The sequence below is a fragment of the Rhodococcus sp. Z13 genome, assembly GCF_025837095.1.
Classification (GTDB): domain Bacteria; phylum Actinomycetota; class Actinomycetes; order Mycobacteriales; family Mycobacteriaceae; genus Rhodococcus; species Rhodococcus sacchari.
In genome coordinates, this window is sequence record NZ_CP107551.1 from 57672 (window position 1) to 288357 (window position 230686).

General features: G+C 69.4%; 197 protein-coding genes, 4 tRNA genes, 3 rRNA genes and 5 pseudogenes (2 of these 209 only partly in view). 118 read left to right on the plus strand and 91 right to left on the minus strand.

Going from position 1 to position 230686, the window contains the following annotated elements:
- The 7 genes from OED52_RS00270 to OED52_RS00300 all read left to right on the plus strand — a co-directional run.
- Positions 1-735 carry the final stretch of an aldehyde dehydrogenase family protein gene (locus OED52_RS00270; protein WP_264152742.1) on the plus strand. Its footprint begins 744 nt before the window's first position, so the window shows 735 of its 1479 coding nt (coding positions 745-1479); its start codon lies beyond the left edge, outside the window; it ends in the stop codon at positions 733-735.
- A 65-nt stretch (positions 736-800) separates the two neighbouring features.
- A complete protein-coding gene (locus OED52_RS00275) occupies positions 801-2021 on the plus strand; it encodes a cytochrome P450 (protein WP_264152743.1) in 1221 nt (406 codons plus the stop codon).
- 55 nt (positions 2022-2076) lie between these two features.
- Positions 2077-3264, plus strand: coding sequence for an amidohydrolase family protein (locus OED52_RS00280; RefSeq protein WP_264152744.1), 1188 nt, complete (start codon positions 2077-2079; stop codon positions 3262-3264).
- A gap of 26 nt (positions 3265-3290) precedes the next feature.
- Entirely contained in the window at positions 3291-3548 is a 258-nt protein-coding gene (locus tag OED52_RS00285) for a hypothetical protein (RefSeq protein ID WP_264152745.1), read from the plus strand.
- Positions 3545-4471, plus strand: coding sequence for a DUF7065 domain-containing protein (locus tag OED52_RS00290; protein ID WP_264152746.1), 927 nt, complete (start codon positions 3545-3547; stop codon positions 4469-4471). Before OED52_RS00285 ends, OED52_RS00290 begins: the two co-directional genes overlap by 4 nt.
- Positions 4472-4519: 48 nt before the next feature.
- Complete coding sequence (locus OED52_RS00295) at positions 4520-5176, plus strand: superoxide dismutase family protein (protein WP_264152747.1); 657 nt, start codon at positions 4520-4522, stop codon at positions 5174-5176.
- A gap of 111 nt (positions 5177-5287) precedes the next feature.
- Positions 5288-7405, plus strand: coding sequence for a catalase (locus OED52_RS00300; protein WP_264152748.1), 2118 nt, complete (start codon positions 5288-5290; stop codon positions 7403-7405).
- Positions 7406-7536: 131 nt separating this feature from the next.
- Here OED52_RS00300 and OED52_RS00305 read toward each other — a convergent pair whose 3' ends face one another.
- The gene (locus OED52_RS00305) at positions 7537-8580 is read right to left on the minus strand and encodes an FAD-dependent monooxygenase (RefSeq protein ID WP_264152749.1); all 1044 of its coding nucleotides are present in this window, start codon (positions 8578-8580) and stop codon (positions 7537-7539) included.
- Between the two features lie 57 nt (positions 8581-8637).
- Between OED52_RS00305 and OED52_RS00310 the strand changes: the two genes are divergently transcribed.
- The 3 genes from OED52_RS00310 (at position 8638) to OED52_RS00320 (ending at position 15544) form a co-directional block, all read left to right on the plus strand.
- Entirely contained in the window at positions 8638-9201 is a 564-nt protein-coding gene (locus tag OED52_RS00310) for a TetR/AcrR family transcriptional regulator (protein ID WP_264152750.1), read from the plus strand.
- 303 nt (positions 9202-9504) lie between these two features.
- Positions 9505-14100 carry a glutamate synthase large subunit gene (gene gltB, locus OED52_RS00315; RefSeq protein WP_264152751.1) on the plus strand — a complete coding sequence of 1532 codons (4596 nt, stop codon included), beginning with the start codon at positions 9505-9507 and terminating at the stop codon, positions 14098-14100.
- A complete protein-coding gene (locus tag OED52_RS00320; protein ID WP_264152752.1) occupies positions 14093-15544 on the plus strand; it encodes a glutamate synthase subunit beta in 1452 nt (483 codons plus the stop codon). The genes gltB and OED52_RS00320 overlap by 8 nt, the downstream gene beginning before the upstream one ends.
- 219 nt (positions 15545-15763) lie before the next feature.
- Here OED52_RS00320 and OED52_RS00325 read toward each other — a convergent pair whose 3' ends face one another.
- From OED52_RS00325 to OED52_RS00340, 4 genes are all read right to left on the minus strand, one after another.
- Positions 15764-16747, minus strand: coding sequence for an NAD(P)H-dependent flavin oxidoreductase (locus OED52_RS00325; protein WP_264152753.1), 984 nt, complete (start codon positions 16745-16747; stop codon positions 15764-15766).
- Positions 16744-18477 (minus strand): class I adenylate-forming enzyme family protein, encoded by a 1734-nt coding sequence (locus OED52_RS00330; RefSeq protein ID WP_264152754.1) that lies wholly within the window; start codon positions 18475-18477, stop codon positions 16744-16746. The genes OED52_RS00325 and OED52_RS00330 overlap by 4 nt, the downstream gene beginning before the upstream one ends.
- Positions 18478-18529: 52 nt before the next feature.
- Positions 18530-19717: an acetyl-CoA C-acyltransferase gene (locus tag OED52_RS00335; protein WP_264152755.1), complete on the minus strand. Its 1188-nt coding sequence runs from the start codon at positions 19715-19717 to the stop codon at positions 18530-18532.
- Positions 19718-19799: 82 nt separating this feature from the next.
- A complete protein-coding gene (locus OED52_RS00340) occupies positions 19800-20792 on the minus strand; it encodes a winged helix-turn-helix transcriptional regulator (RefSeq protein WP_264152756.1) in 993 nt (330 codons plus the stop codon).
- A gap of 151 nt (positions 20793-20943) precedes the next feature.
- On the opposite strand from OED52_RS00340, the gene OED52_RS00345 reads away from it, so the two are divergent.
- From OED52_RS00345 to OED52_RS00355, 3 genes are read left to right on the plus strand one after another with little or no spacing between them, the layout of a single operon-like run.
- Entirely contained in the window at positions 20944-22164 is a 1221-nt protein-coding gene (locus tag OED52_RS00345) for an acetyl-CoA acetyltransferase (protein ID WP_264152757.1), read from the plus strand.
- A gap of 15 nt (positions 22165-22179) precedes the next feature.
- On the plus strand, positions 22180-23697 hold the full coding sequence (locus OED52_RS00350) for a carotenoid oxygenase family protein (RefSeq protein ID WP_264152758.1): 1518 nt from the start codon (positions 22180-22182) through the stop codon (positions 23695-23697).
- A gap of 43 nt (positions 23698-23740) precedes the next feature.
- Positions 23741-24745, plus strand: a complete 1005-nt coding sequence (locus OED52_RS00355) for a YncE family protein (protein WP_264152759.1) — start codon at positions 23741-23743, stop codon at positions 24743-24745.
- Between the two features lie 65 nt (positions 24746-24810).
- Here OED52_RS00355 and OED52_RS00360 read toward each other — a convergent pair whose 3' ends face one another.
- Complete coding sequence (locus tag OED52_RS00360; protein ID WP_264154807.1) at positions 24811-24948, minus strand: hypothetical protein; 138 nt, start codon at positions 24946-24948, stop codon at positions 24811-24813.
- Here OED52_RS00360 and OED52_RS00365 point away from each other — a divergent pair.
- Complete coding sequence (locus OED52_RS00365; protein WP_318841931.1) at positions 24947-25795, plus strand: cutinase family protein; 849 nt, start codon at positions 24947-24949, stop codon at positions 25793-25795. The genes OED52_RS00360 and OED52_RS00365 overlap by 2 nt on opposite strands.
- 36 nt (positions 25796-25831) lie before the next feature.
- Here OED52_RS00365 and OED52_RS00370 read toward each other — a convergent pair whose 3' ends face one another.
- Genes OED52_RS00370 through OED52_RS00380 form a run of 3 tightly spaced genes read right to left on the minus strand, consistent with a single transcriptional unit; the run spans position 25832 to position 28621 of the window.
- Complete coding sequence (locus OED52_RS00370; protein ID WP_264152760.1) at positions 25832-26746, minus strand: SDR family NAD(P)-dependent oxidoreductase; 915 nt, start codon at positions 26744-26746, stop codon at positions 25832-25834.
- 30 nt (positions 26747-26776) lie between these two features.
- On the minus strand, positions 26777-27418 hold the full coding sequence (locus OED52_RS00375) for a pyridoxamine 5'-phosphate oxidase family protein (RefSeq protein ID WP_264152761.1): 642 nt from the start codon (positions 27416-27418) through the stop codon (positions 26777-26779).
- Positions 27419-27475: 57 nt separating this feature from the next.
- The gene (locus OED52_RS00380; protein WP_264152762.1) at positions 27476-28621 is read right to left on the minus strand and encodes an oxidoreductase; all 1146 of its coding nucleotides are present in this window, start codon (positions 28619-28621) and stop codon (positions 27476-27478) included.
- Positions 28622-28795: 174 nt separating this feature from the next.
- Between OED52_RS00380 and OED52_RS00385 the strand changes: the two genes are divergently transcribed.
- Positions 28796-29290, plus strand: coding sequence for a nuclear transport factor 2 family protein (locus OED52_RS00385; RefSeq protein ID WP_264152763.1), 495 nt, complete (start codon positions 28796-28798; stop codon positions 29288-29290).
- A gap of 7 nt (positions 29291-29297) precedes the next feature.
- Here the strand turns inward: OED52_RS00385 and OED52_RS00390 are convergent, their stop codons facing one another.
- From OED52_RS00390 to OED52_RS00400, 3 genes are all read right to left on the minus strand, one after another.
- Complete coding sequence (locus OED52_RS00390) at positions 29298-29897, minus strand: histidine phosphatase family protein (protein ID WP_264152764.1); 600 nt, start codon at positions 29895-29897, stop codon at positions 29298-29300.
- 44 nt (positions 29898-29941) lie between these two features.
- A complete protein-coding gene (gene lysX / locus OED52_RS00395) occupies positions 29942-33268 on the minus strand; it encodes a bifunctional lysylphosphatidylglycerol synthetase/lysine--tRNA ligase LysX (protein WP_264152765.1) in 3327 nt (1108 codons plus the stop codon).
- A gap of 97 nt (positions 33269-33365) precedes the next feature.
- Positions 33366-35414, minus strand: a complete 2049-nt coding sequence (locus OED52_RS00400) for an MMPL family transporter (protein ID WP_264154791.1) — start codon at positions 35412-35414, stop codon at positions 33366-33368.
- Positions 35415-35562: 148 nt separating this feature from the next.
- Between OED52_RS00400 and OED52_RS00405 the strand changes: the two genes are divergently transcribed.
- Together OED52_RS00405 and OED52_RS00410 are read left to right on the plus strand one after the other, a co-directional pair.
- Complete coding sequence (locus tag OED52_RS00405; protein ID WP_264152766.1) at positions 35563-36063, plus strand: MarR family winged helix-turn-helix transcriptional regulator; 501 nt, start codon at positions 35563-35565, stop codon at positions 36061-36063.
- Positions 36064-36084: 21 nt separating this feature from the next.
- Positions 36085-36855, plus strand: coding sequence for a putative protein N(5)-glutamine methyltransferase (locus tag OED52_RS00410; RefSeq protein ID WP_264152767.1), 771 nt, complete (start codon positions 36085-36087; stop codon positions 36853-36855).
- Between the two features lie 22 nt (positions 36856-36877).
- Here OED52_RS00410 and OED52_RS00415 read toward each other — a convergent pair whose 3' ends face one another.
- The 3 genes from OED52_RS00415 to OED52_RS00425 form a co-directional block, all read right to left on the minus strand.
- On the minus strand, positions 36878-37681 hold the full coding sequence (locus OED52_RS00415; RefSeq protein ID WP_264152768.1) for an anti-sigma factor: 804 nt from the start codon (positions 37679-37681) through the stop codon (positions 36878-36880).
- Positions 37668-38246: a sigma-70 family RNA polymerase sigma factor gene (locus OED52_RS00420; protein WP_264152770.1), complete on the minus strand. Its 579-nt coding sequence runs from the start codon at positions 38244-38246 to the stop codon at positions 37668-37670. Before OED52_RS00420 ends, OED52_RS00415 begins: the two co-directional genes overlap by 14 nt.
- Before the next feature lie 77 nt (positions 38247-38323).
- Positions 38324-38953, minus strand: coding sequence for a DUF1365 family protein (locus OED52_RS00425; RefSeq protein WP_264152771.1), 630 nt, complete (start codon positions 38951-38953; stop codon positions 38324-38326).
- 358 nt (positions 38954-39311) lie between these two features.
- Between OED52_RS00425 and OED52_RS00430 the strand changes: the two genes are divergently transcribed.
- Together OED52_RS00430 and OED52_RS00435 are read left to right on the plus strand one after the other, a co-directional pair.
- Positions 39312-39977, plus strand: a complete 666-nt coding sequence (locus OED52_RS00430) for a fasciclin domain-containing protein (RefSeq protein ID WP_264152772.1) — start codon at positions 39312-39314, stop codon at positions 39975-39977.
- A 29-nt stretch (positions 39978-40006) separates the two neighbouring features.
- Complete coding sequence (locus OED52_RS00435) at positions 40007-40591, plus strand: lipocalin family protein (protein WP_264152773.1); 585 nt, start codon at positions 40007-40009, stop codon at positions 40589-40591.
- A gap of 67 nt (positions 40592-40658) precedes the next feature.
- On the opposite strand, the gene OED52_RS00440 is transcribed toward OED52_RS00435, so the two are convergent.
- The 3 genes from OED52_RS00440 to OED52_RS00450 are packed head-to-tail and all read right to left on the minus strand — an operon-like array spanning position 40659 to position 44858.
- On the minus strand, positions 40659-42119 hold the full coding sequence (locus tag OED52_RS00440; protein ID WP_264152774.1) for an SDR family oxidoreductase: 1461 nt from the start codon (positions 42117-42119) through the stop codon (positions 40659-40661).
- Positions 42116-43480: a TIGR01777 family oxidoreductase gene (locus OED52_RS00445; RefSeq protein WP_264152775.1), complete on the minus strand. Its 1365-nt coding sequence runs from the start codon at positions 43478-43480 to the stop codon at positions 42116-42118. The genes OED52_RS00440 and OED52_RS00445 overlap by 4 nt, the downstream gene beginning before the upstream one ends.
- A gap of 22 nt (positions 43481-43502) precedes the next feature.
- Positions 43503-44858 (minus strand): cryptochrome/photolyase family protein, encoded by a 1356-nt coding sequence (locus tag OED52_RS00450; RefSeq protein WP_264152776.1) that lies wholly within the window; start codon positions 44856-44858, stop codon positions 43503-43505.
- Between the two features lie 29 nt (positions 44859-44887).
- Between OED52_RS00450 and OED52_RS00455 the strand changes: the two genes are divergently transcribed.
- Positions 44888-45109, plus strand: a complete 222-nt coding sequence (locus tag OED52_RS00455; RefSeq protein ID WP_264152777.1) for an RNA-binding S4 domain-containing protein — start codon at positions 44888-44890, stop codon at positions 45107-45109.
- Between the two features lie 54 nt (positions 45110-45163).
- Here OED52_RS00455 and rraA read toward each other — a convergent pair whose 3' ends face one another.
- Positions 45164-45652 (minus strand): ribonuclease E activity regulator RraA, encoded by a 489-nt coding sequence (gene rraA / locus OED52_RS00460; RefSeq protein ID WP_264152778.1) that lies wholly within the window; start codon positions 45650-45652, stop codon positions 45164-45166.
- Between the two features lie 157 nt (positions 45653-45809).
- Here rraA and OED52_RS00465 point away from each other — a divergent pair, with 157 nt between their 5' ends.
- A complete protein-coding gene (locus tag OED52_RS00465; protein WP_264152779.1) occupies positions 45810-46556 on the plus strand; it encodes a FadR/GntR family transcriptional regulator in 747 nt (248 codons plus the stop codon).
- A 20-nt stretch (positions 46557-46576) separates the two neighbouring features.
- Here the strand turns inward: OED52_RS00465 and OED52_RS00470 are convergent, their stop codons facing one another.
- A complete protein-coding gene (locus OED52_RS00470) occupies positions 46577-46957 on the minus strand; it encodes a DUF5313 domain-containing protein (protein ID WP_264152780.1) in 381 nt (126 codons plus the stop codon).
- 18 nt (positions 46958-46975) lie between these two features.
- On the minus strand, positions 46976-48823 hold the full coding sequence (locus tag OED52_RS00475; protein WP_264152781.1) for an AMP-dependent synthetase/ligase: 1848 nt from the start codon (positions 48821-48823) through the stop codon (positions 46976-46978).
- A gap of 66 nt (positions 48824-48889) precedes the next feature.
- Here OED52_RS00475 and OED52_RS00480 point away from each other — a divergent pair, with 66 nt between their 5' ends.
- Positions 48890-49270 carry an ArsR/SmtB family transcription factor gene (locus tag OED52_RS00480; RefSeq protein WP_264154792.1) on the plus strand — a complete coding sequence of 127 codons (381 nt, stop codon included), beginning with the start codon at positions 48890-48892 and terminating at the stop codon, positions 49268-49270.
- A complete protein-coding gene (locus OED52_RS00485; protein ID WP_264152782.1) occupies positions 49267-49896 on the plus strand; it encodes an SRPBCC family protein in 630 nt (209 codons plus the stop codon). The genes OED52_RS00480 and OED52_RS00485 overlap by 4 nt, the downstream gene beginning before the upstream one ends.
- 10 nt (positions 49897-49906) lie before the next feature.
- On the opposite strand, the gene OED52_RS00490 is transcribed toward OED52_RS00485, so the two are convergent.
- Positions 49907-50140, minus strand: a complete 234-nt coding sequence (locus OED52_RS00490) for a hypothetical protein (protein WP_264152783.1) — start codon at positions 50138-50140, stop codon at positions 49907-49909.
- A 123-nt stretch (positions 50141-50263) separates the two neighbouring features.
- A complete protein-coding gene (locus tag OED52_RS00495) occupies positions 50264-50536 on the minus strand; it encodes a hypothetical protein (RefSeq protein WP_264152784.1) in 273 nt (90 codons plus the stop codon).
- Positions 50537-50636: 100 nt separating this feature from the next.
- Between OED52_RS00495 and OED52_RS00500 the strand changes: the two genes are divergently transcribed.
- Positions 50637-51365, plus strand: a complete 729-nt coding sequence (locus tag OED52_RS00500; RefSeq protein WP_264152785.1) for a GAF and ANTAR domain-containing protein — start codon at positions 50637-50639, stop codon at positions 51363-51365.
- A gap of 66 nt (positions 51366-51431) precedes the next feature.
- Positions 51432-52985 (plus strand): succinic semialdehyde dehydrogenase, encoded by a 1554-nt coding sequence (locus tag OED52_RS00505; RefSeq protein WP_264152786.1) that lies wholly within the window; start codon positions 51432-51434, stop codon positions 52983-52985.
- A gap of 388 nt (positions 52986-53373) precedes the next feature.
- Here the strand turns inward: OED52_RS00505 and OED52_RS00510 are convergent, their stop codons facing one another.
- Together OED52_RS00510 and OED52_RS00515 are read right to left on the minus strand one after the other, a co-directional pair.
- Positions 53374-53559: a hypothetical protein gene (locus tag OED52_RS00510; RefSeq protein ID WP_264152787.1), complete on the minus strand. Its 186-nt coding sequence runs from the start codon at positions 53557-53559 to the stop codon at positions 53374-53376.
- Positions 53560-53766: 207 nt separating this feature from the next.
- On the minus strand, positions 53767-54540 hold the full coding sequence (locus OED52_RS00515) for a DUF427 domain-containing protein (protein ID WP_264152788.1): 774 nt from the start codon (positions 54538-54540) through the stop codon (positions 53767-53769).
- A gap of 159 nt (positions 54541-54699) precedes the next feature.
- On the opposite strand from OED52_RS00515, the gene OED52_RS00520 reads away from it, so the two are divergent.
- From OED52_RS00520 to OED52_RS00550, 7 genes are read left to right on the plus strand one after another with little or no spacing between them, the layout of a single operon-like run.
- A complete protein-coding gene (locus tag OED52_RS00520; protein ID WP_264152789.1) occupies positions 54700-54837 on the plus strand; it encodes a hypothetical protein in 138 nt (45 codons plus the stop codon).
- Positions 54834-56459 (plus strand): phytoene desaturase family protein, encoded by a 1626-nt coding sequence (gene crtI / locus OED52_RS00525; RefSeq protein WP_264152790.1) that lies wholly within the window; start codon positions 54834-54836, stop codon positions 56457-56459. Before OED52_RS00520 ends, crtI begins: the two co-directional genes overlap by 4 nt.
- Positions 56452-57393, plus strand: coding sequence for a phytoene/squalene synthase family protein (locus OED52_RS00530; RefSeq protein WP_264152791.1), 942 nt, complete (start codon positions 56452-56454; stop codon positions 57391-57393). Before crtI ends, OED52_RS00530 begins: the two co-directional genes overlap by 8 nt.
- Positions 57394-57446: 53 nt before the next feature.
- Positions 57447-58031, plus strand: coding sequence for an isopentenyl-diphosphate Delta-isomerase (gene idi, locus OED52_RS00535; RefSeq protein ID WP_264152792.1), 585 nt, complete (start codon positions 57447-57449; stop codon positions 58029-58031).
- Between the two features lie 60 nt (positions 58032-58091).
- On the plus strand, positions 58092-58847 hold the full coding sequence (locus OED52_RS00540; protein ID WP_264154793.1) for an ABC transporter permease: 756 nt from the start codon (positions 58092-58094) through the stop codon (positions 58845-58847).
- A gap of 29 nt (positions 58848-58876) precedes the next feature.
- The gene (locus tag OED52_RS00545; RefSeq protein WP_264152793.1) at positions 58877-62074 is read left to right on the plus strand and encodes an acetyl-CoA carboxylase family protein; all 3198 of its coding nucleotides are present in this window, start codon (positions 58877-58879) and stop codon (positions 62072-62074) included.
- Positions 62068-62706 carry a UdgX family uracil-DNA binding protein gene (locus tag OED52_RS00550; RefSeq protein ID WP_264152794.1) on the plus strand — a complete coding sequence of 213 codons (639 nt, stop codon included), beginning with the start codon at positions 62068-62070 and terminating at the stop codon, positions 62704-62706. The genes OED52_RS00545 and OED52_RS00550 overlap by 7 nt, the downstream gene beginning before the upstream one ends.
- Before the next feature lie 20 nt (positions 62707-62726).
- Here OED52_RS00550 and OED52_RS00555 read toward each other — a convergent pair whose 3' ends face one another.
- The 5 genes from OED52_RS00555 to OED52_RS00575 form a co-directional block, all read right to left on the minus strand.
- On the minus strand, positions 62727-63668 hold the full coding sequence (locus OED52_RS00555) for a CopD family protein (protein ID WP_264152795.1): 942 nt from the start codon (positions 63666-63668) through the stop codon (positions 62727-62729).
- 5 nt (positions 63669-63673) lie between these two features.
- On the minus strand, positions 63674-64186 hold the full coding sequence (locus OED52_RS00560) for a copper resistance CopC family protein (protein ID WP_264152796.1): 513 nt from the start codon (positions 64184-64186) through the stop codon (positions 63674-63676).
- Positions 64183-64863 carry a YcnI family copper-binding membrane protein gene (locus OED52_RS00565; protein WP_413247694.1) on the minus strand — a complete coding sequence of 227 codons (681 nt, stop codon included), beginning with the start codon at positions 64861-64863 and terminating at the stop codon, positions 64183-64185. The genes OED52_RS00560 and OED52_RS00565 overlap by 4 nt, the downstream gene beginning before the upstream one ends.
- Positions 64809-65384 carry a hypothetical protein gene (locus tag OED52_RS00570; RefSeq protein WP_264152797.1) on the minus strand — a complete coding sequence of 192 codons (576 nt, stop codon included), beginning with the start codon at positions 65382-65384 and terminating at the stop codon, positions 64809-64811. Before OED52_RS00570 ends, OED52_RS00565 begins: the two co-directional genes overlap by 55 nt.
- A 68-nt stretch (positions 65385-65452) precedes the next feature.
- On the minus strand, positions 65453-66136 hold the full coding sequence (locus OED52_RS00575; protein WP_264152798.1) for a DUF6474 family protein: 684 nt from the start codon (positions 66134-66136) through the stop codon (positions 65453-65455).
- A gap of 167 nt (positions 66137-66303) precedes the next feature.
- Between OED52_RS00575 and OED52_RS00580 the strand changes: the two genes are divergently transcribed.
- The gene (locus tag OED52_RS00580; protein ID WP_413247779.1) at positions 66304-67863 is read left to right on the plus strand and encodes a TM0106 family RecB-like putative nuclease; all 1560 of its coding nucleotides are present in this window, start codon (positions 66304-66306) and stop codon (positions 67861-67863) included.
- Between the two features lie 76 nt (positions 67864-67939).
- Here OED52_RS00580 and OED52_RS00585 read toward each other — a convergent pair whose 3' ends face one another.
- The 8 genes from OED52_RS00585 to OED52_RS00620 form a co-directional block, all read right to left on the minus strand.
- Entirely contained in the window at positions 67940-68791 is an 852-nt protein-coding gene (locus tag OED52_RS00585) for a methylamine utilization protein (protein ID WP_264152800.1), read from the minus strand.
- A 79-nt stretch (positions 68792-68870) separates the two neighbouring features.
- Entirely contained in the window at positions 68871-69191 is a 321-nt protein-coding gene (locus OED52_RS00590; RefSeq protein ID WP_413247695.1) for a cupredoxin domain-containing protein, read from the minus strand.
- Positions 69191-69532 carry a cupredoxin domain-containing protein gene (locus tag OED52_RS00595; protein ID WP_264152801.1) on the minus strand — a complete coding sequence of 114 codons (342 nt, stop codon included), beginning with the start codon at positions 69530-69532 and terminating at the stop codon, positions 69191-69193. Before OED52_RS00595 ends, OED52_RS00590 begins: the two co-directional genes overlap by 1 nt.
- 11 nt (positions 69533-69543) lie before the next feature.
- Positions 69544-71136, minus strand: coding sequence for a multicopper oxidase family protein (locus tag OED52_RS00600; RefSeq protein ID WP_264152802.1), 1593 nt, complete (start codon positions 71134-71136; stop codon positions 69544-69546).
- Entirely contained in the window at positions 71133-72440 is a 1308-nt protein-coding gene (locus tag OED52_RS00605; protein WP_264152803.1) for a hypothetical protein, read from the minus strand. Before OED52_RS00605 ends, OED52_RS00600 begins: the two co-directional genes overlap by 4 nt.
- Complete coding sequence (locus tag OED52_RS00610; protein WP_264152804.1) at positions 72437-73105, minus strand: methylamine dehydrogenase light chain; 669 nt, start codon at positions 73103-73105, stop codon at positions 72437-72439. Before OED52_RS00610 ends, OED52_RS00605 begins: the two co-directional genes overlap by 4 nt.
- Before the next feature lie 102 nt (positions 73106-73207).
- Positions 73208-73822, minus strand: a complete 615-nt coding sequence (locus tag OED52_RS00615; RefSeq protein WP_264152805.1) for a redoxin domain-containing protein — start codon at positions 73820-73822, stop codon at positions 73208-73210.
- A 21-nt stretch (positions 73823-73843) separates the two neighbouring features.
- Positions 73844-74425 (minus strand): MauE/DoxX family redox-associated membrane protein, encoded by a 582-nt coding sequence (locus OED52_RS00620; RefSeq protein ID WP_264152806.1) that lies wholly within the window; start codon positions 74423-74425, stop codon positions 73844-73846.
- Positions 74426-74781: 356 nt separating this feature from the next.
- On the opposite strand from OED52_RS00620, the gene OED52_RS00625 reads away from it, so the two are divergent.
- Together OED52_RS00625 and OED52_RS00630 are read left to right on the plus strand one after the other, a co-directional pair.
- Entirely contained in the window at positions 74782-76296 is a 1515-nt protein-coding gene (locus tag OED52_RS00625) for an APC family permease (protein ID WP_264152807.1), read from the plus strand.
- Positions 76293-77051: an IclR family transcriptional regulator gene (locus OED52_RS00630; protein WP_264152808.1), complete on the plus strand. Its 759-nt coding sequence runs from the start codon at positions 76293-76295 to the stop codon at positions 77049-77051. Before OED52_RS00625 ends, OED52_RS00630 begins: the two co-directional genes overlap by 4 nt.
- 87 nt (positions 77052-77138) lie before the next feature.
- Here the strand turns inward: OED52_RS00630 and OED52_RS00635 are convergent, their stop codons facing one another.
- The 6 genes from OED52_RS00635 to OED52_RS00660 form a co-directional block, all read right to left on the minus strand.
- Positions 77139-77906: an SDR family NAD(P)-dependent oxidoreductase gene (locus tag OED52_RS00635; RefSeq protein WP_264152809.1), complete on the minus strand. Its 768-nt coding sequence runs from the start codon at positions 77904-77906 to the stop codon at positions 77139-77141.
- Between the two features lie 59 nt (positions 77907-77965).
- Positions 77966-79213, minus strand: a complete 1248-nt coding sequence (locus OED52_RS00640; protein WP_264152810.1) for an MFS transporter — start codon at positions 79211-79213, stop codon at positions 77966-77968.
- The gene (locus OED52_RS00645; RefSeq protein ID WP_264152811.1) at positions 79210-79620 is read right to left on the minus strand and encodes a MarR family winged helix-turn-helix transcriptional regulator; all 411 of its coding nucleotides are present in this window, start codon (positions 79618-79620) and stop codon (positions 79210-79212) included. The genes OED52_RS00640 and OED52_RS00645 overlap by 4 nt, the downstream gene beginning before the upstream one ends.
- Before the next feature lie 181 nt (positions 79621-79801).
- Positions 79802-80500: a TMEM165/GDT1 family protein gene (locus tag OED52_RS00650; RefSeq protein WP_264152812.1), complete on the minus strand. Its 699-nt coding sequence runs from the start codon at positions 80498-80500 to the stop codon at positions 79802-79804.
- Between the two features lie 263 nt (positions 80501-80763).
- Positions 80764-81291 (minus strand): peptidase, encoded by a 528-nt coding sequence (locus tag OED52_RS00655; protein ID WP_264152813.1) that lies wholly within the window; start codon positions 81289-81291, stop codon positions 80764-80766.
- 271 nt (positions 81292-81562) lie between these two features.
- On the minus strand, positions 81563-82186 hold the full coding sequence (locus OED52_RS00660) for a superoxide dismutase (RefSeq protein ID WP_264152814.1): 624 nt from the start codon (positions 82184-82186) through the stop codon (positions 81563-81565).
- Between the two features lie 297 nt (positions 82187-82483).
- Here OED52_RS00660 and OED52_RS00665 point away from each other — a divergent pair, with 297 nt between their 5' ends.
- The 3 genes from OED52_RS00665 (at position 82484) to OED52_RS00675 (ending at position 84998) form a co-directional block, all read left to right on the plus strand.
- Positions 82484-83578 (plus strand): acyltransferase family protein, encoded by a 1095-nt coding sequence (locus OED52_RS00665; RefSeq protein ID WP_264154796.1) that lies wholly within the window; start codon positions 82484-82486, stop codon positions 83576-83578.
- Positions 83579-83587: 9 nt separating this feature from the next.
- A complete protein-coding gene (gene msrA / locus OED52_RS00670; protein WP_264152815.1) occupies positions 83588-84256 on the plus strand; it encodes a peptide-methionine (S)-S-oxide reductase MsrA in 669 nt (222 codons plus the stop codon).
- Between the two features lie 151 nt (positions 84257-84407).
- Positions 84408-84998, plus strand: a complete 591-nt coding sequence (locus OED52_RS00675) for an Rv1733c family protein (protein ID WP_264152816.1) — start codon at positions 84408-84410, stop codon at positions 84996-84998.
- A 94-nt stretch (positions 84999-85092) separates the two neighbouring features.
- Here OED52_RS00675 and OED52_RS00680 read toward each other — a convergent pair whose 3' ends face one another.
- Complete coding sequence (locus OED52_RS00680; protein WP_264152817.1) at positions 85093-86028, minus strand: LLM class F420-dependent oxidoreductase; 936 nt, start codon at positions 86026-86028, stop codon at positions 85093-85095.
- Between the two features lie 249 nt (positions 86029-86277).
- On the opposite strand from OED52_RS00680, the gene OED52_RS00685 reads away from it, so the two are divergent.
- Genes OED52_RS00685 through OED52_RS00700 form a run of 4 tightly spaced genes read left to right on the plus strand, consistent with a single transcriptional unit; the run spans position 86278 to position 89406 of the window.
- A complete protein-coding gene (locus OED52_RS00685) occupies positions 86278-86619 on the plus strand; it encodes a rhodanese-like domain-containing protein (RefSeq protein ID WP_264152818.1) in 342 nt (113 codons plus the stop codon).
- Complete coding sequence (locus OED52_RS00690; protein WP_264152819.1) at positions 86619-87671, plus strand: DUF4328 domain-containing protein; 1053 nt, start codon at positions 86619-86621, stop codon at positions 87669-87671. The genes OED52_RS00685 and OED52_RS00690 overlap by 1 nt, the downstream gene beginning before the upstream one ends.
- On the plus strand, positions 87668-88441 hold the full coding sequence (locus OED52_RS00695) for a glycerophosphodiester phosphodiesterase family protein (RefSeq protein ID WP_264152820.1): 774 nt from the start codon (positions 87668-87670) through the stop codon (positions 88439-88441). The genes OED52_RS00690 and OED52_RS00695 overlap by 4 nt, the downstream gene beginning before the upstream one ends.
- Before the next feature lie 50 nt (positions 88442-88491).
- Positions 88492-89406 (plus strand): DUF5926 family protein, encoded by a 915-nt coding sequence (locus tag OED52_RS00700; RefSeq protein ID WP_264152821.1) that lies wholly within the window; start codon positions 88492-88494, stop codon positions 89404-89406.
- A gap of 113 nt (positions 89407-89519) precedes the next feature.
- On the opposite strand, the gene OED52_RS00705 is transcribed toward OED52_RS00700, so the two are convergent.
- The 3 genes from OED52_RS00705 to OED52_RS00715 form a co-directional block, all read right to left on the minus strand.
- Complete coding sequence (locus OED52_RS00705) at positions 89520-90074, minus strand: ferritin (protein ID WP_264152822.1); 555 nt, start codon at positions 90072-90074, stop codon at positions 89520-89522.
- Between the two features lie 132 nt (positions 90075-90206).
- Positions 90207-91523, minus strand: a complete 1317-nt coding sequence (locus OED52_RS00710) for an LCP family protein (protein WP_413247696.1) — start codon at positions 91521-91523, stop codon at positions 90207-90209.
- Positions 91524-91668: 145 nt separating this feature from the next.
- Complete coding sequence (locus tag OED52_RS00715; RefSeq protein WP_264152823.1) at positions 91669-92475, minus strand: CPBP family intramembrane glutamic endopeptidase; 807 nt, start codon at positions 92473-92475, stop codon at positions 91669-91671.
- Positions 92476-92974: 499 nt separating this feature from the next.
- Here OED52_RS00715 and OED52_RS00720 point away from each other — a divergent pair.
- Positions 92975-93856: pseudogene (locus OED52_RS00720) on the plus strand (MFS transporter); the annotation flags it as partial.
- A gap of 20 nt (positions 93857-93876) precedes the next feature.
- Here the strand turns inward: OED52_RS00720 and OED52_RS00725 are convergent.
- Positions 93877-95504 (minus strand): annotated as a pseudogene (locus tag OED52_RS00725) (IS1634 family transposase).
- Positions 95505-95618: 114 nt separating this feature from the next.
- Between OED52_RS00725 and OED52_RS00730 the strand changes: the two are divergent.
- A pseudogene (locus tag OED52_RS00730) lies at positions 95619-96083 on the plus strand (MFS transporter); the annotation flags it as partial.
- A gap of 37 nt (positions 96084-96120) precedes the next feature.
- Here the strand turns inward: OED52_RS00730 and OED52_RS00735 are convergent.
- A complete protein-coding gene (locus OED52_RS00735; protein ID WP_264152824.1) occupies positions 96121-96888 on the minus strand; it encodes a DUF2470 domain-containing protein in 768 nt (255 codons plus the stop codon).
- A gap of 108 nt (positions 96889-96996) precedes the next feature.
- Here OED52_RS00735 and OED52_RS00740 point away from each other — a divergent pair, with 108 nt between their 5' ends.
- From OED52_RS00740 to OED52_RS00755, 4 genes are all read left to right on the plus strand, one after another.
- Positions 96997-97659, plus strand: a complete 663-nt coding sequence (locus OED52_RS00740; RefSeq protein ID WP_264154798.1) for a hypothetical protein — start codon at positions 96997-96999, stop codon at positions 97657-97659.
- A 54-nt stretch (positions 97660-97713) separates the two neighbouring features.
- Entirely contained in the window at positions 97714-98646 is a 933-nt protein-coding gene (gene pheA, locus OED52_RS00745) for a prephenate dehydratase (protein WP_264152825.1), read from the plus strand.
- Between the two features lie 4 nt (positions 98647-98650).
- Complete coding sequence (locus tag OED52_RS00750) at positions 98651-99313, plus strand: histidine phosphatase family protein (protein ID WP_264152826.1); 663 nt, start codon at positions 98651-98653, stop codon at positions 99311-99313.
- Between the two features lie 92 nt (positions 99314-99405).
- Positions 99406-100047: a TetR/AcrR family transcriptional regulator gene (locus tag OED52_RS00755; RefSeq protein ID WP_264152827.1), complete on the plus strand. Its 642-nt coding sequence runs from the start codon at positions 99406-99408 to the stop codon at positions 100045-100047.
- A 54-nt stretch (positions 100048-100101) separates the two neighbouring features.
- Here the strand turns inward: OED52_RS00755 and OED52_RS00760 are convergent, their stop codons facing one another.
- Positions 100102-100881, minus strand: a complete 780-nt coding sequence (locus tag OED52_RS00760; protein WP_264152828.1) for an enoyl-CoA hydratase — start codon at positions 100879-100881, stop codon at positions 100102-100104.
- Between the two features lie 31 nt (positions 100882-100912).
- On the minus strand, positions 100913-101884 hold the full coding sequence (locus tag OED52_RS00765; RefSeq protein WP_264152829.1) for an NADPH:quinone oxidoreductase family protein: 972 nt from the start codon (positions 101882-101884) through the stop codon (positions 100913-100915).
- A gap of 170 nt (positions 101885-102054) precedes the next feature.
- On the opposite strand from OED52_RS00765, the gene OED52_RS00770 reads away from it, so the two are divergent.
- The 9 genes from OED52_RS00770 to OED52_RS00810 all read left to right on the plus strand — a co-directional run bounded on the left by OED52_RS00770 (position 102055) and on the right by OED52_RS00810 (position 108823).
- On the plus strand, positions 102055-103248 hold the full coding sequence (locus OED52_RS00770; protein WP_264152830.1) for a thiolase family protein: 1194 nt from the start codon (positions 102055-102057) through the stop codon (positions 103246-103248).
- 45 nt (positions 103249-103293) lie between these two features.
- Complete coding sequence (locus tag OED52_RS00775; RefSeq protein ID WP_264152831.1) at positions 103294-104055, plus strand: 3-hydroxyacyl-CoA dehydrogenase; 762 nt, start codon at positions 103294-103296, stop codon at positions 104053-104055.
- Positions 104056-104085: 30 nt separating this feature from the next.
- A complete protein-coding gene (locus OED52_RS00780) occupies positions 104086-104736 on the plus strand; it encodes a TetR/AcrR family transcriptional regulator (RefSeq protein ID WP_264152832.1) in 651 nt (216 codons plus the stop codon).
- A 37-nt stretch (positions 104737-104773) separates the two neighbouring features.
- A complete protein-coding gene (locus OED52_RS00785; RefSeq protein ID WP_264152833.1) occupies positions 104774-105757 on the plus strand; it encodes an NAD(P)H-dependent flavin oxidoreductase in 984 nt (327 codons plus the stop codon).
- A gap of 9 nt (positions 105758-105766) precedes the next feature.
- Complete coding sequence (locus OED52_RS00790) at positions 105767-106924, plus strand: acyl-CoA dehydrogenase family protein (RefSeq protein ID WP_264152834.1); 1158 nt, start codon at positions 105767-105769, stop codon at positions 106922-106924.
- 44 nt (positions 106925-106968) lie between these two features.
- Complete coding sequence (locus OED52_RS00795) at positions 106969-107727, plus strand: SDR family NAD(P)-dependent oxidoreductase (RefSeq protein ID WP_264152835.1); 759 nt, start codon at positions 106969-106971, stop codon at positions 107725-107727.
- A gap of 19 nt (positions 107728-107746) precedes the next feature.
- On the plus strand, positions 107747-108169 hold the full coding sequence (locus tag OED52_RS00800; protein WP_264152836.1) for an NUDIX hydrolase: 423 nt from the start codon (positions 107747-107749) through the stop codon (positions 108167-108169).
- A 77-nt stretch (positions 108170-108246) separates the two neighbouring features.
- The gene (locus tag OED52_RS00805; protein WP_264152837.1) at positions 108247-108534 is read left to right on the plus strand and encodes a putative quinol monooxygenase; all 288 of its coding nucleotides are present in this window, start codon (positions 108247-108249) and stop codon (positions 108532-108534) included.
- Between the two features lie 124 nt (positions 108535-108658).
- Positions 108659-108823 carry a hypothetical protein gene (locus OED52_RS00810; RefSeq protein WP_264152838.1) on the plus strand — a complete coding sequence of 55 codons (165 nt, stop codon included), beginning with the start codon at positions 108659-108661 and terminating at the stop codon, positions 108821-108823.
- A gap of 36 nt (positions 108824-108859) precedes the next feature.
- Here the strand turns inward: OED52_RS00810 and OED52_RS00815 are convergent, their stop codons facing one another.
- Entirely contained in the window at positions 108860-109210 is a 351-nt protein-coding gene (locus OED52_RS00815) for a metallopeptidase family protein (protein WP_264152839.1), read from the minus strand.
- A gap of 1 nt (position 109211) precedes the next feature.
- Positions 109212-110270, minus strand: a complete 1059-nt coding sequence (locus OED52_RS00820) for a septum formation family protein (protein WP_413247780.1) — start codon at positions 110268-110270, stop codon at positions 109212-109214.
- Between the two features lie 36 nt (positions 110271-110306).
- Between OED52_RS00820 and OED52_RS00825 the strand changes: the two genes are divergently transcribed.
- Entirely contained in the window at positions 110307-110729 is a 423-nt protein-coding gene (locus tag OED52_RS00825) for an ankyrin repeat domain-containing protein (RefSeq protein WP_264152841.1), read from the plus strand.
- 11 nt (positions 110730-110740) lie between these two features.
- Positions 110741-112003 (plus strand): serine--tRNA ligase, encoded by a 1263-nt coding sequence (gene serS, locus OED52_RS00830; RefSeq protein ID WP_264152842.1) that lies wholly within the window; start codon positions 110741-110743, stop codon positions 112001-112003.
- A 6-nt stretch (positions 112004-112009) separates the two neighbouring features.
- On the opposite strand, the gene OED52_RS00835 is transcribed toward serS, so the two are convergent.
- Complete coding sequence (locus tag OED52_RS00835) at positions 112010-112429, minus strand: PaaI family thioesterase (protein WP_413247781.1); 420 nt, start codon at positions 112427-112429, stop codon at positions 112010-112012.
- 169 nt (positions 112430-112598) lie between these two features.
- Here OED52_RS00835 and OED52_RS00840 point away from each other — a divergent pair, with 169 nt between their 5' ends.
- Positions 112599-113774 (plus strand): MFS transporter, encoded by a 1176-nt coding sequence (locus OED52_RS00840; protein WP_264152844.1) that lies wholly within the window; start codon positions 112599-112601, stop codon positions 113772-113774.
- Between the two features lie 7 nt (positions 113775-113781).
- On the opposite strand, the gene OED52_RS00845 is transcribed toward OED52_RS00840, so the two are convergent.
- Both OED52_RS00845 and OED52_RS00850 read right to left on the minus strand, forming a co-directional pair.
- A complete protein-coding gene (locus tag OED52_RS00845; protein ID WP_264152845.1) occupies positions 113782-115332 on the minus strand; it encodes a Rieske 2Fe-2S domain-containing protein in 1551 nt (516 codons plus the stop codon).
- Between the two features lie 52 nt (positions 115333-115384).
- Positions 115385-116227: a hypothetical protein gene (locus OED52_RS00850; RefSeq protein ID WP_264152846.1), complete on the minus strand. Its 843-nt coding sequence runs from the start codon at positions 116225-116227 to the stop codon at positions 115385-115387.
- A 59-nt stretch (positions 116228-116286) separates the two neighbouring features.
- On the opposite strand from OED52_RS00850, the gene OED52_RS00855 reads away from it, so the two are divergent.
- Together OED52_RS00855 and OED52_RS00860 are read left to right on the plus strand one after the other, a co-directional pair.
- Positions 116287-117081, plus strand: coding sequence for a lysophospholipid acyltransferase family protein (locus OED52_RS00855; protein WP_264152847.1), 795 nt, complete (start codon positions 116287-116289; stop codon positions 117079-117081).
- Positions 117082-117085: 4 nt separating this feature from the next.
- Positions 117086-117919 (plus strand): HAD family hydrolase, encoded by an 834-nt coding sequence (locus OED52_RS00860; RefSeq protein ID WP_264152848.1) that lies wholly within the window; start codon positions 117086-117088, stop codon positions 117917-117919.
- A gap of 43 nt (positions 117920-117962) precedes the next feature.
- Here OED52_RS00860 and OED52_RS00865 read toward each other — a convergent pair whose 3' ends face one another.
- The gene (locus tag OED52_RS00865; protein WP_264152849.1) at positions 117963-120023 is read right to left on the minus strand and encodes an N-acetylmuramoyl-L-alanine amidase; all 2061 of its coding nucleotides are present in this window, start codon (positions 120021-120023) and stop codon (positions 117963-117965) included.
- Between the two features lie 278 nt (positions 120024-120301).
- On the opposite strand from OED52_RS00865, the gene OED52_RS00870 reads away from it, so the two are divergent.
- The 14 genes from OED52_RS00870 (at position 120302) to OED52_RS00935 (ending at position 143607) form a co-directional block, all read left to right on the plus strand.
- Positions 120302-121858, plus strand: a complete 1557-nt coding sequence (locus OED52_RS00870; protein ID WP_264152850.1) for a SpoIID/LytB domain-containing protein — start codon at positions 120302-120304, stop codon at positions 121856-121858.
- Between the two features lie 140 nt (positions 121859-121998).
- Positions 121999-122757: a MerR family transcriptional regulator gene (locus OED52_RS00875; RefSeq protein WP_264154799.1), complete on the plus strand. Its 759-nt coding sequence runs from the start codon at positions 121999-122001 to the stop codon at positions 122755-122757.
- A gap of 85 nt (positions 122758-122842) precedes the next feature.
- Complete coding sequence (gene glf / locus OED52_RS00880) at positions 122843-124060, plus strand: UDP-galactopyranose mutase (protein ID WP_264152851.1); 1218 nt, start codon at positions 122843-122845, stop codon at positions 124058-124060.
- The gene (locus tag OED52_RS00885) at positions 124057-125982 is read left to right on the plus strand and encodes a glycosyltransferase (RefSeq protein WP_318841896.1); all 1926 of its coding nucleotides are present in this window, start codon (positions 124057-124059) and stop codon (positions 125980-125982) included. The genes glf and OED52_RS00885 overlap by 4 nt, the downstream gene beginning before the upstream one ends.
- A 52-nt stretch (positions 125983-126034) precedes the next feature.
- Positions 126035-126526, plus strand: coding sequence for a phosphatase PAP2 family protein (locus OED52_RS00890; protein WP_264154801.1), 492 nt, complete (start codon positions 126035-126037; stop codon positions 126524-126526).
- A complete protein-coding gene (locus OED52_RS00895; RefSeq protein ID WP_264152852.1) occupies positions 126523-127428 on the plus strand; it encodes a decaprenyl-phosphate phosphoribosyltransferase in 906 nt (301 codons plus the stop codon). Before OED52_RS00890 ends, OED52_RS00895 begins: the two co-directional genes overlap by 4 nt.
- A gap of 4 nt (positions 127429-127432) precedes the next feature.
- Positions 127433-129361, plus strand: a complete 1929-nt coding sequence (gene zomB, locus OED52_RS00900) for a flagellar motor control protein ZomB (RefSeq protein WP_318841897.1) — start codon at positions 127433-127435, stop codon at positions 129359-129361.
- A 278-nt stretch (positions 129362-129639) separates the two neighbouring features.
- A complete protein-coding gene (locus OED52_RS00905; RefSeq protein ID WP_264152853.1) occupies positions 129640-130650 on the plus strand; it encodes an alpha/beta hydrolase in 1011 nt (336 codons plus the stop codon).
- A 290-nt stretch (positions 130651-130940) separates the two neighbouring features.
- Complete coding sequence (locus OED52_RS00910; RefSeq protein ID WP_264152854.1) at positions 130941-132863, plus strand: alpha/beta hydrolase-fold protein; 1923 nt, start codon at positions 130941-130943, stop codon at positions 132861-132863.
- A gap of 134 nt (positions 132864-132997) precedes the next feature.
- Positions 132998-133537: a DUF732 domain-containing protein gene (locus OED52_RS00915; protein WP_264152855.1), complete on the plus strand. Its 540-nt coding sequence runs from the start codon at positions 132998-133000 to the stop codon at positions 133535-133537.
- A 29-nt stretch (positions 133538-133566) separates the two neighbouring features.
- Positions 133567-134535, plus strand: coding sequence for a cutinase family protein (locus OED52_RS00920; RefSeq protein ID WP_264152856.1), 969 nt, complete (start codon positions 133567-133569; stop codon positions 134533-134535).
- Positions 134536-135199: 664 nt separating this feature from the next.
- A complete protein-coding gene (gene fadD32, locus OED52_RS00925) occupies positions 135200-137089 on the plus strand; it encodes a long-chain-fatty-acid--AMP ligase FadD32 (protein WP_264152857.1) in 1890 nt (629 codons plus the stop codon).
- A 49-nt stretch (positions 137090-137138) separates the two neighbouring features.
- The gene (gene pks13, locus OED52_RS00930; RefSeq protein WP_318841933.1) at positions 137139-142058 is read left to right on the plus strand and encodes a polyketide synthase Pks13; all 4920 of its coding nucleotides are present in this window, start codon (positions 137139-137141) and stop codon (positions 142056-142058) included.
- A gap of 7 nt (positions 142059-142065) precedes the next feature.
- Positions 142066-143607, plus strand: coding sequence for an acyl-CoA carboxylase subunit beta (locus OED52_RS00935; RefSeq protein WP_264152859.1), 1542 nt, complete (start codon positions 142066-142068; stop codon positions 143605-143607).
- Positions 143608-143772: 165 nt separating this feature from the next.
- On the opposite strand, the gene OED52_RS00940 is transcribed toward OED52_RS00935, so the two are convergent.
- Positions 143773-147081 (minus strand): arabinosyltransferase domain-containing protein, encoded by a 3309-nt coding sequence (locus tag OED52_RS00940; protein ID WP_264152860.1) that lies wholly within the window; start codon positions 147079-147081, stop codon positions 143773-143775.
- A 44-nt stretch (positions 147082-147125) separates the two neighbouring features.
- Positions 147126-150422 carry an arabinosyltransferase domain-containing protein gene (locus OED52_RS00945; RefSeq protein WP_264152861.1) on the minus strand — a complete coding sequence of 1099 codons (3297 nt, stop codon included), beginning with the start codon at positions 150420-150422 and terminating at the stop codon, positions 147126-147128.
- Positions 150423-150541: 119 nt separating this feature from the next.
- On the opposite strand from OED52_RS00945, the gene OED52_RS00950 reads away from it, so the two are divergent.
- Together OED52_RS00950 and OED52_RS00955 are read left to right on the plus strand one after the other, a co-directional pair.
- Positions 150542-153337: an FAD-binding and (Fe-S)-binding domain-containing protein gene (locus OED52_RS00950; protein ID WP_264152862.1), complete on the plus strand. Its 2796-nt coding sequence runs from the start codon at positions 150542-150544 to the stop codon at positions 153335-153337.
- A 59-nt stretch (positions 153338-153396) separates the two neighbouring features.
- Positions 153397-153831: a DoxX family protein gene (locus OED52_RS00955; protein ID WP_264152863.1), complete on the plus strand. Its 435-nt coding sequence runs from the start codon at positions 153397-153399 to the stop codon at positions 153829-153831.
- On the opposite strand, the gene OED52_RS00960 is transcribed toward OED52_RS00955, so the two are convergent.
- Positions 153809-155707 (minus strand): galactan 5-O-arabinofuranosyltransferase, encoded by a 1899-nt coding sequence (locus OED52_RS00960; protein ID WP_264154803.1) that lies wholly within the window; start codon positions 155705-155707, stop codon positions 153809-153811. The genes OED52_RS00955 and OED52_RS00960 overlap by 23 nt on opposite strands.
- A 167-nt stretch (positions 155708-155874) precedes the next feature.
- Here OED52_RS00960 and OED52_RS00965 point away from each other — a divergent pair, with 167 nt between their 5' ends.
- A complete protein-coding gene (locus OED52_RS00965) occupies positions 155875-156192 on the plus strand; it encodes a hypothetical protein (protein ID WP_264152864.1) in 318 nt (105 codons plus the stop codon).
- A 63-nt stretch (positions 156193-156255) separates the two neighbouring features.
- Here OED52_RS00965 and OED52_RS00970 read toward each other — a convergent pair whose 3' ends face one another.
- Positions 156256-157017 (minus strand): decaprenylphospho-beta-D-erythro-pentofuranosid-2-ulose 2-reductase, encoded by a 762-nt coding sequence (locus tag OED52_RS00970; protein WP_264152865.1) that lies wholly within the window; start codon positions 157015-157017, stop codon positions 156256-156258.
- Entirely contained in the window at positions 157017-158441 is a 1425-nt protein-coding gene (locus OED52_RS00975) for an FAD-binding protein (RefSeq protein ID WP_264152866.1), read from the minus strand. The genes OED52_RS00970 and OED52_RS00975 overlap by 1 nt, the downstream gene beginning before the upstream one ends.
- 40 nt (positions 158442-158481) lie before the next feature.
- Here OED52_RS00975 and OED52_RS00980 point away from each other — a divergent pair, with 40 nt between their 5' ends.
- The 3 genes and pseudogenes from OED52_RS00980 to OED52_RS20785 all read left to right on the plus strand — a co-directional run.
- The gene (locus tag OED52_RS00980; protein ID WP_318841898.1) at positions 158482-158994 is read left to right on the plus strand and encodes a GtrA family protein; all 513 of its coding nucleotides are present in this window, start codon (positions 158482-158484) and stop codon (positions 158992-158994) included.
- Positions 158995-159114: 120 nt separating this feature from the next.
- Positions 159115-159228: pseudogene (locus OED52_RS20780) on the plus strand (type IV toxin-antitoxin system AbiEi family antitoxin domain-containing protein); the annotation flags it as partial.
- Between the two features lie 46 nt (positions 159229-159274).
- A pseudogene (locus tag OED52_RS20785) lies at positions 159275-159397 on the plus strand (type IV toxin-antitoxin system AbiEi family antitoxin); the annotation flags it as partial.
- 397 nt (positions 159398-159794) lie between these two features.
- Here the strand turns inward: OED52_RS20785 and rfbC are convergent.
- Together rfbC and rfbA are read right to left on the minus strand one after the other, a co-directional pair.
- Positions 159795-160376, minus strand: coding sequence for a dTDP-4-dehydrorhamnose 3,5-epimerase (gene rfbC / locus OED52_RS00985; RefSeq protein WP_264152867.1), 582 nt, complete (start codon positions 160374-160376; stop codon positions 159795-159797).
- Positions 160377-161252, minus strand: a complete 876-nt coding sequence (rfbA, locus tag OED52_RS00990; protein ID WP_264152868.1) for a glucose-1-phosphate thymidylyltransferase RfbA — start codon at positions 161250-161252, stop codon at positions 160377-160379.
- 56 nt (positions 161253-161308) lie between these two features.
- Here rfbA and rfbB point away from each other — a divergent pair, with 56 nt between their 5' ends.
- The 3 genes from rfbB to OED52_RS01005 all read left to right on the plus strand — a co-directional run bounded on the left by rfbB (position 161309) and on the right by OED52_RS01005 (position 165847).
- Positions 161309-162316 (plus strand): dTDP-glucose 4,6-dehydratase, encoded by a 1008-nt coding sequence (gene rfbB, locus OED52_RS00995; RefSeq protein ID WP_264152869.1) that lies wholly within the window; start codon positions 161309-161311, stop codon positions 162314-162316.
- Between the two features lie 121 nt (positions 162317-162437).
- Positions 162438-164342, plus strand: coding sequence for a glycosyltransferase (locus tag OED52_RS01000; RefSeq protein WP_264152870.1), 1905 nt, complete (start codon positions 162438-162440; stop codon positions 164340-164342).
- 2 nt (positions 164343-164344) lie between these two features.
- Positions 164345-165847: a glycosyltransferase family 39 protein gene (locus OED52_RS01005; protein ID WP_264152871.1), complete on the plus strand. Its 1503-nt coding sequence runs from the start codon at positions 164345-164347 to the stop codon at positions 165845-165847.
- Here OED52_RS01005 and wzm read toward each other — a convergent pair.
- Complete coding sequence (gene wzm, locus OED52_RS01010; RefSeq protein WP_264152872.1) at positions 165835-166683, minus strand: galactan export ABC transporter permease subunit Wzm/RfbD; 849 nt, start codon at positions 166681-166683, stop codon at positions 165835-165837. The two genes, OED52_RS01005 and wzm, sit on opposite strands and share 13 nt — an antisense overlap.
- A gap of 231 nt (positions 166684-166914) precedes the next feature.
- Between wzm and OED52_RS01015 the strand changes: the two genes are divergently transcribed.
- Positions 166915-169386 (plus strand): ATP-binding protein, encoded by a 2472-nt coding sequence (locus OED52_RS01015; protein WP_264152873.1) that lies wholly within the window; start codon positions 166915-166917, stop codon positions 169384-169386.
- Between the two features lies 1 nt (position 169387).
- Here OED52_RS01015 and OED52_RS01020 read toward each other — a convergent pair whose 3' ends face one another.
- The gene (locus OED52_RS01020) at positions 169388-169804 is read right to left on the minus strand and encodes a DUF732 domain-containing protein (protein ID WP_264152874.1); all 417 of its coding nucleotides are present in this window, start codon (positions 169802-169804) and stop codon (positions 169388-169390) included.
- A gap of 149 nt (positions 169805-169953) precedes the next feature.
- A complete protein-coding gene (locus tag OED52_RS01025) occupies positions 169954-171735 on the minus strand; it encodes an AMP-dependent synthetase/ligase (RefSeq protein ID WP_264152875.1) in 1782 nt (593 codons plus the stop codon).
- 127 nt (positions 171736-171862) lie between these two features.
- Here OED52_RS01025 and OED52_RS01030 point away from each other — a divergent pair, with 127 nt between their 5' ends.
- Together OED52_RS01030 and OED52_RS01035 are read left to right on the plus strand one after the other, a co-directional pair.
- Positions 171863-174322 carry a molybdopterin oxidoreductase family protein gene (locus OED52_RS01030; protein ID WP_264152876.1) on the plus strand — a complete coding sequence of 820 codons (2460 nt, stop codon included), beginning with the start codon at positions 171863-171865 and terminating at the stop codon, positions 174320-174322.
- On the plus strand, positions 174319-174807 hold the full coding sequence (locus OED52_RS01035) for a hypothetical protein (RefSeq protein ID WP_264152877.1): 489 nt from the start codon (positions 174319-174321) through the stop codon (positions 174805-174807). The genes OED52_RS01030 and OED52_RS01035 overlap by 4 nt, the downstream gene beginning before the upstream one ends.
- 1 nt (position 174808) lies before the next feature.
- Here the strand turns inward: OED52_RS01035 and glfT1 are convergent, their stop codons facing one another.
- From glfT1 to OED52_RS01050, 3 genes are all read right to left on the minus strand, one after another.
- A complete protein-coding gene (glfT1, locus tag OED52_RS01040) occupies positions 174809-175699 on the minus strand; it encodes a galactofuranosyltransferase GlfT1 (RefSeq protein WP_264152878.1) in 891 nt (296 codons plus the stop codon).
- On the minus strand, positions 175692-176537 hold the full coding sequence (wzt, locus tag OED52_RS01045) for a galactan export ABC transporter ATP-binding subunit Wzt/RfbE (protein ID WP_264154805.1): 846 nt from the start codon (positions 176535-176537) through the stop codon (positions 175692-175694). Before wzt ends, glfT1 begins: the two co-directional genes overlap by 8 nt.
- 78 nt (positions 176538-176615) lie before the next feature.
- The gene (locus OED52_RS01050) at positions 176616-177200 is read right to left on the minus strand and encodes a bacterial proteasome activator family protein (RefSeq protein ID WP_264152879.1); all 585 of its coding nucleotides are present in this window, start codon (positions 177198-177200) and stop codon (positions 176616-176618) included.
- A gap of 174 nt (positions 177201-177374) precedes the next feature.
- Between OED52_RS01050 and OED52_RS01055 the strand changes: the two genes are divergently transcribed.
- Complete coding sequence (locus OED52_RS01055; protein WP_264152880.1) at positions 177375-178574, plus strand: cysteine desulfurase-like protein; 1200 nt, start codon at positions 177375-177377, stop codon at positions 178572-178574.
- Here OED52_RS01055 and OED52_RS01060 read toward each other — a convergent pair.
- The gene (locus tag OED52_RS01060) at positions 178571-179557 is read right to left on the minus strand and encodes an NAD(P)H-quinone oxidoreductase (RefSeq protein WP_264152881.1); all 987 of its coding nucleotides are present in this window, start codon (positions 179555-179557) and stop codon (positions 178571-178573) included. The two genes, OED52_RS01055 and OED52_RS01060, sit on opposite strands and share 4 nt — an antisense overlap.
- A gap of 117 nt (positions 179558-179674) precedes the next feature.
- Here OED52_RS01060 and OED52_RS01065 point away from each other — a divergent pair, with 117 nt between their 5' ends.
- Positions 179675-180145: a MarR family winged helix-turn-helix transcriptional regulator gene (locus OED52_RS01065; protein ID WP_264152882.1), complete on the plus strand. Its 471-nt coding sequence runs from the start codon at positions 179675-179677 to the stop codon at positions 180143-180145.
- A 51-nt stretch (positions 180146-180196) separates the two neighbouring features.
- A tRNA-Ser gene (locus OED52_RS01070) sits at positions 180197-180284 on the plus strand.
- 86 nt (positions 180285-180370) lie between these two features.
- Here OED52_RS01070 and OED52_RS01075 read toward each other — a convergent pair.
- The 3 genes from OED52_RS01075 to OED52_RS01085 form a co-directional block, all read right to left on the minus strand.
- Positions 180371-181129, minus strand: a complete 759-nt coding sequence (locus OED52_RS01075) for an MBL fold metallo-hydrolase (RefSeq protein ID WP_264152883.1) — start codon at positions 181127-181129, stop codon at positions 180371-180373.
- A 48-nt stretch (positions 181130-181177) separates the two neighbouring features.
- Positions 181178-181576, minus strand: coding sequence for a flavodoxin domain-containing protein (locus tag OED52_RS01080; RefSeq protein ID WP_264152884.1), 399 nt, complete (start codon positions 181574-181576; stop codon positions 181178-181180).
- A gap of 90 nt (positions 181577-181666) precedes the next feature.
- Complete coding sequence (locus OED52_RS01085) at positions 181667-182929, minus strand: GAF domain-containing protein (protein WP_264152885.1); 1263 nt, start codon at positions 182927-182929, stop codon at positions 181667-181669.
- 148 nt (positions 182930-183077) lie between these two features.
- On the opposite strand from OED52_RS01085, the gene OED52_RS01090 reads away from it, so the two are divergent.
- Positions 183078-184913 carry a flavin-containing monooxygenase gene (locus OED52_RS01090; RefSeq protein ID WP_264152886.1) on the plus strand — a complete coding sequence of 612 codons (1836 nt, stop codon included), beginning with the start codon at positions 183078-183080 and terminating at the stop codon, positions 184911-184913.
- A gap of 182 nt (positions 184914-185095) precedes the next feature.
- Positions 185096-186061 carry an alpha/beta hydrolase gene (locus OED52_RS01095; protein WP_264152887.1) on the plus strand — a complete coding sequence of 322 codons (966 nt, stop codon included), beginning with the start codon at positions 185096-185098 and terminating at the stop codon, positions 186059-186061.
- 42 nt (positions 186062-186103) lie between these two features.
- Here the strand turns inward: OED52_RS01095 and hisC are convergent, their stop codons facing one another.
- Positions 186104-187183 carry a histidinol-phosphate transaminase gene (gene hisC, locus OED52_RS01100; protein ID WP_264152888.1) on the minus strand — a complete coding sequence of 360 codons (1080 nt, stop codon included), beginning with the start codon at positions 187181-187183 and terminating at the stop codon, positions 186104-186106.
- A 162-nt stretch (positions 187184-187345) separates the two neighbouring features.
- On the opposite strand from hisC, the gene OED52_RS01105 reads away from it, so the two are divergent.
- From OED52_RS01105 to OED52_RS01120, 4 genes are all read left to right on the plus strand, one after another.
- Positions 187346-187437 (plus strand) — tRNA-Ser (locus OED52_RS01105).
- Positions 187438-187478: 41 nt separating this feature from the next.
- Positions 187479-187551, plus strand: a tRNA-Arg gene (locus tag OED52_RS01110).
- A 327-nt stretch (positions 187552-187878) separates the two neighbouring features.
- Positions 187879-189111, plus strand: coding sequence for an acyl-CoA dehydrogenase family protein (locus tag OED52_RS01115; protein WP_264152889.1), 1233 nt, complete (start codon positions 187879-187881; stop codon positions 189109-189111).
- Positions 189111-190259 carry an acyl-CoA dehydrogenase family protein gene (locus OED52_RS01120; RefSeq protein ID WP_264152890.1) on the plus strand — a complete coding sequence of 383 codons (1149 nt, stop codon included), beginning with the start codon at positions 189111-189113 and terminating at the stop codon, positions 190257-190259. The genes OED52_RS01115 and OED52_RS01120 overlap by 1 nt, the downstream gene beginning before the upstream one ends.
- Positions 190260-190289: 30 nt before the next feature.
- On the opposite strand, the gene OED52_RS01125 is transcribed toward OED52_RS01120, so the two are convergent.
- Positions 190290-190754, minus strand: a complete 465-nt coding sequence (locus tag OED52_RS01125; protein WP_264152891.1) for a very short patch repair endonuclease — start codon at positions 190752-190754, stop codon at positions 190290-190292.
- Positions 190755-190762: 8 nt separating this feature from the next.
- Positions 190763-191908: a DNA cytosine methyltransferase gene (locus OED52_RS01130; protein WP_264154806.1), complete on the minus strand. Its 1146-nt coding sequence runs from the start codon at positions 191906-191908 to the stop codon at positions 190763-190765.
- A gap of 589 nt (positions 191909-192497) precedes the next feature.
- Here OED52_RS01130 and OED52_RS01135 point away from each other — a divergent pair.
- The 3 genes from OED52_RS01135 to rrf all read left to right on the plus strand — a co-directional run bounded on the left by OED52_RS01135 (position 192498) and on the right by rrf (position 197665).
- Positions 192498-194017: ribosomal RNA gene (locus OED52_RS01135) — 16S ribosomal RNA — on the plus strand.
- 297 nt (positions 194018-194314) lie between these two features.
- Positions 194315-197442: ribosomal RNA gene (locus tag OED52_RS01140) — 23S ribosomal RNA — on the plus strand.
- Positions 197443-197548: 106 nt separating this feature from the next.
- A 5S ribosomal RNA gene (gene rrf, locus OED52_RS01145) occupies positions 197549-197665 on the plus strand.
- The 16S, 23S and 5S rRNA genes sit together here, the layout of an rRNA operon.
- A gap of 179 nt (positions 197666-197844) precedes the next feature.
- On the opposite strand, the gene OED52_RS01150 is transcribed toward rrf, so the two are convergent.
- Positions 197845-198939: a GIY-YIG nuclease family protein gene (locus OED52_RS01150; protein WP_264152892.1), complete on the minus strand. Its 1095-nt coding sequence runs from the start codon at positions 198937-198939 to the stop codon at positions 197845-197847.
- A 180-nt stretch (positions 198940-199119) separates the two neighbouring features.
- On the opposite strand from OED52_RS01150, the gene OED52_RS01155 reads away from it, so the two are divergent.
- Positions 199120-200151, plus strand: coding sequence for a hypothetical protein (locus OED52_RS01155; protein ID WP_264152893.1), 1032 nt, complete (start codon positions 199120-199122; stop codon positions 200149-200151).
- A 62-nt stretch (positions 200152-200213) separates the two neighbouring features.
- Positions 200214-200813 (plus strand): putative glycolipid-binding domain-containing protein, encoded by a 600-nt coding sequence (locus OED52_RS01160; RefSeq protein WP_264152894.1) that lies wholly within the window; start codon positions 200214-200216, stop codon positions 200811-200813.
- Between the two features lie 12 nt (positions 200814-200825).
- On the opposite strand, the gene OED52_RS01165 is transcribed toward OED52_RS01160, so the two are convergent.
- A complete protein-coding gene (locus OED52_RS01165) occupies positions 200826-202169 on the minus strand; it encodes an amidase (RefSeq protein WP_264152895.1) in 1344 nt (447 codons plus the stop codon).
- Positions 202157-203119, minus strand: coding sequence for a prephenate dehydrogenase (locus OED52_RS01170; protein WP_413247738.1), 963 nt, complete (start codon positions 203117-203119; stop codon positions 202157-202159). The genes OED52_RS01165 and OED52_RS01170 overlap by 13 nt, the downstream gene beginning before the upstream one ends.
- A gap of 48 nt (positions 203120-203167) precedes the next feature.
- Here OED52_RS01170 and OED52_RS01175 point away from each other — a divergent pair, with 48 nt between their 5' ends.
- The 4 genes from OED52_RS01175 to OED52_RS01190 all read left to right on the plus strand — a co-directional run bounded on the left by OED52_RS01175 (position 203168) and on the right by OED52_RS01190 (position 205247).
- On the plus strand, positions 203168-203728 hold the full coding sequence (locus OED52_RS01175) for a tRNA adenosine deaminase-associated protein (protein WP_264152897.1): 561 nt from the start codon (positions 203168-203170) through the stop codon (positions 203726-203728).
- Positions 203729-204205, plus strand: coding sequence for a nucleoside deaminase (locus OED52_RS01180; RefSeq protein ID WP_264152898.1), 477 nt, complete (start codon positions 203729-203731; stop codon positions 204203-204205).
- Between the two features lie 46 nt (positions 204206-204251).
- Positions 204252-204342 (plus strand) — tRNA-Ser (locus tag OED52_RS01185).
- 143 nt (positions 204343-204485) lie between these two features.
- The gene (locus tag OED52_RS01190) at positions 204486-205247 is read left to right on the plus strand and encodes an Ltp family lipoprotein (RefSeq protein WP_264152899.1); all 762 of its coding nucleotides are present in this window, start codon (positions 204486-204488) and stop codon (positions 205245-205247) included.
- A 72-nt stretch (positions 205248-205319) separates the two neighbouring features.
- Here the strand turns inward: OED52_RS01190 and OED52_RS01195 are convergent, their stop codons facing one another.
- Positions 205320-205859: a TetR family transcriptional regulator gene (locus tag OED52_RS01195; protein ID WP_264152900.1), complete on the minus strand. Its 540-nt coding sequence runs from the start codon at positions 205857-205859 to the stop codon at positions 205320-205322.
- Between the two features lie 172 nt (positions 205860-206031).
- Between OED52_RS01195 and OED52_RS01200 the strand changes: the two genes are divergently transcribed.
- Both OED52_RS01200 and OED52_RS01205 read left to right on the plus strand, forming a co-directional pair.
- Positions 206032-207510, plus strand: a complete 1479-nt coding sequence (locus tag OED52_RS01200; protein WP_264154540.1) for an MFS transporter — start codon at positions 206032-206034, stop codon at positions 207508-207510.
- 9 nt (positions 207511-207519) lie between these two features.
- Positions 207520-208206, plus strand: a complete 687-nt coding sequence (locus OED52_RS01205; protein ID WP_264152901.1) for a YceI family protein — start codon at positions 207520-207522, stop codon at positions 208204-208206.
- Between the two features lie 9 nt (positions 208207-208215).
- Here OED52_RS01205 and OED52_RS01210 read toward each other — a convergent pair whose 3' ends face one another.
- The gene (locus OED52_RS01210; RefSeq protein ID WP_264152902.1) at positions 208216-209169 is read right to left on the minus strand and encodes a sterol desaturase family protein; all 954 of its coding nucleotides are present in this window, start codon (positions 209167-209169) and stop codon (positions 208216-208218) included.
- Between the two features lie 155 nt (positions 209170-209324).
- Between OED52_RS01210 and OED52_RS01215 the strand changes: the two genes are divergently transcribed.
- The 6 genes from OED52_RS01215 (at position 209325) to OED52_RS01240 (ending at position 217881) form a co-directional block, all read left to right on the plus strand.
- Positions 209325-209789 (plus strand): RrF2 family transcriptional regulator, encoded by a 465-nt coding sequence (locus OED52_RS01215; protein ID WP_264152903.1) that lies wholly within the window; start codon positions 209325-209327, stop codon positions 209787-209789.
- Positions 209790-209884: 95 nt separating this feature from the next.
- On the plus strand, positions 209885-210478 hold the full coding sequence (locus tag OED52_RS01220) for a TetR/AcrR family transcriptional regulator (RefSeq protein WP_264152904.1): 594 nt from the start codon (positions 209885-209887) through the stop codon (positions 210476-210478).
- A 55-nt stretch (positions 210479-210533) separates the two neighbouring features.
- Positions 210534-212876 (plus strand): MMPL family transporter, encoded by a 2343-nt coding sequence (locus OED52_RS01225; protein ID WP_264152905.1) that lies wholly within the window; start codon positions 210534-210536, stop codon positions 212874-212876.
- A gap of 88 nt (positions 212877-212964) precedes the next feature.
- Positions 212965-214692: an ABC transporter ATP-binding protein gene (locus OED52_RS01230; RefSeq protein ID WP_264152906.1), complete on the plus strand. Its 1728-nt coding sequence runs from the start codon at positions 212965-212967 to the stop codon at positions 214690-214692.
- Positions 214693-214748: 56 nt separating this feature from the next.
- Entirely contained in the window at positions 214749-216578 is a 1830-nt protein-coding gene (locus OED52_RS01235; RefSeq protein WP_264154541.1) for an ABC transporter ATP-binding protein, read from the plus strand.
- A gap of 94 nt (positions 216579-216672) precedes the next feature.
- Positions 216673-217881, plus strand: coding sequence for an ROK family transcriptional regulator (locus OED52_RS01240; RefSeq protein ID WP_264152907.1), 1209 nt, complete (start codon positions 216673-216675; stop codon positions 217879-217881).
- 30 nt (positions 217882-217911) lie between these two features.
- On the opposite strand, the gene OED52_RS01245 is transcribed toward OED52_RS01240, so the two are convergent.
- Positions 217912-218808: a LysR family transcriptional regulator ArgP gene (locus OED52_RS01245; protein ID WP_264152908.1), complete on the minus strand. Its 897-nt coding sequence runs from the start codon at positions 218806-218808 to the stop codon at positions 217912-217914.
- 72 nt (positions 218809-218880) lie between these two features.
- Between OED52_RS01245 and OED52_RS01250 the strand changes: the two genes are divergently transcribed.
- Positions 218881-219483 carry a LysE/ArgO family amino acid transporter gene (locus OED52_RS01250; protein WP_264152909.1) on the plus strand — a complete coding sequence of 201 codons (603 nt, stop codon included), beginning with the start codon at positions 218881-218883 and terminating at the stop codon, positions 219481-219483.
- Here the strand turns inward: OED52_RS01250 and OED52_RS01255 are convergent.
- Positions 219443-220324 (minus strand): cation diffusion facilitator family transporter, encoded by an 882-nt coding sequence (locus OED52_RS01255; protein ID WP_264154542.1) that lies wholly within the window; start codon positions 220322-220324, stop codon positions 219443-219445. The two genes, OED52_RS01250 and OED52_RS01255, sit on opposite strands and share 41 nt — an antisense overlap.
- Before the next feature lie 43 nt (positions 220325-220367).
- Complete coding sequence (locus OED52_RS01260) at positions 220368-220787, minus strand: pyridoxamine 5'-phosphate oxidase family protein (protein ID WP_264152910.1); 420 nt, start codon at positions 220785-220787, stop codon at positions 220368-220370.
- 134 nt (positions 220788-220921) lie between these two features.
- Between OED52_RS01260 and OED52_RS01265 the strand changes: the two genes are divergently transcribed.
- The 3 genes from OED52_RS01265 (at position 220922) to tgt (ending at position 226266) form a co-directional block, all read left to right on the plus strand.
- Positions 220922-223663 carry a calcium-translocating P-type ATPase, PMCA-type gene (locus OED52_RS01265; protein WP_264152911.1) on the plus strand — a complete coding sequence of 914 codons (2742 nt, stop codon included), beginning with the start codon at positions 220922-220924 and terminating at the stop codon, positions 223661-223663.
- 132 nt (positions 223664-223795) lie between these two features.
- Positions 223796-225010 (plus strand): MFS transporter, encoded by a 1215-nt coding sequence (locus OED52_RS01270; protein ID WP_413247697.1) that lies wholly within the window; start codon positions 223796-223798, stop codon positions 225008-225010.
- A complete protein-coding gene (gene tgt / locus OED52_RS01275; protein ID WP_264152912.1) occupies positions 225007-226266 on the plus strand; it encodes a tRNA guanosine(34) transglycosylase Tgt in 1260 nt (419 codons plus the stop codon). Before OED52_RS01270 ends, tgt begins: the two co-directional genes overlap by 4 nt.
- A gap of 4 nt (positions 226267-226270) precedes the next feature.
- Here the strand turns inward: tgt and OED52_RS01280 are convergent, their stop codons facing one another.
- From OED52_RS01280 to OED52_RS01300, 5 genes are all read right to left on the minus strand, one after another.
- Positions 226271-226999 carry a queuosine precursor transporter gene (locus OED52_RS01280; RefSeq protein WP_264152913.1) on the minus strand — a complete coding sequence of 243 codons (729 nt, stop codon included), beginning with the start codon at positions 226997-226999 and terminating at the stop codon, positions 226271-226273.
- Positions 227000-227119: 120 nt separating this feature from the next.
- On the minus strand, positions 227120-227710 hold the full coding sequence (locus OED52_RS01285) for an RDD family protein (protein WP_264152914.1): 591 nt from the start codon (positions 227708-227710) through the stop codon (positions 227120-227122).
- Positions 227711-227805: 95 nt separating this feature from the next.
- Positions 227806-228729, minus strand: a complete 924-nt coding sequence (locus OED52_RS01290) for a hypothetical protein (protein WP_264152915.1) — start codon at positions 228727-228729, stop codon at positions 227806-227808.
- A 134-nt stretch (positions 228730-228863) separates the two neighbouring features.
- Positions 228864-229781 (minus strand): tRNA glutamyl-Q(34) synthetase GluQRS, encoded by a 918-nt coding sequence (gene gluQRS / locus OED52_RS01295; RefSeq protein WP_264152916.1) that lies wholly within the window; start codon positions 229779-229781, stop codon positions 228864-228866.
- Positions 229782-229790: 9 nt separating this feature from the next.
- On the minus strand, positions 229791-230686 hold the 3' portion of the coding sequence (locus OED52_RS01300) for a LysR family transcriptional regulator (protein ID WP_264152917.1). The gene runs 31 nt beyond the window's last position; 896 of the gene's 927 nt are visible here — the last part of the coding sequence; the start codon falls outside the window, past its right edge; the stop codon is at positions 229791-229793.

The window sequence follows — 230686 nt, forward strand, 5'->3', positions numbered from 1 at the left end:
GCACCGACGCTGAAGAAGGTCGTCCTCGAGCTGGGCGGCAAGTCCGCCAACATCATCTGCGAGGACGCCGATCTCGGGAAGGTCGCCGAATCGGTCATCGCGAACATGGTCACCCACGCCGGGCAGGGCTGCTCGCTGTTCACCCGCACGCTCGTGCACCGCTCCCGCTACGACGAACTCGTCGCCTACGTGACCGCGGGCCTGGGCACGATCACCGTGGGTGATCCCGCCGATCCGAGCGTCATGATGGGCCCGCTCATCAGCGCCGCGCAGCGCGACAAGGTCGAGAAGCTCATCGCCCGCGGTGTCGAGGAGGGCGCGAGGATCGCCTTCGGTGGCGGACGCCCGGCCGGCCTCGACAAGGGGTACTTCGTGGAACCCACCCTGTTCGTCGACGTGGACAACTCCATGGACATCGCGCAGAAGGAGTTCTTCGGCCCGGTCGGTGTCCTCGTCCCGTTCGACGACGACGATCACGCCGTCCGTCTGGCCAACGAGAGCGATTTCGGGCTCGGCGGAAGCGTCTTCGCCGCCGACCCGGTGCGCGCCTACGAGATCGCCAAGCGGATCCGCACCGGATTCGTGTCCCTCAACGGCGGCGGTGGGGGAGTGACCCCGCACGTGCCGTTCGGTGGCTACAAACAGTCGGGTCTCGGCCGGGAATGGGGTGCGGCGGGCCTCGACGAGTACCTGGAGACCAAGGCGGTGACCTGGAGCGCCGCATCCGGGGGATGACCGTGCGTTCCCGCCGACGTCCCCGTCGGTCCCGTTCTCTTTCCCTACGTCCGTGAGGATCTGTCATGACCCGAGCCGAATCCGACCGCGCCACCGGCACCTCCGGGTGCCCCGTCCACAACTTCAACTACACCGAGCTGCAGAAGGCCGGCACCTGGTTCGAGAAGTACGACCGGCTGCGCGACGAATCCCCGATCTACCGCAACGAATTCGGGCCGGGCTTCTACACGGTGGTGAACCACGAGGGCATCCTCGACCTGCTGCAGCGGCCCGAGACGTTCTCGAACAGCGTCGTCACCCCGCTCGACCCGAACCCGCCGTTCAAGTGGATCCCGGAGATGCTCGACGGTGACGAGCACTTCCAGTGGCGGCGCCAGCTCGGCCCGCTGTTCTCCCCGAAGTGGGTGCAGTCGCTCGAACCGCACATCCGCCAGTGCGCCGCCGATCTCGTCGACGAGATCGCGTCGCGCGAGGGCATGCAGGTGGACTTCATGCGCGAGTTCGCGCAGGTGTTCCCCGCGACGATCTTCCTCGAACTCATGGGCATGCCGGTCGAGGAACTCGACCAGTTCATGGAATGGGAACACGCGATCCTGCACGGCAGCGACGACGACGTCGAGGCCCACGGGCAGCGCCAGTTCGCCGCCATGCAGGCCGTGATGGGACGGTTCGTCTCCATCATCGCCGAACGTCGTGCCGAACCGAAGGACGACATCGTCAGCAAGGCACTGCAGTTCGAGATCGACGGCAAACCCGTCACCGACGAGGACCTGCTGTCGTTCCGCCTGCTGATGTTCATGGCAGGCCTCGACACCGTCGCCGCCACACTGGGCTGGACCTTCCACCACCTGGCGTCGCATCCGGAGGACCGTGCACGCATCGTCGAGGATCCCTCGGTGATCCCGACTGCGGTGGAGGAGTTCCTCCGCGCGTACGCGATCGTCGTCCCGGCCCGGAAGGTCATGGAGGACACCGAACTCCAGGGCATCTCCCTCAAGGCGGGCGACATGGTCAACTTCCCGCTCAGCGGCGCCACCCGCGACGAGGCGGTCTTCGAGAACGCGAGTGAGGTCGACATCGAGCGCTCCCCGAACAACCACATCGCCTTCGGTGCCGGCCCCCACCGGTGCCTGGGCTCGCACCTCGCGCGCCGGGAACTGCGGATCGCACTGGAGGAGTGGCACAAGCGGATTCCCGAGTACCGGATCGTGCCGGGAGTCGAACTCATCGAGACGGGTGGGCAGCTCGGCCTCACCTCGTTGCCCATCGAATGGGACCGGGCCTGACCCGAGAGCAGGACAGAGCCCGACCCTCGTTCCACCGCACATCCAGGAGGACGCAATGCCCCTGCAGGACCACATGCACCTGATCTCCACCGACGACCACCTCATCGAGCACCCGGCGTTGTGGTCGGACCGGTTGCCGTCGAAGTTCCTCGGGGCCGCGCCGAGGATCGTCGAGAAGGAGATGCCCAAGGGCATCCACGTCGGTGACGGCGACCGCCCGCTGGACACCGCGACCAAACTCGCGCAGGTGTGGGAGTACGAGGGCCGGATCTACCCGTACATCGGGCTCAACGCGGTGGCCGGCAAGAAGCCGGAGGAGTACGGCGTCGAACCCACCCGCTACGACGAGATGCTGCCCGGCTGCTACGACCCGCGGTCTCGGGTGCAGGACATGGACATCGACGGGGTGCAGGCCACCCTGTCGTTCCCGTCCTTCCCGCGTTTCGCCGGCACCGTCTTCCTCGAGGGGCAGGACAAGGAACTGGCCCTGCTGTGCGTGCAGGCGTGGAACGACTACATCCTCGACGAGTGGTGCCCCACCGCCCCCGACCGCCTGATCCCACTGACGATCCTGCCGTTGTGGTCGGTGGAGGAGGCGGTGAAGGAGGTGCACCGCACCGCGGCGAAGGGCTCGCGCGCGATCTCGTTCGTGGAGAACCCCGTTCCGCTCGGGTTGCCGTCCTTCCACACCGACCACTGGGATCCGCTGTTCTCGGCGGTGGAGGAGACCGGCCAGCCGCTGTGCGTGCACTTCGGCACCTCCGGTCAGGCCCCGATCACCGCACCCGAGGCGCCGATGGCGGTGATGATCGCGCTGTTCGGCTGCAACTCGATGTACGCCACCGCCGATCTGTTGTTCTCTCCGGTCTTCCACAAGCATCCGCGGCTGAAGTTCCTGCTCTCGGAGGGCGGCATCGGCTGGGTGCCCTATCTGCTCGAACGCATGGACCAGACCTGGGAGAAGCACCGCTTCTACCAGAACATCCATCAGACGGTCCGGCCGTCGGAGCTGTTCGCGAAGCACATCTACGGCTGCTTCATCGACGACCGGTTCGGTGTGGACAACCGCGACGCCATCGGCATCGGCAACATCACCTGGGAAGGCGACTACCCGCACTCCGACTCGAACTGGCCGAACAGCCGCAAGGTGGTGCAGGAGCAGATGCGCAACGTCCCCGACGAGGACGTGCACAGGATCGTCGAGCTCAACGCGCGCGAGCTGTTCCGGTTCCCGCGTTCGTGAACCGGTCCGGACGGGAGGTACCCGACATGGAGGAACCGATCACGCAGATCCCCCAGGACGACTGGGTCGACCAGGATCTGCTGACCCGCGAACTGGCCGGCTCCCTGCTCGACCAGGAGATCGAGGCCGAACAGGAACGGCTCGCGCGGTTCGACCGCGGGGAGAGGGGCGACGACATCGTGATGTCGCGGGAGGACATGGAACGGCGGCTCGCCGCGATGATCGCCGTACGCGACCGGGTGCGCGGCGACGGCGAACGAGTGCGGATCCGGGGACTCCCGTGACGGCCGCGGGGGAGGGGTTCACCGCGGCCGACGACGGCCTGCATCCGGTCTCCGGCAACTTCTACGAGACGGAGACCTTCTGGTTCTCGTTCTTCGTGCCGGAACGCAACATCGGCGCCTGGGTGTACGTCAGTGCCCGGCAGAACGCCGGCACCACCTCCGGTGGCCTGTGGCTGTGGGACCACACCGGCTCGGCCCCCTGGGAGGTGCCCTTCTTCGAGGGGTTCTCGCATCTCAAACCGCCGCGATACGAGAACGGGGTGCTCACCAGCCCCACCGGCGCGACGATCACCGTCGTCGAACCGGCGATGGAGTACACCCTCCGGTACGACGACCGCGACCGCATCACCGCCGACCTGCACTTCCGGGGACTCGAGCGGCCGGTGCCGCTGCGCAGCGGGTCCCCGCCCTATCCGGTCGCCTCGCACTACGACCAGACCGGTCACGTCACCGGCACGGTGGTGCTCGACGGGGAACACATCGACGTCGACTGCTACGCGATGCGCGACCGGTCGTGGGGACCGCGCACCGAGCGGGGCTACCACCGCGTCGGCTACACCTGGCTGGCCGATCCGCAGCTGAGCCTGCTCACCTATTCGGCCCCCACCGACGACAGCGACGACATCCACTCCGGGTACGTGCGGCGCGGCCGGGACGTCGTGGCGGTGCGCGGCGGGCACCGCAAGGTGGGGCGCCACCCGCAGCGGGGCTGGATCGACTCGCTGGACGTGACAGCGGTCGACGAGAACGGCACGGAGATCACGGTGACCGGCCGCGCCCGCAGCCGGCTGATCCTGCCGGGGTCGACGAACATCTGCATCAACACCCTGCTGGAGTTCGACGTCGACGGCCGCACCGTCTACGGGGAGGACCAGGACGTGTGGCCGATCAAGGAGTTCCGCCTGCTCGCCCGCACGGTCTGAGACACGTTCACGGGTTCGTTCGTGCCCGGAGGGGGTATCTCTCCGGGCATGAACACACGTCACGCATGCCTCGTCGCGGGGTTCTCCGCAGCGGCCCTGGTGGCCGCCGGATGCGGTAGCGACGACACCTCCACGGACACCGAGACGGTCGAGACCCCACCGACCTCGCTCACCACGACCACCACCGACTCGTTGCCCACCCCGGTGCCGGGGATGAGCGGCGACGCCTTCGGTCCGCCCGGCGAGGCGGGGCCCGACGACGACAACGCCTTCACCTACGACGAGGCCGCCGTGCCCGTCGGGGCGACCTTCGACGTCGAATCCGAGGACGAGAACGGCCGCACCACCGTGACCTTGCGGGTGATGGGGCTGCAGCCCGACCGCGACTTCGGAGTGCACGTGCACACGCGGCCGTGCGGGCCGAACCCGTCCGATTCGGGGCCGCACTACCAGAACCAGGCGGATCCGGCCGCCACGCCCGACTCGCCGTCCACCGATCCGGCCTATGCGAATCCGCAGAACGAGATCTGGCTCGACCTCACCACCGACGCCCAGGGCAACGGGGAGGCGTCGACGACCGTCGACTGGGAGTTCCGTGACGGTGAGGCCAACTCGGTGGTGCTGCACGACCGGCACACCGGCACCGCGCCCGGGGAGGCGGGACAGGCGGGGGATCGGCTCGCCTGCATCGACGAGGACTTCTGACACCGCATGCCGAACCCGGACGGGAACGGGGAGCGCACCGCTCGGTTTGATCGGCGGCGCCCGGGGTAGTCGCTGTAGAAGCCAGCCCCACACCACGATCGGAGTTGCCGAATGTCCGGTGAGATCCCCAAGGTTCCCGGTGTCCCCTCGACGACCACCCCGCCCGTCGACGAACCCACCAGCCCGGTGGAGCCGCCGGCCGCCAAGCCGGACCAGGCCGAACCGGCGGTGGCCACCGCAACGGGCACACCCGCCGACCTGCCCCGTGGCCGAGCCCAGCAGGGGGCGTATCTGACCACGGCGCAGGGCGCGCGGCTCACCGACACCGACCACTCGCTCAAGGCAGGGCGTCGTGGTCCGATCCTGTTGCAGGACCATCACTTCCGCGAGAAGATCACCCACTTCGACCATGAGCGCATCCCGGAGCGGGTGGTGCACGCGCGTGGTGCCGGTGCGCACGGTGTGTTCCGTGCGAACGGTGCGGCGAGCTCGATCACCCGCGCGCAGTTCCTGCAGAAGGACGTGGAAACGCCTGTCTTCGTTCGGTTCTCGACCGTGCTCGGGTCGCGTGGCTCGGCCGACGCCGTGCGCGACACCCGTGGGTTCGCGACGAAGTTCTACACCGAGGAGGGCACCTTCGACCTCGTCGGCAACAACATCCCGGTGTTCTTCATCCAGGACGCCATCAAGTTCCCCGACATCATCCACGCGGGCAAGCCGCATCCGGACCGGGAGATCCCGCAGGCGCAGAGCGCGCACGACACCTTCTGGGACTTCGTCTCCCTGCACACCGAGGCCACCGCGCACACGATGTGGAACATGTCCGACCGCGGGATCCCCCGCTCCTACCGGACGATGGAGGGCTTCGGTGTCCACACCTTCCGGCTGGTGGACGCCGACGGTGGGACGGCGCTGGTGAAGTTCCACTGGAAGCCGCGGCTGGGTGTGCACTCGCTGGTGTGGGAGGAGGCCCAGATGGTCAACGGCTTCGACCCCGACTTCCACCGCCGTGACCTCGCCGACGCGATCGAAGCCGGTGCCTGTCCCGAATGGGATCTCGGGGTGCAGGTCTTCCCGGACACCCCGGAGCAGACCTTCGAGGGCATCGACCTGCTCGATCCCACCAAGATCGTGCCCGAGGAACTCGCGCCCGTGCAGATCGTCGGCACGATGGTGCTCAACGCGAATCCGACGAACTTCTTCGTCGAGACCGAGCAGGTGGCCTTCCATCCGGGTCATCTCGTGCCGGGTATCGACGTCACCGACGACCCGTTGCTGCAGGGCCGGTTGTTCTCCTATCTCGACACGCAGATCACCCGTCTCGGCGGACCGAACTTCGCGCAGATCCCGATCAACCGTCCGCACGCACCCGTCAACGACATGTTCCGTGACGGCTTCCACCAGCACGCCGTGCACACGGGTGTCGCGCCGTACAAACCGAATTCGCTCGACGCGGGCTGTCCGTTCATGGCCGCGGTGACCGAGGGGGCGTTCGTCGACACTCCCGTCCAGGTGCCGGCGGCGCAGAAGGAGCGTGAGGTCTCGCGCACCTTCGACGACCACTACTCGCAGGTGCGCCAGTTCTACCGGAGTCTGACCCCGATCGAACGGGCGCACATCGCCCACGCCTACACCTTCGAGCTGGGCAAGTGCTACGAGCAGTCGATCAAGGAACGGCAGCTGCAGATCCTCGCCAATGTCGACACCGAGCTGTGCGAGACGGTGGCCGCCGGTCTGGGCCTGCCCGCGCCGAAGGCGACGGTCGAGGTGCCGGATCTGCCGTCGAGCCCCGCGCTGGCCCAGGTCGGTAAGGAATGGCCGGTCCAGGGCCGCCTGATCGGCATCGTCGCCGACGACACCACCGACGTCGACCAGCTGCTCGAGGCGGTGCAGGCGATCGACGCGGCCGACTGCGTCCCGCTGGTGATCGCCCCGCACGGCGGCATGCTCGGTGGCGCGGTACCGATCTCGCGGACCTTCCTGACCGCCCGGTCGATCGAGTTCGACGCCGTGATCCTGGCGTCCGCGGCGCCGGACGCGCGGGTGGGGATCCTCGTCGACGAGACGTTCCGGCACCACAAGGCCCTGGCCGCGTGGGGTGCGGGAGCGAAGGCTCTGGAGGGTCGTGAGGCACCCGGTGTCGTGGTCGCGGACGGCCCGCAGGCCGCCGTCGGGCAGATCCTCGAGCTGCTGCGTACCCACCGGGTGTGGGAGCGGAACGCCGTGTGACGGAGTTCACCCGAAGTCGACTTACGTGAGTCCGCTGCGGCCGGTTATTCTTTCGTTACCTCTGGTCGCAGCTGATGTTCATCGCTGCGGCCAGTTGTTATTCACGGGTCTTTCACCCTCCTGTGCCGGTGTCATCCGCCCAGCCGCGTGGCAGCACCGACGAGGGCGTCGCGTAGTCCGGTGAAGCGGCTCGCCGTCGCGATCCGGGACAGCGCGTGGGAGGCGCGCACGAGGCGCCGGGTGCGCCGGCGCCGGGTCTGGTCGTAGCGCTGCAGTGCCTCGTGCACCGGGTGCCTGGCGAGCAGGTCCGCGAGGGTCGCGCCGTCGACCATCGCCTCGCAGGCCCCGCGGCCGAGGTTCGGGGACATCGCATGGGCGGCATCGCCGATCAGGGCGACGTTGCCCTTCACGAAGGCCGGCAGGGGAGGGGATTCGTACAGGTCGTGGTACAGGACGGTCTCCGGGTCGATCCGGTCGAGGACGTCGCGCACGGCGGGATGCCAGTCGCGGTAGCGGGCGCGTAGCTCGTCGATGCTGCCGGTGCCGCCGGCGGGACCGCGCACGGCCGCGAACCAGTTGGTGAGCCCGCCGTCGCGCGGGGTGATGCCGAACAGTGCGCCCGGACCCCACGTCTCGCTCATCGACGCGACGGTGCCGTCCACCCAGCCCCGCCAGGCCGAGCAGCCGGTGTACACGGGGCGGTGGGACGGGCCGAACAGCCGGTCGCGCACGGCGCTGTTGATGCCGTCGGCGGCCACGACGACGTCGTAGGCCGCGAGATCGGGCAGATCGGGTGCGGGAGAGCCGAACTGCAGGACACCGGAGGGGAGGCCGTCGGCGAGGATCCCGAGGAGGGCCGGTCGGGACAGCAGCACCACACCCCGCGCCCTGTCGCCGAGGCAGCCGATCACCTTCCCGTCCCGGCGCAGGAGGGTGGCGTCCTCCTGCCGGGCACCGAGTTTCTCGACCCGGCCGCCCAGACCGCAGCCCCGGCCGGCGACGGTGAGGGCGTCGATCGCGTCGGGCCACATGCCGAGGGCGGTGCCGGTGCCGGGCAGGGTGTGCGCGCGTTCGAACACGTCGACGTGCCAGCCGCGGCGGACGAGCGCGTTGGCGGTGGTGAGCCCGCCGATCCCGCCTCCGAGGATCGCTGCTTTTCCGTGTCGTGTGGTCATGCCCGAACGTTACTGCGGATGTAGTGAAATGTCACTACTCCTGTAGTGTCGGGAGCTGTGACCGACAGACGCACCGTAGTTCTCGATGCTGCGATCGACCTGGTGGGCAGCGAGGGGCTGCGGGCCCTCACCCACCGCCGTGTCGACGCGGTCGCGGAGGTGCCCGCCGGCTCGACCTCCAACTACTTCCGCACCCGCCACGCCCTGGTGGAAGGGGTGCTCGACCGGCTCCTCGAACGCGACCGGGCCGAACTGGCCGCCATCGGTGAGGCCGCGATGCCTCGCGACCTCGGTGAACTCGAGGGCCTCGTGTACGGCTATGTGATGCATGCCACCGGACCCGACCTCGTGCGGACCCGCGCGCGCCTCGCGATGTTCGTCGAGGCCCTGGCCACCCCGGAACTGCGCGCCGGGGTCGATGCCCGCAGGGGCGAGCTGCGGGGGTGGATCGCCGTGCTGCTCGCCGGGCTCGGCGTCGAGGATTCCTCCACGGCCGCGCGGGTTCTCGTCGACTACCTGGACGGGGTGATCCTGCACCGGTGCACCGCCGCCGACGACCAGCCGGACCCACGCGAGGGCATCGCCCGCATGCTCCGCGGGATCGTCACGAAACCGGCATGACGGCCGCGCTTCGTGCGCGTTACGGCCGTGTTTCCGCAGTTCAGGGCCAAGGTAGGGCAGGCTTGCTTGCGTCACCCCCCGCTACCTGGCATATCGTACTTTTCGAGAACGGTGGGCCCACGACGTCCCACCGATCGCCGGGTCCACGCTCGTGCTGCCGAAAAAGGCACCCGCACCGTCGCGGATGAGCGGATACTGGCGATGTCGAAAGGTGTCGGGCACCCGGCCGACACCTGATCTACGGCAGTAGATGGCCATCAGCGCTGCTGGTCGTCGGTGCTATCGCATCAACGAAGGCTAGGTATGACTCATCTCCCCGGGCCTCGAGGGCTCTATCATCCCGCGAACGAGCACGACTCCTGTGGTGTCGCGTTCGTCGTCGACATGCACGGTCGCCGCAGCCGGGACATCGTCGAGAAGGCAATCACCGCCCTTGTCAATCTCGAGCATCGCGGCGCCGCCGGCGCGGAGCAGAACACCGGCGACGGCGCCGGCATCCTGATCCAGATCCCGGACGCCTACTTCCGCGAGGTCGTCGACTTCGACCTGCCCGCCGAGGGCGCCTACGCGACCGGCATCGCCTTCCTGCCCAAGGGCGAGGAAGCCGCCGCCGAGGCCGCCGCCGAGGTCGACCGCATCGTCCAGGAGGAAGGCCTCGAGGTCCTCGGCTGGCGCGAGGTGCCGGTCGACGACTCCGATCTGGGCTCCATGGCCAAGGACGCCATGCCCACTTTCCGTCAGATCTTCATCGCGTCGGGTGCCCGCGCCCTGACCGGTCTCGAGCTCGAGCGCCGCGCGTACGTCGTGCGCAAGCGCACCGAGCACGAGCTCGGCCACCACGGTGCCGGCGAGGACGGCCCCGGCAGCGAGACGGTCTACTTCCCGTCGCTGTCGGCGTCGACCATCGTCTACAAGGGCATGCTCACCACGCCGCAGCTCAAGGGCTTCTACCGCGACCTGCAGGACGAGCGTGTCGTGTCGGCCCTCGGCCTGGTGCACTCGCGCTTCTCCACCAACACGTTCCCGTCGTGGCCGCTGGCGCATCCCTTCCGCCGCGTCGCGCACAACGGTGAGATCAACACCGTCACCGGCAACGCCAACTGGATGCGGGCCCGCGAGGCGCTCATCGACACCGAGGTCTTCGGCGGTCGCGAGAAGCTCGAGAAGATCTTCCCCGTCTGCACGCCGGGCGCTTCGGACACCGCGCGCTTCGACGAGGTGCTCGAACTGCTGCACCTCGGCGGCCGCAGCCTGCCGCACGCCGTGCTCATGATGATCCCCGAGGCGTGGGAGCGGCACGAGTCGATGGACCCGGCCCGCCGCGCGTTCTACGAGTACCACGCGGCCCTCATGGAGCCCTGGGACGGACCGGCCTCGGTGTGCTTCACCGACGGCACCGTCATCGGCGCCGTGCTCGACCGCAACGGTCTGCGTCCCTCGCGTGCCTGGGTCACCGACGACGGTCTCGTCGTCATGGCCTCCGAGGTCGGCGTGCTCGACATCCCCGCCGAGAAGATCGTCAGCAAGCGTCGCCTGCAGCCGGGCCGCATGTTCCTGGTCGACACCTCGAAGGGCCGCATCGTCGAGGACGAGGAGATCAAGCGCGAGCTGGCCTCCGAGCACCCCTACGAGGAGTGGGTCGCCAACGGTGTCACCCGCCTCGAGGACCTGCCCGAGAGCAAGTACACCTACATGTCGCACGAGCGCGTCGTGCTGCGTCAGCAGGTCTTCGGCTACACCCGTGAAGAGGTCGACCTGCTCGTCAAGCCGATGGCGGCCTCCGGCGCCGAGGCGCTCGGCTCGATGGGTACCGACACCCCCATCGCCGTGCTGTCCTCGCGTCCGCGTCAGCTGTTCGACTTCTTCTCGCAGCTGTTCGCACAGGTGACGAACCCGCCGCTGGACGCGATCCGCGAGGAGATCGTCACGAGCATGGGCACCATGCTCGGCCCCGAGGGCGACCTGCTGAACCCGACCGAGGCGTCGTGCCGGCAGATCCTCGTTTCCGCGCCGGTCATCGACAACGACGACCTGCAGAAGCTCATCCACGTCAACGACGAGAAGCAGTTCCCGGGTTTCAACAGCGTCATCATCCGTGGCCTGTACCCGGTCGCCGAGGGCGGCGAGGGTCTGCGCCGGGCGCTCGAGTCGATCCGCGCCCAGGTCTCGCAGGCCATCGAGAAGGGCGCACGCCTGATCGTGCTGTCCGACCGCGAGTCCGACGAGAAGCTGGCGCCGATTCCGTCGCTGCTGCTCACCTCCGCGGTGCACCACCACCTCGTCCGCGAGAAGACCCGCACCAAGGTGGGTCTGCTCGTCGAGGCAGGCGACGCCCGCGAGGTCCATCACATCGCCGCCCTGTGCGGTTTCGGTGCGGCCGTGGTCAACCCGTACATGGCGTTCGAGAGCATCGACGAGCTGCTGCAGAACGGCGACCTGCCCGAGGGCATGACCCTCGAGAAGGCCATCGCCAACTACATCAAGGCGGCCTCGAAGGGCGTGCTCAAGGTGATGTCCAAGATGGGCATCTCCACCCTCGCCTCCTACACCGGCGCCCAGCTGTTCCAGGTCATCGGCCTGTCGCAGGAACTCGTCGACGAGTACTTCACCGGCCTGCAGTCGCAGCTCGGCGGCGTCGGCCTCGACGAGATCGCCGCGGACGTCGCGGCGCGGCACCGCATCGCCTTCCTCGACCGTGCCTCCGAGCGCGCGCACCGCGAGCTCGAGGTCGGTGGCGAGTACCAGTGGCGTCGTGAGGGCGAGTACCACCTGTTCAACCCGGACACGGTGTTCAAGCTCCAGCACTCCACTCGCACGGGCCAGTACAAGATCTTCAAGGAGTACACCAAGCTCGTCGACGACCAGTCGGAGCGGCTCGCGTCGCTGCGCGGTCTGTTCGAGTTCAAGAAGGGTGTGCGCCCGCCGGTCCCGATCGAGGAGGTCGAGCCGGCCACCGAGATCGTCAAGCGGTTCTCCACCGGCGCGATGAGCTACGGTTCGATCTCGGCCGAGGCCCACGAGACCCTCGCGATCGCGATGAACCGTCTCGGTGCCCGCTCCAACTCCGGTGAGGGCGGCGAGCATCCCGCCCGCTTCACCCCGGACGAGAACGGCGACTGGCGGCGTTCGGCGATCAAGCAGGTCGCCTCGGGCCGCTTCGGTGTGACCGCGCACTACCTGAGCAATTGCACCGACATCCAGATCAAGATGGCGCAGGGTGCCAAGCCGGGTGAGGGCGGCCAGCTGCCGCCGCACAAGGTGTACCCGTGGGTCGCCGAGGTCCGTGGTTCGACGCCGGGCGTCGGCCTGATCTCGCCGCCGCCGCACCACGACATCTACTCGATCGAAGATCTGGCGCAGCTGATCCACGACCTGAAGAACGCCAACCCGAAGGCCCGCATCCACGTGAAGCTGGTCTCCGAGCTCGGCGTCGGCACGGTCGCGGCCGGTGTGTCCAAGGCCCACGCGGACGTCGTGCTCATCTCGGGCCACGACGGTGGCACCGGTGCCTCGCCGCTGACCTCCCTCAAGCACGCGGGTGCCCCCTGGGAGATCGGCCTGGCCGAGACCCAGCAGACCCTCATGCTCAACGGTCTGCGCGACCGCATCGTCGTGCAGGTCGACGGCCAGATGAAGACCGGCCGCGACGTGATGGTCGCCGCGCTTCTCGGTGCCGAGGAGTTCGGTTTCGCCACCGCCCCGCTGGTGGTCTCGGGCTGCATCATGATGCGCGTGTGTCATCTCGACACCTGCCCCGTGGGTGTCGCGACGCAGAATCCCGTGCTGCGCAAGCGATTCACCGGCAAGCCGGAGTTCGTCGAGAACTTCATGCTCTTCATCGCCGAAGAGGTGCGCGAGTACCTCGCCGAGCTCGGTTTCCGCAGCCTCGACGAGGCCATCGGCCAGGTGGAGTACCTCGACACCCGTAAGGCCGTCGAGCACTACCGCGCGTCGAAGCTCGACCTGTCGCCGCTGCTCGAGAAGGTCACCTCGCCTCTGTTCACGGAGCAGGACTACTACTGCACCAAGGAGCAGTACCACGCTCTCGACAAGGCGCTGGACAACGAGCTGATCGCCAAGGCGCAGCCGGCCCTCGAGTCGGGTACGCCGGTCGCGTTCGACACGCCGGTCACCAACGTCAACCGCACCGTCGGCACGATGCTCGGTCACGAGCTCACCAAGAAGTACGGTGCGGAAGGCCTGCCGGACGACACGATCGACATCACGTTCACCGGGTCCGCCGGTAACAGCTTCGGTGCGTTCGTCCCGCGCGGCATCACGATGCGGCTCAACGGCGACGCGAACGACTTCGTCGGCAAGGGCCTGTCGGGTGGCCGCATCATCGTGCGCCCGCCGTTGAACGCGTCCGAGGGCTTCGTCGCCGAGGACAACATCATCGCGGGCAACGTCGTCCTGTTCGGTGCCACCGCCGGCGAGGCCCTCATCCGCGGTGTGGCGGGTGAACGGTTCGCCGTCCGCAACTCCGGAGCCACGGCCGTCGTCGAAGGTGTCGGCGACCACGGCTGCGAGTACATGACCGGTGGCAAGGTCGTCATCCTCGGCAAGACCGGCCGCAACTTCGGTGCGGGTATGTCCGGTGGTGTCGCGTTCGTGTACAACCCGGACAAGGACTTCGAGAACAACCTCAATACCGAGCTGGTCGATCTCGAGGACCTCGAGGGCGAGGACTTCGCGTGGCTCAAGGGAGCCATCGAACGGCATCGTGACGAAACGGGCTCCGAGGTCGCAGCCCGCATCCTGGCCGACTGGTCACAACAGGTCAGCCATTTCGCGAAGGTCATGCCTCGCGATTACAAGAAGGTACTCATGGCTATCAAGGACGCCACCATTCGTGGTGCGAACGTGGACGAGGCGATCATGGAGGCTGCTCGTGGGTGATCCGACCGGTTTCCTCAAGCACGGTTCCCGCGAGACCCCGGTTCGCCGGCCCGTCCCGCTGCGGCTGCTCGATTGGAAGGAGGTTTACGAGCCGTTCCCGCTCGAGACCCTCCAGACCCAGGCGAGCCGCTGCATGGACTGCGGTATCCCCTTCTGCCACAACGGTTGCCCGCTCGGAAACCTGATCCCCGAGTGGAACGACCTGGCCTACAAGGGCAAGTGGGAGGACGGCATCGAGCGTCTCCACGCGACCAACAACTTCCCGGAGTTCACCGGCCGGCTGTGCCCGGCGCCCTGCGAGGCGTCGTGCGTCCTCGGCATCAACCAGGATCCGGTGACCATCAAGCAGGTCGAGGTCGAGCTGATCGAGAAGGCCTTCGACGAGGGCCGCGTCAAGCCGGTTCCGCCGTCGAAGTCCACCGGTCGCAAGGTCGCGGTCGTCGGCTCGGGCCCCGCGGGTCTCGCTGCGGCACAGCAGCTCACACGCGCCGGCCACTCGGTGACGGTGTTCGAGCGGGCCGACCGCATCGGTGGTCTGCTCCGCTACGGCATCCCCGAGTTCAAGATGGAGAAGCGCTTCATCGATCGCCGTCTCGCGCAGATGGAGGCCGAGGGAACCGTCTTCCGCCCGGGCGTGAACGTGGGTGTGGACATCACCGCCGACGAGCTGCGCGAGCAGTTCGACGCCGTGGTCCTCGCCGGTGGTGCGACGGTTCCGCGTGATCTGCCGATCCCGGGCCGCGAACTCGACGGCATCCACCAGGCCATGGAGTTCCTGCCGATCGCCAATCGCGTGCAGCTCGGCGACCTGCCGGCCCCGACCATCACGGCCGAGGGCAAGAAGGTCGTCATCATCGGCGGCGGCGACACCGGTGCCGACTGTCTGGGCACCTCGCACCGCCAGGGTGCGGTGAGCGTCCACCAGTTCGAGATCATGCCGCGTCCGCCGGAGCAGCGCGCCGAGTCCACCCCGTGGCCGACCTACCCGCTCATGTACCGGGTCTCGTCGGCGCACGAGGAGGGTGGCGAGCGGGTCTTCTCCGTCAACACCGAGCAGTTCCTCGGCGAGAACGGCAAGGTCACCGGTCTGCGCGCCCACGAGGTGAAGTTCGTCGACGGCCGCTTCGAGAAGGTCGAGGGCACCGACTTCGAGCTCGAGGCCGACCTGGTGCTGCTGGCCATGGGCTTCACCGGAGCCCAGAAGGAAGGCCTGCTCGACGATCTGGGAGTCGAGTTCGATCAGCGCGGCAACGTCGCCCGCTCGAAGGACTGGGCCACCAGCGTCGACGGTGTCTTCGTCGCCGGCGACATGGGCCGCGGCCAGTCGCTCATCGTCTGGGCGATCGCGGAGGGCCGTGCGTGCGCGGCCGCCGTGGACCGTTACCTCGAGGGTGAGACGGCGCTGCCGGCGCCGATCGCCACCACCTCTGCGCCGCAGCGCTGAGCGCTCCGAGAGGTCGAGTGCTCCAGCGTCGTAGCGCTTGATGCGGTGAGAAGAGCGGGGTCGCACACCGGAAGGTGTGCGACCCCGCTCTCGTGTGCGGTGTGGATGCGTCCGGGGCGGTGTGTCGCCGCGCGAGGATCCGGTCGATCGGGCTCCCGGCCCGACGAGGATCGCCACGAACATCGCCCAGCAGAACAGCGCGGCGGATTCGCCGCGCATTCAACTTCCGGAGGGCATCCGTATCCCGGGCAGGCCGGTGAAGCGTGCCCGCGCGGCGTCGTACTCGGCGACCAGCTCCTCGACGACCTCGGCGACCGTCCCGATCCCGTCGATGAGACCCAGGCCCTGGCCCGCCGCCCAGACGTCCTTCCACCGGCCCTGCACGCTCTTCGTGGCGTCGTAGTCGCGGGTCGCCGGGGCCGTGAGAGCCTCCGGATCGAGGCCGTTGGCGATCAGGCTCGGCCGCAGCCAGGAGGCGGGCGTTCCCGTGATCCCCGCGCTCACCACCAGATCGTCGGGCCCGTGCTCGACGACCATCCGCTTGTACTCCGGCGGCGCCATGCTCTCCGCGGTGGCGAGGAACCGGGTACCCATGTAGACGAGATCCGCTCCGGCCGCCACGGCACCGGCCACACCCCAGCCGTCCCCGATCCCGCCGCCGATCACGACGATCCCGTCGAAGAACCTGCGCACCGACGAGACGAACGCGAACGGGGACAGGTGACCGGTGTGCCCGCCGGCCCCGGCCGAGATGCAGGCCAGCCCGTCGACACCGAACCCGGCGGCCTTGTGGGCGAGACGCACCGACGCCACGTCCGCCAGCACCAGGCCGCCGTACCCCTTGACCGTGTCCATGACCGGCTCCGGGGAACCGAGAGCCGTGATGACCACGGGCGGGCGGTATTCCGCGACCAGTCGGAGATCGTCGGCGAGACGGGCGTTGGTGCGGTGGGTCACGAGATTCACCGCCCACGGGGCCGCGGGTGCGCCCGCGGAGGCGAGCCCGTCCGAGATCGTGCCCATCCACGTGTCGAGTTCCGCGGTCGTCCGGCAGTTCGGTGTCGGGAACGCTCCCACGATTCCCGATGCGGCGGCGGCGATCACGAGATCGGGACCGGAGATCAGGAACATCGGTGCCGCGACGACCGGCAGCCGGAGCCCCGCGAGCAGGGCCGTACGGTCGGGTCGGGACGTGACGGTCACCGCTCGGTCTCCAGCAGTTCGGTGCGGATGTGGCGGCGCAGCAGTTTCCCGACGGCGTTGCGGGGCAGCGTGTCCACGATCCGCAGTTGCTCGGGCAGCTTGAACGATGCGACGTCGTGACGACGGAGATGCTCGACGAGGTCCTCCAGCGTCGGGTTCGCACCTTCGGCCGGAACCACGACGGCGCAGCACTTCTCACCGAGGACCTCGTCGGGGACGCCCACGACCGCGACCTCCGCGACGGCAGGATGTTCCTGCAGCAGTCCCTCGACCTCCGCGGGCGCGATGTTCATGCCGCCGCGGATGATGATCTCCTTGATGCGGTCGACGAACCGCAGGTATTCGCCGTTCTCGCCACAGAGTTCGAACACGTCTCCGCTGCAGAGGAATCCGTCCTCGTCGAACGGTGACGACGCGGCGGTGCCCTCGAGATATCCGGCGAACACCGTCGGTCCCTTCAGCCGCAGCTCGCCGCGGCCACCGGTCGAGGTGACGATCTCTCCCGTCTCGGGATCGACCAGCTTCACCTCGGTGTGGCGGGCGAGGTGGGCGACCCACTCCTTTTCCCGCGCCGCGTAGTTGGGGAGGTGCTCGGCACGCAGTTCGGGATCGGGGATGTCGTTGGGTGCACCGAGCAGGCAGAGGCCCTCGTTGGATCCGAAGAAGTTGATCACCTCGATGCCGTGGTCGTTCTGCCACGCCGCGACGACGGACGGAGCCAGGGGTGCGCCGCCGGCGCCGACACGCTGCAGCGACGACAGGTCGAAGGTGTTGCGGAGCTTGTCGTTCTGCAGCAGCATCGTCAGGATCGCCGGGGCCGTGATGGTGTGGGTGGCCCGGTGCTGCTGGATCTGGGCCAGGTAGACCCCGATATCGAGCGGGTGGTGATGGACGAGATGCCCGCCCCCGATCAGCCAGGGCAGCAGCGCGGCCGCGAAACCGGCCATGTTCACCAGCGGGAAGGGATTGAGCAGGACCGAGTCCTCGTCCGTCTCCATCGCGTCCTGGACGCCGTAGCCCACGGCGAGCCAGTCGGCGTGGCACCTCGGGATCCCCTTGGGGGCGGACTCGGTTCCGCTGGTCCAGCAGATGGTGATCTCGTCGTTGACCGTGTGCTCGAGACCGGCGGCACGGGCGTCGGCCTCGGCGGCCTGCTCCGCCGGAACCGGCACGTCCCCGATCTCCACCGCGCCGTCGGGCACGTGCGGGCCGAACGCGAAGACCGTACGCAGACCGTCGTGTTCACCGACGAGCCCGAGGGCGTCGGCCGCGAACTCCCGGTCGCCGAGCCGTCCGACGGTCACCACGGCCACCGCCTTCGTGGCGGCGACGATGCCGGACAACTCGTGGCGACGGTAGGAGGTGGGCATCGGCGTCGCGACGGCGCCGAGACGCCACAGTGCGAGATAGGTCGCGACCAGCGACACCGAGTTCGGAACCTGTACGGCCACCACGTCGTTCGTGCGGATACCGTGTGCGAACAGCACGGCTGCGATCTGCCGGACGTGGTCGTCGAGCTCGCGCCAGGTCAGCGACCGCGGTGCCGCGCCGGTCAGATCCCCGAGATTGGAGGGATCGGTCGTGGCGGTCCGGTCGGGCCGGCGCTCCACCCAGGAGGCGAACAGATCCGTCACCGTCTCGGGTCGCCACAGGCCACGTGCCAGATGATCGGCAACCTTGTCGGCGGGGTGACAACGACGACGTGAACGGGTCGTGGACAGCTGGGACATCGATCGGCCTTTCTCAGGAGTATCCGATTCGGGGGAGGAATGCCGTATCCGCTCAGACGCGGCGCAGGACGAGGCTCGCGCCGAGACCGAGGGCGGCGGGAATCGTGACGAGAGCGTGTTCACCGCCGGTCCGCTCGAGCCGATCGAGGGCCTGGGCGACGAGGATGCCGCCGGTGGCACCGAGCGGATGACCGACCGCCAGGGCGCCACCGAAAGCATTGACGCAGGCCGGGTCCAGGTCCAGTTCCTCGATCATCATGAGCGGCGTGACCGCGAACGACTCGTTGGCCTCGACGACGTCGAGATCCCGTGCCGAGATCCCGGCCCGCTCGAGGGCCCGCTTGGAAGCGTCGACGGGGGCGGTGAGAAGCGGTGACCGGACGGCGGTCTGGGCGGTGCCGACGATCCGTGCGCGCGGCTTCCGCGCCAGTCTCTCCCCGGTCTCGGCGTCACCGATCAGTACGGCGGACGCCCCGTCGGCGAGTTGCGGTGCGGTGGCGACGGTATGGAGGCCCTCCACCGGGCGCGGGGCGCCGGGCAGACGGCGGACCACCCGCTCCCAGGAGGGATCGTCACCGAAGAGTGCGGGGAGTGCCGCGAGTTCCTCGAGCGTGACGTCGGGGCGGGCTCCTTCGTCCGAGTCGAGGGCGACGTCACCGGCCTTCAGGGAGACCACGGAGGGGAGAGCCGGCGCCTGGGCGGCGCGTCCGTGCGAGGCCACGGCGTAGGAATCGAGTAGGTCCCGGCCGAAACCGTAACGGGCGGCGGTGAGATCGGCGGACACGCCGATGGTGACGAAACCGGTACGTTCACCGAGGTCCGGATCAGCGGCGATCGGCGGTGAGTCCGCGAACATCGGTACCCGCGACATCGATTCGACCCCACCCGCGACCACCGCACGAGCGGCACCCGCCGACACCCGCATCGCCCCCGTCTCCACGGCGTCGAGTCCGGAGCAGCACATCCGGGAGACCACGCCACCGGGGACATGATCGGGCCAGCCCGCCCACTGCACCGCGGCACGGGCGATGTTGCCGGACTGCTCGCCGGTGACGGTACTGATGCCGAGGAGCACGTCGTCGACGACCTCGGACGCCCCGCACCGTTCGTCGAGCGCCTCGAGCAGGTGGGCGACCATTTCGACGGGCCGGGTCCCGGCGAGGGTGCCGCCGCTCCTGCGCACGCGGGCCCGGGGGAGCCGGACGGCGTCGTAGATGTATGCGGGTTTGCTGCTGTTCACGGTTATCGACTCCGGCGTACGGTGGTGTGGTGACGGCAGTCACTACAGATACCGAAGTGATACCGGCCGGTGTCGGATGCTGTCAAGACCGCGGGGTGGCGGCCACCGACCGGGGAGGCGGCGCGATCGGCTCGAGGCGCGCCGAGACCGGATCGACAGGACCGTCGCAGCCCCGGCACTGCAGTTCGGGAATCAGCAGATTTCCGCAGGTCAGGTGACGAACCCGCAGAGGACCGGGAATCTGGGGGAAGGCCAGCACGGACCAGCGGATCAGGAAGACGAATACTCCGAACAGCGCACGGCCGCGGTGGGTCAGGCGGTACTCACGGCCGGAGTCGTCGGGCCGCTCCAGGATGCGTGCCTCGCACAACCGCCCGAGCCGGTCCGTGAGGGTCGTGGGGGAGATGTCGAGTGCCGACCGGAACCGGGCGAAGCGGCGGGTTCCGGCCAGGGCGAGTCCCGTGATCGCGCCGCTCCATCGGTCGCCGAGAGCCTCCATGACGGCGTTGAACTGGATGTCCTCGTCGGCTGCGCCGCGTGCCGGCCCCCGCTTGGACCGGCGTCGCGCGCCCGAGGTCACCGTCCAGACCGCCTCGGCGTCCATGTCGATGTCGGTCTCGTGGGCGGTCACCGGGGCGTGGCACGTCCCGCAGCGCACGATCGCGGGTCCGCGGTGGCCGCACGGATCGTGGACGAGATCGGGTTGCCAGGCCCCCTCGGCGGTCCACTCCCGCTGCCAGCCCCAGATGCACACGAGGATCGGCCAGGTGGCGCGGCCCAGCTCGGTGAGCAGGTAGTCGTGGCGGTCGGAGCCCTCGGACTGGGGTGACCGCTCCAGGACCCCCGCCTCCGTGAGGGCGTTCAGCCGGTCGGACAGCACCGAGGACGGGGCGCCGGTCAGTTCGAGCCAGCGGTTGAAGCGGGTCGCGCCGCTCACGAAGGCGTGCCCGAGCAGGGCCAGCGTCAGCCGGTCGCCGAGGAGGTCGAGTGTCGCCGCGAGCGGATTGACGGCCGACGTCGCGCCGGTGTCCTTCGGTGCCGCATCGTCCTTCGGTGCTGCATCGGTGCGGTACACGTCCGGCCCTCCTCGCGCGCGACTCTTGCGAGCCGCGCAGCTAAATGCTTCAATAACTGTACTAAATGGTGCGGCGGGGCGGTGCCCCGCAGGGACCCACTCTCCAACATCGAACCTCGCCACGTCGACCGGATACGGAAAGCGAGACGACATGACATCGACCCAGGTGTGGATCGCCGGTGGTCACCAGACCGACTTCGCGCGGAACGTCACCCGGGAGGGCCTCGACATCGGCGACCTCACCGCCGAGGTCGCGCGAGCAACCCTCGCGGACGCCGGCATCGAACCCGACGAGGTGGACGTCGTCCACGTCGGCAACGCCTTCGGGCAGCTGTACACCGGGCAGGGACATCTCGGCGCGATGCCCGCCTCGGTGATCCCCGAACTGTGGCACGTACCCGCGAGCCGTCACGAGGGCGCGTGCGCGTCCGGTTCGCTCGCGATCCTCGCCGCGATGGCCGACCTCGAATCCGGCCGCTACGACTGCGCACTCGTCCTCGGCGTGGAGATCGAGAAGTCCGTGCCCGGCGACATCGGGACGAACTACATGAGCCCCGCCTCCTGGGTCGGGCACGAGGGACAGGACGCGAAGTACATCTGGCCCTACATGTTCGCCCGCATCGCCGACGAGTACTCGGCCCGCCACGGGCTGGACCACGCCCACCTGTGGGCGATCTCCGAACTGAACATCCGCAACGCGCGCCGCAATCCCCGCGCGCAGACCCGCATCCGCGACTACGCGCCGGAGTGCTTCACCGCCGACGACACCGCCAACCCGATCGTCGAGGGCAGCCTGCGCCGGATCGACTGCGGTCCGCTCACCGACGGCGCCGCGGGACTCGTGCTCGTCAGCGACCGTTACGTGGCCCGCCACCCCGGCTTCGACTCGCGGGCCCGTTCGCGGATCCTCGGCTGGGGCCACCGCACCGTCGGGCTCGGCCTCGAGGACAAGCTCGCCCGCAGTTCGGCCGACGGCCTGATGTTCCCGCACCTGCGGGCCACCGTCGAGGACGCCTTCGGCCGCGCCGGCATCGACCGCGTCGACGACCTCGATCTCGTCGAGACGCACGACTGCTTCAGCATCAGCGAGTACCTCGCTATCGACCACTTCGGTCTCACCCCGCCGGGGGAGAGCTGGCGCGCCGTCGAATCCGGCGACCTCGAGATCGGCGGCCGTCTGCCGGTCAACCCCAGCGGCGGCCTCCTCGGCGGCGGGCATCCCGTCGGCGCGACCGGCGTGCGCATGGCGCTCGACTGCCACCGGCAGGTCACCGGCACCGCCGGTGGCTACCAGGTCGACGGGGCCCGGCGTGCGGCCACGCTCAACATCGGCGGCAGTACGACTACCACCGTATCCCTGATCATCGGCTGACCCCAAGGAGTATCGATGGAACTCGAGATCCTCGGCCGGGCGCTGTCCACGCTCTCCGCCGACGACGACCACCCCTATCGCACCGGCCCCTGGCGGCCGCAGACCACCGAGCATCGTGCCGACGACCTGGACGTGATCGGAGAGCTGCCCGACGACCTGGACGGCGTGTACATCCGGAACACCGAGAATCCGGTGCACCCGGCCCAGCAGGGCCTGTACCACCCCTTCGACGGCGACGGGATGGTGCACCTCGTCGGATTCCGGGACGGAAAGGCCTTCTACCGCAACAGGTTCGTCAAGACCGACGGTTTCCTCGCCGAACAGGAGGCCGGGCGCGGGCTGTGGGCAGGGATCGCGGAGAACCCGGCGAAGTCGGAACGTCAGGACGGCTGGGGCGCCCGGGGCCGGATGAAGGACGCCTCGAGCACCGACGTCGTCGTCCACAACGGTGTGGCGCTCACCAGCTTCTGGCAGTGCGGCGATCTCTACCGGCTCGACCCGTTCTCGCTCGACACCCTCGGCAAGGCCGAGTGGGGCGGCGACTTCCCGTCGGATCTCGGTGTGTCCGCGCACCCGAAGGTCGATCCGCACACCGGCGAGATGCTGTTCTTCAACTACGGCACCGACGCACCGTACATGCACTACGGCGTGGTCGACGCTTCGGACAAGCTCGTCCACTACACGGGTATCCAGCTTCCCGGTCCGCGTCTGCCCCACGACATGGCGTTCACCGAGAACTACGCGATCCTCAACGACTGCCCGTTGTTCTGGCTCCCCGAGGCCCTCGCGGTCGGGAAGTACGTCTCCCGTTTCCACCCCCACCTGCCGATGCGTCTCGGTGTCCTCCCGCGGCGAGGGGACGGCAGCGAGATCGTCTGGTTCGAGGCGGAACCGACCTACGTCCTGCACTGGACCAACGCCTACGAGGAGGGCGACGAGGTCGTCCTCGAGGGCTTCCACCAGGAGACCCCGGAGCCGCCGGATCCCGGCACCGGCTCGCTCTACGACCGCATGTTCCGTTTCCTGGCCCTCGACCACATGGGAACCCACCTGCACCGCTGGCGCCTGAACATGCGTACGGGCAAGGTGACCGAGGAACGGCTCTCGGAGCGGATCACCGAGTTCGGCATGATCAATCCCCAGCACTCCGGCAGGAGGAACCGTTACGTCTACGCTCCCACCGGGGTGCCCGGCAAGTTCCTGTTCGACGGTCTCGTCAAGCACGACACCGTAACGGGTGCCGAGGAGTACTACCCGCTGGGCGACGGCGTGTTCGGCAGTGAGACGGTGATGGCACCGCGGATCGGGTCCACGGGCGAGGACGACGGCTATCTCGTCACCCTGACCGTCGACATGAACCGCGACCTCTCGGAATGCCTGGTCTTCGACGCGCAGCGGCTCACCGACGGCCCGATCGCACGCATGCGTCTGCCCGAGCGGATCAGCTCCGGGACGCACTCGACGTGGGCGTCGGGTTCGGAGATCCCGGGTTGGCGGACCGCGGACCGGCCGGAACACGCACTGGGTCTGTGACATTTCCGTGCTGTGAGGCCCTGTAGCCGTTATGGTTCTGCGCATGACGGCTACGAGACGGGCATGGGCGGCGGTCGTGATGGGGGCGGGGGTTGCCGCAGCTGCCGTGGCAGCGGCCCCGTCGGCCGCCGCCGAGCCCGTGCTGCCGGCCCCGGCCGACCTGATCCCGCAGTTCCCCACGGACCTGCTTCCGCAGTTTCCCGCGGACCTGCTTCCGCAGTTTCCCGCGGACCTGCTTCCGCAGTTTCCCGCGGACCTGATTCCCCAGTTCCCGGCCGAACAGTTCCCGGCCGAACAGTTCCCCGCCGAACAGTTCCCCGCCGAACGGTTCGCCGAGCAGATCCCGGTGCCCCCGCTCGACCAGGCGCCCGTCGACTGCGTCCGCAACGGCGGCGGTCGGATCCGGGTGGACGGCGCCGATCCCGTCCCGCCGATCTTCGGGTTCGACGGCATGCGTCTGCTCGGGGTGCAGGCCGGCGTCGGCAACGCGTGCATCACCAACGTCGGTCCCGGCGCGGTGACGGTCACCCATCCCGCGGGCCGGGTCCCCGGCCGCACGGAGGTCTCCACGGCGCTCGTCGAGATGCGGGTCGACGGGGGACTGGGCAACGTCGCGGTCACGAACGTCGGCACCGGGGCCGTCACGGTGCACCGCACCGAGGTGCGTCCGCAACCCGTGGCCGCCGAGACCGCCGAACCGGCCGCGGACATCACGATGCCCGAGATGATCCTCGACGCCGGTGACGACGGGGTCTACGTCACCAACATCGGCACGGGCGGGGTGACCGTCGTCGACCGGGTGGTCGCACCCGATCTCCTGCCGGCGCCGCCCCCGCCGCCTCCGGGAGCCGTCGTCACCGACCCGTTCACCGGAAACGTCTACGTCACCAACTTCTTCGGGCCCGACATCGTCGTCACCGATTCGGCTGCGGGGCCGTGGTCGAACGTCGTGGAGCGGCCCTCGCCCTACACCGCGATCGAGTACGGCACGGGCAACGTCTTCGTGACCAACATCGGCGGGGGACAGGTCTTCGTCGTCCGCGGGTAGGGCAGGATAGCTGCTCCCGTACACCGCTGGTGCAACTTTTCGGACTCCAACGTGTCACGTCCGGTTCACAAGTGTGTCATCCTTCTAACCGACAATTCCTGGGGAGGAACGGCACGACTAGAGTTCGGGGCAGCAGTGACGATGATGAAGAAGGTGTGGGCCACCGTGGCCTCAACGGTGGCGGCCTGCGCGGCGATGTTCATGGCAATTCCTGTGGCACAGGCGAATCCGGCAGGATGTCCGACGTTGAACGTCGTGGCGATCCCCGGCACCTGGGAGACCTCGAACACCCCCGATCCGGGCCGGGGCAACGGGATGCTGGCGCAGGTCACGTCCGGATTACCCGCCGGCACCCGCGTCGACTACGTCGCGTACCCGGCCACCGCCTTCCCGTGGGAGGGCGACATCTACGCCCTGTCGCGCAACCGGGCGATCGACAACGCCCGCGGCATCATCGCCGCCACCGCGGCGCAATGCCCGTCCACCAACTTCGCGATCGTCGGATACAGCCAAGGTGCCGATGCCGCAGGCGATCTCGCAGCCGAGATCGGTACCGGCCTCGGGGTCGTCGGGCCGCACCGGCTCGTCGCCGTGGGCCTGCTCTCCGATCCCCGGCGCGGTGAACTCGACCCGCTCGTGGGTGCACCCGTCCCCGGCACCGGTGCGGGCGGCGCGCGTGCGGGAGGTTTCGGTTTCGTCACCCCCAACGTGCGCACCATCTGCGCGGTGGGCGATCTGTACTGCTCGACCCCGCGCGAGGACTTCGTCACCCGGCTCGCAGGTTTCCTCGCGATCTCGGCGGGCAGCCCGATGGACAAGCTCGAGAAGTACCGCAACGAGGCCACCACGCTCTACAACGACATCATGGCGGCCGGTGGCCTGCCGATGCTGCAGTTGCAGCTCAGCCCGGAGGCGAACCGGCAGCGGGAGGTGCAGCTCCGCACCTTCTACCAGTCGCAGGTGCACCAGGACTACTCGCGCTACGTGGTCGACGGCCACGGCACCACGGCCACGCGGTGGCTGCACGACTGGATCGCCTCGAAGGCCTGACCCGGCCGGTGACCGCGGCGCGCACGACCGTCGCGGTCACCGCCCGATGTCGAACCGGGCACCGACCCGCATGACGCGGGGTGCGAAGCGCATCAACCACTTCCGGATCTTCGCGCCGGGGGCGACGGTGACGACCGGACGGTTGTGGCGCACCGCCCCCACGATCGCATCGGCCACCTTCTCGGGTGGGATGTGCAGCCGCCGGTACATCGCGAGGGTGCGTCGGCGTCGTGCACTGCGCAGTTCGTTGCTCGGGGCGACGTACTCGGTGGTGCGGGTCAGGTCGGTGTCCACCAGGTCCGGGCACACCACGGTCACCCCGATCCCGTGCTCGAGCAGTTCGGCCCTCAGACACTCCGACAACATGAACACCGCGGCCTTGCTCGTGGAGTAGGCGGCGAGATCGCGTTGCGGCATGAAGGCGGCCGCCGACGACACGTTGACGATGTGCCCGCCCGTCCCGCGTTCGATCATCTGCTCGGAGAACACGCGGCAGCCGTACACCACGCCCCAGAAGTTCACGCCCATGACGTGCTCGAAGGTGCTCTGCGGGGTGTCGGCGAACGCCCCGATCACGCCGATCCCGGCGTTGTTGACCAGCACGTCGGGAACGCCGTGCCGGTCGCGGACGGTCCGCGCGAACTCGCGGACCTGCTGCTCGTCGGCGACGTCGACCCGGTAGGCGTGGGCACCGCCGCCGAAGACCGCGGTGGAACCACCCGCGGTGGGCGGTGGGATGTCGATCAGCGCGACGGTCTCGCGGGCACCGTCGAGATCCTTGTCGGCGACGACCACGATGGCGCCCTCGGCGGCGAACGCCCGGGCCGCCGCACGGCCGATACCGCTCGCACCGCCGGTGACCACGACGAGGGTGCCGGTGAGGTCGCGCAGCCGTGCCCGCACCGCGGCACCCGCGCGCCAGCGGCGTATCTGTGCGATCCGTGGGCTCACCCGACCATCGTGACGCACACGGCGGGAGAATCAGTAGAGATATTCGCGATACAGCTCGCGTTTGCCGGGCTCGGCGTCGGCCGGGACGTCGATCGCCACCAGCTCGGCGTGCATGTCGCGCATCGACGGCACGAGCGCGCGTTCCGGATAGGTGGACGGATCCCACAGCTTCGCCCGCAGCAGTGCCCGCGCGCAGTGCAGGAACACCTCGTCGATCCGCACGATCACCGCCAGCTGTGCCGGCCGGCCCTGCAGCGACATCCGCTCGAGCAGTTCGGGGTCGTCCGACAGCGTCGCCCGCCCGTTGATCCGCAGCACCTCCTCGTCGCCGGGGACGAAGAACAGCAGTCCGACGTGCGGGTTCTCGAGAATGTTGCGGTACGAGTCGGCGCGGCGGTTGCCCGGCCGGTCCGGCAGCACGATGGTGTGGTCGTCGAGCACCAGCACCGACGACTCGAGATCGCCGCGCGGCGAGCAGTCGCAGTTGCCCGCGGCGTCGGCCGTGGCGATCGTGAAGAACCGGGCGAGCGACAGGAACTCCCTGATCAGCGGCGTCAGGTGCGGTCGTGCCTTGTCGACGATGCCCGGATGCGGGCTGCCGAGGACGGCTTCGAGCTCCTCCCGGGTCCGCAGGCCCCTGCGCACGAGTTCGTCGATCCTGTCCGAATCCATCCGGTGCCACCTCCGGCGGCGACCGTACCAATGTCCGTCGGCAAGATCACGGTCGCGTCAGGTCAGGGTGGTTTCGTGGACGGTCCGGTCGAACTCCGGCAGGGGACCGCCCCGGCGCAGGGTGGCCGCCAGCGCCGGATCGGCGAGATGCAGGCGGCCGATGGCGACGAGGTCGAACTCGCCGTCATCCATACGGCGTTCGAGTTCGGGGACGTTGTTGCGGGTGGGGGCGGCCCCGGTGGCACGGTTCTCCCGCAGGGTCGTGCCGATCCCGACACCGCCCACCGCCATGGACAGGGTCCCGGTGACCTTCTTCGCCCATCCCGCCAGGCTCAGGTCGCTGCCCTCGAAGGCGGGGGTCTCGAAGCGGCGGATGCTCGCGTCGAAGACGTCGACCCCGGCGCGCGCCAGGGGTGTCAGCAGGGCCCCGAGTTCCTCGGGGCTCTCGGCGATGCGCGCCGTGTAGTCCTGCTGCTTGTGCTGGGAGAAACGGTAGAGGATCGGCAGGCCCGGGTCGATCGCCGACCGGATCACCGCGACCACCGTAGCGGGGAAGCGGGAGCGTCGTTCGAGGTCGCCGCCCCATTCGTCGTCGCGCAGGTTGGTCCGGTCCCACAGGAAGGAGTCGAGCAGGTAGCCGTGGCCGCCGTGCAGCGCGATACCGTCGAAGCCGACCTCCGCGGCGGCGGCCGCCGCGCTCGCGTAGGCGGCGATCACCTGCTCGATGTCCTCCTCGGTCATGGCCCGGGTGGGTTCCGAGGCGCGGGTGACGTACTCCTCGCCGTAGGAGGTGACCCCCACCTGCCCCCACACACCGGACGGCCGCATCGGGACGAGCGTGGGATCGGCCTTCGGGTTCATCGCTCCCCACAGGGGGCCGACGTGCCAGAGTTGCGGGACGATCCGGCCGCCCTCGGCGTGCACGGCGTCGACGACGCGCCGCCAGCCCTCGAGGGCCGCGTCGCCGTACATGTGGGGGACGCGCGGGTTGTCCACCGCGGTCGGATGGTCGATGGCGACACCCTCGGTGACGATCAGTCCCGTGCCGCCGGCTGCGCGGCGCCGGTAGTACTCCGCGACGTCGGGTCCGGGCACTCCGTTCGGGGAGTGCGAGCGGGTCATCGGCGACATCACGATGCGGTTCGGCAGTTGCAGCGAACGCACGGCCAGGGGCCGGAAGAGGGGGGAGGCGGCGTCGGTCATGGTCGTCTCGGCACTTTCGGCTCGGGCACCTTCGGCGGTGGAACGGTCCTTCCCGTTCTACGCGCGTCGTGGAGTCGAGCGATCCGGTTTTCCGGTGACCGGGACGGCGCCCGGGGAGCCGCGCGGTGGGCCGGTAGAACCGGAGGCATCCCGCGACCCTCCGGAAGGATCGAGATGACCGACACCGCCGCTCTCCTCGAACGCCTGCAACTCCTCGAGGACCGCCTGCGACTCGTGGAGGACACGCAGGCGATCCACGCCGTGCTCACGGCCTACGGTCCCGCGGTCGACGCCGGTGACGCCGACGCGGTGGGGGAGTTGTGGACGCAGGACGCCGTCTACGACGTCGACGTGCGGGTGATGGAGGGCCGCGACGCCATCATGGAGATGGTGCGCACGCGGCCGCACCAGGACTACATCGAGGGAGGCTGCGGCCACCTCCTCGATCCGGTGCACATCCGTGTCGACGGCGACACCGCGGTCGCGACCTGCCACTCTCTGCTGCTGCGCCGCGACGCCGGCTCGGACTCGTTCCGGGTGTGGCGGGTGAGCGCCAACCGGTTCGAGCTGGTGCGGGCCGGCGGCCGGTGGCGGATCCGGCGCCGTACCTCCCGGCTGCTCGACGGCCGCACCGAGGCCCGCGACCTCCTCGCCCGCGCCGCTCGCTGACCCTCGCTCAGACGCGCAGGGTGTCGCGCACGTGCCCGGTCTCGTTGATCGACGCCACACGCCGCGCGCCGGTGCGGGAGACGAGGATGCGCGTCACCGACGCGTACTCGATGGGGAACATCAGGGGCCGGGGCATGTCCAGCAGTTCCTGCAGCACGATGTTCACGACCCCGCCGTGGACGAACAGGGCGACGGTCTCGGCGTGGTCGCAGGTCTCCACGACCCGGTCGATCCCCTGCCGCACGCGGGTGCGGAAGGCGTCCTCGTCGACGAAGTGCGGCAGGTGACCGGCGAGGATGCGCTGGTACGCCTCGGGTGCGACGTCCTTGGCGGCGTCGATCGTGAAGTAGTGGTCGTGCCCGTAGTCGTACTCGGCGATCTCCTCGACCTTCTCCACTGCCAGACCCCGGTCCTCCGCGACCGGTTCGGCGGTCTGCAGAGCCCGCAGCTGCGGGCTCGAGAACAGGCGGGTGATCCGGTAGGGCGACAGTGCGTCCGGCAACCGCGAGGCCTGGAGTCGGCCGGTCTCGGTGAGCGGCGGGTCGGCGACCCCCGTCTCGGCACGGGCGTTGGTGGGCTCGGCATGACGGATCAGGAGTAGCTGCACGACCTCACGATGCCAGGTCCTGGTGTTTCACGTGAAACCACCCTTCAGGAGCGCCGCGGCCTGGTGAACGGGAACGCCAGCGACTCGCGGATGCTGCCCCCGAGGACGAGCATCACGATCCGGTCCACACCCATCCCGAGCCCGCCCGTGGGCGGCATCGCGTATTCGAGGGCCTCGAGGAAGTCCTCGTCGAGCTCCATCGCCTCCTCGTCGCCACCCGCGGCGAGCAGTGACTGCTCGGTGAGCCGCGCCCGTTGGTCGAGCGGATCGGTGAGTTCGCTGTAGGCCGTGCCGAGCTCGACGCCCCACGCCACGAGATCCCACTTCGCCGCGACTCCCGGCTTGTGCGGGTGCGGGCGGGTCAGCGGCGACACCGACGTCGGGAAATCGGTGTAGAAGGTGGGGAATTCCGTCTTCGACTCGACGAGGTGCTCGTACATCTCCTGCGCGGTCGCGCCGGCGTCCCAGGCCGGGTTGTAGGGGATCTCGTGTTCGTCGCACAGGCGGCGCAGGACGTCGACGGGGGTCTGCGCGTCGACGAACGTCCCGAGCGCCTCGGAGATCGCGTCGAAGAACGGCTTGACCGGCCACTCACCGGAGATGTCGATCTCCACCGGCGTACCGTCGGGCCCGGGACGCAGGACGATCTCGCGGCCGTGCGCCGCGCGGGCGGCGGCCTGGATCAGCTCCCGCGCGACGACCCGCATCTTCTCGTAGTCGCTGTGCGCCTCGTACGCCTCGAGGATCGTGAACTCGGGATTGTGCTTGAAATCCGCACCCTCGTTGCGGAACACCCGGCCGATCTCGAAGACCTTTGCCATGCCCGCGACGCACAGCCGCTTCAGGTACAGCTCGGGGGCGATCCGCAGGTACAGATCGGCGTCGTAGGCGTTGATGTGGGTGACGAACGGGGCGGCATTCGCGCCGCCGTGCACCGCCTGCAGGATCGGGGTCTCCACCTCGAGATAACCCCGCGCCTGCAGTTCGTCGCGCAGCGCCCGCACCACCGCGCTGCGCGCCGCGAGATGGTCGCGCGCGGCGGTGTCGACCGCGAGGTGCAGATAGCGTTGCCGCACCTTCGCTTCCGGGTCGACGAGACCGTGGTACTTGTCGGGCAGCGGGTGCAGGCACTTGCCGTCGATGCGCCACGAGTCGGCGAGCACCGAGATCTCCCCGGTGCGGCTGCGGCCCATCACGCCGGACACCTCGACGAGGTCGCCGAGATCGAACAGGAACCGCCGTCCCTCCACCCGGCCGCGGTCGACGAGGATCTGGATGTCACCGGACCAGTCGCGCAGGACCGCGAACAGCACCCCACCGAAGTCCCGGATCCGCAGCAGCCGCCCGGCCACCACCACCTGCGTGCCCGGTACCGCCGCGGCGGCCTCGGCGGCGGTGTGCGTCGGCGGGTGCGCCACCGGATAGGGGTCCACCCCGTGGTCGACGATCCGCTGCAGCTTGTCCATGCGGACCTGCACCTGCTCGGGCCGTTCCCGCTTGTGGGAGGCCGGTGCGAGCGCCTCGGCCTCGTCGTCGGGGGCGCTGCCGTCGTCGTGCAGGGCCTGCGCCTCGCGGACGCCGGGAAAGGACGAGTAGGTACCGGTGTGGGCGAGCCCGTTCCGGCGTCCGAAGGTGGGCAGCGTCAGGAATCCCTCGGCGATCGCGGAGGCGAGCGCGACCCGCGGCAGGAGCCGGTTCTCGCGGAAGCACAGATACCGCGGCACCCACTCGGGGTGGTACTTCACGTTCGAACGGTAGAGCGCCTCGAGCTGCCACCAGCGGGAGAAGAACAGCAGGATCGACCGCCACATCCGCAGGATGGGGCCGGCACCGATCCGGGCGCCCTCCTCGAAGACGGACCGGAACACGGCGAAGTTCAGTGAGATCCGCTCCACACCGAATTCGGCTCCGCGCGACGCCAGCTCGGACACCATCGTCTCGACGACACCGTTGGGGGCGTGCGGGTCGCGGCGCATGAGATCGAGCGAGATGCCGTCGGGCCCCCACGGCACCAGCGAGAGCATCGCGACGACCTCGCCGTCGGCGACCGCCTCGACGAGCAGGCAGTCGCCGTCGAGCGGGTCGCCGAGACGCCCCAGTGCCATCGAGAAACCGCGTTCGTTCTCGGTGTCGCGCCACTCCTCGGCGCGCCGGATCACCGCCGACATCTCGGCGGGAGACAGGTCGCGGTGACGCATGATCCGCACCGTCACACCGTGTTTGCGGGCCCGGTTCACGGCCTGCCGGACCGGGCGCATGTCGCGGCCGGCGAGGGAGAAGTCGCGGGTGTGCAGCACCGCCTCGTCGCCGAGCTGCAACGCGTCGAGTCCCGCCCGGTGGAAGGCCGTCGCCCCGGCCTCGCTCGCGCCCATCACGGCCGGGGTCCACCCGTACGCGCGTGCGAGATCGAGCCATTCGTCGATCGCGTGCGGCCACGCCTCGGGGTTGCCGATGGGGTCGCCGCTGGCCAGGCAGACACCGAGCTCCACCCGGTAGGTGACGGCGGCCTTGCCGCTCGGTGCGAAGACCACCGCCTTGTCGCGGCGGGTCGCGAAGTAACCGAGCGAGTCGTCGCTGTGTGCGAGCAGTCCGCGGATCGCGGACTCGTCGCTCCCGGTGAGCGCATTGCTCGCCCGCTGCGACCGGAACAGCACCACGACCGCGGCGAGCAGGGCGAGCGCCCCGAACAGCCCGAGCAGCGTGTTCACCAGTCCGTTCGGGCGGCCACCGAACTGGTCGTTGTCCACGAAGGTCAGCGCGGTGACGCGGTTGAGCGCCCAGAGGAACCGGTCGGAGGAGGGGAGGGTGCCGGGGAAAAGCTCCACCAGGCCCCATCCCAGGAGCGTGCCGACGACGAGACCGCCGACGAGCACCCCGAGCGCGGCCCAGACGTTGCCGCGCCGCACCCGGGTGAAGAACTCGGGATAGGACATCAGCAGCAGCGCCACGACCGCCAGGTGCACGACCAGCGCGATCAGATGGTGCGGATCGCGGTCGACGACGGCCAGAACGAGATTCGAGATCGCCCATCCGCCGGTGTAGATCGTCAGGACCCACCACGCGATGCGCTTGCGTCCGGCGAGGGCACCGGCGAGCAGGCCCAGCACCAGCGCGAACGACAGGCTCGTGTCGGGGGCGTCGAAATAGTATTCGTCGACGTACTCGCGGGGCGCGTGGATCCAGTAGCGCAGTGTGGGCGAGATCGACCACAGGGCCATCAGCAGCGCGTAGACGCCCAGGACGGTACCCAGGACGTGCGGTACCGAGGACAGGCGACCTCCGGCGCGGTCGCCCGGTGCCGGCCGGGCGGGGCGCCGCTCGGCTTCCGTGGCACTCGGACGCTCGGCGGGGGCGGTGACATCCGCGGACATGCCTTCAGACGGTAGCGCCCCGAAGCGCATCCGGTGAGACGAACGACCCCCGAGCCGGAACGGATTTCCGGCTCGGGGGTCGTTCGGACGAGGGGTGTCAGGGCCGTGAGGCGGCGGGGGTCCCCGCGTCCGGGGCGTCCGTTTCCGTCGGCTCGGTGCGGGCGAGCGCACTCGGCCACCAGACCTTCTTGCCGACGTCGATGGTGAGCGCCGGGACCACCAGCGTCCGCACCAGCAGGGCGTCGAGCAGCACGCCGAACGCCACGATGAACGCGATCTGCGCCAGGAACAGCAGCGGGATCACGGCCAGCGCGGAGAAGGTGGCCGCCAGAACGATTCCTGCGGACGTGATGACACCACCGGTGACGGTCAGCGCCCGCAGGGTTCCGGCGCGGGTACCGACCCTCTTCGTCTCCTCCCGCACGCGGGTCATGAGGAAGATGTTGTAGTCGATACCCAGCGCCACGAGGAAGACGAACCCGAACAGCGGCACCGTCGGATCGGCACCCGGGAACCCGAACAGGTGGTTGAACACCAGCGAGGAGACACCGAGGGTCGCCGCGAACGAGACGATCACCGTGAGCATCAACAGGACCGGCGCCACGATCGCCCGCAGCAGGACGATGAGCACGAGCAGCACCACGATCGTCACCACCGGGATGATGAGGGTGCGGTCGCGGGTCGCGGTGTCCTTCGTGTCGAGGTCGACGGCGGTCGGCCCGCCGACGAGCGCGTCGGCGCCGGACACCCCGCCCACGGCCTCGCGGATGCGCTCGACCGTCTCCTCGGCGGCGAGGGAGTCGGCCGGATCGGACAGGGTGGCCTGCACGGCGACGAGCCCGTCGACCACGCGCGGTGCCCCGTCGGGACCGGGCAGGGGCTGCACCGTCGTGACGCCCTCGACACCCTCGGTGGCCGTGAGCACGTCGCCGAGCGCGGACTCTCGGGTGATGACGACGGTGGGCGAACCGGTACCGGCGTCGAAGTGCTCGCCGAGGACCTCCTGGCCGGACTTCGAATCGGTCTGCAGCAGGAACAGATCCGACGACGCGACGCCGCTCGCCTTGAACTGCGGGGCGAGCAGAGCGAAGGCGACGAGCACGAGGCTGCACACGATCCAGATCGGGCGCGGCCGGGAACCCACGAAGTTCGCGATGCGGCCCCAGAACCGGTGCGAGCCCTGCAGGTCGTCGCGATCGGTGCCGGGCTCGAAGCGGGGACGGCTGGGCCAGAACGCCGCCCGGCCGAGCAGCACGAGCACTGCGGGCAGGAAGGTGAGCGACGCGAGGAACGAGGTGGCGATGCCGATGGCGGCCACCGGGCCGAGGCCGCGGTTGGAGTTCAGATCCGACAGCAGCAGGCACATCACGCCGAGGATCACGGTGCCGGCCGACGCCGCGATCGGCTCGATCGAACCGCGCAGGGCGGCGCGCATCGCCGCGTACTTGTCCTGCTCGATGCGCAGTTCCTCGCGGAAGCGGGAGACCAGCAGCAGGGCGTAGTCGGTGGCGGCACCGAAGACCAGGATGAACATGATGCCCTGGCTCTGGCCGTTGAGCGCGATGGTGCCGGCGTCGGCGAGCAGGTACACGATCAGGCTCGCCAGTGCGAGCGCGAAGACCGCCGAGACGATCACCACGAACGGCAGGATCGGGCTGCGGTAGACCACGACGAGGATGACCAGGACGACACCGCCCGCGACGAGCAGCAGCAGCCCGTCGATGCCGGCGAACGCGGCCGACAGGTCGGCGGCCTGACCCGCCGGGCCGGTGACGTGGACGGTCAGCCCCTCCGGCGCGCCCTCGAGTGCCGTGCGCAGATCCTCGACCGACTCCTTGATCTCGCCGGAGGCGTCGAGCGGCACGATCATCTGCGCCGCCTCACCGTCCTCCGACGGGATCGGCGGGGGACCGGCGGATTCGGTGGCGAGGAAGGCGAGGTCGTCCGGGGTGATGCCGCCGTCGCGTTCGGCGACGACGATCGCGGGGATGAACTCGCTCTCGTTGAACTGCGCGTACAGCTCGTCGGCGCGGGTGGACTCGGCGGAGGCCGGGAGGAAGGTGCTCGCGTCGTTGGACGCGACCTCGTTGAGCTTGCCGGCGAAGGGACCGCCGCCCCCGGCGGCGAGCAGCCACACGACGAGCAGCAGGGCGGGCAGCAACCACCGCCATCTGCTGGTCGATCTCGGGGGTGCGGTGGCAGTACCCGAATCTTCTCCGGGGCTCGATTTTTCTCCAGGGCTCAAGGTTCCTCCTGCTGGCATGAGCTGACGAATCGACACTAAATTATTCAGCGTGCTGAACGATAGTGGTGAGGACGACCTCGACGCCTGGCCCACCGGGCGGTTGCTGTCCACCGCCGCCCGCCTCGTCGAGCAGGCCTGGGAACAGACGCTGCGGCAGCGGGGACTCACCCACGCCGGGGTGATCGCCCTGCACGCCGTCGCGCAGAGACCGCTCTCGCAGCGGGAGATGGCCCGCGCCTGCCGCGTGACCGACCAGACCATGAGTCGGACCGTCGACCACCTCGTGCGCGGTGGGTTCGTCACCCGCGCGGTCGATCCCGACGACGAACGCCGGATGCGGGTGGAGATCACCCCGGCCGGTCTCGCCGAGTATCACCGGGCCCTGAAAGTGGAACGCGACGACACCGCGGACGGTGCCTCGCCCGTTGCGGTGTCCGACCCGGCGACCCTGCGCCGGTTGCTGCTCGAGATCGTTCGCGCCCACAACACTCCTCGTGACCGCGGTCCGGATACCCCGCCCGGGGCGAAACCATCCACCACAGGTGAGTGAACTCACGCGGTAGGGTGCCTCATGGTCTCCGCCCACCGGCCCGACCTGGTCGCCACCCTGCGCGCCGCGGGCTGCGTCTTCGCCGAGGACGAAGCGCGACTGCTCCGCGAGACCGCCCGCACCGACGCCGAACTCGACCGGTTCGTGGCCCGGCGGGTCTCCGGCGAGCCCCTCGAACACGTCCTCGGCCGCGTGTCCTTCTGCGGCCTCACCCTCGTGATCCGGCCCGGGGTGTTCGTGCCCCGGCGCCGCACCGAGTTCCTCGCCCACTGCGCCGCCGAGCTCACCGCCCCCGGCGCGACGGTCGTGGACCTGTGCTGTGGCTGCGGAGCCGTGGCGGCGGCCCTCGCCGCCGCGGTCGGCGGATGCGAGGTGCACGCCGCCGACGTCGACCCGGTCGCGACGGGCTGCGCGCGGCTCAACCTGCCACCGCACCGCGTGTTCGACGGCGATCTCTACGACGCCCTGCCCGCACGGCTGTACGGGCACGTCGACGTGCTCGTCGCCAACGCGCCGTACGTGCCGACCGGGCAGATCGCGTCGATGCCGCGTGAGGCCCGCTGCCGCGAACCCCGGCACGCCCTCGACGGCGGCACGGACGGTCTCGACGTCCACCGTCGTCTCGTCGCCGGGGCCCCGCACTGGCTCGCGCCCGGCGGCGCGTTGCTCGTCGAGGTCGCCGCACAGCAGGCGGCCGCCGCCACGGACCTCGTCACCCGGATGGGTCTCCAGGCGAGGATCCGGTCCTCCGAGGAGTTCGACGCCACCGTGGTCGTCGGCACCCGCCGCTGACCTCCGCGGTGCGCGGGTCATGTCAATCGAGGGGGAGCTGGGCGAACATCGCCGTCGGCTGCGTCGATCCACCCGCGGGCTCGACGCTGAACCCCAGTGCCGTGGCCCCGGAGATGTCCTCGAGCACCGCGGTCGTCGACGGGGCGACGTCCTCCGGTGTCATCGTGCCCGCGGGCTGCGGACCGTCCGGCCCGATCAGCCACATCTGGTAGACGGTGCCCTCGCTCGGCGGGGCGACGTTGTTCATCACCAGCACACCGGCGTCCTCCTCCTTGGAGAACACCACCGTCGCGGTCCCGCCCCCGTCGAGCACACCCGACGACGTCCGGACGTCCTCCGCGGCGAAGACCCGCTCGGTGGTCGGCCGGTCGGTCTGCGTCCACTGCGAGGCCACCACGACCCCGCCGATCGCCACCACCGCCGCGGCCGCGGCGGCCAGCAGGAAGTTCCGGCGGCGGCCCCGGCGACGTTCGTCGAGAGAGACCGGAGGCGCAGGTGTGTCCTCGGCCGGGGACGGTGCCTCGGCCGGGGACGGTGCCTCGGCCGGGACCGGTGGCTCCACGGGCGCGTCCCTGGTGGACAGTTCGCCGTGCACCAGATCGAGCAGACGCACCCGGAGTTCCGGCGAGGGCTCGGTCGCGGTGCCCGCGGACATCGCGGCGAGGGTCTCCCGATACTCGCGGACCTCGGCGGCGAACCGCTCGGCGGTCTCGGGGTCGGCGGCGGCGAGGCGCGCGGTGATCTCCTCGCGCTCGGCGGGTGTGACGGCGTCGAGAGCGAACACGGGCGCCATGTCGAGCAGGTCGCGGAAGTCATCGTTCGCCATCGGTGGTCACCCCCAGACAGTTCTTCAGTCGTTTGAGCCCGTCCCGGATGCGCGACTTCACGGTCGGCAAGGGCGACGAGAGTTCTTCGGCCACCTCGGTGTACGTGAGTCCCCGGTAGTAGGCCAGTTCCACGGAGCGGCGCTGCAGGTCGGTGAGCGAACCGAGACAGTCGTTGACGCGGCGGCGGTCCTCGCGGCGGCCGACCTCCTCGCTCACCGAGTCGAAGGCCGCGTCGACGCTGATCGAACCGTAGTGCGCCTCCCGGTCGGCTCCGGACTGTTCGCTGCGCACCCGGTCGACGGCACGGCGGTGGGCCAGCGTGATGATCCAGGCCAGCGCCGAACCCTGTCGCGGGTCGAAGTTCGCGGCCGTCCGCCAGACCTGGAGGTAGACCTCCTGCGTGGTCTCCGCGCTGTAGCCGGGATCGCGGAGCACGCGCAGCACCATGCCGTACACCCTGCTGCGCGTGGCGTCGTAGAGTTCCGCGAACGCGGCGGGATCCTGACGAGCGACACGGGAGAGCAACTCACCGAGGGTGTGGGTGTCGCCTCCGACGCCGGTCATCGGCTCGATCCGCTCATCGGATGAGAGCCTAGCCGGACAATTGCCCCTGCTCAAGGCAACCGTCTCCGACACGACCGTCACCCCGCCCCGGTCCGTCCCCGCACGATCGCCGAGAGCGTGAGGGGCACCCGTTCACCGCTGATCGCCGCAGTGAACGCCCGGCCGTCGGGCCGGTGCACCCCGACGCACACGGCGAAGACGTCACCCCGCCTGGTGGCGACGTCGCTCCAGCCGACCTGCAGCGTGCGGCAGTGGGACCTCCCGTGACGGTCGTGGATCTCGACGAGCAGGTGGGCCGGGGTCCCGTCCGGTTCGTGACACCAGAACAGATCCACGGAGTCGCCGGACGGATGCATGTCCAGCAGCGCCGTGATCCGCCCGCCCGACACTCGCAGTCCCTCGGCGGCGAGGTGGCCCTCCACCCGGTCCCGAAAGGTGTCGGCACGGAGGGTGTCGGATGGGCTCGCGGTGAAGCGGTCCCACGGATCGAGCCGCGCGAAGGGACGCGCCCACCAGGGCAGCTCCGGCAACCGGTCGACGTCGACCGCCCAGCCGTAGCCGTACTGCTCGCGGGCGGGACGGTCGCCGGACACCGGTGTACGGCGGAGGAAGGTGCGGTAGATCGCCGGGGCGGCCGTGGCCTCACCCGACACGAGGCCGAGCTCGCTCCCGAACATCGCCGCACCGCGGAGAAGGTCGGACAGCATGAGCGTCTCCCCCCGGGCACGTGGTCTGGTCGCCGGACAGTGTGCATGTCCGCGCGACCGGCCGCGATACGAGGGTGCCGTGGACCGGACCCGTCCGGCCGGGTGCGTCCGGACCGGGCAGGTGTGGGGAGGGCGATCGCCGGGTAGCACTCGGAGGTGGGTCCGGGAGCGATCCGAGGTGGTGTGCATGACCGGTATTCGGAACCGGTCGGCGAACGGATGGGTGCGGGCCCGGGGACGTGTCCCCGAAATTTCTTTTCCGGTCCGACCCATCCGCCCCGGGACCGGCGCCGAATGACAGGTGACACACCCGATCGACGTGGCCGCCGAGGCCACGCGTCCCGAAGGGAACCGAACCATGAACATCACTGCGCGAAAGAGCCTGGCCGCCGTCGGAATCGGCGCGATCTCCCTGCTGGGTGTCGCGGCGTGCTCCGACGATTCGGGCTCGGACGAGACCACCGACGTCATCGTGGAGGAGACCACGATGATGGAGACCACCACGACCACCACCTCCGCGTCCGCCGCGCCGGCGTCCGCGCCGGTCGGACCCGGGTGCGCGGACTACGCGGCGGCCAACCCCACCGGCCCCGCCTCGCTCGGCGAACTCGCGGACCAGCCGGTTGCCGAGGCCGCGGGGAACGTGCCGATGCTGACCACACTGACCCAGGCCCTGTCGGGACAGCTCAATCCCGATGTGAACCTCGTCGAGACGCTGAACGACGGAGAATTCACCGTGTTCGCGCCGGTCGACGACGCCTTCGCTGCCCTGGATCCGGCCACCGTCGAGACGCTGAAGACCGATTCGGCAATGCTGACCGACATCCTGACCTACCACGTCGTCGCGGGTGAGATCGCTCCCGCCGACATCGCCGGCACGCAGACCACCGTCCAGGGCGGCACGGTCGAGGTCACCGGTGAGGGCGAGATGTGGAAGGTCAACGACGCCAACGTCGTCTGCGGGGGTATCGAGACCGAGAACGCGACCGTCTACCTGATCGACGGCGTGCTCCTTCCGCAGTAACCGATCGGATCCACGGAAAGGTGGACTTCATGCGTGTATCCGGAATTCGGGGCCTCGCGGCGGTGGCGATCGCCGCCGCGGGCGCGCTCCTGTTCGCCGCCCCCGCCTCCGCAGCGCCCCTCACCCCTGTCGGGGAACTGGACGTGAACCGGTACGTCGGGCAGTGGTACCAGCTGGCCGCCAATCCGGCCCCGTACAACCTCGACTGCGTCCGCGACACGACAGCGTTCTACACCCTCCAGGGTGATCGTGATGTGCGGGTGGAGAACTCGTGCACCACGATCACGGGGGCGCGTCGCGGGATCGTGGGTAACGCCCGGATCAACGACACCGCCTCGCTGCACGTGGCGTTCCCGAGCGTGCCCTTCCAGGACTCCCTGGACGGGCCGAGCAACTACATCGTTTCGTATCTCGCGGACGACTACTCGTGGGCGCTCGTCGGTGATCCGACCCGGATCTCCGGGTTCGTGCTGTCGCGGTCGCCCGTCGTGGATCGGGCCGTCTGGCAAGAGATCCGCCGCGTCGTCGAGGAGAACGGGTACAACTCGTGCCTGATGCTCACCTCACCCACCACCGAGGGGCTGCAGGAGATCCGTCCGCTCTGCACGGTCTGACGCATCCGCTCACCGTTTCGCCGTCCGCTGCAACGATTGCTGCAGCGGACGGCGAAGTGTGTGGCGGTCAGCGTTCCGCGTGGGCGATGTTCTCGAGCATGCCGCGGAAGATGATGCCGTGGAAGGGAACCAGGGAGTACCAGTAGGCCCGCCCGGCGAGGCCCCGGGGGAAGAACACGGCCCGCTGGTGCAGCCGCGACCGGCCGCCCTCCCGCGGTTCGACGCGCCATTCGAGCCACGCCCCGCCGGGTGCGCGCATCTCCGCCCGCAACCGCAGCAGTTCGGGACGGTGGATCTCCTCGACCCGCCAGAAGTCCAGGGCGTCACCGGTGTTCAGGACGCGGGGATGACGGCGTCCGCGGTTGGGTCCGACACCACCGGCGAACCGGTCGAGCCAGCCACGTACCGTCCACGCCAGCGGGAAGGAATACCAGCCGTTCTCGCCGCCGATGCTCTCGATCGTCGCGAACACCTCCTCGGGTGACGCATCGGAGTCGAGGCTGCGTTCGTCGGTGAAGACGACCTCGCCGGCCCAGTCCGGGTCCGACGGCAGCGGATCGGCGGGTGCGCCGACGGGGGAGGCGTCGGCCCAGGTCGTCTCCACCTCGCCGCGTTCGATCCGCCCCAGCGCCAGGCGCACCGCGTCGCGGTAGCCGGTCAGTCCCTCCTCCGGGGGCGGGATGATCGCGTCGATGTCGTGGTTGCGCATCACCGCGTCGTTGGAGAGCGATTCGATGAGCGACCGGCCGAGCCCCGGCGGGATCGGCGTCACCAGACCGATCCACAGGCCCGCGAGTTTCGGTGTGAGAACGGGTAGTACGAGGATTCGCCGCTTCGCCAGTCCCGCGACCTCCGCGTACTGCTGCATCATCTCGCCGTAGCGCAGGACGTCCGGGCCGCCGATGTCGTAGGCGCCGCTGCGTTCGAGGGGCGCGTCGGCGGCGGCGACGAGATAGTGCAGCACGTCGCGCACCGCGATCGGCTGGATCCGGTTGTCCACCCAGCGCGGCGTGGTCATGACGGGGAGCCGGTTGCTCAGGTGCCGGATCATCTCGAACGACGCCGAACCCGAACCGATCACGACACCGGCCTGGAGTACGAGGGTGGGCACACCCGAGTCCACGAGGATGGCCCCCACCTGGGCACGGGAGTACAGATGGGGCGACAATTCGCCCGAATCGGGATGCAGTCCACCGAGATACACGATGCGCGAGACCCCTCCGTCGCGGGCCGCCTCGGCGACGTTCTGCGCGGCCTGCTTCTCGGCGTCGACGAAGTCCTCCTTGCCGCCCATCGAGTGCACCAGGTAGTACACGACGTCGATGTCGCGGCACGCCTGCTCCAGCGACCCGCGGTCGCCGAGATCGCCGCGCACGATCTCGACGTCGCCGGCCCACGGCACGTCCTGCAACTTGCGGGGATCGCGGACCAGGACCCGGACGCGGTGGCCGGCCTCGAGCAGTCGCGGGGCCAGGCGGCCCCCGATGTATCCGGTGGCTCCCGTGACGAGGATCCGCAGCCCGCTCACGGCTGCTCCAGGATCCGGCCGAGCTGGTGCCGCAGCGACGATTCGAGGTCGGGACGCCGGAACCGGTGCCCGTGGTCGATCAGTACCTTCGGGACGACGAACTGGCTGGCCTCCGCCAACTCCCGTGCTCCCTCGTCGCCGAGCAGCAGCCGCGGCCCGAAACCGGGCACCGGGAGCCGGGCGGGCCGGTGCAGTACCGCGGCCAGGATTCGCGTGTACTCCTCGTTGCGTACCGGTTGCGGTGCAACGGCGTTCACCGGTCCGGAGACCTCCGGATCGGCGAGGGCCCGGTGGTAGACGTCGACGAGGTCGTCGATGTCGATCCACGACAACCACTGCCGGCCGTCGCCGAGCCGCCCGCCGAGCCCGGCCGCGAAGAGCGGGCGCATCAGCTGCAGGGTGCCGCCGCGCGGGGTCTGCACGATGCCGGTGCGCACGTGCACGACCCGCAGTCCCTTCTTCTCGGCGGGACGGGTCGCTTCCTCCCAGTCGGCGACGACGTCGGCCAGGAATCCGTCGCCGCGCGACGATCCTTCGTCCAGCGGGGTGTCGCCGCGGTCGTAGCCGTACAGGCCGATCGCGGAGGCGGAAACGAAGGTGGCCGGGCCGTTGGGGGTGTGGGCGGCGAGTTCGGCGAGACGACGGGTCGGTTCGATCCGGCTGCCGCGGATCGCGGCCTTGTGGTCGTCGGTGAACCGGCCCGCGATCGAGGCCCCGGCGAGATGGACGACGGCGTCGACGCCCTCGAGCAGGTCGGGTGCGGGATCGTCCGGGTCCCAGCGGCGTTCGTCGTCGCTGCGGGGTTCGTGGCGCACCAGCCGGATCACGCGGTAGTCGCCGGTGGAGAGGAAGGCGGTCAGTGCGGTGCCCACGAGCCCGCTCGAGCCGGTGACCGCCACGGTGCCCGGCCGCACCCCCTGGTTGTGGGACCAGCGGTGGCTCGCCAGGTCGTCGGCGAGTTGGCGGTGGCGGTAACGGAAGGTCTGCGTGAGCAGGCGGCCCGGCACGGGTGTGTCCACCCGGTCGATCACACGGGTTCGGAACTCACCGGCCTCCTCGAAGCGGTGCTCGTGCCGCCACGACCCGACCAGCCTGGCCGGTTGCGACATCACGCCCGCGTGGGCGAGCTCGTCCACGAAACGTGCAGGCGGGTCGTAGCCTTCGGGATCGTGTCGGGCGACCCAGCGCAGTCCGCCTGGCAATCCGAGGACCGCGGTGCCGGATTCGAGCGAGGCGGACTCGGTCACGACGTCCATCGGCTGCCAGGGCGGCAGCAGCCGCCGGATCGCACCGGGACGCGAGTGCCAGTCGAACACCTCCTTGCGCGGTGCCTGGATCACGCTCGAGAACTCGATGGACATGGCGTCTCCTCGTGCCGATCTGTCAACGTGGGGGTCGGATACGTGCGTACCGGTCCAGCGCGACCCGACGTTCGTGGGCGTGGTCGACGATCGGTTCCGGATAGCCTTCCGGTGGACCGTCGGGCAGACTGTGCACGCGGGAGCCCTCGACGTTCCGGAGCTCGGGTACCCACCTGCGCACGTATTCACCCGTCGGATCGAACTTCTCGCCCTGCCGGGTGGGGTTGAACACCCGGAAGTAGGGGGCGGCGTCGGTGCCGCACCCGGCCGTCCACTGCCAGTTGTGCTGATTGGACGCGAGATCCCCGTCGACGAGACACCGCATGAAGTGGCGGGCACCGCGCCACCACGGCAGGTGCAGGTCCTTGGTGAGGAACGACGCGACGATCATGCGCACGCGGTTGTGCATCACGCCCTCGGCGAGGAGCTGGCGCATCCCGGCGTCGACGATGGGGAAACCGGTGCGGCCCTCGCACCACGCGGCGAACAGTTCGTCGGCATCGGGGCCGCTGTCGTAGGTGATCGCGTCGAAATCGGCGTTGTAGTTGGTGCGGGCCGTCTCCGGCCGGTGGAACAGGACGTCGGCGTAGAAGTCGCGCCAGGCGAGTTCGCTGCGGAAGGTGACGGCGCCGTCGTTGTTCCGGTCCCGGAGGTCGTGCAGGAGGGTGCGGGGGTGGATGCACCCGAACTTCAGGTACGGCGACAGTCCGCTGGTGCCGTCGAAGGCGGGGCGGTCGCGGTCGGTGGCGTAGCGGTCGAGGGTGCCGTCGCGGAACTCGCGCCAGCGGCGCAGGGCGGCCTTCTCGCCGGCCGGGGGCAGCGAGTCGACGGTGGCCTCGGGGACGGGGACACGCAGGCCGGTGTCGCCCGGATCGATCCAGCCGATCGTGTCCGCGCCGGTGACAGCGGGGGAGTGCCATCCGTGTTCGCTCCAGGCGCGGCGGAACGCGGAGAACACCTTGTAGGGCGACCCGTCGGGTTTCGTCACCCGGCCGGGGGTGACGGCATAGGGGGAGCCTGTCGCGACCAGTGGCACGTCGCGGAGGGCTTCGGCGACCGCCTCGTCGCGGCGCGTCCCGTAGGGGCCGTGGTCGGAACTGATGTGGACCTCGGCGGCGTCGAACTCGCGGACGACGGCCGGCACGACCGTCGCCGGATCACCCTGCGCGACGAGCAGGCGGCCGCCGAGGTCGTCGTCGAGCGCCCGTAGGCAGTTCGTGAGGAAGGCGCGCCGCCGCGGACCCGAGGGGCGGAGCAGGGCGTCGTCGAGGACGAACAGCGCGACCGCCTCGTCGGCGGCGTCGGAGGCCGACAGCAGCGTGGGCAGGTCGTGCAACCGGAGGTCGCGGCGGAACCAGACGACGGCGGGACGGCTCATGGATTCCAGTGTGGGGGACAATGGCACTCATGTCCGATGCCTTCGATGTTCCGATCCGCGACGAGTCGATCCGTCTCGGCCAGTTCCTGAAGCTGGCGAGCCTGATCGAGTCGGGTTCCGAAGCGAAGGAGGTGATCGCCGACGGCCTCGTGTCGGTCAACGGCGAGGTCGAGGTGCGGCGCGGCCGTCAGCTGAAGGTCGGCGACGTCGTGGAGATCGCCGGTGCGAGAGCGCGGGTCGCGAACGGGTAGGACGCGACCCGCGCTCTCGGGAGCGTCTGGGGCGCGACCCGCGCTCTCGGAGCGTCAGTTCGCGGCGCGGACGACGACGCCGTCGGAGTCGCTGTAGACGATCTCGCCGGGGTTGAAGGTCACGCCGCCGATCTCGACGGGGACGTCCTTCTCACCCGAACCGGTCTGGGTGCTCTTGCGCGGGTTGGTGCCGAGCGCCTTGATGCCGATGTCGAGGGTGCGCAGGATCGCGGAGTCGCGGACCGCGCCGTTGACGATGACGCCGGCCCAGCCGTTGTCGACACCGCGTCCGGCGATGATGTCGCCGACGAGGGCGGTGTGGATGCTGGCGCCGCCGTCGACGACCAGCACCCGGCCGTTGCCCGGCTCGGACAGGGTCTGCTTGACGAGCAGGTTGTCCTGGAAGCAGCGGATGGTGGTGACGGGGCCGGCGAACTCGGTGCGGCCGCCGAACTGGATGAACTGCGTGTCGCAGCTGCGGATGTCGGGGCCGATCTCGTCGGCGAGGTCGGCGGTGGCGATGAATTCGATGGCGTCGCTCATGGTGCGAGGATAAATGGGACGCGCGTACGGTGTTCTGCGGGTGCCCGTGTCCGCCCGATCCGTCCCGCTCCGGGCAGGGATGGGCCGAAGGGGTGAATTCGGTAGATTCTTGTATCGTTACGCGACGCTTTCCGCACGACACGTACAGGATGGGGACATGCCACTCGACGGCCGTTCGACAGTTGTCCGGGTCCCCAAGGCCGGGGAACTGATCGCTGCGAATCTCCGTCGGCAGATCATCACGGGCGAGCTGAAGGCGGGGGACCCGCTGCCGAACGAGGCCGCGCTCATGGAGCGGTTCGGGGTGTCCCGGCCCACGCTGCGCGAAGCGTTCCGTATCCTCGAGTCCGAGGGCATCATCACCGTCCTGCGCGGCGCCCACGGCGGGGCGCGGGTGCAGGCACCGGACGGCTCCACCGCCGCCCGCTACACCGGGCTGCTCCTGCAGTACCGCGGGGTCGCCCTCGCGGACGTCTACCGGGCTCGCACCGAGATCGAGGTGTCGGCCGTGGGCTTGCTCGCGACCGGTCCCGCCGGGAACGTCGAACGGCTCGCCGAGGTCGTCGAACGCGGCGAGGAGGTCGCGGGCGATGTGCACGCCTTCGCGAAGTACGACGCCGAGGTGCACCGCACGATCATGGAACTCGGTGGCAACGACACCCTCGAGGTCCTCGCGGGAATGCTGCTCGACATCATGGACGCGCACGCCGCCCTGTTCATCTCGCAGCGCACCCGCACCGACGGTCCGGGACCGGACGTCGTACTGCGCGCGAACCGCAAGCTCGTCACACTGCTGCGCGACGGGGAACCCGGAGCGGCACAAGCGTTCTGGCGCAAGCACCTCGACAGTGTCGAGCGGTACATGACCGAGGACGAGACCACCCTCGTCGAGGTGCTCTCCTAGAACCGATCAGGTAGGGCCGATCAGGCTACGCGGCCCATGCGGCGTTCGTAGTCCTCGCGTTCGCGGGCCGCGCGGGCCTGTGCCTTGGCGCTGAGCAGTTCCGGATCGAGGCCGTGCTGCTGGAGACGGTGCCGCTGCCACACGCGCATGAGTGCCACCGAGAAGTAGACCCAGGGCAGGAACAGCAGCAGCATCATCGACAGCGGGATCCACACCGGACCCGGGATGAGCAGGAAGAACAGGAGCAGTGGGATGACCGGAAGGTTCCACCGCAGCAGGTAACGCCGCATCCCGCCCGGGCCCAGGATGTCGTTGCGGACCCAGTCCTGCATCTCCGGGGGGAGCGGTCGCCCGACCATGTAGCCGATGCGCTGCAGCAAATTCGGTCGTGCACTACTCATGTGGTCCAGAATAGGCCGTCATTCCTCGTAGAGACGTGTGAGGTCCGTCGCGAAGCTGTCCACTACGACCCTTCTGCGAAGTTTCATGCTCGGGGTGAGGTCCCCCGCCTCCACCGACAGCTCACGATCGATGATCGAGAACTTCTTGACCTGCTCCCATCGGTTGAGCTGCAGGTTGAGCTCGTCGATGTATCCGGAGATCAACTCGCGGGTCTTCTCGTGGCGGGCGATCTCCTCGAACGACGCGTCCCCGAGACCGTTCCTGCCGGCCCACTCGGTGATCGATTCGGAGTCGAGACCCACCAGCGCCACGCAGTACGGCTTGCCCTCGCCGTAGGCGACGAGCTCGGAGGCGTAGGGGCAGATGCCCTTGAAGGTCGCGGCCAGTGCCGACGGGGCGACGTACTTGCCCTGCGACGTCTTGAACATGTCCTTCTTGCGGTCGGTGATCCGCAGGTAGCCGTCCTCGTCGACGTTGCCGATGTCGCCGGTGTGGAACCAGCCGTCCTCGGTGAGGGACTCGGCCGTCGCGTCGGGGCGGTTGTGGTAGCCGGTCATCACGCCCGGTCCCCGGACCAGCACCTCGCCGTCCTCGGCGATCTTCACCTCGGTGCCGGGAACCGGCCAGCCGACGGTGCCGAGACGGTTGGCATAGGGGCGGTTGACGAAGGTCGCCGCCGAGGTCTCGGTCAGGCCGTAACCCTCGAGCACGGGGATGCCCACCGCGTCGAACCACTCGCCGACGTCGGGGTTGAGCGCTGCGGAACCGGAGATGAAGAAGCGCAGCCGGCCCCCGAAGCGTTCGCGGATGGTGGAGAAGACCAGTCTGTCCGCGAGGGCGTGCTGGAGGTTGTCGAGCAGGCCGGGGGAGCGGCCCGCCTGCTTCGCCTCGGACACGCTGCGGCCCACACCGACGGCCCAGTCGAAGATCTTCTTCTTGACGCCGCCCTCCTCCTCCATCATGTGCTCGACGCGAGCGTGGGCCTTCTCGAAGATGCGCGGGGCGGCACCCATGAAGGTGGGCCGGACGACCGCGAGGTTCTCGACGATCTTGTCGACGCGGCCGTCGACCGCGGTGGGGAAGCCGATCTGCAGCGGCAGGGTGAGCAGGACCTTGCCGAAGACGTGCGACAGCGGCAGCCACAGATACTGCAGATCGTCGGCGGTGAGCATGTGCAGCGCGTCGATCGCGGCAGCCTCGTAGGTCCACGCCGAGTGCGGCAGGCGCACGCCCTTGGGCTTGCCGGTGGTGCCGGAGGTGTAGATCAGGGTGGCGAGATGGTCGGGGCCGAGGCTGTGGATCCGGTCCATCACCGCACCGGAGTCGTCGGAGAGGAGACCGCGGCCGAGTTCGGCGAGGTCGTCGAGGCCGATCACCCAGTCACCGTCGCCCTGCCCGTCGACGACCACGACCTTCTTCACCTCGGGCAGGTCGCCGCGGTGGGCGAGGAGCTTCTTCACCTGGGAGTCGTCCTCGGCGAGGACGACCCGGCTGCCGGAGTCGGACACGATGAACGCGACGTCCTCGGCGTGGGTGGTGGGGTAGACGGTGGTGGTCGCGGCACCGGCGCACATGACGGCGAGATCGCCGAGCACCCACTCGTAGCGAGTGGACGACGCGAGAGCCACCCGGTCCTCGGTCTCGACGCCGAGCGCGATGAGTCCCGCGGCAAGCAGCCGGACGCGTTCGCCGGTCTGCTCCCAGGTGACGGACGTCCAGCCGTCCTCCCCGTCGGGGTACCGGAACGCCTCGCTGTCGGGGGTGGCTGCCACGCGGTCGATGAAGAGCCGGGCGACCGAGGGCGCCCGGTTGTCGATGACGGCCTGGTCGACCTTTTCCTCGGAGACGCGCTTCGGAGTCGTCATGCGCCCAGTCTAGGAATGTGCGCCGTCCTGTTGTGGAATATAAGTAGGAACTTATATAGTGAGGGCATGCACGGGTTCGAGGTACTCGCTGATCCGGTTCGCCGCCGGATCCTCGAACTGCTCGCCGAGGGTGCGCAGGCCGCCGGGGACATCGCCGCGACCATCACGCGGGAGTTCTCCATCTCGCAGCCGGCGGTGTCGCAGCACCTCAAGGTGCTGCGCGACCACGACTTCGCGATCGTGCACAAGGACGGCACCCGCCGCCTGTACGAACTGCGACCCGCCGCACTCACGGAACTCGAGACGTGGCTCGCCCGCCTGCACCCGCCGGTGCTCTCCGCTCTCGACGCCCTCGAAACCGAGATCGCCCGCGGCCGCCGCGAACGGCGCACGCGGGGGAGCATGCCCGGCACCCGTGCCACCGACGAACGGAGGAGATCCTCATGAACCACGTGATCCCGAACGAGGACACGAGCCGCCGGACGGTCGGGCACCGCACCGTCGACGACCGCGACGCCAAGGTCGTGACCGTCTCGCGCAGCTACCGGACCACCGCCGAGGACCTGTGGGAGGCGTGCACCGACCCCGAACGGCTCCCGCGCTGGTTCCTGCCGGTCAGCGGTGACCTGAAGGTCGGCGGCAGATACCAGCTCGAGGGCAACGCCGGGGGAGAGGTTCTCACCTGCGATCCGCCCCGGAGCTTCTCCGCCACCTGGGAATTCGCGGGAGCCGTGAGCTGGATCGAGGTGTCGGTCCTGGACGAGCCGGGTGGATACGCCCGCCTCGAGATCGTCCACATCGCCCACCCCGAGGAACACTGGGAGCAGTACGGTCCCGGCGCCGTCGGAATCGGCTGGGACCTCGCCCTCCTCGGTCTCGGAATCCACCTCGCCTCCGGAGAGTCGGTGGATCCCCAGGAGTTCGAGTCCTGGTCCATGTCGGAGGAGGGACTCGCGTTCATCCGCGGCAGCAGCGCGAAGTGGGGCGAGGCCGATATCGCCGGCGGCGAGGACCCCGAACAGGCCCGCGCCGCCGCCGAGCGCACCGCGGCGTTCTACACCGGGGAGCAGTGACGGACCGCGTCTACCGATCGTCGGTACGCCACCTCTGCAGCGCGTTCGCGTACGCCGCCTTCGACCGCCGCGCCTGCGGGGTGCGTCTCGCCACCCGCAGCGCCGCACGATCGAAGGCGTTGAGCGACAGCCTTCTTCGGGTCGGCTCGGGCGCCGACCCGATCCCGGTGAGGGCGAACGGGTGCACCGTCAGGCCCGTGACGTCGGTGCCGGTGGGTTCGACGGTGCCCACGTGCACCCGCACCGCACCTCGACGCCGAGCCGGTGGGCAGTTTCGCTCCCGACAGCCCCACCACCCGGGTGGGGTACTGCACCGACCCCATCGCGTGCGAATAACCGGATCGCAGAACCGATTCCAAGCGCGCGCTCATCGTCGACGGTGATGCCGAGCATCCTGCTCCTCGAGGGTGGGCACGTGATCCACCGGGTCCGACGACTCGAAGCCGCGGCGCTGGAAGTAGACGGCGCGCGAGTAGGTGGACATCCGTTCGAGCAGCGAATGGATGTGCAGGTCGGTCCACATGAGGTCCAGGTGCAGCTGGACGTCGAGGAACCACACCACCTCGGCTGCGCCCGCACCGATGACCCCGTAGGCCGGGATCGTGGCCGTCGCGGAGCGGATACCGGGTGACCGGCGCATCCGCCCGTCCAGGTCAGCGAGGCGTGTCGTGCGAGGACATCCCTGTGGGAGACTCGGGACGATCGCACCCCGGGATCGCACACGGAGGAACGGAGTCCGTATGGGCACGTCGTCGGAAGAGGGTGATCTCGGCCGCCGCATGGCGCAGCTCGCGCGGGGGTTCTTCCGCCCGGCCGATCTCGGCGAGACGCTGCGCGGCGTGACCGCCGCCGCGGTGGAACTGGTGGAGGCGGCCGACTGTGCCAGCATCCTCGTCGTGGAGGGCCGCAGGGAGTTCCGGTCGATCGGCGCCACCTCGGAGCTGCCGCCGCAGCTCGATGCGGTGCAGGAGCGGCTCGGTGAGGGACCCTGCCTGGACGCGGCCCGCAAGAATCTGGTGGTGCGCTCGGACGATCTGCGCGCGGAGAGCCGGTGGCCGGGTTTCGCTGCGGAGGCCACGAAGGCGGGTGTGCTCAGCACCCTGTCGTTCCAGCTGTATCTCGCCGAGGACACGATGGGGGCGCTGAACCTCTTCTCCTGCGAGGCCGGAGCCTTCGATCCGCAGGCCGAGGCGATCACCGAGGTACTCGCCGCACACGCGGCGATGTCGCTGAGTGCGGCCCGCACCCACAGTCAGTTCACCTCGGCGCTGGCCAGTCGCGACACGATCGGCCAGGCCAAGGGGATGATCATGGAACGTTTCGGCGTCGACGCGCTCGCGGCGTTCGACCTGCTGCGTCGCCTGTCCCAGGACAGCAACGTCCCGCTCGCCGACCTCGCGGAGCGGATCGTCGAGGCGGGCCCCGGTCGGGGTGCCGGCGGGACACCTGACGGCGGGCGACCTGTGTGACAGGACGCACCAGGCACCGGTAGGTTGTGTGCGACTGCAAGAACTACTCACCGGTAGGGGTGCATCATGCCAGCTCCGAGCGTTGCGACCTTCGAGCGACTTGCCGCTCTCATCGCGATCCCCGACGCCGCCGACCGGCCCACGCGCCCGGTCGTCGAGGCGTTCACGGGACGTGAACTGGCCACCGTGCCGGTCGGCACCGCCGAGGACGCGAAGGCCGCCATCGAGCAGGCGCGGGCCGCCCAGGTCGCGTGGGCGCGGAAGCCCGTGAAGGAACGCGCCGCGATCGTGCACCGCTACCGCGAACTCGTGCTCGCCCGCCGGGCGGAACTCATGGACATGGCCCAGGCCGAGACCGGCAAGTCGCGCAGCTCCGCCCAGGAGGAAGTGCTCGACATCTCCATGACCGCCCGGTACTACGCGCGGGTCGCGCCGAAGCTGCTGCGGCCCCGCAAGGCCACCGGCATGCTGCCGGTGCTGACGAAGACCACCGTCCGGCACCACCCCAAGGGCGTCGTCGGCGTGATCGCCCCGTGGAACTACCCGATGACCCTCGCGGTGTCCGACGCGATCCCCGCGCTGCTGGCCGGCAACGCCGTGGTCCTCAAGCCCGACAGCCAGACCCCTTACTGCGCCCTCGCCGTCACCGAACTCCTCTACGAGGCGGGGGTGCCGCGCGACGTCTTCGCCGTCGTGCCCGGCCCCGGCACGGTCGTGGGGACCGCCATCGTGGAGAACAGCGACTACCTGATGTTCACCGGCTCCTCGGAGACGGGACGCCTGCTCGCCGAGCAGGCCGGTCGCCGGCTGATCGGGTTCTCCGCCGAACTCGGCGGCAAGAACCCGATGATCGTCACCGCCGGGGTGAACCTCCGCGAGGTCACCGACGCCGCGGTGCGCGCCTGCTTCTCCAACGCCGGTCAGCTGTGCATCTCGATCGAACGGATCTACGTCGAGAAGTCGATCGCCCCGGAGTTCATCCGCATGTTCGGCGCCCGCGTCCGCGACATGACGCTCGGCCCCGGCTACGACTTCGGCACCGAGATGGGCTGCCTCATCAGCGAGAACCAGGTCAAGACCGTGACCCGGCACGTCGAGGACGCCGTCGCCAAGGGTGCGACGCTCGTCGCCGGCGGGAAGGCCCGCCCCGACCTCGGCCCCCTCTTCTTCGAACCCACCGTGCTCACCGACGTCCCAGAGGACGCCGAGTGCCACCGCAACGAGACGTTCGGGCCGGTGGTGTCCATCTACCCGGTGGACGACGTCGAGGAGGCGATCCGGCAGGCCAACGACACCGAGTACGGGCTCAACGCCTCGGTGTGGGCGGCGAGCAAGGCGCAGGGCGAGGCGATCGCGGCACGGGTGCGCGCCGGCACCGTCAACGTCGACGAGGGCTACGCCCCCGCCTGGGGCAGCACCGGCGCCCCGATGGGCGGCATGGGCATCTCGGGCATGGGCCGGCGGCACGGCGCCGAGGGGCTGTACAAGTACACCGAAGCGCAGACGGTCGCCACCATGCGGCTGCTCAACCTCGACGGTCCGCGCGGCCTTCCGCGGAAGGTGTGGGCGAAGATGCTGCCGCACTTCGTCAAGGCCATGCAGTGGCTGCCCGGTAGGTAACGGGCTCCCGGCCGTTGTACATGGTCTTCCCCGACACCGGGGCCCTGCCCGTCGTCGGTATCGCGGTCGGCCGGGCGTATCTGCCTCACATGTCGCTGGAGCAGGGAGGCCGCCTGATGACGCAACTGCTGCGGCGGTGAACCGGCGTCCCGGTCCGTTCGTGAAACATTCGCCCGCGGGTGTAACACTGCTGCGCCCACGGCGATGATCTTGGCGACGGCCGTCCTCCCCCCTTCGGTCGTCGGGGTTCGCGTGCACAAACTCCCCCCTGCGTGCACGCGGACGCAACGGCCCCGCCGGTCCCGTACCGGAGGGGCCGTTCTGCGTACGGGGCATCGTGCGGGGTCCCCCTTCTGAGAGGGTTCACGAAGGGAACCGCCCCTTGCGCTCAGGGGATGGGCGTGGGGCGGCTGGCCCGGCCGCCGCAGCGGTCGAGCGTCCGGTCGGCTTCGTGGTCAGCGGGAGGTCTCGCCGGACCCGCTGTCGCCGGGTCGGCGTCGACGACGAAGGCGACGACGACGAAGGCGACGACGACGAAGGCGACGAAGACGCAGCCTCCGGTCGTGCCCGGCATCGCCCGGGAGGGGACAGAGCAGGAGCACCACGAGGAGCACGCCGACCAGATATGCGGCGGTCGTCCCGAGGAACAATCCGATCAGCCCTACCAGGAACATGCCGATAGTGTTACCCGACGTAACGTGAAAATACACCCTTCTACGCACCGGAGTGGAGGAATTCACGTTACGTCGGCCGATCGTTACCCGCCCTCGACGGTGCGCCCCTAGCGGTCCTCGACCGTGATCTCTGCTGCGTCGTCGTAGAAACAGACGTATCCGGCGATGAACTCCATGCCGGGGAACGGCTCGGGATACGACCACGCGACGTTCTCCGCCGCCGGCGGCCCCGCATACGACCAGTACCGGGCGGTGCCCTTGTAGGGACAGCCCGTGTACAGGTCGGACTCCTCGAGCAGCGAGAAGTCGACGTCCTCGGGCGGCAGGTAGAAGCGGGTGGGCAGACCCGTCTCGAACACCAGCACGGGAGCGCGCGTCTCACCGACCACGGTGCCGTCGATGGTCACCCGCACGTGCCGGGAACTGCGCAGCGCGTCGACCCGGTGGTGCGGATCGCGGGGGTGGGTGAACACCTCGGTGTCCTCCTCGAACCACCGCTCACCCTCGTCCTCGACGTCGCCGGGGGTCTCGCCGTGCCGGAACCATGCGAAGACCAGCCGGTCGTCGAGACCGTCGACGTCGAGCTGATACACCGCCGAATAGGCCCGCCGGTCGCCGACGACGATGTCGTACCACTGCCACACGTCCGGGCGGGTGCGGCTCGGCGAGCGCGACGCGGAGATCAGGTCGATCCGCACGTCCTCACGCGGGAAGGCGTAGAAGGGGACGGGTTTGCCGGGAGCCCAGACCAGCACGGCCCGGGTGCTGTCGACGACCGTTCTGCCGAACCACTCTCCCCGGATCCGCCGATCGGTCGGCTCGTACAGGTAGTCGTCGGTGTCCACCGGCCGACGGAGCACAGCGGTCTTGCGGGCAGCCATGACCCGACCGTATCGCGCGACGCGAGGAAGGGGACGGAACCGGTGGAAGGGGTACCCCCCGGGCATCCACCCCGGAGAGCCGCTCCCGGCGTCCACCCATCCGCTCCGCCACCGGCTCCGAATACGGGACAAGGCGGCCCCCGAGCAGAGGAACAGATCATGTCCACTTCCACGACCGAACCACGGCACGACGAGAGCCGGCACCCCCACCCGTCCGTGGGATTCCTCCAGCTGTTCATGGAAGCGCGCACCCGTCTCGAACAGACCGCGCCGCGCCTGCAGGGAGGGACCGTATGAGAACCGTCCCGGGTGACGTCGGCTCGGTGGTCGTGGTGGGCGCCGGCCTCGCCGGGTTGTCCGCCGCCCTGCATCTCACCGGAGCCGGCAAGCGGGTGACCGTCCTCGAACGCGAGACCACCGTCGGCGGTCGCGTCGGCAGCTACCCGGTGTTCGACGACGACGGCCGCCACCTCTACGACATCGACAACGGCGCCAGCGTCCTGACGATGCCCGAGCTCATCGCCGACGCCCTCGCCGCCGTCGGCGAGTCCTTCGCCTCGACCACCCCGGACGTCGACCTGGTGCGGCTCGCGCCCGGCTACCATGCGCGCTTCGCCGACGGGTCCGCCCTGGACGTGTACTCGGACCCGGCCGAGATGGCCGCCGAGATCGAGCGGGTGTGCGGACCGGCCGACGCCGCGGGCTACCGCCGCCTGCGGCAGTGGCTCGCCGCGATCTTCGAGACCGAGTTCGACCGGTTCATCGACTCGAACTTCGACTCGCCGCTCGACCTCGTGTCGTCACGCCCGGCACTGCGCGACACCACCACCCTGTTGCGGCTGGGCGGCTTCGGCCGGCTCGGCCCGAAGGTCGCCTCCTTCATCACCGACGAGCGGCTCCGGCGGATCTTCACCTTCCAGGCCCTCTACGCGGGCACGGCACCGTCGACCGCCCTCGCGGTGTACGGCGCGATCGCCCACATGGACACCTCCCTCGGGGTGTTCTTCCCGAAGGGCGGCATGGCCACCGTCGCCGCCGCGATGACCGACGCCCTCGTCCGCCACGGCGGCATCCTGCACACCGGCGTCGAGGTGACCGACCTGCTCGTCACCGACGGTCACGCCCGCGGGGTGCGGACCGTCGACGGCCGGATCTTCGACGGCGACGCCGTCGTGCTCACCCCCGACCTGCCGGTGGTGGACCGGCTCCTCGATCGGGCGGGGGTGCCGTCCCGCGGCCGCACGCGGCCGTTCTCCGTCGCGTCACCGTCCGCCGTCGTCTTCCACGGCACCGTCCCCGTCGACGTCACCGCCGGCTGGCCCGCCGCGGCCCACCACAACATCGACTTCGGTGAACAGTGGGACGAGACCTTCGCGCGCATCACCGCGCGCCGCGGCCGCGGCCGGCTCATGGCGGACCCCTCCCTGCTGGTCACCCGCCCCGCGGTGACCGACCCGTCGCTGCGGCTGGTGCGCGACGGCGTCGAGTGCGAACCCGTCTCCGTGCTCGCCCCGTGCCCGAATCTCGCCTCCGCCCCGCTGGACTGGAACCTCCTCGGCGGCCCCTACGTGCGGGAGATCCGGCAGGTCCTCGAACGCCGCGGTTACCGTGGCCTGGCCGGTTCGATGCGGATCGATCACGTCGACACCCCGCAGACCTGGCTGGAGAAGGGGATGCTCGACGGCAGTCCGTTCTCCGCGGCGCACGTCTTCCGGCAGACCGGGCCGTTCCGCCGCCCGAACCTGGTGCGCGGGGTCGACAACGTCGTGCTCGCCGGTTCGGGCACCACCCCGGGTGTCGGGGTTCCCACCGTCCTCGTCTCGGGACGCCTTGCCGCCGAACGCATCACCGGACCGGCCGCGAGAGTGCCGGACCTCCCGGCCCGCGCACTGTCGGAAGCAGGTGCCGCTCATGGGTGAACTCGCCACGATCGATCCGGAACTGCGCGACGCCTACCGCCTGTGCCGCGACCTGAACCGGCGGCACGGCAAGACCTACTTCCTCGCCACCCGCCTGTTCCCGAACGCGAAACGCCCCGGCGTGCACGCCCTCTACGGCTTCGCGCGGATGGTCGACGACATCGTCGACGTCGAACCGCACGAGCCCGCACCGGTGCTCGACCGTCTCGAGGAACGGCTCGTCGCCGCCCTGAACGGATCCCCCACGGGCGACGACGACTACGGGCTGGTCCTGCGCGCACTGGTGGACACCACCGAGCGGTACGGCATCCCGCACGAGTACTACCGGGCCTTCCTGCACTCCATGCGGATGGACGTCCCCGGCACCCCGATGTTCCGCTCCCGCTACCGGACCATGGACGAGCTGTCCGAGTACATGTACGGCTCGGCCGCGGTCATCGGCCTGCAGATGCTGCCGATCCTCGGCGTCGAGGGACAGCGGGAACGTGCGGAGGTCCCGGCCGCGGCGCTCGGCGAGGCGTTCCAGCTGACGAACTTCATCCGCGACATGGGGGAGGACCTCGACCGCGACCGCATCTACCTGCCCACCGACGAACTGGCGGCCTTCGGAGTGGACGAGGAGCTGCTGCACCACTGCCGCGCGACCGGCCGCACCGACATCCGGTTGCGCCGCGCCCTCGCCCACCTGATCGCACACACCCGCTCGGTCTACCGCACCGCCGAACCCGGCATCGACCTGCTCGATCCCGCGGTCCGGCCCGCGATGCGCACCGCCTTCGTGCTGTACGGGGACATCCTGGGCGCGGTGGAGGAGAGCGGATACCGGGTCCTCCACCGGCGGGCGCGTGTGTCGCGCCGCCGCCGGTTCTCGGTGGCCGCGCCGGGGCTCGCCTCGGTGGGTTGGACCTTCCTGCGCGAACAGTCGAGACTGTGAATGCTCACCGGCCGCGGCCGGCGCCCGCACACGAATCACGAACAGGACATCGCATGGAACAGGTCGTGCTGCTCGACGACGCAGGCCGAGCGGTCGGCATCGAGCCGAAGGCCACCGTCCACACCACGGACACCCCGCTGCACCTCGCCTTCTCCTCGTACGTCTTCGACTCCCGCGGGAACGTCCTGCTCACGCGGCGTGCGCTGGACAAGCTGACCTTCCCCGGCGTCCTGACCAACAGCTGCTGTGGGCATCCGGCACCCGACGAGCCGCTCGGGGAGGCGGTGCGCCGCCGTCTGCAGCAGGAACTCGGGCTCGAGGTCCACGACGTCGACGTCGTGCTGCCGGCCTTCCGCTACAAGGCAGTGATGGACAACGGCATCGTCGAGAACGAGATCTGTCCCGTCTTCCGGGTGCGCTACGACGGGCCGCCGCCCTCCCCGGATCCCGCGGAGGTGCACGACACCGAATGGGCCGAGTGGACCACCTTCGCCGACGACGTCGTCGCCGGCCGCCGGGAGGTGTCAGTGTGGTGCCGCGAGCAGGTGTATCAGCTCCGGCAGCTCGGCCCCGACCCGTTGCACTGGCCGGTCGCGTCACCGTCCGAACTGCCGCACGCCGCCCCCGAACGCCGATAGCGGGCCCGGTCGCCGATAGCGACCCCCGCACCGGTCCGGCTCGATACGCTGATTCCGGTGATCGACGACCCGCTCGTCCTGTCGCGCACGATCGGCGGCGTCCTCGTGCTCGCCGCGATCTCCGCGGCGGTGCTGTGGTGGTTCCGGGTCCCGCACCGCTTCGCCCCGGTGGGCGCCATCGCGCGCGGCGCCGCGCAGCTCGCGTTCGTCAGCCTCGTCCTCCAGGGCGTCATCACCGATGCCCGCTGGGTCGCGGTGGTGCTCGCCGTCATGTTCGGGGTGGCCTGGTGGACGGCCTGCGGCCGGATCGGCGACCGCGCACAGGTCGGTGCGACGGTGGCGGTCGCGATGGCCATCGGGGTCGTCGTGGCGGCGGGCACCGTCTTCGCGACCGGCGCGGTGGAGGCGACCCCGCGCTACGTCCTGGCCCTCGGCGGGATCGTCATCGGCAACACCATGACGGTCGCGAGCCTGGCCGGCCGCCGCTTCCAGGAGATCGTCGACGACCACTGGACCGAGGTCGAGGGGTGGCTCGCACTCGGCGCGACCATTCGGCAGGCGACCGTCGGCCCCGCCCGCCTCGCCGTGCACGCCGCCATGATCCCGTCGACCGACCAGACCAGGACCACGGGGCTGGTGACCCTGCCCGGCGCGTTCGTCGGTGCGATCTTCGGTGGGCTCTCACCGCTCGAGGCGGGTCGCTTCCAGGTGGTGGTGCTGGCTGCGATCATGGCGACGGCGTCGATCACCGCGGTGCTCGTGGCCCTCGGGTCGGGACGGAGCCTGCGGCTGCGACCGGCGGTGAGCGAACAGTGAGGGCCGAACGGTGAGGAAGGGGATGGTGGATGCTGCTCGTGGCCAACAGGGGTGAGATCGCGCTGCGGATCGTGCGGTCGGCCGGGGAACTCGGACTCGACACCGTCGCCGTCCACGCCGCCGGCGACACGCACTCCCCGCACGTCCGGGCCGCAACCCGCGCCGAGGCGCTCCCCGGAGAGGGCGCCGCCGCCTATCTCGACTCCGACGCCCTGATCGGCATCGCCCGCGCCACCGGCTGCTCGCTCGTGCATCCCGGCTACGGATTCCTCAGCGAGAACGCCCCCTTCGCGCAGGCCTGCGCCGACGCCGGTCTCGTCTTCGTCGGCCCGTCCCCGGAGGTGCTGCGCACCCTCGGCGACAAACGCTCCGCCCGCGCCGAGGCCGCGCGGCTCGGCATCCCGGTGGTCGCGGCCACCGACACCGCCGACCCGGGCACCCTGCGCTCCTTCCTCCGCGACCACCCGGAGGGCATCGTCCTCAAGGCCCGTGCCGGTGGGGGAGGACGCGGCATGCGGGTCGTGCGCGACGCCGCCGGCCTCGACGCGGCCCACCGCGCCGCCTCGGCCGAGGCGCGGGTCGCCTTCGGGGACGACGGGCTGTACGCCGAGGCGCTCGTCGCCGACGCCCGGCACGTCGAGGTGCAGGTCGTGGCGGCGCCCTCGACCCCCTCGGGCGGGTGGACGACGGCGGTGGCGCTCGGCGACCGGGATTGCAGCGTGCAACGCCGCCACCAGAAACTCGTGGAGATCGCCCCGGCCCCCGACCTGCCGGACCGTCTGCGCCGCGACCTGCACACCGCCGCCGTGCGGCTGTTCGCCGAGGTGGGCTACCGCGGGGTGGGCACCGTCGAATTCCTCGTGTACGGGGACGAATTCGTCTTCCTCGAGGTGAACCCGCGGATCCAGGTGGAGCACACCGTCACCGAGGAGGTCATCGGCGTCGATCTCGTCGCCGTGCAGCTCGCGATCGCCCGCGGGGCCGGCATCGACGAACTCGGCCTGCCCGCCGGGATCGCCGCCGGACCGAACGTCGTCGCGGGGGAACTCGCCGTACCCCGCGGCATCGCGGTGCAGGCCCGTGTCAACGCAGAGACCATGTGCGGCGACGGCACCGCGGTGGCCACCGCCGGCACCCTCACCGGCTTCACCCCACCGGCTGGGCCGGGCATCCGCGTCGACACCCACGGCCGCCCGGGCCTCGAGGTGACCGCCCGTTACGACTCGCTGCTCGCCAAGGTCGTCGCGCACGTGCGCTCCGGCGACCGGACGGCGGCGCTGCGCAAGACGGCCGCGGCGCTCGGCGAGTTCGTCGTCGACGGCCTCGGCACCAACCTCGACGTGCTACGGAAAATCTTCGACGACAAGGAGTTCCGTTCCGGTCCCGTCACCACCTCCTGGCTGGACGAGCGCCTGCCGGATTTCGTGGACCCCGCCGTCGCGGAGACCCCGGCCGGCACCACCGATCTCCGCCCCGGTGAATACGCGGTGTGCGCGGAGATGGCCGGCACCGTCGTCGAGGTCGCCCGTGAGGGCGACACCCTCGCCGCCGGGGCGCCGGTGGTGGTGCTCGACGCGATGAAGATGCAGCACGAGGTCCGCGCCCCCGGCGCCGCGCTGGTCGAACGCGTCCTCGTCCGTCCCGGCCGGACGGTGTCGCCGGGCACCGTGCTCGCCGTCGTGAAAGTGCTCGACCCGGACATCGTTGCGGGTGAAGAGGTTTCGTTCGATCCCGACACGGCGCGCGCCGACCTGGACGAGATCCTGGCGCGGCACGCCGTCACCACCGACGCCGCGCGTCCCGAGGCGGTCGAACGGCGGCACCGGCAGGGCCGGCGCACAGCCCGCGAGAACATCGCCGATCTCGTCGACGACGGTACCTTCGTCGAATACGGCCCTCTCGTGCTCGCCGCCCAGCGCGGCCGCCGCAGCGAGGAGGACCTCGTCGCGAACACACCCGCCGACGGGCTCGTCGGGGGCACCGCCCGGATCGGTGGGGCCGAGGTGGTCGTGATGTCCTACGACTACACGGTTCTCGCCGGTACCCAGGGTCGCTACAACCACCGCAAGACCGACCGGCTGCTCGAACTCGCCGCGCGCCGGCGGGTTCCGGTGGTGCTGTTCGCCGAGGGTGGCGGGGGCCGTCCCGGTGACGTCGACGCCGGGCCCGGTGCGGGTCTCGAACTGCCGACCTTCCGATCGATGGCGGCGCTGCGGGGAAAGGTGCCCACCGTCGCGGTCGTCTCCGGCCGCTGCTTCGCCGGCAACGCCGCCCTCGCCGGGATGTGCGACGTGCTCGTCGCGACCCCCGACGCGAACATCGGCATGGGTGGGCCCGCCATGATCGAGGGCGGCGGGCTCGGTGTGCACCGACCCGAGGAGATCGGCCCGGTCGACGTGCAGCGCCGCAACGGCGTCGTGCACGTCCTGGCCCGCGACGACACCGACGCCGTGGATCTGGCGCGCCGGTATCTCGGTTACTTCACCGTCCGCCACGACGAGTGGACCGCCCCCGATCCGCGGCGTGCCCGGCACGTCGTGCCGGAGAACCGGTTGCGCGCTTACGACGTCCGGGCCGCGATCGGGGCGATCGCCGACGTCGATTCGGTGCTCGAACTGCGCCCCGACTACGGTGTCGGCATCGTCACCGCCCTGATCCGGGTGGAGGGCGTCGCCTACGGGGTGCTCGCCAACAACAGCCACCATCTCGGCGGGGCCATCGACGCGGAGGCCGCCGACAAGGCCACCGACTTCCTCGAACTCTGCGAGGCGCATCGGCTTCCCGTGGTGAGCCTGTGCGACACACCGGGGTTCATGGTCGGACCGGAGGCCGAGAAGGAGGCGACGGTCCGCCGCTTCGGCCGGTTCTTCGTCGCCGGTGCCCGCCTGACGGTTCCGTTCGGCACGATCATCCTGCGCAAAGGCTACGGCCTCGGTGCGATGGCGATGGCCGGTGGCTCGTTCCACGCACCGGAGTTCACGATCGCCTGGCCGACCGGCGAGATCGGCGGCATGGGCCTCGAAGGGGCGGTGCGGCTCGGTTTCCGGAAGGAACTCGACGCGGCGGAGAGCCCCGAGGCCCGCGAGGAACTGTTCGGGCAGCTCGTCGCCCAGGCCTACCGGGAGGGACGGGCCTTGCAGGCCGCGACCACCTTCGAACTCGACGACGTCATCGATCCCGCCGACAGCCGCACCTGGATCGCCGGACTCGGGAGGCGGCGATGGTGACCCATCCCGGCGCGCAACGATTCGTGCCCGACACGCGCGACCTCGACGCCCTCGCCTCCGCCGCCGCGGGATGCCGCGGCTGCGATCTGTACCGGGACGCGGAGCGGACGGTGTTCGGAGACGGAGGCCCGCACGCCCGGATCCTGTTCGTCGGCGAACAACCCGGTAACGAGGAGGATCTCGCGGGTGAGCCGTTCGTCGGCCCGGCCGGGCACCTGTTCGACAAGGCCCTGGACCGGGCCGGGATCGACCGTGAGACCGTCTACGTCACCAACGCCGTCAAGCATTTCCGGTTCGACCGGTCCGCGAACGGCCGACGCCGCATCCACAGGAAACCGACGGGCGCGCAGATCGCGGCGTGCCGCCCGTGGCTCGAGGCCGAACTCGACGCCGTGCGACCCGAGATCGTCGTCTGCCTCGGCGCGACGGCCGCACAGTCCCTGCTGGGCAAGGACTTCAAGCTCACGCGGCACCGGGGCGAGGTGCTGCGCCTGCCCGACGAGCTGCGCGGATCCTGCGATCCCGCCGTGGTGGTGACGGTGCACCCGTCGGCGGTGCTGCGGGCCCGCTCGCAACGCGACGACGCCTTCCGGGCCTTCGTCCAGGACCTGAAACGCGCCGCGGCTCTGTAGGGAGCTCGGCCGGTGCGAACTCAGCCGGTGGTGGCGAGCGCCGCGGCGAGACCGAGCGCCACCGACATCGCGCACACCTCGAGCACCGCGTTGCGCAGCGACTCCTCCGCCGACACCCGGTGCGATGCCGCGCCGGGCACCCAGCGGCGCCGCCAGACGCGCGCCAGCAGCAGCAACGCGACGAGGACGACGGCCTTGGCGAGCAGGATGCGCCCGTAGCCGGTGCCCAGCAACGCGGAGACCGATCCGAGGCGCACGGCGCCGTCGACGACCCCGCTCACCACCAGTGAGATCACGCACCACAGCGCGAGCTGCGAATAGCGCGGCAGCAGTTCGGCCCACGCGCCCCGGCCCCGCACCGTCAGCGCGAGGGCGAGCAGCACCCCGAACCAGATCGCGGCGGCCAGGACGTGCACCGCGTTGAGCAGCGAACCCAGCGGCTGCTGGGCCATGTGCCCGGTCACCGGCCGGGCGATGAGCGCGAGCCCCGCCGCTACGAGCACGGGGGCCGTGGACCACGACGCCGAGCGCCGGTAGGCCACCGCCGCGACCAGCGTGCAGGCCAGCACGCACACCCACGCGCCGCCGTCGACACGACCGGCACCCGAGTCGGTGAGGTACTCGACGAAACGGTCGACGCCGAGCCCGGTGACGGGAACCCCGGCGGTGGCCGCGGCCGCCCGGACCAGGTCGATGCTCGCGAGCACGAGCCACAGCCCACCGACCGCGGCGATCGTGCGCCAGACGTCGTCGGGGGAGACGGCGGGCCGGCGCTCGTTCTGCACCATCGACCCGAGCACCGCGAGGCCGAGCACCGCGGACCCGGCGCACAGCGCCAGGGCCCGCACCGAACCGGAACCGTCGGGGATGGCGAGCGAACCCGCCACGGCGAGGCCGGCGACCGTCCCGAAGGCGACACCGGCAGCGGCCACGAGGAGCCACTGCCGGCGTTCCGAGAGCATGCGGGTCAGGCCTTCGGCTTGCGCAGCGCGAACGCCAGGCCCGCCACGACCACCGCGACACCCGCGGCGACGAACCACCACACGGCGGGACCACCGTCGTCGTCCGAACCGGACTCGGCGGAATCCGACACGGCCTCGCCCGGCGTGCCGGTGCCCTCCTGCGTGAGGGTGAAGGTGCGGGTGCCGCTGACGGGATGCCCGTCTGCGGAGGTCACCCGGTACGCGACGGTGTACTCGCCGACGGGCCCGAGCCCGTCGAGTTCGACGGAGACCGTCGCGCCCTCGACGATCGGGTCGCTCTTGGACCACAGATTGCCGTCGGGCCCGACGACGGTGAGCGCCGCGAACTGCTCCTGCAGGCTCTCGTTGAAGGTCACGCTCACCCGCTCGGGAGCCTCGGCGATCTCCTGGCCGTTCTCCGGCGTACTGGACATCACCACGGAATGGGCCGCGGCAGGCCCGGCGGACAGCGACAGGGCCGCGATCAGCGCGGCGAACAGGACGACGAGACGCTTCATGCCCGCCGTCCCCGGATCACGGCGCCGAGGCCGAGGGCGGCGCCGAGGGCACCGAGCACGAGACCGATGCCGCCGAGCCACCGCGCGGTGTCGTCGGTGGCAGAGCCCTCGGTGGTGGCTGCGGACTCGTTCTCAGAGCCGGTGCCGTGGGCGTCGGCGGTGCCGTGGCCGTGCCCGTCACCGCTGCTCGCGGCGAGGGTCAGCGTCGGTGCCGGCAGTTCGGGCTCCTCGTCGCCCTCGGCGACGTCGTCCCACGCGACGACCTGACCGTCGCTGTAGGTCTGGACGGCCGGGAAGGCGACCTCGTCCTCCTCGGGCAGCGGCCCGGCGGACAGCAGGAACTGCTGGAACTGGCCGGGGCCGACCTGCACGCCTGGATCGGCGGTCCACGTCACGGAGGTGGCGAGCTGCGATTCGGGATCCTTCTCGACGGTCGCGGTCCAGCCGGGCATCGGCTCGGTGCGCGCCGAGCGCAGGCCGGGCAGTTCCACCGTCAGCGCGGTGGTGCCCGCGGTCTCGGACTCGGTGGGTACCCGGAAGGTGAGCACGGCGTATCCGCCCTGCTCGGCGCCGGGGGCGACGACGGTGACGTGCGCGGCGGCCGTGCCGGCTCCGGCGACCATCAGGGCAGCGGTGAGGGTCGCGCCGGCGAGGGCGCGACGGGAGATCTTCGACATCTACGTTCTTTCTCGTCGGAAAACAGGGGTGATCGTCGGGACGCGACGACCGGAGGTCCCCTCCGCGAGATGGCCGGGGGAGCGCGTCCCCACACGAGCCGGTCCGTGGACCTGGTGGGTGCGAGCACGGCCGGGGCCGCGATCACGGGCAGTCGCAGCAGCGCGACCCGCACCACGGTGCCGCACGCCGCGTACAGTCGCGCGGCCGCCACGAGCAGCAGCGCGCAGCCCACCACGGCGACCGCGTGCGCGGCGAACATGCACGCCGACGGGTGCGTGTGCCCCGGAACGAGCGTCGTCAGGGCCGCGTGCGTCGCCGCCTGTCCGCCCGCGAGCAGCACGAGCGGCGGCAGCGACGGCTGGTGGGCACCGAGAACACCGACCCCGGCGGCGATCGCGACCAGCAGCACCGCGGTCGGTCCCGTCGGGACACCCCCGCCGGCGGCGCCGTGGGCGGCCACCGCCAGCACCGCGGTCGCGATGCCCGCGGTGGTGCCGAGGAGGGTGCGGGTCGTGGTCACTGGGTCTGCTGTGTCCTCTGTGGTGACGTCCTCTGTGGTGATGTCCTCTGCGGTGACGGTGCCGAGGGTCAGCGCACGCCGAGGCGGGCGAGCAGGTCGGCCTCGATCCCGTCGAGCTCCGACGAGATCGCCGCGTGCGCGGTTTTCCGGCGCGCGGCGGGCATCTGCTCGGCGGTCTGCACCGCGGTGGTCAGATCGGACAGACGCTCGCGGATCGCCGCCGCGAACTTCTGGGTCTCGGGATCCTTCGGGTCGCGGGACTCGACCTTGGCCAGGGACTGCTCGGCCCCGGCGATCCGCGCGCTCAGCCGGGCGCCGTGCCCGGTGAACGAGCCCAGTTCCTCGACCGGCACCCCGAGCTGGTGTGCCCGCCGCGCGTCGAGCTGTCCGCGCAGCGCCGTCACCGCCTGGTAGACGATCGGGACGATCACCGGCGCCAGCAGCCGCGCCACCCCGAGATAACGGCGCACCTTCGCGGCGGTGAGACCCTGGTTCTCGGCGGCCTTCTTCTGGGCCTTGAGCGTCGCGATCTGCTCCTTCTCGACCTTGGCCTGCGACCGGGCGAGTTCCTTGTCGAGCTTGACCTGCGACTTCGCGAGCTTCTTGTTGAGCTTCTCCTGGGCCCTGGCTGCGCGCCGGTCGTTCTTGAGCTGGCCCTTGGCGACCAGCTTGGCCTCGAGCTTCGCCTTGTGCTTCAGCGCTCGGGCCTCGGCCCTGCGAGTCGCGCGACGCTTCCGTGTGAACAACCCCATCGAACAGCACCCTCCATTCGGTACGACACGACGCTCCGGCGCCTCGCGCCAGCCTAACGTGGACATGCTGGTGCGAGCCTTCGCCGGTTCAGGGAATACCCTGGAACGTTGTGGAGGCAACCGAAGACCTCCCGCGGCCCGGCCGCGAGGAGTCACAGAGCACGGCGGTGGTCCTCGAGGCCGCTGCGCTGACGCGGTGCCGCCACCGGGTCTATCTCGACGCCAACTTCCCCGAAGAACTCGCGGTTGCGCCGGAGAACTCGGGGGCGCGGCAGCGGCAGGAAGCGGCGGCGGAACATCGCGAGACGGTCCGGCGGAGACTGTTCGACGAGCACCCCGACGGCTGGACGCTCATCGCACCCGAGGGGACGATGGCGAGCCGCGCCGCGCGCACCCTCGAGGCGTGCCGGGCCGGCGCCGACCGCATCTGGGGTGCGGTGCTGCCCACCGATCCCGCCACCGGCCGCCGCGGCCGGTCCGAGATCCTGCTGCGCGACGTCGAGCGGGGCGGTTACATCCCGGTGATCGTGGTCAACCACAAGGTCACCGATCCCGGGCAGGGCGCGACCACCAGCGGCCTGTTCGAGTGGAAACCCGCCGTCGACGAGACCCGCAAGGTGCGCAGCCAGGTGCGGGACCAGATGCGGGTCGCGCACCTGTACCGGATGCTCGAGCGGCACGGGCTCGCCAGCCCCGCGAAGGTCGCGGGCGCGATCGGCTACGCCGGTGACTGCATCCTCGTGCACGATCTCGACACGATCCTCGAGGACTACGACGCGCGGCTGGCCGACCGGCTGGAGATCGCGCGGGGCCGCGTGCCGACGACGCCGTCGCAGATCGGTGAGTGCAAGACGTGCCCGTGGTGGGACCGCTGCCGCGCGGAGCTGACGCGCACACGGGACGTGTCGCTGGTCGCGCCGGGGCAGCGCGCCGAGGTGCTGCGCGAGCTCGAGGTCCACACCATCGAGGGGCTGGCCCGCTGGCAGGGGGAGCCGCCGGAGACGTGGCCGCAGGGGTCCTTCGAGGACGCGGTGGTCATCGCGCGGGCGTGGCTCGCCGACGCACCGCTGGTGCGGCGCTACCGGCACGTGCACGTCCACCGCGCGGACGTCGAGGTGGACATCGACATGGAGAGCTTCCACGAGCACGGCGCCTATCTGTGGGGGACGCTGCTGAACTCGGGTCCGGACTCGGAGTACCGGCCGTTCGTGACCTGGGATCCGGTGCCCACCGACGACGAGGCGCGGTCGTTCGCGGAGTTCTGGCGCTGGCTGTCGGACCAGCGGCGTACCGCCGAACGCAAGGGGAGGACCTTCGCCGCCTACTGCTATTCGCGGTCGGCGGAGGACAAGTGGCTGCTGTCGTCGGCGCGGCGTTTCCAGGGCCGTCCGGGGGTGCCGGCGCTCGCGGAGGTGAAGGCGTTCATCGACTCGCACGAGTGGGTCGACATCTTCCAGGCGGTCACCGATCAGTTCGTGTGCCCGAACGGCAAGGGACTCAAGAAGATCGCGCCGATCGCGGGGCACCACTGGCGTGACGCGGAGGCCGGGGGCGAGGCGTCGATGGCCTGGTACAGGGAGGCCGTCGGCATGGCCGGGGAACCCGATCCGGCGCAGCGGGTGCGGTTGCTCGAGTACAACGAGGACGACGTCATCGCCACGAAGGTGTTGCGGGAGTGGATGTCCGACCGGGCCGTCCTCGACATCCCGTTCGTGGAGGATCTGTAGGGCGCTCCACGCCTGCCGGTGTGGTGCCCCGTGCGTGGTTCCGGCGGTGTGGGCCACCGGAACCACGCACGCGCCGTCAGACCAGAGCGGCAAGGGCGAACGCGGCCAGGGCGATCAGCACACCACCGGTGAGCGTCTGCACCCGGCGGTCGATCACGCACATCGCCGACAGGAAGCCGGGCATCGAGCCACCCTGGCGGGTGTGCGCGATGGCCAGCACGCTCGGCATGCAGCGGCCGAGGCTCACGGTCGCGAACATCGCGGCACCGAGCACCGGCGAACCCGAGGCGATGATGCCGAGCACCAGCAGGTAGTACGCGCTGGACCGGATGAAGATCATGAAGCCCGGCCCGATGAGCGCGCCGAACAGCAGCGACACCTTCCACGGCGCCATGGTGCGCCGCAGGTGGCGGGGGAGCTGCTGCCGCCGCATCGGGGTCGGCAGGGTGATCATGCCCAGCTCGTGCAGGCCGTAGCCGAGGGCGATGACACCCCAGGCGGCGAGCATCCACGCCCACGGCACGGAACCGGCGACGAGGGCGCCGACGGCACCGAACAGGGCGCCGGTGGGGATGCCCGTGGCGAGCGAGCCCAGTGCGTGCCAGCCGAGGCGACGCATCGGGGTCGACGAGCCGCGACGTTCCGGCTGCTTCGGGGCGGCGACCACGCCGGCCACCGACATGCCGCAGGTGGACCAGTTGGCGGCCAGAGCGGTCACCGCGCCGGTCGCGATCACGGCGGCGGTCATCGCCGCCGGGTTCGACGGTGCGGCGACCAGACCGGCGGCGGCGCCGACCACGGCGGAGCCGGCGATCAGGCCGGTGCGGGCCTTACGGGTGACGGCCCGCTCGAGGGTCGGACGTATGTCGGGTACGTCGACGTTCAGGGGTGGGTGAGCCAGCGGCTCACGCACGAGTGTTTCCGTCATGACAGTGCTCCTTCGGTGTCGTACCTGTGACGGCTGTCGTACTGATGAGGGTGTGGCCGGGAACGGACGTCGCTGTCCGTCACCCGGTCACGGTGACGGTTCCGGTCATGTACCGGTGGACCGAGCAGTGGTACTCGTAGACGCCCGGTTCGGTGAAGGTGTGCTCGTAGCTGCCCTCGGCGGTGATGCCGCTGTCGAACTCACCTTCGGAGCCGACGTGGTGCAGGACCCCGCCGTCGTCGAACGTCCACCGGACGGTGCCGCCGACCGGCACCGTCACGTCCGTCGGTGCGAAGTGCACGTCGCGGACGACGACCTCCGCATCCGGTCCGGTGGGGGAGCCGGCGCACGAGGTCGCGGCCAGCATCGCGAGAGCGGCCACGCCCCACCGGATCCGCATCACTGGACGATGATCGTGCCGACCATGGCCGGATGCGGCGTGCAGTGGTAGGTGAACGTGCCGGCCTCGTCGAAGGTGTACTCGTAGGTGCCTTCGGTGAGCAGCTCGCTCTTCAGCTTCCCTTCGAGTTCGCCCTCGCCCGCGACGTCGTGCGGCAGGCCCGAGTCGTCGAAGTGCCACTGCACGGTCTGGCCCTTCTCGATGGTGACCGAGGCCGGGCTGTACGACATGTTGGAGACCTCGATGACGACGGCGGGCTCGTCGGAGCCGGAACTGCTGCATCCGGTCAGCAGTCCCACGGCGAGCGTGACGCCCGCTGCGGCGGAAAGAATCTTCCTCATATCTCTTCCTCTCACCGGATGTACCGCAGATTCGCGGTCATTCCTGCCTCGAAGTGGTAGGCGTTGTGGCAGTGGAACATCCACTCGCCCGGGTTGTCCGCGTCGAACTCGATGGCGAGTTCGGTGCCCGGAAGCACGTTGACGGTGTCCCGTCGCAGGCCGCCGTAGCTCGGTACGGCGAAGGTGTGGCCGTGGGTGTGCATGGGATGCCACATCGGCGACGAGTTGACCATCGTGATCCGGATCCGTTCACCCTCCTTCATCACCAGACGTCCGGCGTCGGGACCGGCCATGCCCCACACGTAGCGATCGCCGGCCTGGATCAGCTCGACGCGGTAGTCGCGGTCGACCTCCCGCTGCTCGAGCCTCACCGCCTCGACGGGCCGCAGTTCGCTCTCGAGCACGAGGCGTCCGCTCAGCTCGGGGATGTCTCCTCCCACATCGGGATTCGACAGCGGAACCGCGTCGTGGGATCGCAGCACGGTGGACGCGTAGCCGTCGCGGCCCTCCACCTTCGCCACGACCGGCCAGGCACCCGAGCGGACCGTGACGAGCACGTCCACCCGCTGCGCCATGCCGAGGATCACGGTGTCGGCGGTCGTCGGCTGCACGTCGAAACCGTCCACGGCGACGACGGTCAGTTCGTGACCGGCCACGGCGAAGCGGTAGGGGGTCTCCGCCGCGGCGTTGATGATCCGCAGCCGCAACCGTTGTCCCGCAGCCGCTTCCACCACCGCGGGATCGTTCGGCGGGCGGCCGTTGATCAGGTGCAGCGGGTACGCGATGTGCTGCGTCATGCCACCGAGCACCGACGAGTCCCCGTGCCCGGCCGAGGTGATCTGCTCCGCCACCGAGGCGTCGGCGTCCGTGTACTCCGCCACCGCACCACCGTGCCCGCCGTGACCGTGCCCGGCCACCTGCGGGTTGAGCGCGGCGATGACCGCGTCGGGGGTGGTGCCCAGCCCGTCGACCCAGTCATCGAGCACGAGCACCGCGTCGGCGTCCGCGCCGGTCGCGTCGTTCGGATCCTCGATGATCATGGCCCCGAACAGGCCGCGGTCGGCCTGCAGCCCGCTGTGCGAGTGGTACCAGTAGGTACCGGGATCGGGTGCGACGAAGTCGTACTCGAAGGTGCCCCCGCCGGCGGCGATCGGGTCCTGCGTCACCGGAGCGGCACCGTCCATGTCGTTGCGGATCCGGATGCCGTGCCAGTGCAGCGTGGTCTCCTGCGGCAGGCCGTTGTCCACCGACACCCGCACCCGATCGCCTTTTGACAACCGCAGTTCGGGTGCGACGGCGGCACCGCCGTAGGTCCACGTGTTCACGATCCGCCCACCGAGGTCGACGGCCCCGACCCCCGCAGCGAGCGCGAAGGAGGCCGTCGCCCCCGAGGTGGGGCGGGCCGACTCGGCCGCCGCCACCTCGGGATCGGTGGGAAGGATGTAGTCGAGCTCGGCTGCCGCCGCCTGCGACCCGGAGGCACCGGAGCTGCAGGCGGCGGTGCCGAACCCGAGAACGCCGAGCCCCACCGCCCCGGCCCCGAGGGAACCGAGGCGGAGGAAGCGTCGACGGTCGAGCACGAGCCCGGTACCGGGTCGTGTCATCGGATCACCTGCGGCGTCAGGAGCGAACGGATGTCGTCGACGGTGCCGGTGACCTCCGCCGAGCTCACCTGGTTGCCGTCGCTCGCCGACACACCGACGATCCGCTGGGCCGACTCGCCGTCGACCTCGGGGCCCGAACCGACCACGTACAGGATCTTCCCGTCGACGGAGAAGGCCATCGAGTCGATGCTCGTCAGGCCCAGCGCCGCCAGGTCGAGGCTGCGGATCGGCGCGAAGTTCGCCGCGTCGAACAGGTCGATCTTCACGGTGTCGCCGCCGCGAATCGAGTGCGGGTGGATGTCGGTGTCGGTGTACCCGATCGCGATCCGGTCGCCGGTGTTGTTGATGGCGTTCTCCGCGAACCGGCCGCTGTCCTGGCCGGCGTTGCCGATGGCGGCGACGGGCTCGGACGGCAGACCGTTCGAGAAGTCGAAGACGAACACGTCGCCGGTCGCGCTGACCAGCAGAGCCTTCTTCGCGTCCGCCGCCCAGGTGACGGTGCGGTTGCTGACGAAGTCGTCGGGCAGCACCTTCGAACGCGCGGTCTCCTTCGGGACACCGGAGTCGTCGATGGAGATCTGGATCAGCTCGCGGGTGTCCTCGCAGACGCTGTAGAGCTCGTGACCGTCGAGCCAGGTGAACGGACCGCAGCCGATGATCTGCAGTGCACCGCTCTCCTTGCCGGCCTCGAGGTCGACGACGCGGACGCCGTACAGGCCGTCGTCCCACGACACGAAGTACTTGCCGTCGGAGGTGACGGCGCTCGAGCCGTTGCGCGAGTGCAGGCGCGCATAGTCGGGCAGTTCGATCTCGGCGGGATCGAGCAGGTCGCCCGAGTAGGTGGTGACGGTGAAATCGGCCTGGCCACGCGAGCCGCGGGGACGCCACACCTCGCCCGCGATCACCGCGGGATCGGAGGAGGACTCACCCACGAAGCCGTGGATGACCGGGCTCCAGATACCGGGGCCCACCACGATACGGCTGCCCGCGACACCGGTCACCGGGTCGAGGATGTTGACGCCGATCTCGAGTCCACCGGGGGTCCTGAGCACCGCGAACAGATCCTGCTCGCTCGCGGGCTCGATCTCCGAGACGTGCACCGGCTCCGGGATCGTGTCGCCGATCTCCTGGTCGTCGTGACCGAGCGAGATCCCTTCCCCCGGAGTGGTGTACGGGACGGTGGGATAGGTGACCTCGCCCGATGCGGCGGACGAGGTGCTGTCGTCGTCGCTCGAGCACGCCGCGAGGGACAGTGCGAGAGCGAGGGGGACGGTCGCGGCGACCGCCCGTGAGGTGCGCTTCATGATCCGGCGCCCACCTTCGGTCGTGCGGCGGGACGGGTCTGGCAGTCCTCGCCGATGATCGGTGCCATCGTGCAGGTGTACGACTGGGATTCGTCGGACACACACCAGATGATCTCCTGGTCGTAGCTGCCGGAGACCGGGTTGTACATGATGGCCTGCATGTCGGGCTCGCCGCAGAACGCGTTGGAGCAGGAGGGAGCGCCGCAGCAGTCGTAGTAGGCGATCAGGTAGGTCTTGCCGGTGTCGGGATGCGTGCAGCAACCCACCCAGAACTCCGCTCCGGGACGGCTTCCCGGCGCACAGGTGGTGACACCGCCACCGTTGCAGGCGGCACACGAGGTGCCGTCCATGTTGCACCAGCGCCAGTACTCGCACTCGGCGGGATCCTTGCCGTCGTAGACCGGAACCTGCGGTTCGGGTGCGGACGGCTCCGGAGCCGGCGGCTCCTGGGCCAGGGCGGTGCGGGTGACGGGAAGCGAACTGATCAGTGCCACACCGGAAACGCCCATCGTCCACCGGCCGATCTTGCTGATCAGCGAGCGGCGGGAGACCCGCTCGGACATCCGGCGGCCGGTGCGTCCGATGAAGGAGCCACCGCGGCCGGCCATCCACTCGGCCTGTTCCTTGACGGTGGCTTCGTCCACCGGATATCGGTTCTCGTGCATCTCCGGTTCACCGGAGGAGTGTGTGAATTCCAAGGACGTACTCCGATCTCGTGAGGGTGATGAGATTCCGCCCGTGTCGACGGCGCGGTCGGCGCCCGCAGATCACAGACCTGCCGCGGCGCGAGCCTTGGCCGCCTCGTGCAGGTGCTGCAGCGACGGCGTTCCGGATTCGAGTGCGTTGAGGAGGGATTCGACCTGAGCCATGTGGTTGCACAGACCCTTGGCCTGGATCTTGCCGTGCTCGTCGAGGATCACGCCGTAGGGAGTGGTGCCCACCTGGTAGGCGATGCCCACGTCACGGGCGTCGACGTAGCTGAGCTCGGAACCGATACCGGACCCGGCGAGGAACGCCTGGTGCTCCTCGGGGGTGCCGTCGGAGATGATGACGACCTCGAGGTCCTTCTCGGCCTTCGCCATGGCCTTGATGCCCGGAAGCAGGCTCTTGCAGGTCGAGCAGGACGGCGCGGTGAACAGCAGCAGCTGCGGCTTGTCGCGGTGACCGCCCACGCCGACCTCGCGGCCGAGGTGGTCCTGCAGACCGCGGAAGCTCGGTCCGACCTGCGCGATCTTCGGGCCGGTGTCCATCATGCGGGCGCCGAGGGGGCCGAGACGCACCTGCACACGGCCGATTTCACGGGCCAGGGCGAGCAGCATCAGGAACAGCGCCGCGACGGCGACGGCCAGCACGATGACCGCGATCAGGAGGAAGGTGTCCACTGTTTTTCTCCGTTCGGATTGTCAGTACCGCGACAGGGTCGATGCGGCGCGGAGTTCGATCGAGGCCTTCGTCAGGTGGGCATCCACCGGACGTCGGCCCGGATGCACGACCGACCGCAACTGCACCGCGGCGACGACCACGGCCAGCACCAGTGCGGCGAGCGCGACGGCGAGGAGGTGTTCCCCGAGGGACGGGTCGCCGGTGGGGACGACGGCCAGACCCACGGAGACGAGCACGAAGGCCCCGGCCCGCAGAGCGTGGAACCAGCCGATCCGCGGCACGTCGTGCGACCCGAACGCGAAGCAGCCGCAGTCCAGATCGCGGCGTCCACGCAGGAGGTTGATCGACAGGCCCGCGAAGAAGCAGGCGAACAGTGCCGTGGCGCAGGCCGCCGCGATCCGGCCGGCGATGCCGGTGATCAGGGCGAGACCGAGGACGATCTCGACCCAGGGGAGGGCGAACGACACCGCCTGTTCGAGCGGCGCCGGCAGCAGCTTGTATCCGCGGACGGTGCGCAGCAGGGCCTGGCGGTCCCGGACCTTGGGGGCGCCGGCGAGCAACAGCGTGCCGCCGACGATCGATGCGATCAGCACCCACAGCATGTGCGCGACCACTCCTTCCGTATCGCTTCGGGACCTCGACGACGGCCTCGGTGACGCGTCGCAGGTGGGGATGGACACATCGTGCTGTGTTCTCGAGTCGCACATGCGACGGCCGGGAAACGAAACACCGCACCCCGAACGAGAACGCACAGCACGGGTTTGCGGCCGATCGCGAGTCTGTGACGTGCTTTTTTCCGGAGAGAGGAATGTGCGGGGGAGGGTGGCGTGACGCCCGTCGCATCCTTCCGCCGAGCGGATTCCCACTCGGGACACGTACGCCGTTCCCACAGGTAACCCGGATGTAACAGAACGCCATTAGCGTCCCGGAACACCGGGTCGGCGAAAGGACTCAGATCGTGACGGCAGCACTTCGGGCGGCGATCGATCGTGCACAGGCCGCGGAACCCGCCGCGGATCAGGTGTTCTCGCCGCTACGCGCCCTCGGGCGTCGGCAACTGTCCCAGCTCGACCTCATCGGGCAATCGCTGTCGACGATCGCGCCCGCGACCGGCATGGTGTTCATCGCGCTGTGGATGACGGTGAGCGGACCGGGATTCGGCGGTGTCGTCACCATCGCGGTGACCACCGCGGTCGTCGTGCTCGTCGCGCTGTGCATCACGGGCTTCACGCGGCGACTGGCCGCCGCGGGTTCACTCTACAGTTTCGTCTCCCAGGGGCTCGGTACACGCGCTGCGCTGGTGACCGGAACCGCGCTCCTCGCAGGATATCTCGGAATCGCGATCTCCGTGCTCGCGCACGGCGCCCTCACGGTGCTGGACCTCGCCGAACTCGTCGGGCTGCATCTGCCCGGCGCCGGGGCCTGGCTGATGGCGGCGGTGGTGCTCGGCGGGATCGTCGCGCTGATCGCCGTCCGCGGCGTGCGATTCGCGACCCGGGCGATCCTGCTCGTCGAGACGTGCTCGCTGGTACTGATCGTCGCCACGATGCTGGTCGCGCCGTCGGGGAGTGCGACCGGCGTCGAACCGTCCGCGTCGTCGCTGAGCCTGCTGCCCTTCCTCGCCCTCATGACGGTGCTGTCCATGGCCGGCTTCGAGAGCGCGGCCTTCTTCGGTCCCGAGGCGCGGCGTCCGCTCGTCACCGTCAGCCGCACCGTGCTCGTCACCCCGCTCGTCGTCGGGGCGCTGTTCGTCTTCGCCGCGGTTGCCTCGCTGTCCGGGCGCGGAGAGCTGATCGTGGGGGCGTACTTCGACGGCCTCGACTCCGGTGCGTCGTGGTCGATCGTGCTCGCGGTGAAGGTCGGCATGGCGTGTTCGTGGTTCGCCTCGACCCTCGGCTGCGCCCAGGCCGGGTCGCGGCTGCTGTACTCCATGGGGGTCGAGCGGGTACTGCCCGCTGCGCTGGCCCGGGTCCACGGGACGCTGCGCACCCCCTGCGTCGCCGTCGCCGCCTTCGTCTCCGCGAACATCCTCGGTGCGTGCCTGTACCTGCTGTTCCTGCAGGACGAATCGACCGAGTTCGACGCAGTGGTGGAGGTCGCGCTGGTCACCGCGTACACGCTCGTCGCGGTGGCGTCCCTGCGGTTCCTGCACCGCATCGGTGAGGACATGTGGTGGACCCGCGGCGCGTCGGTGTTCGTCGCGCTGCTCGGCGGTGGCCTGCTGGCCTTCTCCGCCGTCGACGGCAGTATCCACGGATCGCTCGCGGTGCCGGTGGCACTCGTCGTCCTCGGGGCGGCGGGTCCGCTGTGGCGTGCGGTGCTGCGCCGGCTGCGGCCGCAGAGCCTGGCGACCATCGGTGTCTTCGACACCGTCGAGACCGCGGATCTGCTGCCCGGAGCGGGCACACTCATCGTCGACGAGCAGGGACGTCGGCGGATCGTCGCGGGGGATGCACCGGAGGAGCGGATGTGACCGCCCACGTGCCGATCCGGTCCTCCGAGGCGACCTTCGGAGGACGGCAACCCCATGCCGTGCAGAAGGCGCTGGGGATGCTCGAGGCGGTCGCGCAACTCGGACCCGGCACGACGGCGAAGGAGATCGCCGCGTTCGCGGGGGTGCCCCCGGCGACGGCCTACCGGATGCTGAACCTGCTCGTCGCCGACGGTTATCTCGTGCGGGTACCGGACCTGTCGGGTTTCGCGCTCGGCCGCCGCACCGCCGAACTCGCCCACGCCGCAGCGGAATCGAATCCCTCGGAATCACTCCACGACGTGATGGAGGACCTGCGGGGATGTACCCGCTTCGGTCTGCACGTCGCGTCGTTCGCCGGGGGCCGGCTGCGGTTCGTCGACCAGGATCCCGACCACGAGATCGTCGCGATCACGACCCTGTCGAAGACCCTGCACGCCAATGCCATCGGCAAGCTGATGCTCGCGCACGTACCGGGGGTGTGCCCGCAACCGGAGCTGCGGCGGCTCACCGAGTTCACGATCTGCGACCGTGATTCGCTGAGCCGCGAACTACGCGACGTGGTCACGCTCGGTTACGCGCACGAACACCAGGAGACCCGCCCGGGCCGGTCGGCGCTGGCCGTCCCGGTCCGCGACTCGTCGTCGTTCGTGGTGGGCGGGCTCTACCTGCACGGGTCGGCGGCGAAGGTGCAGCCCGATCCGGAACTGGTGCGTTTCCTCGTCGAGGGATCGTCGCGGCTCACCGGCCTGCTGTGAGCCGGGCGAGCGCCTCCACGAACGAACGTGCGCGTTCCCGGAGGCCGGAACCGCCGGGAACGCGCACGGAGTAGCAGACGCGTCCGCTTACCGCGGGGCCATGCGCAGGGCGCCGTCCATGCGGATGGTCTCGCCGTTGAGGTAATCGTGCTCGACGATCATCTGCACGAGCTGCGCGTACTCGGCCGGCTTCGCCAGACGCGACGGGAACGGCACGCCCGCCTCGAGGCCCTTGCGGTACTCCTCGGTGACCCCGGCGAGCATCGGGGTGTCGACGATACCGGGGGCGATGGTGTTGACGCGGATGCCGAACTGCGCGAGGTCGCGGGCGGCCGGGACCGTCATGCCGTGCACGCCGCCCTTCGATGCGGAGTACGCGATCTGGCCGATCTGGCCCTCGAAGGCGGCGACCGAGGCGGTGTTGACGACCACGCCGCGCTGGCCGGACTCGTCGACCGGCTCCGTCTTCGAGATGGCGTCGGCGGCCAACCGCATGACGTTGAAGGTGCCCAGCAGGTTCACGGTGATGACCGTGCGGAACAGCTCGAGGTCGTGCGGGCCGTTCTTCGACAGGATGCGGCCGGCCCAGCCGACACCGGCGCAGTTGACCACGATGCGCAGCGGCTCGCCCGCCTCGACGATGCGGTCCACGGCGGCCTGGACCTCCTCGCCGCTGGTGACGTCGGTGGCGATGAGGGTGACCCCCTCGGGGGCGGCGTCACCGACGCGGTCGATGGACTGCTGGAGGTCGAGCCCGTAGACCGTGGCACCGGCTTCGACGAGACGGCGTGCGGTGGCGGCGCCCAGGCCGGAAGCGGCCCCGGTGACCAGCGCGGCGGATCCCTGAATCTGCACTGTTCGAATCTCCTGTAGTCCGAGCCTTTACGGCATACGAGTGTCGTACGCCACGCACACTAGCCGGTCGCGGGCGGCAGAGCCGCGCGGGTGGGGACGCGTGGGCGCAGGGCGAACACCCCGCCCGCCGCGGCGACGAGGCACGCGACGGCACCGAGCAGCAGCCCGGCGCGGCCACCCCACTGCTCGCACACCCAGCCGGCGATCGGGCCGCCCACGGCGGTGGAGCCGAGGAAGGCGACCGACCACAGAGCCATGACCCGCCCGCGCATGGTCGGCGCGGACGCGAGCTGCAGGGTGCTGTTGGTGGTGGAGGTGAAGGCGGTGCTCACCGCACCCACGACCACCATCGTCGCGATCACTACGGTCAGATTCGGGGCGGCGGCCGCGATGCCCATGGCCACGGCGAACGCGAGAGCCGTGACCACCAGCGGTTTCGTGCCGGTGCGGCCCCAGGTGGCGATCACCAGGCCACCGACCACCGATCCGGCGCCCATTGCGGCGGTGAGCAGACCGTACGCGCCGGCACCGGCGTCGAAGGTGTGGTCGGCGACGATGGGCAGGACCACCTGGAACTCGAAGGCCAGGCAGCCGACCAGCGCCATCATCAGCAGCGGCACCGCGAGGTCGGCGTCGTTCCGTACGTAGGCGAGACCCTCGCGCAGTTGTCCCTTCGCGCGGGCGGCGGGCGGGGAGGGCTGCAGTTTCGACACGTCGAGGGTCACCAGCGAGGCGATGACGGCGACGAAGCTCGCGGCGTTGAGCAGGAAGCACACCCCGAGGCCACCGGCAGCGATGACGATGCCGGCGACGGCCGGGCCGATCATGCGCGAGCAGGAGGCGAGCACCGACTGCAGGCTCACCGCGTTGCGCAGGTCCTTCGGGCCGACCATCTCGAGCATGAACGACTGCCGCGCCGGGTTCTCGAAACACTGGTTGAGGCCGAGCATCACCGCGAGCACGTAGACGTGCCACAGCGCTACGGTGTCGGTGACGACGAGCAGGCCGAGGAGCAGGGCCTGCACCCCCATGAGGGACTGCAGGAAGATCATGAGCCGGCGTTTGTCGGTGCGGTCGGCGACGACCCCGCCGTAGGGGCCGAGCAGCAGCATCGGCACCGTCTGCAGGGCGAGCACGACGCCGATGGCGGTGGCCGAGCCGGTGAGCTCGAGGACGAGCCAGGACTGCGCGACCGTCTGCATCCACGTGCCGATCAGCGAGACGGCCTGGCCACTGATGTAGCGGCGGAAGTTGGGGCCCTTCAGGGCGGCGAAGGTTTGTCCGCGTATGTCGTCGAGCACCGTCACGGGCGTGCCCTTTCACAGCAGCGCGCGCCGGCGGGGCCGGAGTCGGCGACGTGCTGCGACAGGGCCTCGAGGGCGGGCAGAGCCTCGTGCAGGGCGGCGAGATGCCGGTCGCTCAGATCTGCGAGGTGCCGGGCGAACAGGGCGGTGCGCCGGTCGCGCAGCTGGTGCGAGAGGGCTGCGCCGGCGGGGGTGATGTGGACGCGGACGACGCGCTTGTCGTCGGCGTCGGGGGAGCGGGTGAGCAGACCCGTCTCCTCGAGTTTGCCCACCATGCGCGAGCACATGGTGGGGTTGAGCCCTTCGATCTCCGCGAGTTCGCGGACGCCGATCGTCTCGTGGCGCGCGACCGTCGTGAGCAGCGTCGCCTGGGATCGGGTCAGCCCTTCCTCGGACGCGAACATCCCCATGCGGCGGGAGATGCGGCCGAGTGCGATGCGAAGGCGATGTATGTCTTCGGCGTCGAACGGGGGAGCGTCGTATCGAGGGGCGGGGTCCTGATTCGTGGACACGGAACCACCTCCGGAATTCATTTGCCTATCGGCAAGCATACTCCCGTTCGTGGGCGATCGGCAGGGATCGCGCGAGTGATCAGCGACGCACGGGCTCGGGGGAGGGGGTGGGCTCGACGGTGCGCGAACGGCGCTGGAACGCCCACATCGCCACCGCGGCGACCAGCAGCGTCCCGGCACCGGCGACCGGGCCCACGACGGGCGCGTCGGGGAAGATGCCCTCACCGAGCATCCAGGCGCCGAACCCGAAGAACAGTGCCGAGGCACCGAGCCGGATGGCGTTCTCGGGCAGGTGACGACCCAGGACGGCGCCCACGATGATCGCGAGGGCGTCGGCGGCGACCATGCCCACCGTGGAACCGACCCACACACCGGCCCAGTTGTTGTCGGCCGCCAGGGTGATGGTGGCGAGCATCGTCTTGTCGCCGAGTTCGGCGAGGAAGAACGCCGAGCTCACGGCGAGGAAGGCGGAGCGGGTGACCTTGGCCGCCTTGGACTGCTCGTCGTCGTCGAGGGAGTCGCCGCGCAACGTCCAGGCACCGAAGAAGAGGAAGGCCGCGCCGCCCACGATCGACATCGCGGTGGCGGGGATCGCGAGCCCGAGATAGTGGCCGACGGCCACGGAGACGAGGTGCACCGCGGTGGTGGCGAACAGGATGCCCGACAGCACGACCCACCAGCGATAACGCAGGGCGAAGGTCATCGCCATGAGCTGGGACTTGTCGCCGAGCTCGGCGACGAAGACGACCGCGAAGGACAGCAGAAGTGCGGACCACATACGGCGTTTCCTCCTCTCGACGGAGGAAAACTGGGGCTTCCTCCGGACGTCCGGCGCACGGTGCGTCGAACGGCCGAAGGTCTCGCCCACCGGATGTGGATTCCGGTCCGCCGGGCCGGGAAGCGCGATGACGCGCCGCCAGTGTGTCGACCCGGCGATTGGGGGCTACTCCCCTTCGCGGCCCAGAACATTACCTCGGGAAACGAGTTCTGTAAACGAAATGCAAAAATTCGGAAAACCGAATTCTCGTTTCCCGGGCGTCCTCACGCCGCCAGCAGCATGGCCAGAATCGCGGTGTCGGGATCGCTGTTCGGATCCACCCCGACCTTGCTCACCAGCGACGTCACCGTCCCGTCCGGCTCGGCCTCCACCCACGCCGCCCGGTGCTCGAGACCGAGATGCGGAATGCCGGGCAACAGCACACAACCCGATGCCGCACCCACGTTCTCCGGCAGCGACGGCGTCGTCTCCGAGGGTGGGTGCAGCATGATCAGTGCCGGTGGCTGATGGCCGGTGAAACGCCCCGGTCGAACGGCCTTCTCGCCCAGCACCGGGCCCTCCGCGACGACGAGCCCGACGGTGCCCGGCATCGGGTCCTCGGGTAGTTCCTCCTTGACCTCGAAGACCGTCGAGGTCGGCAGCAGTCCCGGAAGCGACGCGATCCGCACCGTCATCGCCAGGACCTGGGCCCACTCGCGGGTGGTCGCGGGCCATCGCCCGGAGACGACGAACCCGCGCAGAGACCCGTCGGAATGGAATGCGGCCAGCTCGATCCGGCTGTTGTCGTTCATCTTCGTCACACCCCTCCCGTTGGGTCGAAAGGAAATTTCCTCAGGGTCGGTAAGTCGAGAATGCCCGTTTTCTCCGTTGGCACACAAGTGGTGTGGAGTGCCAGACAATTCGCTACGGAATTCTTCATCCGCAGCGGGAATTTCTGCGGCGGACGACGAACCGGCGCGCGGATGCGGGGAGGGGTGTGCCGGTGACAGGCCCCGAGACGCGCCGAGGGGCGCCGGTGTCCCGGCGCCCCTCGGAGGTGGTCTCGTCGACCGCCGGCCGGATCTAGACGATCAGGCCGTTGGTGGCGGTGCGAGCGCGCTCGAAGCGAGCCTGCACGTCCGCCCAGTTGACGATGTTCCAGAAGGCCTTGACGTAGTCGGCCTTGACGTTCTGGTACTGCAGGTAGAAAGCGTGCTCCCACATGTCGAGCATGAGCAGCGGGGTCAGGCCGATCGGAATGTTGCCCTGCTGGTCGTACAGCTGGACGATGAGCAGACGCTGACCGATCGAGTCCCAGGCCAGGATGGACCAGCCGGAGCCCTGGATGGAGTTGGCGTTCGCCGAGAAGTGATCGCGGAACTTGTCGAACGAGCCGAAGGCGTCGTCGATGGCAGCAGCGAGCTCACCCTCCGGCTTGTCGCCGCCCTCGGGGGAGAGGTTGTTCCAGAAGACGGAGTGGTTGGTGTGACCACCCAGGTGGAAGGCCAGGTCCTTCTCGAGCTTGGTCGCCTGAGCGGCCAGGGTGCCGTTCTCACGGGCCTCGGCCAGCTTCTCCAGAGCGGTGTTCGCGCCGGCGACGTAGGTCGCGTGGTGCTTGGAGTGGTGCAGCTCCATGATCTTCGCCGAGATGTGCGGCTCGAGCGCTGCGTAGTCGTAGGGCAAGTCCGGAAGCGTGTACTCAGCCACGAAGGGTCCCTTCTCTGCGGGCCTCGAGGGCCCGTGCGGTTATTTCCGTACCTTTTGGGTTTCCACCCAAACCCATAAGTACACCGTGCGCAAGATCGACCGTCATCCGGACACGCCGCAACGCCGGGGACCGTGCACCGCCCCGGAAACGGACCCGGCGGCCGCGCCACCCCGTCCACCTGCACAAACGTGCGTGCTGCAGGACCGTGGGCGACCCTCGTGTGAACGGCACCTTAACATTGGCGCGTGTCTCGGCCCTTCTTGAACGAACCGACACGCGGGGCCGAGGCACCGCGGGTGGGGATGCCGGGCGTCGACATCATCCGGTTCGTCGCGGTCGCGGCCGTGCTCTATTCGCACATCGCCTTCTACCTGATCGACGACCTCGGCACCGGCTGGTGGGGCATCGACCTCGTCTACGACATCTTCGTGGCGGGCGCCCGCCTCAACCAGCACCTGTCCTTCGTCGGCGTCGCCGCGTTCATGATGCTCACGGGCCTGCTCGTCACCCGCTCGGCGATCCGGCAGGACCGCGGGAAGTTCCTCGTCGCCCGCGCCGCGCGTCTGCTGCCGGCCTTCTGGGCGGCGATCCTGCTCGCGATCGTGCTCGTGCGGCTCGGCATCAACGGCATGTTCAGCGGGCACACCACGGTGTCGAACTCCGAGGCGTTCCTGTCCTTCTTCCTCGGGGCGTTCTTCCTGAAACCGCAGGTCGTGGTGCTCGGGGTGGTGTGGACGCTGGCCGCGCAGATCACCTTCTACCTGTGGTGCATCGCCGGCCGGTCGCTGCTGCGGACCGTGCCGGTCGCGGTGCCGGTGATCGGCGCGGTGCTGTGCATGCTGGTGCTGCTCTACAACCTGTACGTCCCCGAGCCGTACACGGTGCCGTTCCTGTCCCGGATCGCCGCGACCCTGCCCACTCTGTTCCTGGGTCAGCTCGTCTACCTGCGGTGGGCCGCGCTGATCACCCTGCGCCAGCTGATCCTGGGTGTGTTCGCGCAGCTCTACGTGATCGTCATGGCCACCGAGATCCAGGTGTACTGGGCGGGCACCCGGTATCTGTGGACGATCGTGGTCGTCTTCGCCGCCGTGGTGCTGTTCGCCCGCTACGACGGCCGGCTCGCGCGGCTCGCGGTGGTCGAGTGGGTCGCGACCCGCAGCTACTGCATCTACCTCACCCACACGCTGGTGATGTACCGGATCTACGAGAACACCGTGGAGATCGTGGGGATGACCGGCGCGATCGTGCTGGTGATCCTCGGCTGCGGTCTCGTCGCGGAGGTCTTCTACCGCGGTATCGAGGTGCCGGCGGCACGCTGGATCAAGGCCCGCTGGCTGTCGCCGGACAAGGCCGGAACCGCGAGCCGGGCCGCCGAGGCGACGCACGCGTAGCATCGGGTCATGTCCTGGTTCGACGACATCCTGGCCCGTGCCGGTTCGAAGTCGCAGATGGTGACGCGCGAGGACGCGCTTCCCGGTCGTGCCGAACCCCTGCCCGTCCCGGAGACCCACTACGTCAACGGCAACCGAATCCTCCCGCCCTTCCCGGAGGGCCTGCGGACGGCGGTCGTCGGCATGGGATGTTTCTGGGGTGCCGAGAAGGAGTTCTGGCAGCTCGAGGGCGTGTACTCGACGGCAGTCGGGTACGCCGGCGGCTACACCCCGAACCCCACCTACGAGGAGGTGTGCTCCGGCCGCACCGGGCACACCGAGGTCGTGCTCGTCGTCTTCGACCCGAAGGTGATCGCCTACGCGCGCATCCTCCAGCAGTTCTGGGAGAACCACGACCCCACCCAGGGGATGCGGCAGGGCAACGACCACGGCACCCAGTACCGTTCGGCGATCTACACCCTCGACGAATCGCAGATCGAGGTCGCCGAGGCCACCAAGGAAGCCTTCGGCGAGCGGCTCGCCGCGGCCGGATACGGGCAGATCACCACGGAGATCGCCCCGCTCACGCACTTCTACTACGCGGAGGGCTACCACCAGCAGTATCTGGCGAAGAATCCGGGCGGGTACTGCCCGGTGCACGCCACGGGGGTGAGCTGCCCCGTCGGGCTCGGTGCGTGACCTGCCTCACCAGCACCGAACCGAGTCCTGGTCGTACACGACCGATTTCGCGCACCCGAATGTGAGATCGGTTGTGTTTCCTTGAACTTCCCCCAGGACCGGGCGCATCCTGGATGACAGACACGCTCGGTGGGGAAGGACGGCTGCGGATATGACGACCACGACGGGATATCTGCGGCGAACCCGGCGGAGTCTGCACCGCCGGGATCCGCTCGTACGTCACGCCGATCGCATCGAAGCCCGATGCTTCTCACTGCTCCTCGCGGTACTCGTCGCCCTGGTGCCGGTCGCGGTGTGGCTCTCGGCCACCATGTGGACCTCCCAGCTCGCGATCTCCGAGCAGCAGCACGCGGAACGGACCACCGTCACCGCGACCCTCGACGAGACCGCGGCCAGCGACGCGACCGGCTGGGGCGAGACCGTCCAGTTCGCCTCCGCTCCCGCCACCTGGGAGTGGAACAAGTCGCAGCGGCACGCCGTGATCAAGGTCGACGGCATGCTGCCCGCCGGCAGCGATGTGCAGGTCTGGGTCGACAAGGACACCGGGGAGTACGCCGACCCGCCGCTGAGTACCTTCGCCGCGAAGTTCACCGCCGTCCTGGCCGGGGTCGCGCTGTGGACGTTCACCGCGACCGTCCTGGTCAGCATGTTCGCGCTCGTCCGCTGGCGCCTCGACTCGCACCGCAGCCGCGAGTGGAGCCGGGAGATCGAAGCGTTCCTCGGCTCCACCAGCAGCCACTGACCCGTTCCGGGTCGATCAGCCACCGACCCGTTCCGGGTCGATCAGGCACCGACCCGTTCCGGGTCGATCAGGCACCGACCCGTTCCGCTGCGGCCTACAGATCCGCGACGGCGGGCATGACCTCCTGCGCCACCAGCTCGAGGTGCTCGAGATCGGCGAGGTCCAGAACCTGCAGGTAGATCCGCTGCGAACCGGCCTCGGCGTAGGTGCGGATCTTCTCGATCAGCTCACCCGGGGTGCCGGCGAGGCCGTTTGCCCGCAGCTCGTCGACCTCACGTCCGATGCGCGCTGCGCGTCGCGCGATCTCCGCCTCGTCCCGGCCGCAGCACAGCACCAGCGCGTTCGAGTAGGTCAGTTCCTTCGGGTCGCGCCCGATCTCCTCGCACGCACCGCGCACCCGCTCGAACAGCTTCACGGTCTCCTCGACCGAGTTGAACGGCACGTTGAACTCGTCGGCGTAGCGGGCCGTCAGCGCCGGGGTGCGCTTCTTGCCGGAACCACCCATGACGATCGGGGGTCGCGGCCGCTGGTGCGGCTTGGGCAGGGCGGGGGAGTTCTCGATCCGCACGTGGGTGCCCCCGTAGGAGAAGGTCTCGCCCAGGGGCGTTTCCCACAGGCCGGTGATCACGGCGAGCGATTCCTCGAAGCGGTCGAAGCGTTCCTTCACCGACGGGAACGGGATGCCGTAGGCGGTGTGCTCCTCCTCGTACCAGCCGGCACCGAAACCGAACTCGACGCGACCGTCGCTCATGGCGTCGACCTGGGCGACGGAGACCGCCAGCGGGCCGGGATGGCGGAAGGTGTTCGAGGTGACGAGGGTGCCGAGGCGGATCGTCGAGGTGTCGCGGGCCAGGCCGGCGAGGGTGATCCACGCATCGGTGGGGCCGGGCAGGCCGTCGACGTTCATGGCGAGGTAGTGGTCGGATCGGAAGAATGCGCCGTAGCCGAGTCGTTCCGCGGCCTGCGCGACGGCGAGGAGATCGTCGTAGGTGGCGCCCTGCTGGGGTTCGGTGAAGATCCGTAGTTCCATGCCTTCGATCATTTCAGTGGTCGGTGGGTGGTGTCGGCAGGTGTGGCGGGGGAGTCGCTGTGATGTCTCTCGAGCCGAATTCCCCACGTGGTGGATATACCTGTTGATGAACCTGTGGAAACTGTGGATAACTCCTGCGCGTGGGGCTTGTGAGCAACTCCGGCACGAGGGTGCGGAACCGCTGCCGCGTGTGGTCCGTGCGCACGACCGTGGCTGCATCGCCCCACGCCGCGTGCCACTATTGACATCGTGAGCTTCTCCGACGTGCCCACCGTGTCGGTCGACCGTGTCCCTGCTCTGGGCGACGACACGGTTCTCCTCGACGTCCGCGAGGACGACGAATGGCAGCTCGGCCACGCACCCGGGGCCCTGCACATCCCCCTCGCCGACATCCCCGCCCGTATCGAGGAGATCGATCCCGATGCGGAGGTCTACGTGGTGTGCCGACAGGGTGGGCGTTCCCTCGGCGCCGTTCGGTACCTGATGCAGATCGGGTACGAGGCGTTCCAGGTGGACGGTGGCATGGTGTCGTGGCAGAAGCACGGGCTGCCGCTCGTCGGCGAGGGTGACGAACCGGCGAAGATCTATTGATGTCGGCCTACCAGATCTGTGTGCGCTGCGAGAACCGCTGGCCGGTGACCCACCGGCCGCGGCAGTGGTGCCCGGCCTGCCACGGCGTGCTGCTCTCGCCGACCACCGCCGACGGATCGGTACCGCCCTCCCGCCGCAACTTCCGCTGGGTCGCGCGGCCCGCGGGGAGCACGGCACCACGCCCCGAACCGGCGAGCCGTCCGCGCCGCCGCGTACTCGACGGGACTCCCGCCTATCCCGAACCGCCGCGCTGGGGACTGCTCGACCCTCCGGTGCAGGAGGACGACGAACCGGACCGCGCCGAGACCCTCGCCTGTCTCGCCCCGACCCTGCTCGCCGGGACCGCGGCCGTCTTCGGGCTCGCGGCCCTGGCCGAGGCCGTGCGCTACGGCATCCTGCTGTACAACCGCACCCGGCTCGTCGACCCGCTCGTGCTGGCGGTGTCCGACGCGCTGGTGTGGGCCACCCAGACGGTCGGGCCGGTCGTCGCGCTCGTCGCCGCGGTCGCCTGCGGCCTGCGCCTGATCACCCTGCGCCGGGAGCGCTACGCCGCCCGCGGCCTCGCCGACCCGCGCTCTCCGCTGTCCCTGCTGATCGGCCTGGTGACGCCGGGCGTGAACCTCGCGATGCCGGGGGTGTTCCTCACCGAGATCGCCGACGGTGATCCGCGCCTGCTCCGCGCGATCCGCACGTGGTGGCTGCTGTGGGTGACCGACGGGCTGTTCGTCGTGGTGATGCTGATGTGGCGTCAGCGCGACAGCCTGCAGGCCCGCGCCGACGGTGTCCTGCTCACCGCGCTGCTCGCGGCGCTCGGTGCGGCCGTCGCGCTGGCGGCGCTGCACGTCGTGCGGCTGTTCGACGACACCGATCTGTGGGGCCGCCCGTTGCAGCGCCGGCGTCTCACCCACGCCACCGGACCCGCGTCGTCGCCGATCGCCCCCATCGTCCCGGTCACGGCCCGCGCGCCCGAGGCGACGGCGGAGGCGGGGGAGACGGCGGAGTCGGGGGACACGGCGGCAACCGGGGAGACCGAGAAGGTGGTGGTTCCGTGACGCGCAGCGCCCATCCCCGCGTCGTCGCGCACCGCGGAGCGTCGGCCACCCGCCCGGAACACACCCTCGGCGCGTACGAACTCGCCCTCGAGGAAGGGGCCGACGGCGTCGAGTGCGACGTGCGGCTCACCCGCGACGGGCATCTCGTGTGCGTGCACGACCGCACCATCGACCGGACCTCCGACGGCACCGGCGTCGTCAGCGAGATGACCCTCGGCGAGCTGTCGGAGTTCGACTACGGGCGGCCCGGCGAACCGGCCGCGCTCCTCACCCTCACGCACCTGCTCGAACTCGTCATGGGCTACACGAGCGTGCCGGTGAAGCTGTTCGTCGAGACCAAGCATCCCGTCCGCTACGGCGGTCTCGTCGAGGCCAAACTGCTCGCCGAACTGGCCCGCTTCGGTCTCGCCACCCCCGCCTCGGCCGACTTCTCCCGGGTGGTGGTGATGTCGTTCGCGGCGAGCGCGGTGTGGCGGATCCGGCGCGCGGCGCCGCTGCTGCCCACCGTGCTGCTCGGCGAGACCTCCCGCTACCTGTGGGGCAGCGCTGCGACCACCGTCGGTGCCACCGCTGTCGGACCGTCCATCGCGACGCTGCGCGAGCACCGCGACCTCGTCGACCGGGCCGCGCTGTCGGGCCGCGCCACCTACTGCTGGACCGTCGACGACCCCACCGACGTGGAGCTGTGCCGCGAACTCGGTGTCGAATGGGTCGCCACCAACCATCCGGGTCGCACGAAGCTGCAGCTCGAGGCTGCGCACGAGCGCTGACCTCCCCGGACGGCGTCCTCGGAGCGCAGCCCGGCGTGTAGTTTGGCGCCGTGGCCAAGAAGAGCAAGAGAAACAGCGGACCCAAGCCCGGCAGCAATCGCGCCGCGAAGCTCGAGCAGCGTCGCCTCGAGCGGGAGGCAGCGGCCGCCGCGTCGTCCCGCCCCTTCGAGGGTCTCGCCTTCGAGTGCGACCTCGTCGCGCTGCGCGAGTTCGTGCCGTCCGCGCTGGTGGAGCTGTCGAAAGAGGACGGTCGCCGGATCGTCGGCGCGACCATCCTGCCCGGGGGTGTCGCCGCGCTCGTCCGCGAGGAGGACGGGCAGCCCGTCGGCTACGTCGGTCTGCAGCTCGCGGCCGGTTACGGCCCCGACCCCGCCGGTGAACTGGCGGCGGCGCTGGCGTGGGCGCGGACCGCCGAGCCCGGAACGTCGCTGCAGGTCGCGACGGTCGACGACGACACCCCGGCCTTCGCCGACCTGATCGACCCGGCGGTCGTACCGCCGATCACGGTGCACCAGGACTTCGACTGGTGGATCCCCGCCGGCGTCGAGCCGAGCGCCGAGATCGCCCACACCGTCAAGCATGCGAACGAGGCAGTGCTGCCCTCGGCGCGGCTGGAGGCCGAGGGCCTGCGCGGTGCGTGGTGGGTGGATCCGGGGGAGAAGGCCCACCTGCGGTGGGTGCGCCCGGAGGACGAGGACGTGCTGATGAACGCCCTGTCGCGCGTGCACGCCGCCGGTGGCCTGCACCTGGGTGAGGGCTCGCGGTTCGCCGGGTCGTTCCGCACTCACGGCCTGCTCGTGCCGGTCTTCGACCTCGACCGGGAGAAGCACGCCGACGAGTGGATCGCCCCGGTCCTCGAGTTCGGCGCGCGCCTCGAGGAGGCACTCGCCGTGGACGAGCCGCTCACCTCGGCGGAACGCCGCTCCCGCGACGGGCTGCGCAGCCGCCAGGTCACCCTGCGCTGATCTCGACTGCCGGCCGGCCTCGACCGGGCGGACACACGACGAAGGCCACCTCCCGCAACGGGGGAGGTGGCCTTCGGTCCACCCGAGGGGCTGTCCCGGGTCGGGAAACAGGCTCAGAGAGCTCCGCCGGCGGCGACGGGAGCGTTGCCGCGCGGATCCTGCGGCTTCGAGTTGATCTCGCGGGCCACGAAGTCCTCGATGTGGAAGAGGTTCTCACCCGCACGATCGGCCACGGTCAGCAGGGTGGCCATCGTCGCGACCTCCTCGACCTGCTCCTGCAGGAACCACTGCATGAACTGCTCGCCGAGGTAGTCGCCCTCGTCGCGGGCGGTGCGGGCCAGTTCGACGATCTGTTCGGTGACCTTCTTCTCCTGCGCGAGGGCGAGGGCGATCGGCTCGCGGGCGTCCTCGAACATCGACTGCACCGCGTCGACACCGGTGAGGTCGACGCTCATGTCGCGGTCCAGGAAGTACTGGACGATCATCATCGCGTGGTTGCGTTCCTCGACCGCCTGCGCGTAGAAGAGTTTCGCGAGCTGCGGCAGGTCGGCGTTGTCGAAGAAGATCGCGATGGCGATGTACTGATGCGACGCCGTGAACTCGTTGCGGATCTGGTCGTGCAGCAGTGAGTGGAACTTGGTCTTGTTCGTATCGCCGATCGTCGTCATGATCACGACGTTAGTGCAGGTCAAAGGGATTTTCACCCAAGCATTGGCTATGCTCACTCTTCGTAGCTTCGGCTGCCCTACCGAAGATTCGGGTTGGCTAACCCAAGATCAAGTTCCTGCCGGGGCCCGATCTCAGGGCGCCGGAGCGACCAGTTCGGCCGGGATCGGCTCTCCCTCTGCGATCGCGTCGAAGAACGGCACGGCCCGCTCCCGATCCCACAACAGCACGTTACCCACCCCGTCGACGTCCTCGAATCCGCCCACCGGCACCGTCGTGGTCACGGTCTCGCCGCGCATCGCCCACGCGAGCCGCGCGAGGTCCCACAGGTGGTCGCCGTCGTCGACCTCCAACGAGGCCGCCGCACCCGACGCCAGCGACCACAACCGGAACGGGTTGAGAAAGGTCCACGGGCTCGTCGCCTTGCTCAGCAACGCCGAGAGGAACAACCGCTGGTTGTTCATCCGGTCCAGGTCCGCGAGCGGGGTGGCGCGGGTCCGCACGAACCCGAGGGCCTGCGCCCCGTTCAGCTCCTGGCAGCCGGCCTCCAGGGTGAGCCCGGCCAGCGGGTCGTCGATCGGATAGGGCACGCACACGTCCACACCGTCGACGGCGTCGACGATCGACGCGAACCCACCGAACCCGATCTCGGCGTAATGGTCGATGTGCACGCCGGTCGCGCCCTCGACGGTCTGCACGAGCAGCTGCGGCCCACCCAGGGCGAACGACGCGTTGAGCTTGTCGCGCCCGTAACCCGGCACGTCGACGTACGAGTCGCGCGGCAGCGACACCATCGTCGTGGACCCGCCGCCCGGTGGGATGTGGACGAGCAGCACCGTGTCGGTGCGTTCGGCGCCGACGTCGCCGCCGGTCGCGAGTTCCTGTTCCTGCTCGGGGGTCAGGCCGACCCGGCTGTCGGAGCCCACCAGCAGCCAGTTGGTGCCAGGGGTGTCGGCGACCCGCCCGTCGTACTTCACCAGCGCGTCGACGCGCGAGAGCTTGCCGTCGAGATAGAACAGGCCGACGCCCGTCAGGACGACGAGCACCGCGAGGAGCGCGCCGATCCGCCGCAGGATGCGCCGGGCACCGAGGGGACGGCGCGGGGCCGGCTGCGGTGGGGCCGGTGGTCGACGGCGCGGCGGAGCCGGAGGCGGGGCGGTGCCCTGTGGGCCCCGGGACGGGGCGGTGCCCTGTGGGCCCCGGGACGGGGCGGTGCCCTGCGGTCCCCGGGACGGGGCGGTGCCACGCGGCGGCACGGCGGCCCCATCGGTGAACCGCTGGGGTTGCTGGGTCGGCGCCCAGTCCCGCTGCTGCGGCTGCGGCACCCGCGTGGGAGCCGGTTGCTGCCGGGGTCGTACGGGCTGCTGCCGGGGCGGACCCGGCCGGTAGGTCGGGGTGGGCGCCTGCGACCAGGCCTGCGGAGCGGCGGGACGCCCGTCCCTGCGCAGCACCTGCGTGCCCTCCGGGGAAGGCGGAAGCGGAGGCGGCGGCGGGACGGCAGCGCGCGGCGCGGGCCGCTGCGGTGGAGGTCCCTGCGGAGGCCGCGGCCTGTTCCGAGGGTCGCGAGGATCGCCGTTCACCCGCCCAACTCTACGTTCAGGGCAGCCAGGAGACGTGCCCCCTCAGAGCCTGATAACCGACGAATGCGACGGTGTCGATGAGGGCGTGGGCGATCACGAGGGGCCACAACCTGGCGGTTCGCTGCCAGTACCGGCCGAACACCAGACCCATGAGGACATTGCCCACACCACCGCCGAAACCCTGGTAGAGGTGGTAGCTGCCGCGCAGCAGCGCCGAGGCGAGCAGCGACGAGTTCTCCGACCAGCCGAGGCTGCGCAGTCGGGTGATCAGATAGGCGACGACGAGGATCTCCTCGGCGCCGGAGTTCGCGATCGCCCACAGCACCTCGACGGGCAGCCGCCACCAGTGGTCCGCGAGGATGCTCGGCGCGACCGTCAAGTTCAACCCCGCAGCGCGGGCGACGAGATAGAACACCAGACCGGGCAACCCGATCAGGGCGGCCAGCCCGAGGCCCGGCAGCAGGTCGCGGCCCGCGCGGGGGCGTGCCAGCCCGACGGCCCGCGGCCCGAAACCGCTGCGCCACAACAGGTACAGCCCCAGTGCGCTCCAGGCCAGCAACCGGACGATGCCCAGCAACTGCCGGGACAGGTCGATGAACTCCTGCGACGAACGTGGCGTGTTCAGCGCGACCGTCTGGTCCGAGAGCGGTTCCGGGGCGAGTGCCGCCTCGAGCAGGGACAGGATCGACGAGAGCCCGCTGAGGCCGAAGGTGACCAGCAGGACGATCGTGATCTCGATCCACAGTGCCCGCCGGGCGGCGGGGTCGAGCGGCGGGTCGGGATTCTGCGGGCCGGGCCTCAGCCAGTCTCGGAGGGTCGTCACCGGAGCGATTGTGCCGCACGGCGTGCGGGCCGGTGGGGAGGCCGCGAAGGCCCGGAGGCGCACACCTTCGCACACATGTCCGATTTGACAGCACCGTTGTGAGGCGTAACACTTCCCACTGCCGACCGATCGATCGGTCGGAGTCCGTGACGGGGGATCGTGGGGAGGGGGAATTCGTGAGGGCATCACGTTTCTGAGAACCGGTATCCGGTTCGTGTACGGTCTCCTGCTCCGGGTTTTCGGTGCGGAGACGAACAGAGAGGTCCCGGGAACGGGACGACGACCATACGAACGTCCGGCTGCGTCGAGGGGAGATTCGAGCAGTCGGTGAACCCGATCGGCGCGCGCAGTCGTGCGACGCCGTTCCTGTTTCACATCACAGAGCGCGTCGTCGCAGACACGGCGCTTCCGCGTTCCGCCGGTCATCCGGGTGGACGACATCCGACGCAATGCACTCCGGGGCCGTGGTGTTCCGGGCATTCGATCCGAAAGTGACTTCATGGAAATCGACCTCGGTCGGACGAAGGTGGAGAACTCCGCCCCCGTCACGCTGTCCTCGAAGAGGAAGTCCCTGCTCGCCAGTTCCGTGGGCAACGTCCTCGAGTGGTACGAGTGGAGTGCCTACGCCGTCTTCGCTCCGTTCATCGCCGCCGCGATGTTCGACAGCGACGACCCCGTCTCCGCGCTCCTGTCCACCCTCGCGGTGTTCGCCGTCGGATTCCTGATGCGGCCCCTCGGTGGCATCGTCTTCGGGCGCGTCGCCGACAAGCGGGGCCGCAAGTTCGTGCTCGTCACGACGATGCTCATGATGGCGACCGGCAGCCTGATCATCGGTGTCATGCCCACCTACTCGTCGATCGGGGCGTGGGCGTCCCTGATCCTGCTCGCCGCCCGCGTGATGCAGGGCTTCGCGCACGGTGGCGAGTCGGCGACGGCCTACTCGTACGTCAGCGAGATCGCACCGGCACACCGGCGCGGAATGTGGGGGAGCGTCGCCTTCGTCGCCATCTTCGGTGGGTCCGTGCTGGCCTACACCATCGGTGGTGCCGTGACCTCCACCCTATCCGAAAGTGTTGTGGGGGAATGGGGTTGGCGTATCCCGTTCCTGTTGGGATTCGTGCTGGCACTGTTCGCGCTCTACCTGCGGCGTAGCATGGAGGAGAGCGAGATCTTCGATTCGCAGACCGCCGCGGTCGACGAACCGCGCATCCCGCGCCGGGTGGTCGTCCGCGCGATCCTGCTGATGATCGGCATGACCTCCGGTGTCACGGCCGCGCACTACACCTGGACGTCGTACATCTCCACCTACGCGATCACGCAGAAGGGGATGGACCCCGACACGGCGTACTGGATGCTCGTGATCGCGCAGGTGATCGCACTGACCCGAGTTGGCTCATTTCGTTAGTGCGTGATTTCGGTACCTGAAATCCGATCGAGCAGCACCTGCATATCGGCCTCGACCTGCGGCGGGAACGTGTGTCGGGTGCCGTTGATCGCGATGGTCGCCGACCGCAGCGGCCGCAACAGCTTGACGACCTTGCCGATCGCGAGATCGCTGCGTTCCTGCACCACCCGGGAGACCGCCAATGCCGCGAACACCACCGTCAGGTGCGCCTCGATCGCATCGCGGGTGCGGTGGAAGATCGGCCGGGCCCGCAGATCGGTCTTCGACATCCGGAACGACTGCTCGACATGCCACAACTCGTGATATTTACCGATGATTTCGCTCGGATCCATCAGGGAGACAGGAAGGTTGGTGACATAGCCTTTCAGGCCGACGAGCATCCTGGCGCGTTCGAGCGAGGCAGTGTCCAGCCGCCGGCCTTTCGCAGTCGTCTTCACGAATCGCGTCGACTTCGGTGCGGTGTCCCCGTCGACCACGACCGGGCGCGGGCTTCTTGTGCGTTGAGTGTTTTCTCGTCCCGGGCGGCGCGGCTGCGGGAGTACTGCCAGATCGCCCGCCACGCATTCGGATGGTCCGTCTCGTTCCAGACGGGCTCGGCTCGTCGCCGGCGGTTGTTGACCACGGAGCGGCCGTGCCGTGGCGTGATCGTGTCGATGATCTGCCCATCGGTGAAAACATTGCCGTTCCAATGAAAGTGGGAGGCGAGATCACCAGGCGCTTTCGTGGCGCGGGAGCCGACGATGAACTTCAGCCCCGCCTCGTCCAGCGCTGCGAGATTGGACGCGGACAGCATTCCGGCGTCCGCGGCGACGACCATCTCGACCCCGTCGAGGTCATGGCGGGCCTGGAACTGCCGCACGATCGGGACGATGGTGCGGGTTTCGGCGGAGTTGCCTTCGTAGCAGCCGATCTCGAGCGGGAAACCGGTGCGGTCCACCAGCAGCCCGACGACGATCTGCGGGTCGACCCGGCGTTCCTTCGAGTACCCGACTTTGCGCAGGTCATCTTCCTTTTCGGCCTCGAAGTACAAGGTCGTCACGTCGTACAACAACAGGCTCAGACCGCCGGATTCGGCGGCATGGGCGAAGCATTGCTCGGCGATCTTGCCTCGATACTCACGGTCGACGATCTGCTTCAGGTGGCGTTTGATCGTCGCGTAGCTCGGTGGATCCGTCCCGAGGTCCTGTAGGACCCGGCCGGCGTCGAGTTTCGAGCCGGGTTCGACGATCCGGGCGATCACCAGGTCCCGGAACACCGTGTCGCCGAGGATGCCGAACCCAAGCTGGTCGTAGACGTCGACCAAGACCTGGCGCAGCAGCACCGACCCGGTCGATTCCGTCCGTCCCGGCGTATCCACCTGCACGGGTCCGGGTGTGGGCTCGAACAGGGTGCTCTGCCCGCCGGCCAGGGGCTTTTCGACCGGGACCTGCCGGGTGACGCCGAGGTCGAGGACTTGCTGGTCGGGTTCGAGCCAGGCCCGGGCGCGCTCGAGCAGCATGCCGAGTTCGACGTCGGTATGCGCGGAACCGATGTGCTTGACGATCTCCTGCCGACCGCCCACATAGCGGGCGATCTGCACGGCCGTGGCCCCGGACTTGGTGCGCACCTTCCTGACAAACACCACTTGCCGAGCCTAGAACCAGCGCCGTTAGTGCGTGAAATCAGGCCGATCCCGACGAAAACCAGCAGGTCACAGACGTGAGCTGTCGATCATCCCGAAAACATGAGCCAACTCGGGACGGCGTACTGGATGCTCGTGATCGCGCAGGTGATCGCACTGATCTCCCTGCCGTTCTGGGGACGGCTCTCCGACCGGGTGGGCCGGCGTCCCATGCTCGCGGCGTTCGCGTTGTTCATGTTCGCGCTGCAGATTCCGCTCACGTCGATGATCTCGTCGGCGGGCTGGACCCTGCTGCTGTCGACCACGGTGGCGCTGCTCGTCGTCTCGATGGCCGGTGCGATCCTGTCCTGCACCCTCTCCGAGAGCTTCCCGACGCGGCTGCGCACCCAGGCGATCGGGTTCGCGTACTCGTTCTCGGTCGCAGTGTTCGGTGGGACCGCGCCCTACCTGAACCAGCTGCTCACCGGCCGCGGTATCGGCTGGGTCTTCGGCGTCTACATCATGGCCCTGTGTGTCGCCACGGGTGCGGCGTGTCTGTTCATGAAGGAGACGAAGGGTATCGACCTCGCCGACGTGCGGTAGGTGCCGATGGGCGCCGATGGCATCCGCCCTACGGGCGTCAGGGTCGGGGGTGGAGACCGTTGCGGAACGGGCAGCCGACGAGCATGCGCAACGCGCGGCCCAGGACGATCGGGTCGTCGACGGGCTCGTGGAAGGGGATCCGCACGTCGTGGTCGCCGCCCTCGGACTCGACCCGCAGGCGCAGGCCGTAGCGGTCGAGGCCCAGCGGACGGATGCGTCCGGTGCGGTGAGCGGACGGAATCCGCCGCGCGATGGCGTGGACGATGTCGGGATGGTCCTGCTCGAGGTGCTGCAGCCAGTCCGTCTCGTAGGCCGCGAACGGGTCGGGTGCCGCGTCGAGGACGTCCGCGACGTCCACGGCCTCCGCGCCCGTGGTGTCGGCGGCGACGACGGAGTTCAGCTCCAGGCACAGCAGCTCGGAGCGGTGACCGACGTCGAGGAGTTCGGGGTGGGGGAGGATCTCGGCGATCTGTGCCGCCAGGCGCCGCGGGTGCTCCGCGAGCCGGAGGTTGCCGCTGAGCCAGATCAGCGAGCGCACCGGATTGCGCAGGGCGATCGGCGAGTGGTCCGTGAGTTCGAGCATCGCGGGGATGCCGGCGCCGGCCGCGTCGCGGGTGAGGGCGACGGGGAGGCTGTCCTCGGCGACCACGATCGCGACGGTGCCGTCGGTGTGGAGGTGGTGGACCGAGGTGGGGACGGGGTCGCAACCGTCGACGGCGAGGTAGGTCGTGTCGGCGCGGATGAGGGCGGTACGAACCCGTTCGGCCGTCGTCGGGGCGGGAACGACTGATGTGGTGGTCTGCATGCCGACCCTCCTTTTCGAAGTAGGTGAGGCAAACCTAAGTCATTGTGACGGTGGTCGCAAGTGGGACGGCGCTAGCCTTGACCCGTGTCGATCCCTCTTCCCCTCGGAATGCCACCCTCCCCCGAGGAGCCCCGCGGGCTGCTCGATGCGTTGCTCACCCGCCGGCACGACAGCCTCGACGGAGCCCTCGCGGCGACCGGCCCCATGCTCGCCCCACCGATCGTCGACGCGGCCCTCGTCGCCGAGCCGCCGACGCGGGAGGTCGTCGTCGCACTCGACCCCGATCAGGACCTGCCGTCCGCATCCGGATGGCGTCCGGTCCGCTACCAGATCGATTGCCGTGCAGAACATCTCGACGACGTTCTCGCCGTCGTCGCGCCCGCTCCGCTCGAGGTGTACGCGCACGTGCCCGACGCCGCCCTCGCCGACACCGCGCGGGCGCTGACCGAGGCCGGGCACATCCCCGGACTGCCCGCCGGACGCGGTCCCGGCGCCGTCGCGGACTTCCTCGCCGTCCTCGCCCACACCGACACCGGTTACGTCGCCCGGACCGACGGAGCCGAAGGTGTCGTGGCGCTGCTCGCCGCCACCGTCGCCGCGCTGAGCGGATTCGACGTGCGCGCCGCCTTCGCCGAGCCCGACGTGGACCGGCTGCGCCGCCTCGTCCCCGAGGCCGCCGCCGCGGTGCGCGAGATCCTCACCGCCGTGGAGGTCGACGACCCCGAGCGCGTCGCCCGCGACCTCGAGGCACTCGGCCTCACGACTCGGTGACGGGTTCGGCTCGACTCCGCCTTCCGCCCGGGTGCGGTGCGTAACCTCGTACACGTGCCACGTATCGCATATTTCGGACCGACGGGAACGTTCACGGAGATGGCCCTCGACCGCTTCGAAGCGGTCGGGGCCCTCGACCTGTTCGCCGGCGAGTCCGCCGACACGACCGTCGAACGGATCGCCGCGGCCAGCCCGCCCGCCGCGCTGGAACTGGTCCGCTCCGGCAACGTCGGCGCAGCCGTCGTTCCCATCGAGAGTTCGGTGGAGGGATCGGTGCCGCCCACGATGGACGCCCTCGCGCTCGGGGCACGGCTGCAGATAGTGGCCGAGGTCGAGCTCGACATCGCGTTCACCGTCGTCACCCGACCCGGCATCACCCGCGAACAGGTGCGGACCGTCGGCGCCTATCCGGTGGCCGCCGCCCAGGTCCGCCGCTGGCTCGAGGAGAACCTGCCCGACGCGCAGGTCGTGACGTCGGCCTCCAACGCCGGTGCCGCCGAGGATGTCGCCTCCGGGAAGGTCGACGCCGCCGTGTCCACGGCCCTGGCCGGGCAGCGGCTCGGCCTGGCGGTGCTCGCCGACGGGGTCGCCGACTTCGAAGGCGCCCGCACCCGTTTCGTGCTCGTCACCCGGCCTCGGCCGGTGCCCAAGCGCACCGGCTGCGACCGCACCTCGATCGTGCTGCAGCTGCCCAACGAACCCGGCTCGCTCGTGCGCGCGATGACCGAGTTCGCCACACGGGGCATCGACCTGTCCCGCATCGAGTCGCGGCCCACCCGCAAGGAATACGGCACCTACTTCTTCCACTTGGACTGTGTGGGGCACATCGACGACGCGCTCATCGCCGAGGCGCTGCAGGCACTGCACCGCTTCGCGCAGGTGCGCTTCCTCGGTTCGTGGCCGGCGGTGTCCGAACACGGGGTACCCCCGGTGTCGGACGACGAGGATGTGCGGTGGCTCGACCGGCTGCGGCGCGGAGAGGACTGAAACGGTGAGCGGCAGATTGATCCTGGCCCGGCACGGCCAGACGGTGGCGAACGTCGCGCGCAGGCTCGACACGAAACTCCCCGGGGCCGAATTGACGGACCTCGGGATCGAGCAGGCCCGCACCCTGGGCCGGAATCTCGCCGACCGGCCGCCCGCGCTGCTCGTCGCCTCGCAGGCCCTGCGGGCCCGCCAGACCGCCGACAACGCCGCGCCGTCGATCGGGCTCGAACCCGTGGTGCGGGAGGGCGTGCACGAGGTGCAGGTCGGTGAGCTCGAGGACCGCAGCGACGAGGAGTCGCACAAGCTGTTCATGAAGGTCTACGAGGAGTGGCACAACGGCGACCTGCGGGCCCGGGTGCCCGGCGGGGAGTCGGCGCTCGACGTGCTCGACCGCTACGTCCCGGTCCTCGACTCGCTGCGCAGCGACTACCTCGACGCCGGGTCCGGCGACGTCGTGGTGGTCAGCCACGGCGCCGCGATCCGCCTGGTCGCGGCTTATCTCGGCAAGGTCCCGGGCAGTTTCGCCACCGCGAACCACCTTGCCAACACCCAGACCGTCGAACTGGTGCCGGTCGCCGGCGGCGGCTGGGAGTGCGTGCGCTGGGGTACCGTCCTCGCGCCCTTCCACGACACCGCGCGGGGCGGCGCGGACGACCCCATGGGGTGATGCTGGGCACGTATCGATACTTCACTCGTGAAATGTATGGGTATCCTCGTGGCGTCCGTGTGAAGTAGCGATCGGTAGGTAGGTGCGGTTTCATGGGTGCGAGCGACAACGCCGACACCCTCACCCACGGTGAGGCGATCCCGGACTGGCGTGTCCTCGAGCCGATGGACCTCAGTCCCATCCTGTCGGCCGCACTCGACGCCTTCTACGAGACCGGTTTCCACGGCACCTCGGTGCGGGAGATCGCGCGCCGCGTCGGCGTCACCGTGCCGGCCCTGTACTACCACCACGAGAACAAGGAAGGGCTGCTCATCGCCCTTCTCGAGCTCTCCACCAGCGACGTGCTCTCCCGCGCGCACGCGGCCGACGAGGATGCCGGCGGCGACATCGTCCAGCGCCTGTCGAACGTCATCGAGGCGATCGTGCTGCGCATGACGATGCGTGCCCGGCTCGCGGCGCTCGAGGGCGAGGCCCGCTACCTGAGCCCGGAGAACCGCCAGCGCTACCGGGAGGTGCGCAAGGGCGTCGAACGGCTCGTGCGGCAGATCGTCGAGGAGGGCACCGAGGCCGGTGTCTTCGACGTCGAGGATCCCGCCGAGACCACGCGGGCGCTGCTCGGCATGTGCCAGTCGATCCCGCGCTGGTACCACGCACAGGGCACGCTCGGCCCCGAGGCCGTCGCCAAGAAGTACGTGAACATCGCCCTCAAGATGGTCGGCGCCCGGTCCGAGTGACCATTTCGGTGGATCCGGCCCCGCTCAGCGGGGCCGGATCCACCCGTATCGGGGTCAGCGCCGGAAGTTGGCGGGGCGCTTCTCCTGGAAGGCCGTCACACCCTCGACGAAGTCCGGTCCGGCGAGCAGTTCCAGCTGCCCGGACCGCTCCCGCGCGAAGGCCTCGTCGAGTTCGGTCAGGGTCGCGTCGTTGATCGCGTTCTTCGTCGCGGCGAAGGCGGGGGAGGGGCCGTCGGCCAGACGCTGCACGAGGGCCTCGACCGAGGCGTCGAACTCGTCGTCCGGGTAGACCTCCGCGATGAGCCCGGACGCGAGGGCCTCGGCGGCGGGGAGCCGCTCGGCGAGCAACGCCATCTTCAGGGCACGGGTCCGCCCGATCGAGGCGGCGACCAGCGCCGACGCACCACCGTCGGGCATCAGCCCGATCCTGGTGAACGCCAGCAGGAAGTAGCCGGACTCCTTCGCGACGGTGAGATCGCAGGCCAGGGCGAGCGACACGCCCACGCCCGCGGCCGCCCCGTTGACGGCACCGACGACGGGCCGGGGGAAGGCCCGGATCGCGGCGGCGACGCGATTGGCGGCGTCGATCGTCTCGGCGGTGGGCGGAGCGGTCAGGTCGCGTCCGGCGATGTCGGCGCCGGAGCAGAACGCGCGGCCGGCGCCGGTGAGCACCGCGACCCGCACGGCCGGATCGTTCGCGTGCTTCTCGAAGGCCTCCGAGACCGCCTCGAGGGTCTCGGTCTTGACGGCGTTCATCTTCGACGGCCGGTTCAGGGTGACGCGCAGGACTCCGTCGTCGACGACGGAGTCGACGCCGGGCAGATCATTGGTCATGGGGTTCTCCTGGGGATTCGGGGGACGGGCATCAGGGACGCAGGTCGAGGGCGACCTTGCCTGTGGCGGAACGGGTCTCGAGCGACCGCAGGGCTTCGGAGGCCTCGTCGAGCGGGTACAGGGTGGGTTCGGGCACGACGAGCGTGCCGTCGCGCAGCAGCGGGTCGAGCGCGGCCCACTGCCGGGCCGGATAACCGGGATCGGTGCGGAGGTACTCACCCCAGCCGGCGCCGACGACGGAGACGTTGCGCAGAAGCAGGCGGTTGACCTTGGCGGTGGGGATGGACCCGCCGGTGAACCCGAGGACTACGGCGCGGCCGCCGGGCGCGAGGCTGCGCAGGCTGTCGGTGAAGCGGTCGCCGCCGACGGGGTCGAGCACGATGTCGACTCCGCGGCCGCCGGTGAGTTCGAGGACGCGGTCCTTGAAACCGTCGGCGAGGACGGTGTGTGTCGCGCGGTTCGCCTTCGCCACCGCGGCCTTCTCCTCGGTGCTCACCACCGCGATCGTCTCGAGGTCCAGACCCGCCGCGACCTGCAGTGCCGCCACCCCGAGACCACCGGCCGCGCCGTGGACGAGGACGGTCTCGCCGGCCCGGTAGCGGGCGCGCTCGTCGAGGGCGAAGTGCGCGGTCAGGTAGTTCACGAGCATGCCGGCACCCGCGGTGGGCGACACGCTGTCGGGTAGCGGGAAGACCAGCTGCGGCGGCACCGCGACGGTCTGCTGCCAGGCGCCGTCCATCGCCAGCACCGCGACCCGCTGTCCCGCCGTGAAGCCGCTGCCCCGCGGGGCGCTGCGGACGACACCCGCGCCCTCGGCGCCGAGCGTGCAGGGGAGGGGCCGCACCACCTGGTAGGCGCCGGTGGTCTGGAGCAGGTCGGGGAACGACACGCCCGCGGCGTGCAGGTCGACGACGACCAGCGAAGGGTGGGCCGCGGGTTCGGGGACCTCGGCGACCCGGACGGCGTCGGGGCCGCCGTGTTCGGTCAGCTGTGCGGCGCGCATCGGCGGCTCCTCGTCTCGGCTTTGCGATCAATCACTATCAGACCCGCTTAGCGTGCGCTAGCTCTCCAGAACTATTGACCGAGCGCTAAGTCCGTGGTAGAGCTTTAGCGATCGATAGGTACGCCGCTGGGGGCGACTCCGGCCCGCTGCTGTATTTCGAAAGGAACGACATGACCAACGCTGTCATCGTCGACGTGGTCCGCACCGCCGTCGGCAAGGGCAAGCCCGGTGGCGCCCTCTCCGGCACCCACCCCGTCGAACTGCTCGCTCACGTCCTTCGTGCGATCGTCGAGCGCAACGGCATCGACCCGGCCCAGGTCGACGACGTCATCGGCGGCTGCGTGAACCAGGCCTCCGAGCAGGCCCTGAACATCTCCCGCACCGCGCTGCTCGCCGCCGGGTTCCCCGACACCGTGCCCGCGACCACCATCGACCGCCAGTGCGGTTCGAGCCAGCAGGCCGCGCACTTCGCCGCCCAGGGCGTCATCGCCGGCGCCTACGACATGGTCATCGCCTGCGGCGTCGAGTCCATGAGCCGCGTGCCGATGGGCACCGCCCCGATGGGCAAGGACACCCACGGCCCGAGCATCCGCGCCCGCTACCCCGAGGGCCTGGTCAACCAGGGCATCTCCGCCGAGCTCATCGCCGCGAAGTGGAAGTTCGACCGCGACGCCCTCGACGCCTACTCGGCGCAGTCGCACCAGCGCGCCGCCGCCGCCTACGAGGCCGGCTTCTTCGACAAGGAGATCGTCCCGATCACCGTGACGAACGCCGCCGGTGAGCAGGTCGAGCACAAGGTCGACGAGACCCTGCGGGCCTCCACCACCGCCGAGGGCCTCGCCGGCCTCAAGCCGTCCTTCTACACCGAGGAGTACGCCGCCCGGTTCCCCGAGGCGCAGTGGGTCATCACCCCCGGCAACTCCTCGCCGCTGACCGACGGTGCATCGGCCGCGCTCATCATGAGCGAGGAGATGGCGAACAAGCTGGGCCTGACCCCGCGCGCCCGCTTCCACTCGTTCTCCGTCGCCGGCGACGACCCGGTCTTCATGCTCACCGCCCCGATCCCCGCGACGCAGAAGGTCCTCGCCCGCGCCGGCCTGAGCATCGACGACATCGACGCCTACGAGGTCAACGAGGCGTTCGCGCCCGTGCCGCTCGCCTGGGCCCACGAGGTCGGCGCCGACCCGGCCAAGCTCAACCCGCGGGGCGGTGCGATCGCCCTCGGCCACGCGCTCGGCTCGTCCGGCACCCGCCTGCTGTCGACCCTCCTCAACCACCTCGAGGCCACCGGCGGCCGCTACGGCCTGCAGACCATGTGCGAGGGCGCGGGCATGGCCAACGCCACCATCATCGAACGCCTCTGACCTCCAATACGTTTCCGAAACACAACCACATTCGAAGGGGAGAACATGATCGTCAACGACAGCGTCGCCGTCGTCACCGGTGGTGCCTCGGGCCTCGGCCTGGCCACCGTCAAGGCCCTGCTCGACGACGGCGCGCAGGTCGTCATCATCGACCTGCCGTCCTCGAACGGTGAGACCGTCGCCAAGGAGCTCGGTGAGCGCGTGCGCTTCGTCGCCGCCGACGTCACCGACGAGGCCGCCGTCACCGAAGCCCTCGACGTCGCCGAGTCGCTCGGCCCGGTGCGTGTCGCGGTGAACTGCGCCGGCATCGGCAACGCCATCAAGACCGTCAGCAAGAAGGGCGCCTTCCCGCTCGACGCCTTCAAGAAGGTCGTCGACGTCAACCTGTTCGGCACCTTCAACGTCATCCGCCTCGCCGCGGAGCGCATCGCCAAGACCGAGCCGATCGACGGCGAGCGCGGCGTCATCATCAACACCGCCTCCGTCGCCGCCTTCGACGGCCAGATCGGCCAGGCCGCCTACTCGGCCTCGAAGGGTGGCGTCGTCGGCATGACCCTGCCGATCGCCCGCGACCTCGCGTCGCTGCTCATCCGCGTCGTCACCATCGCGCCGGGCCTGTTCAAGACCCCGCTGCTCGGCACGCTGCCCGAGGAGGCCCAGGCCTCGCTCGGCGCGCAGGTGCCGCACCCGGCCCGCCTCGGTGATCCGTCCGAGTACGGTGCTCTCGCCGCCCACATCGTCTCCAATCCGATGCTCAACGGTGAGGTCATCCGCCTCGACGGTGCGATCCGCATGGCTCCGCGCTGACCCGAGCATCATCAGTGAGAGGAGGGGTCGATGACCCCGCAGCCGGAGAACCCGGAGACGGGCGCGACGGGGACGGACGTGCAGTCCGTGGACTGGCGCGACTTCCAGCCGCTGGGTCTCGACCCCATCCTCGAACACGCCCTGGAAGCGTTCGGCGAGAACGGTTTCCATGGCACCACCGTCCGCGACCTCGCCCGCCGGGTCGGTGTGACGGTGCCCGCGCTGTACTACCACTACGAGAACAAGGAAGCCGTTCTCGTCACCCTGCTCGACGCCGCCGTCCTCGACCTCATCGATCGTGTCTCTGCCGCGGTCGCGGACGGCGGCGACGACCCGGTCGCCCGATTCGAGAACGCCGTCGAGGCGATCGTCCTCAGCATGACGCACCGCGCCCGCCGTGCGGCGCTGGATTCCGAAGTGCGCCACATCTCCCCGGAGAACCGTCGCACCTACGCCGCGACCCGCAAACGGTTCGAACTCATGATGCTCGACCTGGTGCGCGACGGTGTCGAACGAGGCGTCTTCCACGTCGACGACACCGAGGAGACCGTCCGCGCGCTGCTCGGCATGGTCCAGTCCATCTCCCGCTGGTACCAGATCGACGGGCCGCTCACCCCCGCGCAGGTCGCCGAACGCTACATCGCGATCGCACTGCGCGTCGTGGGCTGCACCCGCCCCTGAACCTTCTTGAAAACCCTTCCGCTGCAAGGAGAACTTCGTGCTGACCACTGCCTTCACCGAAACCTTCGGTGTTCGTCATCCCATCGTCCAGGGAGGAATGCAGTGGGTCGGCCGCGCCGAACTCGTCGCGGCGGTCGCCAACGCCGGTGCCCTCGGTATGATCACCGCCCTGACCCAGCCCACACCCGAGGACCTCGCCAAGGAGATCGCCCGCACCCGCGAGCTCACCGACCAGCCGTTCGGCGTCAATCTCACAATCCTGCCGGCGATCACGCCGCCGCCCTACGAGGAGTACCGCCAGGTCGTCATCGAGTCCGGCGTCAAGATCGTCGAGACGGCCGGCTCCAACCCGGCGCCGCACCTGCCCGACTTCCACGCCGCCGGTGTGAAGGTCCTGCACAAGTGCACCAGCGTCCGGCACGCCGTCAAGGCGCAGGAGACCGGTGTCGACGGTATCAGCATCGACGGCTTCGAGTGCGCCGGTCATCCCGGTGAGGACGACGTTCCCGGTCTCGTGCTCATCGCCGCCGCAGCCGAGAAGATCACCATCCCGATGATCGCCTCCGGCGGATTCGCCGACGGCCGTGGCCTCGTCGCCGCTCTCGCGCTCGGCGCCGACGGCATCAACATGGGCACCCGCTTCCTGTGCACCGAGGAATCGCCCGTGCACCGCAACATCAAGGAAGCCATCGTCGCCGGCAACGAGACCGAGACCGAACTGATCTTCCGCCCGCTGCGCAACACCGCCCGCGTCGCCCGCAACAGCGTCAGCCGCGAGGTCGTCGAGATCCTGAACCGCGGAGGACAGTTCGAGGACGTGCGCGAACTCGTCGCCGGTGCCCGTGGCCGCCTCGTCTTCGAGAACGGCGACCCCGAGGCCGGCATCTGGACCGTCGGCACCGTGCAGGGCCTCATCCGCGACATCCCCACCGTCGGCGAACTCGTCGACCGCATCGTCACCGAGGCCGAGAGTCTCATCGCAGAACGTCTCAGCGGTCTGCTGTCGCCCGTGAACGCCTAGGAGATCACCGTGGAGCGCACCCATTTCGACGACGACCACGAGGCGTACCGGGAGACGGTACGCGAATTCCTCGCCCGCGAGATCGAACCGAACTACGAACGCTGGGAGGAGGAGCGCCTCGTCGACCGCTCGGCGTGGCTGGCCGCCGGCAAGTCCGGCATCATCGGCCTCGGCGTCCCCGAGGAGTTCGGCGGATCGGGGGTGACCGACTACCGCTTCCGGCACGTCGTGCAGGAGGAGATCGCCCGCACCGGCACACCCTCCTTCGGTGCGGGGCTGTCGCTGCAGGACGACATCACCATCCCGTACCTGCTGCACCTCGGCACCGAGGAGCAGCAGGCCCGCTGGCTGCCGAAACTCGCCGCCGGCGAATGGATCGGCGCGATCGCCATGACCGAACCCGGCGCCGGTTCCGACCTGCAGGGGGTCAAGACGACCGCCGTGCGCGACGGTGACGAGTGGGTCATCAACGGCCAGAAGACGTTCATCACCAACGGCATCCACTCCGATCTGGTCATCGTGGTGTGCCGGACGGACCCGAGCGCGGGATCGAAGGGCTTCTCACTCATCGTGGTCGAGCGCGACACCCCCGGTTTCAGCCGCGGCCGCAAGCTCCACAAGGTCGGCCTCGCCGCGCAGGACACCGCCGAGCTGGTCTTCGAGGACGCCCGCGTGCCCGCCGAGAACCTCCTCGGCACCGAGGGCCGCGGCTTCGTCCACCTGATGGAGAACCTGCCGCTCGAACGCATCGGCATCGCCGTCAGCGCCATCACCTCGGCCCGCGCCGCCTACGAGTGGACCGCGCGGTACGCCTTCGAGCGCAAGGCCTTCGGCAAGCCGATCGGCGACCTGCAGAACACCCGTTTCTGGCTCGCCGAGATGCTCACCGAGATCGAGATCACCGAGTCGCACATCGACCGCTGCGTGCTCGCCCTCAACGCCGGTGAACTCACCCCGGTGGACGCGTCGAAGGCCAAGTGGTGGGCGACGGAACTGCAGAAGCGCGTCGTCGACCGGTGCGTGCAGGTGCACGGCGGCTACGGCTACATGATGGAGTACCCGATCGCCCGCGCCTTCGTGGACTCGCGCATCCAGACCATCTACGGTGGCACGACCGAGATCATGAAGGAGATCATCGGCCGCGACATCGCCGCCCAGTACTCCTAGTACCCGGGCGGGGCGCGGAACCTGTTCGGCGGAAGGGGAACTCGATGTTCGACCTCACGGGTAAGCGGGCACTCGTCACCGGTGGTTCCGGCGGGATCGGTCTCGGCATGGCGCGTGGTCTCGCGCGTGCCGGCGCCGACGTGGAGATCTGGGGCCGCAACCCCGGGAAGCTGGCCGCCGCCGCGGAGGACCTGAAACGGTTCGACGGGCGCGTGCTCACCCGGTCGGTCGACGTCTCCGACGAGCGGGCCGTGACCGACGGCGTCGCGGCCCTCGTCGAGGAGTTCGGCGGACTCGACGTGGTGGTCGTCAACGCGGGGGTCGGCTCGTCGCTGCAGAAGTTCCACGAGTCCACCACCGAGCGGTACCGGCAGGTGATGGCCACCAACCTCGACGGCGCGTACTTCACCATGCGGGAGACCTCGCGGGTGCTCGTCGAGCAGGGCACCGGCGGCTCGATGATCGTCACGTCGAGCCTCGGTGCGCTGCAGGGCGCCGGCCGCAACCAGCCCTATGCAGCGACCAAGGCGGCCGTGCTCGCGATGGCCAACGGCTGCGCGGTCGAGTACGCCCGCCACGGCATCCGCGTCAACAGTGTGCTGCCGGGCTGGATCGCCACCGACATGACCGGCCCGCTGCAGGAATCCGACGTCTTCAACGCCAACGTCATCTCCCGCGTCCCGCTCGGCCGGTGGGGTACCCCCGAGGACTTCGAGGGGATCGCCGTCTACCTCGCCAGCGACGCGTCGTCCTTCCAGACCGGCAGCACGACGCTCATCGACGGCGGCTACAGCATGTTCTGACCGGCACTAGGATCGTCCGGTGACGCAGGAACAGGTGACCGAGGGCCGGGTGATCCGGGTGAGCGCCGTCGTGCTCCGCGACGCCGACGGGCAGGTGCTGACGGTGCGCAAGAGGAATACCTCGCGGTTCATGCTGCCCGGAGGCAAGCCGGATCCGGGGGAGACCCCCGCCGAGACGGCCGTCCGCGAGTGCGCGGAGGAACTCGGCGCCACGCTGTCGCTCGACGCGCTGCGGCTCGTCGGGGTCTTCGACGCCGAGGCCGCCAACGAACCCGGCTACCGGCTCGAGGGCACGGTCTACGAACACCCGCTCGTGGAGATCGGCGGGGCCGCCGCCGAGATCGCGGAGACGCGATGGCTGGACCCGGCCGTGCTCCCACTGCCCGGCGACCTCGCCCCGCTGCTCGAACACCACGTCCTTCCCGCTCTCGGGTACCGCTGATTGCGCGTCGCCGACCGATCGGGGAATGTGGTGAGCGCGGTCACACCGATCGCGCTCGTCCGGCTGGAAGGATCCCCATGGCGCTCACGGCTCTGCTCGAACTGAAGTTCCGCCCCGACTCCGTCGACCAGGCGAAGAAGGTCATGTCGCGCGTGCTCGACGAGACCCGGGCGTTCGACGGGTGCGAGGGCGTCGAGATCCTCGTCGACCAGCAGGACGAGGCACGCTGGGTGATCGTCGAGCGGTGGCGGTCGGCCGAGCACGACGCCGCCTACCGCCGCTTCCGTGCCGGCGAAGGAGCCGTCACCGATCTCGGGCCGCTGCTCGGCGGAGCACCCGCGCTCAGCTACTACACCACCCTCTGACACTCACCCGTCCCCGACCGGGTGGCCGGTGGCCGGGCGGCAGGGCGGGGACGGTAGGGTGACCCCCGAGGCGGGCGTTTCGCCGTGTGTCTCGAAGTGACATCGAATGTGGAGGTAACCGGGCATGGAACTCTTCGGCATCATCGTCGTGTGGCTCACGGTGGCCCTCGTCGTCCTGGGAACCCTGCTCCTGTTCGTCGTCTCGCTCTTCGCGCCGAACCCGGATCACGGCAAGGGCGGTACCAGCACCGCGCTCGACAACGTGAGCTCGAAGCGCCGCAGCAGCTGACCTCCGGCCCCTCCGGCCGGTTCGTACCAGGAGCGCCTAGCCCCAGCCCAGCTGGTGCAGGCGCTCCTCGTCGATTCCGAAATAGTGCGCGATCTCGTGCACGACGGTGACCAGCACCTCGTGCACCACGTCGTCGTCCGTCTCGCAGATGTCGAGGATCGCGTCGCGGTAGATCGTGATGGTGTCCGGTAGCGACCCCGCATAGTGACTGTCGCGCTCGGTGAGCGCGATCCCCTGGTACAGACCCAGCAGGTCCGGTTCCTCCTCGTTGCGCCCCTCCACGAGCACCACGACGTTGTCGATCGCCTGCGCCAGCTCGCGCGGGATCTCGTCGAGCGCCTCCGAGACGAGATCCTCGAAGTGCTCGTCGCTCATCTCCACGGCCATGTCACGCGCCCGGCAGCGGCTCGGCACCCGGCAGCGGGCTGGGCAGCGACCGGCCCTCGGGCAGCGGAGGTGGCGGCACCGGCGGCTGACCGTCGATGAGGATGTCGCCCTTCGCACTGCCGGTGATCGACGAGAAACCGCCCCCCTCGACCTGCTTGCCGATCGAGCAGTTCACCCGGCGGCTGCCGGCCAACCAGCTGTCGTAGTCCAGGTTGTCCCAGAACAGCGTGAGGGTCTTGTTGCGCAGTGCCTCGGGATCACCGAGATACTCGTCGACCAGCCGCGTGCAGTTCTCCTCCAGGTAGCGGTCCTGGTCCTCGATGCTCGGCAGACCGCCCGGGAACTGCGAGGACATGTCGACGACCGCGACCACCTCGAAGGCGTGCGGCTTGGCGCACTCCACCGGATCGGCGGGCACACCGTTGTTGATGCCGATGCACACCCCGGCGTCCCAGGCCCGCGACTGGTCCTGGTCGGCCACCCGCCCCTGGATGGGGAGCAGGTTGCCGGTGGTCGAGGAGAACTGCAGGCCGCAACGCAGGGTGCGTTCCCCGGCAGCCCAGCCGGCCTCACCGGGGTTGATCAGACCCACACTGAACTTGCCGTGCGGATCGAACCGGCCGCCGAGATAGTCCATGGCGGCGGGCGCGCACTGCTCGTCGCGCAGCTCGGTGAAGCGCATAACCGACGGGAAGCGGGAACCCGGACCCCACTCGGCGCCCGGATACAGGCTCAGGTCGATGTCGGCGACCACCTCGAACAGGTGGGTCTCGGAGCAGTCGACCTTCGCGAGGTCGCTGGCGTCGATCGCGCTCCAGGACAGGCAGTCCCCGGCGGTGGCGGTGCCGAACGCCTCCCCGGCGACGGCTCCGGTGGTGGTGATGCCCGCGCCGCCGCCGTCGCTCCCGCTGTCGGCGCCCTCGAAGCCGGCGACGACGAAGGTGGCGATCGCCGCGAGCACGGCACCGGCCGCGACGAGCACCAGAGCTCGCCGGGTCAGCTGCGCCGACGGTGGGCGCCGATCACGCTCGGTCTTGTTCTCTTCGGCCATCACATCCATCATGCCCGTTCGAGGCGAGGCGAGTACGTTCGACTCATGGCCGACGAGACCGCCGACACCCCCATCGACGCCGACACCCCCGTCGACCCGGAGATCCTGGAGATCGCCCGTCACACCTTCGGCGCCGCACGGCAGGGCGACACCGAGACCCTCGCCGCGTACGTCGACGCAGGTGTCCCCGTGAACCTCAGCAACGAGACCGGCGACACGCTGCTGATGCTGGCGGCCTATCACGGGCACGCGGAGGCGGTGCGGGCCCTCGTCGACCGCGGAGCCGACGTCGACCGGCTCAACGATCGCGGTCAGTCGCCGCTCGCCGGGGCGGTGTTCAAGGGCGCCGAAGCGGTGGTCCGGGTGCTCGCCGAGGCCGGCGCCGATCCGCGGCACGGTCACCCCACCGCGGAGGACGCGGCGAAGATGTTCGGGCGCGAGGACTACCTGGAACTCTGGCAGCGGTAGGCTTCTACCCCGTGATCGACCTCAAGTTCCTCCGCGAGAATCCCGACGCCGTCCGCGAGTCGCAGCGCAAGCGGGGGGAGGATCCCGGTCTCGTCGACGCGCTGCTCGACGCCGACGCCGCCCGCCGTGCCGCCGTCCTCGCCGGCGACAACGCCCGAGCCGAGCAGAAGGCCCTCGGCAAGAAGATCGGCCAGGCGACCCCCGAGGAGCGTCCCGCGCTGCTCGAGGGCGCCAAGGACCTGGCCGCGAAGGTCAAGGAACTCGAAGCCGAGCAGAACGCCGCCCAGGAGGCCTTCGACAAGGCGCACCTGGCGTTGTCCAACGTCGTCCAGGAGGGTGCACCCGCCGGTGGCGAGGACGACTTCGTCACCCTCGAGACGGTCGGTGAGCTGCCCACCTTCGACTTCGAGCCCAAGGACCACCTCGCCCTCGGCGAGTCGCTGGGACTGATCGACATGGAGCGCGGCGCCAAGGTCTCCGGTGCCCGCTTCTACTTCCTCACCGGCTACGGCGCGCTGCTGCAGCTCGGCCTGCTTCAGCTCGCCGCGCAGCGGGCCACCGCCAACGGGTTCACCATGATGATCCCGCCGGTGCTGGTGCGCCCCGAGATCATGCAGGGCACCGGCTTCCTCGGCCAGCACGCCGACGAGGTGTACCGGCTCGAGGAGGACGATCTCTACCTCGTCGGTACCTCCGAGGTGCCGCTCGCGGGCTACCACTCCGGCGAGATCCTCGACCTGTCCAAGGGACCGAAGCGGTACGCGGGCTGGTCGTCGTGCTTCCGCCGCGAGGCCGGCAGCTACGGCAAGGACACCCGCGGCATCATCCGCGTGCACCAGTTCGACAAGGTCGAGATGTTCGTCTACTGCAAGCCCGAGGATGCCGCCGCGGAGCACGAGCGGCTGCTGGCCTGGGAGCGCGACATGCTCGCCGCGATCGAGGTGCCCTACCGCGTCATCGACGTCGCCGCCGGCGACCTCGGCTCGTCCGCGGCCCGCAAGTTCGACTGCGAGGCGTGGGTGCCCACGCAGGAGCGTTACCGTGAGCTCACGTCGACGTCGAACTGCACGACCTTCCAGGCGCGTCGCCTCAACATCCGGTACCGCGACGAGAACGGCAAGCCGCAGACCGCCGCGACCCTCAACGGCACCCTGGCGACCACCCGCTGGCTCGTCGCGCTGCTCGAGAACCACCAGCAGGCCGATGGCACCGTGAAGGTCCCGCAGGCGCTCGTGCCCTTCGTCGGACGCGAGGTGCTCGAACCGATCGGCTGACAGGTATCAGCGCAGGATCATGCAGGTGGTCGAGCCCGTCGCGACCAGCCGGCCCTGCTCGTCGCGGGCCTCGCCGCGCGCGGTCGCGGTGCGGCGCCCGGTGTGCTCGCAGAAGCCCTGCACGCGGATGACGCCCTTCCCCGCCTGCACCGGCCGGAGGTACCGCACCTGCAGGTCGAGGGTGGTGTAGCCGACGCCCGGTTCCAGGGTGCTCGACACGCTGAACCCCATCGCGGTGTCGAAGAGGGTGGCGAGCACACCGCCGTGGATACTGCCCACCGCGTTCGCGTGGAACTCCTGTGGCTCGAGGGTGACCTCGGCGAAACCCTCACCCGCATCGGTGACGGTGAAGCCCAGGGTGCGGGAGGTGGGGTGGTGCGGGATCGACCCGTCGATCAGCCCGCGCAGGAAGTCCAGGCCGTGCATGTCGCGGTTGGCCGCCGACGTCGGTGCCGGGTCGGCCCAGGTGTAGGTGCGCTGTCTCTGCTGATCGTCCTCGCTCACGATGTCCGACCGTAACGGATCCGCGGAAGGGCCGGCACGACGGCGCCGGACGTGGCACCGTTGACGCATGCGCCGATGTTGATCCGATCCGGTGACCTCACTGACCCTGCGGGTGGTCGCGTACGCGTCCCTGCGGGAATTCGTGCCCCTCTACGGCCTGTACGCGCTGCTGTTCGAGGACCACGGCCTCGACACCGCAGGCATCTCGTCGCTGTTCGTGCTGTGGTCGGTCGTCGCGTTCGTCTCCGAGGTGCCCTCCGGGGCCTGGGCCGACACGGTCTCGCGCCGCGGCCTGCTCGCCGTGAGCGGTGTGCTCCTCACCGCGACCTTCACCCTCTGGCTGGTGTGGCCCACCTACCTCGGGTTCGCGCTCGGTTTCGTGCTGTGGGGACTGAGCGAGTCGCTGAAATCGGGCACCTTCGAGGCCCTCGTGTACGACGAGCTGGCGGCCCGGGGCGGGGAGCACCGTTACGCCGCAGTCGTGGGGTACGCGAACGCGGGGGAGATGGCGTGCGTCTTCGTCTCGATCCTCACCGCGGCGTCGCTCTACGATCTCGGCGGATACGCCCTGGTGGGATGGGTGTCGGTCGCCGTCACCGTGCTCGACCTGCTGCTGGTGTGGACGCTGCCCGCCGCGCCGAAGGAGGCGGAGGCCGACGAGATCGACGGCCCGGGCACCACCCTCGCGCAGCGCTATCTGGCGACCCTGCGGGCGGGCACCGGGGAGATCCGCGTCGACCGGGCGGTGCGACGCGCCGTGGTCCTCGCAGCGGGCCTGCTCGCATGCCTGGCCTTCGACGAGTACTTCGGTCTGCTCGCCCGGGAGGACGGGGTGAGCACCGGCTTCGTGCCCGTGCTGGTCGCGCTGACGGCGGTCGGGCAGGTCGTCGGCGCTGCCGCCGCGGGACGCACCGCGACGATGCGCGGACGGACGATGGGCACGGTCGTCGCCGCGGGTTCCGCGCTGATCGCGGCCGGTGCTCTCGTGGGCGGCATCGCGGGGTTCGCTGCGATCGGGGTGGGCTACGGCGCCCTGCACAACACCGCGATCGTCGCCGAGGCACGACTGCAGGGCACGATGTCCGGGCGGGCCCGGGCCACCGTGTCCTCCGTCGTGGGGCTGACCTCCGAGGTGCTGTCCGTGTCGATCTTCGCCGGCTACGCGCTCGGCTCGCTGTGGCTGCCGATGTCGGTGCTCGTCGCCGTCACGGTGCTGCCGATCGTCGCGTTGGGAGCGGTGACGTCGCGTCTGCTCCCGGCGCGATGACCGGGGATCAGAGCTTGCTGCAGCGCAGCTCGTGACCCTTCGACGTCTTGCAGCGGCCCGTCTCCAGATCCCACTGCCAGCCGTGCAGGTTGCAGGTCAGCGTGGTGCCGTCGACGACACCGAACTTCGACAGGTCGGCCTTCAGGTGCGGGCAGCGACGCTGGATCTCGTAGCCGCCCAGCTCGATCGACGCCGAGTCGTCGTGCGCCTCCGCGAACCAGCCGTCGGCGTACGCGATGCGCTCGTCGGTCAGGCACTTGAAGAAGGTGTAGAGGAACTCGTTGTAGCCGCCGATGCGCCACGCCGTGAACCGGGTCGACAGGAAGATCGTGTTCACCCAGTCGGGCTCGTCGTCGCGCAGCACCGTGCGCACCAGCTCGGGAGCGATGCGGAAACCGTAGCGGTACTTGCCTTCTCCCTCGATGGGTTCGCGCACGACGCGCTTCGGGAAGTCGAGCACCACCGTCTCGTCGCCCATCACCAGGCCGACGGGGTAACCGATGCCGTCGCAGATCAGGTCGGACTGCGCCATGATCGGTTCGAACTTCGCCTTCAGCGCGGGCAGCAGCGGCTCACCCTCGGCCGGCGCCCAGGACGCCTTCTGCGCGGCGATCACCGGGGCGAAACGCTGCGCCATCCGCTCGATGTAGTCGGCCTTGTTCGTGAAGATCGCCTCGACCTCGTCCTCGGGGATCGGGTGTGTGAGCGTCATGTGCTCACTGCCCTTCACGTCGATGACCGAGCCCGGGATCATCAGCAGGCCGCCGTCGCGGCCGTGGATGCGCAGCTGCTCGAGGAAGACCTGCTGGTCGGGGAAGATGTTGCCCTCGTCGCCGTGGTCGTCGTTGAGGTCGCGCAGGTCGTCGTCGAGGAAGACCGGCGGGCCGGCCGACGGCACGATCCACGTCGCGTCGACCTGGTCGATGTAGCTGCGGCAGCGGTCCATACCGCGCTGACGCTTCTGCTTGCCGAAGTTGGCCTTGGTCTTCTTCGGGATGTCGTAGACCATCGGGTACCAGATGGCCCCGGAGTACTGCAGCATGTGGACGTCGATGTGGCCGAACGCCTCGAGCATCGCGTCCATGTCGATCGGCCGCGCGTCGTTCATGTTGAACACGGTGGTCTCACCGTCGGAGACCACCAGACCGGAGTCGCCGATCGGGCCGTCCGCGGGCGCCCGCAGCGCGATGATCATGATGTCGAGATCACCCTTGGGGCCGCTGACGGTGTGCTTGACCGAATCGGTGGTCTCGAAGAACTTCGTGAAGCCCAGCTTCTCGAGTTCGCGGCGCAGATCCGGCACCGGATAGTCGGGCAGCAGGACGGTCGCGTCCTTGTTGACGTGCCGGCTCAGTGTGTCGGGATCGAAGTGGTCCTTGTGCAGGTGCGAGACGTACAGGTAGTCGACGTCGCCGAGGGCGTCCCAGTCGAGACCCGTGTTGTCCGGGAAGGGCACCCACGAGGCGAAGTACGCGGGGGTGACCCACGGATCGCACAGGATGGAGCCCGCCTCCGTCCGGATGTGGAAACCGGCGTGTCCGACGCTGGTGATCTGCACTGCGTACCCTCCTGACGTGCTGACCGACGCCTACCAGGGTAGGCGCCGCCGATCAGGCCACCGCGCCCAGGCAGTACCCGGTGGCGCCCTTCATGAGCAGTACGACCAGGTCACCGCCCGCGCCGTCCTCGCTCATCGGAATCGTCACACTCGTGTATTCCTCACCGATCGGCTCGACGAGCGAGTCCGAGACGTCGAAGGTGTCGAGGTCGCCGAAGAGGTCGGCGAGGTCGGGGACGTCGGGGTCCACGGCGAGCGGCGGCAGGCTCGGGTATCCGGTGCCCCACGGGTCCCAGATCTCCCGCGCCGGGCACACGAGCGGGGCGCGCTCCTCGGTGTCGTCCGGGTGCACCGGTTCGCCGACCGCGCGGGCGACGAACCGCCGTACCCGGTGATGGACCTCCTCGTCGGTGTGGATTCGGTCGGGGTCCTCCCGGCCGGCCATCCGCACGTACGGGCACGCGTAACCGGCGGCGATGTCGTTGTAGGAGACCGACAGGTCCACCCCGCCCGCCGACCAGGTCACCGCGTCCGGCCCCTCCACACCCGGCTGTTGCACCGCCTTCAGCAGGGCGTCGATCTCGGAGTACATCTCCTCCGCGCGTTCCCGCTCGTGCATCCAGCACTTCCCGATGATGTCACCGTCGCCGACGTAGTCGTCCGTCCACGCCTGCAGCGCCGCGACGGCCGCGGGGTTGCCGGGCACGTCCCCGACGGTCACCGCAGGTTCGGGCTCGGCGATCGGCTCCGCGACGGTCTCGGTCGCCGCGGGTTCGGGCGTCTCGGTGGGGATTCCCGACTGCCCGTCGCCCTCGCATGCCGCCAGGCCCAGGACCACGGCGGCGGAGAGCACCGCGACGGTGAGGACACGGGGCTTGCGGAGCAGGGTGCGCACAGCGGTTGCCTTTCGACGACGATCACGGTCCACCGGGGACCGGGGCTAGGCTAACCGGCGTGGAACCCTTCTACCGGACCATCATCGGCGTCGCCCGCACGCTCTTCGCAGCGCAAGGGCTGAAATTCACCATCACCGGGGAAGAACACATCCCGGCCACCGGCGGTGCGGTGATCGCGATCAACCACACCGGCTACATGGACTTCACCTACGCCGGGATCCCCGCCCGCGCCACCAAGCGGTACATCCGCTTCATGGCGAAGAAGGAGGTCTTCGACCACAAGATCTCCGGGCCCATGATGCGCGCCATGAAGCACATCCCCGTGGACCGCGGCGACGCCCACGAGTCGTACCGGCTCGCCGTCGAAGCGTTGAAGGCCGGCGAACTCGTGGGCGTGTTCCCCGAGGAGACCATCAGCCGCAGCTTCGAGCTCAAGACCTTCCGCTCCGGCGCGGCCCGCATGGCGAACGAGGCCGGCGTACCGGTGATCCCCATGATCATCTGGGGGTCGCAGCGGGTGTGGACGAAGGGACACCCGAAGCACCTCGGACGCACGAACACCCCCATCACCATCAAGGTCGGGGAGCCGATCGCGCCCTACGAGCCGGCGAGCGAGATGACCGCGCAACTGCACTCCACCATGGAGAAGATGCTCCACGAGGTGCAGCAGGACTACGTCCACGAGCCCGGCGCCTACTGGGTGCCGCGACGGCTCGGCGGAACCGCGCCGACGCTCGAGGAGGCCACCGCCCAGGACGAGGCCGCGGCAGCCGAGCGTCGCGCCCGCAAGGCACGGGAGAAGGCCGAGCGGGAACGAGCACGGGGCGGGGACCCCGGCACTTCGGCACAATGACGGAGTGAGCGCACAACCCCCTCCGAGCCGTCCGAAACTCGTCGCGACCGACGTCGACGGCACCCTCATCGACGACGCCGAGAAGATCTCCGACCGCACCCGCGCCGCGGTGCACGCGGTCGTGGAGTCCGGCACGCCGTTCGTGCTCGCCACCGGCCGCCCGCCCCGGTGGATCGCGCCGGTCTCCGACCAGCTCGGCTACGCGCCGTTCGCGGTGTGCGCCAACGGGGCGGTGCTCTACGACAGTGCCGCCGATCGCGTCATCAGCACCGCGGCGCTGCAGGTCGACGAGCTGAAGTGGATCGCGGAGGTCGCGTCGGAGGTACTTCCGGGCTGCGGCCTGGCCGCCGAACGGGTGGGGGAGAGGGCACACGACGCGGCCACCCCGCAGTTCGTGAGCGCCCCCGGCTACGAGCACGCCTGGCTGAATCCGGACAGCACCGAACTGTCCGAGCAGGAAGTGATCGGCGAACCCGCCATCAAGCTGCTGGTGCGGCTGGCCGGGGCGACGAGCCGGGAGATGGCGGAGGCACTCGCACCGAAGCTGCACGGCCTGGTCGACGTCACCTACTCGACCACGAACGGTCTCGTCGAGATCTCCGCTTCGGGGGTGACCAAGGCGTCGGGTCTGCGCGAACTCGCTCGGCACCTGGGGGTGCCGCACGACGAGATCGTGGCGTTCGGGGACATGCCCAACGACATCCCGATGCTGTCGATGGCCCGCCACGGGGTGGCGATGGAGAACGCGCATCCGGACGCGAAGTCGGTCGCAGACGAAGTCACCGCCACCAATGTCGAGGACGGGGTGGCCCGCGTACTCGAACGCTGGTGGCGGTGACTCGTTCCTGCCGGTGCGGTACGGGCACCGGCCCGGGTACCGGTTACGGCGCAGGCGCCGCTTCGGGCGCAGGGGCACCCTCGGGTGCGGGCCCTGCGACGTCGGCAGGCTGATCCTGCGCCTGGTCGTAGGAGTCGTCGTAGGCGCGCAGCACCTTCGTGACGACACCCGTGACCTCGTTGAAGATCAGCGAGCCGAACTCGAAGTCCGAACGCCAGCCGTCCGGAACCCGGTACTCGTCGCTGGTGGGCAACCCCAGCTCACCAGCGTCGAGTCCGTCCTTTTCCCACGCCTTGTAGATCTCGCCGAGCACCGACCACGTTCCGCCGTTGGGGGAGGTGTAGATGGCGCCGTTGACGAACTTGACGTGTTCGAAGCCGCTTCTGATGGTGGGCAGGATCGAGGTGAGAGCCTGCCCGAGACGTCCGAGCTCACCGCCCTCGGCGAACCACTTCTGGACCAGCGGGTGGTCGGAGAAACTGATCAGCTGGTCGAGAATCCTGCCGGCGTCCGCCGACCCGGAGGACAGGGCGCCGAGGTCGACGCCCGGGATGTTCGGCAGCGGTGTCGAGGGCGCCGGGTTGGACGGGTTCGACGGCTGCGGGTTGGAGGGCTGCGGGTTCGAGGGCGCCGGAGCGACCCCGCCCTTCGCCGCCGCTGCGGCGATGTCGCGGATCCGGTTCATCTGCCCGTACACGCCGTTGCCCGGGCAGGTGGTGTTGCCCACGTCGCGGTGCGCGAAGATGATCGGCAGGTCCACCCACTGTCCCTGCGGGATGAAGGTGTAGGACGTGCCCTCCGAGTACATGCGGGTCTTGCCCTTGGGATCGAGACCGGCCTTGGCCAGACGCCATCCGAGGAACTTGCCGACCGCGTCGATCGCGGCGTCGGACGCACCCTGGTTCGAGTAGTCACCCATGATCGCGATGCCGTGGGTGTTCTCGTTGAAGCCACCGGTGTGGGCGCCCTGGACGGGACGGTCGAGACCGCCGTAACGACCCTCGAAGACCTGGCCGTACTTGTCGACCAGGGTGTTGTAGCCGATGTCGCACCAGTTGAGGGTCCGGGCGTGGTAGGCGTAGATCCCTCGCACGATCCCGGCGGATTCGGCCTTGGAGTAGTTGTTGGTGCCGGCGGTGTGGTGCACGACCGCGCCGCCGAGGGAGTCGTCGTAGGTCGGCCGCGAGCAGCGCATGCTCTCGTCGGCGCCCCACTCGGCGCGGGTGATGACCTTCAGACCCGTGTTGCCGATCGGGGTGGCGATGTCCGCGAGCTTCGAGTCGTTCTCGCTGGTGCCGGGGGTGATCAGCACGGCGCTGACCTCCTCGGCCGCCGCCTGCAGCGCCTCCTGGGTGCGCAGCGGGCGTGACGATGCGGCAGGCACGTAGCCGAGCTCGGGAGCGTCGGCGCCCGGTGCGGCGATCGGCGCGGGAGCCTCGTCGACCGGGGCGGGTGCTCCGGGGGCGGGGGCGACGGGTGCCTCGGGTGCTTCGGGAGCCGGCGCGGCGGGCGCCTCGGGAGCTTCGGCGCCGGCGAGGTTCGGCTCGGGAGCCGGACGCGGCGTGAGCAGGACCTGCACGGCGCGGGTGAGGCCGACGTAGATCGGCTCGGTGCCGGTGCGTGTGCCGGGCGGGATGTCCTGGTTGTCGGGCAGGATCGGCTCGGTGGCGGTCCACGGGCCCCAGCTGCCGTCGTCGTTCCTGGCGCGGATCAGCGCGTCGGTGGCCGCGATGTCGTCGGCGGCGAGTGCGACCATGCTGAACGGAGTCTCCTGCGTGAGCTCCTTGACGATCGCGCCGACCTGCGGCAACGGGTTGCCGCCCGGGTCGGGTGCCGTGGTGATCTGCGGCAACCCGTCGACGATCTCCTTGAGGCTGAGATCGGGCAGGTTCAGGCCGGTCAGCTCTTCGAGCGGCAGGACGATGTCGGGCACCGAGGCGAGCACGATCTCGGCGATCTCGGTCGCAACGGCGTTCACCGAGTCGTTGGCCGGGCGCACTTCGGTCGAGTCGGTGGACAGTCCGGAGACTGCGAACGGCGTCGCTACGGCCAGGGCGGCAACTGCACCCAGGACGATCGACGGCTTGGGGCGGCGATGCGGCACTGTCAGCTTCTCCCTGTCATCTCTGCACGGTCACGGACGGATTCCGAACCTTCCGGATCGTCCCTCACGCACCGCTTCCGTAGGTCGGATCGGCCGCGAAGTTGTTGTAACGGATGTTTCTCGTGTTGCTTCTGTGACATTTGTTGCCACCGTCCGTCACTCTTGTCACACTAGACGCTGAAAACCTTAAGCCTCAACCTGAGCTTGAGGATTAGTCGAAATTGTCCGTTATCGCGGATCACGAGTTCGCGCCGAAGCGACAACGAGGGAGCAACGTCATGGCACGACAGTCCATCGGGCGCAGAGGCAGGATCCGTCGACGACGCCTCATCGTCGGCCGGCCGCTCCGCAACGGATGGCGACCGTCCGTCGCCCGGGCCGCCGCCATCGGACTCGCACCCGCGTTGCTGGTCGGGGCAGGTATCGGCGCCTTCGTGCACTCCGCACCGGACACCCCCGACGTCGTGCAGGCGGTGTCGGCCGACACCCCCTTCACCTTCACCGGGTACGGCCACGGCCACGGCCGCGGCATGGGGCAGTGGGGTGCCTACGGCTACGCACAGGACGGCTGGACCGCCGAGCGCATCATCGCCCACTACTACGGCGGCACCGAACTCGGCTCGGTCGAGGACCAGATGATCGCCGTCCGGCTCGTCGGCCGTGACGACAAGACCCTCGACGTCTACTCCGACTCCGGCCTGAACGTCGGCGGCGAGTTCGTCCCGGCCGGGCAGGCCGTCCACCTGACGCCCACCGAGGACGGTGGCGCGAACGTTGTTGTCACCGAGGGTTGCAGCGGCGCGACCGTGGCGCAGCGCCACGCCGACCTGCCCTGGGTCGATCCCGTCGACCTCGGTGAGGACCGCCCGTTCGAGGAGCACCTGACCTTCTGCTCCGACGACAAGACCTACCGCGGCGCCCTCGGCATCGTGCTCGACAACGGCGCCTACCGCACCGTCAACCGGTTGCACGTCGAGGACTACCTGCGCAGCGTCGTCCCCGCCGAGGCACTGCCGAGCTGGGCGGACTCCGGCGGAGCCGAGGCGCTGCGCGCCCAGGCCATCGCCGCGCGCTCCTACGCCCTGGCCGAGAAGCGCCACGAACTGTGGCAGACCTGCGACACCACCGACTGCCAGGTCTACGCCGGTTCCGGAGCAGAGGACCCGCGCACCGACGACGGTGTGCGCACCACCCGCGGCACGGTCCTGATGAAGAACGGCGAGGTCGTGCGCAGCGAGTTCTCCGCATCCACGGGTGGCTACACCGCCGGCGGCATCTTCCCGCCGGTCGAGGACGCGGGCGACCGCGTCGCCCCCAACCACCAGTGGGCCAAGACCCTCACCGCGGGGGAGATCGGCAGCAAGTTCGGCGTCGGTGAACTACAGGCCTTCGAGATCATCGGCCGCAACCAGCTGGGGCCGGACGGTGGCCGCGTGACCCGCGTCCGCGTCGTCGGTTCCGACCGGACCATCGAGACCACCGGTGCCGAGGCCCGCACCACGCTGGGCCTGCGCTCCGACTGGTTCACCGTCAAGGAGGGCGTCGACGAGACGGTGCCGGAGATCACCCCGGCACCCGAGCCCGGGCCCGAGGTCGTCGCCGACCCGTTCGGCAGCGGCAGCGGCACCTCGCCCATCGAGCAGGCCTATCTGGAACTCGGCGGCGTCGAGAGCGTGCTCGGCAAGCCGATCGGCCCCGAGCTCATGCTCCCCGACGAGCGCGGCAAGTTCCGGATCTTCACCGGAGGCGCCATCGTGTGGACGCCGGAGCTCGGCGCCCAGGTCATCGACGCGAGCTTCCTGAAGGACTGGTTCTCCACCGGTAGCGCCGAGTAACCGGACCCCGCGAGCCGCAGCGGCCGGTCACCCCGTCGGGGGTGACCGGCCGCCCTCGTTCCCGGCCCTTCCGAGAAGACGTTGACATTGACGCAACGTCAAGATGCACGCTGGTGACAGCCGAACGGAAGAGGTGGGACGTGCCCCGCGAATGGTCCATCCAGCAACTGGCACGCGCGGCCGGCGTCACCAGCCGCACCCTGCGGCACTACGGCGACGTCGGGGTGCTGCGCCCGAGCCGCACCGCCGGCAGCAACGGCATGCGCTTCTACGACGAGGACGCCCTCGTCCGGCTCCAGCGCATCCTGCTGCTCCGCGATCTCGGGTTGTCGCTGCCCCTGATCCGGGACGTACTCACCGGTCACGACGACACCGTGAGCGCCCTGCGCACCCACCTCGACCTGCTCGAACACGAGCGCCGGCAGCTGGACCGCCGCATCGCCGCGGTCCGCACCACCCTGACGAAGACGGAGAGAGGGGAGGACCTCATGGCGGACGAGGTGTTCGACGGGTTCGACCACACGCAGTACCGCGACGAGGTGATCGAGCGGTGGGGGAAGGAGGCCTACGACAGCGGTGACCGCTGGTGGCGCGGTATGGGCGACGACGAGCGCCGCGACTGGACGGCCGACGTCCGGCGGCTGAACGACGACTGGACCGCCGCCGCGCGGTCCGGTGTCGACCCGGCCGGCCCCGAGGCGCAGGAACTGGCGCGTCGCCATGTCGAATGGCTCACGTCCGTGCCCGGCACACCCGCCCACGGCGCGAGGGGGAAGGGGTGCCGCGAGTACGTGCTGGCCCTGGCCGACATGTACGTCGAGGACGAGCGGTTCGCCGCCAACTACGGCGGCCGCGAGGGCGCGGAATTCGTCCGCGCCGCGCTGCGGCACCACGTGTGATCGCGGGTTCCGGTTGTGACCGCCCTCTCGGCCCCGACGGACCGAGAGGGCACGCTCCGGCGGGAGTCGCCTACCCTGGTGTCCCGTGACTGCTGCATCAGCGCCCCAGCCCTCAACCGGTGAGTACGACCTGATCGTCGTCGGCTCCGGATTCTTCGGACTGACGATCGCCGAGCGCGCGGCCACGCAGCTCGGCAAGCGAGTGCTCGTGATCGAGCGTCGCCCCCACATCGGCGGCAACGCCTACTCCGAGCCCGAACCGGAGACCGGCATCGAGATCCACAAGTACGGTGCCCACCTGTTCCACACCTCCAACAAGCGGGTGTGGGACTACGTCAACCAGTTCACCGAGTTCACGAACTACCAGCACCGCGTGTTTGCGATGCACAAGGGGCAGGCCTACCAGTTCCCGATGGGACTCGGGCTCGTGTCGCAGTTCTTCGGCCGCTACTTCAGCCCCGACGAGGCACGCGCCCTCATCAAGGAGCAGGCCTCCGAGATCGACACCGCCGAGGCGAAGAACCTCGAGGAGAAGGCGATCTCCCTGATCGGCCGCCCGCTCTACGAGGCGTTCGTCCGCGACTACACCGCCAAGCAGTGGCAGACCGACCCCAAGGAACTGCCCGCCGGCAACATCACGCGGCTGCCCGTCCGCTACACCTTCGACAACCGCTACTTCAACGACACCTACGAGGGCCTGCCCGTCGAGGGCTACACCGCGTGGCTCGAGAACATGGCGAGGGACGAGAAGATCGAGGTCCGCCTCGACACCGACTGGTTCGAGGTGCGCGACGAGATCCGGGCGAAGAGCCCCGACGCCCCCGTCGTCTACACCGGTCCCATCGACCGCTACTTCGACTACGCCGAGGGCAAGCTCGGCTGGCGCACCCTCGACTTCGAGACCGAGGTGCTGCCCACCGGCGACTTCCAGGGCACCCCGGTCATGAACTACAACGACGCCGACGTGCCGTACACGCGCATCCACGAGTTCCGGCACTTCCATCCGGAGCGGGAGTACCCGGCGGACAAGACGGTCATCATGCGCGAGTACTCGCGCTTCGCCGAGGACGACGACGAGCCGTACTACCCGATCAACACCCCCGAGGACCGCGACAAGCTGCTGGCCTACCGCAAGCGCGCGAAGAAGGAGGCCGAGGAGAACAAGGTCCTGTTCGGCGGCCGCCTCGGCACCTACCAGTACCTCGACATGCACATGGCGATCGCGAGCGCGCTGTCGCTGTTCGACAACGTGCTCCGCCCGCACTTCGAGTCGGGTGCGCCGATCAGCGGGGACGCTTCGTGACCCCCGCGAAGCACGCCGCCACCGCGCAGGCGTCCACCCCGGCCCCGGACGAGCTGCTCGGCAAGGCGCTGCTGCAGCGGATCATCCTGCCGCGGCCGGGTGAACCGCTCGACGTGCGCACCCTCTACCTGGAGGAGTCGCCGACCAACGCGCGTCGCGCCCACGCGACCAGCCGCACGGCCCTGTCGATCGGCGCCGAGTCCGAGGTGTCGCTGTGCACCTACTTCAACGCCTTCCCGGCCAGCTACTGGCGGCGCTGGAGCGTCCTCGACTCGGTGGTGCTGCGCCTCGAGTTCACCGGCCACGGCCGCGTCGACCTGTACCGCAGCAAGGCCGACGCCAGCCGCATCCACGTCACCGGCCGCGAGTTCCGCGGCGAGAAGACGGTCGTGGAGATCGCCGCCGACCTCGGCCCGTTCGAGGACGGCGGCTGGATGTGGTTCGACGTCACCACCGACACCGACGTCGTCCTGCACGCCGCCGGCTGGTACTCGCCGGTCGAGGCCCCGGGCGCCGGTTCGGTCGCGGTGGGCATCCCCACCTTCAACCGTCCCGCCGACTGCGTGGCCGCCCTGCGCGCTCTCGCGTCCGACCCGCTGGTCATGGACGTCGTCGACGCCGTGATCATCCCGGACCAGGGCACCCGCAAGGTGAAGGACCAGCCCGACTTCGCGGAGGCCGCGGCACCCTTCGGCGACCGACTCGTCATCCACGACCAGGGCAATCTCGGTGGTTCCGGCGGCTACAGCCGGATCATGTACGAGGCGCTGAAGACCACCACCAGCCCGTACATCCTGTTCATGGACGACGACATCGAGATCGAACCCGACTCGATCCTGCGCGTCCTGGCCCTGTCGCGGTTCGCACGGAGCCCGATGCTCGTCGGCGGGCAGATGCTCAACCTGCAGGAACGCAGCCACCTGCACACCATGGGCGAGGTCATCCACCGCCCCCACTTCATGTGGGGTGCCGCCCCGAACGTCGAGTACGACCACGACTTCTCGACCCGCCCGCTGCACGACCGCGAGGAGTCCAAGCTCCTGCACCGCCGCATCGACGTGGAGTTCAACGGCTGGTGGATGTGCATGATCCCACGCGTCGTCGCGGAGGAGATCGGCCAGCCGCTGCCGCTGTTCATCAAGTGGGACGACGCCGAGTACGGGCTGCGGGCCCGTGCGGCCGGCTACCCGACGGTGACGATGCCGGGCGCCGCGATCTGGCACATGGCGTGGAGCGACAAGGACGACGCCATCGACTGGCAGGCGTACTTCCACCTGCGCAACCGCCTGGTCGTCGCCTCGCTGCACCACGATGGCGACGCCGGTCCGCTGGTGCTCGATACCATCAAGGCGACGATCAAGCACCTCGTGTGCCTCGAGTACTCGACCGTCGCGATCCAGAACAAGGCCATCGAGGATTTCCTCGCCGGTCCCGAGCAGTTGTTCGACCTGCTGCCGCGCGCCCTCGGCGAGGTGCACGCGCTGCGGAAGAACTTCCCCGACGCCGTGGTGCTGCCCTCGTCGACGGAACTGCCGCCCGCCTCGCGCGCGGATCTCGGTGAGCTCGGACTCCCCGAGGGGCCGGTCGCCAAGATCAAGCGGCTCGCCAAGGGCGCCCTGCACAATCTGCGGCCGGAGAACCCGGAGCACCACGAGCGGCCGCAGTTGAACGTGCCGACGATCGACGCCCGCTGGTTCCTGCTGTCGCAGGTCGACGGCGTGACGGTCACCACGGCGGACGGCCGCGGGGTCGTCTACCGTAAGCGCGATCGGGCGCAGGCCCGTGCACTGCTCACCGAGGCACTCAGGCTGCGGCGCGAGCTCGCGCGCCGGTTCCCCGAGATGAAGCAGCGGTACCGGGACGCGGTTCCCGCCCTGACCAGCAAGGAGGAGTGGGAGCGTGTCTTCGGTATCGGCAACTGACAGCACCGGTGCGCCCGCACGTCACTGGAAGAGCACCGATACCGAGGTCCGTGTGCTGCAGACGGTGCAGGCCACCGTCGGTGCCGTGCCCGCCGCGACGAAGATCGCCCGCGGCATGTCGCACTTCGGTGAGCACGCTCTCGGCTGGATGGCCGTCGGTGGTCTCGGTGCGCTCCTCGACCGCCCGCGGCGGCGGCAGTGGGCGGGTGTGGCCGTCGGTGCGTTCGGTGCGCACGCGGCGTCCGTGGTGATCAAGCGGGTGGTGCGCCGCCCGCGGCCCGACGACCCGACCGTGCAGGTCAACGTGTCGACGCCGAGCCGGCTGAGCTTCCCGTCCTCGCACGTGACGTCCACGACCGCGGCGGCCGTGCTGCTCGCCCGGACGACGGGGCTACCCTTTCCGGCGGTACTCGTGCCGCCCATGATGCTGTCGCGCCTCGTGCTGGGTGTGCACTACCCGACGGATGTCCTGGCCGGCGCGGCGCTGGGCGCGGCGTCTGCGGCAGTCGTGGTGCAGGCCGAGAAGAAGTGGGGAGATCGATGAGCGAGGAGGCGGCGCCCCTCAAGGAAGCGCCCAAGAGCCTGGCCGGGGGCATCGTCAAGGCGGTGCGCCCGCGCCAATGGGTGAAGAACGTCCTGGTGCTCGCGGCACCGATGGCGGCCGGTTCGGTCACCGACGTGGACGTGCTGCTGCCCGTCGCGCTCGCGTTCGTCGTGTTCTGCATGGCCGCGTCCGGCATCTATCTGGTCAACGACGCGATGGACGTCGAGGCCGACCGCGCGCACCCCACCAAGCGGTTCCGGCCCATCGCTGCCGGTGTGCTGCCGGTGCGCCTCGCCTACATCCTGGCGGTGGTGCTGCTCGCCGGCTCGATCGCCCTGTCGTTCCTGGCGAACTGGCAGCTCGCGGTGGTCATGGCGGTCTACATCGCCATCCAGCTGGCCTACTGCTTCGGGCTCAAGCACCAGGCGGTGCTCGACATCTGCATCGTCTCGTCGGGCTTCCTCATCCGCGCCATCGCCGGTGGTGTGGCCGCGGAGATCCCGCTGTCGCAGTGGTTCCTGCTGATCATGGCGTTCGGGTCGCTGTTCATGGCGGCCGGCAAGCGCTACGCCGAGCTGCGCCTCGCGACCCGCACGGGCGCGAAGATCCGCAAGTCGCTCGAGTACTACACGGAGACCTACCTGCGGTTCGTGTGGACCGTGGCCGCCACCGCGGTGGTGCTCTGCTACGGCCTGTGGGCGTTCGAACAGGACAACGTCGCCGGCTCCAACTGGTACGCGATCTCGATGATCCCGTTCGTCATCGCCATCCTCCGCTACGCGGTGGACGTCGACGGCGGTGAGGCCGGGGAGCCCGAGGAGATCGCGCTGAAGGACCGGGTACTGCAGTTGCTCGCCATCGTGTGGATCCTGGTGGTCGGCGGTGCTGTCTACCTCTTCTGACGTCGTGGACGGCGTCGACGACACGCAGGCCGGACCGTCCCGAACGGTCCGGCCTCCTCGCCGTGACCGCCTCGCGACCGGGGTGTTCGCGGGTGGGGTGGTCGTCGCCGCCCTCCTGATGTTCTGGGGAGCGTGGGAGCGGCGCTGGATCGCCGACGACGGGCTCATCGTGCTGCGCACGGTGCGGAACCTGCTCGCCGGCAACGGCCCGGTCTTCAACGCGGGCGAACGCGTCGAGGCCAACACCTCCACGCTGTGGACGTACATCGTCTACGCGGGGGGCTGGCTCACCGGAGTTCGCCTCGAATACGTGGTGCTCGGCATCGCCCTGTTCCTGTCGACCGCCGCGATCGTGCTCGCGATGCTCGGCACGGCCCGCCTGTACCGGTGGCGGATGCGCACGGCGACGGGAACGTTGCTGCTGCTCCCGGCCGGTGTCCTCGTCTACATCGCGGTGCCGCCCGCCCGCGACTTCGCCACCTCGGGTCTCGAGTCCTGTCTGGTGGTCTGCTGGCTGGCCCTGTTGTGGCTGCTCATGCTGCGCTGGGCCGTGCCCGATCCGGAGGGGGGTCCGCTGCCGGGCACCGCGCAGATCCTCGCGACGGCCTTCGTCGCCGGTCTCGGCCCGCTCGTGCGCCCGGAACTGGCGATCGTCGCGGTGCTGGCGCTGGCGATGCTGTTCTTCGCCCGCGGCCTGGACCTGCGGGTGCGGGTCGCGATGGTCGCCGTGGCCGGTGCCGTGCCGGTGGCCTACCAGATCTGGCGCATGGGCTACTACGGCCTGCCCTATCCCAACACCGCCGTCGCGAAGGATGCGGGCGGCGCGAAGTGGGCCCAGGGCTTCGAGTATCTCGGCAACCTGGTCTCCCCGTACCTGCTGTGGCTGCCGCTGCTGTTCCTCGTCGTGCTGGTCGCGGCGGTGCTCGTCACCACCCGCGACGCCGCGTCCCGTCTCGTCCCGGCCGAGGGCCGGCCCCGGGACGTGCGCGGTCTGCTCGGCTGGGGGCAGACGCTGCTGCGCACCCCCACCGCGGTGGTCCTGCTGTTCCTCGGCTCGGGTCTGCTGCTCGCGCTGTACTCGCTGCGCGTGGGCGGCGACTTCATGCACGGTCGCGTCCTGCTGCCGCCGCTGTTCTGCCTGCTGCTGCCCGTCGCCGTCGTGCCGGTGCCGCTGCCGGACCGTGCCGTGCTCGGGAACAACCGGCCCACGCAGCTCGCCGGGGGGCTGGGTGTGCTGTGGCTGGCCACCGTCGTGTGGGCGTTCTTCGCGGCGAACACCACCGGTATGACCGAGGGCGCCGTGGTGGGCCGCTCCGGCATCGTCGACGAGCGTGCCTTCTACGTCCTCAACACCGGGCACGCCCATCCGATCCGCGCCGAGGACTATCTCGACTACCCGCGGATGCGGGCGATGGTCGAGGCCATCGCGAACACCCCGAACGGGGGTCTGCTGCTGCCCACGCCGGCCTTCGACGCGTGGGACGTCGTGCCTCCGCCCGAGCCCATCCCGCCCGGGGGAGCGGGGCACACCGTCTTCTTCCTCAATCTGGGCATGACGAGCATGAACACGGGCCTGGACGTGCGGGTCGTCGACCAGATGGGTCTGGCCTATCCGCTGGCGGCGCACACCGAGCGTCTCGAGGACGGCCGCATCGGGCACGACAAGATCCTGTATCCCGACTGGGCGGTCGCCGACTCGGGCATGGTCGACGTGCATCCCTGGATGCCCGCCTATCTGGACGAGGAGTGGGTCGCGAAGGCGAAGGCCGCGCTGACCTGTCCCGAGACGCGGGAGTTGCTGGACTCGTCGAGCGCCGAGCTGACCTGGCCGCTGTTCAAGCGGAACCTCCGCAAGGCCTTCGAGTACGCCGGTTACCGGATCGACCGGGTGCCGGAGTACGAGATCCAGCGGTGCGATCTGGAGATGCCGTAGCCCGTCGGGCGGGGCCGGGACAGGAAGATCGAATGGACCCCCACAGAAGATCTCGATAGGATCACGGCTCATCACGGATGTGTAACTTTCCGGCGCCGTCACCTTGACCTGAAGGTCGCGATGGGCTCGAGACCTGAGGAATCGAGGTTTGTCAGAGATCACGCTGTCCTCTACAGTTTTGACCGCAGTGTGACTTGGGGCGGCCTTCCGCGGCCGTCATCGCCGGGTAACGGGGGACGCGAACGCGGACGCCGCAGACGAGAAAGAGAGCATTGTTCATGCGTTTTGTCCCTAGGTTGAGACAGGGCCTGCGCCGGCGCCTGCTCGGTACCGCGGCCGCAGCTCTGGTCCTCCCGGTCGCTGCAGGTCTGGTCGGTACCACCGCAGCAGTCGCCGCTCCGGCCCAGACCGCGCCGGTCGCGCACCGCGCGCCCGCAGGGGGCTTCGAAGAGGTCTTCGTCGATTCCGACATGGGCCCGATCAAGGTGCAGATCCAGTGGGCCGCCCGTGGTGGCGACGCCGCGCTGTACCTGCTCGACGGTCTGCGTGCCCGCGACGACGCCAACGCATGGACGTTCGAGACGAACGCGCTGCAGCAGTTCGCCAACGACAACGTCACGCTCGTCATGCCGGTCGGCGGACAGTCCAGCTTCTACACCGACTGGTACGCGCCGTCCAACCTGAACGGCCAGGAGATCACCTACAAGTGGGAGACCTTCCTGACCCAGCAGCTGCCGGACTACCTCGCCACCCGCGGCGTCTCGCGCAACAACAACGGCATCCTCGGCCTGTCGATGGGCGGCTCGGCCGCCCTGACCCTGGCCGCCTACCACCGCGACCAGTTCAAGTTCGCGTCGTCGCTGTCCGGCTACCTGAACCTCTCGGCTCCGGGTATGCGTGAGGCCATCCGCGTCGCCATGCTCGACGCCGGCCGCTTCAACGTCGACTCCATGTGGGGCCCGCCGTGGAGCCCGGCCTGGCTGCGCAACGACCCGTTCGTCTTCGCCCCGCAGCTCCAGGGCCTGTCGATGTACATCTCGGCGGCCAGCGGCCTGCCCGGACAGCACGACAACCCGCAGGGCTTCGTGGGCTACTACAACACGGTCAACGGCATGGCTCTCGAGGCGCTGTCGCTGGCACAGACCCGCGCGTTCCAGATCAAGCTCGCGACGCTCGGCATCCCGGCCACCTTCGACTTCCCGGCCCGCGGCACGCACTCCTGGAAGTACTGGGAGGACGAGCTGTGGAAGGCGCGGCCGCAGATCCTCGAGGCGCTGAACGCCTGGTGACGTCCGGCCTGCGGTAGCCCATCGGGGATACCGCTCCGGTACGCACTGCTCGACAGGACGCCGCCCGCTCACCCTCGGTGAGCGGGCGGCGTCGCTTTCTGCAACAATTTTCCCACCCGTCACAGCGCGGCTCCGTCGATCCGGGTGCTTCTCCGTGTAGAAACAACACTCGGGACTCCGGTACCTCAGGTCGGCACATCCAGTCGGACGCCAGCCACTGCGCGTCGTCGCGGACCACCCGTCGCCCGCGCCGTGTCAGTGGGAGAAACCGGCAACGCAGAAAGTGAGCGATGCAGATGCGAACTGAGCTCGAGCACGGTGAGCGACGCACCCGGCCGAACGCGACGTCCGCACGCGCAGGTGGTGCGCGTCGCGGCCGCAAGCGTGCCCTCGGCCTGATCGCCGCGGCCCTGGTGTTCCCGGTCGCCGCGGGCCTGACGACCACGGTCTCGGTCGCCGCGGCCGCTCCGGCCGTCGTGCAGACCGGTCCCACCGACACCGCCGGCGCGACCGTCCGTGCCGTCGACTGGCTCACCGACCGGCGCGTCGCCCTGTGGGTCGACTCCCCGTCGATGGGAACTCCGATCCAGGTGCAGCTGCTGCTCGCACGCGACTGGAACAGCAAGCCCGACGCGAAGTTCCCCTCGGTGTTCATGCTCGACGGCATGCGGGCGCGCGACGACGAGAACGGCTGGACGCTCGAGACCGACGCGGAGTCCTTCTTCGCCGACAAGAACGTCAACGTCGTGCTGCCGGTCGGCGGTCAGTCGAGCTTCTACTCCGACTGGATCGACCAGAACAACGGCCAGAACTACAAGTGGGAGACCTTCCTGACGAAGGAGCTCCCGGCGATCCTCGAGCGCGACTGGCGCACCACCGACAAGCGCGGCGTCGTCGGCCTGTCGATGGGCGGCACCGCCGCGATGTTCCTGCCCGCCCGCAACCCGGGCTTCGCACAGTTCGCGGCCTCGCTCTCCGGCATCCTCACCACGACGACGCTGGGCATGCCCGAGGCCATCCACTACGCGATGATGGACGCCGGCGGCTTCGACTCCGAGGCGATGTGGGGTGCTCCCGGTTCGGACACCTGGGAGTCGCACGATCCCTATCTGCTCGCCGACAAGCTCAAGGGCGTCAGCCTCTACATCTCGAGCGGCAGCGGCACCACCGGCCCGTACGACGAGCCGTCGGGCATCATCCCCGGTGTCAGCACCAACTACGCCGGCATGGGCCTCGAGATCCTGTCGCGGCTGACCTCGCAGGCGTTCGCGACGAAGCTGAAGAAGCACGGCATCCCCGCGCAGATCGTGTACCGGCCCTCCGGCACGCACTCGTGGCCGTACTGGGAGTTCGAGCTGCACCAGTTGTGGCCGCAGCTCGCCGGGGCGCTCGGCGTGGAGGTCGACAAGCCCGAGTGCACCGCCACCGGGGCCATCGGTGACCTCGCGGCCGCCAACGGCTGGCTCGGCGACTGCCTGACCCCCGAGTACGACCTCGCGGGTGGCCGGGTGCAGGACTTCCGCTTCGGCCGGGTGTTCTCCTCGGAGGGTGTGACCGTCCCGGTCGCCGGTGCGATCGGTGGCGCCTACCAGAAGGCCGGTGGCCCGGCGAGCACGCTCGGTTACCCGACCACGGAGGAGCGGGGCACCCCGGACGGGCGCGGCCGCTACAACCACTTCCGCGGCGGCGCGATCTACTGGACGCCGCAGACCGGTGCCCACCCGGTGGTCGGCAAGATCTTCGAGGAGTGGCGCAACCAGGGCTGGGAAGGTGGCCCGCTCGGCTATCCCGTCCTCGACGAGGTGCCCACCCCGGACGGTCGCGGCGCGGTCCAGGGCTTCGAGATCGGCGCCATGTACTGGACGCCCGAGACCGGCGCCCACGCCGTGCAGGGCATGATCCTCGGCAAGTACGCCGAACTCGGCTACGAGACGGGTGTGCTCGGCTACCCGACCAGCAGCGAGCAGCCCGCGAGGGACGGCGGTCGTTTCGGTGAGTTCCAGCACGGTCGCATCTACTGGAGCCCGCTCACGGGTGCATGGCCGGTGCGCGGCAAGGTGCTCGAGAAGTGGCTCGCCGAGGGTGGCGACACGGGCCGCCTGGGCCTCCCGATCAGCGACGAATTCCCTGCTGAGGGCGGTAAGGGCATGCAGCAGAACTTCCAGTTCGGCTTCGTCACCGTCGACGGCGACACGGTGACCCTGCACCCGTAGCCGGCACGGTCGAACTTCCGGGCCCGTGCGGCCGGGGGAGCGGATGCGCTCCTACCGGCCGCACGGGCCTCTCTGTAGCCTGGGGCCCATCTGCCCAAGTTCGACTCGACATCCGGATGTGAGGACACCACCACATGCCTGCACGGACCCGTTCGCGTTCGACCCGCGTCCTCGGCGCGCTCGCCGCCGGCCTGACCGCCGCGGCCGTTCTGTCCGCCTGCGGTAGCGACGACTCCACCGCTACCAGCACGCCGACGAGCACCACCGCCGCCGAGACCTCGACGCAGACGTCGACCACCGCGAAGGCCGGGGAATCGACCTCGGCCGCCGCCACGGAGACGAAGGCGAGCGGGGAGAGCAGCGCCCAGTCCACGCCGGAGGTCCCGGCGGGCGTCCCGCCGGTCGGACCCGAGCCGTCGCCGGCCGGCCAGGCCTTCCTGTCGGTGTTGCGCGAGAAGGGCGTCCAGCCGGTCGACGAGGCCGGTGCCGTGAACATCGCCGACTACATCTGCAGCGCGAAGGCCCAGGGCGGCACGGACGAGGAGATCAAGGTGTTCGTCACCGCCCTCGTGGGCAGCGACGCCGCCGCGGGTGGCGTGGAGCTGACGGAGGAGGAGGCCTCGGCCACCGCCGACACCTACATCACCGTCGCCGGCGACACCTACTGCGGCTAGAACGGACAACGGACGGGGAACGACACGACATGGCCAGGACGACGCAGCCGAAACGACGCCGCGCACGCAGGACGGTGATCGCGGGGGTACTGCTCGTCCTGGCCGTCGTGCTGGTGCTCTGGTACCTGCTGGCGGGACGGCTGGACCTGCCTACGCCGATCCCGACGCCGCCCGGCCCCGAGGAGCCGCAGACGCAGCCGGCCTCGTGCCCGGACGTGCAGGTCGTCGCGGTGCCGGGCACCTGGGAGTCCGCCGTGGGCGACGACCCGTACGCCCCGTCGGCCAACCCCATGTCGCTCATGCTCAACGTGACGCGGCCGCTGCAGGAGCGTTTCGACGCGCAGCGCGCCGACGTCTACACCGTCCCCTACGTCGCGCAGTTCTCGAACCCGATCGCGATCCCGCCGGACGGCCAGCAGTCCTACAACAACAGCCGCAGCGCCGGGTTCGCCGCGACCACCGACATCCTGGCGCGCCGGTCCGCGGAATGCCCGCTGACCACCTACGTGCTCACCGGTTTCTCGCAGGGCGCCGTGATCGCCGGTGACGTCGCGGCGCAGATCGGTGCGGGCAACGGGCCGGTCCCGGCCGACCGCGTCCTCGGTGTCGCGCTGATCGCCGACGGCCGGCGCGACGGGGTCTCGGGTACCGACATCGGCCCGCAGGTGGCGGGTGTGGGCGCCGAGCTGTCCCTCGACGGGCTGCGGCTGCCGGGCATCACCATGACCGGTGCGCGGCCCGGTGGCTTCGGTGAGCTCGACGACCGCACGGTGCAGATCTGCGCGCCGTCGGACAGCATCTGCGACGCCCCGCCGAACGCGCTCAACCCGGCGAACTGGATGACCGCCGCGCCGCGCGTCCTGGAGTACGTCAACAATCCGATCCACGCGATGTACAACACGTTCGTCGTCGACGGGAACGGCACGACGGCGACGCAGTGGATCACGCAGTGGGCGTCGGAGAAGATCGAGGCCGCACCGCATCCTGCGGAGGAGTGACGTCCGTCTCGTCCGGCGGTGTGTCCGACTTGGATGTTACCCGGCGGTAGTGTCCGACCTCACCACCCGTTACACTCGATTGACGCTCTGCCTTTAGACTCATCCCTCGGCTGCGTGCCCGGCCGTTCCGGGATCGTGGCGCACGACGACTGCCACAGGAGAAGAGGTTCATGGTGCCTGCGACGGCACGGCGGACGGCCGACCCCCTCGAGGGGTGTCCCGGCGGATCGGGGCGGGGGATGATCCTCGTCACGGGTTCGTCGGTGCGCAGGCCGTCCGCGTTCCGAACCTCCGCTCACCGGGGAGCGCCGGGGGAGTTCCGCGTCCCGAGCTGTTCTTCGCCGAATTTCCGTCGTGCACAAACGAATCGTGCGGTGGTTCCGCTCGGCGGACGCGGAACGGGTGCGTGAACAGCACCGTGCCGTATGTTTGGAACTCCCTTGGACAGGGGGAAGCGCTCGTCCCGATGCCCGCTGCTCGCGAGGGAGTGGACGATGCTGCTCTGTAACATAACCGTGATCTGGGATCGATGTTCACTTTCGACGAGTGGACCGCCGGAAGCCGTGGGGGGCCGTGTCGGTACGACGATCTGCCATCGCGGAGGAAAAGTTGGGGGCGCAACCATGTCGAGTGGTTGTGGGATCGCTTCGACAGGGAGAAGGAATTGAGCGTCGGGTTCGAAGAGTTCATCGATGAGAACGGCGAGATCAGGCTGCCGGAGGGATGTACGCTCCTCGATCACCTCGAGGAGAATTTCGCATCCAACGGCGGCGAACTCGCATACCGCTACATCGACTACTCGCGCGAGCGTGACGGCGAGGTCCACGAGCTGACCTGGGATCAGTTCGGCATTCGCGTCAAGGCCATCGCCGCGCGCCTCCAGCAGGTCACCGTTCCCGGCGACCGGGTGGCGATCCTCGCGCCCCAGGGCCTCGACTACGTCGTGTCCTTCTTCGCCGCGATCTTCGCCGGCACCATCGCCGTGCCGCTGTTCGACCCCGACGAGCCCGGCCACACCGACCGTCTTCACGCGGTGCTGGGCGACTGCACCCCCAGCGCGATCCTCACCGCGACCTCGTCCGCGGCGGGCGTGCGCCAGTTCTTCCGGCCGCTCCCGGCTGCCGAGCGTCCCCGCGTGATCGCCGTCGACGCGATCCCCGACACGGTCGCCGAGTCCTGGACGCGTCCGCCCATCGGCACCGACGACATCGCCTACCTGCAGTACACCTCCGGCTCGACCCGGGTGCCCGCAGGTGTGGAGATCACCCACCGCTCGGTGCTCACCAACGTCGTGCAGATGGCCGACTCGATCGAGCTGAACGAGCACTCCCGCGGCGTCACCTGGCTACCGCTGTTCCACGACATGGGTCTGCTCACCGTGATCCTGCCCGCCGTGGGTGGCAAGTACATCACGATCATGAGCCCCCGGGCCTTCGTCGCGCGCCCGAGCCGCTGGATTCGCGAGCTCGCCGCCGTCTCCGACGGTGCCGGCACCTTCGCGGCCGCCCCCAACTTCGCGTTCGAGCACGCCGCCGCCCGCGCGGTGCCGAAACCGGGCGAGGAGCTCGACCTGAGCAACGTCATCGGCCTGATCAACGGCAGCGAGCCCGTCACCACCTCGTCGATGCGCAAGTTCAACGAGGCGTTCGGCCCCTACGGCCTGCCGAAGACCGCGATCAAGCCGTCCTACGGCATGGCCGAGGCCACCCTGTTCGTCTCGTCCACCCGCCACACCGACGAGGCGAAGGTCATCTACGTCGACCGCAAGGAGCTCAACGCGGGCCGGATCGTGAAGGTCTCGCCCGACGCCCCGAACGCGATCGCGCAGGTCTCCTGTGGCTACGTCTCGCGGGGCCAGTGGGCCGCCATCGTCGACGCCGAGACCGGCACCGAGCTGCCCGACGAGCGGGTCGGCGAGATCTGGCTGCACGGCGACAACATCGGCATCGGCTACTGGGGTCGCAAGGACGAGACCGACAAGACCTTCCGCAACCGGATCACCGCGCGTCTGGCCGAGGGCAGCCACGCCGACGGCACCCCGGACGACGCGAACTGGCTGCGCACCGGCGACTACGGCGTCTACATCGACGGTGAGCTCTACATCACCGGCCGTGTGAAGGACCTCGTCATCGTCGACGGCCGCAACCACTACCCGCAGGACCTCGAGTTCTCCGCGCAGGAGGCGAGCACTGCGCTGCGCCCCGGTTTCGTCGCGGCCTTCGCCGTGCCGGCCAACCAGCTGCCGCGCGAGGTGTTCGAGAACGACGCCTCGGGCCTGCAGTTCGACGCCGACGACGCCTCCGAGCAGCTCGTGATCGTCGCCGAGCGTGCGCCGGGTGCCGGCAAGGCCGACCCGCAGCCGATCGCCGACGCGGTGCGCGCCGCGATCTCGACCCGCCACGGGGTCACCGCGCGCGACGTGCTGCTCGTACCGGCCGGGTCCATCCCGCGTACGTCCAGCGGCAAGATCGCCCGTCGGGCCTGCAAGACCGCATATGTCGAGGGGACGCTGCGCGGTGGTTACCGCCAGCAGGCGTTCCCGGACAGCGTGTAGAAATGTCCTCTGTCCCGGGTAGCGTGGTGGGTTGATGTCTGACACTGAAATGACCGTTGCGCAGCTGCGCGAATGGCTGCGTAACTGGATCGCCGACGCGACCGGTCAGCCGGTCTCCCAGATCTCGGACGACCGTCCGATGGAGGAGTTCGGCCTGTCCTCCCGGGACGCCGTGGCGATGGCCGGTGAGATCGAGGAACTGCTCGGTGTCACCCTCAACGCGACGATCGCCTACCAGCACCCGACGATCGCGTCGCTCGCGACGCGCATCATCGAGGGCGAGCCCGAGGCACCCGCCGACGACGACTCCGCGCTGTACCACGCGGGTGTGCCGTCGGGCTCGAAGGACATCGCCATCGTCGGCCTGTCCACCCGCTTCCCCGGGCACGTCGACACCCCGGAACAGATGTGGGACCTGCTCGCCTCCGGGCGCGACGGCATCACCGACCTGCCCGAGGACCGCTGGGCGGAGTTCGACGCCGACCCCGCCATCCGGGAGTCGATCCGCAAGGCCAACACCAAGGGCGGCTACCTCGACGACGTGAAGGGCTTCGACGCGGAGTTCTTCGCGATGTCGCCGCGCGAGGTCGAGATGGTCGACCCGCAGCAGCGCCTGGCGCTGGAGCTGACCTGGGAGGCGCTCGAGCACGCCCACATCCCGCCGAGCGAGCTCAAGGGCGGCTCGGTCGGTGTGTTCATCGGCAGCTCGGCCAGCGACTACATGCTGCTCGCCGTGGGCGACCCGTCCGCGGCGCATCCCTACGCGCTCACCGGCACCTCCAGCGCGGTGATCGCCAACCGGGTGTCGTACTTCTACGACTTCCACGGCCCGTCCGTCACCCTCGACACGGCGTGCTCGTCGTCGCTGGTCGCGGTGCACCAGGCCGTGCAGGCGCTGCGCAACGGTGAGGCCGACGTCGCGCTCGCCGGTGGCGTCAACATGCTGCTCGCCCCGGCCGGCACGCTCGGCTTCGACGAGCTCGGCGTGATGGCCCCCGACGGCCGCATCAAGGCGTTCTCCGCCGACGCGGACGGCATGATCCGCGCCGAGGGCGGCGGTCTCGTCGTACTCAAGCGGCTCGAGGACGCCGAACGCGACGGCGACGACATCCTCGCGGTCATCGCCGGTTCGGCCGTCAACCAGGACGGCCGCTCCAATGGTCTGGCCGCCCCCAACCCCGAGGCGCAGGTCGACGTGCTGCGTCGTGCCTACCGCGACGCGCAGATCCTGCCGTCCGGGGTCGACTACATCGAGGCGCACGGCACCGGCACGGTACTCGGCGACCCCATCGAGGCCGATGCGCTCGGCCGGGTCGTGGGCCGCGGCCGCGAGGCCGACAAGCCGGTGCTGCTCGGCTCCGCCAAGACCAACTTCGGTCACCTCGAGTCCGCCGCAGGCGCGGCCGGCCTGATCAAGGTCGTCCTCGCGATGCGCAACGACCGGATCCCGCCGACGTTGAACTACACCGCGCCGAACCCGTACATCCCGTTCGACAGCGCCCACCTGCAGGTCGTCCCCGAGGGCGCCGAGTGGCCGCGCTACACCGGCCGGGCCGTCGCGGGTGTCTCCGGTTTCGGTTTCGGTGGCACCAACGCGCACGTGGTGGTCCGCGAGTACACCGGTCCGGAAGGTCAGGAGGCGTCCGAGGCCGAGGTCGAGGTCCTGCCCGAGACCCTCGAGGCCACCGAGACCACCGAGCCGGCCCGGGAGCTGCCGGTGCTGCTGGCCGTGTCGGGCCCGATGCCGTCGCGGCGCCGCCGTGCCGCCGCCGATCTCGCCGACTGGCTCGAGACCGAGAAGGGCAGCACGACCCCGCTGGCCGACGTCGCCCGCACCCTCGCCCGCCGCAACCACGGCCGTTCCCGCGCCGTCGTGATCGCGAGCACCCACGGTGAGGCCATCGCCGGGCTGCGCGCCGTCGCCGCCGGCAAGCCCGCCCAGGGTGTGTTCGTCGCCGACGCTCCCGCCGCGAAGGGCCCGGTGTGGGTGCTGTCCGGCTTCGGTGCCCAGCACCGCAAGATGGCCAAGCAGCTGTACCTGGAGAACCCGGTCTTCGCTGCGGCCGTCGACGAGGTCGACGAGCTGATCTACGACGAGTCGGGCTACTCCATGAAGGAGAAGTTCCTCGACGACGCCCAGAACTACGACGTCGAGACCGCCCAGGTCGGCATCTTCACCATCCAGATCGGCCTTGCCGCGCTGCTGCGCCACCACGGTGTCGAGCCCGCCGCGGTAGTCGGCCATTCGATGGGTGAGGCCGCCGGCGCCTACATCTCGGGCGGCCTGTCGCTCGAGGACGCCGTCCGCGTCATCTGCTCGCGCTCGCGTCTGATGGGCGAGGCCGAGTCCGGCCTGACCGGCGACGACATCCGCCTCATGGCGCTCGTCGAGTACAGCGCCGACGAGATCACCGGGGTGCTGCCGGACTTCCCGCAGCTCGAGGTGTGCGTCTACGCGGCCCCGACCCACACGGTCATCGGCGGCCCGCAGGAGCAGGTCAACGCCATCGTCGAGCGCGCCGAGGCCGAGGAGAAGTTCGCGCGGGTCCTGCAGACCAAGGGTGCGAGCCACACCTCGCAGGTCGATCCGATCCTCGGGGAGCTCGCCGCCGAACTCGCCGGCATCGAGCCGTACCGCCTGAAGGTCGACCTGTACTCGTCGGTCGACAAGGAGACGCTGTACCGCGCCGGCCACGAGGGCATCCACGGCGTCGAGTACTGGACCAAGGGCATGCGGCACAGCGTGTACTTCACGCAGGCCATCCGCCAGGCCCTGTCCGACGGGCACACCACCTTCGTCGAGCTCAACGCCAACCCCGCGACGCTCATGTCGGTGGCGGCGACGGCCTTCGACGCCGGTGTGCAGGACGGCCAGTTCATCCAGACGCTCAAGCGCAAGGAGGACGAGTCCCTCGGCGTCCTCACCGCTCTCGCACAGCTTTACGTGCACGGCCACTCGGTGGACCTGAGGACGCTGCTGTCGGAGGGCGACTACGCCGATCTGCCGCGTACGGCCTTCCTCCGCAAGCCGTTCTGGGTCGAGGCCCGCATCGGCGGGGCCGGCAACGGCCGGGTGCCCGGCGCTCGCGTTGCGCTGCCGGACGGCCGGTACGCCTGGGAGGTGCAGGCCTCGGCCGTCACCGACCCGTCCGAACTCGTCGTCGCGGCCGCCGCGCAGGTGCTGTCGGACGTCACGCTCACCGCGTCGATCCCGCACGCCGAGGTGCCCGCGGCCGGCACCCTCACCACCACGCTCACCCGGCATCCGGGCGGCGCGTCGCTGCAGGTGCACGCCAACACCGGCGACGGCTTCACCCTGATCCACGAGGGTGTCGTCACCTCCGGTGAGCCGCTGCCCGCCCCGGTGGCCACGGTCGCCGCGAAGCCCGCGGCCGAGGTCGAGGAGCAGGCCGAGGTCACCGAGACCTTCGGCGACAAGTGGGATCCGGAGGGTTCACAGACCCTCGAGGAGCGGCTGACGCTGATCGTCGCCGAGTCCATGGGCTACGCGCCGGAGGACCTGCCGGCCGAGATCCCGCTCATCGAGCTGGGCCTGGACTCGCTGATGGCGGTGCGCATCAAGAACCGCGTCGAGTACGAGTTCGACATCCCACAGCTGCAGCTCGCGGCGGTCAAGGACGCGAGCCTGCGCGACGTCGCGAAGTACCTGCGGTACGCGGTGGAGAACCGCGAGGAGGTCGCCAGGCTCGCCGAGCAGCAGGCCGCCGAGAAGGCCGCCGAACGCGCTGCAGCCGAGGACACCACCGACGAGCTGCCGCAGACCGAGGACACCACGGTCGTCGCGGAGGCCGAGAAGATCGTCGTCGAGGCGGAACGGGAAGAGGCGGCCCAGGACGCAGCGGCTCAGGAGAGCGAACAGGAGTCGACCGGTGTCGACGTCCCGCCGCGCGACGCCGCCGAACGCCTGACCTTCGCCTCCTGGGCCGTGGTCACCGGCAAATCGGCCAAGGGCATCTTCAACACGCTGCCGAAGCTCGACCGCGACGTCGCCGAGAAGCTCGCGGCCCGGCTGTCCGAGCGGGCGAACGGCGAGATCACCGTCGACGACGTGCTCGCCGCGACGACCATCGAGCAGCTCTCCGAGACCGTGCGTCAGCACCTCGAGTCCGCCGACCGCATCGACGGCCTCGTGCGGGTCCTGCGGCCGCGGCCCGAGGGTTCGGACGCCGTGCCGGTGTTCGTCTTCCACCCGGCCGGTGGCTCGACCGTCGCGTACGAGCCGCTGCTGCGCCGCCTGCCCGCGACCACCCCGATGTACGGCTTCGAGCGCACCGAGGGCCCGATCGACACCCGCGCCCAGGTGTATCTGCCGCTCATCAAGGAGATCCAGGGCGACGGCCCGTACGTGCTGTGCGGCTGGTCGCTCGGCGGTGTGCTCGCCTACGCGGTGGCCCGGCTGCTGCGCGAGGAGGGCAAGGACGTGCGCCTCGTCGGCCTCATCGACACCGTCATGGCGGGGGAGAAGGTCGAGGACACCCCGGACGAGATCCGTAAGCGCTGGCAGCGCTACTCGGCGTTCGCGAAGAAGACCTACGGCATCGACGCGCCGCTGCCCTACGACCTGCTGGCCGAGGCCGGCAGCGACGAGGAGCAGATCGGCATCCTGATGGGGCTGCTGGAGCTGAGCGGGGCGCAGATCCCCGGCGGCATCATCGAGCACCAGCGCACGTCGTGGCTCGACAACCGCGCCATCCAGACCGCGGAGCTGCTGCCCTACGACGGCAAGGTCGTGCTGTACATGGCCGACAAGTACCACGACGACGCGATCGACCTCGAGCCGGCCTTCGGCACCCGGCAGCCCGACGGTGGGTGGGGTGAGGTCGTCGCGGATCTCGAGGTCGTGCACGTCGGCGGTGATCACCTGCAGATCGTCGACGAACCGTACATCTCGAAGGTGGGGGAAGACCTGTCCCGCAAGCTGGCCGATATCGAGGCCTCGAGGAGCTGAACTGGTAGTGAGCACCACGGCACAGAAGCTGGCCGAGCTGCGCGAGAAGTTGGAGCTGGCGAAGGAACCCGCGGGTGAAGCCGCCGTCGCCAAGCGCGCGAAGAAGGGCATTCCCAGCGCCCGCGACCGCATCGACATGCTGCTCGACAAGGGCAGCTTCGTCGAGATCGGCGCGCTGATGAAGACCCCCGGCCGCGAGGACGCGATGTACGGCGACGGCGTCGTGGTCGGCCACGGCACCGTCGACGGCCGTCCGGTCGCGGTGTTCTCCCACGACCAGACCGTCTTCGGCGGAAGCGTCGGCGAGATGTTCGGCCGCAAGGTCGCCGCGGTCCTCGACTTCGCCCTCAAGATCGGCTGCCCGGTCATCGGCATCAACGACTCCGGCGGCGCCCGCGTGCAGGACGCCGTCACCTCCCTCGCCTGGTACGGCGAGATCGGCAAGCGTCACGAGCCGCTGTCGGGTCTGTGCCCGCAGATCTCCGTGATCGTCGGCAAGTGCGCCGGCGGCGCGGTGTACGCACCGATCAACACCGACGTCGTGGTCGCCACCGAAGAGGCGTACATGTTCGTCACCGGCCCGGACGTCATCAAGGCGGTCACCGGTGAGAACGTCAGCCTCGACGAGCTCGGTGGTGCCCGCAAGCAGGCCGAGTACGGCAACGTGCACCACGTCGCGCCGGACGAGAAGGCCGCCTTCGAGTGGGTGCGGCAGTACCTGAGCTACATGCCGTCCAACGCCCAGGAGAAGCCGCCGATCATCAATCCCGGTCTCGAACCGGAGATCACCCCCGACGATCTGTCGCTGGACACGTTCATGCCGGACGCCGACAACTCCGGCTACGACATGCACGACATCCTGCTCAAGATCTTCGACGACGGCGACTTCTTCGAGATCCGCGGGCAGGTCGCGCCGAACATCATCACCGGCTACGCCCGCGTCGACGGCCGTCCGGTGGGTGTGGTCGCGAACCAGCCGCTGTACCTGTCGGGTGCGCTCGACGCAGCGGCCGCCGACAAGGCCGCCCACTTCGTGCGCGTGTGCGACGCCTACGACATCCCGCTGGTGTTCGTCGTCGACACCCCCGGCTTCCTGCCCGGTGTCGAGCAGGAGAAGGTCGGCGTCATCAAGCGCGGTGGCCGGTTCCTGTTCTCGTACGTCGAGGCGTCGGTCCCGAAGGTCACCGTCGTGGTGCGCAAGGCCTACGGCGGCGGTTACGCCGTGATGGGCTCGAAGCAGCTCGGCGCCGACATCAACTTCGCATGGCCCACCGCCCGCATCGCGGTGATGGGCGCGGAGTCCGCCGTCGCGGTCATCGGCCGCCGGCAGATCGAGGCCGCCGGGGAGAACGCCCCCGCGGTGCGTCAGCAGCTCATCAACTTCTACAACGAGCACGTGGCGACGCCGTACATCGCGGCCGAGCGCGGTTACGTCGACGCGGTGATCGAGCCGTCGACCACCCGCCTCGAGATCCGCAAGGCGCTCACCATCCTGCGCGACAAGCAGGTCTTCAAGAACCCGCGCAAGCACCACCTGCTGCCGCTGTAGAGCAGACCGCTGTAGAGAAGGGCCCGTGCACGGTACTCCGTGCACGGGCCCTTACGCGTACGCCTCCGGTGTGGACGGGAAACGAGCGGGCCGCCGCGCGGTCTCCCGCACGGCGGCCCGGCCGTCGCTCTTCGTGGATCCGGTTCGGCTATCCGCGGATCCGGCTCACTCGTAGACCCGCATCGGTGCGGGCTTCCACAGACCCGAGTGCGTGACCTCGGTGGTGGTCAGCTCGGCCGGCTTCGCGTTCGGGTAGTACCGCACGTAACGCTCGACCGAACCCCAGTCGCGTGCCCAGTCGTTCTCGAGATAGGTCGGCACCTGCTCGGGCCGGGCGAGGACCTCGGTGAAGCCGAGGGGGCCACCGTTCTCGGCCGCCTGCCAGGTATCGGTGGACGACACCGCGAGCGGACGGTCCGGCAGCACGCGGTAGTTCGGCATCTCCGCCACACCGGCCCAGTGGTCGAACGGCCGCTGGCACGGGAACTGCAGGCCCACGGCCCAGTCCAGCAGCAGCGGCTGCTCGGAGCCGAGCTCGTCGTCGAGCCGCTCGAGCGTGGGCACCCGCGGCGGCGTGAACGCCAGCCACTGGTCGCCGGTCAGGTTCGGATCGTTGGCGACGATGCGGACGGCGTCGATGTCGTCGGGCAGGTCCGCGAGCGGGATGCGCAGGTTCCGCCAGGACGGCGCCGGGCCGATGTCGCGGGGCAGGTAGGTGCCTTTCGCTTCGACGCTGCCGTCGGGCTGCCGGGTGCCGTATTCGAGCAGCAGCGACTGCCCGTAGGTGAGGGCGCCGGTGTCGTCGTACGACCAGATGCGGCCCGCCGCGGAGATGACGATCAGCGGGGTGTCCTCGGTGACCTCCGGCAGGGCATACCAGCTCGAGGTGAGCGCGGCGGGTTCCTGCACGCCTTCCTGGTAGCTGCCGAGCACCGGGGTGACGGCCGGGTCGAGCCCGAACGGCAGTTTCACGGTGCTGCCGTTGACGGTCTGCTCACCGGAGCCGCCGGTGGTGCCGCCGCCGGCGCCGGTCTCGAAGGTCGGGCCGACACTCTGGTTGTCGGTGTTGCCCTGGCCCGGCTTGACCTCGACGTAGTCGGCGGTCAGGTCGGACGGAACCCCGTCGGGGGTGAATCCGCGCGGCGCCGCGCCGGCGAGCGCGTCGCCGTTCGCCGGCGGGTTGCCCGGATCGATGATCGGTTCGAGGCGGCCCTGGTTCGGGTCGCTCTCGACGAGCACGTCGTTGGCGAGCCCACAGGTCTGGCCGGCGAGGGCTCCGATGTTGGACCGGGCCAGCGAGTAGGCCGGGTACTGCGAGACGGCGCCCTTGAGCAGCGACAGCACCTCGAACAGCACCATGATCGCGGCGACCGCGGTGAGCGGCGCGGCGGCCAACTTGCGGATACGCCGCCCCTTCTTCGTCTCCGGCGATTCCGGCGGCGGGGCGTAACCCTCCCGCAGGTACTGCCAGGCGACGAGCACCAGGGCGAGGCCGAACAGGACCAGGAACAGCGAGCTGGACTGGTAGCCGCTCAGCGACACCGTCTTGTCGAACCACGGCACGCCGTAGCTCGAGACGTACCACCAGCCGTTGATGCCGGCGAACGAGACGGCCAGCACGAACAACAGCCCGGCCAGGAAGATGGTGCGGTTGCGCCGCGACCGCAGTGCGCTCGCCGAGACCAGGACCGCGGTGACGGTGGCCAGCGACCCGGCGATGCCCGCGTACGCCCCGAAGTGGTGGGTCCACTTCGTGGGGTTGAACATCATGAAGAAGATCGTGCCGAAGACGATGCCGAGCAGACGCCAGGTCGGGCTCACCGCGACTCCCGGGATGCGGCGGCGGCGCAGCAGCACGAACAGCGTCGTGAACAGGCACAGCAGCATCGTGAGGAAGGCGAACCGGCGGGCCAGGGAGCCGTCGACGGTCTGCACCATCAGGTAGTAGTAGCGGAGGAAGTCGTTCCACCACTCCTCGTTGGGGCCGATGATGGTGCGCACGCGGGTGGCCTCGAGCACCGCCGCGAGGGTCTGGTCCGAGAACACCACCACGAGCACGAGCACCCCGGCCGCGCCGATCGGCGCGAGCAGTGGCAACGTGCCCACTTCGCGGTGCCGGCGCACGATGATGCGGGTCATCGGGCGGATACCGGCGATCAGCGCCGCCACACACATCAGGCCCGTCGGGGCCGCGGCCAGCGTGAACGCACCGATGATCACGGCGGTGGCGGCGGGCAGCAACCGGCCCGTCGCGATGGCCCGTTCGATCGAGCACCAGGTCAGCAGCGCACCGAGCGCGACGATCGGCTCGGGCCGCAGACCGTTGTTGTAGGGCAGCCAGAAGGCGAGGAAGACCAGGCCGCCGGTCCACAGCGCGATGCGGTTGGTGCGCACCGCCCGGCCGAGTCGGGGCACCACCTCGCGGCTGATGACCATCCAGCACAGAATCCCGGCGATCAGCGCGGGGATGCGCATCCAGGGGCTGGCCGTGGAGATCTTCGCGAACGCCGCGAGCACGTCGTAGTACCAGCCGAAGGGCGCCTCCGGCACACCGAACCACCGGAAGTAGTTGGCCATGTAGCCGGACTGTTCCGACGCCCGCGCCATCGTCAGCAGGTAGCCGTCGTCCGAGGTGTTGGCGCCGAAGAAGTGCCAGCCGATCAGGGTGGCGACCACGACGGCGTCGACGGCGGTGAACTTCCACCAGCGGGCCGGCAGGAAGCGGCGGTGGCCGCGGCCGTCGGTGCCGTCGAGCTTGGCCAGCGCGCCGAGCGCCAGCGCGGTGGACAGCACCGCGAGGATCATCGCGAGCGACTTGACCAGCGTCGGCGACGAGGTGAACCGCGAGTCGACGTCGACGACGACCTCGAGCCCCGGAACGGCCGAGGGCAGGTCGCTGAACACGCCCACCACGAGCGGCCGCAGGTCGCCGGTGAGCTCACCGGCGCGCGGGTTGCCGTTCTCGTCGGTCAGGCCGACGAACTCGGCGACGGTGCGGTCGGAATCCGAGAGGATCAGCAGTTCGCTGCAGGCACCGGACTCGACCTCGCTGCGCGGCGCGGTCGCGACCACCACGTTGCGGTCGAGGACGTCGACGTTCTCCGCACCCACCCGCACGAACATGCCGTTGAGCGCGGCGTCGCGTCCGCTCGAGGGGGCGGTGGCCAGCAGCATGCCACCCTCGGCGGGCATGTCCGCGACCGCAGCGCACGGCATGGTGGCGCTGAACTGCAGGGGCACCTGCGCCATCAGCGGCATCTCGACGTCCGTGGCCGCGGGATCCTGCGGCCAGGTCATGGTCGCTTCGGTCACCCGCACCGGGAGGAACGGGGTGGCCAGGGCCAGCACCATGCCGAGCAGGCCGGCGACGACGGCGACGAGCCGTGCGGTCCGGTACCGAGAGCGAAGGTCCTCGCCCACGATCCGGGGACCGGTCGTACTGGGCGCGGGTGAGGTCGTCACGTCGTCGGGCACGGGAGTCGATGGTATCCGTCGACCTGCTGTGACGGGACACGCCCTTATTCGAGCAGGACGGGCACTCCGTCACGGATGCGTCCCGGCGACCACAGGCCGGAACGGTTCGTCACCTCGACGGTGGTCTCGGCGGGGACGGCGTCCGGATCGATCGGCCGGTACTTCTCGAGCGACCCCCAGTCCCGATCCCAGTCGTCGCCCAGATAGGTCGGCACGGTCTCCGCGTCGAGCAGCAGCGGGATCCAGCCGAGCGGGCCGCCGCCGATGCTGTCCTGCCAGCCGTTGGTGGCGTCGGCCCCCACCCGGTCCGGCAGGATCCGGTACTCGGGCACCTCGGCGACACCGTTGCGGTGACCGAACGGCTTCTGGCACGGGAAGGCCAGACCCACCGACCAGTCGATCATCGTCGGGGTGTCCGAACCCACGACCTCCTGCAGGGTCTGCATGCGCGGCATGCGCGGCGGGGTCACCGCCACCCACTGGTCGGGGGCGAGGTCGCCGTCGGTGACCACCAGGCGCACGGCGTCGGCTTCGGCCGGGATGGCGTCGCTGGGCACCCGCAGGTTGCGCCAGGACGGGGACGGGCCGATGTCGATCGGGGCGATCGTGGCCAGCGGGGTCACCTCGTCGCCGGAGGTTGCGCCGAACTCGAGCAGCACGTCCTGGCCGGGGGTGATCACGCCGTCCGGGTCGACGTAGTGCACGCGACCGGCGGCCGTCACCACCAGCAGCGGGGTCTCCTCGGTGCGCTCGGGCAGCGCGTACCAGCCGGACTCGAGCTCGGCGGCCTGCTGCACACCGGAGCGGTAGCTGCCGAGCACCGGGGTGGTCTGCGGGTCCAGGCCGAAGGGCAGCTTCACGGAGCTGCCGTTGACGCCCTCCTCGCTGATGCGGCCGCCGCCCGTGCCGGCGCCGGTGGAGGTGGTGGTGCCGCCCTCGTCGTCGTCGACGGTGTTGGCGCCGCCCGTCGTGGTGGTTTCCGCGTCGGCGGTCAGGTCGAGCGCCACCCCGTTCGGTGTGAAGCCCACCGCGGTGCCCGCGCCGAGCGCGTCGGCGATGTTCCCGTCGAGGGGCTGCAGCATCGTGGCGTTGGGGTCGGTCTCGACGAGCACCTCGTTGGCGAGACCGCAGTGGTCGCCCGTAAGGGCCGTCGCGTTCGACTTGGCGATCGAGTAGGCGGGGTACTGCGAGACGGCACCCTTGAGCAGCGACAGCACCTCGAACAGCACCACCGCCGCCGCGACCAGCGTCAACGGCGCCGACGCCAGCGCCTTCACCCGGCCGTTGCGGTCGGGCTGCGAGGCGGCGAACGGTTCGCGCAGATGGAACCATCCGGCGACCAGCAACGCCAGGACGGTCAGCGCCAGCAGCGCGGTGGAGAAGGCGTGGCCCGAGATCGACGGCGGCTTGTCCCACCACGGGATGCCGTAGCTCGACACGTACCACCAGCCGTTCGAGCCGGTGAACGCCATGGTCAGCACGAACAGCACACCCGCGGTGAACAGGGCGCGGTTGCGGGCCGACCGGATGCCGACCGCACCCACCCCGACCGCGGCCAGCGCCGCCACCGATGCGGCCAGACCCGCGTACACACCGAAGTGATGCGTCCACTTCGTCGGCGTGAGCATCATCAGCAGCAGCGACGCGAAGACGATGCCGAGGATGCGCCGCGACGGCCCGATCGCCGTGCCGGGGATGCGGCCCTTGCGCAGGATCAGCATCACGCACACGACCAGGCACAACAGCATCACGAACACACCGAAGCGGCGGGCCAGCGAACCGTCGGGGGACACGGTGAGCAGCGCGTCCCAGCGCAACCGCTCGTCGAACCACGGCACGTTCGGGCCGACGGCCGAGCGCACACGCGTCGCCTCGAGCACCGAGGCGAGGGTCTGGTCGGCGAACACCGCGACCAGCACCACCGTGCCGGAGGCCAGGATCGGCGCCAGCGGGCCGACGATGCCGACGAGATGCCGCCGGGAGACCAGCGTCCTCACCAGTGGGCGAGCTCCGGCGACCAGCGCGGCCACCGCGATCACGCCGGTGGGGCCGGCGGCGAGGGAGAACGCCGCGACGAGCACTGCGATCGCGGCGGGCAGCATGCGGCCGGTCGCGATGGCGCGTTCGATCGAGCACCAGGTCAGCAGCGCACCGACCGCGATGATCGGCTCGGGCCGCAGACCGTTGTTGTAGGGGAGCCAGAAGGCGAGGAAGACCAGGCCCGCCGTCCACAGCGACACGCGGCTGTGCCGCACAGCGACGCCGAGGCGGGGGATCACCTCGCGGCTGATCACCATCCAGCACACGATCGCCGCGATCAGCGTGGGCAGCCGCATCCACACGCTGGCGGTCGATACCTTCGCGAACAGCACGAGGACGTCGTAGAACCAGCCGAAGGGCGCCTCGGGGACACCGAACCAGCGGAAGTAGTTGGCCATGTAGCCGGCGTCGCCGGACACCCGCGCCATGTTGAGGATGTAGCCGTCGTCGGAGGTGTTGGCGCCGATGACGTGCCACAGCAGCAGGGTGCCCACGACCACCCCGTCGACGACGGTGAAGCGCCACCAGTGCGCAGGCAGAAAGCGCCGCGCGCGGCGGCCGTCGATCCCGTCGATCCGGTGCAGCGCGACCAGCGAGATCAGTGTCGACAGGACGCACACGATCATCGCGGCGAGCTTGAACGCGGTGGGGGTCGAGGTGAACCGCGAGTCGAGTTCGGCGCGCACCGACAATCGGTCGGTGGCGTCGTCGCCACCGCCGGCGAAGTCGTCGGCCGAACCGTCGAGGTCGGTGAACACCCCCACCATCTGGGGGCGCTCGTCTCCGTCGAGTTCGGCGGTGGTCGGGGTGGACGCGCCCACGATCTCGGCGGCGGTGCCCTCGGAGTTCGTCGCGACGGTCACCGCGGTGCACGGCTCGTCGAGCGGCGCGGAGACCAGCACCGAGTTGCGCAGCACCGCCTCGATGGTGCCCGGGGCGCCGTCCTCACCGGGGAGCGTGCGGATCACCAGGCCCTTCGCAGTCGCGTCGGCGGCCGACGAGGGCACCGTCGACACGAGGGTGCCGCCGTCCGGGCCGAGGCGTTCCGCCGCCGCGCACGGCACGCTCACCCGTAGCGTCAGCGGGGTGTAGGTGACGAGTGGCGCCTCGATGCCGTCCAGGCTGTTGTTCTGCGGCCAGCTCAGCTCGGCCGACTCCTGCCGCACCGGCAGGAAGGGGAGGCTCAGAGCCAGGACGAACCCGAGCAGACCCGTGACGACGGCGACGATCCGGGCCGTACGGACGCCGGAGGTCGGGTCGGACGGAACGGTCTTCTCGGGCGGCGGGGCAGAGGCTGGCACAAGCGTCGATGCTAGGCGAGTCGCCGCGGAAGACGGGATCTCGCTGTTCACGGGCGGTCGCGACGTCGTTCCTCGGGACCGTCTCCGGCGCTGCACCGACGCCACTAGCATCCCTTCCTATGGAGACCTCGACCCCGATCGGCCACGCCCTCCGCCAGGCGGGGATCGGGGAGGTCCGCGACGATTCGACGACCCGCGCCCTGTACTCCTCCGACGCATCGCTGTACCGGGTGCCACCGCAGGCCGTGGTGCGTCCCCGGTCGATCGACGACGTCGCCGCGACCCTCGACCTGTGCCGGCGTGAAGGTGTGCCGCTCACCTCCCGCGGTACCGGCACCTCCCTCGCCGGCAACGCCGTCGGCCCCGGCGTCGTCCTCGACTTCTCCCGCTACCTGAACCGGGTGCTCGAGGTGGACCCGGAGACCCGCACCGCGCGGGTGCAGCCCGGGGTGGTGCAGGCCGACCTGCAGCGCGCCGCCGCGCCCCACGGCCTGCGTTTCGGTCCCGACCCGTCCACCCACAACCGTTGCACGATCGGCGGGATGATCGGCAACAACGCGTGCGGCGCCCGCGCCCTCGGCTACGGGCGCACCTCCGACAACGTCGTCGCGCTCGAGGTGCTCACCGGCACCGGGCACCCCCTGTCGCTGCGCAGCGGCACGCCGGCGGACGACCCGATGCTCGCCCCGCTGCGGGACCTCGTCGCGCGCGACCTCGCGACCGTCCGCACCGAGTTCGGCCGGTTCGGCCGGCAGGTCTCCGGTTACGCCCTCGAGCACCTCCTGCCCGAGAACAGGTTCGACGTGCGCGGCCTGTTCGTCGGCAGCGAGGGCACCCTCGGGGTCACCACCGAGGCCACCGTCCGTCTCGTCGTGGACGCCCCGATCCGCACCATGGTGGTGCTCGGCTATCCGGACATCGTCGCCGCGGGGAACGCCTCGCACGGCCTGCTCGGTTTCCGTCCCACCGCGTGCGAGGGCCTCGACTCGCGGATCGTCGACATCGTGCGCGAGCGGCGCGGGCCGTCGGCGGTGCCGCCGCTGCCGGGAGGGGCCGCCTGGCTGTTCGTCGAACTTGCCGGCGACGACGCCGCCGAGGTGCGCGACCGGGCCCGCGCGATGGAGAAGGCATCGGGGGCGATCGCCGCGCTGCACGTGGACGACCCGGCGCGCGCGGCCGCGCTGTGGCGGATCCGGGAGGACGGCTCGGGACTGTCGGCCCGCAGCCCCCGCGGTCTGCCCGCGCACGCCGGCTGGGAGGACGCCGCGGTGCCGCCCGAGCGGATCGGCGACTATCTGCGCGACTTCGAGGAACTCCTGGCGGGCTACGGCATCACGGGGTATCCGTACGGGCACTTCGCCGACGGCTGCATCCACATCCGGCTCGACGTGCCCCTCGACGTCCCCGGCCTGTTCCGCGAATTCCTGTTCGAGGCAGGCAGACTCGTCGCGGGTTACGGCGGGTCGATGTCGGGGGAGCACGGCGACGGGCGCGCCCGCAGCGAATTGCTGCCGCTGATGTACTCGCCCGACGCCATCGCCCTGTTCGGGGCGGTGAAGGAGGTCTTCGACCCCGAGAACCTGCTCAACCCCGGTGTGCTCGTCGACCCGCGTCCCCTCGACGTCGACCTGCGGGTGCCCGCCGCGCGGAAGGTACGGGAAGGGCTGGCCTTCCGGTATCCGCACGACGGCGGGGATTTCACACAGGCGGTGCACCGCTGCACCGGCGTCGGCAAGTGCCGCGCCGACAACACCGGCACCGGTGGGGTCATGTGCCCGTCCTATCTCGCGACGCGGGAGGAGAAGGACTCCACGCGCGGTCGAGCCCGGGTGCTGCAGGAGATGCTCGACGGCCGGCTCGTCACCGACTCGTGGAGTTCGCCGGAGGTGCACGAGGCACTCGATCTGTGCTTGTCCTGCAAGGGATGTCTGTCGGACTGCCCGACCGGTGTGGACATGGCGACGTGGAAGTCCGAGGTGCTGTACCAGACCTACAAGGGACGTCGGCGTCCCGCCGTGCACTACAGCCTGGGCCGGCTGCCGCAGTGGGCGGCGCTCGCCTCCCGTGCACCGCGGGTCGTCAACGCGCTCAGCAGGATTCCCGGTGTCGCCGCCGCGGGGCTCACCCTCGCCGGCCTGGACCGCCGCCGTACCGTCCCGGCGTTCGCGCCGCGCACCTTCCGGCGCTGGTTCGCCGACACCCTCCCGCAGCGGTCGGGCACGGGTGGGCCGGTGCTGCTGTTCGTCGATACTTTCACCGAGTACTTCACACCCGAGGTGGGGATCGCGGCCGTGCGGGTGCTCGAGGCCGCCGGATATCGCGTGCACGTCACCGACGAACCCCGTTGCTGCGGCCTGACCTGGATCACCACCGGGCAGCTCGACCAGGTGCGGAAGATACTGGGGCGCACCGTATCCGAACTGTTCCGCGCCGGAATGCCGATCGTCGGCCTCGAACCGTCGTGCACCGCGGTGCTGCGCTCCGACGCCGTCGAACTGCTCGGCTCGCGCTCGGCCCGCGCCGTCGCCGACAGCACCACCACCCTCGCCGAACTGCTCACCGACTGGGAACCGCCCTCGCTCGAGGGCACGCAGGTCGTCGCGCAGCCGCACTGCCACCACCACGCCGTCATGGGCTGGGGAGCCGACGAGACCCTGTTGCGCCGCGCCGGCGCCCGGGTGCAGCGGCTCGGCGGGTGCTGCGGACTCGCCGGCAACTTCGGCGTCGAACGCGGGCACTACGAGGTGTCCGTGGCGGTCGCGGGAACCCGGCTGCTCCCGGCAGTCGAGGCCGCCCCGGACGACGCGGTGATCCTCGCCGACGGCTACTCGTGCCGCACCCAGCTCGGCGACCTCACCACCCGCCGCGGCACGCATCTGGCGGAACTGCTGGCCTCGCGACTGCCCGTGCGATGAGTTTCCGGGTCCTCCCCGGTCGATAGAGGTGACACCCCTCACGACCATTGGAGGACATCATGGCTTCCATCCACACCACCCGCCCCGTGGCCGCCCGGGAGGGCACCGCCCCCTCGCGCACCGCTCGCATCGCCGGCCTGATCGTCAGCGGCCTCGTCGTCCTGTTCCTGCTGTGGGACGCCGTCATCCACATCGCCAACGTCTCGCAGGTGCAGGAGGCCATGGCCGAACTCGGCTTCGACCCGAGCCTCAACCGGGTGTTCGGCGTGGTCCTGCTGATCTGCCTGATCGCCTACGTGCTGCCGCCCACCGCGATCCTCGGCGCCGTCCTGCTCACCGGTTATCTCGGCGGGGCCGTCGCCACCAATCTGCTCACCGAGCAGCCGATCGCCAGCACCACCCTGTTCCCGATCTACACCGGAATCTTCGTGTGGGGTGGACTCTGGTTGCGCGACAACGGTGTTCGCCGGATCATGCCTCTCCGGCTCGGGTGACCACCACGAACGGTCCCACCTCGGTGACGGTGAACCGCGGGTCGTCGAACAGCTCCTTGGGGAAGGTCACCGTGTACCGGCGCACATTGGGATCGTTCGGGTAGACGTCCTCGGCCAGCCGCAGCGTGTAACCCTCGGCGCCCTGCCGGAAGACGACGGCGTCGGGGGCCCGCCACGGCAACGCATCCCAGGCCGCGAGCAGCTCGTCGGGGGAGGACAGTTCCGCCCACTCCTCGATCGCCGTGGCCCGCGCGGAGAACTCCGCCAGCGGATTGGCGTAGTGCGATGTCAGTGCCTGGAACCCGAAGTAGGGGTAGTAGGCCAGGAAGGACGTGTCGGCGGTGAGCACCACGTGGTCCGACCGCTGCCCACCCAGCTGCGACAGCAGCTCCTCGTCCACCTCCGCGTAGTAGGCGGCGGCACCGGCGGGTCGCTGGTCGGCGCGCTCCCCGGCACCGTCGGTGTCGGTGTACGCCACGGTGATCTCGTTGGCGAGCACCTGCGGGATGTTCTGGGTGAACGCCAGCGCGCCGAGCGCGCCCACCGTGACGAGAACCCGGCGGACCCGGCGGCTCTCGTCCGTCGCCAGAATGATCCAGCGGGAGAACTCGACGAACCCGAAGGTGCCCGCCGCGCCGAGTAGCACGAGCAGGATCACCTCGAGGCGGAAGGCCAGCAGCGTGTTGCCCACCGCCGTGAACGCCATCGACGCCAGGTACCACAGGTAGACCGCGACCACACCGAGACCGAGGGCCTGCGCGCGGCGCGAGGAGCTCGCCCGACCCACCAGCCAGACCGTGCCGAGCAGCGTGAGCAGGCCGATCAGCGACATGTGGAACATCGGCAGCGGCAGTCGCGCCCCGGCCTCGGGCAGGTAGTGCGTCGCGGTGCCCGACTCGGACGGTGCGTTGCCGCCGAGCACCTCCAGCACGAACGGCGCCCACACGATCAGCGCCACCAGGCCCGCGATCACCGCGATCGTCACGAACCGCAGCAGCACGGGCAGGGCCGCGCGCCACGATCCGTCGGCGCGACGCACGAGCACCGCCGCGACGACCGCCATCACCGTCACCGCGAAAGCGGCGATGCCGAGATAGAGGGTGTAGAAGGTCGCGGCGAACCCGAGGAACAGGCCGGTGCCCACCACAGCGCCCCAGCCCTGACGGCCGCGCACCCCGGAAGCAGGGAAGAGGCCACCCCACGCCAGCAGCATCGCCGGCGCGATCAGCAGCGCGATGATCGCCCCGTACGGCTCGGGGGAGCCGTAGGCCAGCACGATCGTGGTCGTCGCGGTGGCGACCAGCACCGCCAGATCCGACCGGACCAGCTCGGACCACAACACCAGCGCCAGCACCGCGGCGACGGCCAGCGAGCCGATGGCGTACGGCTTGAACACCTCCCAGCCGTCCATCCCCAGCACGCTCGCGACGCGGCCACCCAGCCAGAACCAGCCCGCGGGATAGAACGACGGCAGATCGGCGTAGGTCATGTCGCGCAACGCCGCGCTGTCGGTCAGGCGGGTGAGGAACTCGGTGCGGAACTCCTGGTCGACGGAGATGCCGTGCAGGTACAGGCGGGTCGCGGCGAGCGGCATCCCGAGCGTCGCGGCGACCAGACCCGACAGTGCCGCCCACGACAGCACCCGCGCCGCGACCACCCACCTGTGGTGCCGCAGCAGGTAGACGGACAACCCCAGCACGCACAGCGCCGCGAACTGCATGACCGTGGTGACGGCCTGCGTGACGTTCGACGAGTTGAAGGCCGGCCACTGCACGCGGGCGAAGGCGAACAACCCCACCGCCGCGACGACCGCTGCGACGAGCCCGGCGCAGACGAACTGCACGAGCGTCGAGACGGCGCGACGTAGCGGGGCCACTGCAACAGGAGTGTCGGCGAGCACCCCACGAGCATAGAGAGACGCCCGTTCACCGAGCGGTTGCCCGCTGCGCTCTGGTGCTCACCCGTGTGCGAGTCGCATCCTGGAAGAAGCCCCGCGAATTCGGGATCCGGAAATTCGGGGGATCCGGGCGAAAGGTGGGAATCATGGTTCGGAATGCGATCCGCACGGCCCTCGCCGCCCTGGCGACGACACCCCTGCTCGTCTTCGGCGCGGCCCAGGCCTCGGCGATCCCGGTGGTCGAAGGCGTGCCCGGCGGCACCGTCGACGGCCGCCTGTACGACCACGCCGGCACCGAGTCCTATCGGTGCGTCATGGTGGGCCAGCCGGGTGTGGGTTACGGCACCAACGAGGCGGGCCAGGACGGCTACGTCAACGGTGTCTTCGTGGGCCCGGGGAACGTCAACCACTTGTGCTACGGATCGGGCGGAACGATCCACAACGGCACCGGTCACGTCTCGTAGGACCCACATATGCGACCGCCCCGCCGGACACGCGGTCCGGCGGGGCGGGGAAACGCACCTGCTCTAGATCGGCAGCTTGCGGAAGACCGCGCGCGGCAGGTGCCGCAGCACGATCATCACGAAGCGGAAGGCGCCCGGCGCCCACACGATCTCCTTGCCGCGATCGGAGGCCGCGACCGCGAGCTTCGCGACGTCCTCCTTGTTCACGGTCAGGGGAGCCTCGTCGACGTGCGCGCTGAACTGCGTGCGCACCTGGCCCGGGCGCACGACGGTCACGCGCGGACCGAACGGGCGCAGCGCCTCACCGAGGCCGAGGTAGAAGCCGTCGAGACCGGCCTTGGAGGAGCCGTAGACGAAGTTGGCGCGCTTGACGCGCTCACCGGCGACGGACGACATCGCGATGATGCGGCCGAAGCCCTGCGCCTTCATCTTCTCGCCCACCAGCACACCCACGGAGACGGCGGCCGTGTAGTTGACCTCCACGACCCGCACGGCCTTGCTCTGGTTCTGCCACAACTCCTCGGCGTCGGCGTCCAGACCGAAGGCGACGATCGCGATGTCGACGTCGCCGTCCTTCCACGCCCGGTCGATGACGGCCGGGTGGCTCGCGGTGTCGAGCGCGTCGAAGTCGATCAGGTCGACCTGCGTCGCACCGGCGGCCTTCGCCTGGGCGACGGCGTCCTCACGACGCGGGTCGCCGGGCAGGGCCGCGAGGATCACGCGGGCCGGGGCCTTGCGCAGGTACTCCTCCACGATGGCCAGGCCGATCTCGGAGGTGCCACCGAGCAGCAGCAGGGTCTGGGGATTGCCGACGGCGTTGATCATCAGTGGAGTTCCAACCTTCTGGACATATCGGAGGCGAAGACGTTCGTGGGGTCGACGGAGCGGCGCACCTTCAGCCACTCGTCGATCCGCGGGTACATGGCGTGGAAGGTCTCCGCGTCGGTCCGCGAATCCTTCGCGGTGTAGAGGCGACCACCGAACTCGAGGACCCGCTTGTCGAGTTCGCGCACGAACTCGTTCAGGCCCGCCTTGATCGGGAAGTCGACGCAGATGTTCCAGCCCTTCATCGGGAAGCTCAGCGGCGCCTTGTTCCCCTCGCCGAACAGCTTGAACACGTTGAGGAACGAGTAGTGCCCGGACTTCTGGATGTCATGGATGATGTTCTTGAACTCGCCGACGGCCTCCGGTGGCACCACGAACTGGTACTGCAGGAAGCCCTTCGAACCGTAGGCGCGGTTCCACTCACCGAACAGGTCGAGCGGGTGGTAGAACTGCGTCAGATTCTGGACCTGGCCCGTGGCGTTCTTCGTCTTCCGGTAGTACAGCTCGCCGACGATGCTGAAGTCGAACTTGTTCGCCAGACCGTTCGGGAAGATGTCCGGGAAGGTCAGCAGCGTCGGGGCGTCGAACCGCAGCGGGTTCTTCTGCAGCTTCTTCGGCAGCTGGTCGAGTTTGGCGAGCGAACCCCGCGAGACGGCGGCCCGGCCGAGCTTCGGCGGCGCCGAGATCGCGTCGAACCACGCGCTCGAGTAGTCGTAGTTGTCCTCGGAGCCGTCGCTGTGGAGGGCGATGGTCTCGTCGAGGGACGAGGTGCGCACGCTGTCGGCGATGAAGTACGCCGTCTCGGTCGGCGTCATCTCGATGGTCGCGCGCAGGATGATGCCCGTCAGACCCATGCCGCCGACGGTCGCCCAGAACAGCTTCGAGTTCCGGCCGGTCGGGGTGCACGTGCGGATCTGACCGTCGGCCGTGAGCAGGTCGATCGACTTCACGTGGTTGCCGAAGCTGCCCGCGCTGTGATGGTTCTTGCCGTGGATGTCGGAACCGATGGCACCGCCGATCGTCACCTGGCGGGTGCCCGGCAGCACCGGAACCCACAGGCCGAACGGCAGGGCGGCGCGCATGAGCTGGTCGAGGTCGACGCCGGCGTCCACCACCACACGCCGCGACTCGCGGTCGATGCTGTGGATCCTGTTCAGCGCCGTCATGTCGACGACGAGCCCGCCGGCGTTCTGCGCCGGGTCGCCGTAGGAGCGCCCGAGACCACGGGCGATGACACCGCGACGCAGATGCGACGGCTTCGAGTCGTTGTCTTCCGCGACCCGTGCGACCGCCTTCGCGATCACTTCGACGTCGGGAGTGGACAGCACCTCTGCGGTGGTCGGCGCGGTGCGCCCCCAGCCGGTCAGGGTGCGGGTCTGGGTGGGGAGCGGCTCGCTCGCCTGCTCCGTTGCTGTCGTGGACATCGGCATAAAGGCTACCCGTGGGTCCTGGTCACCCGGCAAGATGCCGTTCCTCACGGGCGTTACCCTCGTCTGCGTGCCGGAATCCCACGATCACCTGCCGCCGTTGCCGGAGCACCACGCCCCGCTGGCTCCCGAACTGCCGTTGACCGACTCGACGGCCGACGAGGCACTGGACCTGAAGACGCAGGTCGTGCGGTTCGTTCTCGCAGGTGGTTTCTCGGCAATCGTCGACTACGGCCTGTACGTCCTGCTCATGGCTCTGGGTGTGACGCGCGACCTCGCGAAGGCCCTGTCGTTCGTGGCCGGCACCACCACCGCCTACCTCATCAACCGCCGCTGGACCTTCAAGGCCCCGCCGAGTCGTGCCCGTTTCGTCGCGGTCGTGGTGCTGTACGCAGTGACGTTCGCCGCGCAGGTCGGCATCAACCGCGTCCTCAACGAGTCCCTCGGTGACGACTGGTGGGTGATCCCCTTCGCCTTCGTCGTCGCCCAGGGCGTCGCGACGGTGATCAACTTCGTGGTGCAGCGGGCGGTCATCTTCCGCATGCGCTGATCTTCGGTGTTCTCGACTGCGTATGGCGAAGTCGGGAACACCGAATCGTGTATCCGGGGGAACCGGACGACGGCGAGATGCGTCGAACCTGACATGTCACGCCGACGAGTTCACTCGCTCATGTCCGGGCAGGACGGCATCGTCACCCGCCGACAGGCACTCGACTGCGGGCTCGGGGTCGCCGCCATCGACCACTACGTGCACTCCGGGGAATGGCGCTCCCTCGCGCCGGGTGTCTACCTGCGCGCCGACCGGGAACGCACGCCCGCGGTGCGGCTGCGTGGCCGTCTACGCAGCCGGGGAAGGGGCGACGGCGTGGGGTCCGAGCGCCGCGTGGTGGCACGGACTCCTCGACCGCGCGCCGAACGAGCTGTTCGTGACGGTGCCGCACCGTCGGGTGGTCAAGGCGGCCGACGGCGTCCGGATGCGACGACGCGACCTGCCGCCGGAGGACGTGACGTCGGTGCGAGGGTTGTGCGTCACCGGTCTGCCGCTGTCCGTGCTGGAGGCCGCCGTCGAACTGGAGAACGGGTCGGTGTTCCTGGACCGCGCCCTGCAGCGGCACACCATCGAGGTGGACGGTGGGCCTGGCACCGCGACCCGGCTCGGCACCGCCACGATCTCGAACGGCAGAACGTGCTCGTCAACGCGGGCCGGCACGTCCTGCGCTTCACCTGGCACGCCCTCGCCAACGACCCCGAGGGCGTTGTCCGGCAGATCCGGCAGATCCGGCAAGCCTTGGCCTGACCGAAATCTGGTGTTCTCGACTGCCTGTGGGGAAGTCGAGAACACCAGATCCGTCAGAAGTCGGGGAGACGACCCGCTTCCCGGGCTTCCGCGAGGGTCGGGGCCGCCCGATCCTTGGCGGACAGCTCGTAGGTCAGCGGCTGCCCCGACGTGCCGGTGGTGGGCCAGTCGATGCCGATCGCCGGATCGAGGGGGTGGACCTCGTGCTCGCGCTCGGGGTCGTAGCCGGTCGAGCACAGGTAGACGACGGTCGAGTTGTCCTCGAGCGCAAGGAAACCGTGACCGAGGCCCTCGGTCAGGAAGATCGCACGACGATCCTTCGTGTCCAGCAGCACCGAATCCCACCGACCGAAGGTGGGGGAGCCGACACGCAGGTCGACGACGACGTCGAGCACCGCCCCCGACACGCACGTGACGTACTTCGCCTGTCCCGGAGGCACATCCGCGTAATGGATGCCGCGCAGCACCCCGGCGGCGGAGACCGAGCAGTTCGCCTGCGCCAACTCGAGGGGCCGGCCGGTCGCGTCGGTGAAGGTGTCCTGCTTGAACCATTCGAGGAAGACCCCGCGGTCGTCGCCGAACTGCTTCGGGGTGATCTCGAACGCCCCGGCGATCGCCAGCTCGCGGTACTGCATCTATCGGTCCTTTCCTCGTTCGAGCAGGTCGAGCAGGTAGCTGCCGTAGCCGGACTTGACCAGCGGTTCGGCCGCCGCCCGCAACTGTTCGTCGTCGATGAATCCGCGCCGCCACGCGACCTCTTCCGGGACCCCGATCTTCAGGCCCTGCCGCTGTTCGATGGTGCGCACGAAGTTCGCCGCGTCCAGCAGCGAATCGAAGGTACCGGTGTCGAGCCAGGCGGTGCCGCGCGGCAGCACCTCCACGTGCAGCCGGCCGGCCTCGAGGTAGGTGCGGTTGACGTCGGTGATCTCCAGCTCGCCCCGCGCCGAAGGTGTCAGGGAGCGGGCGATCCCGACGACGTCGTTGTCGTAGAAGTACAAACCGGGCACCGCGAAGTTCGACTTCGGATCGGTGGGTTTCTCCTCCAGCGACAACGCGCGACCACTGTCGTCGAATTCGATCACCCCGTAGGCCGTGGGGTCGGAGACGCGGTAGGCGAACACGGCGCCGCCGTCGATGTCGGTGAAGCGGGTCAGCTGGGTGCCCAGGCCGGGGCCGTAGAAGATGTTGTCGCCGAGGATCAACGCGACCGGCTCGTGTCCGATGTGGTCGGCGCCCAGCACGAACGCCTGGGCCAGACCGTCGGGGGAGGGCTGGACGGTGTAGGTGAGGTTCACCCCGAACTGGGAGCCGTCGCCGAGCAGACGCCGGAAGGAGTCGGCGTCGTGCGGGGTGGTGATCATGAGGATGTCGCGGATCCCGGCGAGCATCAACGTCGACAGCGGGTAGTAGATCATCGGCTTGTCGTAGACGGGCACGAGCTGCTTGCTGACACCACGGGTGATGGGGTGCAGCCGCGAGCCGGTGCCGCCCGCGAGGATGATTCCGCGCATGCGGATCATCGTGCCACCGTCAACGTTCACGGCAGAAGGTGGATAGTCTGGCGCCCATGAGGCTGCTCGTCACCGGTGGTGCCGGATTCATCGGCGCGAACTTCGTGCACCAGACCGTCCGGGAACGCCCCGAGGTGCAGGTCACGGTGCTCGACAAACTCACCTACGCCGGCAACCGCGCCTCCCTCGACCCCGTCGCCGACAAGATCGCCTTCGTCCACGGGGACGTCGCCGACGCCGAGCTGGTCGACCGGCTCGTCGCCGACAGTGATCTGGTGGTGCACTTCGCCGCCGAATCCCACAACGACAACTCGCTGGCGAACCCGGCGCCGTTCGTGCAGACGAATCTCGTGGGTACCTTCACGCTGCTCGAGGCCGTCCGCAAGCACGATGTGCGCTATCACCACATCTCCACCGACGAGGTCTACGGCGACCTCGACCTCGACGACCCCGCCCGCTTCACCGAGACCACCGCCTACAACCCGTCGAGCCCGTATTCGTCGACCAAGGCCGGCTCGGATCTGCTGGTGCGCGCCTGGGTGCGCTCGTTCGGGGTCCGCGCGACCCTCTCGAACTGCTCGAACAACTACGGGCCCTATCAGCACGTGGAGAAGTTCATTCCCCGCCAGATCACCAACGTACTCACCGGGGTGCGGCCCAAGCTCTACGGCACCGGCCGCAACGTGCGCGACTGGATCCACGTCGACGACCACAACAGCGCGGTGTGGACGATCATCGACAAGGGCGAGCTCGGCCAGACCTATCTGATCGGTGCGGACGGGGAGGCCGACAACCGCACCGTCGTCGAAACCGTCCTCGAACTGTGCGGCCGGAACAAGACCGAGTTCGATTTCGTCACCGACCGGCCCGGCCACGACCTGCGCTACGCCATCGACGCGACCCGCCTGCGCACCGAACTCGGCTGGCGGCCCCGCTACAGCAATTTCCGGGAAGGTCTGGCGGCGACCATCGACTGGTACCGCAGCCACGAGCAGTGGTGGATGCCACACAAGCAGGCCACCGAAGCCGCCTACAGCCGCACGGAGCGTGTTCTGGGCGAGTGAGCTGCACAAACGACCTACAGGTCCCGAACGGTGCAAAACGCCGCATGTCGGGGGAAGAAGGGCGTCCGCTGCTACTGTCGCATCGAAAAGAGCGGATCGACCATTAGCGGGGAGTAGCCCGATGGAGCAGGCAGCTGCCGGCGACACGACAACGATCGGACACGACGCGGACGCGCTGGACCAGGTCCTCACCGAACCGGTACGCCGCGACCGGCTGATCGTGCAGCGCGGGCTGTTCTCGTCGCTGTCGCCGCGTGTGCCCGAGAAGATGTACGTGCACACGAAGGGCAACGCCGCCGCCGACCGCTACGGCCTGCAGCTCGCCGACGGCGCCACCGCGCACACCAACACCTACTTCGGTCGTTTCCCTGCGACGTTCTGGCAGCGCTGGACCGACGTGAAGACGGTGAACCTGCAGCTCACCTACGCCGGCTCGGGCACCGCGAAGTTCACCGTGTGGGCCTCCGACGCGCGCGGCCGCGAGCGGATCGTGAAGGTCGAGACGGTTTCCGGTTCCGGCGACCTCGACCTGGAACTCCCCATCGAGCGGTTCGTCGACGGCGGTGCGATGTGGTTCTCCGCCGAGGCCAGCCACGGTTCGCTGCTGCTGTCCGACGTCCGCTGGACGGTCGCGGCGCCCGAGCACCTGCGTCCCGCCGCCGTGGTGATCTGCACGTTCAACCGCGCCGACGACTGCACCGTCACCGTCGGCACCCTCGCCTCCGACGACGGTGCGATGGCCGACATCGAAGCGGTGTGCATCGTCGACCAGGGCACCGACCAGGTGCGGTCGCGCTCGGCGTTCGGTGAGGTCGCGGAGAAGCTCGGCGACAAGCTCATCTACCTGACGCAGCCGAATCTCGGTGGTGCGGGTGGCTTCTCGCGTGGTATGTACGAGATCACCGGGTCCGCCGACGCCGAGCACGCCAACGTCATCGTCATGGACGACGACATCCTGTGCGAACCCGAATCGGTGTTGCGCCTCAACGCCTTCGCGAACATGACGGTGCAGCCGACGATCGTCGGCGCCCAGATGCTGTCGCTGAGCAACCCGCAGGTCCTGCACGTCTCCGCCGAGCGCGAGGTGCTCGACGAGATCACCGCCGGCGAACTGACCCCCGGCGCGAAGATGGGCATCGACCTCGTCAAGAAGAAGCAGGACATGCGGTTCGACGCCGGCTGGAACGGCTGGTGGACGTGCCTGCTGCCCGCCGAGGTCATCGCCGACTGCGGCCTGCCGATCCCGTTGTTCTTCCAGTGGGACGACATCGAATACGGCATCCGCGCCCGCTTCGCCGGTCACCCCACCGTCACCCTCCCGAACGCCGGTGTGTGGCACGCCGACTTCTATCTCAAGGACTACGACGACTGGGCGCGGTACTTCAGCATCCGCAACGGCCTGATCGTCTCGTCGATCTACGGACGCTTCGACGGCAACGACATCTCGAAGTACATGTTCCGCAAGATCAGCGAGCTCATCGTCTCGATGCAGTACGGCCTCGCCGCGACCTTCATCAAGGCCGTGGAGGACTTCCTCACCGGACCCGACTTCCTGCACGACGGCGGCCAGTCGGTGCTGAAGGAACTGCGCGAACTGCGCGACCGCTACCCCGAGACGAAGCCGCTGCCCGCGGCGCAGGTGGGCAAGGAGTCCGACCCGCACACGCAGATGTCGGTCTGGCAGTTCGAGCCCGACAAGAAGCGCGAGGGCCTGGTGCTGCTCAAGCGCGCCGTGCAGCAGTTCGCCGGGAAGGTCGATCGCCGGTCGGTCACCGTGCCCGCGCACTTCGCCGACTGGTGGCACGTGTCCCTGTTCGACAAGGCCGTGGTCACCGATGCGTCGCAGAACGCGGTGCGGGTGCGTCGCCGTGACAAGGACACCGCTCTCGAGCTCGCGAAGCAGGCGGCGAAGGTGTGCTGGCAGCTCCGCAAGGAGGCACCGCGTATGAAGACGGTGTGGCAGGAGGCCCTGCCGAAGCTCACCAGCCGTGAGAACTGGGCGCGGTTGTACGGCATCGACGACTGATCGTGAGGACGTGGGCGCTCCCCCTCCTGATCGGGGGAGTGGCGGTGCTCGTCGGGGCCGCGTTCTCGTGGGTGCCGTCGTTCTGGTGGGACGAGGCCGCGACGATCTCCGCGGCCAACCGTCCGCTCTCGGGCTGGGCCGCGTTGCACGCCGACTACGACGCGGTCCACGCCCTGCACAATCTGATCCTGCACGGCTGGTTCTCGCTGGTGGGGATCAGCGAGTTCACCGCCCGCATCCCCGGCGCGATCGCCCTGGGGGCCGGTACGGCGGCGGTGACGGCCACCGGGCAGAGGCTCGCCGGGCGTGGTGCGGGAGTCGCCGCGGGCCTGCTGTTCGTCGTGCTGCCGCGGGTGACCTGGGCGGCCACCGAGGCCCGCTCCTACGCCTTCACCATCGCGTGTGCGGCCCTGCTGACGCTGTGCCTGGTGCTGGCGCTGACCCGCCGACCGGTCTGGTGGGTGCCCTACACCCTGCTGGTCGTCGTCTCGACGCTGATGTTCGTGTATTCCGCGACCCTCCTCGCCGCGCACGCGCTCACGGTGCTCGTGGTGGGGCGGCGACGCGACCGGTGGCGGTTCGTCGCCGCGGCCGTCGTGGGGTTCGCGGCGACGACGCCGTTCCTGCTGCTGACCTACTCGCAGGTGCGGCAGGTGTCATGGATCCCGCCGCTCGACGCCACGGTGGTGTACACGGTCCTCGTCGACCAGTGGTTCCCCGGAGCGCCGTGGACGGCGCTGCTGAGCTACGTCCTGGTGGTCGCTGCGGCCGTCGTCGCCGCGCGCCGCGGGGTCACGCCGGGGGAGCGGCTCCTGCTGTGGCTGGCAGTGCCGGGCTGCACCGTGCCGGTCGCGGTGATCCTCGCCCGGTCGCTCGGCTCCGACAACATGTACCTCGACCGGTACGTCTCGTTCACCGTGCCGTCGGTGGTGCTGCTGGTGGGCTGGGCGGTCACCCGCCTCACCACACGGTGGTGGTCGACGGCGATCCTGCTCGTCTGCCTCGCCGCGACCGCCCTGCCCGCCTACTTCGCGCAGCGGCAGCCGTTCGCCAAGGCCGGTGGCATGGACTACAGCGCGACCGCCGACCGTCTCATCGACATCGCCGAGCCGGGCGACTGCTTGGCCTTCGAACCGGCGGCGTCGTGGAACCCGACGTCACCGCGGTCGCTGGCCGACGCCCGCCCCGACCTCGCCGAACACCTCGACGACGTGGGTCTGCAGCGCAGCGCCGCCGACCGCGACGACCTGTGGTCGCTGGACCTGCCCCCGCACGAACTGGCCGCAGCGGCGGCCGGGCGCTGCGAGGTGCTGTGGGTGGTCGCCGACCGGGACCGCACCGTGGAGACGCGGGTACGCAACTCCACGAACGAATGGACGCGGTTCGAGCCCTACCGGTTCACCGACACCGAGACCTACCGGCAGCTCGAAGCGGCCGGCTTCACGATCGTCGACCGGGAGCCGGTCCACCTCCTCCAGCTGATCCGGATGGTTCAGACCCAGTAGGCGACGCGCGCGCGGTAGTTGCGCATCGCGAGCAGGGCCACACCCCACCCGAGCACCGTGATGATCAGGACGATCACCCAGTGGTAGAGCTGCTGGTCACCGCCGAGCAGCGGGGTGCGCACGATGTCGAGGAAGTGGTACAGCGGGTTGAGCTCGGCGATCTTCGCGCGGCCCTCGTTGCCGGTGCCGACGAGCGTCTGCTCCGTCCAGATGATCGGGGTCATGAAGAACAGCAGCTGCACGATGCTGCCGAGCAGCGGCGCGATGTCGCGGTAGCGGGTGGCGAGGATGCCGAACACCAGCGACACCCACACCGCGTTGATCGCGATCAGCGCCAGCGCGGGGATGGCCAGCAGGGCCGTCCAGTACAGCTGACGTGGGAAGACGATGAAGATACCGATGTAGATGACGATGTTGTGGGCGAACAGGATCATCTGCCGCCACACCAGCCGATAGACGTGCACGCTCAACGGCGTCGGCAGCTGTTTGATCAGCCCCTCGTTGGACATGAACACGTCCGCACCCTCGAGGATCGACCCCTGGATCAGGTTCCAGATGATGAAGCCGAGGGCGACGTAGGGGAGGAACTCACCCACGTCGAGGTTGAACAGCGTGCCGTACAGCAGACCCATCGCGATGGCGGAGACGCCGGTCGCGATGGTGATCCAGAACGGGCCGAGCACCGAGCGCCGGTACCGCTGCTTGATGTCCTGCCACCCGAGCAGCAGCCACAGCTCGCGATGGTTGAAGCCTTCGCGCAGATCCTGGAACGCGCGCCGGAACGAGCGTGAGGACGACTCGATGGGTTCGTCATCGACAGTGAGGGCATCAGACACGGAATCCGAGCCTACCCGCGCCGCAAAACCACCTTCCCCGGGCGCGGGGTGACCGGGAACACGAGCGGTTTCGCGTCGAACCATCTTCGGTGTTCCCGACCGCGTCGACCGCAGTCGGGAACACCGAAGATTTCGTCTCGCTACTCCGTCCACGCCGGCCGCTTCGCGCATATTCTCAGGACAGAGTGCCGCGAGGTATCGCTCAGGGACCGTGGCAAGGGGTGACGGGGCATGACGTCGGGGACGGAACCACATGCCGCGTGGACAGCGGAACGATTGTTCGCGGGGCCGGGGCTGTCGCAGGAACGTTTCCGCAACACCGATTGGGCGTCGACGCCGCTCGGGCCGGTGGAGTCGTGGCCGGCGGAACTGCGGATGGCGGTGCGCACCGTCCTGCCGTCGGAAGTGCCGATGCTGTTGTGGTGGGGCCCGCACCTCATCCAGTTCTTCAACGACGCGATCATCCCCGTCCTCGGCGACAAGTACCCGGCCGCCGTCGCGCAGTCGGCGCCGGAGTGCTGGTCGGAGGTGTGGGACGAGGTGGGGTCCCGCGTCGACCGGGCGATGAACGGCACCGCGACCTTCGCGGAGAACGAGCTGCTGTTCATGCACCGCTACGGGTACGTGGAGGAGACCTACTGGACCTTCTCGTACAGCCCGATCCGCGGGGAGTCCGGTGAGGTGATGGGGGTGTTCGTCGCGACCACCGACACCACCGGGCGGGTGCTCGGCGAACGGCGCCTCGAGGCGCTGAGCCGGCTGGGCACGGTCGCGATCACCGACTCCGGGGCGTCCCTGACGGACACCTGCCGGGCGGCGCTCGACGCGCTGGCACCGAGCCGGTTCGACCTGCCGTTGGCCGCGCTCTACCTCGACACCCACGCCGACGAGGCCCCACCGGAGTGGACGCGGGTCGCGGCGGTCGGCATGCGGGCGGGACGGAACACCGAGCTCCTCGGGCCGGACGAACAGGCCCTGTTGTCGCGGGCGGCGAAGGGATCCGAGCCGATGATCGTCTCCGGGGTGGCCGAGCGCTGCCCCGACCTGCTCGACCCGGCTCGCGCGCTCGGCGACCATCCGGTCGACCAGGTGCTCCTCTCCCCGCTCGTGGTCTCCGGCCGTGACACTCCGCTCGGTGTCCTCGCGGTGGGTCTGAGCCCGTATCGGGGGTTCGACGACGCCTACGCCACCTTCGTCGAACTGGTCTCCACCAAGATCTCGGGGTTGTTGCGGGATGCGTCGGTGATGGACGCCGAGCGTCGCCGCGCCGACGCCCTCGCTGCGCTCGACGCCGCGAAGACCCGGTTCCTGGAGACGATCAGCCACGAGTTCCGCACCCCCCTCACCCTGTTGCTCGGGCCGCTGCAGGAACTGCTCGACGGCGACGACCTGACCGTCGAGCAGCGACGGTCACTGGAGACCGTGCAGCGCGGCGCCCTGCGACTGCGACGGCTCGTCGACGCGCTGCTCGAAGCGACCCGCGCCGAGGCGTATCCGGTGACGGTGCGCCCGCAGCCCACCGATCCCGGTGCGCTCACCGCCGACTGCGTGGAGTTGTTCGACGACGCTGTGCAGCGCGCCGGCCTGACACTGCGGTGCCGGGTGGACGACGAGGCCACCCGTCCCGTCCGGCTCGACCCGCAGTTGTGGGCGCACATCGTGCTCAACCTGATGTCGAATGCCGTGAAGTACACCCCCGAGGGGTCCATCGACGTGGCGTTGCGGGTCGACGACGACCGGCTGGTGTTCACCGTCGCCGACACCGGCATCGGCATCCCGCGTGACGAGCTGGACCGGATCTTCGAGCGGTTCCACCGCGTCGAGAGCCTGTCGGGCCGCAGCCGGGAGGGCGTGGGGCTCGGCCTGTCGCTGGTGTCGGACTGGATCGAGGCGCTCGGCGGAACGATCACCGTCGAGAGCGAACCCGGGCAGGGGAGCACGTTCACGGTGAGTGTGCCGCGGGTGCTCGTCCCGAACTCGGAGGAGATCACCGCGGTGCGCGCCGTGCCCGTCGAGCTGGGTGCCTCTTATCTCGGGGAGGTCCGCCAGTGGGGTGGGACGCCGGACGACGGCACCGCCCCGAAAGGTGCGGAGACGCCGCGGGTGCTCGTCGTGGAGGACAACGCCGATATGCGCGACTACCTCGTCGACCTGCTGCGCCGGCAGAACTGGACGGTCGAGGCGGTGCGCGACGGTGACACCGCGCTCGCGCGGATCCGTGAACGTCCGCCGCACCTGGTGCTCAGCGACGTCATGTTGCCCGGCCGCGACGGGGTCTCCGTGTTGGAGGAGATCCGCAGGGACCCGGTCGTATCGCGCCTGCCGGTGATCCTGCTGACGGCCCGCGCCGGTGCCGAAGCGGCCGTCGACGGCCTGCGGACCGGGGCCGACGACTACATCACCAAGCCCTTCAATCCCGACGAACTCGTCGCGAGGGTGCGCGTCAATCTCGAACTGTCGTGGCTGCGTGAGCAGATGCTCTCGACGGTCGAACGCGAATCCGACCAGTTGAGAACGGCGCTGGAGACACGGTCGACGCTGAGTCAGGCGGTGGGCCTGCTCATGGCGACCTTCCACTGCGACGCCGACACCGCTTTCGGCAAGCTGGTCGGGTTCTCCCAGCACCGCAACGTCAAGGTCCGCGATCTCGCCGAGCAAATCGTCGCCGACTACACGAGTTCGCTGTCGAAGTCGGCGAAGTAGATCAGTTGCCGCTCGAGGTGTTCCGGTTCGACAGAAGATCCTCCCACTGCTCCTGCACCTGCTGGGCGGTCTCCTCGCCCAGCAGGTCCGTGCAGAGGGTGGTCACGCTCGCCATGCCGATCGTCACGGTGTCGAACGGTTCGTAGCCGGCCTTCCGTGCCGGTTCGGTGAATCCGGCGATCATCTCGGCCGCCTCGACGTCCCCGTCCCCGGCGTTGTTGCGCACGAGGTCGCAGGTCTCGTTGCCGACGGCGAGCAGGGCGTCGCGGTCGCCGTCGATCCCGGCCTCGGAGAGCCGGGTGATATAGGTGTCCTCGGTGCCGCTCGCGCTGCTGCCGTCGTCACCGCCTCCGCAGGCCGACAGGGTCAGGGCCACCGCGCCGGTGAGCACGGCCGAGATGAACATGCGCTTCGTCAACGTCTCCGCTTTCGATCGGGGCGGACCGCCCCCGACGGACGGCCCCACGCATTATCCCCACCGGGCGGACACGGTTACGCGCCGCGCGGACGGACACACGGTGCAGAACGTGTGTATGTGTCCGCGCGGCGCGCGCCGACGAGAGCGGATCAGGAACTCGCGTACAGCGCGTCGATCTCCTCCGCGTACTTCGCGTCGATCGGCTTGCGCTTGAGCTTCATCGTCGGGGTGAGTTCGTCGCCGGAGGGCTCCCAGATCGTCGTGAGCACCTTGTACTTCTTGATCTGTTCGACCCGCGACAGCTTCGAGTTCGCCTCCTCCACCGATTTCGCGATCGCCTCGAGCACCACCGGATGCTGGGCCAGCTCCTCGTGGGTGCCGCTGAGCCCGTGCTGGTCGGCGAAGACCGCGAGCGCGTCGGGGTCGAGGGCGAGCAGCGCGACGTTGTACGGCCGGTCGTTGCCGATGGCGACGGCTCCACCGAGCATCGGGCACGCGGCCCGCAGGGCACCCTCGATGTTGGCGGGCGACATGTTCTTGCCCGCCGCGTTGACGATCAGTTCCTTCTTGCGGTCGATCAGCCGCACATAACCGTCGGCGTCGATCTCGCCGATGTCGCCGGTGTGCAGCCAGCCGTCCGCATCGATCGCGTCGGCGGTCTTCTCCGGATCGTTGCGGTAGCCCTTCATGATCAGCGGGCCGGAGACGAGGAGCTCGCCGTCGTCGGCGACCTTGATCTTCGCGGCGGACACGGCCTTGCCGACGGTGCCGATGCGGATCGCGTCCGGCGGGTTCATCGTGATCACGCACGACGTCTCGGACATTCCCCACACCTCGGAGCACGGGATGCCCAGTCCCAGAACGAATTCCAGGACTTCGGGCGAGATCGCGGCGGCACCCGTCACGGCGGCGCGGACGTTGTCCAGGCCCAGCTTGGCGCGGATCGACGACAGCACCAGCCGGTCGGCGATCGCGTGCTGCACCGCGAGGCCGCGGGGGATCGGCTTGCCGTCGGACTGCAGGCGTGCCCGCTTGCGGCCCACGTCGATCGCCCACAGCGCCAGCTTCTTCTTGACCGCGCTCGGCTCCTCGGCGAGCGTCCTGTCGATGGCGGCCTTGAGCTTGTACCAGACCTGCGGGACCGCGCCGAACAGCGTCGGCCGCAGGCTCGGCAATACTGTGATGGCCTGCTTGAGGTCGTCGAGGGTGGTGATCTGCAGGCCGGTGTAGAGGCTGCAGTAGTGGGAGCCCCACCGGTTCGCGATGTGTGCGTCGGGCAGGTACGACAGGATCTTGTCGTCGGGGCCGGTGGGCAGGTAGACGCTGGTCGACTCGATCTCGGTGATCAGGTTCGCGTGCGTGAGCTCGACGCCCTTCGGTGGACCCGTGGTACCCGAGGTGTAGATGAGGGTCAGCAGGTCGGACGGCTGCACCGCCTTCCACGTCGCCTCGAAGTCGAAGGACGGCTCGGCCGCGGCCTCGAGATCGTCGAGCGACAGGGTGCCCTCGGGGTGGGCGTCGATGCAGATCAGGTGTTCGACCTTGGTGTCGCCGATCGCCTGCCGCAGCACCGGGACGAACTGTTCCTCGCAGATCATCACCCGGTTGTCGGCATTACCGAGGACGTACGAGATCTGTTCCGCGGTAAGGGAATTGTAGATCGAGAAGGGGGCCGCCCCGAGGTGCATGGCGGCGGTGTCGAGGAGGTGGAACTCCGGCCGGTTGGTGAGCATCAGGCCGACGGTGTCGCCGCGCTGCACGCCGAGCCCGGCGAGGCCGGCCGCGAGGCGCTGCACACGCTGGGCGTACTCGCGCCAGGTGTAACGGACGGAGTCGTCGGGGGTGCGGAGCGCGACGCGATCGGGGTACGCCGCGGCAGTGGTCTGGAAGGCTTCGCAGAGGGTCGACGGTGTGGTGGAACGTGGGGTCATCACAGCTCCCGTGGTCGAGTGTGGCGAAAGTGTAAGACGAAGTGCCCACACTCGTGGTCGGATTTGCCGGATCTCCTCAGGTCGATGCGGGGGTTGGGGCCGGTCACGTTCGGGTACCGCGAGGGGCATGGGCATCGTGGACCGGATCGCCGAACCGTGGGGGACGCGGACCCCGTACGGGCCGGGGCAGCGCTGGCCGACCCGCGTCGACCGTCACCTGGAACCGGGACTGACCGAGGCGGACATCGACAGGTGGGTACAGTCCGCGTCGGTCCTGCATTCCAACGGCGACGGGCTCGACATCGCGGTCCGGGACGGACGCATCGTCGGAGTCCGTGGACGCGCGGTCGACCGCGTCAATCACGGTCGTCTCGACCCCAAGGATCTCTTCGGATGGCAGGCCAACGGGTCGTCCGACCGTCTCACCACCCCGCTGATCCGGCGTGACGGAGAACTGGTCGAGACCGACTGGGACACCGCCATGAACGCGGTGGCCGGCCGCACGAAGGAACTGCTCGAAGAACGCGGGCCGAGTGCGATCGGCTTCTACACCACCGGACAGTTGTTCCTCGAGGAGTACTACACCCTCGCGCTCATCGGGCACGGCGGTATCGGCACCAACCACATGGACGGCAACACCCGTCTGTGCACCGCGACCGCCGCGGCCGCGTTGAAGCAGTCCTTCGGGTGCGACGGCCAGCCCGGCTCCTACACCGATATCGATCACGCCGACGTCATCGCGTTGTACGGGCACAACATGGCCGAGACGCAGACCGTGTTGTGGAGCCGCATCCTCGACCGGCTCGCCGGACCGAATCCGCCGGCGGTGATCTGCGTCGACCCGCGGCGCACCCCCGTCGCCCGCGCGGCGACCGTCCACCTGGCCCCACGCCCGGGCACCAACCTGATGCTCGTGAACGGCCTGCTGCACGAGATCCTGCGACAGGGCCGGGTCGACGAGAGGTACATCGAGGAGAACACCGTCGGGTTCGACGACCTGCGACAGCACCTGGAGGAGTACCCGCTCGAGAGGGCCGCCGAGGTGTGCGACGTCCCGCTCGCCGACCTCCGCGAGGCCGCCCGCCTGATCGGCACCGCACAACGGTTGATGTCGACGGTGCTGCAGGGCTTCTACCAGTCCCATCAGGCCACCGCGGCCGCCGTGCAGGTGAACAACATCCACCTCGTGCGCGGCATGCTCGGCAGACCCGGTTGCGGAGTCCTCCAGATGAACGGGCAGCCCACCGCGCAGAACACCCGCGAATGCGGCGCGGACGGCGACCTGCCGGGCTTCCGGAACTGGGCGAACGACGCGCACGTCGAGGACCTCGCGAGGGTGTGGAACATCGACCCGATGCGGATCCCGCACTACAGCGCCCCCACGCACCTGATGCAGATGATGCGCTACGTCGAGGACGGCTCGATCCGGTTCCTCTACGTCAACGGCACCAACCCGGCGGTCTCCCTCCCGGAGCTGCACAGGATCCGCGAGATCCTCTCGCAGGACCGGCTGTTCCTCGTCGTGCAGGACATCTTCCCGACCGAGACCACCCGGCTCGCCGACGTCGTGCTCCCCGCCGCGACGTGGGGTGAGAAGACCGGGACGTTCACCAACGCCGACCGGACGGTGCACCTGTCGGAGAAGGCGGTCGAACCACCCGGGCGGGCGCGGCCGGACCTCGACATCTTCGTCGACTACGCCCACCGCCTCGGCCTGCGCGACAAGGACGGTGACCCGCTGGTGAAGTGGTCGACGCCGGAGGAGGCGTTCGAGGCGTGGAAGAAGTGCACGGCCGGCCGTCCCTGCGACTACACGGGCATCACCTACGACAGGCTCCGCGGCGGCAGCGGCATCCAGTGGCCGTGCAACGCCGACGCCCCCGGCGGCACCGAACGCCTCTACACCGACGGGAGGTTCTGGGCCGCGCCCGATCGTTGCGAGGCCTACGGGCGGGACATGGTCACCGGGGCACCCGTCGAACCCACGGAGTACCGGGCGCGGAACCCGCACGGCAAGGCGATGCTCGAACCGGGGGAGTACCTGCCCCCACACGAGACGGTCTCCGACGAGTATCCCTACCTGCTGTCCACCGGCCGCACGCTCTACCATTTCCACACCCGCACGAAGACCGGTCGCGCCCCGCAACTGCAACGCGCCGCCCCCGAGGTGTGGGTCGAGATGTCCGGCGCCGACGCGGACCGACACGGATGGTCCGAGGGCGATCTGCTGAGGATCACCACTCCGCGGGGCAGCGTCACCGCGCGGCTGCGGATCAGCGCCATCAGGTCAGGAGTGGTCTTCCTGCCGTTCCACTACGGCTACTGGGACACCCCGGCCGGGCACGAACCCGCCCTGGAGGGGCGCGCCGCCAACGAGCTGACCTTCACCGACTGGGACCCGGCGTCCAAGCAACCGCTGTTCAAATCGGGGGTGGCGCGGCTGGAGCGGGTGGAGGCCGAGGACGGTACACCTTCGGCGGCGCCGACGACCACCGCCTCCGAACCCGTCGGTGTGACCGTGCCCGCCACTCGCGGTGGACCGGACGCCGAGGCGACCGAGACCCCGGACGAGGGAGAACTGCGATGAACGAGGTCGGGATGGCGATCCGGGAACTGCATCGCTCCGAGAACGCGATCGCCGTCGAACTGCTGCGGATCGCGGATCGGCACAAGACGGACCACGAGGTGTTCCACGTCGCGAGGGACATCGCCCGCTGGTCGCAGCGGCACGTGCGGGAACTCGCCCGGGTCGGCCGCGACTACGGGGTCGACCTCGACGACGAGCCGAAGGAACCCCATGAGCTGCCGGCCGCCCTGCGGCGCCGGGCGAGCGAGCTGCTCGGCCGACGGCACGCCCCGAGCCTGTTGCTGCTCCGGGATCTGCGCACCGCCCACCGTATGGCCGCGGGGGTCTCGCTGGACTGGGAGGTCCTCGCCCAGACCGCCCAGGCCCTGGGCGACCGGGAGCTGCTCGCCGCCTCGCAGCGGTGTCATCCACAGACGCTTCGTCAGTTGCGTTGGGCGAACGCGAAACTCAAGGAGATCGCCGCTCAGGCCGTCGTGACCGCCTGACTCACGGTCGTTCGAACCGCTCCTCGCGTCCCAGCTTCCGCAGCCGCACCCACTCGCGCAGCCCCGCTGGGTCGCGGCGCGTCACCAGGAAGTACCAGCCGAACCGCACCCACTCCTGGGGCAGCAGCCGCCGCAGACCGGGCTGCGACAGCAGGTAGCCGCGGTTGCGGTAGGTGAAGAACCGCTTGGTGTCGTTGTCCGGATACTGCGTGTGCATCCGGCCGCCCAGGATCGGCTTGAACTCGTCGGCGCCGTCGGGATGCAGGTAGGCGGTCTGCAGGCAGGTGCCGAAGGGCAGGCCCGAGCGGACCAGGCGCCGGTGCACCTCCACCTCGTCGCCGCGGACGAACAACCGCAGGTCGGGCACGCCCACCGCGTCGATCGCCGCGGCCGTGAACAGCGCGCCGTTGAACAGTGATGCGATGCCGGGCAGCAGGTCCTCGTCGCCGAGCTCGTGCCGCCACCGCCGCCACACCACGCCGCGGCGCAGCGGGAACGCGAGCCGGTCGGGCTGCGCGATGTCGCACACGACCGGCGACACCTCGGCCAGACCGTTGCGCTGCGCGCAGTCCAGGAGCGTCGCGAGCACGTCCGGTCCTTCGGGGCGGCCGTCGTCGTCGGCGAGCCAGACCCGGTCGGCTCCCAGCGACAGCGCGTAGAGGATGCCGAGCGCGAACCCGCCGGCACCGCCGAGATTGTGCTTGGACCCCAGATAGGTCGTGGGCAGCTCCACCGACTCGACGAGCTCGCGCACCTCCGGCTCGTCGGCGTTGTCCACGACGACGAGATGGTCGAGCGGACGTGTCTGCGAGGCAAGAACTTTCAGGGACTCGGCCAGCAGTTCGCGACGACGATGGGTGACGACGACGCCGATGATCCGTTCGTCAGCCACCGTTGGTTCCCGTCGAGGCCGGGGAACCGGACGCGGCCTTCCGCTCACGCTCGAGCTCGGCGAGGATCGAGCGCACGTGGTCACCGGCCTCGTCGCCCTCGTAGGCGCGCACCACAGGCTCGATGTCGCCCTGTTCGCGGATCTGCCCGTGGTCGATCCACATCGCCTGGTCGCACAGCTGCGCCAGGAACTCGTTGGAGTGGCTCGCGAACACCAGAATGCCGGAGCGTGCGACGAGATCCTGCAGCCGCACGCGGGCCTTCTTCATGAACTCCGCGTCGACCGCACCGATGCCCTCGTCGAGCAGCAGGATCTCCGGGTCGATGCTGGTGACCACACCGAGCGCGACACGCACCCGCATACCGGTGGAATAGGTGCGCAGCGGCATGTTGAGGTAGTCGCCGAGCTCGGTGAACTCGGCGATCTCGTCGACCTTGCCGAGCATCTGCTTGCGGGTCATGCCGAGGAACATGCCCCGGATGATGATGTTCTCGTAGCCGGAGATCTCCGGATCCATGCCCACACCGAGGTCGAACACCGGCGCGACGCGGCCCTTGACCCGGGCGTAGCCGCGGGTGGGTTCGTAGATGCCGGACAGCAGGCGCAGCAGGGTGGACTTGCCGGCGCCGTTGTGGCCGACGAGACCGACCCGGTCGCCTTCCTTCAGCGACATGGTGATGTCGCGCAGGGCCTCGACGACCACGACGTCGGAACTGTTCCGGCCGATCGCTCCGCCCGCCTTACCCAGGAACGCCTTCTTCAGGGACCGGGTCTTGGCGTCGAAGATGGGGAAGTCGACGCACGCGCCGCGCGTTTCGATGCTGACACGACTCACGATGCTGCTCCAGACGCTGACACGGAACCCGAGAGTACCCGTCGGGCTGCTGCCCGGGTTCCGCGCGTCGCCCGACCCGACCTACAGGTACTGGCCGGTACCGGGGTGGCTCTGTCCCTGGATGTGCTGGTCGTGGCCACCGGCCTGACCGTGGGCGAGGCCCGCCGGGAGCGCGCCCTGGCGCATCTGCTCGAGCTGGGCGCGCGCCGCCATCTGCTGCGCGAACAGGGCCGTCTGGATGCCGTGGAAGAGTCCCTCGAGCCAACCGACGAGCTGGGCCTGCGCGATGCGCAGCTCCGCGTCGGAGGGCACCGCGTCCTCGCCGAAGGGCAGGGCGAGCCGCTCGAGCTCCTCGCGGAGCTCCGGTGCGAGTCCCTGGCCGAGTTCGCGGATCGAGGAGCGGTGGATGTCCTTGAGGCGGGTACGGCTGGCGTCGTCGAGCGGCGCGGACTTCACCTCTTCGAGGAGCTGCTTGATCATGGTGCCGATCCGCATCACCTTCGCGGGCTGCTCGACCATGTCGGACAGTGACTCGCCGCCGGACTCCTCGGCCTTCTCGGGCTGTTCGGCGTCGGTCTCGACGCGGTTCGCCTCCTCACGGGAGACGCGGATGGGGCGGCCGTCGGGGCCGATCACGAGAACCTGGTCGTTGTCCGGATGCGTCATGACTCCATTCTGTCCCTTCGCGTCCGTGACCGCCGTGCGGCCCGTGGGCCCGCCGGGTGCGACGGGCTACCCGGTCGAGCCTACCGAGACGGGGCCGGTGGGGGCGGGGTTCGTCCGTCCCGATGACACCTGCACCTCGCGTCCCGATTGACACCTGGACATAGAGTGTCTGCCATGGCTTACGACGTTGCCCGGATCCGGGGGTCCATCCCCTCGCTCGGCGACGGTTGGATCCATCTCGATCCTCGAGCCGGCATGCAGATCCCCGATGCGGTGTCGCGTACGGTGTCCACCGCCTTCCGGAACGCAGCGGCCTCGTCGACCGGACGCCACCTGTCGTCGCGCCGCAGCGCTGCGATCCTCGAGGAGGCGCGCATCGGGATCGCCGACCTCGTGGGGGCCGACCCGGCCGGGGTGGTCCTCGGACCGAGTCGCGCGGTGCTGCTGGCCTGGCTCGCCGAAGCCCTCAGTTCCCGTCTCGGCCTCGGCACCGGCATGGTGCTGTCGCGGCTCGACGACGAGGCGAACATCGCCCCCTGGTTGCGGGTCGCGAGCCGCTACGGCGCGCAGGTGCGCTGGGCCGAGGTGGAGATCGAGACCTGCGATCTGCCCACCTGGCAGTACGAGGAACTCATCACCCCGACGACGCGGCTCGTCGCACTGACCGCCGCCTCGTCGATCGTCGGGACGGCTCCCGACGTCCGGGCCGTGGCGGATCTCGTCCACGAGGTCGGCGGCCTCATGGTGGTCGACGCCGCCGGTGCCGCCCCCTACGCCCACATCGACATCGCCGATCTGGGGGCCGACGTCCTCACCGTCGACGCCGCGATGTGGGGTGGGCCGCAGATCGGTGCCCTGGTCTTCGCCGACCCGGCCCATCTCGAACGCGTGCCCACGATGGCGCTGAACCCGCACGCCCGCGGCGCGGAACGGCTCGAAGTGGGTGGGCACCAGTTCGGCCTGCTCGCCGGCATCCCGGCATCCATCGACTTCCTGGCCTCGCTCGACGACTCCGCCACGGGCACCCGCCGCGAGCGGCTCGAGATCTCGATCAGCGCGATGCAGAACCACCAGGACGTGCTGTTCGACCGGCTCATGCGCCATCTCGACAGCCTCACCGGTGTGATCGTGCTGGGCCGCGCGTCGAGCCGGGTCCCGACCCTGAGCTTCACGGTCGACGGGGTGCCCGCGGAGAAGGTCGCCGCGCAGCTCGCCGACCGCCGCATCGCGACGGTCGCGAGCACCCGCGGATCGAGCCGGCTCCTCGATTCCCTCGGTGTCAGCGACGAGGGCGGGGCCGTGAGCGTCGGTCTCGCTCCCTACACCACCGGCTTCGAGGTCGATCAGCTCGTCCGCGAGCTCCGCAACCTCTAGTTCCGCTCGATCCGCAGCACGACCTTGCCGACGGTCTCGGGGCTGTCGAGCATTTCGTGGGCCCGCGCGGCCTCGGTGATCGGCAGCTCGGCGTGCACGACCGGCTGCACCTTCCCCTCCTCGACGAGCGGCCACAGACCCGCCCGCACCGAGTCGACGATCGCGCTCTTGCCGGACGGCCCCGAGTCGGGACGGCCGCGCAGACCGGTCGCGGTGACGTGCCCGCGCTTGGCGAGCAGCTTGCCGAGGTGCAGTTCGCCCTTGGTGCCGCCCTGCATGCCGATCACGACGAGACGCCCGTCCGGGGCGAGGACGTCGATGTTGCGCGAGAGGTACTTGGCGCCCATGTTGTCGAGCACCACGTCGGCGCCGCCGAAGGCGTTGCGGACCTCGGTGACGAAGTCCTGCTCGCGGTAGTCGATCGCCAGGTCGGCGCCGAGTTCGCGGCAGCGGTCGAGCTTGCCGGCGGAGGCGGTCACGGCCACCTTCGCGCCGAGCGCCTTACCGACCTGGATGGCGTGCGTGCCGATGCCGCCGCCACCGCCGTGGACGAGCAGCACGTCGCCGCGGGTCAGGCCGGCCGTCATCACGACGTTCGACCACACGGTGCATGCGATCTCGGGGAGCGAGGCCGCCACGACCAGGTCGACGCCCTTCGGCACGGGCAGCAGCTGCGAGGCGGGGACGACGGCCTTCTCGGCGTAACCACCGCCGGTCAGCAGGGCACACACGCGGTCGCCGATGTTCCAGCCGGTGACGCCCTCACCGAGTTCGGTGATCACCCCGGAGCACTCCAGGCCCAGGATGTCGCTGGCTCCGGGCGGGGGCGGATAGAGCCCGCGGCGCTGCAGGAGATCGGCGCGGTTGACCGCTGTCGCCGCGACGTCGAGCATCACGTGGCCCGGGAGCAGTTCCGGGTCCGGCTGCTCGGTCCACCGAAGAACTTCAGGACCACCGGGTTCGGTGGCGACGATTGCATGCATGTGTCCGACGCTATCGTGTGCGGCCCTTCGTTGTGATCTGCTCCTCCCGCGTCGCCACCCTCCGGGGGCGCTACCACGAAGTAATATGCGCCGCCCGCGCGGCACTAGACTGCCTGCGTGACCAGCGAACCGGATGAGCCCAGGTGGTTGACCGCGAAGGAGCAGGAGGCCTGGCGTCTCTACCTCGACGGGAACAACCGTCTGATGAGCGCCCTCAACCGCAGCCTGAACGATCGGCACGACCTGTCGCTGGCGGAGTACCGCATCCTCGTCCTGCTCTCCGAGGCACCCGACGGGTCGCTGCGGATGAGCGATCTCGCCGACGGCGTGCTGTCCTCGCGCAGCCGCCTCACCCATCAGATCCGCCGCATGGAGCAGGAGGGGATGGTCGAGCGCAGCTCGTGCCCCGAGGACGGCCGCGGGGTGCTCGCCGCCATCACCGACGAGGGACGGCGACGGTTGAAGGAGGCCGCTCCCACACACGTCGGCGACGTGCGCGCCCACCTCGTCGACCTGCTGTCGGCGGACGAGCTGGAGACGCTGGGCCGCATCTTCGCGCGTGTCGAGGAGAGCCTGACCGACGACTGAGTGCGGGGCGGCATTGGCACCCCTCCCGGCGCAGCGGTTACGATCTGCCTCGGAAGCGTGGCAGAGCGGCCGAATGCACTCGCCTTGAAAGCGAGCTTGGGTAACACCAACGGGGGTTCAAATCCCTCCGCTTCCGCCATCGGGACTCACGGCCCCCGGAACGGAATCTGCGGGTCCGGTGCGTGTGCACCGGGCCCGCAGACCTGTTTCCGCCCCTGCCGAGGTTCAGCTGGGACCGGTCGCGACCGCCTGTTCGACGGCTGCGGCGACGCCGCCGTGCCAGGGTTCCCCGTGGCCCGGCAGCAGGTGGGTGGCACCGGTGTCCGCGAGCGCGGTGAGCGATGCCAGTGCGGTGACGCTGTCGGCGGTCGCCGCGCCCGACACGATCTGCGGTCCGCGTCGGCCGGTGTAGGGGTCGAGGGTGACGATCGCGTCGCCGGCGATCACCGTGTCCCGGTCCGCCAGGTGCAGGACGCAGTGCCCGAATGTGTGCCCCGGGGTGTGGACGGGGACGGGTCGGCCGGGTACGTCGAGGGGCTCGGTAGGGCGGGAATCGGGGGTGTGGAAGAGGGCCACGTCTTCGATGCCCCGCACCCACAACGCGCCGGCGACCGTCATCCGGGCCAGCACCGGGATTCCCGCCGGATACCGTACGGGATAGAGCACGCGGTTGCGTTCGTGCCGGTAGCGGTACGGATGGGCGGCGAGGAATTTCTCGTCACGATGCGCCCACACCGGAACGTGCCAGCGTTCGTGCAGCCTCTTCGCGGATCCGACGTGGTCGAAGTGGGCGTGCGTGAGGATCACGGCCTGCACGTCGTCCACCCGCCGGCCGATCCGGGCGACCGCCTTCTCGATCCTGCCGCTCGTCGACGGGAAACCGGTGTCGACGACGGTGATGCCGTCGTCGTCCTCGATCAGGTACAGGTTGACGTGGGCGTGCTCGAGGCGATGGACGCCCCGGGAGACATCGGGGTGGAACATGAGGTCCCTTCCGTCGGCGGTGCTCCTCGGGTCCGGTGGTCCTCGGAGCTAGCTGTGCCCTTCGATCTCGTCGGCCACGAGCGACACCCACGACTGCACCTCGTCGTCCTCGGTGGTGGGAGAGAAACTCTTGTAACCGGACGCGGCCAGGTGCCCGACCAGTTCCGGACATTCGTCGGCCTCTCCGCTGCCCACCCCGAAGAGCCACACCACCTGCTGTCGCAGCACGGTCCGGCGGGACTGCAGCTCCTCCTGCGTGTCGGGGGAGTACTCGCCGTCCTCGACCTCTGCGCCGAAGACGATCCCCTCGAACTCCTCGGCGCGTTCGAGATCCGACGCATCGCCCAGCGTGACGTCGATGTCCCGTCCCTCCAACGCCGCGGCGACCGACTCGGCGACCGTACGGACGGGGCCCTCGGAACTCTCGGTGGCGACGAGAACGGTCATGACGGCTCCTCTTTCGACGACTCGGTGCATCCTGCGTTCCCGGTCCCCGGAAGTGGGAAACATGACCAGGGGGGCGACAGTGGGAGATGCTCAGCGGGAGGCGCTCAGCGCTCGCACCCCGGGCGCCCCCGAGCGCCGGACGAACTCGCACTCACCGAGTCGCTCGGCGGCACCGAGGTCGAGACCCAGGTCGACGGCGTCGGCCAGCCGGTAGGGCTTGCTCTCGATCACGGCCCCCACGGCGCGCCGTAACCGCGACACCTCGGCGCGCACCGCTACGGCATGGTCGTCGTCGCCGTACAGCGCGCGGCTCAACGCCGCGACGGTCGTTCCGTCCCTGCCGCATTCGTGCAACAGCAGCAGGATCTCGGCCTGCCGCAGGGTGATCGCGCTGCACCACGAGTCCTCGGGCCCCAGCACCTCGACGACCGGGGTCGACGACAATCGCAGGACCATTCGGACCGTCGCCGCCGACGCCGATCCACGCAGCAGCCATCCGTGTGAAAGCCGTTCCGGGACACACAGTCCCAGCCCGGGTACGGTCAGCGGCCGGTCGGGTCGGGGAACCGCGACCCGCTTGGTCGCGACACCCGAGGCGTGCGCCACCCACCCGTCCTCGTCGACGAGGAGCACCGGCCCGCGCGCCGACGCCAGCAGCGGCGCCGCCTCCGCGCGCAGCTTCTCGAGGCGCACCTCGTGCCGGCGCCACAGCTGCGCCTCGGCGAGCCGGACGGCGGTGTCGACGAGCGCGCTGATCGTCGGGTGCAGGGTCAGCGCGGGACCGCTCACGTCCACGATGCCGAGCAGGTCGCCGCGGATCGGGCCGTGGATCGGCGCGGCGGTGCAGTACCAGGGGTGCTGGGTGGTCTCGAAGTGCTCCCCGGAGAACAACTGGACGGGCGCGGCCTCGGCCAGTGCGGTGCCGATCGCGTTGGTGCCGACCGTCGACTCCGTCCACACGGCTCCCTCCTGGAAACCGAGCACATCGGCGCGTGCCTTGATCCGGGCCGAGCCGCTCCGCCACAGGATGATCCCGTCGGCGTCGGTCACCACCAGCAGCAGGTGGGAGGCGTCGGCGACGGGGGAGATCACCTGCTCGAGCTCGCCGATCACCGCGGCCAGGGCGGACTCGCGCCGGCGTCGTTCGACCTCGGGCAAGGGGACCCGGCTGCGGGCGTTGCTGCCGGCCGGGTCGAGGCCCGTGCCGAGCACCCGCGCCCAGGACCGTGCGACCAGTGCTCGCGGCCGCATCGGCGGACGTGCACCTCCGATCACCGCCTCGTGCATCCGCATCAGCTCGCGTGCGTGACGCGACAGGTCGGTGCCGGGCGCGATCGCGCTGAACGTGGTCACGGTCCCCTCTTCGTCGTGGTCCTCGGAGCATAGGTGCCGGATGTGTCCCGCGCCACATTCTCCACCCGTGCAACGTGACGCAACGCTTGTTCCGAGCGTTGCGTCGGAGTGTCCTGGATCACATCAACCGAGTGAGAGGAACCCGGCTATGACCGACATGCTCGAGCAGGCCACGACCACCGGCGCGACCCCCGACCAGCGCGTGGACGCCTGGCTGCGGAAGTTCGAGACCGCGCTGGCGTCCCGGGACGTCGCCGCCGCGGCGGGACTCTTCGGCATCGAGAGCTTCTGGCGCGATCTCGTCTCCTTCACCTGGAACCTGAAGACGGTCGAGGGCCGCGAGGGCGTGACGGACATGCTGACCGCCCGGCTCGACGACACCGACCCGAGCGGCTTTTGCACCACCGAACCGCCCACCGAGGACGACGGGGTGATCACCGCCTGGCTCGAGTTCGAGACCGCCGTCGGCCGCGGTTCCGGGCACCTCCGGCTGCGGCGCGACGACGACGGTGAGGACCGCGCATGGACCCTGCTCACCACCCTGCAGGAACTGAAGGGCCACGAGGAACCGCGCGGCACCCGGCGCCCGCGCGGCACGAAGCACGGCGCCGACCGTCAGCGGGTGACCTGGTCGGAGCAGCGCGAGGCCGAGGAACGCGAGCTCGGTTACACCCGCCAGCCCTACGTCGTCATCGTCGGCGGCGGCCAGGGCGGGATCGCGCTCGGTGCCCGCATGCGGCAGCTCGGTGTCCCGGCCATCGTCCTCGACAAGCGCGACCGTCCCGGTGACCAGTGGCGCGGCCGCTACAAGTCGCTGTGTCTGCACGACCCCGTCTGGTACGACCACCTGCCCTACATGCCCTTCCCCGACAACTGGCCGGTGTTCGCGCCGAAGGACAAGATCGCGGACTGGCTCGAGATGTACACGAAGGTGATGGAGGTCCCCTACTGGTCGAAGTCGGTGTGCACCTCCGCGAGCTACGACGAGGAGGCGGGGGAGTGGACCGTCCACGTCGAACGCGACGGTGAACCCGTCGTCCTGCGGCCGAAGCAGCTGGTGATCGCCACCGGTATGTCGGGAAAGCCCAACATGCCCGAGTTCCCCGGCATGGACCGCTTCCGCGGCGAACAGCACCACTCCAGTCAGCATCCCGGCCCGGACGCCTACGTCGGCAAGAAGGCCGTGGTGATCGGCGCCAACAACAGCGCCCACGACATCTGCGGTGCGCTCTGGGAGGTCGGCGCCGACGTGACCATGGTGCAGCGGTCCTCGACGCACATCGTGCGCTCGGAGTCGCTCATGGAACTCGGCCTCGGTGACCTGTACTCCGAGCGGGCCCTCGCCGCGGGGATGACGACCTACAAGGCCGACCTGACCTTCGCGTCCCTGCCGTACCGGATCATGCACGAGTTCCAGATCCCGATCTACGAGAAGATCCGCGAACGCGACGCCGACTTCTACGACCGGCTGGAGAAGGCCGGCTTCATGCACGACTGGGGCGACGACGGCTCGGGTCTGTTCATGAAGTATCTGCGCCGCGCCTCCGGCTACTACATCGACGTCGGGGCCTCCGAGTTGGTTGCGAACGGGGACATCAAGCTGGCGCACGGCAACGTCCGCGAACTCACCGAGACCTCCGTGATCCTCGAGGACGGCACCGAACTCGAAGCCGATCTCGTCGTCTACGCCACCGGCTACGGTTCGATGAACGGCTGGGTCGCCGACCTGATCTCGCAGGAGGTCGCCGACAAGGTCGGCAAGTGCTGGGGCCTGGGCTCGGACACCACCAAGGATCCGGGGCCGTGGGAGGGCGAGCAGCGCAACATGTGGAAGCCCACCCAGCAGGAAGGTCTGTGGTTCCACGGCGGCAACCTGCACCAGTCGCGCCACTACTCGCTGTACCTCGCGCTGCAGCTGAAGGCACGCTACGAGGGCATCCCGACCCCGGTCTACGGCCTGCAGGAGGTCCACCACCTCCGCTGACACCCGCGCCCGTCGTCCCCGTCGCACCCTTCCCCGGCGCGGCGGGGACGACTTCGTCCCACGGGAACGCCGAATCGGCACGAATCCGGCGAAGAGCTATTAGGGTCGCGTCCAGATCCGCCCGACGGTATGCGCCGTGGGCGGACGTGATCGCTCCAGGACGTCGGGGGGACGAGGGTCCGATGGTGAGAAGACTTGCGGCAGCGGTCGTGGCGGTCCTGGCGATGTCGCTGATCGGGGCGGTGTCGGCGCAGGCCGAGCCGGTGGCCACGATCGAGCACACCGAGCGGGTGAGCGGCACCCAGACGAAGCTCTCCGTGTTCTCGCCGGCGATGAACCGGGTCGTGACGGTTCAGGTGCTGCACCCGGCACGGTCGGGTTCGCGTCCCACGCTCTATCTGCTCGACGGTGTCAGCGCGGGTGAGGAATCCGACTTCCGCGAGAGCACGTGGACGCAGCGCACCGATATCGAGGAGTTCTTCGCCGACAAGAACGTCAATGTCGTCCTGCCCGTCGGTGGCACCGCGAGCTACTACACCGACTGGAATGCCCCCGACCCCGTGCTCGGGGTCAACAAGTGGGAGACCTTCCTGACCCGGGAACTGCCCCCGGTGATCGACGCGAACTTCGGCGGCAACGGCACCGACGCCGTCGCGGGTCTGTCCATGGGAGCGACCGCCGCGATGGCGCTGATCACCCGTCATCCCGACCTCTACGAGGGGGTCGCCGCGTTGAGCGGATGCTTCGACACGTCCCAGGACCGCTCCCGCGAGTCGGTGCGCGGCACCGTCGCCTACAAGGGCGGCAATCCCGACAACATGTGGGGGCCGCCCGGCGATCCCCGCTGGACCGAACACGATTCGTACCTGCTCGCCGAACGGCTGCGGGGGAAGAAGATCTTCCTCAGCACCGGCAACGGTGTGCTCGGTCCCTACGACCTCGACGCCGGGCAGGACGTGCTCACCGTCGGCGCCCCGCTCGAGATCGGCACGCTCGCCTGCACCCTGACCTACGACCGGCGCCTCCGCGAGCTGGGCATCCCCGCCCAGGTGGTCTACCGGCCGTGGGGCACCCACTCGTGGGGGTACTGGCAGGACGACATCAAGACGGCGTGGCCCACGCTCGCGGAGGCGCTCGGACTCCGGTGACGCCCGGACTCCGGTGACGCCCGGCTGGAGCGGGTCGGGGGATCAGACGATTCCGGCGACCTCCCGGCCCTGCTTCGTGGCGAAGTCCAGGAACAGGTCGTTCTCGTGCGGGTCGCCGATGGTCACGCGGGTGCCCTCACCGGTGAAGTTACGCAGCACCACACCGGCCTCGGCGGCGGCGTCCGCGAACGCGGCCGAGCGCTCACCGAGCGGCAGCCACAGGAAGTTGGCGTTGCTCTCGGGCACCTCGTAGCCCGCGGCGGTCAGGGCGGCGTGCACCCGCTCGCGCTCGGCGACGATCCCGTCGGTGCGGGCCAGCAGCTCCGGTGCCGCGGCGAGCGACGCGATCGCGGCGGTCTGGGCGAGGGAGTTGACCGAGAACGGGGTGTGGACCTTGCTCAGCGCCGTCACCAGGGACGGATCGGCCACCGCGTAGCCCACCCGGATGCCGGCGAGACCGTAGGCCTTGGAGAAGGTGCGCAGCACCACGACGTTGCTGCGGCCCTCGGCGATCTCGAGGCCGTCTGGCAGATCCTCACCGGGTGCGGGCCGGACGTACTCGAAGTACGCCTCGTCGAGCGCGACGACGATGTGCTCGGGCACCGCGTCGAGGAACTCCTCGAGCTCGGCCCTGCTCAGGAGCGAGCCGGTGGGGTTGTTGGGATTGCACACGAAGATCAGGCGGGTGCGGTCGGTGATCGCCGCGAGCATCGCCTTCAGGTCGTGACCGTGATCGGGGGTGTTCGGGACCTTCACCGCCGTCGCACCTGCGACCGCCGTGATGATGGGGTACGCCTCGAAGGACCGCCAGGCGAAGATCACCTCGTCGCCGGCGTTGCAGGTGACCTGCACGAGTTCCTGGCACAGGCTCACCGAGCCGCAGCCCACTGCGATCCGGTCCGTGGGGACACCGAGCCGCGCCGACAGGGCCGCGAGCAGTTCGGTGGCGCCGTTGTCGGGGTAGCGGTTGAGACCGGCGGCGGCCTCCGCGATCGCCTCGCGCACGCTCGGGAGAGGACCCAGAGTCGTCTCGTTGCTGGCGAGCTTCACCGCTCCCGGGAACGAACGGCCGGGAACGTAGGCGGGAACTGATTCGAGATCGGGGCGGGTCCGTGGAGTCACGACCCCGATTATGCGCCTCGTCCGGCTCTCCATCGGACATCCGTCCAACACGCCACCGCCGCCGGAAGCTCGTCCGCAAGCTTCTGACCAGGCGTTTTGCGTTTTCCCGCCGGGCATGTGTAATGTTTCGATCCGGCGGTTCGAGAGCAATCGAATCCCCGAGGAGGCGTGCCAGAGCGGCCGAATGGGACTCACTGCTAATGAGTTGTCCCCCTTACCGGGGACCGGAGGTTCAAATCCTCTCGCCTCCGCCAGTTGGTGTAACGTCACCAGCGACCACAACTGAACACCGCATGCGCCCGTAGCTCAACGGATAGAGCATCTGACTACGGATCAGAAGGTTAGGGGTTCGAATCCCTTCGGGCGCACACACGAAAACCCCGCCGGTTCGCCGGTGGGGTTTTCTCGTTTCCGCATATCCTGCACTCACTGTGATGCTCCTCTCGGCGTCGGCCCGAGCTCGGCTCGCCCCCACCTGGACGTTCCCGGACGAGTGAACGCCCCGTCTCCGATTTCGTTCCTTTCTCCGGTGCCGTACTTCCTCCGGGGGCGTGTGCGGGCACGACGATAACGCAGGAGAAACCCCCTATTGACGAGCCGCGCGGCCGGACGTACATTTCGAGTCACTCTCGAAAAGTTAACGACGATTCGCACGACCGGCCGGCAACGGCAGTCGAGCTCTGCTGGGAGAAGACATGGAACTAGCGTGGTCAGAGGCCGACGCCGCCTTCCGGGACGAGGTGCGCTCGTTTCTCGAGGAGAAGCTGACGCCCGAACTGCGACGAGCGGGACGGCTCGCCACGAGCGTGTACTCCGACCACGAGGCGAGCATGGAGTGGCAGCGGATCCTCCATGAGCGCGGATGGGCCGCACCGGCGTGGCCGGTCGAGTACGGCGGATGCGACTGGACGCAGACGCAGCACTACATCTTCAGTCGGGAGTCGATCCTCGCCGGCGCCCCGAACCTGTCGCCGATGGGCATCCGCATGGTCGCGCACGCGATCGTCGCCTACGGCACCGAGGAGCAGAAGAACTACTTCCTGCCCCGGATCCTCACCGGGGAGGTCTTCTTCTGCCAGGGCTACTCCGAGCCCGAGGCCGGCTCCGACCTCGCCTCGCTGAGCATGGCGGCGGTCGACGACGGCGAGGACCTGATCGTCACCGGCAGCAAGATCTGGACCACCCACGCCACCGAGGCGAACTGGATGTTCGCGCTGGTGCGCACGTCCAAGACCGGGAAGAAGCAGGAGGGCATCACCTTCCTGCTGATCGACATGACCTCGCCCGGCATCGAGATCCGCCCGCTCGTGATGACCTCCGGCGAGGAGGTGCAGAACCAGGTCTTCTTCGACGGTGTGCGAGTGCCCAAGAAGAACGTCCTCGGGAAGATCGACGAGGGCTGGACCGTCGCCAAGTATCTGCTCGTCTTCGAACGCGGGGGAGCGGCGGCCGCGCCGGCCCTGCAGGTGATGGCCGAGCGGATCGCCGAGAAGGCCGCCGAACAGCCCGGCCCCTCCGGTGGCACCCTCATCGACGATCCGGTGTTCTCCGCCAAGCTCGCCGAGGCCCGCATCCGCACCGAGGTCCTCGAGATCCTCGAATACCGCACGCTCGCGGCGCTGTCCGAAGGGAAGAATCCGGGTCCCGCGTCGTCGATGCTCAAGGTGCTCGGCACCGAGCTCAGCCAGACGCTCACCCAGCTGGCCCTCGAGGCCGCGGGTCCGCGCGGCCGCGTCTACCAGCCGCACATCACCGCGCCCGGTGGTCCGGTGGCCGACTACGTGCCGCCCGCCGACGGGTACGTCAGCGGTGAGGACTGGCAGGCCGTGGCGCCGCTGCGCTACTTCAACGACCGTGCCGGATCGATCTACGCCGGCAGCAACGAGATCCAGCGAAACATTCTCGCCAAAGCAGCATTGGGGCTCTGATGGACTTCGGTTTGAGCAAGGAGCAGGAGCTCCTTCGTGATTCGGTCACCAAGTTCCTCGCCGGTCGCTACGACCTGGCGGAAAGCCGGAAGGTAGCGACCACCGGCGAAGGATGGCAGCCGGAGGTGTGGCGCGCGTTCGCCGAGGAACTCGGCATTCTCGGCGCCACGCTGCCGGAAGCCGTGGGGGGGATGGGCGGCGGCCCGGTCGAACTGATGGTCGTGGCCGAGGCACTCGGGCACGCCCTCGTGATCGAGCCGTTCGTCGACACGGTCGTCCTCGGGGGCGGTCTTCTCGGTCGTGCTGGGGGCGACCGGGCCGAAGCCGTCCTCGAGGCGATCGCCGCCGGGGAAGCGATCACCGCGTTCGCGGCGATCGAACCCACCTCCGGGTACGTCTTCCACGACGTCACCACCACCGCCCGCCGCGAGGGCGACGAGTGGGTGCTCGACGGCGAGAAGACCGTGGTCACCAGCGCGCCCCTGGCGACGCACCTGATCGTCACGGCCCGCACCTCGGGTGAGCGCACCGATCGGGCCGGAATCTCGCTGTTCCTGATCGACTTCGATCCCGCGAACCCGCCGGCCGGGGTTGAGATCCACTCCTACCGCACGATCGACGACCGCCGCGCCGCCGACCTCGTGTTCTCCGACCTGCGTCTGCCCGCCGACGCGCTGCTCGGCGAGGAGGGTGCCGCCTGGCCGTCCGTCGCCCGGGCGGTCGACGAGGGCATCGCCGCGATCTCCGCCGAGGCCGTCGGCCTCATGCGCAAGGTGCTCGCCGACACCGTCGAGTACGCGAAGCAACGTCAGCAGTTCGGGCAGCCGATCGGCCGCTTCCAGGTCCTCCAGCACCGCATGGTCGACATGTACATGGAGGTCGAGCAAGCCGTCTCCGCCGCCTACCTCGCGATCCTCAACCTCGACAGCGACGAGACGACCCGGGCCCGCGCGATCTCGGCCGCGAAGGCGACGATCAGCCGTGCCGCCCGCTTCGTCGGCCAGAACGCCGTCCAACTCCACGGCGGCATGGGCATGACCGAGGAACTGGCCGTCGGCCACTACTTCAAGCGCCTGACCGCCATCGAGTACGAGTTCGGCACCGCCGAGCAGCACATCGCGCGGTACGCGCAGCTCACGAAGGTCTGAGCGACGAGACGACCCGGGGCCGGTAGGACATCACTCCCGTACCGGCCCCGGGCTCTGCGTGTCCGGAGATCGTGGGCCGGGAGCCGTCAGGGCATCCTCCACCCGGGTCGCGGCGACGATCGGGTCCTCGTGCTCCCACACCCGCACCACCGTCCAGCCGGCGGCCCGCAGCCGCGTGTCGGTGTCCCGGTCGCGCCGCACGTTCGCGGCGAGCTTCGCCGCCCACCACTCGGCGTTGTTCTTGGGGTGGGTCGCATGCAGGGGGCAGCTGTGCCAGAAGCATCCGTCGACGTAGACAGCGACCCGGAGACGGGGGAAGAGCAGATCGGCTCGTCGCCGCATCCCGGGCAGGGGAGCCTTGTCTACGAAGAAACGGCGGCCGCGACGATGCAGTTCCTTGCGCAGCGCCACCTCGGGCGCGGTGTCGCGTCGACGCTGCCGGCTCATCCGCGCGCTCGTGCGCGGATCGGTCGGAGGTCGATCGGCCGCTGCCATCGTGGCCTCTAGGCCGCCACCCGCGGGAAGCCGCCCATGCGTTCGAGGTGGTTCTCCACGTCCTCGAGGAAACCGGGCAGGAACCGGAGATTGCCGGAGCGGGCCCGTCGCAGGAAACCGGCGGTCGCGCGGGCGGACAGCAACCTCGCGTCGAGGAGGAAACCACCCAGGTCCTCGTAGGGTGCCTGAACCGGCCACTGCGACTCGTGGACCCGGAAGGCGCGACGGTTCATGCCCCACGCCGCGGTCGGCCAGGGGTCGCCGGGCACGAGAGGGCTCTCGTGATCGGAGGCGTACTCGATCGGGTTGTTCAACCGATGACCCACCCACGACGCCATCCGCACACTCACGGCATTGCCGACCAGACGCCAGCGGTGCCCGGAACGGACGCCGGGGGCCTCCGTTGCGGGAGCCGTCCAGCCGGCCTCGAAGCCCTGGAGACGTTCGGCGTCGGTGAGGCCGGGGGTGACGATCTCACCGGAGGGCAGGCGCACGGCGGGCGGGCTGGCGATACCGAGGGTCGAACCGCCCTTGAGGGTGGGCACGGCATTGACCGCCCAGCCCAGGCCGCGCACGCCCTCGGTCCAGTAGAAACCGCACGGATACAGATCGGGGTTGCCCTCGGCGGGCATGCCGGCGTCCTCACCGAACAGCACCGCGCGGGGATCCTCGGTGCGCGACGCGAGCATGAGGACCCGGTGCCGACGCTGGGGAAGACCGAACGCGCGCGCGTCCACGACGCGATAGGCCCACGCGTAGCCGAGGTCCTCCAGCGCGTGGGTGATGTGCCGCATGGCGGCGCCGCGGCCGAGCTGGAGCATGAACGGCACGTTCTCTATGACGAGCCAGCGCGGACCGTTCTTACGGCGGACGAGACGGAACACCTCGTCGACGAGACCCGACTTCGAACCGGTGATGCCGGCGGTGCGGCCCGCTTGGGAGAGGTCTTGGCAGGGGAAGCCGGCCGCGACGAGTTCCGTGTCGCGGGGGAGGGAACGCAGACGCGTGACGTCCGCGTGTAGAGGGATGTCGGGGAAGCGCGTGCGCAGGACCGCCTGCGCGCCCGGTTCGATCTCGCAGAGGAGCTCCGTGTTCCATCCGTGACGACCGAGCCCGAGCTCGAGCCCGCCGATCCCGGCGAACAACCCCACCATGTTCCCCGTCGACGTCACGGCACCCTTCCTCGCTCAACTCCTCGATGAACGTTACTCGAGAAGTGGGACGATCCGTGAGCGGACGCGACGAGTGCCACGATGATGGGCCGCCCGGGGCACCCCGAACCGCCTTTCGATGCGTAGAAACGTGTCCTGACCTGGCGATTTGGTTTTCTGCGTCATGTTCGCGTAACTTATTCCAGGTCAGAGCGACACGGACACCGACCCGGACCGCGAGGTACGGGACAACGAGGTTGGACGAAGGCGCCTGCGAATTTCACTGGTTCGAAACCTTCTGGTAAGGTTTTGAGCCGTGCCCGAGAGCCGCGAGGCCCTCGGATGAACAGTCACCCCGGAGTGAACGGGCCGAAAGGTTCGGGATCGATGGTGTGTGCGTGTTCTTTGAGAACTCAACAGTGTGCCGATGAATGTCAGTGCCAAATTTTTTTTGGTGCAGCCACTTCTAGCGGAGTGGTTGTTTGCTGGTCGTCTCGTTCTTCCGTCTGGGGCGATCGGTATTTGAGTTTTTACGCTAGTGATTTGGCTCTACGCTTATGGCTGATTACCCCTTCGGGGGGATCGAGAGTCTTTAACGGAGAGTTTGATCCTGGCTCAGGACGAACGCTGGCGGCGTGCTTAACACATGCAAGTCGAACGATGAAGCCCAGCTTGCTGGGTGGATTAGTGGCGAACGGGTGAGTAACACGTGGGTGATCTGCCCTGCACTCTGGGATAAGCCTGGGAAACTGGGTCTAATACCGGATACGACCTTCTGCTGCATGGCAGGGGTGGAAAGTTTTTCGGTGCAGGATGAGCCCGCGGCCTATCAGCTTGTTGGTGGGGTAATGGCCTACCAAGGCGACGACGGGTAGCCGGCCTGAGAGGGCGACCGGCCACACTGGGACTGAGACACGGCCCAGACTCCTACGGGAGGCAGCAGTGGGGAATATTGCACAATGGGCGAAAGCCTGATGCAGCGACGCCGCGTGAGGGATGACGGCCTTCGGGTTGTAAACCTCTTTCAGCAGGGACGAAGCGCAAGTGACGGTACCTGCAGAAGAAGCACCGGCCAACTACGTGCCAGCAGCCGCGGTAATACGTAGGGTGCGAGCGTTGTCCGGAATTACTGGGCGTAAAGAGCTCGTAGGCGGTTTGTCGCGTCGTCTGTGAAAACCCGCAGCTCAACTGCGGGCTTGCAGGCGATACGGGCAGACTTGAGTACTGCAGGGGAGACTGGAATTCCTGGTGTAGCGGTGAAATGCGCAGATATCAGGAGGAACACCGGTGGCGAAGGCGGGTCTCTGGGCAGTAACTGACGCTGAGGAGCGAAAGCGTGGGTAGCGAACAGGATTAGATACCCTGGTAGTCCACGCCGTAAACGGTGGGCGCTAGGTGTGGGTTTCCTTCCACGGGATCCGTGCCGTAGCTAACGCATTAAGCGCCCCGCCTGGGGAGTACGGCCGCAAGGCTAAAACTCAAAGGAATTGACGGGGACCGCACAAGCGGCGGAGCATGTGGATTAATTCGATGCAACGCGAAGAACCTTACCTGGGTTTGACATATACCGGATCGCCTCAGAGATGGGGTTTCCCTTGTGGTCGGTATACAGGTGGTGCATGGCTGTCGTCAGCTCGTGTCGTGAGATGTTGGGTTAAGTCCCGCAACGAGCGCAACCCTTGTCCTGTGTTGCCAGCACGTAATGGTGGGGACTCGCAGGAGACTGCCGGGGTCAACTCGGAGGAAGGTGGGGACGACGTCAAGTCATCATGCCCCTTATGTCCAGGGCTTCACACATGCTACAATGGTCGGTACAGAGGGCTGCGATACCGTGAGGTGGAGCGAATCCCTTAAAGCCGGTCTCAGTTCGGATCGGGGTCTGCAACTCGACCCCGTGAAGTCGGAGTCGCTAGTAATCGCAGATCAGCAACGCTGCGGTGAATACGTTCCCGGGCCTTGTACACACCGCCCGTCACGTCATGAAAGTCGGTAACACCCGAAGCCGGTGGCCTAACCCCTTGTGGGAGGGAGCCGTCGAAGGTGGGATCGGCGATTGGGACGAAGTCGTAACAAGGTAGCCGTACCGGAAGGTGCGGCTGGATCACCTCCTTTCTAAGGAGCACTTCTCCCGGTGAGGGTCCACACAGGTGGATTCGTCCCGGGCAGAGACTGTTTCGTTCCCGTAGGTGGAACGGCAGGAGCTCATGGGTGGAACGCTGACAACCATCACCGTGTATGCATCATCCAATAGTGGTGGTGTGCGGTGGTTATATCGGTGCACTGTTGGGTCCTGAGGGAACACGCGAGTGTTTTTTCAGCGACGATGTCGGAGAAAGGTCCATTTCGGTGGAGTGAGTATTCGGTGTTGTGTGTTGTTTGAGAACTGCACAGTGGACGCGAGCATCTTTGTTGTAAGTGTTTATGAGCGTACGGTGGATGCCTTGGCACCAGGAGCCGATGAAGGACGTGGGAGGCTGCGATATGCCTCGGGGAGCTGTCAACCGAGCTGTGATCCGAGGATTTCCGAATGGGGAAACCCAGCACGAGTGATGTCGTGTTACCCGCACCTGAATATATAGGGTGTGTGGAGGGAACGTGGGGAAGTGAAACATCTCAGTACCCACAGGAAGAGAAAACAACAGTGATTCCGTGAGTAGTGGCGAGCGAAAGCGGATGAGGCTAAACCGGGCACATGTGATACCTGGCAGGGGTTGTGTGTTCGGGGTTGTGGGGTTCGATATGTCGACGCTGCCGAGTCGGCCGACAGTCAGAAATCGTTGTGTTAGTCGAAGTGGTCTGGAACGGCCTGTCGTAGAGGGTGAGAGCCCCGTAGACGAAAACATGGCGACTGTCGAATCGGATACCCGAGTAGCACCGGGCCCGTGAAATCCGGTGTGAATCTGTCGGGACCACCCGATAAGCCTGAATACTCCCTGGTGACCGATAGCGGACTAGTACCGTGAGGGAAAGGTGAAAAGTACCCCGGGAGGGGAGTGAAATAGTACCTGAAACCGTGCGCTTACAATCCGTCAGAGCTGGTGCATGATTTGGTTCATGGCTGGTGATGGCGTGCCTTTTGAAGAATGAGCCTGCGAGTTAGTGGCATGTCGCGAGGTTAACCCGTGTGGGGTAGTCGTAGCGAAAGCGAGTCCGAACAGGGCGGTTGAGTGGCATGTTCTAGACCCGAAGCGGAGTGATCTACCCATGGCCAGGGTGAAGCGATGGTAAGACGTCGTGGAGGCCCGAACCCACTTAGGTTGAAAACTGAGGGGATGAGTTGTGGGTAGGGGTGAAAGGCCAATCAAACTCCGTGATAGCTGGTTCTCCCCGAAATGCATTTAGGTGCAGCGTCACGTGTTTCTCACCGGAGGTAGAGCTACTGGATGGTCTAGGGGGCCCACAAGCTTACCGAAATCAGCCAAACTCCGAATGCCGGTGAGTGAGAGCGTGGCAGTGAGACTGCGGGGGATAAGCTTCGTAGTCGAGAGGGAAACAGCCCAGATCGCCGGCTAAGGCCCTAAGCGTGTACTAAGTGGAAAAGGATGTGGGATCGCTGAGACAACCAGGAGGTTGGCTTAGAAGCAGCCACCCTTGAAAGAGTGCGTAATAGCTCACTGGTCAAGTGGTTCTGCGCCGACAATGTAGCGGGGCTCAAGTACACCGCCGAAGCCGCGGCATTCACACAACACCTCGGAGGGATTACGGTTTCTCCGGCAGTGGTGTGGATGGGTAGGGGAGCGTCGTGCAGCCGTGGAAGCAGCGGGGTGACCCAGTTGTGGAGGCTGCGCGAGTGAGAATGCAGGCATGAGTAGCGAAAGACGAGTGAGAAACTCGTCCGCCGGATGACCAAGGGTTCCTGGGCCAGGTTAATCCGCCCAGGGTGAGTCGGGACCTAAGGCGAGGCCGACAGGCGTAGTCGATGGACAACGGGTTGATATTCCCGTACCCGTGTATCCGCGCCCAATGGCGAGGCAGTTGTGCTAACCGTCCAAAAGTTCTCTTTGTCCCTTCGGGGGCTCTGGGGATGGCTGCACGGGACCCTGGCTGTAGTAGTCAAGCGATGGGGTGACGCAGGAAGGTAGCTGGGCCAGGTGGTGGAATACCTGGTGTAAGCCGGTAGGGCGAATGGTAGGCAAATCCGCCATTCATGGAGCCTGAGAGGTGATGCGTACCCGTTGAGGGAATTCAGTGATCCTATGCTGCCGAGAAAAGCCTCTAGTGAGTTGGTACACGGACGTACCCCAAACCGACACAGGTGGTCAGGTAGAGAATACCGAGGCGATCGAGAGAACTGTGGTTAAGGAACTCGGCAAAATGCCCCCGTAACTTCGGGAGAAGGGGGACCAGCCCTGGTGATGAGTCTTGCACTCTGAGCTGGGGGTGGTCGCAGAGACCAGAGAGAAGCGACTGTTTACTAAAAACACAGGTCCGTGCGAAGTCGTAAGACGATGTATACGGACTGACGCCTGCCCGGTGCTGGAAGGTTAAGAGGACCGGTTAGCGGGGTTTACTCCGCGAAGCTGAGAATTTAAGCCCCAGTAAACGGCGGTGGTAACTATAACCATCCTAAGGTAGCGAAATTCCTTGTCGGGTAAGTTCCGACCTGCACGAATGGCGTAACGACTTCTCTGCTGTCTCGACCACAGACTCGGCGAAATTGCATTACGAGTAAAGATGCTCGTTACGCGCGGCAGGACGAAAAGACCCCGGGACCTTCACTATAGCTTGGTATTGGTGTTCGGTTCGGTTTGTGTAGGATAGGTGGGAGACTGTGAAGCGGTGACGCCAGTTGTCGTGGAGTCGTTGTTGAAATACCACTCTGATCGTATTGGACATCTAACCTCGGACCATGATCTGGTTCAGGGACAGTGCCTGGTGGGTAGTTTAACTGGGGCGGTTGCCTCCCAAAATGTAACGGAGGCGCCCAAAGGTTCCCTCAGCCTGGTTGGCAATCAGGTGTCGAGTGCAAGTGCACAAGGGAGCTTGACTGTGAGACTGACAGGTCGAGCAGGGACGAAAGTCGGGACTAGTGATCCGGCACCGGCATGTGGAAGCGGTGTCGCTCAACGGATAAAAGGTACCCCGGGGATAACAGGCTGATCTTCCCCAAGAGTCCATATCGACGGGATGGTTTGGCACCTCGATGTCGGCTCGTCGCATCCTGGGGCTGGAGTAGGTCCCAAGGGTTGGGCTGTTCGCCCATTAAAGCGGCACGCGAGCTGGGTTTAGAACGTCGTGAGACAGTTCGGTCTCTATCCGCCGCGCGCGTTAGAAACTTGAGGAAGGCTGTCCCTAGTACGAGAGGACCGGGACGGACGAACCTCTGGTGTGCCAGTTGTCCCGCCAGGGGCATGGCTGGTTGGCTACGTTCGGAAGGGATAACCGCTGAAAGCATCTAAGCGGGAAGCCTGTTCCAAGATGAGGTTTCTCACCCCCTCGAGGGGTAGGCCCGGCAGACCACCGGGTTGATAGGCCGGAACTGGAAGCGCAGTAATGTGTGGAGGTGACCGGTACTAATAGGCCGAGGACTTACCATGAAGGTGTTACGCGTCCACTGTGCGGTATCTGAAACAGCACACACATCAGATGTCGGGCCCGGCGGTGTTCGGGTGGTCGATTCTGGTGCGTGAAGTTTCATAGAGTTACGGCGGCCATAGCGACAGGGAAACGCCCGGTCCCATTCCGAACCCGGAAGCTAAGCCTGTCTGCGCCGATGGTACTGCACTCGACAGGGTGTGGGAGAGTAGGACACCGCCGAACACCCGTTACCGGAGACCCCCGACATCAGTCGGGGGTCTCCGTGTTTTCCGGGGTGGTGCGGGCCGGATAACGTACGCCGGCCCATCGCATTCGAATTCCCGGAGAGATACCGCGAGACGCTGCTTCCCGGTGCTCGGAATGCACCGGGAAGCAGCAGAGAAGAACGATGAGCGCGGAATCTACGGGCGCGAGGCCTTCGGACGCGCCACCGGCCGCGGCAGCGCACGCGTCAGACGCGGCGCCCAACCGTGCGACGGCCACCGCTTCAGACCGAGACGATCCGGCGTCACACGCGTGTTGACGAACTTCTCCTCCAACTCGGCGTCAGCCTCCCCGACGAACCGGTACAGGATCGTGCCGCCGTTCTCCTCGCTGCGGCCCGCAGCCTCCCATCCGGTGGCGCGGTAGACCGCGCGCACGATGTTGTCGGCGACCACCACGATGGGAAGCCCGTCCACCCCGCGAGCAGCAGTGCCGGCGGGCCAGGGCTTCGACGCCAGTTCCCGCACCGCTTCCGGTGAGGCCTTCTTCGCCTCGTTGATGCGCAGCACGACGCAGGGCGTCGGCAGTTCGGGTGCGGGCGCCGCCGAGTACTGACGCACCAGCTCGGCGATGGGCACGGCGGTGCGGTCGGCTTCCGACTCCTCGGTCGTTCCCGCCAGGTTGGTGAGCACACACTCACCGCGGTGCGGCTCGACCAGACCCAGCGCGGCGATGACGGCCTCGGCGGTGACCGCCGCGGTGTGGTCGGCGTCGGACCTGGGGTTCAGCGCGTCGGAGACGACGTAGTGTTCCACCGCGTAGCCCGCCTCGTAGATCGCCTTGATGCGACGCAACGCGGCCTCGGTCTCCGGGGTGGACAGCGGAGCCTTCTCACCGGATTCGGTGAGCTTGTCGTTCTCGCCGAGCGCCGTCCACACGAGGGTGAAGATGCGATTGCCCCGGCCGGCCCCCACGTAGAAGATGCTGCGGTCCCGGGGATCGAACAGGGCGTAGACGTAGGAACCGAGCTGGTCGGTGACGTTCTTGGGGAGCAGCTTCGGAGTGGGTGCGCGATCGTCGACCTTGCGCACGAGGGCGCGCAGGACGGTCAGCCGGAGAGCGACGGGGACCTGCCCGGCCGAGCCGCCGAACAGTTCGCGGTTGGCGGCATCCACCGAGCCGAAGGTACGCCCGATGTGCCGGCTGAGCGCGCCGAGTGCGGTGGTGAACTCCTCTAGTCTCTGGCGTGGATCGTCCGCGGTGTCCGGCAACTCGTTGCTGGTCAGGAACATCTGGATCTCGGGAGATTCCAGCAGAGTTTGGGCAATGTTCGGAGGAACTGTCCACACGGTGCGCATAAGGCGACTCTAGGCCACACCGCAGCCCGGAGCGCCGCTCCGCAGTGACTGGGCGCGCTGGTGGATGCCGTGGATGCGCCCGGGGTGCCGGTACGACCGATAGGCTCCCGATCCGTGACCACGGTCGTACCTCGCTCCCGTGCCCGGATGTTGCGGGACACCACGTCGTCCGCCCAGGTCGAGGCGCTGCTGATCCTGGCCGTCGCGACCGTTCTGGTGACCCGCCTGTACCTGCATCTGACGGGCTATCCGCAGGTCGGCGGAGCCAACCTCCACATCGCGCACGTGCTGTGGGGCGGGTTGCTGATGGTGATCGCGCTGTTCGTGTCGCTCACCTTCATCGGCCGCGGCCCGCACCGGGCGGCGGTGCTCCTCGGCGGGATCGGTTTCGGTCTGTTCCTCGACGAGGTCGGCAAGTTCGTCACGAAGACCAACGATTACTTCTACAAGCCGGCCGTGGCGATCATGTACGTCGTGGTCGTGCTGTTGCTGGTGCTGAACCGCACGATCCATTCGCGTCGCGGGCTGACCACCGACGAGTACCTGACCAACGCGGCGTTGACCGTGACCGAGGGCCTGGCGCGGGGCGTCACACCGACCGCCCGCGACCAGGCGATGGTGCAGCTCGACCGTGCCCGGGAGGGCGGTGCCGACCCGGTGGTGGTCGGGCAGATAGAGGCGTTGCTGGAGCGATGCCGGGAGGCACGGCCGTCCTCGTCGGTGCTGGTGTCGGCGATGCCCCTGCGGATGCCGGAGCGGTTGCAGGGCATCCGCGGTGTCCGCGTCGCCGCGGCTCTGCTGACCGTCTTCTCCATCGGCATCCTGCTCAACGCCGCCGTCACCCTCGAACGCGACCTCGCGGCGCGGTCCGCCGATCTGATGACGCTGATCCAGCTGGTCGCCTCAGCGGTCACCGTGCTGCTGTGCGTGACGGGGTCGATCGCGTTGCGGCGCGACTACCGGTGGTCGATACGGGCCCTGCGCGCAGCCGCGTTGATCACCGTGTTCGTCGTCGACGTCATCGACTTCGCGATCGAGGAGTTCGGGGCGCTCGTCAACGTCGCGGTGGGGGCGGCGGCCCTGTCGGTCTTCTCCCACTACCAGCGACAGGTCTCCCGCCACGAGGCGTTGGCGGATACGGCCTAGTCGCAGAGTGAATCGCGGCACCAGCACCCCCTGCGTACGCTTCGTCGCCTACGGTATACAGCGTGAGCATCCCAGCTTCTGATGTCACGGGCTCCGCGTCGACCTGGCCTGCCCTTCTGACCTGGCAGGCCGTCGATGCGCCTCGGATGGAATCGGTGCGAGTGCAACTGTCCGGGCGCCGAATCAAGGCGTCGGGGCGGATCGTCGGCGCCGAGTGCGCGGAGCATCCCGCCTTCAGCGCGTCCTACGACCTCGTGACCGACGAGAACGGGGTGACGCGACGCCTGTCGGTCCGCACCACGCAGGCGGCGGGAGAGCGTCACATGTCCCTCACCCGCTCGGGTGAGGGCATCTGGATGACCGACAACGGCACCGACCACCACCGCTCCGCGTTCGGCGGTGCGCTGGACGTGGACGTCGTGTTCAGCCCGTTCTTCAACGCCCTGCCGATCCGCCGCTACGACCTGCAGCTCGGGGCCGACGACGTCGAGGTGCCGGTGGTGTACCTCAATCTCGTCGACCTGCGGGTCGAGGAGGCCACCGTCGTCTACAGCAGCGCGTCCGACGGCATCCACGTGCTCTCGCCGGTGGCGTCGTCATCGGTGACGGTGGACGAGGACGGCTTCGTGCTGGAGTACCGCGGTCTCGCCAAGCGGATCTAGGCAGAAGCGGATCTAGGCAGAGGATTCCACCGCCATGGCCACGGCGAGAGCCGTGGACTCGGCGGGATGGCTGCCGTGTCCGTGGGTGCCGCCGGTGAGCCCCACGATCTGCAGGCCGACCGGGCAGCTGTCGCCTTCCGGTGCGGGCACCGAGATCGCCGGCACCCCGAGGACGCTGAACGGGATGCAGCGCTGCAGCAGGGGTGCGCGCAGTTCCACCGGATCGCTGGTCAGCGGAGCCGACCGGACACCGGTGGTGACCGTGATCAGGGCGTCCAGCTTCTCCACGGTCCGCAAACGGTGCACGACCTCGCGCCGCAGTCTCCCGGCCGCGCGGGCCGCCCGGACGTACTCGTGGGCGAGACGGTCGCGCTGTGCGGCCAGCAGAGCGGCCGTGGGGGTTCCGTAGCGGCCGGGGTCGGCCTCGAACCACTCCCGGTGCGTCTCGTAGGCCTCCGAGCCCGTGACGACCGGATACACCTCGAGCATCTCGTCGGTCTCCGGCAGCTCCACGTCCACGAGGCGGGCCCCGAGGTCGGACAGGGTGCGGCAGGCGGTCTCGACGGCTTCGGCGAACACAGGGTCGGTCTGCTCCCAGATCCCGCCGCGCAACCGGCCGATGCGCAGTTCGGAGACCGGGGTGCGCAGGTGGGCGATGCCCGGCAACGCACCCCAGGCGAGCGACGCGTCCAGCGCGTCGCCGGTGAGCAGGCCGATGTGGTCGAAGGTCGTCGACAGGGGGAACACGCCCTGTTCGGGCAGCGCCCCGAAACCGGGCTTGAATCCGACGATCCCGCACAACGCCGCCGGGGTGCGGACACTGCAGCCGGTGTCGGTGCCCAGCGCCACCGGCACGATCCCGCGCGCGACCAGCACGGCCGAACCCGACGACGACCCACCACTGATCAGGCTCGGATCGTGCGGATGCGCTGCGGGCCCGGACGCGTTGACCAGACCCGTCGGGCCGTAGGCGAACTCGTGCAGGTGTGTCTTCGCCACCACGATCGCGCCGGCCTCGCGGAGCTTCTCGACGATGCGGGCATCGCGCCGGGCCGGGGGAGCGTCGGCGAGCACCGCGCTCCCGCACCGGGTGGGGAAGCCGGCGACGTCGATGTTGTCCTTCACCGCGACCGCCACGCCGTGCAGCGGTCCGATCCAGTTCCCCGCCGAGATCTGCTCGTCGGCCAGCGCGGCCGCCTCGAGTGCTGCCGCGTCGTTGCGGGCGGCGACGGCGTTCTCCCAGGGAGTGCCGGTGAGGGCGTCGAGTTCGGCCAGCACCGAGCGGACGTGCTCGGTGGACGTCGTCCTGCCGGTGGTCAGCGCGGAGGCGGTGTCGCGCAGGTTCATCGCGCCCACACCCGGCCTTTCCGTCCGGCCTCGCGGAAGGTCTCGATCCAGCCCTCGTCGCCCGGCTGTGTGCCGGTGATCGGGTCGCGTCGCCGCTGTTCGTAGCGCTGCCGGGCGGCGTGACCGGCGCGGGTGAGCTCGGAGGTGCTGCCGGCCGCGAGCTGCTCCCGGGCCGCCGACAGCACCCGCAGGGTCTCGTCGAGCACGTCCAGCAGGGCGACGGCGTTGCCCTCGCACATCGCATCCACCAGCGCGGGGGCGGTGGCCGCGACGCGGGTGCCGTCCCGGAATGAACCGGCGGCCAGACCCAGCGCGAGGTCGCCGCCCTCGGCGCCGGACAGCGCCAGCGCCTCCGCGAGCACATGGGGGAGATGCGAGATCCGTGCGACCGCCGCGTCGTGCTCCCGCGATTCGGCGGGGACCACGACGGAACCACAGTCGAGGGCCAGTTCGGCGACCTGCCGCCACGCCTCGGGGTCGGTGCCGTCGTCGACGGTCACCACCCATACCGCGTCGCGGAACAGGTCGGCGTCGCCGGCGGTCCAGCCGGATTCGGCGGTGCCGGCCATCGGGTGACCGCCGACGAAGCGGCGGGAGAGCCCGTGTGCGGCGACCGCCGCCGCGACCTGTGCTTTCACACTCACCACGTCGGTGAGCGTGACGTCGGGTGCGTGCTCGGCGATCGCCGCGAGGATGCCGTCGACCGCCGGCATCGGCACCGCGATCACCACGAGGGCGTCGTTCTCGGCGGCGCGGCGGAGAGTCGCGGTGAGGTCGGTGGATGCGTCGAAACCGTCGGCGACCGCGCCTTCCACGGCTTGCGACGAGCGGTTCCAGCCGAAGGCCTGCCGTCCCGTCGCCACCGCCGCGCGGAGGAGCGACCCTCCGATCAGACCGAGGCCGAGGACACAGACGGGCGGGGTGGACGGCTCTGAACTCACCACATCAGGTTGACATATCGCCTACTGGGCTTCATTCACCGGACGGAGCCGACTACCGTTGCGCCCATGGCTGCACAGCGTGTAGGGAAAAAGAGCCCTTCCGTGAATCCGAGCGGAAAGTCCGCCGTCGGTTCCAGTGACGACCTCGACGGCTACGCCGTCGCCGTGACCCGCGAGGACGGCCGTTGGAAGTGCCGGGCACTGTCCGGGGCCGCCCTGACGAGTCTCGACACCGCGGTCACGGAACTGAGGGAGCTGAGAAGCTCCGGCGCAGTGTTCGGTCTGCTGAACGTGGACGACGAGTTCTTCGTGATCGTGCGTCCCGCACCCGTCGGGAACGGGCTGTTGCTGTCGGACGCGACGATGGCCGTCGACTACGACATCGCAGCCGACGTCCTCGACGCCCTGAACATCGAGATCCCCGACATCGACCCCGACGAGCTGGACGAGATCGAGCCGTGGGAGGAAGGCGACCTCGGCATCCTCGCCGATCTCGGTCTGCCGGAACCGGTGCTGTCGGTGATCCTGTCGGAGACCGACCTGTACCCGGACGAGCAGATCGAGGAGATCGCGGAGCGTCTCGGTTTCGACGACGTGCTCGCCAAGACGTTGGGCTCGCTCCGTTAGATGGGGCTGCGCGAGGACGAGGAGCTCATCAGGGTCGCGTTGGAAGCCGCTGCTGCCGCGCCCGCCGGGGACGTCCCGGTGGGCGCGGTGGTGTTCGGGTCCGACGGCCGCGAGCTGGCGCGGGCCGCGAACTCCCGTGAGGCGACCGGTGATCCGACGGCCCACGCCGAGGTCCTGGCGTTGCGGGCCGCCGCGAAGGTGTACGGGGACGGCTGGCGGCTCGAAGGCGCGACCCTGGCCGTGACCCTGGAGCCGTGCACGATGTGCGCGGGTGCGCTGGTGTTGTCCCGGGTGTCGCGGGTGGTCTTCGGGGCGTGGGAGCCGAAGACGGGAGCGGTGGGGTCGTTGTGGGACGTCGTGCGCGACCGTCGGCTCACTCACCGTCCCGAAGTGCGGGCCGGGGTGCTCGAAGCCGAGTGTGCGGCCGTGCTCGAGGAGTTCTTCCGGGAGCAGCGAGGCTCCATTTCGGAGCTCTGACCAGGCGATTTCAGGATGAGGTGTGCGATCCGCTAGAGTCGACAACGGTGGCGTGACCGAGCGGCCGAAGGAGCGCGCCTCGAAAGCGCGTGACGGGTAACCCCCGTCCGTGGGTTCAAATCCCACCGCCACCGCCAGAGGGCCCCTCACCTGTTCATCCAGGTGAGGGGCCCTTTCTCTGTCCGCTCCCCGGAGACGTCTTCCGCCCGCAACGTAACTCTGGTTGTGTAGCGGTCGATAGGCGCGGTAAAGGTTTGTCGATGGAAAGGTAAAGCGGAATATGACGACTCCTGCCGGGTGGTATCCGGACCCCGAAGGTTCCGGGCAGCTCCGATGGTGGGACGGGCAGCAGTGGACGTCGGCGCTTCAGGCCGCGCCGCCTTTCCCGCCTTCCGATGCGCCCACCCAGGTGTTCTCGGCCGTGGGGTCGGAGCCCGGTGGCGGTCGGCCGGGAAGTGGTGATCGCAAGAAGTGGCCGTGGATCGCCGGTGCGGCTGCGGTGCTGCTCGTCGTCGTCGCGGTCGTCGGGACCGCCGGGAACTCCTCCGACGAGACGTCGACGGCCCAGGTGACCAGCACGACGAGCGCGGCTCCCGTCACCACGACGACCACGGCGACGACGACGACCACGCCGCGGTCCACGACCGTCACCCCGACACCGTCGACCACGGCGACGACCCTCACCGAGACGGTGACGGTTCCGGCGACCCTCGAGACCCGCACCACGACGCGGACGTCGTCGAACTCCGGGATGACGATGGCGCAGAGCAACGCGGTGCGCTCGGCACAGGACTACCTGAGTTTCTCGGCCTTCTCACGCTCGGGTCTGATCGAACAGCTCGAATACGAGGGCTACTCGACGGACGACGCGACGTTCGCGGTGGACTACGTGGACCCCGACTGGAACGAGCAAGCCGCGAAGTCGGCCGAGATGTACCTGGAGTTCGCCGCCTTCTCGCGTCAAGAACTGATCGAGCAGCTCGAATACGAGGGCTTCACCCCCTCGCAGGCGGAGTACGGGGTCTCCCGGGCCGGCTACTGACCCCGGTGGTTCCGCCTTCGGGGAGGTCGTGCACGGATTTCCGCGAATACGCGCACACAACCTCCCCGAAGTTCAGTCGGTGCGGGTCAGTCTGCGGACCACCGCGAGCAGGTCGTCGACGTCCTCGGGGGGCGTCGTACTCGTCTCGCCCGACATCGCGGCGCGGTAGTAGAGACCGTCGCCGATGAGCGCGACCGCGCGGGCCGTCGCGTGGTCACCGATCTCCTCGGCGAGGGCGTCGAACCAGCCCTGATGGATCCGTTGCAGGGCCTCGCGGGCGCGCGGGTTCGCGGTCTGGCTCAGGCGGGTCAGGGCGACGCCGGCGCGGTCGAGCGGGGTGTCGGTGAAGACCGAGGTGCGGATGTAGTACTCCACCGGGCCCTCGGGTGCGGCGCGCATGAGGTCGACGTCCTCGGCCGCGAGCTTCTCGACGTGCTCGGCGAGGCCCTCGACGAGGGCGTCCTTGGTGGGGAAGTGGTAGAGCAGGCCGCCCTTGGAGACACCTGCGGCGGCGGCGACGGCCTCCAACGTCGCGGCGCGTTCGCCCTGTTCGAGCAGGATCGTCACGAAGGCGTCGAGGAGTTTGGCGCGAGCGGCGGGAGCGGGGGGCACGACGCCGATCGTACGATCATCGTTACCGTACCGTCCAGCTGGTACAGTAACGACGGTTGGATCCCGACTCCCCGAAAGCTCGATATTCGTGGCGACCTCCGCGCCTCATTCCGAACTCGCCTCGCCGGCCCCGAAGGCCGACGCCCGGCACTGGGCTGCCCTCGCGGTGCTCATGCTGCCGGTACTCCTCGTCTCGGTGGACAACACGGTTCTCGCCTTCGCGCTGCCGGAGATCTCGGCGGCGCTGCAACCGACCGCCACCCAGCAGTTGTGGATCGTCGACATCTACCCGCTGGTGCTGGCCGGTCTGCTCGTCCCGATGGGCAGCCTGGGCGACCGCATCGGCCGCCGGCGACTGTTGCTCGTCGGCGCGACCGGCTTCGCCGCGATCTCGGCTGCCGCGGCCTGTGCGCCCTCGGCCGAGTGGCTCGTCGCGGCCCGCGGTGCCCTCGGCATCTTCGGTGCGATGCTCATGCCGTCCACAATGTCGTTGCTGCGCAACATCTTTCTCGATGCCGGTCAGCGGCGACTCGCCATCGCGATCTGGGCGTCGTGCTTCGCCGCCGGCGCGGCGCTCGGCCCCGTCGTCGGTGGTTTCCTGCTCGAACACGCGTGGTGGGGTGCGGCCTTCCTGCTCGCCGTGCCCGTGCTGATCCCGCTGCTCGTGCTCGCTCCGATCTTCGTGCCCGAATCGAAGGACCCGAGCCCGGGCCGCATCGACGTGGTGAGCATCGCCTTGTCCATGCTCGCGATGGCCCCGATCGTGTTCGCCGTCAAGGAGTTCGCGCACGACGGGTTCGGTCCCGTCGTGGCGGTCGCGGCGGCGATCGGTGTGGCCGCGACGGTGACGTTCGTGCGACGGCAGCTCGGCCGCCCGGATCCGATGCTCGACGTCCGCCTCTTCACCGTCCCCACCTTCTCCGGGGCGGTGGCGGTGAACCTGTTGTCGGTCATGTCCCTGGTCGGCTTCCTGTTCTTCGTCTCCCAGCACCTGCAGCTCGTGATCGGGCAGAGCCCGATGCAGGCCGGGCTGAGCCTCGTGCCGGGTCTGGCCGTGATGGTGGTCGCGGGGATGTCGGTGGTCGCGGTGGTGCGATGGGTGCAGCCGTCGGCGGTCGTCGTCGCCGGGCTGCTGGCCTCCGCGTCCGGCTACGCCCTGGTGTTCCTGTTCGCCTCGCCCACGGCGGTGACCCCGATCATCGTTGCGTTCGCCGTGCTCGGTGCGGGTATCGGTGCGGCCGAGACGTTGTCGAACGACCTCATCGTCTCGAGCGTGCCCGCGACGAAGGCCGGTGCGGCCTCAGCGGTCTCCGAGACGGCCTACGAGATCGGCGCGGTGCTCGGCACGGCGGTGCTCGGCTCGATCCTCACCGCCTCCTACCGGACCCACCTGGAGTTGCCGGCCGGGCTGGATGCGGGTCGGACGGAGGCCGCCCGGCAGACGCTCGGCGGAGCCCACGCCGTCGCCGAGACCCTGCCCACCGGATCCGCGGACGCGTTGCTCGCGGCGGCGGGGGAGGCCTTCGACAGCGGCGTCACGATCACCTCGCTCGTCGGCGTCGTGCTCATGGTCGTCTCGGCGGTCGTCGCGTGGCGCACCCTCTCCGAGCACCGGAACGACGGACCCCACGGAGAAGCCGAGATGGTTTAAGTTTCCACCATGCGAAAACTGGTGTGGGCGCTGGTCGCCGTCGTGGTCGTGGCTCTGCTCGGCTTCTTCGTTGCCCCATGGGTGTACGGAACGTTCATCGCGGAGGACGATGCACCCGCCGCGACGGTCTCCACCGAGGGCGCCGAAGCCGCGACCGGAACGCTCGACGGTGAGTGGGCCGTCGTCGCGGGCACCGGCCCCAACCGCACCGCCGCCGGCTACACCGTGCACGAGATCCTCCGCGGCGCCGACGTCACCGTCGTGGGCAGCACCGACCGGGTGACCGGTGCGGCGACCATCGTCGACGGGAGCCTCACCGCCGCCGAGGTCGTGGTGGAGGTCGACGGCATCACCACCGACAGCGGTCAGCGCGACAACCAGTTCCGCACCCGGGTGATGGACACCGCGAACTTTCCGACGGCGACCTTCCTCCTCACCGAACCCGTCGACCTGTCCTCCGTGCCCACCGACGGCACGACCGGCACCGTCACCGTGACCGGCACGCTCACCCTGCGCGGCGAGGAGCGTCCCGTGACGGTCGACGTCGAGGTGCTGCGCAGCGGCGAGGACATCGTCGCCTCGGGCAGCGTGCCCACCACCTGGACGGACTTCGGTGTGGAGCCCCCGGACCTCGGGTTCGTGACGGTCGACGACGCGGGCAGCGTCGATTTCCTCGTCACCCTCGAGAAGCAGTGACCTCCGCGGTCACGCCCGGGACGGCGTGACCTTCTCGGAGCCGGTGGTCGCGCTGCCGCCGGTCCGCGGGGTCCATCCGGGCGGCCCGAAGACGTAGCCCAGTTTGTCGCGAAGGGTGCCCGCGTTACGCCAGTCGCGGGCGATCGCCCGGTACTCGTGCGTCTGCAGGTCCCAGATGTTGAAGGTGCCCACCGGCTTGGTGAGGCCGTAGGTGGGCCGGTGTTCCTCTTCCTTGAAGGTGCCGAACATCCGGTCCCAGACGATGAGGATCCCCGCGTAGTTCTTGTCGAGGTAGTCCGGATCGGAGCCGTGGTGCACCCGGTGGTGCGAGGGCGTGTTGAACACGAACTCGATCGGCGGGGCCAGCTTGCCGACCCGTTCGGTATGGACGAAGAACTGGTAGACGAGGTTGAACGAGAACCCGACGAACACCATCCACGGCGGTACGCCGAGCAGCGGCAGCGGCAGCCACATGAGGATCTCGCCGCTGTTGTTCCACTTCTGCCGCAGCGCGGTGGCGAAGTTGAAGTACTCGCTCGAGTGATGCGCCTGGTGGGTGGCCCACACGAGCCGCACCCGGTGTGCCATCCGGTGGTACCAGTACCAGAGGAAGTCGATCCCGAACAGCAGGATCACCCAGGTGTACCAGGCGTCGGCAGGCAGATGCCACGGCGCGACGTAGACCCACAGTGCCGCGTACCCGACCAGCGCCAGCACCTTCCACAGGGCACTGGTGACGATCGAGATCAGGCCCATCGACAGGCTGGCCCGTGCGTCGCGCATCTCGTAACCGCCGCGTGGCGGACGGACGCGTCCGTCGGGACCGGGTTCGACGTGCTCGAGGGTGCGTGCCGCGACCCATTCCAGGATCAGGAAGGTCAGGAAGGCGGGAATCGCCAGCGTCACCGGGTCGTGCAGCGGTTCGAGCAAGGACTCCCACGACCGCACCAGGGTCTCCCACATCGCGACACCCTTTCGGATAGGTGTGAACAACGGTCCACATTACCCGCGGTGTGTTCGGGATCACCAGCCCCGTCGGTGGCCTGCGGGCTTCGGACCTTCACCCCTCTCCTGGTAGGAATTGAGGGTCCCGTCCGCAGCGTTGCGAGAGGCCTGGCATGCACATCACCGCAAGGGTCGACTACGCCGTGCGGACCCTGCTCGAACTCGCGGCGATCGACGACGCGCGCCCGGCGAAGGCGGAGACCCTCGCGACCGCCCAGTCGATCCCGCACAAGTTCCTCGAGGCGGTCCTCGCGGATCTGCGCCGCGGCGGACTGGTCCGCAGCCGCCGGGGCCCGGAGGGTGGTTACTGGCTCGCGCGCCCGGCGGCGGAGATCTCCATCGCGGACGTGATCCGCACGGTCGAGGGCCCCCTGGCGTCGGTGCGCGGGGAGCGGCCCGAGAGTGTCGCCTACACCGGTGTGGCCGAGAAACTGCAGGACGTGTGGATCGCGGTGCGGGTGAACCTGCGGGCGGTGCTCGAGGAGGTCTCGCTCGCGGACGTCGTCTCCGGACGCCTGCCGGGCTTCGTGGAGGACCTGACGAAGGATCCGGGTGCCTGGGAGCGCCGGCAGGTGTGACGCCGGCAACGTATGCCGCGGCCGTGTGAGGCGAAACATGAAATTGCACATCTCTGCAAAGTTTCAGAGATCTGCAATTTCTGTAACGTAGTGGAGTGACCACTGCTCCAGGCCTGCGCGACCGCAAGAAGGCCGCCACCCGCGCCGCTCTTGCGAACGCCGCGGCGGAACTCGCCCGCGACCACGGCCTGCACGCTGTGACCGCGGACGCGATCGCAGCCCGCGCAGGCGTCTCGACCCGCACCTTCCACAACTACTTCGCGAGCAAGGAAGAAGCGTTCCTCGTCCACCTCGAGACGAGGGTCGAGGAGTGGATCGAACTGCTCCGCGACCGCCCGCGGGACGAGCACATCCTCGACTCGCTGCTCGAAACCGCTCTGGCGATCGTGTGCAGTTCCGAATGGCAGTTCGACGAGATCGTCGCGTGCATCGCCTTCATCGAGGAGGGCAACGTGCTCTCGGCGCACCGGATCGAGGTCGAACGACGCTCGTCCCGGAAGCTCATCGAGATCATCGCCGAGCGCACCGGCACCGACCCCGTCACCGATCTCCGGCCGTCGCTGCTCAACTACGCCGCGATGGGGGCGATGCGGGCCGCGATGGAGATGTACCTGGAGGGCAGTACGGGACGGTCGGCCGAGGATCTCGTGCGCGACGCGTTCACGCAGCTCCGCCGCGGGTTCCCGTAGGCACCCGCACCACCCACCCCCATCCCCGCAACATCCGACAGAGAAAGGGTGCCCCGTGGCGACCTACCTGTATCGGCTGGGCAAGTTCGCCTACCGGCGAAAAGGCGCAGTCCTGTCCGTATGGATCGTGATCCTCGTGCTCTTCGGAGTGGGTGCGGCGACGCTGGCCGGTCCCACGACCGACTCGTTCTCGCTGCCGGGCACCCCGGCCCAGAAGACGCAGGACCTGATGGCGGAGCGTTTCCCCTCCGCCGACGATCCGATGAACGCGCTCAGCGCCCGCTACGTCTTCGCCGCGCCGGAGGGGCAGACGCTCGACGAGCCCGCCAACATGGCCGCCGTCGACGAGGTGCTCGCCGCGATCCGCGGCATCGACAAGGTCTCCGCGCCGGCCAAGGTCGACCCGGCCACCGCCACGCCCGAGGAACAGGCCGGTGCCCTGGTCAACCCGGTGCTCGCCGACGCCGGTCTCGTCGAGCAGATGAAGGCCGCCGGGGCGGAGCAGGGCCTGCCCGAGGAGGCCGCGCTCGCGAACGCCGCCGCGCTGTCGCCGCTGAGCGCCGACCGCACCGTCGGCTTCGTCACCGTCCCCTTCGACGGTGGGATCACCGACGTCGACGACACGATGCGCGAGCAGATCGCCGCTGCCGCGGAGGTCGGCCGGGACGCCGGGCTGACCGTCGAGGTCAGTGGCACCGCCGCCGCCGAGATGGAGACCCCGGGTGGTTCCTCCGAGCTGATCGGCATCGTCATCGCCGCGATCGTCCTCACCCTGACCTTCGGCTCGCTGGTCGCCGCGGGCCTGCCGCTGATCACCGCGCTGGTCGGTGTCGGTATCGGCAGCATGGGCATCACCATCGCCACCGGTTTCGCCGACCTGAGCTCGATGACCCCGACGCTCGCGATCATGATCGGCCTGGCCGTCGCGATCGACTACTCGCTGTTCATCGTCTCCCGGTTCCGGCACGAGATCACCGTCACCGACGACCGCGCCGAGGCCGCGGGCCGGGCCGTGGGCACCGCCGGTTCCGCCGTCGTCTTCGCCGGCCTGACGGTCATCATCGCCCTGGCGGCGCTGAGCGTCGTGGGCATCCCGTTCCTGTCCGCCATGGGGTACGCTGCGGCGTTCACCGTGTTCATGGCCGTGCTGATCGCCATCAGCCTGCTGCCCGCCGTGCTGTCGCTGTTCGGCGAGAAGGTCTTCGCCGGCCGCATCCCCGGCCTGAAGTCCACCGACGCCGAGGGCGACTCGGACACCCCGCGCGCCGCGGTGAAGTTCGCCGGCCTGCTGACCCGCCGCCCGCTGGTGCCGCTGCTCGTCGGTGTCCTGCTGCTCGGTGCGCTGGCCCTGCCCGCGACCGCGCTGCGCCTGGCACTGCCGACCGAGGCGACCGGCGATCCCGCGACCAGCGCCCGCAAGGCCTACGACCTGGTCGACGAGGGCTTCGGCCCGGGCCGCAACGGCCCGCTGATCGTCGTCGCCGACGCCCGCGACGCGAACGTCGAGGCGCCGGTGGCGTTCGGGGCGGTCGTCGCCTCGCTCACCGAGCACGACGAGGTCGTCAACGCGCAGATCGTGGCGGTCGACGAGGCGGGCGACACCGCCCAGATCCTCGTCACCCCGCGCAGCGGCCCGAGCGACGAGGCCACCATGGAACTCGTCGACTCCATCCGCGGCGAGGAGGCGCAGCTGCAGGACGAGTACGGCGTCTCCTACGGCATCACCGGCCAGACCGCACTCGAGGGCGACATCTCCGAGAGCCTGCAGAGCGCGCTCGTGCCGTACCTCGCGGTCGTGGTGGGCCTCGCGTTCATCCTGCTCATGCTGGTGTTCCGTTCGATCCTGGTGCCGCTCACCGCGACGCTCGGGTTCCTGCTCAGCGTCCTGGCCACCTTCGGTGCGACCGTCGCGGTGTTCCAGGAGGGCTGGGGCGGCCTGATCGCCAACCCGCAGCCCATCGTCAGCTTCATGCCGATCTTCCTGATCGGTGTGGTCTTCGGTCTGGCCATGGACTACCAGGTGTTCCTGGTGACGCGTATGCGTGAGGAGTTCGTGCACGGCGCGTCCGCGAAGGACGCGGTGGTCGCCGGCTTCGGTCACGGTGCCCGCGTGGTCAGCGCCGCTGCGATCATCATGATCTCGGTGTTCGCGGCCTTCATCGCCGAACCGAACTCGCTGATCAAGTCGATGGGCTTCGCGCTCGCCGCCGCCGTCTTCTTCGACGCCTTCGTCGTCCGCATGGTGATCATCCCGTCGGTGATGGCGCTGCTCGGCGACAAGGCGTGGTGGCTGCCGAAGTGGCTCGACCGGGTCCTTCCCAACGTCGACGTCGAGGGCGAGAAGCTCACCCGCGAACTCGCCGCCGACTCCGCCGGCTCGGAAGCCGCGCGGGTGTGACGACCTGCGGGGCGGTCACGGACCCGGTCCGTGACCGCCCGCCCGTCGATGAACCGTCCCGTCCGAGCCCGCAGGTAGCGTGATGCCCATGTTGCTACGGCTGTTGCGCCGCTTTCTGGCGCCGTATCGGGGTGCCCTGCTTGCAGTGGTGCTCCTGCAGCTCGTCGCCACCGGGGGGATGTTGTTGCTGCCGAGCCTCAACGCCGACATCATCGATCGGGGCGTGGCGGTCGGGGACGTCGGTTACATCACCCGCACCGGCATGACGATGCTCGGCATCAGCGCCGTCGAGATCGCGGCGTCGATCGGTGCGGTGTACTTCGCGGCGCGCGCCGCCATGGGGTTCGGCCGCGACGTGCGGCTCGCGCTGGTGCGCAGCGTGGGCCGGTTCTCCGCCCGCGAGTTCGGCACCTTCGGTGCCCCGTCGCTGATCACCCGCAACACCAACGACGTCCAGCAGGTCCAGATGCTCGTGCTGGTGACCTGCACGATCGTGGTGACCTCCCCGATCATGGCGTTCGGCGGTGTGATCATGGCGCTGCGCGAGGACGTGGGCACCTCGCTCGTGCTCGTCGTCGCGATCCCGGTGCTGATCTTCACGATGGTCACGCTGATCGCGCTCATGCTGCCCGGCTTCCGGGTGATGCAGACCCGCATCGACGTCGTCAACCGGGTGCTGCGCGAGCAGATCACCGGTATCCGGGTGATCCGCGCGTTCGTCCGCGACGAGACCGAACGTGGCCGCTTCGACGTCGCCAACGACGACCTCACCGCCACCGCGCTGCGTCTGGGGCGGGTCAACGCCGTGCTGTATCCGGCGGTGCTGCTCATCTCCAATGTGAGCACCGTGGCGGTGCTGTGGGTGGGTGGGCACCGCATCGCCGACGGGCAGATGGAGGTCGGCTCGATCACCGCGATGATCACCTACATCGCGCAGATCCTCATGGCCGTGCTCATGACGGCCTTCGTCGCGATCCTCGCGCCCCGCGCGTCGGTGTGCGCCGAGCGCATCCTCGACGTCCTCGAGACCGAACCGACCGTCACCGCCCCGGCCGACCCGGTCCGCGGGCTGCCGCCTCGCGTCACCCTCGAACTGCGTGAGGCCGGCTTCTCCTATCCGGGTGCCGACGCCCCCGTGCTCAGCGGGGTGTCGTTCCTCGCCGATCCCGGCTCGACCACCGCGATCATCGGTGGCACCGGATCGGGCAAGAGCACCCTGATGCGGCTCGTGCCCCGCCTGATCGACGTCACCGCCGGCCAGGTCCTCGTCGGCGGCGTCGACGTGCGCGCCCTCGACCCCGAGGAGCTGCGTGCGCGGATCGCCGTGGTCCCGCAGAAGGCCTATCTGTTCTCCGGCACCGTCGCCGACAACCTCCGGTACGGCCGCGCCGACGCCACCGACGACGAACTGTGGCACGCCCTCGAGGTCGCGCAGGCCGCCGACTTCGTGCACCGGATGCCCGAGGGGCTCGGCACCGTCCTGTCGCAGGGCGGCACCACCGTCTCCGGTGGGCAGCGGCAGCGGCTCGCGATCGCGCGGGCCCTCGTCCGCCGGCCCTCGATCTACCTGTTCGACGATGCGTTCTCGGCGCTCGACCCCGCCACCGACGCCCGGCTGCGCGCCGCGCTCGAACCCGAGACCCGCGACGCCTGCGTCCTCATCGTCGCGCAGCGGGTGTCGACGGTGCAGGACGCCGACCGCATCGTGGTGCTCGACAACGGCGTCATGGTCGACGTGGGCAGTCATCTCGGTCTGCTCGGCCGTTGCGAGACCTACGCCGAGATCGTCGAATCGCAGAGGATGGCCACGCTGTGACGACTCCCGAGGCCGCCGCTCCGTCCCGTCTGCGCACCGTCGGCCGGGTGCTCGGCATGCTGCACCCGCACCGCTACGCCGTCTACTCGGTGCTGCTGTCGGCCCTGCTCGGTGTGGTGAGCATGTCGATCGCACCGTTCGTGCTCGGCCGCGGCACCGACATCATCTTCGACGGCGTGATCGGCATGCAGCTGCCCGCCGGTCTCTCCAAGGAGCAGGCGGTCGCGGAACTGCGCGCCGACGGCCGCGACCGGTTCGCCGACATGGTCTCCGGCATGGACGTGCTGCCGGGTGCGGGCATCGACTTCACGGCGCTCGGCCGCACCCTGGTCATCGTGCTCGCGCTGTATCTGCTGTCGTCGGGCCTGATCTGGATCGCCGCCTACGGTCTCAACGAGATCGTGCAGCGCGTCGTGCGCGACATGCGTGCGAGCGTCGAACGCAAGATCCATCGGCTGCCGCTGCGCTATTTCGACACGCATTCGCGCGGCGACCTGCTCAGCCGGGTCTCCAACGACATCGACAACGTCGCCGCCGGTATGCAGGAGTCCATCTCACAGCTGGTCCTGGCGGTGATGACCCTGCTGGGGCTCGTGGTGATGATGCTGATCATCTCCCCGCTGCTGGCGCTGATCGCGATGCTGATCATCCCGGCCTCGGTGGTGGTGACGATGCTGGTGGCCCGCCGTTCCCGCAAGCACTTCGCGGCGCAGTGGGAGACCACCGGCGCGCTCAACGGGCAGATCGAGGAGGCCTTCACCGGGCACGAGCTCATCACCGCCTACGGCCGTACCGAGGAGGTGCAGCGCCGCTTCACCGAGACGAACGAGTCGCTGTACCAGGCGTCCTACCGCGCCCAGTTCGTGTCGGGTCTGGTGATGCCGTTCGTGACCTTCCTCGGCAACATCGGCTACGTCGTCATCGCGGTGCTCGGTGGTCTACGGGTCGCGTCGGGCACCGCGACGCTCGGCGACGTGCAGGCGATGATCCAGTACTCGCGGCAGCTCACCCAGCCGCTCGCGCAGATCGGCGCGATGGTCAACCTGCTGCAGTCCGCGGCGGCGTCCGCGGAGCGGGTGTTCGCGGTGCTCGACGAGCCGGAGGAGGAACCGGAGGCGGCGGTGCCGACGATGCCGTGGAGCCGTCACGGTCTCGTCGAGTTCGAGGACGTCTCGTTCTCCTACGTCCCCGACCGGCCGCTCATCGAGAACCTGTCGTTGCGCGCCGAGCCGGGCCAGATGATCGCGATCGTCGGCCCCACGGGCGCCGGCAAGACCACCCTCATCAACCTGATCCTGCGGTTCTACGAGGTCGATTCGGGACGCATCCTCGTCGACGGTGTGGACATCAGGGACATGTCCCGAGACGAACTGCGTTCGCGCATCGGCATCGTGCTGCAGGACACCTGGCTGTTCGGCGGCACCATCCGCGAGAACATCGCCTACGGCAATCCGGACGCCACCGAGAACCAGATCCTCTCGGCGGCGCGGATGAGTTACGTCGACCGGTTCGTGCGGGCCCTGCCCGAAGGTTACGACACGATCATCGACGAGGAGAGCGGCGGCAGCCTCAGCGCCGGTGAACGCCAGCTGATCACGATCGCGCGGGCGTTCGTGTCGAAGCCGTCGATCCTCATCCTCGACGAGGCCACCAGTTCGGTGGACACCCGCACCGAACTGCTCGTCCAGGAGGCCACGGCCCGGCTGCGCGACGACCGCACCAGTTTCGTCATCGCCCACCGCCTGTCCACCATCCGCAACGCCGACCGCATCGTGGTCATGGAGGACGGGCGGATCGTCGAACAGGGCACGCACGAGGCGCTGCTCGAGGCGGACGGGGCGTACGCGCGGCTGTACGACGCGCAGTTCAAGGCGCTCGTGGACTGATCACCGGACCGGCTCCGGCACGGCCCGCGCGGACTTCTGCGCGCCGTGACGAAAACCGTTCCCCTCGCGGCGTTGACGCGGCACACTCCGGTGCATGACGAGCCTGATCGGGGACGCTGCACCGGCACCGACAGCGCCGGCGGGGCCTGCGCGAGTCGACGAGACCACCGCGGCGGGACGCATCCTGCAGGAGCTGCGTCGGGGCGGTCCGGCGACCCGCACGATGCTGGCCACGGCCACCGGGTTCTCCGCGTCCACCGTCAACCGGGCGGTGGCGGAACTGCTGGCCTACGAACTGCTGTGCGACCGGCCCGATCTCGCTCCGCGCGGGCGGGTGGGCCGCCCCCACGTGCCCGTCGACCTGAACGCCGACCGGTTCGTGCTCGCCGGTGCTCACGTCGGTGTCCGCGACACCCTCGTCGTGGCGGGAGACCTGTGGGGCAGGGAGCTGCGCCGCACCACCTTCCCCACCCCCTCGCGACCGGACGAGCTGTTCACCCGGATCGGGGAGACGATCCGCGCCCACGAGCGAGTCCTGCCGGAGCGGGTTCCGGTGCGCGCCGGGCTGGCGGTCGGCGGCCGGTACGACCGCAGCCGGGGGATCGTCGACCACTCCCGGCTGGGCTGGGCACAACTGCCCGTCGACGCGCTGTTCGGGTCGGTGGTAGCCACGCCGTACACGGTGGTGCCGCAGGTCGAGGCGATGGCGGAGGTCGAGTACCGGCGTTACGAGGCGACCTTCCGGCACCGCCCCGCGAGCTGGCTGTACGTCTACGCCCGCGAGACGGTGGCGGTGGCGTGGCTGGTGGACGGGGTCGCGCGGTCGTCCGTCGACGGACCGGGCACCGTCGCGCATCTGCCCACCGAGTGGCGGGTGCAGTGCGAGTGCGGCCGGGTCGGGTGTCTCGAGGCCGCGGTGGCCGACAGCACCGTCGTCGACATCGCGGTGCGGTCGGGTGTGCTGCCCGCCGTGGACGGCATCGGGTCGGTGTACGCGGCGGCGGAATCCGGCAACCGGGTGGCGGCCGAATTGCTCCGGCACCGGTCGCAGGTGCTCGGCCGGGCGGTGGCGCTGGTGCGCGACATCGTCAATCCGGAGGTGGTGACGGTGGGCGGGCAGGCGTTCACCCGCTACGCACCGGCCCGCGCCCATGTGCTCGACGGCTATCGCCGGTCGTCGTCGTATCGGGATGTGCCGCTGCGGTTCTCGGACCACGGCGACGAGATCCAGTCCGCGGCGGGGCTGAGTGCGGCGTCGAGTGCGGTGTTCACCGACCCGATCGGGGCGCTGCAGGCGGTGTGAGGCTGCACCCGACGGTCGGCGTCCCGAACGTCAATGCCCCGAAGGCCGGTGCAGGATCTCGCCGGCGGTCCGCCGCACCGCGTCGGTGAGGGCGTCGAGCACGGGGGAGTCCAGCCGCCACCGCTGCCAGTAGAGCGGCACGTCGAGTGGATCGTCGGGGGTCAGGTGCACCAGGTCGGTGGTGTCGGCGACCATCGCGTCGGGCAGCATCGCCCAGCCCAATCCGAGCCGCGCGGCCTCGACGAACTCCACCGCACCCGGGACGTAGTTGCGCGGCGGGTTCATCCGCCGGCGGGTGCGCCTGCGGACGAAGCGGTCCTGCATGTCGTCCTTGCGGTCGAAGGTGAGCATCGGTGCGTCCTTCAGCGCGGCGGCGGTCATGCCGTCGGGGAACCACCGTTCGGCGAAGTCCACGCTCGCCATCGCGTGATAGCGCATGGCACCGAGTTTCTCGGAGGTGCAACCCTGCACCGGTTCGGGGACGGAGGTCACCGCCGCCATCGCGGTGCCGTCGCGCAGCAGGTCCGTCGAATGGAACTCGTCCTCGCGGTGCAGTTCGAACAGGGCCCGGTAGCGCACCGGCATCCGCGCGAGGGCGCGCAGCATCCAGGTGGACATCGAATCCGCGTTGACGACAAGAGGAATCGTGGTGTAGTTGCCCTCCGTCGCAGCCAGCCCGAGTTCCTCCGAGGTGTCCTGCTCGAGCCGCGCCACCTGCCGGGCGAGACGCATCACCACCTCGCCGGCCGGGGTCGCGGTCACGGGTCGGGTCCTCCGCAGCAGCACCTGCCCGACGTGTTGTTCGGGCGACTTGATTCGCTGACTCACCGCGGAGGGTGTGACGCGGAGAACAGCGGCCGCACCCTCGAAAGTTCCCTCGTCCAATACCGTTGCGAACGTGCGCAGTTGAGCGAAGTCCAGGTCCATATCAAGAAACTCTAATGCAGCTTCAGTAAAACCAACTGTTCTTACGGAGCCGGTCTTCCTAACGTCTACGCCATGTCCCTCGTCGTCGCCGGTTTCGTCACAGGTCTGTCCCTCATCGTCGCCATCGGTGCGCAGAACGCCTTCGTCCTGCGCATGGCCATCGCGCGACGATACGTGCTGCCCGTGATCGCGATCTGCGTGCTCTCCGACGCGATCCTCATCACCGCCGGCATCGCCGGGATCGCGACGATCCTGGACCGCGCACCCGGCGCGATCGACGTGATCCGCTGGACCGGAGCGGCATTCCTCATCTGCTACGGGCTCTTCGCGGCGCGGCGTGCCCTGAAGCCGTCGGCGCTGTCCGCCGCACCGGGCGGTGCCGTCACCATCGGTGCAGCCCTGCTGACCTGCCTCGCGCTGACCTGGCTCAATCCCCACACCTATCTCGACACCGTGCTCATGCTCGGCTCGGTGGCCAATCACTACGGCGATCCGGGACGCTGGTGGTTCGGCGCCGGCGCGATCACCGCGAGCATCGTGTGGTTCACCGCGCTCGGCTACGGCGCCCGCTATCTGCGCGCCTGGTTCGCGAAGCCGTCCTCGTGGCGCATCCTCGACGGCGGTGTCGCGGTGCTCATGCTCGGTCTCGGCGCGGGACTCGTGGCGTCGGCCTGACGGCGCGATCCGGTTCGAGGTGCGTGAACACCACGACCCCCGGCAGGGCCTCGGCGAGATCGGCCTCGATACGATCGAGCAGGTCGTGCCCGGCCCGCACCGTCCAGTCGCCCGGCACCCGCACAACCAGGTAGACGAACCGCTGCCGTCCCGACTCGCGGGTGCGCGGTGGCAGGATCGTCACCGTCCCCGATTCGCGGTAGCGGTCGAGCACGGCGTTCACAGCCGCCACGTCCTCCGGCGGCAGCACCGCGTCGAGCATCCCCACGACCGCCTGCCGCACCAGACCCAGACCGATCCGCAGGATGTTCAGCGCGACGAGGATCGCCACGATCGGGTCGAGCACCGTCCATCCGGACACCGCGACCAGCGCCACCCCGATCAGCACCCCCACCGATGTCCACACGTCCGTCAGCAGGTGCTTGCCGTCCGCGACCAGCGTGATCGACCGGTGCGCGCGGCCCTGCCGTATCAACACCAGCCCCACGACCAGGTTGAGCAGCGACGACGCCGACGCCAGCACCAGGCCCAGTCCCGCCTCCGTCACCGGCTGCGGGCTCAGCAACCGCTCCACCGACGTCCACAGGATCGCCGCCGCGGCGGCGAAGACCATCGTCCCCTCGACCGCCGCCGACAGGTACTCGGCCTTGCCGTGCCCGAAGTCGTGGTTGGCGTCGGCCGGTTTCGCCGCCAGCCGCAGTGCCGCGAGGCCGACGAGGGCCGCGACGAGGTTGACCCCGGACTCGAGGGCGTCCGACAACAGACCGACCGACCCGGTGATCCACGCCGCTGCAACCTTGAGCAGCATCGTGGCGAGCGCCGTCGCCACCGACAGCAGCATGAACCGCGTCAGCAGCCGGTGCTGCGGCGAGGTCGCCACGGGGTCAGCGCTTGACGAGGGCGAACTGCCGTCCGGTGACCTCGTGCGCCGTCAACGCCACGTAGTCGTACTTCGGGGTCGGCACCCACGGCGCGAGCCCCAGGGCGTCGAGCCTCGCCGCGTCGTCGAAACTCTGCAGGATCCGGGCCTGCCCGTGCAGCACCACGCTCCACGCCGCGTCCTCACGGATCTCGTCGACCTCGAACGCGACCTCCCGGTGCACCGCCAGTTCGGAGAGCTTGCTGCCCGGCCCGCTGCGGAAGTACACCGTGCGGTCGTCCGCCACGAAGTTGACGGGATAGATCTCCGGCCGTCCGTCCACGACGGTGACGAGACGACCCACCCCGCCCGAGGCGAGCAGTTCCCAGCACCGGTCCTCCTCGAGCGTGACGACCGGATCGTCGACGTTCGGGTTCTCGCTCATCGCGTTCCCTCCTCGGAAGTGATGTGGCATCCGCCCTGCGGTCCCTCCAGAACATCACGAATCCGCTTCCGGCGCAGGGGAACGCTCCGGCGGTTACGGTGGGGTCGGCCCACCCTCGCACCGCAGGAGTGCCGATGTCCTCACAGACCGCAGCGACCACCCCGGGATGGCACACTCGGGAGGCGACGGAGGTCGCCCGTGCGTTCGGCGTCGACCCGCAGCGGGGACTGAGCGCGACCGAGGTCGAACGGCGCCGCGCCGAGCACGGCCCCAACCTCCTCGAAGAGGCGCCGCGGCCACCCACCTGGCGGCGACTGCTCGCCCTGCTCGCCGACCGGATGACCCTCGTGCTGGTCGTGGCGGCGGTGGTCAGCGCCACCGTCTCCCGCGAATGGGAGACCCCCGTCGTCATCTTCGCGGTGATCGCCCTCAACACCGTGCTGAACTACGTGCAGGAGTCCCGGGCAGAGAACAGCCTGCAGGCGCTGCGCACGATGTCGGTGTCCACCAGCCGCGTCCTGCGCGACGGCCGCACCGTCGAGATCCCGCGGGCCGAGCTGGTGCCCGGCGACGTCGTGCTCGTCGAAGCGGGGGACACCGTCCCGGCGGACGGGCGTCTCGTCACCGCGGTCCGGCTGCAGGTCGCCGAGGCCGTGCTCACCGGGGAGTCGCAGCCCGTCGACAAGCAGGCCGAGATCGTCGCCGATCCGGACGCCCTGCTCGGTGATCGCTCCGACATGCTGTTCATGAACACCGAGATCACCCGCGGCCGTGCCACGATGCTCGTCACCGGAACCGGGATGCGCACCGAGATGGGGGCCATCGCCGCCCTTCTCGAATCGGCCGGGGTCGAACGCACACCCCTGCAGCGGCGCATCGGGCAGCTCGCGCAGACCCTGACGATCGTCGCGATCGTGACGGTCGCGGTGGTGTTCGCCCTCGGGCTGCTACGGGGACAGTCGTGGTCGGATCTGCTGGTCACCGCGGTGTCGCTGGCGGTGGCGACGATCCCCGAGGGACTCACCGCGGTCGTCGCGTTCACCCTCGCGATGGGTGCCTCCCGGCTCGCCGCGCGCGGCGCGATCGTCAAACGGCTCGCGGCGGTGGAGACGCTCGGCAGCACCACGCACATCTGCACCGACAAGACCGGCACCCTCACCCTCAACGAGATGACGGTCCAGCGGCTGCTCGTCGCCGGCCGGACCTTCCGCGTCACCGGCACCGGGTACGGCACCGACGGCAAGATCCTCGTCGGCGACGGCCTGCCCGCACCGGATCTCACCGAGGCGCTGCTCGGCATGAGTCTGTGCAACGACGCGTCCGTGCGCAACGGCACGCTCGTCGGCGACCCCACCGAAGGTGCCCTCGTCGTGCTCGCCGAGAAGGGTGGCATCGACGTCGACGGGGTCCGCACGGCGTTGAGCCGGATCGCGGAGGTGCCCTTCGATTCCGACTACAAGTACATGGCCACCTTCCACACCCTGCCCGCCGGTGGCTACCGCTGCTACGCAAAGGGTGCCCCGGGGGTGCTGCTCGAACGCGCCGCGGCGGTCACCGGTTCCGGCGGGACGGTCCCGCTCGACGACGCCGCGCGGGGGCGGATCCGGCAGGCGGTGGAGGCCCTGGCGTCGGAGGGGCTGCGCACCCTCATGATCGCCGGCCGCGACCTCGACGCCGTGCCCCGAGGAGACGCGGAAGCGCTGCAGCAGAAGGTGTCCGGGCTGACGGTCCTCGCGGTCGTCGGCATCGTCGACCCGCCGCGTACCGAGGCCGAGAACGCCATCGCCTTTGCGCACGAGGCGGGGATCTCCGTGCACATGATCACCGGCGACCATCTGGTGACCGCCTCGGCGATCGCCGGGGAACTCGGTATCCGCGGCGCGGCCGCCTCCGGCGCCGACCTCGACGGCCTATCCGACGACGAACTGCGGCAGCGGGCAAAGGAATTCGGTGTTCTCGCGCGGGTCTCTCCCGAACACAAGATCCGCTTCGTCGAGGCGTTGCAGGCCGACGGGCAGATCGTCGCGATGACGGGCGACGGCGTGAACGACGCTCCCGCCCTCGAGCAGGCGGACATCGGTGTCGCGATGGGCATCACCGGCACCGACGTGTCCAAGAGCGCCGCCGACATGATCCTCACCGACGACAACTTCGCGACGATCGTCGCCGCGGTCGCCGAGGGCCGCGGAATCTACGACAACATCGTCAAGTTCGTGAAATTCCAGCTCACCACCGCGTGGGGGTTCGTCCTGGTCTTCCTGACCGCGGGGGCGCTCGGACTGGCGGGCGGCGCACCCTTCAGCGCCCTGCAGATCCTGTGGGTGAACATCATCATGGACGGCCCGCCCGCGCTGTCCCTCGGCGTCGACCCCGCCGAACCCGACGCCATGAAGCGGCCGCCGCGTCCCGCGCGGGAAGCCCTGCTCGACCGGCCGCGGGTGCGGCGCATCCTCGGTCTCGGGGTGGTGATGACCGCGGGCACCATCGCCGTCCTGCACTTCGGGCCCGAACTGTTCCCCGGCAGTGCGGCCGATCCGCTGTTCGCCACCACCCTCGCGTTCACGACCTTCGTCTTCTACCAGGTCTTCAACCTGTTCAACGTGCGCTCGAACCTCGGGTCGGTGTTCTCGGCGCAGACATTCACCAACCACACCGTCTGGATCGCGATCGGCGCCGTGATCGCCCTGCAGATCTGCGTCGTGCAGCTCGGGGCGCTGCAGGGTGTCATGGACACCACCTCGCTCACCTCCGAGCAGTGGCTGTTCGCGGTCGCGGTCGGCTCGACGGTGCTGTGGGTGGACGAGGCCGGCAAGTTCGTGGCGCGCCGCCTCGAGGCCCGGCGCACTGCCCGGGCGATCGCGCCCGCGCTCACCTGACGGTCCGGCGGGATGGTGCAACTCACGCCGCCACGGCTGGGGCCGGGGGCCCCGCCTGCACCACAATGGACGCTGCCCCGGGGCACACGACCGTCGGTTCCGGGAACACCCACGATCGAAGGTTCCCTCCCGATGACCACCACGGCTTCCGGCCGCCCCCTCGACGATCCCGCGGCCCCGGCGACCGGCCGGCGCGTCCGCACCCTCGTGATGTGGGCACTCGCGCTCGGCGGGTTCGGCATCGGCACCACCGAGTTCGTGGCGATGGGCCTGCTGCCGGAGATCGCGGCGAGCGTCGGCGTCTCCGAACCCACCGCCGGGCACGTCGTGTCCGCCTACGCGGCCGGCGTCGTCGTCGGGGCGCCGCTGATCGCGACGATCGCCGCTCGCGTCCCCCGCAGGACCCTGCTGGTCGCGCTGATGGTGGCGTTCACCCTCGGCAACGCGGCGACCGTGCTGGCCCCGAACTACGGGCTGCTGGTCGCCTCCCGCTTCGTCGCGGGCCTGCCGCACGGCGCGTACTTCGGGGTCGCGGCACTGGTCGCGGCGCACCTCGCCGGGCCCGGCCGCCGCGCGCAGGCGGTGGCGCTGGTGATGACGGGCCTGTCCGTCGCCAACGTCGTCGGGGTGCCGGCGGCGTCGTGGCTGGGCATGGCTCTGGGCTGGAGATCGGCGTTCGTGCTGGTCGCGGTGATCGGCGCGGCCACAGTGGCCGCCCTGGCCGCGTGGGTGCCGTCGTTGTCGATCCCCACCACCAGCGTGCGGATCGAACTCGGGGCGCTGAAGAGCGCGCGGGTGTGGCTGACCCTGGCCACCGCGGTCATCGGCTTCGGCGGGGTCTTCGCCGTCTACACCTACATCAGCACCACCCTCACCGACGTCGCGGGCGTACCGAAGTCGCTGGTGCCGGTCGCGCTGATGCTGTTCGGTCTCGGCATGGTCGCCGGGAACATGGTCGGCGGGCGTCTCGCCGACCGCGCCGTGGTCCCCGCCGTCTTCGCGACCGTCACCGCCCTCGCGGTGCTGCTCGCCGTCTTCGTCGCCGCCGCGCACAATCCGTATACGGCGTTCCTGCTGGTCTTCGGGCTCGGGATGGGCTGCGCCGCCGTCGGGCCGGCCCTGCAGGTGCGGCTGATGGACGTCGCCGAGGACGCCCAGACCCTCGCCGCCTCGCTGCACCACGCGGCGTTCAACCTCGCCAACGCGTTCGGCGCGTGGATCGGGGGCGTGGTGATCGCGGCCGGTCTCGGCTACACCGCTCCCGCCGCGGTCGGGGTGGTGCTCGCCCTCGCCGGGGTCGCCGTGTTCGCGGTCTCCATCCGGGGACGTGATTGGATACGGTCGTGACCGATCCCAGCATTCCGTCCCCGCCCGACCCGTTCTTCTCCGTCGGTGCGCGTCTCGACAACGGACTCGGGCGCACGGGCACGATCCACACCCCGCATGGCGACATCCGCACCCCGGCGTTCGTCCCGGTGGGCACGAAGGCCACGGTCAAGGCCGTGCTGCCCGAGACCATGGCCGACCTCGGGGCGCAGGCGCTGCTCGCCAACGCCTACCACCTCTACCTGCAGCCGGGATCGGACATCGTCGACGAGGCCGGTGGGCTCGGCAAGTTCATGAACTGGTCCGGCCCGACCTTCACCGACAGCGGCGGCTTCCAGGTCATGTCGCTCGGCGCCGGGTTCAAGAAGGTCATCGCGATGGAGGCAGTCGGCGAGCAGAACGACGACGTCATCGCCAAGGGCAAGGAACGGCTCGCCCACGTCGACGACGACGGGGTGACCTTCAAGTCGCACCTCGACGGCTCGCGGCACCGGTTCACCCCCGAGGTGTCGATGCGCATCCAGCACGAGCTCGGCGCCGACATCATGTTCGCCTTCGACGAGCTGACCACCCTGATGAACACCCGCGGCTACCAGGAACGTTCCCTCGAACGGACCCAGGCCTGGGCGGTGCGGTGCATCGCCGAGCACGAGAAGCTCACCGCCGAACGCGCGCACCGTCCCTACCAGGCGCTCTTCGGCGTGGTGCAGGGCGCGCAGTACGAGGACCTGCGCCGGCAGGCCTGCCGCGGGCTCGAATCCATCGTGGGGGAGACCGGGCGCGGTTTCGACGGCTACGGCATCGGCGGGGCGCTCGAGAAGCACAATCTCGGCACCATCGTGCGGTGGTGCACCGAGGAACTGCCCGAGCACAAGCCGCGGCACCTACTGGGCATCAGCGAACCCGACGACGTCTTCGTCGCCGTCGAGCACGGGGTCGACACCTTCGACTGCGTCAATCCGTCGCGGGTCGCGCGCAACGCCGCGATCTACCATCCGGACGGCCGGTTCAACATCGACACCAGCCGCTTCCGCCGCGACTTCACGCCGATCGACGAGAACTGCGACTGCTACACCTGCCGGAACTACACGCGGGCGTACATCCACCACCTGTTCAAGGCGAAGGAGATGCTCTCGTCCACTCTGTGCACGATCCACAACGAGCGGTTCACGGTGCGCCTCGTCGACGACATCCGGACGAGCATCGAGAACGGCACGTTCGAGGAGTTCAAGACCGAGACACTGGGCCGTTTCTACAGGAACCGGCGTCAGGCCTGAGCCGTCACGCGTAGGTGGGTTCGCGCTTCTTGACGTACGCGATGACGCGGTAGGTCACGGGCAGCACGACGATCTCGACGAGGGTCTTCCACAGGAAGCCGACGAGCACGTAGTTCACGAAGTCCGCCCAGGTCGCGATGCCGATGACACCCGCGGCGATCGAGCAGAAGATCAGGGTGTCGGCGAACTCGCCGACCACCGTGGACCCGATCAGGCGCGCCCACAGGTGCTTCTCCTTGGTGCGTTCCTTGATGCGCACGAGGACGTAGGCGTTGAGCAACTGTCCGACCACGTAGCCGGCGAGGCCGGCGAGCAGCATCCGCGGCACCACGCCGAGCACGGTCTCGAAGGACTCCTGACCGGCGTAGAAGTCGGCGGCGGGGAGCTGCTGGGTGATCCAGAAGCACAGCGCCGACAGCGCCACCGCCCCGAAGCCGTAGAACACGGCGCGGCGGGTGGCCGCGAAGCCGTACACCTCGCTGAGCACGTCGCCGAGGATGTAGGCCAGCGGGAACAGGAAGAACCCGCCGTCGGTGATGATCGGCAGGATCTGCAGCGGGCCGAGGGAGAACTCCGCGCTCTCGAAGAAGGCGATGCCCTTCGTCGCGCAGATGTTGGAGATCATCAGCACGGCCGTGAACAGCACCAGGATCCCCGGATAGGAGCTGCGGCCCACGTGCGCGAACGCCACGTGGTCGGTGGTCGGGGTGGTGGTCGGTCCGTGCTCTGTCACCCGGATATCCAAGCACTACCGCGCGCGGATCGCGAAGTTGCGGACCCTCCGTACGCTGCGAACTTCGCATACACGACGAACGGGCCCCGTCCGAGGACGGAGCCCGTTCGTGGGTGCGGGTCAGGACCTGACGACCCGCGTGCCGCCTGCGAAGACGTCGTGGAATCCCTGTCTGCTCGGGTTCTGCCCGATGGTGACGGCGATTCCGATGCAGACGATCAGATAGATCAGGTCCGCCACCCATCCCAGGAGCGGGACACCTGTGAGGATCTGCAGCGCCTCGAACGCATTGCGCTTGGCGGCCTGCTCGAAGGTGGGACGGCCCCCATCGGGTGCGACGACCGACAGGCCGAGGAGCTTCTTCCCGGGCGTCGTTCCCCGAGTCGACTCGAAGTACGTCCAGTACCCGAACGCGACGGCACCCGTCAGCGCCGACATCAGGAGGTCGTAGACGAAGCTGTGCGTCGAGAGGGCCACCACGAAGGTGAGAAGTCCCATCGGGAGACCCACCACGAGCGAATCGAGCATGCGTGCGCCCAGGCGTGGCAGCAGCCCGGCGGGAGTCCTGCCACCGAATCCCTGGTCGCCGAATCCCCGGTCGCCGAAGCCCTGGCCGGGAAAGCCGTAGGGGCCACCCTGCGGCGCACCGTACCCGGGCCCGTCCGGGAGGTGGGGGTTCTGCGGAGGTGGTGGGTATCCGTCCGTCGTCAAATCGTCTCGCCTCCTGTTCATGATCGAATACGGCAACGCGCCACGGTACAGAGTGCCGTGGCGCGTTGCCGTATTCGGTTGTGTCGACGAGCAGGTCAGGGAGCGACCGGACCGCCGGTGGTGACGCGGTAGGCATAGGTGACGGCGATGATCGAGACCGGGACGCTGACCAGCAGGCCGAGACCGCACAGCAGGGCACCGACCAGGTTGATGCCGAGCAGCGCGAGGGCCAGCAGCAGCAGCGTGCCGGCGTTCGACTTGATCGCGTTGAAGCTCGACTTGATCGCGGTGACCGCGTCCTGGTTGCGGTCGATGACGAACTGCATCGTCCACCAGGTCAGGAAGGCGAACGCCAGGCCGGGGATGATGCACAGGAACAGGCCGATCGTGGTGCCGATACCCACGAGAAGACCCGCGACGATCACGGCGCCGATGGGGCCGATCTGCAGGAACGTGCCGAAGGCGGGCTTCTGTCCGTCCGTCTCGGCCAGCGCCCCGCGCACGAAGGCGGCCTGGATCAGGTAGCCGACGATGGTCGTGACGACGGTGCCGATCGCGTTGGTCGCCGAGAACGAGGCGCTGAAACCGTTGTCGTCGGGCGTGAAATCGAAACCGTTGAAAATGCCGCTGATCAGGGCCTGGATGATGAAGGCCGCAACCATGAACAGGATCCACACACCGGCGTTGCCGCTGAACTTGGCCCAGCCGTAGGAGAGTGCATCACCCACGCTCAGCCGGCTCGTCGGCGCCGGACCGTAGCCGCCCGCGCCGTACGCCCCGCTCGCCCCGTACGCCCCAGGCGGAGGCGGGTAGTTACCGGGCGGCGGCGGGTAGCTGCCCCCGGAAGGCGGCGGGGTGTATCCGCCGGACTGCGGCGGAGGGTAGTTGCCCGGAGGCGGGTAGCTGCCACCGGAGGGCGGCGGGTAGCTACCACCCGAGGGCGGGGGGTAGTTGCCGGGCGGGGGATAGCCACCCGGATTCTTGGGGTCCTGGTTCGGGTCGGAGCCGCCGGTGGTCATGAAGTGCCTCTCGCCGGTAGGTCTGATCTTGTCTTCCAGGGGAGAGTACGTGCACCACACCGGATCTGCACCCTTGACACGACCGTCGGAGCGCCCCGTTCCGAATCGGAACCGCTGAACGGATTGTCCGATTCTCAGGACGGGACGAACACCCAGGGGTCGCGGGGCAGCCGCACGGGATTCCAGCGGTCCAGCAGCAACTGCATCGAGACGGGCTCACCCGGGTCCGCCAGACGCAGCGACACCGCGATCGTGCCGAGCACGTCGGCCGGGGTGTCTCCGAGCGCGATCCGGTCGGCCATCGTCACGGCACCGTCGCGCTTGGCGAGGCGTTTGCCCTCGGCGTTGAGCGCCAGCGGGACGTGGGCGTAGACCGGCACCGGCAGGCCGAGCAGGTGGGCCAGATAGGCCTGCCGCGGGGCGGAGGTGAGCAGGTCGTCGCCGCGTACCACCTGGTCGATGCCCTGCGCGGCGTCGTCGACGACGACGGCCAGGTTGTAGGCGGGCTTGCCGTCGTTGCGGCGCAGGACGAGGTCGTCGACGATGCCGGTGAAGTCGCCGTGCAGCAGGTCGTGGATGGTGTACCACTCCTCGGTGGCCCGCAGCCGGATCGCGGGTGCCCGGCCCGACTCGCGTTTCTCCGCCCGCTGGGCCTCGGTCAGATCACGGCAGGTGCCCGGATAGGCGCCCGCCGGCGCGTGGGGAGCGGAGGTCGCCTCGAGGATCTCGCGGCGCGTGCAGTAGCACTCGTAGGTCAGGCCCGCGTCGTGCAGACGGTCGATCGCCTCGTCGTACAGGCGGGTGCGGCGGGACTGGTGCACCACCCGGTCGTCCCAGACCAGGCCGAGGGCCTCGAGATCGGCGAGCTGACGCTGCTCGGCACCGGGCCGCACCCGGTCGAGGTCCTCGACACGCACGAGGAACCGGCGGTTCGTGGACCGCGCGAACAGCCACGCCAGGACCGCGGTGCGCAGATTGCCGAGGTGCAGATCGCCCGAGGGGCTGGGCGCGAAACGACCCGCTCCGGCCACGTCCTCGTCCGAAATCGACACCCGTGAACTCTAACGAGCGGACGCCGGCGCACCGTCACCGGCGGGTCTGCCCAGCAACGCCGCCCGCTGCGCGTGGGCGACCTCCCGGATCGCGGTGACGACCGCGCCCACCTCCGGGCGGCGCAACGTCTCCGTCCGCGCGACCAGCCAGTAGGTGAGCCGCGCCTCGACCTCGGTCGGCAGGAGACGGACCAGATCGGGGTGCCGGTCGGCCATGAAACAGGGCAGCAGTCCCAGCCCCGCCGCCGCGCGGGTCGCCTCGACGTGCACGAACACGTTCGTCGAGCTCACCGAGTCCTGCATGGCCGGGGCGAGCCGACGCGCGGCGTCGAGGTCGTCGACCTGCAGCATCGAGTCGATGAAGTAGACCAGCCGGTGGTTGCGCAGGTCGCGCACCGAGGCGGGGCTGCCGTGCGCGGCGAGGTACTCCCGCGAGGCGTACAGGCCGAGGGTGTAGTCGGCGAGGCGGTGCGCCTCGGCGCGGTGCACCTGCGGCTGCCCCACGACCACCTCGACGTCCATCCCGGAACGCTGCTGCGACGCGCGCCGGGTGGTCGCGACGATCTCCACGGTGATCCCCGGATGCCGCTGCCGGACGAGCGCACCGGCCGGGGCGGCGATGTAGGCGCTGAACCCGTCGGTGGCCGACACCCGGACCACACCCTCGAGGCGGCGCTGGCCGCCGGGATTGCCGAGACCGCGGATCGCGGACTCGATGCGTTCGGCGGCGGCGAGCGCGTCCCGGCCGAGGTCGGTCAGCTCCCATCCGCCGGCGGAGCGGGTGAGCACGCGCCCGCCGAGGCTGCGCTCGAGGGCGGCGATGCGCCGCGAGATGGTCGTGTGGTTGACGCCGAGCTCGTCGGCGGCGCTGGTGAACCGGCCGCTGCGGCCCACGGCGAGCAGGA

What these genes read in the sequence shown, in the direction of transcription:
- OED52_RS00275 (WP_264152743.1), top strand. Translation starts at nt 801, where the DNA reads ATGACCCGAGCCGAATCCGACCGCGCCACCGGCACCTCCGGGTGCCCC.
- OED52_RS00280 (WP_264152744.1), top strand. Translation starts at nt 2,077, where the DNA reads ATGCCCCTGCAGGACCACATGCACCTGATCTCCACCGACGACCACCTC.
- OED52_RS00285 (WP_264152745.1), top strand. Translation starts at nt 3,291, where the DNA reads ATGGAGGAACCGATCACGCAGATCCCCCAGGACGACTGGGTCGACCAG.
- OED52_RS00295 (WP_264152747.1), top strand. Translation starts at nt 4,520, where the DNA reads ATGAACACACGTCACGCATGCCTCGTCGCGGGGTTCTCCGCAGCGGCC.
- OED52_RS00300 (WP_264152748.1), top strand. Translation starts at nt 5,288, where the DNA reads ATGTCCGGTGAGATCCCCAAGGTTCCCGGTGTCCCCTCGACGACCACC.
- OED52_RS00305 (WP_264152749.1), bottom strand. Translation starts at nt 8,580, where the DNA reads ATGACCACACGACACGGAAAAGCAGCGATCCTCGGAGGCGGGATCGGC.
- gltB (WP_264152751.1), top strand. Translation starts at nt 9,505, where the DNA reads ATGACTCATCTCCCCGGGCCTCGAGGGCTCTATCATCCCGCGAACGAG.
- OED52_RS00330 (WP_264152754.1), bottom strand. Translation starts at nt 18,477, where the DNA reads ATGTCCCAGCTGTCCACGACCCGTTCACGTCGTCGTTGTCACCCCGCC.
- OED52_RS00345 (WP_264152757.1), top strand. Translation starts at nt 20,944, where the DNA reads ATGACATCGACCCAGGTGTGGATCGCCGGTGGTCACCAGACCGACTTC.
- OED52_RS00350 (WP_264152758.1), top strand. Translation starts at nt 22,180, where the DNA reads ATGGAACTCGAGATCCTCGGCCGGGCGCTGTCCACGCTCTCCGCCGAC.
- OED52_RS00355 (WP_264152759.1), top strand. Translation starts at nt 23,741, where the DNA reads ATGACGGCTACGAGACGGGCATGGGCGGCGGTCGTGATGGGGGCGGGG.
- OED52_RS00365 (WP_318841931.1), top strand. Translation starts at nt 24,947, where the DNA reads ATGGCAATTCCTGTGGCACAGGCGAATCCGGCAGGATGTCCGACGTTG.
- OED52_RS00360 (WP_264154807.1), bottom strand. Translation starts at nt 24,948, where the DNA reads ATGAACATCGCCGCGCAGGCCGCCACCGTTGAGGCCACGGTGGCCCAC.
- OED52_RS00375 (WP_264152761.1), bottom strand. Translation starts at nt 27,418, where the DNA reads ATGGATTCGGACAGGATCGACGAACTCGTGCGCAGGGGCCTGCGGACC.
- OED52_RS00380 (WP_264152762.1), bottom strand. Translation starts at nt 28,621, where the DNA reads ATGACCGACGCCGCCTCCCCCCTCTTCCGGCCCCTGGCCGTGCGTTCG.
- OED52_RS00385 (WP_264152763.1), top strand. Translation starts at nt 28,796, where the DNA reads ATGACCGACACCGCCGCTCTCCTCGAACGCCTGCAACTCCTCGAGGAC.
- lysX (WP_264152765.1), bottom strand. Translation starts at nt 33,268, where the DNA reads ATGTCCGCGGATGTCACCGCCCCCGCCGAGCGTCCGAGTGCCACGGAA.
- OED52_RS00410 (WP_264152767.1), top strand. Translation starts at nt 36,085, where the DNA reads ATGGTCTCCGCCCACCGGCCCGACCTGGTCGCCACCCTGCGCGCCGCG.
- OED52_RS00415 (WP_264152768.1), bottom strand. Translation starts at nt 37,681, where the DNA reads ATGGCGAACGATGACTTCCGCGACCTGCTCGACATGGCGCCCGTGTTC.
- OED52_RS00420 (WP_264152770.1), bottom strand. Translation starts at nt 38,246, where the DNA reads ATGACCGGCGTCGGAGGCGACACCCACACCCTCGGTGAGTTGCTCTCC.
- OED52_RS00425 (WP_264152771.1), bottom strand. Translation starts at nt 38,953, where the DNA reads ATGCTGTCCGACCTTCTCCGCGGTGCGGCGATGTTCGGGAGCGAGCTC.
- OED52_RS00430 (WP_264152772.1), top strand. Translation starts at nt 39,312, where the DNA reads ATGAACATCACTGCGCGAAAGAGCCTGGCCGCCGTCGGAATCGGCGCG.
- OED52_RS00435 (WP_264152773.1), top strand. Translation starts at nt 40,007, where the DNA reads ATGCGTGTATCCGGAATTCGGGGCCTCGCGGCGGTGGCGATCGCCGCC.
- OED52_RS00445 (WP_264152775.1), bottom strand. Translation starts at nt 43,480, where the DNA reads ATGTCCATCGAGTTCTCGAGCGTGATCCAGGCACCGCGCAAGGAGGTG.
- OED52_RS00450 (WP_264152776.1), bottom strand. Translation starts at nt 44,858, where the DNA reads ATGAGCCGTCCCGCCGTCGTCTGGTTCCGCCGCGACCTCCGGTTGCAC.
- OED52_RS00455 (WP_264152777.1), top strand. Translation starts at nt 44,888, where the DNA reads ATGTCCGATGCCTTCGATGTTCCGATCCGCGACGAGTCGATCCGTCTC.
- rraA (WP_264152778.1), bottom strand. Translation starts at nt 45,652, where the DNA reads ATGAGCGACGCCATCGAATTCATCGCCACCGCCGACCTCGCCGACGAG.
- OED52_RS00465 (WP_264152779.1), top strand. Translation starts at nt 45,810, where the DNA reads ATGCCACTCGACGGCCGTTCGACAGTTGTCCGGGTCCCCAAGGCCGGG.
- OED52_RS00470 (WP_264152780.1), bottom strand. Translation starts at nt 46,957, where the DNA reads ATGAGTAGTGCACGACCGAATTTGCTGCAGCGCATCGGCTACATGGTC.
- OED52_RS00475 (WP_264152781.1), bottom strand. Translation starts at nt 48,823, where the DNA reads ATGACGACTCCGAAGCGCGTCTCCGAGGAAAAGGTCGACCAGGCCGTC.
- OED52_RS00480 (WP_264154792.1), top strand. Translation starts at nt 48,890, where the DNA reads ATGCACGGGTTCGAGGTACTCGCTGATCCGGTTCGCCGCCGGATCCTC.
- OED52_RS00485 (WP_264152782.1), top strand. Translation starts at nt 49,267, where the DNA reads ATGAACCACGTGATCCCGAACGAGGACACGAGCCGCCGGACGGTCGGG.
- OED52_RS00495 (WP_264152784.1), bottom strand. Translation starts at nt 50,536, where the DNA reads ATGCGCCGGTCACCCGGTATCCGCTCCGCGACGGCCACGATCCCGGCC.
- OED52_RS00500 (WP_264152785.1), top strand. Translation starts at nt 50,637, where the DNA reads ATGGGCACGTCGTCGGAAGAGGGTGATCTCGGCCGCCGCATGGCGCAG.
- OED52_RS00505 (WP_264152786.1), top strand. Translation starts at nt 51,432, where the DNA reads ATGCCAGCTCCGAGCGTTGCGACCTTCGAGCGACTTGCCGCTCTCATC.
- OED52_RS00510 (WP_264152787.1), bottom strand. Translation starts at nt 53,559, where the DNA reads ATGCCGGGCACGACCGGAGGCTGCGTCTTCGTCGCCTTCGTCGTCGTC.
- OED52_RS00515 (WP_264152788.1), bottom strand. Translation starts at nt 54,540, where the DNA reads ATGGCTGCCCGCAAGACCGCTGTGCTCCGTCGGCCGGTGGACACCGAC.
- OED52_RS00520 (WP_264152789.1), top strand. Translation starts at nt 54,700, where the DNA reads ATGTCCACTTCCACGACCGAACCACGGCACGACGAGAGCCGGCACCCC.
- crtI (WP_264152790.1), top strand. Translation starts at nt 54,834, where the DNA reads ATGAGAACCGTCCCGGGTGACGTCGGCTCGGTGGTCGTGGTGGGCGCC.
- OED52_RS00530 (WP_264152791.1), top strand. Translation starts at nt 56,452, where the DNA reads ATGGGTGAACTCGCCACGATCGATCCGGAACTGCGCGACGCCTACCGC.
- idi (WP_264152792.1), top strand. Translation starts at nt 57,447, where the DNA reads ATGGAACAGGTCGTGCTGCTCGACGACGCAGGCCGAGCGGTCGGCATC.
- OED52_RS00545 (WP_264152793.1), top strand. Translation starts at nt 58,877, where the DNA reads ATGCTGCTCGTGGCCAACAGGGGTGAGATCGCGCTGCGGATCGTGCGG.
- OED52_RS00550 (WP_264152794.1), top strand. Translation starts at nt 62,068, where the DNA reads ATGGTGACCCATCCCGGCGCGCAACGATTCGTGCCCGACACGCGCGAC.
- OED52_RS00555 (WP_264152795.1), bottom strand. Translation starts at nt 63,668, where the DNA reads ATGCTCTCGGAACGCCGGCAGTGGCTCCTCGTGGCCGCTGCCGGTGTC.
- OED52_RS00560 (WP_264152796.1), bottom strand. Translation starts at nt 64,186, where the DNA reads ATGAAGCGTCTCGTCGTCCTGTTCGCCGCGCTGATCGCGGCCCTGTCG.
- OED52_RS00565 (WP_413247694.1), bottom strand. Translation starts at nt 64,863, where the DNA reads ATGTCGAAGATCTCCCGTCGCGCCCTCGCCGGCGCGACCCTCACCGCT.
- OED52_RS00575 (WP_264152798.1), bottom strand. Translation starts at nt 66,136, where the DNA reads ATGGGGTTGTTCACACGGAAGCGTCGCGCGACTCGCAGGGCCGAGGCC.
- OED52_RS00585 (WP_264152800.1), bottom strand. Translation starts at nt 68,791, where the DNA reads ATGACGGAAACACTCGTGCGTGAGCCGCTGGCTCACCCACCCCTGAAC.
- OED52_RS00590 (WP_413247695.1), bottom strand. Translation starts at nt 69,191, where the DNA reads ATGCGGATCCGGTGGGGCGTGGCCGCTCTCGCGATGCTGGCCGCGACC.
- OED52_RS00595 (WP_264152801.1), bottom strand. Translation starts at nt 69,532, where the DNA reads ATGAGGAAGATTCTTTCCGCCGCAGCGGGCGTCACGCTCGCCGTGGGA.
- OED52_RS00600 (WP_264152802.1), bottom strand. Translation starts at nt 71,136, where the DNA reads ATGACACGACCCGGTACCGGGCTCGTGCTCGACCGTCGACGCTTCCTC.
- OED52_RS00605 (WP_264152803.1), bottom strand. Translation starts at nt 72,440, where the DNA reads ATGAAGCGCACCTCACGGGCGGTCGCCGCGACCGTCCCCCTCGCTCTC.
- OED52_RS00610 (WP_264152804.1), bottom strand. Translation starts at nt 73,105, where the DNA reads ATGCACGAGAACCGATATCCGGTGGACGAAGCCACCGTCAAGGAACAG.
- OED52_RS00620 (WP_264152806.1), bottom strand. Translation starts at nt 74,425, where the DNA reads ATGCTGTGGGTGCTGATCGCATCGATCGTCGGCGGCACGCTGTTGCTC.
- OED52_RS00645 (WP_264152811.1), bottom strand. Translation starts at nt 79,620, where the DNA reads ATGGGGATGTTCGCGTCCGAGGAAGGGCTGACCCGATCCCAGGCGACG.
- OED52_RS00650 (WP_264152812.1), bottom strand. Translation starts at nt 80,500, where the DNA reads ATGTGGTCCGCACTTCTGCTGTCCTTCGCGGTCGTCTTCGTCGCCGAG.
- OED52_RS00655 (WP_264152813.1), bottom strand. Translation starts at nt 81,291, where the DNA reads ATGAACGACAACAGCCGGATCGAGCTGGCCGCATTCCATTCCGACGGG.
- msrA (WP_264152815.1), top strand. Translation starts at nt 83,588, where the DNA reads ATGTCCTGGTTCGACGACATCCTGGCCCGTGCCGGTTCGAAGTCGCAG.
- OED52_RS00675 (WP_264152816.1), top strand. Translation starts at nt 84,408, where the DNA reads ATGACGACCACGACGGGATATCTGCGGCGAACCCGGCGGAGTCTGCAC.
- OED52_RS00680 (WP_264152817.1), bottom strand. Translation starts at nt 86,028, where the DNA reads ATGGAACTACGGATCTTCACCGAACCCCAGCAGGGCGCCACCTACGAC.
- OED52_RS00690 (WP_264152819.1), top strand. Translation starts at nt 86,619, where the DNA reads ATGTCGGCCTACCAGATCTGTGTGCGCTGCGAGAACCGCTGGCCGGTG.
- OED52_RS00705 (WP_264152822.1), bottom strand. Translation starts at nt 90,074, where the DNA reads ATGACGACGATCGGCGATACGAACAAGACCAAGTTCCACTCACTGCTG.
- OED52_RS00735 (WP_264152824.1), bottom strand. Translation starts at nt 96,888, where the DNA reads ATGCAGACCACCACATCAGTCGTTCCCGCCCCGACGACGGCCGAACGG.
- OED52_RS00740 (WP_264154798.1), top strand. Translation starts at nt 96,997, where the DNA reads ATGCCACCCTCCCCCGAGGAGCCCCGCGGGCTGCTCGATGCGTTGCTC.
- OED52_RS00755 (WP_264152827.1), top strand. Translation starts at nt 99,406, where the DNA reads ATGGGTGCGAGCGACAACGCCGACACCCTCACCCACGGTGAGGCGATC.
- OED52_RS00760 (WP_264152828.1), bottom strand. Translation starts at nt 100,881, where the DNA reads ATGACCAATGATCTGCCCGGCGTCGACTCCGTCGTCGACGACGGAGTC.
- OED52_RS00765 (WP_264152829.1), bottom strand. Translation starts at nt 101,884, where the DNA reads ATGCGCGCCGCACAGCTGACCGAACACGGCGGCCCCGACGCCGTCCGG.
- OED52_RS00770 (WP_264152830.1), top strand. Translation starts at nt 102,055, where the DNA reads ATGACCAACGCTGTCATCGTCGACGTGGTCCGCACCGCCGTCGGCAAG.
- OED52_RS00775 (WP_264152831.1), top strand. Translation starts at nt 103,294, where the DNA reads ATGATCGTCAACGACAGCGTCGCCGTCGTCACCGGTGGTGCCTCGGGC.
- OED52_RS00780 (WP_264152832.1), top strand. Translation starts at nt 104,086, where the DNA reads ATGACCCCGCAGCCGGAGAACCCGGAGACGGGCGCGACGGGGACGGAC.
- OED52_RS00795 (WP_264152835.1), top strand. Translation starts at nt 106,969, where the DNA reads ATGTTCGACCTCACGGGTAAGCGGGCACTCGTCACCGGTGGTTCCGGC.
- OED52_RS00805 (WP_264152837.1), top strand. Translation starts at nt 108,247, where the DNA reads ATGGCGCTCACGGCTCTGCTCGAACTGAAGTTCCGCCCCGACTCCGTC.
- OED52_RS00810 (WP_264152838.1), top strand. Translation starts at nt 108,659, where the DNA reads ATGGAACTCTTCGGCATCATCGTCGTGTGGCTCACGGTGGCCCTCGTC.
- OED52_RS00815 (WP_264152839.1), bottom strand. Translation starts at nt 109,210, where the DNA reads ATGGCCGTGGAGATGAGCGACGAGCACTTCGAGGATCTCGTCTCGGAG.
- OED52_RS00820 (WP_413247780.1), bottom strand. Translation starts at nt 110,270, where the DNA reads ATGGATGTGATGGCCGAAGAGAACAAGACCGAGCGTGATCGGCGCCCA.
- OED52_RS00825 (WP_264152841.1), top strand. Translation starts at nt 110,307, where the DNA reads ATGGCCGACGAGACCGCCGACACCCCCATCGACGCCGACACCCCCGTC.
- OED52_RS00835 (WP_413247781.1), bottom strand. Translation starts at nt 112,429, where the DNA reads ATGCACGGCCTGGACTTCCTGCGCGGGCTGATCGACGGGTCGATCCCG.
- OED52_RS00870 (WP_264152850.1), top strand. Translation starts at nt 120,302, where the DNA reads ATGGCACGACAGTCCATCGGGCGCAGAGGCAGGATCCGTCGACGACGC.
- OED52_RS00895 (WP_264152852.1), top strand. Translation starts at nt 126,523, where the DNA reads ATGAGCGAGGAGGCGGCGCCCCTCAAGGAAGCGCCCAAGAGCCTGGCC.
- OED52_RS00905 (WP_264152853.1), top strand. Translation starts at nt 129,640, where the DNA reads ATGCGTTTTGTCCCTAGGTTGAGACAGGGCCTGCGCCGGCGCCTGCTC.
- OED52_RS00910 (WP_264152854.1), top strand. Translation starts at nt 130,941, where the DNA reads ATGCAGATGCGAACTGAGCTCGAGCACGGTGAGCGACGCACCCGGCCG.
- OED52_RS00915 (WP_264152855.1), top strand. Translation starts at nt 132,998, where the DNA reads ATGCCTGCACGGACCCGTTCGCGTTCGACCCGCGTCCTCGGCGCGCTC.
- OED52_RS00920 (WP_264152856.1), top strand. Translation starts at nt 133,567, where the DNA reads ATGGCCAGGACGACGCAGCCGAAACGACGCCGCGCACGCAGGACGGTG.
- pks13 (WP_318841933.1), top strand. Translation starts at nt 137,139, where the DNA reads ATGACCGTTGCGCAGCTGCGCGAATGGCTGCGTAACTGGATCGCCGAC.
- OED52_RS00950 (WP_264152862.1), top strand. Translation starts at nt 150,542, where the DNA reads ATGGAGACCTCGACCCCGATCGGCCACGCCCTCCGCCAGGCGGGGATC.
- OED52_RS00955 (WP_264152863.1), top strand. Translation starts at nt 153,397, where the DNA reads ATGGCTTCCATCCACACCACCCGCCCCGTGGCCGCCCGGGAGGGCACC.
- OED52_RS00965 (WP_264152864.1), top strand. Translation starts at nt 155,875, where the DNA reads ATGGTTCGGAATGCGATCCGCACGGCCCTCGCCGCCCTGGCGACGACA.
- OED52_RS00970 (WP_264152865.1), bottom strand. Translation starts at nt 157,017, where the DNA reads ATGATCAACGCCGTCGGCAATCCCCAGACCCTGCTGCTGCTCGGTGGC.
- OED52_RS00975 (WP_264152866.1), bottom strand. Translation starts at nt 158,441, where the DNA reads ATGTCCACGACAGCAACGGAGCAGGCGAGCGAGCCGCTCCCCACCCAG.
- OED52_RS00980 (WP_318841898.1), top strand. Translation starts at nt 158,482, where the DNA reads ATGCCGTTCCTCACGGGCGTTACCCTCGTCTGCGTGCCGGAATCCCAC.
- rfbC (WP_264152867.1), bottom strand. Translation starts at nt 160,376, where the DNA reads ATGCAGTACCGCGAGCTGGCGATCGCCGGGGCGTTCGAGATCACCCCG.
- rfbA (WP_264152868.1), bottom strand. Translation starts at nt 161,252, where the DNA reads ATGCGCGGAATCATCCTCGCGGGCGGCACCGGCTCGCGGCTGCACCCC.
- rfbB (WP_264152869.1), top strand. Translation starts at nt 161,309, where the DNA reads ATGAGGCTGCTCGTCACCGGTGGTGCCGGATTCATCGGCGCGAACTTC.
- OED52_RS01000 (WP_264152870.1), top strand. Translation starts at nt 162,438, where the DNA reads ATGGAGCAGGCAGCTGCCGGCGACACGACAACGATCGGACACGACGCG.
- OED52_RS01015 (WP_264152873.1), top strand. Translation starts at nt 166,915, where the DNA reads ATGACGTCGGGGACGGAACCACATGCCGCGTGGACAGCGGAACGATTG.
- OED52_RS01025 (WP_264152875.1), bottom strand. Translation starts at nt 171,735, where the DNA reads ATGACCCCACGTTCCACCACACCGTCGACCCTCTGCGAAGCCTTCCAG.
- OED52_RS01030 (WP_264152876.1), top strand. Translation starts at nt 171,863, where the DNA reads ATGGGCATCGTGGACCGGATCGCCGAACCGTGGGGGACGCGGACCCCG.
- OED52_RS01035 (WP_264152877.1), top strand. Translation starts at nt 174,319, where the DNA reads ATGAACGAGGTCGGGATGGCGATCCGGGAACTGCATCGCTCCGAGAAC.
- OED52_RS01050 (WP_264152879.1), bottom strand. Translation starts at nt 177,200, where the DNA reads ATGACGCATCCGGACAACGACCAGGTTCTCGTGATCGGCCCCGACGGC.
- OED52_RS01055 (WP_264152880.1), top strand. Translation starts at nt 177,375, where the DNA reads ATGGCTTACGACGTTGCCCGGATCCGGGGGTCCATCCCCTCGCTCGGC.
- OED52_RS01060 (WP_264152881.1), bottom strand. Translation starts at nt 179,557, where the DNA reads ATGCATGCAATCGTCGCCACCGAACCCGGTGGTCCTGAAGTTCTTCGG.
- OED52_RS01075 (WP_264152883.1), bottom strand. Translation starts at nt 181,129, where the DNA reads ATGTTCCACCCCGATGTCTCCCGGGGCGTCCATCGCCTCGAGCACGCC.
- OED52_RS01080 (WP_264152884.1), bottom strand. Translation starts at nt 181,576, where the DNA reads ATGACCGTTCTCGTCGCCACCGAGAGTTCCGAGGGCCCCGTCCGTACG.
- OED52_RS01090 (WP_264152886.1), top strand. Translation starts at nt 183,078, where the DNA reads ATGACCGACATGCTCGAGCAGGCCACGACCACCGGCGCGACCCCCGAC.
- OED52_RS01095 (WP_264152887.1), top strand. Translation starts at nt 185,096, where the DNA reads ATGGTGAGAAGACTTGCGGCAGCGGTCGTGGCGGTCCTGGCGATGTCG.
- OED52_RS01115 (WP_264152889.1), top strand. Translation starts at nt 187,879, where the DNA reads ATGGAACTAGCGTGGTCAGAGGCCGACGCCGCCTTCCGGGACGAGGTG.
- OED52_RS01120 (WP_264152890.1), top strand. Translation starts at nt 189,111, where the DNA reads ATGGACTTCGGTTTGAGCAAGGAGCAGGAGCTCCTTCGTGATTCGGTC.
- OED52_RS01125 (WP_264152891.1), bottom strand. Translation starts at nt 190,754, where the DNA reads ATGGCAGCGGCCGATCGACCTCCGACCGATCCGCGCACGAGCGCGCGG.
- OED52_RS01130 (WP_264154806.1), bottom strand. Translation starts at nt 191,908, where the DNA reads ATGGTGGGGTTGTTCGCCGGGATCGGCGGGCTCGAGCTCGGGCTCGGT.
- OED52_RS01150 (WP_264152892.1), bottom strand. Translation starts at nt 198,939, where the DNA reads ATGTTCCTGACCAGCAACGAGTTGCCGGACACCGCGGACGATCCACGC.
- OED52_RS01175 (WP_264152897.1), top strand. Translation starts at nt 203,168, where the DNA reads ATGGCTGCACAGCGTGTAGGGAAAAAGAGCCCTTCCGTGAATCCGAGC.
- OED52_RS01180 (WP_264152898.1), top strand. Translation starts at nt 203,729, where the DNA reads ATGGGGCTGCGCGAGGACGAGGAGCTCATCAGGGTCGCGTTGGAAGCC.
- OED52_RS01190 (WP_264152899.1), top strand. Translation starts at nt 204,486, where the DNA reads ATGACGACTCCTGCCGGGTGGTATCCGGACCCCGAAGGTTCCGGGCAG.
- OED52_RS01200 (WP_264154540.1), top strand. Translation starts at nt 206,032, where the DNA reads ATGCTGCCGGTACTCCTCGTCTCGGTGGACAACACGGTTCTCGCCTTC.
- OED52_RS01205 (WP_264152901.1), top strand. Translation starts at nt 207,520, where the DNA reads ATGCGAAAACTGGTGTGGGCGCTGGTCGCCGTCGTGGTCGTGGCTCTG.
- OED52_RS01210 (WP_264152902.1), bottom strand. Translation starts at nt 209,169, where the DNA reads ATGTGGGAGACCCTGGTGCGGTCGTGGGAGTCCTTGCTCGAACCGCTG.
- OED52_RS01215 (WP_264152903.1), top strand. Translation starts at nt 209,325, where the DNA reads ATGCACATCACCGCAAGGGTCGACTACGCCGTGCGGACCCTGCTCGAA.
- OED52_RS01230 (WP_264152906.1), top strand. Translation starts at nt 212,965, where the DNA reads ATGTTGCTACGGCTGTTGCGCCGCTTTCTGGCGCCGTATCGGGGTGCC.
- OED52_RS01235 (WP_264154541.1), top strand. Translation starts at nt 214,749, where the DNA reads ATGCTGCACCCGCACCGCTACGCCGTCTACTCGGTGCTGCTGTCGGCC.
- OED52_RS01240 (WP_264152907.1), top strand. Translation starts at nt 216,673, where the DNA reads ATGACGAGCCTGATCGGGGACGCTGCACCGGCACCGACAGCGCCGGCG.
- OED52_RS01245 (WP_264152908.1), bottom strand. Translation starts at nt 218,808, where the DNA reads ATGGACCTGGACTTCGCTCAACTGCGCACGTTCGCAACGGTATTGGAC.
- OED52_RS01250 (WP_264152909.1), top strand. Translation starts at nt 218,881, where the DNA reads ATGTCCCTCGTCGTCGCCGGTTTCGTCACAGGTCTGTCCCTCATCGTC.
- OED52_RS01255 (WP_264154542.1), bottom strand. Translation starts at nt 220,324, where the DNA reads ATGCTGCTGTCGGTGGCGACGGCGCTCGCCACGATGCTGCTCAAGGTT.
- OED52_RS01260 (WP_264152910.1), bottom strand. Translation starts at nt 220,787, where the DNA reads ATGAGCGAGAACCCGAACGTCGACGATCCGGTCGTCACGCTCGAGGAG.
- OED52_RS01265 (WP_264152911.1), top strand. Translation starts at nt 220,922, where the DNA reads ATGTCCTCACAGACCGCAGCGACCACCCCGGGATGGCACACTCGGGAG.
- OED52_RS01270 (WP_413247697.1), top strand. Translation starts at nt 223,796, where the DNA reads ATGACCACCACGGCTTCCGGCCGCCCCCTCGACGATCCCGCGGCCCCG.
- OED52_RS01290 (WP_264152915.1), bottom strand. Translation starts at nt 228,729, where the DNA reads ATGACCACCGGCGGCTCCGACCCGAACCAGGACCCCAAGAATCCGGGT.